Below are 225614 nucleotides of genomic sequence, written 5' to 3'. Positions count from 1 at the left end.
CAAAGCCGCGGTCAAGGTTGCCCTCGGTCTCGACGATCAGGCGGTCAAGGGTGCGCAGGTCGCGGGTGTTGTAGGAGATGCACTGTTCCTGGGGCGTGCCGCAGGCGGCAAGCAGGGCAAATGCCAGAAGAGCATGGCGTTTCATCGGACGCTCCCTGTGGGTCTTGGAAAGCGCCGCCCAGGGGTGCTAGGCATGGCGCTGTCATGAGATGGAGACAACAGGATGACCGATCCCTTTGACAGTCGCAAGGCGCGTGCGGCGGCGTGGTTCCATACCTTGCGGGACCGGATAGTCGCGGCCTTCGAGGATCTGGAGGACAGGTTCAGCGATGGCCAGCCCGGGCGGTTTCAGGTCACGCCGACAACCCGCGCCGATGGCGGTGGCGGTCTGATGAGCGTGATGCGCGGCGGCAAGGTCTTCGAGAAGGTCGGGGTCAACTGGTCGGAAGTGCACGGGGTCTTGGGTGAAAAGGCCCAACGCGCCATGGCGGCGCGTGGCGTTCCGGGCATGGCGGAAGACCCGCGGTTCTGGGCCAGCGGCATTTCGCTGGTGGCGCATATGGTCAACCCGCACGCGCCAGCGGTGCACATGAACACGCGGATGTTCTGGACGCCGGGGGCAGCATGGTTTGGCGGCGGGTCGGACCTGAACCCGGCGATCGAATATGCGGAGGATACCGCGCACTTCCATGCCGAGATGCAGCGCGCCTGTGATGCGCATGGCGCGGATTATTACCCGCGCTTCAAGGCATGGGCGGATGAATACTTCTTTGTCCCCCATCGCGGCCGCGCGCGGGGTGTTGGCGGGATCTTTTACGATGACCTCAACACCGGCGACTGGGAGGCTGATTTCGCCTTTACCCAAGCCGTGGGTGAGGCGTTTCTGCCCGCCTTCGTGCCCCTGACGGAACGGCGCTTGGGCACGGCGTGGACCGAGGCGGACAAGGACGTGCAGCTGATCCACCGTGGTCTTTATGCCGAGTACAACCTTGTCTATGACCGGGGCACGAAGTTCGGCCTTGAAACCGGGCATGACGCGAATGCTGTGCTGATGAGCCTGCCCCCGGTGGCCAAATGGACCTGACCGGGGCTGAGGTTGGGGCTGGGGGGGCTGCATGGCCGATGTAACCGTGACGGCAGCCTATGGGTCGGTCGTCGAGGACGAGGGGTTCCTTTTCGTCGGCTTTGCCGAGGGCGAGGAGGAGGAAGAGGGCTATGTCCTGTTCCGCCAGCCGCTTGGCGGCGGGCCGGTCTGGTTTGAGGTCAATGACGAGGCTTTTGGCGCAGAAGACGCAATCGCGGGTATTGCCGTGGGGCCGAAGGGGTTCGAGGTGGCGATCCGGGCAGAGCGGGCGGCCGCCTTCGGCTTTGCCACATCGGTGGCGGTGAAGATCGGGCCGGGGTGCGAGGATGCTGCGCCAGCCCTTGAGGCGCTGCGCGAGATGTTGGCCGGGCTTTGGCCTGAGTAAGGTCTGGCAACAGGCGGTGCCGGCTATCCCGGAAGATACCCCGTCGTCATATGGCGCTTGCGGCCAAAACCGGGCTGTCGGGTGACGGTAAAGCCCGCTTGCGTCAGGCTTTGGCGGACATGGCCTGCGGCGGTATAGGTCGCGAAGGTGCCGCCGGGGGCGGTATGGCGGGCGACGTTTGCCATCAGATCGGGCGACCAAAGCTCGGGGTTCTTCGCGGGGGAAAAGCCGTCCAGAAACCACGCGTCGGCTTTGCCGTTCCACCGGGGCAGGGTGTCACGGGCGTCGCCGATGATGATGTCGGCGGTAAGCCCGGGAAACTGCAAGGTGCGCAGGCCGTTGGACCACTGGGCAAGGAAGGCTTCGGCCAAGGGAGCGGTTTCAGGGAAGGCCTCCAGCGCGCGGGCGATGTCTGCTGCGGGCAAGGGGAAGGCCTCAAAGCTGGTAAAGCGGATATGGCCTTGGCCCGGATGGCACAGAAGTGTGGCAAGCAGGTTGAGGCCGGTTCCAAACCCAAGCTCGGCGATCTGAAAGCCGTCGCGCAGGCGGTCGGGCAGGACGTTGCCTGCAAGGAAGACATGTCTGGTTTCGGCAAGGCCGCCAGACAGCGAAAAGTAGGGGTCGTCAAAGGCGCGGGAAACGGGAATGGTGCCGTCGCGCCAATCAAGCTGCGGTGCCGGGGATGAGGGCGGTTCAGGCTGGGGCATCGGGGGCAGTCCTTTGGCCGTCTGAATGGGCGCGGGGCGGCGGTTTGGCAAGGAGAAACCCATGGTCAATGTGACAATACGGGGCGCGGGGATCTTCGGTCTGTCGGTGGCTTGGGCCTGCGCGCGGCGCGGCGCGCGGGTGCGGGTGATCGAGACTGTGGCCGTGGGCGCGGGGTCTTCGGGCGGCGTCGTGGGTGCGCTGTCGCCGCATGTGCCAGAGGCGTGGAATGTGAAGAAGGCGTTCCAACTGGAAAGCCTGCTGATGGCCGGGGACTGGTGGGCAGGGGTAGAGGCGGCATCAAGGCTGCCCTCCGGCTATGGCCGGGTTGGGCGGTTGCAGCCCTTGGCCGATGCCCGCGCGGTCGAGGCGGCGCGGCGGCGTGGCGAGGAGGCTGAGACCCTGTGGCAAGGCAAGGCGGTGTGGCAGGTGATCCCGGCGACCGGGGCGGCGTGGGAGCCGCAGTCACCGTCTGGCCTGTTGGTCGAGGACACGCTGTCCGCCCGCATCCTGCCCCGGATGGCGCTGCAGGCGCTGGTCGCTGCTGTCCGGGCGTCGCAGGGTGAGGTGGTGTTGGGCGAAGCGGATGAGGTGGGGCCTGTGGTCCATGCGACGGGGGTTGAGGGGTTGGTGGCGTTGTCGGCGTCTTTGGGTAGGCCGGTTGGGTCCGGGGTGAAGGGGCAGGCGCTGAGCCTGCGGTTTGATGCGGGTGATGCGCCGCAATTGTTCGTCGACGGTTTGCACATCGTGCCGCATGCCGATGGAACGGTGGCCGTGGGATCGACCAGCGAGACGGTCTGGCAAAGCGACGGGCCGGATGCGGCGATTGAAGGGTTGCTGCAGCGCGCGGTGGCGGCGGTGCCGGTTCTGGCTGGCGCAGAGGTTGTGGCGCGCTGGGCCGGGGTGCGGCCACGCGCGGCAAGCCGGGCGCCGATGCTGGGGGACTGGCCGGGACGACCGGGGCATTATGTGGCGAATGGCGGGTTCAAGATCGGCTTTGGCATGGCGCCCAAGGTGGCGGAAGTCATGGCCGATCTGGTGCTGGACGGGCGCGACACCATCCCTGAGGCGTTCCGGGTGGAGGCGTCGCTGTAAAGGCTCCGATGCGGGTCAGGCGCGCTGGGCTTCGGCCCGCAGGTCCTGCATGAGTTCGGTCAGGGCCTTTTGGTAGCGCGGGTCGATCAGCTTGCCTTCGGGGGTGAAGGCGTGGCTGGAGTCGGCCACCAGAACCTCCGGTCCGCTGAGAAGCCGGGGGCGGAACGGGGTCAGGGCGAGGCGGAGCGCGAATTGCGACCGGTCACCGCCGCCCCGGCCATCCGCCGCCGAGATGATCGCCACGGGCTTGTTGCGGAACGGCGCGCCTTTGGTGCGGCTGACCCAGTCGAGGGCATTCTTCAGGACCCCGGGGAAGGATTTGTTGTATTCGGGCGTGGCGATGACGACCGCATCGGCGCTGCTGATCTGGTCGGCAAGGGTCTGCACTTCGACAGGGATGCCGTGGCTGTCCTCCAGATCGCCATCGTAGAGGGGAAGGCGCAGGTTCGCTTCGATCTGCTTCGCCTCGCCGAAGGCCTGCCGCGCTTCGGCCAGAAGCAGGCGGTTGGTCGATGCGGCGCGCAAAGCGCCGGGGATGCCGAGGAGGGTAAGCATGGGAGCCTTTCGCTTGCTTTGGGGAGGTAGGGGGCGGTAGGGCCTCGGCAAGGGGGTTGGATTGGGTAGTGGTCTGGCGCCTGCCTTGAGCAGGTGATGTGATTTGACAGGTGAGGGCGGGGCGGATTTGTTTGTTTCATAGGACGAGGGCTTGGCGGTGGGCAGATTGAGCGATCCGGTTGCGTGGCGTTGGGTGCGGGAAGCTTCCCCCTTAGCGTCCGCAGCGCGGTTGGGTCGTGCGGACATGCGGGCAGGCCGCCTGACTTTGGCCCTGCTGCTGGCCGTCGCAAGCCCCGCCGCCGCCGAACCCCTGCGCGTGTTCAAGGATTGCGACGTCTGCCCGGAGATGGTCGAACTGCCGATGGGGGAGTTCATGATTGGGGGGCCGGAGGATGAGTATCCCCTGGCACTGGTCTTCTACGATGGTGCGGTTCGGCCCGCTACCACGGAGCATCCCTCAATCAAGACCGATGAGGGGCCGCAGCATGAGGTCGACATCGACATTCCGTTCGCCATCGGGAAGAACGAGGTCACATACGGCGAATGGATGGCATGTGTCGCCGATAGCGGGTGCGGCGGGTATGTGCCGACGAGGCGCATCCCTCCAGTGGTCTCAATTACTGCCGTTGAACGATCCTTGACCGACGACCGTTTCGGCAGCCCAAGTTATCGCAGCATGGTTGCGGAAGCATTTGCTAATGATGACGATCTTCAACTCACCGACGACTTCCCGGTGCTCTATGTATCGTACAATGACGCGCAACTGTATGTTGAGTGGATGAACCGGAAACTTGGCATCAACTCCTATCGCCTGCCAACCGAGGCAGAATGGGAATATGCGGCACGCGCCGGAACAACGTCCAGGTTCGCGCAGGGAGATGACGTTACCTCCGCTGAAGTGAACTTCTCCGGTGAGGACTCTGAGTACATGCTCGATAGGCCGTTCCCCGACTTTGTGTCGCGTGGCTTTCCGGTACCAGTAGACGAGTTGGATGCAGCCAATGCTTGGGGCATCCGTCATATGTCAGGCAATGTTGCTGAGGTCACTCAATCGTGTCATGCCGAGCGATACGCTGGGTGGACGACTTCGAGTGACTGGCTGTCCAAAGGCGGTGCTGGAACCTGCAAGAGGTCCTATCGCGGAGGCAGCTATTCGCTTCATATCGGCAATGCGCGAGTAGCCTGGCGTTCTCCAGGCAATGAAGATCGGCGGTCGCAAACTACGGGCTTCCGAGTAGTGAAAGAACTAGAACCTGAATCCTGAGGAGTTCTGCGGGCATCCCTGACCTGGCAACTCAATATCTTGGGGATAAGCTGCGCGCATCCGCCATATGCGGGGCGGCTGCATTGACTCCGGGCCGGGCGGGGGGGAACATCGCAGCCCGCGACTCATGAGGTGCCCGTGCGGCTGACGCGTCTTCGCCTGAACGGTTTCAAAAGCTTTGTCGACCCCACGGATCTGGTGATTCATGAGGGTTTGACGGGCGTTGTGGGGCCGAATGGCTGTGGGAAGTCGAACCTGCTGGAGGCTTTGCGCTGGGTGATGGGGGAAAACCGCCCCTCGGCCATGCGCGGCGGCGGGATGGAGGACGTGATCTTCAACGGGGCCGCCACGCGGGGCGCGCGGCATTTCGCTGAAGTGGCGCTCGTGATGGACAACAGCGACCGGCTGGCGCCTGCGGGGTTCAACGACGCCGACCAGATCGAGATTGTGCGGCGGATCACGCGAGAGGCGGGGTCAGCCTACCGCGCCAATGCCAAGGAAGTGCGGGCGCGCGATGTGCAGATGCTGTTTGCCGATGCCTCGACCGGGTCGCACAGCCCGGCGCTGGTGCGGCAGGGGCAGATTTCCGAACTGATCAATGCCAAGCCCAAGGCCCGGCGCCGGGTGCTGGAGGAAGCGGCTGGCATCAGTGGCCTTTATGCGCGGCGGCATGAGGCGGAGTTGAAGCTGGCGGGGACGGAGCAGAACCTGCTGCGGGTCGACGACGTGCTGGAGGCTTTGGCACAGCAGTTGTCCGTCCTGACCCGGCAGGCCAAGCAGGCGGCGCGGTATCGGGAAATCTCGGAAGAGTTGCGCAAGTCGGAAGGGATGCTTCTGTGGCGGCGCTGGCGCGAGGCCGATGAGGCGCGCATTGCGGCGGAAGGCGCGCTGCGCGACCGGCTGATTGCGCAGGGGCAGGCCGAGGCGGCCTCACGCGCGGCGGGCAAGGCGCGGGAGGCGGCGGAGGATGCGCTGCCGCCGAAGCGCGAGGAGGAGGCGATTGCCAGCGCCATCCTCCAGCGGCTGACCTTGCAGCGCGATGCGCTGGGCGATCAGGAAGCGCGGGCGCTGGCCACGATTGATGCCTTGAAGGCGCGGATCGAGCAGCTTTCCCGCGACATGGAGCGTGAGGCGGGGCTGAACCGCGACGCGGGCGAAGTGATCGAGCGGCTGGACTGGGAGATTGAGCAGCTGGCCCGCGCCCATGAGGGGCATGAGGACAAGCTGGCCGAGGCGATGGAGGCCGCACGGGAAGCGGGCGCCGTCTTGGGTGAGCGTGAGGCGGCACTGGCAGACCTGACCGAGGATGCCGCGCGGCTGGCGGCGCGGCATCAATCCTCGCAGCGGATGCTGTCGGATTCGCGGGCTGTGCTCGACCGGGCCGAGGGTGAGGCCGTGACGGCCCGTCAGGCGGTGGCCGGGGCGACGGGCGCGCTGGAAGCGGCGGGTGAGGCGTTCGCGGCCGCCGAGGAGGCACAGGAAGCGGCGCTGGCCGAGGCTGAGGCGACCGAGGTGGCTTTGGAAGCCGCCGAGGTGGCGCGGGCGGAAACGCAGGGCCGTGAGGCCGAGGCGCGAGCGGCGCGGTCTTCGGCCGAGGGCGAGGCGAATGCCTTGCGCGCCGAAGTGGCGGCACTGGCGCGGCTGGTGGAGCGTGAGGCTCAGGCCGGGCATCAACTGCTGGACAAGCTGGTGGTGACGCCGGGGTTCGAAAAGGCACTGGGTGCTGCCTTGGCCGATGATCTGCGGTCGCCCGAAGTGGGCGCTGGTGCGCGGTCGGGCTGGGCGGTGCTGGAGCCCTATGCGCAGGCGCAGGCCCTGCCGGATGGGGCGGTGCCCTTGGGGACGGAAGTGCAGGGTCCGGCGGTGCTGGCGCGGCGGCTTTCGCAGATCGGGCTGGTCAGCCGCGAGCAGGGCTTTGCGTTGCAGGCGGATTTGCGGCCGGGGCAGCGGCTGGTTTCTGTCGAGGGCGACCTTTGGCGGTGGGACGGGTTCCGCGCGGGGGCGGAGGATGCTCCATCTGCTGCTGCGCTGCGGTTGCAGCAGTTGAACCGGCTGGTGCAGCTGAAGCGCGATCTGGAGGAGGTTGGCGCGCGGGCCGATGGCGCGGCGCGGGCGCATGAGGCGTTGCAGGCGCGGCTGGCGGAACTGGCCAGCGCCGATGCCCGCGCCCGGGATGCGCGGCGGGCGGCGGACGCACGGGTGACCGAAGCAAACCGCGCCTTGGCGCGGGCTGAGGCCGACCGGTCCATCGCCGGCGGCAAGCTGGAGGCGGCGCGGCTGGCCGTCAGCCGGTTTGAGGATGAGGCGATGGGCGCGCGGGCCCGGCTGAAGGAGGCGGAAGCCTCGGTCGCTGAGTTGGGCGATCTGGACGCAGCGCGGGGCGCGGTCGAGGCGGCGAAGATCACGGTCGAAGCGGCGCGGATCACGATGATGACCCGCCGGTCAGCCCAGGATGAAGTGCGGCGCGAGGGTGAGGCGCGGGTCAGGCGGCGGCAGGAGGCGGTGAAGGAACTTTCGGGCTGGAAGCACCGGTTGGAGACAGCCTCACGCCGGACCGAGGAGTTGAGCGAGCGGCGCGCGGCGACCGAGGACGAGTTGGCCGAGGCGATGCAGGCGCCCGAGGAAATTGCCGCCAAGCGCGACGAGCTGGTGGACGCGATGGCCGAGGCCGAGGTGCGGCGGCGTCTGGCCGCGGATGCCCTGGCCGAGGCGGAGGCGGCGCTGCGTGAGGCTCAGTTGGCCGAACGGGAGGCCGAAAGGCTGGCCGGTGAAGCGCGTGAAGGTCGGGCGCGGGCCGAAGCGCGGTTGGACGCAGCGCGGGAGGGTGTGGCCCTGGCGGCGGAGCGCATCCGCGAGGAGGATGACCGCACGCCGGATGAGCTGTTCGCCAGCCTGCGGGTGGACCCTGACCAGATGCCGGATGCCGACAGCCTTGACGCCGACGTGGGCCGCCTGAAACGCCAGCGTGAGGCGATGGGCGCGGTCAACCTGCGGGCCGAGGAGGACGCGAAGTCGGTTGAAGCCGAATATGACGCCTTGGCCAGCGAAAAGGCAGACCTGGAGGAGGCGGTGAAGAAGCTGCGCGCCGGGATTGCGGGCCTGAACAAGGAAGGCCGCGAACGGCTGTTGACGGCATTCGAGCAGGTGAATGCCAATTTCTCGACCCTGTTCACCCATCTGTTCGGCGGGGGTGAGGCGCGGCTGGTGCTGGTGGAAAGCGACGATCCGCTGGAGGCCGGGCTGGAGATCCTGTGCCAGCCGCCGGGCAAGAAGCTGGCGACGCTGTCGCTTCTGTCAGGCGGCGAGCAGACGCTGACCGCGCTGGCGCTGATCTTCGGGGTGTTCCTTGCCAACCCCGCGCCAATCTGCGTGCTGGACGAGGTGGACGCGCCGCTGGACGACGCCAACGTGACGCGGTTCTGCGACCTTCTGGACGAGATGACCCGCCGGACCGAGACGCGGTTCCTGATCATCACCCACCACGCCGTGACCATGGCGCGGATGGACCGGCTGTTTGGCGTGACGATGCAGGAACAGGGGGTTTCGCAGCTGGTGTCGGTCGATCTGAAGAAGGCCGAGGCACTGGTGGCGTAAGCCAGTGCCGGTGTGCGTTTCTGGAGCTAACGGCAACTTAATCTGATTCGGGCAGAACGAGGGGTGAACACCCACTCGGAGCCTGCCATGCAAAGCCTTCTGACCCTCGCCACGCTTCTGGCCATCATTGCATGGTGGGATGGATCCCTTGTGCTTGAGGTCCCTGGACTGAACGAGCCCGTGATCCATCGCGGGACGAAATAGCCGCATCACGCGTGGCCGAAACGGACGAAGTGATGGCGAAAACGGATGCGTAAAGCCCTGCGCCTGCCCCTAGAACCAAGGGCAGGAACAGGAGACTGATCGTGCGCTATTCCGGGTTTCGCGTGATTGCCGAGGCGTTGACGGGCCACAAGGGCTGGAAGCCCGTCTGGCGCGACCCGGTGCCTCAGGCCGAGTATGATTACATCATCATCGGCGGCGGTGGGCACGGGCTGGCGACGGCCTATTACCTTGCCAAAGAGTTTGGTCAGGCGCGGATTGCCGTGCTGGAAAAGGGCTACCTGGGTGGCGGGAACGTGGGGCGAAACACCACGATCATTCGATCAAACTACCTTCTGGACGGCAATGAGCCGTTTTATGAGTTTTCGTTGAAGCTGTGGGAGGGGTTGGAGCAGGATTTCAACTATAACGCCATGGTTTCGCAGCGCGGGATCATCAACCTGATCCACACGGACGCGCAGCGCGACGCCTTCACCCGGCGGGCCAATGCGATGATGCTGCACGGTGCGGATGCCGAGATGCTGAGCCGCGAGCAGGTGCGGAAACTTTACCCCTGGCTGAATTTCGACAACGCCCGCTTCCCGATCAAGGGCGCGATTGCGCAGCGCCGTGGCGGCACGGTGCGGCATGACGCGGTCGCCTGGGGTTACGCGCGCGGGGCGGACCTGCGGGGCGTGGACCTGATCCAGAACTGCGAAGTCACCGGGATGCGGATCGTTGGCGGCCGGATTCTTGGGGTGGAGACGTCACGCGGCTATATCGGCGCGAAGAAGGTGGGCGTTGCGGTGGCGGGGTCGTCCTCCAAGGTGATGGCCCATGCCGGGATGCGGTTGCCGATTGAAAGCCATGTGTTGCAGGCCTTTGTGTCCGAAGGGCTGAAGCCGCTGATCGACGGGGTGATGACCTTTGGCGCCGGGCATTTCTATGTCTCGCAATCCGACAAGGGCGGGTTGGTCTTTGGCGGCGACATCGACGGCTACAACTCCTACGCCCAACGCGGCAACCTGCCGGTGATCGAGGATGTGGCCGAAGGTGGCATGGCCTTGATGCCCGCGATTGGCCGGGTGCGGCTTCTGCGCAGTTGGGGCGGGATCATGGATATGTCGATGGATGGGTCGCCCATCATCGACAAGACACCGGTTGAGGGTCTCTATTTCAACGGGGGCTGGTGCTACGGCGGGTTCAAGGCGACGCCTGCCAGTGGCTGGTGTTTCGCGCATCTGTTGGCGAAGGATGAGTCGCATACGACGGCGCGGGCTTATCGGTTTGACCGGTTCCTGAAGGGTCTGATGATCGACGAAAAGGGTCAGGGCGCGACCCCGAACCTGCATTGAAGGCTGTTTAGGAATGATCATTCACCATCCAATCCTTGGACCCCGTGACGCGCAGGAATTCGTGTACCTTGGCGATGCGTCGTTGATCGACCGGCCCGACGGGATGACAGCCGGGGTCGAGGCGTTTCACGACTACGCTTACAACCGCGACAACCCGGCGGGGGAGCACCGCGAGCTTTGGTTTCACGAGCAAGGCGACAGGTCGTGGCTGGTGGTGACGCGGAACACCGTGACACATGAGGTGTTGAAGGTGGAACTGGCCCGCGATGTGGCGCGCAGTCGGGGGCGGTCGAAATGACGCAATCGCATCGGATTGAGGGCGGGCAGATCGACCGGACGAAAACGATTCGCTTCACCTTTGACGGGCTGCCCTATCAGGGGCATCCGGGGGACACGCTGGCATCAGCTTTGCTGGCCAATGGTGTGCGGTTGATGGGGCGGAGCTTCAAATATCACCGGCCCCGCGGCGTCTTGTCAGCCGGGTCGGAGGAGCCGAATGCGCTGGTCGAGTTGCGCAGCGGCGGGCGGCAGGAACCGAATACGCGGGCGACGGTCGCGGAACTGTTCGACGGGCTGGAGGCGAACAGCCAGAACCGCTGGCCAAGCCTTCGCTTTGACGCCCTGGCGATCAACGACCGGCTGAACGCCTTCTTCGCGGCGGGGTTCTACTACAAGACCTTCATGTGGCCCAAGTCCTTCTGGGAAAAGCTTTATGAGCCGATCATCCGCCGCGCCGCCGGGCTTGGCTCGGTCAGCCGGGAGGAGGACCCGGACACATATGACAAGGGGTTCCTGCACTGTGACCTGCTGGTCATCGGCGGCGGTCCAGCGGGGCTGATGGCTGCGCTGACCGCTGGGCGAGCGGGCAAGCGTGTGATCCTTGCGGATGAGGATTTCCGGTTTGGCGGGCGGTTGAATGCCGAAACCTTCGGCGTGGGCGGCACTTCTGCAGCCGATTGGGCCGCTGTCACCGTGGCGGAACTGGCAGCCATGCCGAACGTCCGGCTGATGGTACGGACGACGGTGGTCGGGGCCTTCGACCATGGCATCTATGCCGCGGTGGAGCGGGTTTCTGACCATCTGGCGGTGCCTGCTCCCGGCAAGCCGCGGCAGGTGCTTTGGCGCATCTACTCACACCGGGCGCTGCTGTGCGGTGGGGCCACCGAGCGGCCGATTGCGTTCGAGAACAACGACCGGCCGGGGATCATGTTGGCGGGGGCCTTGCGGGCCTATGCGAACCGCTGGGGCGTCAAAGCCGGTGAGCGGGTGGCGGTTTTCACCAACAATGATGACGGGCTGCGCACGGCAAGCGACCTGCAGGCAAAGGGCGTGGAGGTGGTCGCGGTCATCGACTCGCGTTCGGGGGATGAGGTGATTGATACCTCGGGCCGCTTGGGGCTGAAGTCGGTGACAGTGCGCGATGCCTCGGGCCGGACGCGGGAGATTGCTGTCGATGCACTGGGGGTTTCGGGCGGTTGGAACCCGAATGTGAATATTCATTCGCATCACCGTTCGCGTCCGGTCTGGGATGCGTCGATTGCGGCGTTTGTGCCCGGCGTTGATGGCCCGCCGGGCCTGTCTGTTGCAGGGGCGGCGGCAGGGGTGTTTTCCACCCATGGGGCATTGCGCACCGGTCGGGATGCGGCGGCTGCGGCACTTGGGCTGACGGCGACAGCGGACCTGCCGGAGGCCGAGGATGCGGCAGTGAAGATCGCCCCGCTTTGGTATGTGGCGCATGGCAAGGGGCGGGCCTGGATCGACCAGCAGAACGATGTGACCGTGAAGGACATCAAGCTGGCGGCGCAGGAGAACTTCACCAGCGTCGAGCATATGAAGCGCTATACCACGCTGGGGATGGCAACGGATCAGGGCAAGACCGGCAACGTCATCGGTCTTGCGGTGATGGCCGAACTGACGGGGCGGTCGATCCCCGAGACGGGCACCACAATCTATCGCCCGCCCTATACCCCTGTTGCGATGGGCGCGCTGGCGGGGCGGTCGCGCGGCAAGGAGTTCAAGCCGTTCAGGTTGACGCCCAGCCACCACTGGGCGGCCGAGCAGGGGGCGACCTTTGTCGAAGTCGGCAACTGGCTGCGGACGCAATGGGTGCCGAAGGCGGGCGAGACGGAGTGGCGGCAGTCGGTCGACCGCGAGGTTCTTGCGACGCGGCGGTCGGTCGGGATTTGCGATGTCACGACACTGGGCAAGATCGACATTCAGGGGACGGACGCAGGGGCGTTTCTGGACCGGGTCTATGCCAATACATTCAGCACTCTCGCGGTTGGCAAGTGCCGCTATGGCCTGATGCTGCGCGAGGATGGGATCGTCTTTGACGACGGCACGACGGCGCGGATGGCGGAACATGAATATGTGATGACGACGACCACGGCGAACGCTGTCACGGTCTTCCGGCATCTGGAGTTTTGCCGTCAGTGCCTGTGGCCGGATATGGATGTGCAGCTGATCAGCACGACCGAAGCCTGGGCGCAGTTTTCCGTCGCAGGGCCAAACGCGCGGCGGCTGCTGGAGAAGATCGTCGATCAGGACATCAGCGATGCGGCATTTCCCTACATGGGGGCCGGGAACATCACCGTTGGCGGGCTGCGGGCACGGCTGTTCCGGATCAGCTTTTCGGGCGAGTTGGCCTATGAGATCGCGGTTCCGACCCGCTATGGCGATGCGCTGTTGCGCGAGATGCTGGCGCGGGGGGCAGAGTTTGAACCCATCGTCTACGGCACCGAGGCGCTGGGCGTGATGCGGATCGAAAAGGGCCATGTCGCGGGGGGTGAGTTGAACGGGCAGTCCACCGCGCTGAACATGGGACTGGGGAAGATGGTGTCGAAGAAGAAGGATTCCATCGGCATGGTCTTGTCCCAGCGTGAAGGGTTGGTGGACCCGGATGGCTATCGGCTGGTCGGAGTGAAGCCGGTTGATCCCAATGGAAAACTGACCGCAGGCAGCCATTTTCTGGACATCGGCGCGGCCCCGGTTGCGGCGAATGACGGGGGGTGGCTGACCTCCAAGGTCTATTCACCGCATGTCGGCAGCGACATTGCGCTGGGCTATCTGAAGGGCGGGGACCGCAAGATTGGCAGCCGGATGCGGGCGGTCAATCTGGTGGGCGGGACGGAAACGCTGGTGGACATCGTCAGCCCGCATTTTGTCGATCCGGAAGGGGAGCGGTTGCGTGGCTGATTTGCGGGCAATGACGGCGCTTGGGGCGGATGCGGCGCAGACCGTGGCTATAGGTCCGCTGGTGGTGACGGAACGGTTTGACGTGGCGCTGGCGTCAGTCGCGGCACGGCGCGGGCGGGACCTTGCCACGGCTGCCAGCGCGGCGGGCGTGCCCTTGCCGGGGCCGGGGCGGCATCAGTCAGCTGCGCCCTACAGCGCCTTCTGGGTGGCCCCGGAGATGTGGTTTGTCGAAGCCCCTTTTGCCAGCCATGAGGACATCGTGGCCCTGTTGAAAGCAGCCTTCGGCGACGCGGCCAGCATCACGGAACAGACTGACGCCTGGGTGATCCTTGACCTTGCCGCGCCCGATCTTGCGCCCGTGCTGGAGCGGCTGTGCAATGTCGATTTTCGCGCCGTCCCAGATGGCTATGCGACGCGGACGGTGATCGACCATCTGGGCTGCTATCTGGTCAAGCACGGCCCCGGTGCTGCGCGGGTTCTTGGCCCACGATCCAGCGCGGCAAGCCTGCTGCATGCGGTGGAAGTGGCGGCCGCCGCAGCGTTCTGAGGGTTTGGCTTGATGTGAAGCCTGTTTCCCGGTAGTGAAATTCTGTAACAATTTCTTGTTGCAGGGCACGACCATGTCAGACGGTGACGCCAGCCATAACCTGCCACGCGGCAAGCCTGCGTTTGATCAGGACCCCCACCGCCTGCGTGAAATCAGCGAGCGCAACCTTGAGGCCGCGATTGGCCGCGAGGTGCGCAATTTCCGTCGCCAGCAGGGGATGACCGTCGCCGATCTTGCGGCGGTGACGGGCCTGTCGATCGGCATGCTGTCCAAGATCGAGAATGGCAACACCTCACCCAGTCTGACGACGCTGCAAGTGCTGTCCCACGCGTTTTCGGTGCCCGTGACGGCCTTCTTCAAAAGCTATGAAGAACGCCGCGAGGCGCAGCATGTAAAGGCCGGCGCGCATATCGAGATTGAACGGCGGGGCACAAGGGCGGGGCATCAGTACAATCTGCTGGGTCATATCGGGTCCAACAGTTCGGGCGTGGTGGTAGAACCCTATATCATCACCCTCACGACCGAGAGCGACACCTTCCCCGCGTTCCAGCATGAAGGGCTGGAGCTTCTGTACATGCTGGAGGGCGAGGTCGACTATCGCCACGGTGACGAGGTTTACGCTTTGAAACCAGGCGACAGCCTGTTCTTCGACGCCGATGCGCCCCATGGGCCGGAGACGCTGGTGAAACTGCCGGCGCGCTATCTGTCGGTGATCTGTTACCCGCAGGGGTAACTGTCGGGGCCTGATCGGCCGGATCACATGCGGCTGGTGGGGGTGGGTTGGCCCCGGTGCTGCCCGGACAAGGTGATCGGGCGAGGACGACGGGCCGGGCCCCGATTTCCCGCGTTGGCAAACTTTATTGCTGCAGCGAAACTCGTCGTGCAAGATTATGTCAGGAAAAACTGAAGACGCCTACCTATTAGGCAGGACTTTTCCCGACAGGTGAAAAAAGTTTCTCACCAGTTGATAGGCGCTGTGGTCGGTGCTAGCGTTTGGCCGAAGCGTAATGGGGGAGACGAATCCATGTGCGGCATCGTTGGGCTGTTCCTGAAGGACCCGAAGCTGGAGCCCCATCTGGGCGCGATGCTGACGGACATGTTGATCACGATGACGGACCGGGGGCCGGATTCCGCCGGGATCGCGATCTATTCCGGGGCCAAGGACGGATTGGGCAAGATCACCATCCAGTCGCCCCACCCCGAGCGGGACTTCAAGGACCTTGACGGTGACCTGCATGCGGCAATCGGGCAGCCGGTGGCGATGCTGGTGAAATCCACCCATGCCGTGCTGGAGGTGCCGCTGGGCCAGCTGGACGCCGCCCGTTCCGCCCTTGCCCACCTGCGCCCCGACGTCAAGGTGATGAGCGCGGGGGACAGCATTGAAATCTTCAAGGAGGTCGGCCTGCCGAAAGACGTGGCCCGCCGCTTTGATCTGGCCAAGATGCATGGCACGCATGGGATCGGCCACACCCGTATGGCGACGGAATCCGCCGTGACGACCATGGGCGCGCACCCCTTTTCCACCGGGCCGGACCAGTGCCTTGTCCACAACGGCTCCTTGTCCAACCACAACGGGTTGCGTCGGGAACTGATCCGCAAGGGCATGACCTTCGAGACCCAGAACGACACCGAAGTTGCCGCCGCCTATGTCAGCCAGAAGCTGAAAGAGGGCGAAGATCTGGGCACCGCCCTGGAATCCGGGCTGGACGATCTGGACGGCTTCTTCACCTTCGTCGTCGGCACCAAGAACGGCTTTGGCGTTGTGCGCGATCCCATCGCCTGCAAGCCCGCCGTGATGGCGGAAACCGATGATTATGTGGCCTTCGGGTCCGAATACCGCGCCTTGGTCAACCTGCCCGGCATCGAAACCGCCCGGGTCTGGGAACCCGAACCCGCCACTGTCTACTTCTGGGAGCGTTGAGAGAATGCAGACTTACGATCTTGGGGCGCAGGGGCTGCGAACGCTCAATTCCTCGCTGCATGCACTGAAGGGGCAAACCAACATGACGGCGTGGGAGGTGATCAATCCCAAGGGCGCCCATGCGATTGCCGCCGGGGTGGATGCGCCGGTTGAAATCACCGTGCGGGGGTCCACCGGGTACTACTGTGCCGGGATGAACAAGCAGGCGACGATCCGGATCAAGGGGTCAGCCGGGCCGGGTGTGGCCGAAAACATGATGTCCGGCACGGTCATCATCGACGGCGACGCCTCGCAATATGCGGGCGCTACCGGGCGGGGGGGATTGCTGGTCATCAAGGGCAACGCCTCCAGCCGCTGCGGGATTTCGATGAAGGGCATCGACATCGTGGTGCATGGCAACATCGGGCACATGTCCTGCTTCATGGCGCAGTCGGGCAACGTGGTGGTGCTGGGCAATGCAGGTGAGGCCTTGGGCGACAGCCTTTATGAGGCGCGGATTTTCGTGCGCGGGTCGGTGAAATCTCTGGGTGCGGACTGCATCGAAAAGGAAATGCGCGACGAACACTACGCCATGGTTGAAGAGCTGCTGCGCCGGGGTGAAGCCGAAGGGAAGGCGAAGCCGGAAGAGTTCCGCCGCTATGGCTCGGCCCGCAAGCTTTACACGTTCAACATCGACAATGCGGCCTCCTACTGATGCGCCCCGCCCCATCCCGCGCGCGCCAAATCTTTTCGAAAAGATTTGCAAAAGTTTTCGAAAACTTTTGCCCTACACCAGCCGTCCGAGAAGGTGACGCATGACCGATTTCCCCCGTACCCCGCCGCGCTATTCGGCCACCTTTACCCCCGCAGTGAACGCCGAAATCCGCCGTGCCGCAGCGACCGGCATCTATGACATTCGCGGCGGCGGCACGAAACGGCACCTGCCGCATTTCGATGACCTGTTGTTCCTTGGCGCGTCGATCAGCCGCTATCCGCTGGAAGGCTACCGCGAGAAATGCGCCACGGATGTCTGGCTGGGCACCCGCTTTGCGTCCAAGCCGATCCATCTGGAAATCCCGATCACCATTGCTGGGATGAGCTTTGGTGCGCTGTCGGGCCCGGCAAAGGAGGCCTTGGGGCGCGGCGCTACTGCGGCGGGCACCAGCACGACCACCGGTGATGGCGGCATGACCGAGGAAGAGCGTGGCCATTCCAAAACGCTGGTCTATCAATACCTTCCCAGCCGCTATGGCATGAACCCCGACGACCTTCGCCGCGCGGATGCGATTGAAATCGTCGTGGGGCAAGGGGCCAAACCCGGTGGCGGCGGCATGCTGCTGGGGCAAAAGATCAGCGACCGCGTGGCCAATATGCGCAACCTGCCGAAGGGGATCGACCAACGCTCGGCCTGCCGCCACCCGGACTGGACCGGGCCGGATGATCTTGAGATCAAGATCCTGGAACTGCGCGAGATCACCAACTGGGAAAAGCCGATCTACATCAAGGTCGGCGGGGCGCGTCCCTACTATGACACGGCGCTGGCGGTGAAGGCTGGGGCGGATGTCGTGGTGCTTGACGGCATGCAGGGCGGCACGGCGGCGACGCAGGACGTGTTCATCGAACATGTCGGCATGCCGATCCTGGCTTGCATCCCGCAGGCGGTGAAGGCGCTGCAGGATCTGGGGATGCACCGGAAGGTGCAACTGATCGTCTCGGGCGGGATCCGGTCGGGCGCGGATGTGGCGAAGGCGATGGCTTTGGGCGCGGATGCGGTCTCCATCGGGACGGCGGCCCTGATTGCGCTGGGCGACAACGACCCGAAATGGGAGGCCGAGTATCAGGCGCTGGGCACCACCGCCGATGCCTATGACGACTGGCATGAAGGGAAGGACCCCGCCGGGATCACCACGCAGGACCCAGAGCTTGCGGCGCGGTTTGATCCGGTCCTGGGCGGGCGGCGGCTGAAGAACTACCTCAAGGTGATGACGCTGGAGGCGCAGACGATTGCCCGCGCCTGCGGCAAGAACCACCTGCACAATCTGGAACCGGAAGACCTTTGCGCGCTGACCATCGAGGCGGCAGCAATGGCCGGGGTGCCGATTGCGGGGACGAACTGGATACCCGGCCGGACCGGGTTTTGACATAAAAACGATAAGGGACGGGGAGTTACAAAATGGCGAAAGACCTTGCCAAATGGGCCAAGGAAAAGGGCGTCAAGTATTTCATGATCTCCTACACCGACCTGTTCGGGTCGCAGCGGGCGAAACTGGTTCCGACGCAGGCGATCAACGACATGGCCGTGGAAGGGGCCGGGTTTGCAGGCTTTGCAACCTGGCTTGACCTCACGCCCGCCCATCCGGACCTAATGGCGGTGCCCGACCCGTCCTCGGCGATCCAGTTGCCGTGGAAAAAGGACGTGGCCTGGGTCGCGGCACGGGCGACGATGGAAGAAAAGCTGGTCGATCAGGCGCCGCGCAACGTGCTGGAGCGGCTGGTGGCCGAAGCCGCCAAGGACGGCCTCCGCGTCAAGACCGGGGTAGAGCCGGAGTTCTTCATCCTGAACGCCGATGGCACTGGCCCGTCCGACATCTACGACACCGCCGAAAAGCCCTGCTATGACCAGCAGGCGATCATGCGGCGCTATGACGTGATCAGCGAGATTTGCGATTACATGCTGGAAATGGGCTGGGAGGCCTATCAGAACGACCACGAGGACGCGATCGGCCAATTCGAGATGAACTGGAAGTATGACGACGTGTTGCAGACCGCCGACAAGCACAGCTTCTTCAAGTTCATGGTCAAGTCGGTGGCCGAAAAACACGGCTTCCGCGCGACCTTCATGCCGAAGCCGTTCAAGGGGCTGACGGGGTCGGGGTGCCACGCGCATATCTCGGTCTGGTCGGTGGACGGCAAGACCAATGCCTTTGCAGACAAATCGAAGGAGCTGGGCCTGTCAGATCAGGGCCGGACGTTCCTTGGCGGGATCATGAAGCACGCCTCGGCTCTTGCGGCGATCACCAACCCGACGGTGAACAGCTACAAGCGGATCAACGCGCCGCGCACGACCAGCGGTGCCACATGGGCCCCCAATACGGTGACCTGGACGGGCAACAACCGGACCCACATGGTCCGCGTGCCGGGGCCGGGGCGGTTTGAACTGCGGCTGCCGGATGGGGCGGCGAACCCTTATCTGATGCAGGCCGTGATCCTTGCTGCGGGTCTGGACGGCGTGCGGACCAAGGCTGATCCGGGCAAGCGCCATGACATTGACATGTATCAGATGGGCCATACGGTAAAGAACGCGCCGAAGCTGCCGCTGAACCTGCTGGACGCGCTGCGCGAGTATGACAAGGACAAGACGCTCAAGTCGATGATGGGTGAGGAATTCTCGGCCGCGTATCTGAAGCTGAAGCACAAGGAGTGGAACGATTATTGTTCGCACTTCTCGGCCTGGGAAACGCAGACGACCTTTGATGTCTGACCTTGTGTCCCTTGCCGGGACAGGCATGGGACACACATGATTTCAAAGGGTTGGGTGTCGGCTTTTACCGGGCGTTAATCTTTCGCCCGGTTGACGCCCGATACGATTTTTCTGCAAAAAATCGTGGAGCTGGTCATTCCACAGGGGTTTCTTCGGCCACGATGTGCACGGCCAGCAAACAGCCGTTCGGCGTGAACGAGTTGTGTTCCGTCCCGTCGCGGTAAAACACCAGATCGCCGGCCCGGAAGATCGTGCCGTCGCTTTCGTGCAATTCGCCTTCCAGGATCAGGAATTGTTCGTGGCCGTTGTGACGATGGCCGCGCGTGCGCATGCCGGGGGGCATGCGGTAGACGTGGAAGCCGGTGCCAAGCGTCTGGCTGTCATCCAGTTGCAGGATGGCATCGCCCAGCGAAACCCCATCCGGATAAACGAAAGGCGTGAATGACGCTTCGTGAATGTTCGCAACGCGGCGGTCGTTCGGGTCGATCGGTTTCATGCAGGCCCCCTATTTGCCAGCGCAGAGTCGGTGTCTTGATGCAGGTCAAGGCAGTTGGCCAAGTTTCGTGCCATTCTGACTGGCAAGTCAATGGAGCATGGAGGACGGCTTATGACGACGATCATTCTATGCCCGGTGGATGGAAGCGAGCATGCGGCTAAAGGGTTGGCTCTGGCGGCCAATCTGGCGCGGCTGAAGGGGGCGCATCTGACGATCTGCGCCATCAATCTGGCGGTGGGCGGGGCGCGCGGCCCCACGATCAAGCTGTGGACCGAGGACGAGGCCGCGGGACTGCTGGCCAAGGCTGAAGCGGCTGCCATTGCGGCGGGGGCCACGGATGTGGCGACCGCAGAGCTGGTGTCCAGTACAGCGGCCCCCGCGATCATCGCCTATGCCGAAGAGATCGGCGCCGACCAGATCGTGATGGGCACAGGCGACAAGCGCGGCCTGAAGCGGCTTGTGCTTGGGTCTGTCGCGGCGGAAGTCGCCGGGCAAGCAGGCTGTTCTGTTACAGTTGCCCGATAGCGAGTGATCTGCCAAGTTTCGTGCCGAGGTTGTGAGTCGGCCCCGGGGGCGCAATCCCTTGGGGCCAAGTTATGTTTACCTACAGGAAGAAGATTTGACACAGGCGCAACTCTGCTTCTAGGTTTCAACCCAGAGAAGGCGCGGACAAGCGTCAGAAGACAAGCCAGCACCGGAGGTTCAGATGAAGAAGAGAGTTGCCGTGATCGGGGCGGGGCCATCGGGCCTTGCGCAGCTGCGCGCGTTCCAGTCGGCCAAGGCGAAGGGCGCCGATATCCCTGAGGTGGTCTGCTTTGAAAAGCAGTCGAACTGGGGTGGCCTGTGGAATTACACTTGGCGCACGGGGCTGGATGAGCATGGCGAGCCGGTGCACTGCAGCATGTACCGCTATCTGTGGTCGAACGGCCCAAAGGAAGGGCTGGAGTTTGCGGACTATTCCTTCGAGGAGCATTTCGGCAAGCAGATCGCCAGCTATCCGCCGCGGGCCGTGCTGTTCGACTATATCGAAGGCCGGGTGAAAAAGGCCGGGGTGCGGGACTGGATCCGGTTTTCGACCACGATCCGCATGGTCAAGTACAACGAAGACAAGGGCACCTTCACCGTCACGGCACATGATCTGAAGAATGACCGGATGTATGACGAGGAGTTCGACAACGTGGTAGTGGCCAGCGGTCACTTCTCGGTGCCGAACGTGCCGGAATACCCCGGCTTCGACAAGTTCAACGGTCGCGTCCTGCATGCGCATGACTTCCGCGACGCGCGGGAGTTCACGGGCAAGGACCTGCTTCTGCTCGGCTCCAGCTATTCGGCCGAGGATGTGGGCAGCCAGTGCTGGAAATATGGCGCGAAGTCGGTGACGGTGGCCTATCGCAACGCGCCGATGGGGTTCAAATGGCCCGAAAACTGGAAAGAAGTTCCCAAGCTGGAGCGGGTCGACGAGACCACCGCCTATTTCGCGGACGGGACATCCAAGAAGGTGGACGCGATCATCCTGTGCACGGGGTACAAGCACCACTTCCCCTTCCTGCCCGATGACCTGCGGCTGAAGACGGCGAACCGGCTGGCGACGGCGGATCTGTACAAGGGTGTGGCCTGGGTCAAGAACCCCAAGCTGTTCTATCTTGGGATGCAGGACCAGTGGTTCACCTTCAACATGTTCGACGCGCAGGCCTGGTGGGTGCGCGATGCGATCATGGGCCGGATCGCGATTCCGACCGACAAGGCCGTGCTGGAAAAGGACGTGGCCGACCGCGTGGCGCATGAGGATGCCGGTCAGGACGCACATGACGCGATCCACTATCAGGGCGACTATGTGAAGGAACTGATCGCCGAGACGGATTATCCGGCTTTCGACGTGGATGGCGCCTGCGAGGCGTTCTTCGAGTGGAAAGACCACAAGAAGATCGACATCATGGGCTTCCGGAACAACGCCTACAAGTCGGTCATCACCGGGACGATGGCACCTGTGCACCACACGCCGTGGAAGGATGCGCTGGAAGATTCGATGGAAAGCTATCTGAAGAACTGACCCGATCCGGTCGGGTTTGTGCAAAGGCCTCGCTGCTGCGGGGCCTTTGTCATTTTGCCCAAGTATTGGGCAAAATGCGGCTGGTCTGTTCCTTTATTGGCAGTTTCGCGGAGGCGGTTTGGCCCGAGCGGAAACAAATTTGCCAGTCATGAAGATTCCCGCGCCGGGCCGTTGGCACCCCATGGTTAAATCGTCCGATAAGCCGCCCGGACTGACAGGGGGCAGACGCAACAGGGGATGGGAGACATGGAAGAACAGATCGCAGCGCTTGCGGCCGAACTGGCCAGCCTCAAGGAGGCGACCGCAGGGCTGAACCGAACCACGGCCGAGACATTCTATTTTCTGACCATCCCGCTGATGGTGCTGATCCACGCAGGGTTCCTGTCCTATGAAATGGGGGCATCGCGGGCGAAGAATGCGCTGGCTTCGGGGATCAAGAACATCTTGGCCTTCGCCTTCATCATTCCGACGTTCTACTATGCGGGCTGGTTCATCTACTGGGCTTTTCCGACTGGCTTTTCCATGTCAGCCGGGCCTGCGGGAATCTCCGGCTATGACTACGCGGTCGGCGCGGCCAACCCGGCGGGGTCGGTCATGGGGCCAAGCGTGGCGGACAGCGCGACGGGCGTCTTCTTCGGGGCGTTTGCCATGTTTGCGGCGACCACGGCCTCGATCATGTCGGGCAGTTTGATCGAGCGGATCAAGATCGTGGGCTTCACGATTCTGGCGATCGTGCTGGGCAGCTTCGTCTGGATCCTTGGCGCAGCCTGGGGCTGGCATGCGGATGGCTGGCTGGTGACGTCGCTGGGCTATCACGACTTTGGCGCATCGGGCGTCGTGCACGCGATTGCCGGGTTCTTCACGCTGGGGGTGCTGATCAACCTTGGGGCGCGGATCGGCAAGTTCAACCCGGATGGCAGTGCCAACGCGATTCCGGGGCATTCCATGCCGGCGACGCTGGTGGGGCTGATGCTGATCATCGCCGGCTTCTGGGGGTTCCTGATGGCCTGCGTGATCTTCCCGGGTGAGGCCTGGTCGTGGAGCTCGGGGATCTTCGCCACGATCTATGGCACGCCGGTGACTTTGTCGGCGATGACGTTCAACATCCTGATGGGCTTTGCCGGGGGGGCGATTTCATCCTGGGTGATGACGCGCGATCCGTTCTGGATGATGTCGGGCGCGCTGGGGGGGATCATCTCGGTCGCGGCGGGGCTGGATCTGTACTGGCCGCCGATGGCTTTTGTCATCGCGATGATCGGCGGGGTGATCATGCCGATCGTGGCGCGGTTTGTTGAACGGCTGCGGATCGACGATGCGGTGGGTGCCGTGGCGCTGCATGGCGTTGTCGGGGTCTGGGGCGTTGTGGCCGTGGGCATCTTTGCCAGCGGCTATCCGGCGCTGACGACGGAGGGCGCGCCGCAGATCACGCTGTACGGGCAGGTCGTGGGGGCGCTGGTGATGGCGGCGCTTGGGTTCATTCCCGGCTATGGCGTGTCACTGCTGTTGAAAGTCATGGGTCTGCTGCGCGCCCCGCGTGAGGCGGAAATCATGGGTCTGGACAAGGCGAAGGTTCCTGCCGTCGCCTATCCCGAACTTCTGGGTGACGCGCGCGTGCCCACCTCACCCGCCGAATGACAAAGGAGAACTGGCATGATCGGAACTGAAATCACCGACTGGGCCGCCGTGGAAGGCGCCTATTATGCAGGCATGGGCAGCGAGACCGTCTGGCTGTTCCTGTCGATGATCCTGTGCGTGGGCGCGCTGGTTCTGGGCGCGATGCACGAAATGAAGGCCTACAAGAAGACGAAATAGGCCGCAGGCCATGGGCCAGATCGGCCTTGCCAAGGGCCCCGGTGCAAGCCGGGGCCCTTTTGCATTCGGTCTTCCTTGCCCTGCATTCTAAGAAACAAATTTTCGCATGAATGAAATTTTCCTCGCCATAGCGTCGTGCCCGTGCTTAATTTCGCAGCAGAGGCCCTGCTGCCTGCAGACGGGCCTTGCGCGAAGCAACGCGGCAAAAGGAGACGTTCGCGAAGTGGGCCCCGGCGCCATGGCAGCACCTTTCCGCGGGAAACACCAAAAACGGCAGGGCTGAACTGCGGGCCAGCAGGCCCGGGCAACGCACCAGCCGCAGATCCAACAGGAGCGAGGGAATGACAACTGAAACTGGTTCGGGCCAGATGGTCCGGGCACTTAGCTGGAAGGGCGCCTTCTGGGTGGCCGCCGGTGTGCCGCCGCTGGTGCTGTTTTCGATTGGCGGGATTGCAGGGACGACCGGGAAACTGGCGTTTGCGGTCTGGATGATCTCGATGATCATGGGGTTTTTGCAAAGCTTCACCTATGCCGAAATGGCGGGCATGTTCGGCAACAAGTCGGGCGGCACATCCGTCTATGGCGCGACGGCCTGGCTGCGCTACGGCAAGCTGATCGCGCCCCTGTCGGTCTGGTGCAACTGGTTCGCCTGGTCGCCGGTGCTGAGCCTGGGCTGCGTCATCGCGGCGGGGTATATCCTGAATGCCCTTTTCCCGATACCGCTGGCGGAAAGCCAGATGGTCGTCGACTGGGTGACGGCGAATATCGCAAGTTATACCGCCGAGACGCAGAGCGTGATCGACTACATGGCCGCCAATGCCGGAGTGGCGGTGACCGATGCAATCCAGGCGGTTGCAACGGCCGATGGCGTATCCGCGCTGACCCCGGCCTTCCGCACCTGGGAGGCGGGGACACTGGTGATCCCTGGCCTTGGGACGCTGTATTTCAACGCCTATTTCGTGGTGGGCGTGGTCCTGATGCTGATCATCCTGCTCATTCAGGAAAGGGGCATCGCCAACACGGCCGTCGCGCAGAAGTGGCTGGCGATCATCGTGCTGATCCCGCTGCTGCTGGTGGGGCTGGTGCCGCTCTTCAACGGCTCGATCAACTGGATGAACGTGACGAACCTGGTGCCGCCCACTGCCGCCTATTCGGGGGTGGACGGCACATGGGACATCGGTGGTTGGACGCTGTTTCTGGGCGGTCTCTATATCGCGGCCTGGTCGACCTACGGCTTTGAAACCGCAGTCTGCTATACCCGTGAGTTGAAGGACCCGAAGACCGATACGTTTCGGGCGATCTTCTATTCGGGCCTTCTGTGCATGCTGTTCTTCTTCCTGATCCCGTTCTCGTTCCAGGGGGTCTATGGCGTGGAAGGGATGCTCGCGTCCGGCATCGTCGACGGCTCGGGCGTTGGTGAGGCACTGGGCAACATGCTGGGCGGCGGTGCTGTGGTGACGCAGATCTTCGTCATCCTGATGATCATGGCGCTGTTCCTTGCGATCATGACAGCGATGGCGGGGTCGTCGCGGACCCTTTACCAGGGGTCGCGGGACGGCTGGCTGCCGAAATACCTGGGCACGGTCAACAAGCATGGCGCGCCGCGTCGGGCGATGTGGACAGACTTTGCCTTCAACGTGTTCCTGCTGGCGCTGGCATCCGACATCGGCGGCTACTTCTACGTTCTGGCGATCTCCAACGTCGGCTACATCCTGTTCAACTTCCTGAACTTGAACGCGGGCTGGATCCACCGGATCGATTCCGCGCATATGGAGCGGCCTTGGAAAGCGCCGACGTGGTTGATCGGGTTGAACACGGTGCTGGCCTTTGTGAACGCGCTGTTCCTGGGGGCCGGGGCCAAGGTCTGGGGCTATGAGAACGCGCTGTGGTCGGGGCTGGTCTTCGCGGCGCTGATCTTCCCGGTGTTCTGGTACCGCCACTACGTTGTCGACAAGGGCAAGTTCCCGAAGGAGGCCTATGAGGACCTGGGTCTGCCCTATGGCGAGTTGGGAGAGCGGAAGGCGGGGATGCTGCCCTACCTTGCGCTGATCCTGGGGGCCGGGGTGGTTCTGTGGGCGAACTGGTTCTTTGTTCTGCCCGGCTAAGCTGAAATTCGGAAAGGCCGCCCCCGGGCGGCCTTTTTCTTGAGCGGATGTTTTCTGGCAAGAAATATTGTTGCACTTGATTATTGCTTTCTGGCGGGAATCGCCTGACACTGGCGGAAAAGACATAATCTTCAGGGAGACAGCAGATGACCAATTCCTGGCGCTTTTCGACATTGATCGACCGCCACCGCGCGCTTGGGTCCGATCTTGAGGACTGGAGCGGGATGGGCACGGCGTGGTCCTATTCCAAGGGCGACCCGGATGCCGAATACATGGCGATCCGCACGAAGGCGGGGCTGATGGATGTGTCGGGCCTGAAGAAGGTGCATATCACCGGGCCCGCCGCCAGCCATGTGATCGAGCGTGCGACGACGCGGAACATGGAAAAGCTGATGCCGGGCCGGTCGGTCTATGCGACCATGCTGAACGACGCCGGCAAGTTCGTGGATGACTGCGTGATCTACCGGCTGGCCCCGAACGCCTTCATGGTGGTGCATGGGTCGGGTCAGGCGCATGAGCAGCTGACGATGGCGGCGACGGGCCGTGATGTGTCGATCCGCTTCGACGACAACCTGCACGACCTGTCGCTGCAGGGGCCGATGGCGGTGGAGTATCTGGAAAAGCATGTGCCGGGCATCCGCGCGCTGCCGTATTTCGCGCAGATGCAGACCAGCCTGTTCGGCAAGCCTGCCATGATCTCGCGCACCGGCTACACGGGTGAGCGGGGGTATGAGCTGTTTGTCCGTGGCCAGGATGCGCCGATGATCTGGGACCGGATCCTGGAGGAAGGGAAAGGGATGGGGATCATCCCCTGCCGCTTTACCACGCTGGATATGCTGCGGACGGAAAGCTACCTTCTGTTCTTCCCGTTCGACAATTCCGAGATGTATCCGTTCGAGGATGAAGGCCCGGGCGATACCCTGTGGGAACTGGGGCTGGATTTCACCGTGTCGCCCGGCAAGACAGGTTTCCGGGGGGCGGAGGAGCACTACCGGCTGAAGGGCAAAGAGCGGTTCAAGATCTGGGGCCTGAAGCTTGAGGGCAAGAACGTGCCCGGCAACGGCGCGCCTGTGTTCCGCGATGGCAAGCAGGTGGGTCTGGTGACGCAGGCGATGTATTCGCCGCTGAACGACTGGAACATTGCGATTGCCCGGCTGCCAGTGGATTGCGCCAACAACGGCACCAAGCTTGAGGTCCGCTGTGGCACGCATGGGCCGATTGCGGCGACGACCCATTCGATGCCGTTCTACGACATCAAGAAAGAACGCCGCACCGCAAAGGACTGATGGCCCGATGACGCTGACCCCCGTTGTTCCGACAATTCGCAGTCGCCCGGTCTATGCTCCGCTGGAGCCGAGACCGGGGCGGCTGCATCTGATGGTCGCCGATGGCGAGGGCGCGGATGCCGTGACGGATATGCTGGCCAAGGCGAACAATCGTTCGGAAATCTTGGCCTCGGCGCATGTGATCTATGCGCCCGGGCCGAATGGCACGGACCGGAGCGACCGTCTGAAGGCGCTGGGCGTGGCGCAGTTCTTCCGCGCGCCGACCATTCCGGCGCTGTTGCCCCGGCTGATCCGGGTGCTGGCCGATGCGCATATGGGCACGCAGTTCTATCTTGCCGGGACCGAGGGCCTGATCGGCCAGGCGGAGCGCGAGATCATGGCCACGGGCTTTCCGGTGGGCGCGATCCAGAAGGAACATCGCGGGTCGACCGTCCGCCGGGTGCAATGCGTGCATTGCAAGGGGATCACCGAAAACGTCGCGACGGACCCGTTCAAGTGCAGCCATTGTGGGCTTAACCTCTTTGTGCGCGACCATTATTCCCGGCGCATCGCCGCGTTTCAGGGGGTGAACATCGACGCCGAGGATCCCGGTCAGGTTCCTGAGCCGGTGGTGAGGTTCACATGAGCGGCGGTGCAAAACTTCACGTCCGCGTGGCCGAGGTGGTGCCGGTCAATGACCTGATCACGCGCTTTCGGTTTGTCAGCCGCGATGGGTCGCCGCTGCCCGCGTTCTCGGGCGGGGCGCATACGGTTGTCGAGATGGATGACCACGGCCTGCGCAGGCTGAACCCCTATTCCCTTATGTCAGACCCCGAGGATCGGTCCGGCTATGAGATCAGCGTGCGCCGCGATGATCAGGGGCGCGGCGGGTCGCTTTACATGCACCGGCATGTGCATGTCGGCATGGAGATGACGCTGTCCTATCCCGTCAACCTGTTCCCGCTGGACACGCGGGCGCGCAAACATCTGATGATTGCGGGCGGGATCGGCATCACGCCGTTTCTGGCGCAGATCGCGCAGCTGACCCATTTCGGCGGCCGGTTCGAGCTGCATTACGCAGCCCGCAACCGCGGTTTGGGGGCCTATATGGACCGACTGACGGCGGCCTATCCTGACCAGGTGCATTGCTATTTCGACGAGGAACAGCAGGCGATTGATCTGTCACGCATCCTGTCGATGCAGCCGATCGGGACCCATCTTTACGTCTGCGGCCCGAAGGGCATGATCAACTGGGTGCTTTCGACGGCCGAGGCGATGGGCTGGCCCCCATTGGCGCTGCACCATGAAGAGTTTCTGGCCCCGGGCACGGGGCTGCCGTTCGAGGTGCAGCTTGCGGCCACGGGCAAGACGATCACCGTTGGCACCACGCAGTCGCTGCTGGAGGCGATGGAGGCCGCCGGTGTCGATGCACCCTACCTGTGCCGGGGCGGTGCCTGCGGGCAATGTGAAACGGTTGTTCACAAATGCGATGGTACGATCCTGCACCGTGACCACTGGCTAAGCCCCGAAGAACACGCAGAGGGCAAGAAGATCATGCCCTGCGTCAGCCGTTTCGAAGGCAAGACCCTTGTCATCGACCGATAGGAGACGATCATGAGCCTTGATTTCAAACCGGGCGCGTTCAACGATTTCTTTCGGGATGAAACCTTCCGCGAAGACTTCACCTATCGCAACTCGCCCCAGAATATCCGGCGGTTTCCGTTCCCGTTTGACCGCGATGACTATATGTATTCGGTCAACATGGAGCCGCATGTTCCGGGGCGCAAAGGCACGGCGTTTGAACATATTCTGGATGTGGACGAGCACTACGTCGCCGAGATGATCGACCGCGCCAAGGTGCTGGCCGATGACCCGCTGCGCTGCCAAAGCCTGCCGCACATGACGTTGGCCGGTTGGGACCTGCTTGAGTTGATCATGGAAGCCAAGGCGCGGGACTATCCGCACTGGTTTTCGCTGACCAAGGATGGCAAACGCTGGCACTGGGTGAACCGGCCGCTTGGAATTGACCATACGTTCACATTCCTTGACGAGTCGACCTTGCCCTATGGACCGTTCGAATACATCACGCGGCAGACCCAAGGCGACTTCAGCCTGCAGGACGAACGCGACGGCACGCTTTGGATGGATGCGGGCATGGTGACCAGTCAGGCGGACTGGTCGCTGGATTTTGATGTCGGCATGAATTTCCATGAATGGCACGCGCCGGTGCCCTTGGCGCATGAGAAGGGCGTGTTCGACCGGGCGTTGAAATTCCTGATGAAACTGCAGCACGGTTCACCCGTGCGGCGGTTCAACTGGACGATGACGGTCAACCCGCTGCTGGACACCGCGCCCGAGACCTATCCGATCTGGGGGCCGACCAAGACGACGCTGACGCCGGAAAACCTTGGCGACAAGCAGCACCTTCGGGTGGAACTGCAAAGCCTGTATCGCCTGCCCCGGTCGAACGCGATTGCCTTTGACATCCGCTGCTACCTTGCCAGCTTCAACGAGATTGTCACGGTCCCGAAGTGGGCGCGGCGGTTGCATCGGGTGGTGCGTGACCTGCCGGAGGAGTTGGCGACCTACAAGGGCTTTATCCGCAATCGCCCGGCGATGGTGGAATGGTTGGCAAAGCACGATGACGGCGCACCAACCTCGCCCGGTTGGTGGCCGGACGACTGATGGCTGGCGGTCCCCTGCGCCTTGGGTTCCTGATGTTCCCGGGATTTCCGATGGCATGCCTGACCTCGGCAATCGAGCCCCTGCGCGCGGCAAACGAAATCACCGGGAAGCGGGAATTCGACTGGAAACTGGTGGCTGAAACCAAGGTGCCGGTCAGATCTTCGGCGGAGATCGGGTTTGAACCGGATGTGACCTTGCAAGAGGTTGAGGGGTTGGATCAGGTGTACCTGATCTCGCCACCTACGGCCGTGTTCGCGGACCCGCGCCGCAGTCCGGCACGGTTGCGGTGGTTGGATCGGACCGGGGTGACCTTGGGCGCCTTTTCCGGCGGGATTTTTCCGCTGGCCCGGGCCGGGTTGATGGACGGGCGGGCCTGTTCCGTCCATTGGTGCTATGAGGCGGCGTTCAAGGTCGATTTTCCGACTGTGGTGGCCCGCGACGCCACCATCCAGCGCGAGGGGCGGCGGGTGACCGTTTCCGGCGCAGGTGCGGTGTTCGACCTGATGCTGCGCCTGATCGAGGAACGGCTTGGCCGCGACTGCATGACCGAGGTGGCCTGCTGGTTCCAGCATCCCTTCGTGCGTGACGCTGATGCCAGCCAGAAAGTGCCGGTTGCGCGGGCGGGCGGCACGACCGACGCCCTGCCAGCGGTGATCCGTGAGGCGATCCGGCTGTTCGAGACCCATGTCGAAGACCCGCTGCGGATCCCCGATGTGGCCAGTGCGGTGGGGCTTTCCGGACGGCATTTCGAGCGGATGTTCAAGCGGGAAACCGGGCAAAGCCCGTTGCGGTTTTACCACCAGTTGCGGCTGACCAAGGCACGGCAACGGGTGCTGTATTCCAACGACAGCCTGCGCGAGATTGCCGCCTCGGTCGGGTACATGACCTCAAGCCCGATGGTGCGGCATTATACCGAGATCTTTGGCGTCAGCCCGCGGGATGAGCGGCGGCTGACGCTGTCCCTGCGCCGGGCCGGCGGAAGTGGCGTCGCGGCGGCGGAGTAGGGGTGGGGCTGCCCGCGCTTACATCCCCTGCAGGCCAAGCAGGGCAATGCCCGAGAAGACTGCCGCGATGCCAAGCCATTGAACCGGGCGGACGCTTTCCTTCAGGAACCACGCGGCAAGCAGGACCGTAAGCACGCCGAACAACGACGAGGAGACCGAGGCATACTCGGCCCGGGGCAACCCGCCTGCGGCGGTCACCAGGCCAAGGGCAACCGCGTCGATGATGCCCATCACGATCAGAACGGGAAAATGGCCGCGCTGTGGGGCGAGCGACCCCCGGTGCCAAATCAGCAGCGCGACGAATATGCTCAGCGCCACGATCCGCCCGGTGAGGATCACCGGCAGGTCAGCGCCCTGCCGCGCCGCCTCTTGCCCGAGGGCGAAGGTCAGGGCAAAGCCGATGGCAGATACGGCGGCCCAGGCCAGAGCGACAGCGGGTGACGCGGCATAGCCTTCAGCCGAGTCGCCGCGTGTGGACCACGCGACGATGGTGATGCCGATGCAGATGGCCAGCACGGCCAGCCAGTCGGCCCCGCTGACCGGGCGACCCTGCAGCACGGCGGCGGCCAGCGAAAGGATCGGATAGGCCCCCACCACAGGTGACACCAGCCGGACCGGAGCCAGACTGAACGCCTTGTACAGGCAACCCATCGCCATCACGATGCCAACGCCTGACAGGCAGGCAATTGCCCAGGCAGGGCCGGTCATTGCATCCCAATCCCCGACGGCGAGGGCTACGGGGATCAGCACAAGGCAGCCCGCGCCCATCACCACGGTCAGGATCGGCAACAGCGCCGCGCCTTGGCTAAGCTTGCGGGCAAAGAGATCGTGAAACGCCCAGATCAGAGCGGCGGTCAGCCCAAAGCCCAAAGCCAGCATTTTCCTGCCTTCCTCCCTTCCCGCGCTTGTGTCACCCTAAGCGTGGCGCTATTCTTGAGGATGAACAAGTTTTATCCTCATTAAAATCAGCCCTGCTGCCTGACTGGGGAATGCCATGCTCGATCTTGCCTATCCGACGGTCAATCCCGGCCCGCCACGTCCCAGCCGGATTATCACGCCACTGGGGTTTTCGCGTCACCATGGGCGGGAAAGGCATGTGATTCCCGGGGGTGGGGCGGTGCTGTTGCAAGTGTCTTCGGGGGATCGGCTGGTGCTGGTCAATGACGAAGGCGGCCAGCCGGCTGAACTTGTCGCGGCGGCAAAGGATGGGCGGATTGATGCGGCAATTCTGGGCCGGGCCGCGAACTCTACCGTCGAGGCGCTGAAGGCGATGCTGGTTGCTGGCGATGCCGGTCTGGTGCGGTTGCGGCGGGCGCTGGAAGCGCGCGGGATCGATCTGGCGAAGGCGGGTGGGGTCCGGCTGTTCGGCCAGGACACCCAGGCGGGCGCGCGGGCAGAGCTGGACGTTCTGGACGAGGGGTGGTTGGTCGTGTCGGCACCGGGCCTGCCGATGGCGCCGGACGCGCAGGATACTGCGACGCCGCTGACACTGCTGGTGCACCGGGCAAACCCGCCAATGGTGGGACAGCATGACCTGCCTGATCCTTTGGCCGATCCGGTGCTTGACCTGCGGGTCAAGTCGGCGACGGCGGAAAGTTACTTCGTCAAGGCCGGGGACTATATCCAGATCCTTGATGTGGACGGGCGGCAGTGCACCGATTTCCAGTGCTTTGACGCGCGCAAGCTGGACCGGGGCATTCAGCATCCGCTGGACGTGACCACCAGCCGGACCTTCATGGGCCATGCCTATTCGATGCCCGGCCTGCACTCAAAGTACTACGATCAGGACTGGGTGCCGCTGGTTGAAGTGGTGCAGGACACGGTGGGCCGGCATGATGCCTTTGCGATGGCCTGTGCGGCGAAATATTACGACGACATCGGCTATCCGGGGCATGTGAACTGCTCGGACAACTTCAACACTGCGCTGGCGCGACATGGGGTGGACCCCCGGCCCGGGTGGATGGCCGTGAACCTGTTCTTCAATACGAACATTGATTCACATGGCGTGCTGATCAGCGATGAACCCTGGTCGCGGCCGGGGGATTATGTGCTGTTTCGGGCCCTGACGGATATTGTCTGCGTCAATTCGGCCTGCCCGGATGATACATCGCCCGCGAACGGCTGGTATCTGAGCGACATTCACGTTCGCACCTATTCGGGGGCGGAAAAATTCAGCCGCTCCATCGCCTATCGCCCCACGCCCGATGCGGAGCCGAAGATGACCAAGGAAACTGCGTTCCACGACCGGATTTCTGCAAAGACCCGTCACCACGTGGAATACAAGGGCTACTGGCTGCCCCAGACCTATTCGCAGAACGGGGTGTTGGAGGAATACTGGGCCTGCCGGCAAGCGGCGGTGGTGCTGGACCTGTCGCCCTTGCGCAAATGGGAAGTCACCGGGCCGGACGCCGAGGCCTTGATGCAATGGGTGCTGACGCGGGATGTGAAGAAACTGAGCCAAGGTCAGGTGGTCTATTCGGCCATGTGCTACGACCATGGCGGGATGATCGATGACGGAACGCTGTTCCGTCTGGGCCGCGACCAATTCCGCTGGATCGGCGGGGATGATTACGGCGGGATCTGGATCCGGGAGCAGGCGGAAAAGCTGGGGATGCAGGCGATGGTGCGGTCTTCAACCGACCAGTTGCATAACCTTGCGGTGCAGGGGCCGAACAGCCGCGAGATCACCAAGCGGATGATCTGGACCGCGCCGCACCAGCCGACGATCGACGAACTGGGCTGGTTCCGGTTCACCATAGGGCGGGTTGGCGGGCCAACTGGTGCCCCGGTCGTGGTGTCGCGGACGGGGTATACGGGGGAGCTGGGGTTCGAGGTGTTCTGTCATCCGAAGGATGGGAATGCGGTCTATGACGCGGTGTGGGAATATGGGGCCGACCTTGGTTTGAAGCCGATGGGTCTTGCCGCTTTGGACATGGTACGGATCGAGGCAGGGCTGATCTTCGCGGGCTATGATTTCAGCGACCAGACCGACCCGTTCGAGGCCGGGATTGGCTTTACCGTGCCCTTGAAGGGCAAGACCGATGATTTCATCGGACGCGAGGCGCTGATCCGGCGGAAGGAACACCCGTCGCGGAAGTTCGTTGGGCTGGAGATCGACGCGGCGGTGGATGTCGGCCATGGCGACTGCCTGCACATCGGCCGCGCGCAGGTGGGTGAGGTGACGTCCTCGATGCGATCACCTCTGCTCGGCAAGAACATCGCGCTGGCGCGGGTGGATGTGGCGCACGCGGACGTGGGCACGGCGCTGGAAGTGGGCAAGCTGGACGGCCAGCAAAAGCGGCTGCCGGCGGTGATCGTGCCGCTGTCGCACTACGACCCGAAGAAGACGCGCCCGCAAAGCTGACGTTCATGGAACCGATGATCGAAAGGATTGGGGGCGAAGGGCAGGTTCATCTGTTGGTGAACCACTTTTACGACCTGATCGAAACGCTGCCTCAGGGCAAGACGATCATGGACCTGCATCTGAAGGGCCATGGCCTTTCCCATGTCCGGCCGGAGCAGTTTGACTTTCTGTGCGGGTTCTTCGGCGGGCGGCGGTATTACCACGAACGTCACGGCCACATGAACCTGCGCGAGATCCATGCGCATGTGGACATCCGCCGGAAGGATGCAGAGGACTGGCTTGCCGTGATGGAGCGCGCGATGTCCGATACCGGGGTGGCCGAACGTGAGCGGGCAGAGGTCATGGTTACGTTCCGGCGTGCCGCGCTGATGCTGGTGAACCGCGACGAAGGGTCAGTCGTAGGCACCTGACAGCAACGCGTCGACCTTGGCTTTCAGGCCCAGATCGGTTGTGACAAGGCGGTCATGCTGTTCAAGCAGCGCAAGCTTTTCCGGCGTCAGAGTCTGGGTTGCGTCGTAGAAATGCTTTATCACCTTCTCGGTCGCGCCGGTCAGATGATGCTGCAAGTCGGGGTGATACTGATAGGCCCCGCGTTCCAGCCGGAAGGGGAGCGCCTTGCGCCAGGCGTCATAGTCCTGCGCGTGAAAGTGCAGGACGCGCAGTTCGGGATTGAAGGGCGTGTCGATCCGTTCCTGCTTCATGTAGACGGCGTGCAGACGCAGCCCGACGCCGCGCACGGCTGGTCGGCAGAAGCTTTTGCCGACGGAATGGCTGAGATGGCCCTTGGGCAGGATTGACCGGTACAGCCCCAGAACCGGCGCGCGAAGGTCGCGCTGGGCATCGCGGAGCGGGCCGCGGAAGTGCCGCGCGGTGAAGATGTCATCCGGCAGGCCGGGGGTGTGCACGGCCTCGAACGGTTCCATCCGCAGGGCGACGTCTGTCAATAGGCGTTCAGCCAGAATGTCGGCCACAGGGCGGGGGGCATGGAGGTATTCGTCCACATCCAGATGCCCCAGCCAATCAAGATCGCAATCCCGCTGCGCATTGCGGGCGTTTCGGGCCTGACGGTTCTGGTGCCGGTCATGCCGACCGCCTTGAGCTGCCCAATAGGCCTCGGTGCAACGAGTGGCGGTGACGCGGGGCAGGCGCGCCACAATGGCGAAGGTCGGATCGTCAGGGTCGTCGAAGTAGAGCCAGATCCGGGTCGCCCCGAGGGACAGATGATGCGCGACAAAGGCCAGCACTTCGGCCTCCGGCGCTTTCACCGTGGCCACCAGACCCCAAGTCAGCATCAAAGCGCGTCCAGAAGCTGGCGGGTGGGCCAACCGTCTGCGGGTTGCCCGAGGCGCACCTGTTCCTTCTGCACCGCGGCCCGGGTCCCTGCGCCAAGGATGCCGTCGATCTGGCCGACGTCATGGCCAAGGGCGGCCAGCTTTTCCTGCAGCGCCATCATTTCGTCCAGCGCCAGTGCCGGGTCAGGGTTGCCCGCGGCGTAGGGGTCAGCCCCTTCGATCCGGGTGGCGAAATAGGCGGCGGTGGTGACGTAGATGAAGCTTTTGTTCCATTCGAAGAACACGCGGTAGTTCGGGTAGACCACAAAAGCCGGGCCCTTGCGCCCCTGAGGCAGGAGGATGGAGGCCTGCAGCCCCGGCGCCAACGTGCCCGCGCGGGGGGTGACGCCAAGGGCGGCCCAATCTTCGGTCGGGCGTTCGGTTTCAAGCCCGGTCAGGGACCAGTCGAAGGTTTCGGGCAGGGTGACTTCGGTCAGCCAAGGCTCACCCGCGCGCCAGCCGTGGTGTTGCAGCATCCGCGCGCCCGACAGAAGGGCATCGGCCTGCGATGTCTTCAGGGTGACCAGACCATCGCCGTCGCCATCGACACCCCGTTCCAGAATGTCCTTCGGCAGCATCTGGACCATGCCGATTTCGCCGGCCCACGCGCCAGTGGTGTTCAGGTCAAACTCGTCCAGCGCATGGAGCTGGGCGGCGGCAAGGACCTGCGGCTGGAAAAGCTCGGGCCGCCGACAGTCGTGGGCGAGGGTGAGGAGGGCGTTGCGGGTGTTGAAATCCCCCTGGACTTGGCCGAAATCCGTCTCGAACGCCCAGAAGGCAAGGAGGACACCGCGCGAAACGCCGTATTCAGCCTCGGCTCGGGCAAAGATGGCGTCCAGTTCGGCCGACTTGGCGCGGGCGGTGGCAAGGCGGTTTTTCGAGATCAACGACTGCGAGAAGTCGAGAAAGGTCTTGCGGAAGACGCCTTGGCTGCGGTCGGCCTTCAGCACCGCCGGGTCTTGCCGGACGCCCTGAAAAAAGGCGGCGGCCTTGTCGGGGGGCGTGCCTGCGGCGACAGCCTCAGCCTCCATCTGGGTTAGGAAGCTCGCAAAGTCGCCGCCGCAGGGGGCGGCAGCGGCGGGGGTGGCAAGGGCAAAGGCAAGGGCGGGGGCAAGGGCGATAAGGGCGGCGCGCATCGGGTCTCCTTCGGTTGGAGCCTAGAAAAGCGCGATAAGGACCGCAAAGGCAAGGAGGGCCGCCCACACCCGCCACAAAGCGCCGGCAGCGGCGTCGATGTCATCCGGGCCGGGGTCGCGGCGGCCTTCGGGCCAGACCCAGGGGTAGTCTTTGCGGACACCGTTGTAGCTGCGCGGGCCGGACAGTGCGACGTTCAGGACCGGGGCCATGGCGCTTTCCGGCCAGCCGGCGTTGGGGCTGCGATGCTTCGGCGCATCGCGGAGGATGGGGCCGGGATCGACCCAGCCATGGGTCAGCGCGATCAGCAAAGCGGTCAGGCGGGCGGGGATCAGGTTCAACACGTCATCCAACCGGGCCGAGGCCCAGCCGAATTCGCGGTAGCGGGGGGTCATGTGGCCAATCATGCTGTCCGCGGTGTTGATCAGCTTGTAGGCGACGATGCCGGGCAGGCCGAGGACCAGATACCAGAACACCGGGGCGACCACGCCGTCTGACAGGTTTTCGGCCGCACTTTCGATGGCGGCGCGGGCAACGTCGGGGCCGGTCATGCTGCCGGTGTCGCGACCGACGATCATCGCCACGGCCGCGCGACCCTCTGCCACCGAACGGCGCAGGGCGGTGGCCACCGCGCGGACATGTTCCACAAGGCTTTTCTGGGCAAGGAGGATGGCAAGGGTAATGACCTCGACCACGCCATGATCGGGTAGGGCATGGATCAGCCAGCCGATGCCAAGACCGGTGACCAGCAGGGCCAAGGTGACCAGCACGCCCCGCAGGCGCAGTGACTGGCCGCGGTTGAAGCGACGGTCACACCAGCCGACAAGGCGGCCCATCAGGACAGCAGGGTGCGGCAGCCGATCCCAGAGGATACGGGGTTCACCGAAGGCGGCGTCAAGGAGGAGTGCGATGGTCAGGATCATGCCGTGGCTATTCCCCCGCCTGCAGTGATTCGCAAGCACTGGCTGGGGCTTGGGGAATTGCTGCCGCGCCGGGTGGTGGGGTTTCCACGCTGAGTCAACCGCAAGTTGTCGCAACTGCGTCTTTGCGGACATCTTCCGTTTACAAGCTGGCAATATCCTTATGGCAGCTTGATTTCTGGCGTTCAGGCCACAAACTTGATTCCAGACGCTCACGGGGGCTGCCATGCTTGAGTTTCTGCCGAAGGAAGTGCGGGAAGGCTTGGAAGCCGCCCGCAAGAAAGACCTAAAGCGCAAGTCGCGGCTGCGGGTGCAGGTGGGCGATGCGGTGTTTCCGGTGCTGCGGTTCTGGCATGACGGTTTCGCACTGGATGCCGATCTGTCGCCGGCAAAGCTGCGCGGGCTGGTCGATGTCTATGACGGGTCGCGGCACATCTTCCAATGCCTGATCATGGCCAGCAGCATCGAAAACGGTGAGCTGGTGTGTGACTTCAAGCGGGCAACCGCAGTGGCGGACCGGGCGGCGCTGGATTTCTGGCGGGATGAGAACGCGCCGGTGGGATATCTGTCCAAGGCGTGACAGTCAGGGTTGGATTTCGACCTTTGTGCCGATAGGGGTGACAGCCCAGATCTCCCGCATCTCGATATTGGTCACGGCGATGCAGCCGTCGGTCCAGTCCCCCCGCAGCTTGAACCGTTCGGACAGGGCGTTGGGCTGGCCGTGAATGAAGATGTCGCCCCCCGGGCTGTAGCCCCCGGCGGCGGCGCGGGCGCGGTCTTCCGGCTTTGGATAGTCAAGGCCAAGGGAAAGGTGAAAGGCGCTGCGGTCGTTCCGCTGGTCGATGGTGAATTCGCCTTCCGGGGTGCGGCCATCGCCCTGCCGGTCCTTGTCGCCTTCCGGCGCAAACCCCAGCGCGATCTGATAGGTGCGGACCGTCTTGCCGTCCTGCAGCAGCTGCATCCGCCGGGCAGATTTTTCGATCACGATCCGGTCGATCTGCCCGGTCAAGGGCGGCGGGGGCGGCACTGGCACGCGTTCGGGCGGCATGAACAGGGATGCCGTCAACATGCCAAGAATCGCCACCAGCGCCAGATAGGCAAGCAGGCGGGCAAGGCGCCTCATTGCAGGTCGGCGAAAGCCCGGGTCAGGCGGTCCACCGCCTCGGCCACCTGGGCGCGGGGACAGGCCAGATTGAAGCGCAGGTAGGTTTCGCCCCCGGTGCCGAAGCTGGTACCATGGTTGGTCGCGATCTTTGCGACGGTCTGCACCCGATCAATGAATTCCTCCGGCGTCATCCCGGTGGCGGAAAAGTCGACCCATGCCAGATAGGTCGCCTCGAGCGGGGTGGAGCGGAGGCCCGGAATCCGGGCGATGCCGTCGTCAAACAGGCGGCGGTTGCCATCCAGATAGCGCATCAGATCATCGACCCAGACCGCGCCTTCGGGGGAATAGGCCGCGGTGGCCATATGCATCCCGAACGAGTTGGGCGAAATGCCCATCGCGTTGATCTTGTTGGCAAATGCCTTGCGCAGTTGCGGATCGGGGATGATGACATTGCCGATATGGGCCCCGGCGATATTGAAGGTCTTGGTGGTGGCCGTCATCATCACCAGCCGGTCGGCGATGTCTGGCACGGCATTGGGCATGACGGTATGGGTCTGGCCCGGAAACACGAGGTCATGGTGGATTTCGTCCGACACCAGGATCAGGTCATGGCGGCGGCAGAAGTCGGCCACGCTGCGCAGTTCGTCCACCGTCCACACCCGGCCACCGGGGTTGTGCGGCGAGCAGAGGATAAGCATCTTTTCCCGCCCGGTGAGGAGAGGGTCCCAAGCGGCGATGTCCAGTTGGGCCATGCCGCCCTTCAGGACCAGTGGACATTCCACCACCGTGCGCCCGGCGGCTTTGATGATCCGCGAAAAGGCGTGATAGACCGGCGTCATCAGGATCACGCCATCACCGGGTTGGGTGTAGGTGTCGATGCAAAGCGCAGCACCGTTCACAAGGCCATGCGTAGTGAAGATCCATTCCGGCTCTACCTCCCAGCCGTGGCGGGTCTTCATCCACCACTGGATTGCGGCCAGATAGGCGCGGTCATCGCCGAAGTAGCCATAGACGCCGTGCTGAACCATCCGTTCCAGCGCCTGCTGCACCACATGTGGGGGACGAAATTCCATATCCGCGACCCACATCGCAAGGCCTTCGTCGGGGGACAGGCCGAAAAGGGCCTCCATCGCGTCCCACTTGGCACAATGGGTTCCAGCGCGGAGGATCGGGTCATCAAAGCTCATGTCTACGGTCATGTCGGGCTTTCTTCGGGTGTGGTATTTTCGTCCGATTAGATTAACTATAGTGGAAAGTCATCCTGAAATATCGATGCTAAGTGGGATAATCATCTGACTATTGGCAGAAAGGCAGAACGATGGTCTGCATGGGTATCCCTTTGGTCGCCACGTGGTTCATTCTTCTGGCCCCTTGCCTTGATGGCCGGGCTTTCGTAAATCGCAGCCTATGATCCGCTCTATCCTGATCCATCCTGATCCGCGCCTCAAGAAGGTCTGCGACCCTGTGGGCGAAATCACCCCAGAGCTGCGCCAGCTTGCTGGTGACATGCTGGAAACGATGTATGACGCGCCCGGCATCGGGCTGGCGGCACCACAGGTGGGTGTCATGAAGCGGGTGCTGGTGATGGACTGCATCAAGGAAGGCCCGCCAGAGCCGATGGTGCTGATCAACCCGGAAGTGATCTGGTCATCCGAGGACCTGTCGACCTATGAGGAGGGGTGCCTGTCGATCCCCGATCAATACGCCGATGTAAAGCGCCCGGCCGAAGTTCAGGTGCGCTGGATGGATATGGACGGTGCGATGCAGGAACGTCAGTTCGCCGGGATCTGGGCGACCTGCGTGCAGCATGAGATCGACCATCTGGATGGCAAGCTGTTCATCGACTACCTCGGCCCATTGAAGCGGCAGATGATCACCCGCAAGATGGAAAAGCTGAAACGGGAACGCGCGCGGGCAGACTGACGGCCACACGTCGCAGTGGGTGGCATCCTTTGGCATAGCGGGCTCGTGCGGCCAAACATCGAAAGGTTTCCCCGGATGCTGATGCCCATTCTGCGCTGGCCCGACCCCCGTCTGTCACAGCGCTGTGCGCCTGCCGTTCTGGACGATGATCTGCGCACCTTGGCGGCAGACATGTTGGAGACGATGTATGCCGCCCCCGGCCGTGGACTGGCGGCCCCGCAGGTGGGCCGGTTGGTCCGGCTGTTCGTGATGGATGTGACTTGGAAGGACGGCGTCCACGCCCCGCAGGTGTTTGTGAACCCCGAAATCCTTGAACTGTCGCCGGTGCGGGTCACAGGGCCGGAGGGATGCCTGTCCATCCCCGGACCCGTGACCGAGGTCGAGCGGGCCGAAACCATCCGGATACGCTGGACCGATCTTGACGGTCGGGGGAATGAGGCCGTGCTGACCGGTTTTGCCGCGATCTGCGCGCAGCATGAATATGACCATCTGGACGGGATCCTGACACTGGACCGCATCCCCCCGAACGCCCGGGCGCTGGCCGAGGCGGCAGTTTTGTCATGACAGTGCGCCGTTGCCTGCCCTGGCCGGACCCGATCTTGCGCAAGCCAGCCGCCGATGTGGCCGAGGTGACCGATACCGTGCGCGCGCTTTGGGCCGACATGATCGACACGATGGATGCAATGCCGGGCTACGGACTTGCGGCAGTGCAGATCGGGGTGGCGCTGCGGCTTGCCGTGGTTGACTGCTCTGACAGCCGGGGGCAAGCCGTGCGACTGGCCAACCCCGAAGTGCTGCATGCCAGCGGCCAGTTCCGTGAGCATGAGGAGGCATCGCCCAACCTGCCGGGCGTGTCGGCGGTGGTGAAGCGGCCTCGCGCGGTGACAGTGCGGTTCCTGAATGAACAGGGCCAGTTGGAAGAGCGGGATTTCGTTGGCCTGTGGGCGACCAGCGTTCAGCACCAGATCGACCATCTGGCGGGGAAGATGTACTTTGACCATCTGTCGCCGCTGAAACGCAAGATGCTGATCGCAAAGGCAGAGAAGTTGAGGCGGTTGCAGTGAAAATCATTTTCATGGGAACGCCGGAATTTTCAGTGCCGGTTCTCGAAGCGCTGCATCAGGCGCATGAGATTGTTGCGGTCTATTGCCAGCCACCGCGTCCGGCCGGGCGGGGCAAGGCAGATCGGCCAAGCCCTGTGCAGGCCCGGGCCGAGGCGTTGGGGTTGACGGTGCGCCATCCGGTTTCGCTGCGCAGCGAAGATGCAGCAAAGGCGTTCGCCGACCTGCAGGCGGATGTGGCTGTGGTGGTGGCCTATGGCCTGATCCTGCCACAGGCCGTGCTGGACGCGCCGCGGCTTGGGTGCCTGAATATCCACGCCAGCCTTTTGCCGCGCTGGCGTGGGGCGGCACCGATCCACCGTGCCATCATGGCGGGGGATGCCGAGACCGGGGTCTGCATCATGCAGATGGAAGCGGGGCTGGACACCGGCCCAGTGCTTCTGCGCGAGGCGACGGCAATTGGGCCCGAGGAAACGACGGCCGACCTGCACGACCGGCTAAGCGAGATGGGCGCGCGGCTGATCTGCCAGGCTCTGGAAGGGCTTCCGGGCTTGCCCGCCACTGCGCAGGGGGCGGAGGGCGTGACTTATGCCGCGAAGATCGACAAGGCCGAGGCGCGGGTGGATTTCCGGAAGCCCGCGGTCGAGGTGGACCGGCTGATCCGCGGCCTTTCGCCGTTTCCGGGGGCGTGGATCGACGTGAACGGCGAAAGGGTAAAACTGCTGCGGTCCCGGCTTGCGGCAGGGCAGGGAGCGCCGGGCGAAGTGCTGCATGGCTTTACCATCGCTTGTGGTTCGGGCGCGGTGGAGATCACCGAGGCGCAGCGTGAAGGCAAGCGCCCCATTCCCGCAACCGAGGTGCTGCGGGGGCTTGCTCTGCCCGACCGGTTGCAGGGCGAGGATCGTTGAAAAGCCGCAGTGAGGCCAACGATGGCTTCACCTCGTGCAGTCGTGAAATCTTCGGGCTGGATGGCTGGTGTTGCGGGCACGAGGCCCCCATATGTCACATGACAGCACGGGGAGGGGTGACATGCCGTTCATCTGGCTTCTGATCGTGGGGGTGGCGGTCGGGTTTCTGGCGACGCGCATCCTTAAAGTTGATCTTGATACGCCGTCGACGATAGCCCTTGGGGTGCTTGGCGCCCTGATCGGCGGGCTGGTGCTGCGCGGGTTGGTGATGATGGCCGGGGTCGGCGCAGGTTTTGTCGGTGCGCTGCTGGGCGCGCTGGTCCTGATCTGGGCCTGGAAAACCTGGATCAAGTAAGCCGTTTCACCGCGTCCTTGAGGCGAAAGCCACTGGCGCCCGTCGCGTCCCAGATTGCCTGACCTTGCCAGACAGCGAACAAAAGCGCCGCGGTTTCGCGCGCCTTCGGTCCAGTGCCAAGGCGCAGCGACAGCGCGGATTCCAGCGTCGCGCGCCAAGCGGCGGCACGTTGGGCAAGGTCCGGGTCCCGCAGGTCGGCGGCGATGGCCGCTGCATCAACCGGGCCGATGGCTTTCAGCAGGGCTTGCGGTCCTTTGTCGGCGGTCTTGGCGATTGCGTCGGCGGTTTGCGCCTCAAGCGCCTCCCACGCAGCTTGGCGGGCGGCGCGCACCATGCCGTCACGGCTGCCGAAACGCTGCACAAGCGTGGGGGCGGCAAGGCCGGTGGCGGCGGCGACCTTGGCAAAGGACACCGCCTTGTCACCGCCGGTCGCCAGCATCTGCCGGACTGTGGCAAAAACGGATGCGTCGGAAATGGTCTTGGTGCGCGGCATGATCAAAGCATAAAGCGAATGTTCATTCGCAATCAAGCGTTTCGGCATGCCCGGGATTCCTACTCGGGTCAGTCGGACAGGCAAAGTACCAGGTCACGCGACAAGGGGGTGCTGCTCGATACGGATCGGCTGGAGTTGCGGCTTTGGGGTGGGGTATCAGACCATTCGTTCACATAGCGCTAACGCTTCGGAGCGCCCGGGCTTGGGGGCTGGGACCGATAGACCGGAAGGCGCCAGCCAAGGGCGATGCTGCCCGCGCGCAGGACAAAGACCAGCGCTGCGCAGATCAGCAGGGCAATGGGCGTCGGCAAGTCGGCCTGCCCGGCAAACACTGCGCCCAATGCCCCGACAAAGGCACAGGTGACGTAAAGCTCGCCCTGCTTCAGGACCAGCGGGACCTCGTTGCAGACCACATCACGCATCAGCCCGCCCATGCAGCCCGTGATCATTCCCATCACTAGGACGACGGGCCAGCCTTGACCTTCGGCCAAGGCCACCGCCACCCCGGCCGGGACAGCGACAGCAAGGGCGAAAGCGTCGAACCACAAGAGCGCGCGATAGCGGCTTTCCAGCAGATGCGCGGTGAAAAAGACGATGATCGCCGCGACGACAGCCACGGCAAGGTTCACCGGATCGGCCACCCAGAACACCTCACGGTTCAGGATGGCGTCGCGGATCGTGCCGCCGCCAACGGCCGTCAGGCAGGCGATGAAGATGAAGCCGACGATATCAAGCTGCGACCGGCTTGCCGCAAGCGCGCCAGTCAGGGCGAAGACAAGAACCGCCGCATAGTCCAGCCCGGTCAGCAGGGTTAGGGCGGGAAATCCAGTCATGTCGAGACCTTGAAGGGTGCCATGCCCGCCCGCGCCAGTTCGTCAGCACGTTCGTTTTCGGCGTGGCCCGCGTGGCCCTTGATCCAGCGCCATGTCACCTTGTGGCGGGCCTGTGCTGCCTCAAGCCGTTGCCAAAGCTCCACATTCTTGACGGGGGGGCCACCCGCCGTGCGCCAGCCCTTGCGCTTCCACCCGGCGATCCATTCGGTGATGCCGTTCTTCACATAGGCGCTGTCGGTGACGATGGTGATCTCGGACGGCCGGGCCAGCGCCTCAAGCGCCGAGATCGCCGCCATCAGTTCCATGCGGTTGTTGGTGGTCAGCGCTTCGCCACCCTGCAGGGTACGCTCCTTGACGACCACGCCACCCTCACGCGCGAGCATCAGCACGCCCCAGCCGCCGGGGCCGGGATTGCCGGAACAGGCACCGTCGGTATAGGCGAAAAGGTCGGGCATGTCAGACCTGCAGCGGAATGGCGAGGCAGGCCAGAACCACGACCGTCAGCATGACCCGCAGCCGCAGCCACCAGCGTGGGGCAAGACCCCAGGCGGCATACATGGCATCCAGCAGCAGCAGGCCCACAAACCCCGCTGCAAGGAAGATGGTCGAGTTTGCTGACGCGTCGGTGACCATGAAGAACACCCAAAGCGCCGGGATCACCGACAGGCCATAGGCGACGGCGGCTTCGGTGCCTTCGGCCTTGGTGGCAAAGCCCCACAAAACGCCGGACATGAAGGACAGGATCACCGTGCCATAAGTCACCCCGACCACCGCGCCAAGGAACATGGGCGACAGGACCTGTCCGGCCCAGCGAGAGAGATCAGGCGACAAGTGGGTTGCAGCAGACCACAGGAAGGGGATCAGCCCGGCAAGGCCAAGCAGGAGTGCGGTGCGGGGGATGCGGCGATCATCGGTCATGTGGCCCATGTACCGTGGCGCGTCGGGCATGGAAAGCGGTTCAATTGCCCGGCAAGGGCGACAACAGCGCTCGGTTCAGCCAAGATCGGCGACAAGCCTTGCGATGCGTTTCTGGCGCGTCGGGTCCGTACGGGCGGTGGCGATCTGGTAAAGCAACCCGCGCCGCTTTCCGGGGGACAGTGCTTCCCACGCGGCCAACACTCCGCCGTTGCGAAGCGCGGCTTCGATGTCCGGGTCAAGATCAACCCGGTCGTCCGGGGCGGGCCGCAGGCGCACTTCGACCGGGTCGCCGGGCTGAATGCCGATCCTGTCAAGAAGGCTTGCACCGGTCCAGAGAAAGACCCCCTCCACCACCGGCGCGCGGGACAGGGCAAGGTTGACCGGGTGATCGGCAATCTCGCCCTCGACGCGGCGACAGCTGCCAAGGGCTTGGACAGCATCCTTTGGCAGGCGGAGGATGGTGTAGGTCGACCGTCCCCAGGTCAGGGGTTCTACCCGACCTTCGAACGTGACCCAATCGATCATGCCGGTTCGCGCAGGATTTTCGGGACCTTGAATTCGACGTCCTCGACAGCGGTTTCGACCAGTTCCACCGTCACATCGAACCGGGCGCGGAAGGCGTCGATCACTTCATTCACCAGCACCTCTGGGGCCGAAGCCCCAGCGGTCAGGCCAATCGCGCGGGCAGTTTCAAGGGCGCGCCAGTCGATATCGGCCGCGCGCTGGATCAGCATCGAATAGCCGCAGCCTGCCGCCGAGCCCACCTCAACCAGTCGTTTGGAGTTCGACGAATTCGGCGCGCCGATGACCAAAAGCGCGTCGATCTTCGGCGCGACGGCCTTGACGGCGGCCTGCCGGTTGGTGGTGGCATAACAGATGTCGTCATGCGCAGGCGCATTGATCAGCGGGAACCGGGCTTTCAGGGCGGCGGCGATGTCGGCGGTGTCGTCGACAGACAGGGTGGTCTGGGTGATGAAGGCAAGCTTTGCCGGGTCGCGGACCTGCAGGCGCGCCACATCGGCGACGGTTTCGACCAGAAGCACTTCACCGGGGGGAAGCTGGCCCATGGTCCCCACCGTCTCGGGGTGGCCTTCGTGGCCGATGTAGATCATCTGGGTGCCGGCCTCATGGTGCCGCGCGGCCTCATTGTGGACTTTGGTCACCAGGGGGCAGGTGGCATCGACGGCGATCATGTGGCGGTTGGCTGCCTCTGCCGGGACGGATTTCGGCACGCCATGCGCCGAGAACACGACGGGGCGGTCATCGGGGCAATCCGACAGCTCTTCAACGAACACCGCGCCTTGGGCGCGCAGGGCATCGACCACGAACTTGTTGTGCACGATCTCGTGCCGGACATAGACCGGGGCGCCCCATTTCTGGATCGCCATTTCAACGATCTTGATCGCGCGGTCCACGCCGGCGCAAAAGCCCCGTGGGGCGGCAAGGTAAAGGGTCAGGGGAGGATGCTTGGCCATGGGATCCCAGTCTGGACTACGGTCAGGATTAAGGGCTTCGCCGGGCAAGGTCCAGTCACGACTGGCCCGTCATGGCATCGCGTCACGGCATCGCGGCGGCGGTCACAAGGGCCAGAACTGCATAGCGGCCGGTCTTGGCAACCGCGACCAGCAGCAGGAAGACCGGGAAGGGCACCCGCAGCACACCGGCAACCGCGACCAGCACATCGCCCCCCGGGGCCCAGGCCAGCAGCAGCGACCACAGCCCCCAGCGGCGGAACCAATCCTCGGCCCGGGCCATCTGGGCCGGGCGAACCGGAAAGCGCGGGTGGTCGCGAAGGTGGCCAAGGCCGCGTCCCATCGCGTAGGTCACGCAAGACCCAAGCACATTGCCGACAGAGGCGACTGCCACAAGTGTGGCAGCGGACCACCCGGCGACCTGCATGGCGATAAAGGGCACTTCAGAGTTGAACGGAACCGGAGTCGCGGCCAGAAAGGCCGCGACGAACAGACTGGCAAGCGCGATCACCCCCCAGCGACCTGTGGCAGTGTCACTTCGACTCGACCGCCGCGGCTTCGTCCATCATCGGGCGCGGTTCGCGCGGCGGACGGCCAATGACTTCGCGCAATTCGTCCAGTTCAATGAAATTGTCGGCCTGACGGCGCAGTTCATCTGCGATCATCGGCGGTTGGCTGCGGATCGTGGACACAACCGACACCCGGACGCCCTGCCGCTGCAGGCTTTCCACCAGCGGACGGAAATCGCCGTCGCCAGAGAACAGCACCACATGATCGACCCGCGCTGCCAGTTCCATGGCGTCGACGCAAAGTTCGATGTCCATGTTGCCCTTCACCTTCCGGCGACCCTGGCTGTCGGTATATTCCTTCGCGGGCTTCGTGCGCATCGTGAAGCCGTTGTAGTGGAGCCAGTCAACCAGCGGCCGGATCGGCGAGTATTCGTCGTTCTCCAGCAGCGCGGTGTAGTAAAAGGCCCGCAGCAATTTGCCGCGACGCATGAACTCCATCCTCAGCAGCTTGTAGTCGATGTCGAAGCCCAGCGCCTTGGCGGCGGCGTAAAGATTCGAGCCATCAATGAACAGCGCAAGCCGTTCGTCCTTGTAAAACATTCCGTGGGTCCCCTTAAAGACGCTATGCTGATCGAACTTCCGTGTCTGGATCACGTGCTGTAGATAAGTCCGCCAGCCAACGTGCAACGAATATCAGCCGAAATCGCAGCCAGACAAGTCAACTATGGGAAGTTTTGCGTGTATTGCGGAAATTCTGGACAATCTCTGATTGCGCTGGGCGCGAATCTGCCGTTCGACGGACAGGACCCGGGAGAGACGTTGCGCGCGGCGGTCGCCGCTCTTGCCGAGGAAGGCGTTACCGTACTTGCCCTTAGCCGATTTTTCGCCACGCCCTGTTTTCCGGCGGGCGCCGGACCGGATTATGTGAACGCGGCAGCGGTCATCCATCGAAAAGAGCCAGGTGACCTAGCGTCACTTTTGGCCTGCCTGCACCGTGTCGAGGCCAGATTTGGCCGCAAACGCCTGCAACGCTGGGGGATGCGGACGCTGGATATCGACCTTTTGGCGATGGGCGATTCGGTTCTTCCCGACACCAAGACGCAGGATTCCTGGCGTGCGCTGGCGCCCGAAGCGCAGATCCGCACCACGCCTGACCAACTGATCCTGCCACATCCGCGGCTGCAGGACCGGGCCTTCGTCCTCGTCCCGTTGGCCGATGTGGCACCTGATTGGGTGCATCCGCGCACCGGTCTGACCGTGTTGCAAATGCTGGATGCCCTGCCAGCGGCTGACCGTGAGGCCGTGAAACCGCTTTGATTTGCTGCGATTCAGCGCTTGTCACCGCCAGCCCAAGCGCCTAAATAGGCCACTTCCAGCGAAACTTCCGGATTGGAGTTCCCTCATGGCCCGCGTAACGGTCGAAGATTGCGTTGACAAGGTTCCGAACCGGTTCGAACTGGTGATGCTTGCCGCCCATCGGGCGCGCGAAATCCAGTCCGGCTCGCCCATCACGATCGACCGTGACAACGACAAGAACCCCGTTGTCGCCCTGCGTGAGATTGCGGATGAAACGCAGTCGGCCGATGTGCTGCGCGAACGGATGATCGAAAGCCATCAGACCCAGATCGAGGTTGATGAGCCCGAAGATGACCAGATGGCGCTTCTTATGGGCGGTGACATGGATCGGCCGATGGTCGATGACATGTCGGAAGAAAAGCTGCTCCGCGCGCTGATGGAAGCCCAGGGCGAGCTTTAAGGCGGAAAACCCGCAAGCGGGGCGGTGATGATCGACGTCGAAGACCTCATCGCCCTGGTTCGCAATTACAACCCGCGCAGCAATGCCGATCTGATCCGGAAGGCCTATGCCTACGGGTTCAAGATGCATGACGGCCAGATGCGGAAATCGGGCGAGCCCTATTTCACCCACCCTGTCGCCGTGGCCGCAATCCTGACGGAACAGCGGCTGGATGATGCGACGATCATCACCGCCCTGCTGCATGACACGATCGAAGACACCCGGTCCACCTACACCGAGGTTGCCAGCCTGTTCGGCGATGAAGTGGCAGAGCTTGTTGACGGTGTGACCAAGCTGACCAACCTGCAGCTGTCCTCGACCGAAAGCCAGCAGGCCGAAAACTTCCGCAAGCTTTTCATGGCAATGTCCAAGGACCTGCGGGTCATTTTGGTCAAGCTGGGCGACCGTCTGCACAACATGCGGACCATCAAGTCGATGAACCCGGAAAAGCAGGCCCAGAAAGCGCGCGAGACGATGGAGATATTTGCTCCATTGGCCGGGCGGATGGGTATGCAGTGGATGCGCGAGGAGTTGGAGGATCTGTCCTTCAAGGTCCTCAACCCCGAGGCGCGCAATTCGATCATGCGCCGCTTCGTGACGCTGCAGAAGGAATCCGGCGATGTGGTCCACAAGATCACCGCCGACATCCGGCACGAGTTGGAGAAGGCCCAGATCGAGGCCGATGTCTATGGCCGCGCGAAAAAGCCCTACTCCATCTGGCGCAAGATGCAGGAGAAGGATCTGGCGTTCAGCCGGCTGTCCGACATCTACGGCTTCCGCGTCATCTGCGGGTCGGTGCAGGACTGCTACCGCATTCTGGGCGTGATCCACCAACGCTGGCGCGCGGTGCCGGGCCGGTTCAAGGACTACATCAGCCAGCCGAAAACGAACGGCTACCGGTCGATCCACACCACGGTATCGGGGCGTGACGGCAAGCGGGTGGAAATCCAGATCCGCACGCGCGAGATGCACGAGGTGGCCGAGGCCGGGGTTGCCGCGCATTGGTCGTACCGTGAAGGCGTGCGGGCAAAGAACCCCTTTGCCGTCGATCCGGCCAAGTGGATCGCCACCCTGACTGAACGGCTGGACGAAGGCGACACGGATGAGTTTCTGGAAAACGTCAAGCTTGAGATGTATTCCGACCAAGTCTTCTGCTTCACGCCCAAGGGCGACGTGATCCAGCTGCCGCGTGGGGCCACGCCCCTGGATTACGCCTATGCCATCCACACCCGGATCGGCAATTCCTGCGTTTCGGCCAAGATAGACGGCATTCGCGTGCCCTTGTGGACCCGCCTGAAGAACGGCCAGTCGGTGGAGATCATCACGGCAGAAGGTCAGCGCCCGCAATCCAGCTGGATCGACATCGTCACGACGGGCCGGGCCAAGGCGGCGATCCGGCGGTCCTTGCGCGAAGAAGACCGGGGCCGCTTCGTAAAGCTGGGGCAGGAACTGGCCCGCGCGGCCTTTGACCATGTTGGCAAGAAGGCCACCGACAAGGCCCTGCGCACGGCGGCCAAGATGCTGGGGCTGTCGGATGAAAATGACCTGCTGGCCCGCATTGGATCAGCCGAAATGCCGGCGCGGCGGATCGTCGAAACGCTTTACCCCGACCTTGCGCAGGCCACGGCCGAGGAAGTGGATGCCAAGCGCCCCGTCGTCGGTCTGACCGCCGACCAGAGCTTCAAGCGCGCTCAATGCTGCCAGCCGGTTCCGGGCGAACGCATCGTCGGCATCACCTATCGCGGTCAGGGCGTTGTTGTGCACGCCATCGACTGCCCCGCGCTGGAGGAGTTTGAGGATCAGACCCAGCGCTGGGTTGATCTGCACTGGCATTCCGGTCGGCATGCCCCGGTGTTCACAATCTCGCTGGATGTCACGATCTCGAACGATGCGGGCGTGCTGGGCCGCATCTGCACCTTGATCGGAGAGCAGAAGGCCAATATCTCGGACCTGCGGTTTACGGATCGCAAACCGGATTTCTATCGCCTTATCATTGACGTGGATCTGCGCGATGTTGAACATCTTCATATGGTCATGACCGCGCTTGAGGCCGAGACGGACGTGGCGCAAATCTCGCGTCATCGGGATTTGACCAAGCGGCCGTAAGGCGGAACAACGGGCGTATGTCCGGGGCAGAGAGGCGACGCGGGTGGTTTTCAAGCGCAGGGATCGGTTGGGCTGGGGCGCGTGGCTGCGCGAACAGATCTACCCGCGCGGTGGGTTCAAGCGGGCCGTCCGCTATGTCGTGCACCGCATGCGCCGCCTGCCCGACCAGCCGCACCGCGTGGCGCGCGGGGTGTTCGCAGGGTCTTTCATCGGATTTCTTCCCCTTCCGGGCATGCAGTTTCTGGCGGCTTGGGGTGCAGCGCGCCTTGTCCGGGGCAATGTGCTTGCGGCCTTGCTGGGCACGTTCAACACCAACCCGCTGACCACCCCCTTCTTCGCCGTCCTCGCGATGAGCCTTGGCCACTGGATCCTTGGGATCGAGGCGCCACTGAACGCCGAATACATCGGCAAGGCCTTTGGCCATGCCGGGCGCGATCTGTGGTTCAACTTCATGGCGCTGTTCGGACCGGAAAAGGCCCGCTGGGACGGGCTTGTCCAGTTCTGGCACGAGATCTACCTTCCGTACTTCATCGGCGCCCTGGGTCCTGCGCTTCTGATCAGTGGCATCGCCTATTACGTCACGATCCCGTTGGTCGAAGCCTATCAGAAGGCCCGTGCCGCCACGGCCCAAGAACGCGGTGAACGGCGCAGCCGGATGCGTGCCAAGCTGGCCGAGGCTGCGGCCAAACTGAAGCGGCGCGGGGAAAACGATGGCGAAGAGTTCGGGGATGACGGGCCAGGGGCGCCGTGACAGGTGGAAGGCAACAGCGATGAGGCAAGCAGCATGACACACGCAACCCGCACGCCGCGCGCCCTTCGCCTTGGGGTGAACATCGACCATGTCGCCACGGTGCGCAACGCCCGTGGGTCCGCCTGGCCTGACCCCCTGCGCGCGGCCCTGTTGGCCGAGGCTTCGGGGGCCGATGGCATCACTGCCCACCTGCGTGAAGACCGCCGCCACATCCGCGACGGTGATATCGAGGCGCTGATGGCCGCCATCACCATCCCCCTGAACTTCGAATGTGCGGCCACGGCGGAGATGCAGACCCTTGCCCTGCGTCACCGGCCCCATGCTGTCTGCCTTGTGCCGGAAAAGCGTGAGGAGCGGACCACCGAAGGCGGGCTTGACGTAGCGGGCGACCAGTCGCGGCTGGCCGACTATATCGCCCCACTGCGCGAAGCGGGGGCCCGGGTCAGCATGTTCATCAGCCATGATGCCCGGCAGATCGATGCCTCGGCTGCAATCGGGGCGGCGGTCGTGGAGTTGCACACCGGGCTTTATTCGGAATTGCTAGCCGACGGGCATTCGGAACTCGCAGAGCGTGAACTTGCCGCCTTGCGGGCGGGGGCAGAACACGCCGCCAGCCTTGGGCTGGAGGTACACGCCGGGCACGGCCTGACCTATGACAACGTCGAACCCATCGCCGCGATCCCCGAGGTGATGGAGTTGAACATCGGCCATTTCCTGATCGGTGAGGCGATCTTCCGCGGCCTTGGCCCCGCGATCGAGGAAATGCGCCGCCGGATGGAACTTGCCCGGGGCGGGGCATGATCCTCGGGATCGGCAGCGACCTTGCCAATATCGAACGGATCGAGGCCACGCTTGCCCGCTTTGGGGACCGCTTCCGCAACCGGGTCTTCACCGAACGGGAACAGCGCAAGGCCGAAGGCCGCCCGCGCGCCGTCGCTGCGACCTATGCGAAACGCTGGGCCGCGAAAGAGGCGTGTTCCAAGGCGCTGGGCACGGGCTTGCGGATGGGGATCTCGTGGAAGGACATGGCGGTGACGAACCTGCGGTCCGGCCAGCCCGTGATGCATGTCACCGGCTGGGCGGCCGAACGCCTGCGCGCGATGACCCCCGCAGGGCATGAGGCGGTGATCCATGTCACCTTGACCGATGACCACCCCTGGGCGCAGGCTTTCGTGGTCATTGAAGCCCGCCTGTTGCCCCGCTGACCGCCATGGTGCAGCCGCCGCGCCTTGACTCCGTCCACGGCTTCCGCGCAAGAAGCGCGGGATAATGAACCGAAGGCAGGGCAGGACATGGCGAAGGACAAGGCCGAAGGCGGCATCGTCGAGACGATAAAGACCGTCTTCTGGGCACTGGTGATCGCGGGCATCTTTCGCACGCTGTTCTTCCAGCCGTTCTGGATTCCGTCTGAATCGATGAAGGACACGCTGCTGATCGGCGATTTCCTGTTCGTCAACAAGATGGCCTACGGCTATTCGAAATACTCCTGCCCCTTCGCGATGTGCCCCTTCTCGGGTCGCATCTTCGCGTCCGAGCCGGAGCGTGGCGATGTCGTCGTCTTCCGCCATCCGGTGAACGGGTCGGATTTCATCAAGCGTCTGGTCGGCATGCCGGGTGACAAGGTGCAGATGCAGAACGGCGTCCTTTACCTGAACGGGGTGGCCGCCCCGCAGGAACCGGCCGGGGTGTTCGAAGAGGTCTATGAACCCCAAGGCCCGATGCGCAACCTGCCGCGCTGTGAAAACGGCGCTGTCGGTGCAGGCGGGACCTGTACCAAGACCCGCGCGATCGAAACCTTGCCCGAGGGGCAGAAACACTCGATCCTGAACATCGACACAGCCGGGTTCGGGGACAACACCGAAGTGTTTACTGTGCCCGAAGGCCATTATTTCTTCATGGGCGACAACCGTGACAACAGCCAGGACAGCCGCTATGCGCAAGCTGCGGGCGGCGTGGGCTTTGTCCCTGCCGAATATCTGATCGGTCGGGCGGACCGGATCATGTTCTCGTCTGCCGGCAGCCGGATGCTGTATTTCTGGACCTGGCGCTCCGACCGCTATTTCAAGGCGATCGAGTGAGGCTTTCGGCCGAGCTCAAGGCCTTTGAAGGCCGCCTTGGGCACCACTTCGCCAAGCCCGAGCTCTTGATGCGGGCCGTAACCCATGCGTCGATCGGCACCGCGACCCGCCCAGACAACCAGCGGCTGGAGTTTCTGGGCGACAGGGTGCTGGGTCTGGTGATGGCCGAAGCCCTGCTGACCGCCGATACCGGCGCGCGTGAGGGGCAGCTTGCCCCCCGCTTCAATGCGCTGGTCCGAAAGGAAAGCTGTGCTGCCGTTGCCCGGGAAATCGGGCTTGGGGACGTGCTGAAGCTTGGACGCAGCGAAATGCTGACCGGCGGTCGCCGGAAAGAGGCGCTTTTGGGGGATGCGATGGAGGCGGTCATTGCCGCCGCCTATCTGGACGCCGGATTTGAAGCTGCCCGGGCCATGGTCCTGCGCCTGTGGGGCGACCGGATCGCCGGTGTCGAGACCGATGCCCGCGACCCCAAGACCGCCCTGCAGGAATGGGCGCAGGCTCGGGGCATGCCGCCGCCAAGCTATATCGAGGCTGCCCGCTCGGGCCCGGATCACCAGCCCCTGTTCACGGTAGCCGTACAGGTCGAAACGGGCGAGACTGCCGAAGCGCAAGCCGGATCAAAACGCATTGCCGAACAGCAGGCCGCAAAGGCACTGCTGGCGCGGCTGGAACGGCCGTCAACCTAAGCGCTCGTACGTGGTGGCATACGCCCTTTTTGTCTCGCATCGCAGCGCCACAGCTTCTTGCGAATTCCAGGCAGTTCAAGTGCGGAATACTTCCCACGTGAGAACTTTGGCCAATCAATCGCCATCCCTGCCTTTACCATTTCAGCCGATAGGTCTCGGCCATCGGATAGGTAGCAGGTGGCAACCGTCCGGTCATGGGAGAGGTCGCCGTCGAAGACCGCGCGCACAACTTGTCCTTTGCATAGATTCACAAGCGCCCATTTTGCCGACATGCCATAGGGGTGATCCATCTCCGGCGCGTCAATCCCAGCCAGGCGGATGCGGGTTCCGGCAATGTCGAGGGTATCTCCGTCGATCACCCAGGCTGGCCCACGGAGTTCCTCAACCTCGACTATCCTGATCTGGGTTGTCTGTGTGGTAGTCGTGATACGACTGTTCCAAGGGGTGAAATCTTCTGCAACGGAAGTCTCACGTTCGATCAGCACTGCCCTAGGGCGGCGTGAGACGCGGAAGGCGCGGGAGAGAAGTCTGAAAATGCCCATGGCTCCGACTCAAAGGGTCAATCTCTGCAAGTTGGGATAATGAAGCCGCGATGCCAACTGGCAATTGCCACCTCTTTCCCGTATGGAGCGTCTGTTGAACTAATGGATTGTTTTCGAACATGACCACACGCGCGGGCTTTGTCGCCCTGATCGGTGAACCGAACGCCGGAAAATCGACCCTGCTGAACCGGATGGTGGGGGCGAAGGTCAGCATTGTCACCCACAAGGTGCAGACCACCCGGACGCGGATACGCGGGGTCTGTATGGAAGGCCAGTCGCAGATCGTCTTTGTCGATACGCCCGGCATCTTCCGGCCGCGCCGCAGGCTGGACCGGTCGATGGTCAAGGCAGCCTGGGGCGGGGCCTCGGACGCCGATGTGATCGTGCTGCTGATCGAAGCGCATCGCGGGCTGACGGAAGGCGTGAAGCTGATCCTTGACCGTCTGGCCGATGAAATGCCGAAGGGTCAGCCGGTGGCCCTTGCCATCAACAAGATTGACCGAGTCAAGGCCGAAACCCTGCTGGCGCTGGCGGAAGAGGTGAACGCGGCCTATCCGTTCAAGAAGACCTTCATGATCAGCGCCGAAAAGGGCTATGGCGTCGCCGACCTGCGGGAATGGCTGGCGGGCGAGGTGCCCGAGGGACACTGGTTTTACCCGGAGGACCAGATCGCCGACCTGCCAATGCGGATGATCGCGGCCGAGATGACGCGCGAGAAGCTGACCCTGCGCCTGCATGAGGAGCTGCCTTACCAGCTGACGGTGGAAACCGAAAAATGGGAGGACAAGCCCGACGGCACCACGCGGATCGACCAGATCGTCTATGTCGCCCGCGATGGCCACAAGGGGATTGTCCTGGGCAACAAGGGCGAGACGATCAAGGCCATCGGCCAATCGGCCCGGGCGGATATCAGCGAATTCCTTGGGCGCACGGTGCACCTGTTCCTGCAGGTGAAGGTGCGGCCGAACTGGCAGGATGAGCCGGAGCGCTATTCCGAGATGGGGCTGGATTTCAAGGACGGCGATGCCTAGGGAGGGCAAAAGTTTTCGAAAACTTTTGCAAATTCCTTCGAAGGAATTTGGCCCCGGTCTGCGCCCGGAGCGCGGGTTGAAGCGGCGGAGCCTCCGGCGGGAGTATTTGGGGAAAGAGCAACTCGCATGAGCGCGAGGCTGGCCAGTGGCGTCTGGGTGTCAGCATACCTGACCCGGCTAAGGCTTGCGGACATTCCTGCCTATGTCACTGCCAAGGGCGATCCGACAGCGGGGGCGGTGGTCGTCAAGGTGGCGCTTCTGGACGGGACCGCGCGGGCTTTTGAACGGAGGTCGGACCTGATGACTGGCGCGCGGGCCTGGATCGTTCTGGCCGAGGGGCAGGAGGTCGAGGTGGATGCGCTTTTGGCGCGCGCCCGTGGCCGCGATCCGGACTTGTGGGTGATTGAGCTTGAAGATCGTTTGGGGCGGACGCTGCTGGATCAGGACGGGCTGTCGGATTGAGTTGCGCATGCCGCGTTGCCCACGGATAGTCGCCGGATGGATTGGCGCGACGAAGGTGTGCTTCTGTCCATGCGTCCGCATGGCGAAAGTGCCGCGATCATCGAGGTGCTGACGGCAGCGCATGGCCGCCACGCAGGCGTGGTGCGTGGCGGGGCATCGCGCAAGATGGCCGCGACCCTGCAGCCCGGCACGCAGTTGCAGCTGGAGTGGCGGGCGCGGCTGGATGACCATATCGGCACCTTTACGGTGGAACCCCTGCGGTCGCGGGCGCATCTGCTGGGCGACCGGCTGGCGCTGGCGGGGCTGATGTCGATCTGTGCACTGCTCCGGGCTGCCTTGCCTGAGCGTGAACCGCATCCTGCGCTTTGGTCCGAGACCCTGCCCCTGCTGGATGCGCTGGGCGTTGACGGCTGGACATCAGCCTACCTGCGCTGGGAGTTGCGGTTGCTTGAGGAATTGGGTTTTGGCCTTGACCTGACGGCTTGCGCCGTAACCGGGGTGACCGAAGGGCTGGCCTATGTCAGCCCGAAGTCGGGCCGCGCGGTTTCGGCCAAGGGCGCGGGGGATTGGGCCGACCGGCTGCTGCCCTTGCCGCCGGGGCTGGCTGGAACCGAAGGGTTGAGCGCCGGCGCGCTGGAGCAAGGGCTGCGCCTGACCGGCTTTTTTCTTGACCGGGGCCTGCGCCCGATCCTGAACGACCGGCCCCTGCCCGAAGCACGGGCGCGGCTGGTTGATCTTCTGGCGCGCAAGCAGGCGTGAAACGACGCAATATGTCGCACCGGTGACAGAGGCCACCCTCTGATCCGGGCGAGGGTAGCCTATGGCCACCCGATATTTGCCGCTGGCGCTGAAGCACAGCCCGACCCCGCGAATCGAGCATTTCGCCCTTCTCTCCGGTCTTGATGCCGCGATCCGGGGGATTCTGATCTCGACCATGCCGCTGGTGGTCTATGATGCCTTGGGCGATGCGCAGGCGACCTCGGTCATGTATTTCGCCGCCGGGATCGTGGCGCTGCTCTGGGGACTGATGGTGCCCTGGGCCACCCGCAAAGTGCCGCGGCGCTGGGCCTATACCGGGGGCGTGTGCCTGTACCTGATCGGCAATACGCTGGGCGCGATCGGGACCTGGTGGTCGGTGCCGATGGCGCTGATGTGCAATGCGATGGCGACAGTGACGATCTTTGTCTGCCTGAACGCCTATGTGCTGGACTATGTGGAGCGGGTGGATCTGGGGCGCAGCCAGTCGACCCAGATGGCCTATGCCGCCACCGCCTGGACGCTGGGCCCGATGAGCGGGGTGTGGCTTTACCACCAATGGGCGCCCGCGCCGTTTCTGGTGGCGGGGGCTTTTGCGCTGGTGCTGTTGGTCAGCTTCTGGGTCTTGCGGTTGGGCAACGGCAAGCAGATCACCCGGGCCAAGCGGCCAGCGGTCAATCCCTTGGGCTATCTGGGCCGGTTCTTCAGCCAGCCCCGGCTGATTGCGGGCTGGATGTTCGCGGTGATGCGCAGCTGCGGCTGGTGGGTCTATGTCGTCTATCTGCCGATCTTCTGCATCGAGGCGGGGCTGGGTGACAAGGTCGGCGGCATTGCGCTGTCGGTGACGAACGCGCTGTTGTTTGCCGCACCGGCGCTGAACCGGCTGGGCCGCCGCCTTTCGGTGCGCCGGTCGGTGCGCACGGCCTTTGGCCTGTGCGGTGCGCTGTTCTGCAGTGCCGGTCTGCTGGCTTTCCTGCCCTGGGCCACGGTGGCGCTGGTCATGGTCGCCTCGGTCTTTCTGGTCATGCTGGATGTCGTCGGTGGGTTGCCGTTCCTGATGTCCGTCAAGCCCAGCGAGCGGACGGAAATGTCCGCCGTCTATTCCAGCTTTCGGGATGTGTCCGGCATCCTGACACCGGGGGCGGCCTGGCTTGTGCTGTGGGTAGCGCCCTTGCCCGGGATCTTCATCGCTGCCGGGGTGGGGCTTCTGGCATCATGGGCGGTGGCCGGACGTCTGCACCCCCGGCTGGGCAGCGCGCGCCCGTCGCGGGGCAGGGGCTGACCCCATCAGGCGCTGGCGAGGAACCGCCCCGTCGCCAAGGACCGAGGTAGATGGCTACATCAACCCCGGTGCTTTCGTCAGGCCCAGATTTTGCCGTGCCGGACCAGCCAGTCCGCCGATGCCAGCAGCGCAGCTTTCGGCGCGATGAACTCCATCCCCATCTCCTTCACGGCGCGGGCGTTCGAGACCCGTTCCAGATGCCCGATCTTCGGCAGGATCGACCGGACCTGCGGATCGACCAGCGCCAGCAACCGCAGCAGGAAGGCCGGAGCTTCACGCGTGGGGATGCGCCGGGTGGGGTAGGCGGCTTTGAGCATGCGGCCCATGTCGACCATCGCCATCGAGCCGGAGGTTGAGAGATAGCGCTTTCCTGCCGTCTCTGGCCGCTGCAGCGCGCGCAGATGCATCTCGGCAACGTCGCGCACGTCCACCACGGGCAAGCCAAAGGCCGGAAGCATCGGATCCTTGCCCTTCAGGATCCGTTCGATCAGGCCCAGCGACGATCCATAGTGTTCGTCCAGCGGCGGCCCCAGCACGAGGCCCGGGTTGATCGTCGTCAGCTTCAGCCCCCGCGCCTTGGCCACCTCCCAGGCGGAGCGTTCGGCCAGCGTCTTTGATCTGGCGTAGGGCGTGGTTGACGGCAGATGGATGTCGCACCAATCCGCCTCATCCTGCATGAAATCGTGCTTGGCCTCATTGATGACCGCCACGGTGGATGACGTCAGCACCACCCGCTCCACCCCCGCCGCAGCGGCTGCCTTCAACACCCGTTCGGTCCCCTCGACCGCCGGGCGGATCAGCTGTGCCGGGTCCTTCGGCTGCGCGATGGGAAAGGGCGAAGCCGTGTGAACCACGGCCACGACGCCAGCTACGGCGTCAGCCCAGCCCGCATCCGCCTCAAGATCGGCCTGCACAAAACTGATAGCGCCTGCCTTGGCGGTCAGATGCGGCGTGACGGCGGCCCGCACTTCATCGGCCCGGTCCAGCCGCCGAAGGGTGCCGCGCAGATCATAGCCCGCGTTCAGCAGCTTGACCGCCACATGCTTGGCAATAAAGCCGGTAGACCCGGTAAGAAGCACGGTTCCCGACATTGGCCGCCCCCGCCCTTTCGCTGCAAGGAACAGCTTCGCAGGCGGACGGGATCAGCGCAAGAAATTCAGTCCAGCAGACGCCGCGCGATCACGGTGGCTTGTATTTCCGCGGCGCCTTCAAAGATGTTCAGGATGCGCGCATCGCACAGGATCCGGCTGATGCGATATTCCAACGCAAAGCCGTTGCCGCCGTGAATCTGCAGCGCGTTGTCCGCTGCCGCCCAGGCCACCCGGGCACCCAGCAGTTTGGCCATCCCAGCCTCAAGGTCGCAGCGGTGGCCATGGTCCTTTTGCCATGCGGAATAGTAGGTCAGCTGCCGGGCGATCATGATCTCGACCGCCATCATCGCCAGCTTGCCCGCAATGCGGGGGAAGGCGATCAGCGGTTTGCCGAATTGCTTGCGGTCCAGCGCGTATTGCATTCCGGTTTCCAGCGCCGATTGCGCCACGCCCACGGCCCGCGCTCCGGTCTGGATGCGGGCAGATTCGAAGGTCTGCATCAGCTGCTTGAAGCCCTGACCGGTCACCCCGCCCAGCAGGTTTTCGCCCTTGACCTTGAAGCCGTCGAAGGCCAGTTCGTATTCCTTCATGCCGCGATAGCCGAGCACTTCGATCTCTCCACCCGTCATGCCGGGGGTGGGGAAGGGGGCGTCATCCGTGCCGGGGGTCTTTTCGGCCAGAAACATCGACAGCCCGCGATAATCGGTGGTGTCGGGCTCGGTCCGGGCAAGAAGGGTCATCACATGCGTGCGGGCGGCGTGGGTGATCCAGGTCTTGTTGCCGGTGATCGTCCAGTCATCGCCGTCGCGGACCGCACGGGTGCGCAAGGACCCAAGGTCAGACCCGGTGTTCGGTTCGGTGAACACCGCAGTCGGCAGGATTTCCCCGCTGGACAGTTTGGGCAGCCAATGGGCCTTTTGCGCGTCGGTCCCGCCACAAAGGATCAGCTCGGCGGCAATTTCAGTGCGGGTGCCAAGGCTGCCCACCCCGATATAGCCGCGCGACAGTTCCTCGCTGACGACAACCATCGCGGCCTTGGACAGGCCGAAGCCGCCGTATTCCTCGGGGATGGTCAGGCCGAAAACGCCCATCTCGGCCAGTTCGGTGATCACCTCCATCGGGATGAGTTCGTCCTTGAGGTGCCAGTCATGCGCGACGGGGATGACCTTTTCATCCGCATAGCGGCGGAACTGATCGCGGATCATCTCAAGCTCATCATCCAGCCCCGGGGCACCAAAGGTGGCGCGACCGTGGTTGTCCTGCATCAGCGCGACAAGCGCCCCCCGCGCCGCAGCCGTGTTGCCCTGCGCCATCAGGCGGGTTGCGGCGTCCGACGGGGTCCAGCTGATCTCCATGTCCGTCAGGCGGGCAGATTCCAGCTGGCTCATCGGGATACCGCCCGCGATCTGGGCCAGGTATTCGCCAAAGCCGATCTGCAGGATCAGCGCCTCCATCTGGCCGAACTGGCCAGCGTCCGAAACCCGGCCTGCCCAGGCGCGCAGCTGGCGCAGGCCTTCCAAATAGGTGGCAAGCCAGGCAACGGCATGGGCCTGATGCTGCCGTTCCTCCAGCGCTTGCGAGGACAGGCGTCCGCCAACCGTCACCTCCGTCCGCAGCACTTCGCGCGCTTCGGCGAACAGCGCCTCAACCTCTGGCAGGGCGGCGGCGGTCAGGTCCAGCACATCGGCAAGGATCGGGGTCTGGGTCATGGCTTGTCCATCATGCGGCATCTGGGCCCCTCCGGTCACAACGGGATTCTGCACCTGCGAAGACCTAGCGCCTTCGCAACTGCAGAGCAATTAGATTTCGCTGGCGGCAGGGCAAGCGAATGAAAATGTCGCAGCGGATTTTCGATGGCACCCGGTTGCCACGCCGCCAAGGCTGCACATCCGTCGCAAGATGCTCCTTGCCGCAATCGGTAGCGCAAACAGGCATGCAGCCCTCTTCCCCCCGTCATCCGACTGCGCCACAAGGGCAGGGAAAGGGCTACCCCATGTTCGAATTTCTGTTGGCCGGCCTGTCAATACAGGCCTTCGAAGCCGCCCTTGCCGTGAGCTTTCTGGCCGGTCTGGTCAAGGGAACCGTTGGCTTTGCGATGCCGATGATCCTTGTGTCAGCCTTTGCCATCTTCCTGCCCCCTGATCTGGCGCTTGCCGGGCTGATCCTGCCGACGCTGACCACCAACCTGTCGCAGGCCTTTCGCCAAGGCGTGCCCGCCGCGCGCCAGACGGCGTTCACCTACCGCCGGTTCCTGATTGGCACGGTGATCTGCATCGCCATTTCAGCCCCGTTCTCCGACGCCATCCCGCGCGACGTCTACCTTTTGCTGATCGGCGTGCCAATCACCGCATTCGCGGCATTGCAACTGATCGGGGCCGACCTTTCGATCAAGCTGCAGCATCAGGACCGCGCAGAATGGGGGCTTGGGGTGATCGGCGGGCTTTATGGGGGGATCTCTGGCATCTGGGGGCCGCCGCTTCTGGTGTTCCTGCTGTCCACCGGCGCCGACAAGGCCGAGGCGATCCGCGCGCAAGGGGTGGTCTTCCTGATTGGAGCGGTGGCGTTTCTGGGCGCGCATCTGGGCACCGGGGTGGCAGATAGCCGGACGCTCGCCTTTTCCGCCGCCCTGTCCGTCCCGGCGCTGGCGGGGCTGTTTCTGGGTTATGCGGTTCAGGATCGGCTTGACCAGCAGCGCTTTCGCCGCTGGACGCAAGGGCTTTTGGTGGTGACGGGCCTTAACCTTGTGCGGTTGGCATTCGTCGATTCCTGAAGGCCGCTCGCCTAAGTCAGCAAGCGGCCCTCCGGCTTTCCCGTCCGCCCATCAGCCGATGGCTGCCGCCTTCACGTCGGCATCGATGAAGGGGACGTACTGGGCAAAGTTCTTCTGGAACATTTCCACCAGCTTGCGCGCCTGCGCGTCGTACTCGCCCGGATCGGCCCAGGTGCTGCGCGGGTCCAGCAGGCCCTTGCCGACGCCCGGCACGGCCACCGGAACGTCAAAGCCGAACACCGGATCCCTGCGGAAGGTCACCCCGTTCAGTGACCCGTCCAGCGCCGCCGACAACAGCGCCCGCGTCGCCATGATCGGCATCCGCTTGCCCACACCATAGGCACCCCCGGTCCAGCCGGTGTTCACCAGCCAGCACGACGCGCCCTGCCGGTTGATCTTGGCTTGCAGAAGCTTGCCGTAAACCTCGGGGCGGCGCGGCATGAAGGGCGCGCCAAAGCACGTGCTGAACGTGGGCTGCGGTTCGGTCACCCCCCGCTCGGTCCCCGCGACCTTGGAGGTGAAGCCGGACAGGAAGTGATACATCGCCTGCGCCGGGGTCAGCCGGGCAATGGGGGGCAGCACGCCGAAGGCATCGCAGGTCAGCATCACCACATGGCGTGGATTGCCGCCAAGGCCCGTGGCCGACGCGTTCGAGATCGCCTCAAGCGGGTAAGCGCAGCGGGTGTTGTCAGTCAGCGAATTGTCGGCAAAGTCGAGTTCCAGCGTTTCCGCGTCATAGACCATATTCTCCACCACCGTCGCAAAGCGGTGCGTGGTGGCATGAATCTCCGGCTCGGCCTTGGGGTCAAGGTTGATGGTCTTGGCGTAGCAGCCGCCTTCAAAGTTGAAGATGCCCCGGTCTGACCAGCCGTGTTCATCGTCGCCAATCAAGGTCCGGTCGGGCGCGGCGGAAAGCGTGGTCTTGCCAGTGCCCGACAGGCCGAAGAACACTGCCGAATCCACCGGGTTGCCGACCGCGTGGTTGGCGCTGCAATGCATCGGCATCACGCCCTTTTCCGGCAGCAGGTAGTTCAGCACCGTGAACACGGCCTTCTTGTTTTCGCCCGCATAGGCCGTGTTGCCGATCAGCACGGTCTTTTCGTCAAAGTTCAGCGCGATGACGGTTTCCGTCCGGCACCCATGTTTGGCCGGGTCAGCCTTGAAGCTGGGGCAGTTGATGATCGTCCAGTCCGGCACGAACCCATCCAGTTCCTCACGCGCGGGGCGGCGCAGCAGATGGCGGATGAAAAGGCCGTGCCAGGCAAGCTCGGTCACCACGCGCACGTCCAGCCGATGCAGCGGGTCTGCGCCGGCATAAAGGTCCTGCACGAAAACCTCGCGCCCCTGCAGATGCGACAGCATGTCGGCCTTCAGGACCGAAAAGGCATCCGGCGTCATCGCGGCGTTGTTTTCCCACCAGATGCTGTCCTCGGTCGCAGCTGTGCGGACCACGAACTTGTCTTTCGGTGACCGCCCGGTGAAGGTGCCGGTGCTGCACAGGAACGCCCCGCCCTTGCCCAGACGCCCCTCGCCCCGCGCGACCGCGGCCTCGACCAGTGCCGCCTCGACATAGTTGTAGTGGGCGACCGCCACACCCGAGATGCCTTGGTGGTCCAACTGGTGAAGAGGGTTCACGCGTCCGCGAGTGGATTGGTCTGTCATCCTGCAAGCTCCCGTTGCCACACCTGCCGATGTGGCGGTTCCTACCCATGGGCATCCGGGCCAATGAATGCCGTGACACGACATTTCGGGTCAGGTCACCAGCGGCCTATAGCATGACGATTCTGCCCTAGAATAGCATGTTTTCAAAGCGTTAGCGCAATCATTCTGCCGTTAGCGCCACCATGGCGAACCATCGCGGACTTGTGGGCCAAAATCCCCGTCTGGTCGGCGAAATTGCCACCCTTCGCCGCAGTTCTGTGGGGGTGATTCGGTTTCCTGTTGATTATCCGGCCCCAAGGACCGACACTGGCGGCAAAATATGCTTGTGGCAGTAGCAGTTACAGGGAGGCTCGCAGATGTCGCGCATCGCTTTGGTGGATGACGACCGGAACATCCTGACCTCGGTCGCGATGACCCTTGAGGCGGAAGGGTTCGAGGTCGAGACCTACAACGACGGCCAGTCCGCGCTTGAGGCGTTCAATCGCCGCATGCCGGATATGGCGGTTCTTGACATCAAGATGCCAAGGATGGACGGGATGGACCTGTTGCAGCGCATGCGGCAGAAGACATCGATCCCCGTCATCTTCCTGACATCCAAGGATGATGAGATTGACGAAGTTCTGGGCCTTCGCATGGGGGCCGACGACTATGTCAAAAAGCCCTTCAGCCAGCGCCTTCTGGTGGAACGCATCCGCGCGCTGTTGCGCCGGCAGGAAGCGATCAACACCGGCGAAGCGGCGGCCACCGAAGAAACCCGGATGATGGAACGCGGCGCCCTGCGGATGGACCCGCTGCGCCACTCGGTCACCTGGAAGGGGATGGAGGTGTCGCTGACCGTCACCGAATTCCTGTTGCTGCAGGCTTTGGCCCAGCGGCCCGGCTTTGTGAAATCGCGCGATCAGCTGATGGATGTGGCCTATGACGATCAGGTCTATGTCGATGACCGCACGATCGACAGCCACATCAAGCGGCTGCGCAAGAAGATGCGGTCGGTTGACGATACCTTTTCGGCCATCGAGACCCTGTACGGGATCGGCTACCGCTACAACGAAGAGTGACGGCCCAAAGGCATGACCGCGGCACCCAGGATCGGACTTGAAGACCCGCGGCCGAAACGGTCGGGTGATGTCCTTCTGGGCGAAGACTGGGTTTCCCCCGAAGCTACCGTCGAACGGCTGAAGGACGGCCGCGGCGGTCGCAGCATTGTGGCGCTGAACCGTTCGCCGCTTGCGCGCAAGATCATCGTCTTCAACCTCATGGCGCTGGTCATGCTGGTGGTGGGCGTTCTGTTCATGAACCCCTTCCGTGACAGCCTTGCCCTGCAGCGGCAGCAGGGCATGGCGCGGCAGGCCGAACTGATTGCCAACATATACCAGGCGCAACTGCGTCCCGGCTCTGCCGGGTTCGATTTCCGTCAGCCGCTGGCGGATATCGACGTTGATCCGATGGTGGAAGTGTTCCTGTTCGATCCGACCGGCCGCATCATCGCCTCCAAGGTCGGGCAGGGCACGGATACGCTGCTGGCCAACCGGGGCCAGCCGACGATTCTGACGGACTTCCTTGAAGGCGTCTGGACCTGGGTCACCGCGATCCTGCGTCAGGGCAGGGCGGTCACCACCGAAACCATCGACGCTGCCCAGCAGGCACAAGTTGCCTTCGACGCTGCGCGCGGCGGGGATTCCATCACGCGCATCGCGCGGGATAGCGAAGGCAGCCTTCTGTTTTCGGTCGCAGCCCCAATCACGGTATCGGGCGAGATTGTGGGTGTTGTGGTCCTGACGTCCACCTCGGCCGAGATTGACCGTCTGGTCCGCTATGAACGCGAACAGATCCTGCAGATGTTCCTCTTGGCTGTCGCCGTATCCATCGGGCTTAGCCTGATGCTGGCCTCCACCATCTCCAACCCGCTGTCCGACCTTGCCGCCGCGGCTGAGCTTGGCCGCGACCGCGATGCCCGCCGGGTTGCCCCCAGCCGCGTCCGCATCCCCGACCTTGCCGCCCGCCCGGACGAAATCGGGCGCCTGTCGGTGGCCATGCGGGGCATGGTTTCGGCGCTTTATGACCGGATCGACGCGAATGAACAGTTTGCCGCCGATGTGGCCCATGAAATCAAGAACCCGTTGGCATCCTTGCGGTCAGCCGTGGGGTCGCTGCGCTTTGTCAAAAAGGAAGACCAGCGCGAGAAATTGCTGGATGTGATCGAACATGACGTCCGCCGTCTGGACCGTCTGGTCAGCGATATTTCCAACGCGTCCCGACTGGACAGCGAACTGGTCAAGGAAGAGGAAGAAGAATTCAACCTGCTGAAAACCCTGTCCAACCTGTGCCAGTATCTAAGCCAGCAGGCCGGCGAAAAGGGCGTGGACTTCATCATTGACCTGCCCGCCGACCCGATCGCCATCCATGGGCTTGAGGCGCGTCTTGCGCAGGTCTTCGTCAATCTGGTGACCAACGCAATCTCGTTCTGCGAAGAAGGCGATGCAGTGCGGGTCTGGGCCCGTCGCCGCGAAAACCGCGTGCTTGTCGTGGTCGAGGATACCGGCCCCGGCATCCCCGAGCAGGCGCTGGCCAAGGTGTTCAAGCGCTTCTACTCGGAACGCCCGCAGGCCGAGTTTGGCCAACACTCCGGCCTTGGTCTGGCCATCTCAAAGCAGATCGTCGAGGCGCATGGCGGGGTGATCTGGGCCGAAAACATCCGCCCCACCGCCGCCGACCCCACGTCCGAACCCTTGGGCGCGCGCTTCGTCGTCGGCCTGCCCGTGTGACCGACCCCGCCACCCAGACGCTGCACGCCTCTTGTGTGGCGGTGGGGGATCGGGGGCTTTTGATCCTTGGGCCGTCCGGGTCGGGCAAGTCGTCTCTGGCGCTTCGGCTGATCTCACTTGGGGCGTCGCTGGTGGCTGATGACCAGACCCTGCTTTCGGTTGAAACCGGCCGCCTTGTCGCCCGTTGTCCCGGCCCGATCCGCAGCCTGATCGAAGCTCGGGGTGTCGGCCTACTGCGTGCACCCACGGTGGAAACCGCCACGATCGCCCTGGTGGCCGATCTGGGACGGGTGGAAGACCAGCGCTTGCCCCCCCTTCGCAGCTTCACGATCCTGGGATGCACGGCTGATCTTGTGCTGCACCCGCAGAATGACCATTTTCCCGATGCGCTGATGCTCTATCTTCGTCACGGACGGCAGGCATAGGCCCTGCAGGACGCACCCAATGATCGCCAACCCCGAACCTGATCACCGCTTTGTCTTTGTCACCGGCCCCTCGGGCGCCGGGCGGACAACTGCGATTCGCGTGCTTGAGGATCTGGGCTATGAAGGCATCGACAACATCCCCCTGTCGCTGGTTCCCCGCCTGATCGAGGGCACGCCCCTTGGCCGCCCCATCGCGCTGGGCCTCGACGTGCGCAACCGCGACTTCAACGCCACCGCCCTGATCGAACTGATCGACAGCCTGACCCGCGACCCCCGCGTGGCTTTGGATGTCCTGTATCTTGACTGCGCGCCATCGGTCCTGATCCGCCGCTTTTCCGAAACCCGCCGCCGTCACCCGCTGGCCCCCGCCGAAACCCCCGCGCAGGGGGTGGAGCGTGAGATTGACCTGCTCGCCCCAATCCGGGTGCGGGCCGACCACCTGATTGACACGACCGACCTGACCCAGCACGACCTGAAAGCCGAAGTCGCGGCCCTGTTTGACACCGGGGCAACCGGGCGGCTTTCCGTGTCGGTCCAGTCCTTCAGCTACAAGCGTGGGGTGCCGCGTGGGGTCGACATGATCTTTGACTGCCGCTTTCTGGCCAACCCGCATTGGCAGCCCGACTTGCGCGCGCTGGATGGCCGCGACCCAACAGTCGAAGCCTTTGTCCGCGCCGATCCGCGTTTTGCTGAATTCTTCCAGAAGTTGCAGGATTTGATCCTGTTTCTCCTTCCGGCCCATGTGGACGAAGGCAAGGCCCACCTCGCCATCGGTTTTGGCTGCACCGGAGGGCAACACAGGTCGGTCGCCGTAGCGGAACTGGTCGGGAACGCGCTTGCAGATGCCGGCTGGCCGGTGTCAAAACGACACCGGGAACTTGAACGCAAGGCGGCCTCTGGCGCGCCTGACGCAACGAAGGTGGCAGTCGCTTGATCGGTATCGTGATTGTGGCGCATGGCGGGCTGGCGCGGGAATATCTCTCGGCGGTCGAGCATGTCGTGGGCAAGCAGGACGGTGTCCGCGCCATTGCCATTGAAGATGACCATGACCGCAGCGCCAAGCAGCAGGAAATCTGCGTGGCCGCCGATGCGGTGGATACCGGGCAGGGCGTAGTCCTTGTGACAGACATGTTCGGTGGGTCGCCGTCCAACCTGTCGCTGCCCGCCTGCGCCACCACCGGTCGCCGAATCCTGTATGGTGCCAACCTGCCGATGCTGATCAAACTGGCCAAATCGCGCGACATGACCGTGCCTGAGGCTGTCGCCGCCGCGCTTGACGCCGGGCGCAAATACATCAACGCCCTCGATCTTGGGACTGGGGGCTAAGAATGACCAGCCGCACGTTGCGCATCGTCAACGAAAAGGGTCTGCATGCCCGCGCCAGCGCCAAGTTTGTCGAAGTGGTAGAGGCACATGATGCCCGGGCCGAAGTGCTGAAGGACGGCCTCTCCGTCTCGGGCGACAGCATCATGGGGCTTTTGATGTTGGCAGCCTCGCGCGGAACCACTATTGAGGTTCAGACATCCGGGGCAGAAGCGGGGAAGCTCGCCGATGCGTTGGAGGCCCTGGTTGCAGCCCGCTTCGGTGAGGAGTATTGAAGCGCGCTGGGGATGAAGGCAGTCGCTTCGTGACGGAACAGACGCATATCGGGAAAGCGGGCGAACCGCTGGAGGGTCTGGCGCCTGTTGCTCCGGCTGAGCCCGTTTATGACATGCGCCGGCTGTCCTATGCTGGCACTTTCAAGAACCCGTTCAAGGCTGGCACGATTCGCACCATCGAATGGGTGACCGCCAAGGTGCAGCTTCTGCGCCTGATCCGCAGCTTTGAAAAATCCGGCGCCCCGCACGGCGCGCCCTTCTGGCCCAAGGCGATCCGCCACATGGGCATCCGTATCGACACCCCGCCCGAAGAAATCGCCCGCATCCCCGCGACCGGCCCCTTGGTTGTGGTGGCAAACCACCCCTCGGGTCTGGTTGACGGCATGGTCATGGCCGAGATGATCAATCGCGTCCGGTCTGACTTCAAGATCCTCACCCGCTCGCTCCTCACCGGGATCCCCGAGGTCGAGGAGTTCATGATCCCAGTGCCCTTCCCGCATGAGGACAACGCCCGCGAACTGGGCCTGAAGATGCGCGATGACACGATGAAGCACCTCAAGGCCGGGGGCGTCATCATCGTCTTCCCCGCAGGGAAGGTCGCGATGAGCCCCGGCTGGTGGGGCAAGGCTGTCGAGGCGGAGTGGAACGTCTTCACCCACAAGATCGTGAAATCCTCGGGCGCGACGATCCTGCCGATCTACTTCCCCGGCCAGAACTCCCGCGCGTTCCAGATCGCCAATCAGGTCAGCGACACGATCCGCCAGGGCCTGCTGCTCTATGAAATCAAGCGCAGCCTCTTCAAACCCCAGCGCCCGGTCATCGGCCACCCGATCCCGGCCGAGGAGTTGAAGAAATGGGAGGGCAACCCGAGGGGCTTCCTGGCCTGGCTGCGTGAGCATACGCTGGCGTTGGGCAAGTAGACCCTCCTCGTTCGACTTCGTCTCCTCGTCGGAGGCCCGCGCGAGGAGTGACGAAGTCATCGACGAGCAGCCCTCTTACCTTGTCGGCACTGGCACTTCGCCCCGGTAGTCATAGAACCCCCGCTGGGTCTTCCGACCCAGCCACCCCGCCTCGACATACTTCGTCAGCAAGGGACAGGGCCGGTACTTGGTATCCGCCAGCCCCTCATGCAGCACGTTCATGATCGCAAGACACGTATCCAGCCCGATGAAATCCGCCAACTCCAGCGGCCCCATCGGGTGGTTGGCGCCCAGCTTCAGCGATTCGTCGATCGACTTCACGCTGCCGACCCCTTCGTACAGCGTATAGACCGCCTCATTGATCATCGGCATCAGGATGCGGTTGACGATGAATGCGGGGAAATCCTCGGCACTCGCCGCCGTCTTGCCCAGCTTGCGGACGACCTCGTGCAGGGTGTCCCATGTCTCCTGATCAGTCGCGATGCCGCGGATCAGCTCTACCAGCTGCATCACCGGCACCGGGTTCATGAAGTGGAACCCCATGAACTTTTCCGGCCGGTCCGTCCGGCTTGCAAGACGAGTGATGGAGATCGACGAAGTGTTCGACGTCAGGATCGTCGTCGGCTTCAGATGTGGCAGAAGGTCCTCGAAGATCGCCTGCTTGACCGTCTCGCGTTCCGTCGCGGCTTCGATGATCAGGTCGCACTGGCCCAGATCGGTCAGCTTCAGCGTCGTCTTGATCCGCCCAAGCGCAGCACGCTTGTCGGCGGGCATGACCTTGCCGCGTGCCACCTGCCGTTCGATGTTGCGTTCGATCACGGCCAGCGCCTTCGACAGGCTGTCTTCCGAGATATCGGTCATCAACACGTCATAGCCCGCAAGCGCAAAAACATGGGCAATGCCATTGCCCATCTGGCCCGCGCCAACCACGCCCACCTGCCTGATGTCCATCGCAACGCCTCCTGTTGACTGTTCGCTTATGCCCGCTGGCCCCGGCCCGCGCAAGGATGGGCGCGCCAAGGGAAAATGCCTCGACTTGTCCTGAACCGCCCGATTTTAGCCAGTCGGCAACCACTCTCTGCAACGCTTGGCCCGGGTAGCTGACAATCGGGTGGTGTGATGATGCCAGTACAGGCGGGCGCGGGGGCGCTCGACTATTTTCCATGCCGTTATGGCGCATCACGGGCCCTGTTTCGGGGGCCGGAGCGGGATCTTTCCGGCGCCTACATCGTGGCACTGGGCGGGTCGCCGACCTTTGGAAAATATGTCGCCCGGCCCTATCCGGTGCTGCTGGAACGCGCTGTTGGCCAACCTGTCGCCAATCTGGGTGGGCTGAACGCAGGCCCTGATTTCTATCTGTCTGACCCTGCGGCACTGCGCGTCGCCTCTCGCGCGCAGGTGGCAATCCTTCAGGTCACCGGTGCCGATGGGCTGTCAAACCCGTTCTATACCGTCCACGCCCGTCGCAATGATCGCTTCCTTGCCGCCACCCCGGCCCTTCGTGCGCTTTACCCTGAGGTCGACTTTGCCGAGATTCACTTCACCCGCCATCTGCTGTCGGTACTGGCCCGCACCGATGCCGCCCGCTTTGACCAGCTGCGTGCGGGGCTGCAGGCCAATTGGCTTTGCCGAATGCGTCAGCTGATGGCACATCTTCCGATTCGTCGGGTTCTGCTGTGGCTGGCCAACGCCCCACCGCCGCAGCGGTCGGAAGATCTTGATCCCGGTTTGGGGCCCCTGCTTGTCACGGCAGACATGCTCGCGGCCCTGTGCCCGGTCTCCACCGCGCTGGTGGTCGCCGTGCCAAGCCCGTTCGCACGGGCCGAAGGTCCCGCCCGCATGCACGTCCCGCTGACTGAGGTGGAACAGGCCCGCCATCTGCCCGGATCAGCCGCGCATCACGAGGTGGCGGCGCTGCTGGGCCCGGTCATCGCCCGCATGCTTTGACACGCAAAAGGGGGCCAGCTGCCTGACCCCCTTCAACCGATTCCCCAAGATGGGCTATGCTGCCGACCTTAAAGCTTTTCGATCATCTCTGGCACTGCGGTGAACAGGTCTGCGACCAGCCCATAATCCGCTACCTGGAAGATCGGGGCCTCTTCGTCCTTGTTGATCGCGACAATGACCTTGCTGTCCTTCATCCCCGCCAGATGCTGGATCGCGCCGCTGATGCCGACCGCAACATAAAGGTCAGGCGCCACGACCTTGCCAGTCTGCCCAACCTGCCAGTCGTTCGGCGCATAGCCGCTGTCCACCGCCGCGCGTGAGGCACCGACAGCCGCATTCAGCTTGTCGGCCAGCTTTTCGATCAGCGCGAAATCGGCCTGGGAGCCAACGCCACGCCCGCCCGAAACCACGATCCCGGCACTGGTCAGGTCCGGCCGGTCGCTCGACGCCACCTTGTCCTCGACCCAGGCCGACATTCCGCCGTCCACGCTGGCCGAGATCTTCTCGACCGCCGCAGAACCGCCCTTGCCTGCGGCGTCAAACGTCGCAGTGCGGATGGTCATCACCTTCTTCGCGTCCGACGTCTTGACCGTCTGGATCGCGTTTCCGGCATAGATCGGGCGCTCGAAGGTCGACCCGTCGATGACTGAAAGCACCTCGGAAATCACCATCACGTCCAGCAGCGCCGCCACACGCGGCAGCACGGATTTGGACAGCGCGCCCGAAGGCGCGACGATATGCTCGTAGTCGCCGGCCAGCGACACGACCAAGGCTGCCGTCGGCTCCGACATGCCGTGGCAATAGGCGTGGTCATCGGCAAACAGCACCTTGGCCACACCGTCCAATGTCGCAGCCTCGGCCGCCGCAGCATCACCGCCCGTGCCAGCCACCAGCACCGTCACCGGGCCCAGCGACTTTACCGCGGTCAGCGTCTTTGCCACCTGATCGGTCGCCAGCTGGCCGTCATTCACATCGGCAAGAAGAAGAACGGCCATCAGAGCACCCCCGCTTCGTCTTTGAGTTTCGCAATAAGTTCGGCCACCGAACCCACCTTCACGCCCGCCTTGCGGCCTGCCGGTTCCACCGTCTTGACGACCGCCAGACGCGGCGTGACGTCCACACCGTAATCCGCCGGGGTCTTGGCCGCCAAAGGCTTGGCCTTGGCTTTCATGATGTTGGGCAGCGACGCATAGCGCGGCTCGTTCAGGCGCAGGTCGACCGTGATGATCGTCGGCAGCTTGACGGTGATGGTCTGCAGACCGCCATCCACTTCCCGCGTGACCTTGGCGGTGTCACCCTCGATCGCCACTTCGCTGGCAAAGGTCGCCTGGCTCCAGCCCAGCAGCGCCGACAGCATCTGCCCGGTGGCGTTCATGTCATTGTCGATGGCCTGCTTGCCGCACAGGACCAGACCCGGAGCCTCTTCCTTCACGACCGCTGCCAGCAGCTTGGCCACGGCCAAAGGCTCGATATCGACATGCACGTTATCGGTGGCTTCGATCAGGATCGCGCGATCCGCCCCCATCGCCAGCGCGTTGCGCAGCGTTTCCTGCGCCTGCTTCACGCCGATCGACACAACGACGACTTCGGTCGCGATGCCCTTCTCCTTCAGCCGGATTGCCTCTTCTACGGCAATCTCGTCGAAGGGGTTCATCGACATCTTCACATTGGCCAAGTCCACGCCCGACCCGTCCGCCTTGACGCGCACCTTCACGTTGTAGTCGATCACCCGCTTGACCGGGACCAGCACCTTCATGGAAGCACCTCTTTCGTTCCGCGCCATACAGGCGCACAAGCTCTTGCCCGCCTGTTACCGCAGCGAAAGCCCTCGGAACAGAGCAAATACGACACCTTCCGGCGACACGACGCCGCGTTCTGATCGTAAAGGCCGATCAACCGCCGTTCAGCGCGTCAGGCCCGGCACCCAAAGCACGTCATCCTTGCCATCATTGTTGGCAATCCGGCCTGCCACAAAGAACCAGTCCGACAAGCGGTTCAGATAGCGGACCGCGTCGGGATTCACGTCCTCCATCGTCGCGGTTTCCACCACCAACCGCTCGGCCCGGCGACAAACCGTGCGGCACAGATGCAGCTGCGCGGCGAGAACCGACCCACCCGGAAGGATGAAACTGCGCAGCGGTGTCAGCTTTTCGTTCATGGCGTCGATCTCGCGCTCCAGCCGGCTGATCTGCCCCTCGATCATCCGCAAGGGCGTGTAGCTGAGGCCTGCATCCAGATGACGGTCGGGCGTGCAAAGATCAGCGCCAAGATCGAAAAGGTCGTTGGAGATCCGCTTCAGCGCCTCTGCCATGTCGCCGGTCGCATGCAGTCGCGCCAGTCCGACGGTGGCATTGGTCTCATCCACCGTGCCGTAGGCGCTGACCCGGACCGAATGCTTGGCGACCCGCGCGCCATTGCCCAAGGCGGTTTCCCCGGCATCGCCGGTTTTCGTATAGATCTTCGACAGGACGACCATCTTATTCCCCAGTCACGTTTCGCGTCAGTTGCCGCGTGCGCGCAGCCAGGCAAAGGCCACGATGGCGATCACCGCCACGAACTGCACCCCCAGCCGCCAGCGCATGATCTTGTTTGCGTTGCGCTTGTTGAACTCGCCACCTTTGGCGAAAGTGCCAATACCGAACAGCAGGATCGCCAGCACGACAAGGCAGGCGATTGCGGCGAAGGCAAACAGCGGATCGGAAAACATGGGTGCACTCCCTTTCAGGGTGATTTAGGCGCGCGTGCCGTAAAAGCGAAGCAAATTTTGTGGCCAGCTGCAGCGCACGAATTTTCGCCGAAAATTCGTGGCGATCAGCCCTTCGCGATCAGCCAGTCCAGCGCCCGCGTGGGCAGGACCCGCCGGGCAAAGCCCATCAGATAGGTCGGCACCGTCACATAATAGCGCGCCTTGGGCCGCCGCGCGTCAAGGGCATGGATCAGTTTGGCCGTCACCGCGGCGGGTTCCAGCTCGAAAGCGTCCTTTTTCAGCTTCTTGTCGTAAAGCCGCCCGCGCAACGACAGATACTGGTCCCGCCGAGCCGAATGTTCCCAGTCGATCCACTTCTCGAAATGCGGAATGGCGTTTTCACGGATCTTGGTCGCGATTGGCCCGGGTTCGATCAGGATCACCTCGATGCCAGTGCCCTTCATCTCGATCCGCAGCACGTCCGACAGCCCTTCCATGGCGAACTTTGTCGCCACATAGGCCCCGCGCCACGTCAGCCCCACCAGCCCAAGCACCGAGGAGCAGTTGATGATCCGCCCATGCCCCTGCGCCCGCATCAGCGGGATCACCTGACGCGTCAGGTCATGATAGCCGAAAAGGTTGGTCTCGAAGATTTCGCGCAGCGCGCCCCGCGGCAGGTCCTCGACCGCGCCAGGGCAGGCGAAGGCCCCGTTGTTGAACAAGGCATCCAGCGTGCCGCCTGTGCGCGCCACGACCTCGGCAACGGCTTCGGTGATGCTGTCTTCGTCGGCATAGTCGAGCCGAAAGCTTTCCAACCCCTCGGCGCGCAGCTTGGCACAATCCGCCTCTTGCCGGCAGGTAGCAAAGACACGCCATCCGCGCTGCCGCAGCACCCGCGCAGCGTCAAGGCCAATGCCCGACGAACAGCCGGTGATCAGAATCGAGCGGGCGGTCATGTGCCGTCAGGGCGCCTCGGGGCTAAGGTAGCGCAGCGCGACATAGCCCTCTACGCCGTCACCCTGGATCACGATCCGCGCCCATTCGCCGTCGTAATCCTCAACCAGCAGCGCAGCTTCGCCATTGGCCAGCTTGCCCAGCACCTCGGCCTCGGTTGTCGGTGCGGCGCGCACGTTCACGGACGTCGCATTCACATACCAGATCGTGCCGTCCCCCGGTGGCTGGATTGCCGGTGTATCCACCGCAGACGTATCGACCACCGAACCCGCTTCGCCCGGGACCAATTCATTGCCCAAGGCTGACAGGGTGAAGACCGGCTCTTCCACGGCCTGAACAACTTCGCGCACGGGTTCGACATAGGGATCTGGCTCGACAGATGCCTCTGCCGTCGCTTCCGCGATGGCGGCATCCACAGCCTCGGCAACGGGCTCTGCAACTGGCACGGCAACCGGTTCGGGCACCGGTTCAGCCTGTGCCGCAATCTCAACCGGTTCAGCCTCTGCCGCAATCTCAACCGGTGCAGGCTCTGCGTCCGCCACCGGCAGCCGGCCTTCTGCCGCGGCTTTCGCCAGACCCGGACGCATCTGCCCGCGATCCTCGCCCAACAGCATCAGCGCGCCGATCATGGCAACACACAGGAGCAAGGTCAGTCGCAGCATTGGGAATTCCGTCAATTGATTGCCCCTCTCATACCACAGGCCGGGTAGCGGGGTTGAGTCCAAAACGCATCACCCTGCCGAAGGTTCCTTGGCGTCGCTGCGCATGCCATCTGGACCGAAGCCTTCGACCGTCATACACAACATCCATGACCACCGATGATGACGAACCCAAGATCGAGGGGCCGACGGCCCTTACCCTGTCCGAACCGCTGTCCCGCGCCATAGGTGAGCGGTACCTGACCTATGCGCTTTCCACCATCATGCACCGCGCCCTGCCCGATGCGCGCGACGGGCTTAAACCGGTCCACCGCCGAATCCTCTGGGCCATGCGCCGCCTGCGGCTGACACCGACGGGGGGCTTCCTGAAATCCGCCAAGATCGCGGGGGATACGATGGGGGATTTTCACCCCCATGGCGACGCGGCGATCTATGACGCGATGGCCCGCCTCGCGCAGGATTTCAACATGCGCTACCCGCTGGTCGACGGGCAGGGCAACTTTGGCAACATCGACGGCGATAACCCGGCGGCCAGCCGCTATACCGAGGCGCGGGTCACCGCCGCCTCCGAAGCGCTGATGGAGGGGATTGACGAAACCGCCGTCGACTTCCGCCCGAATTACGACGGCCGTCTGGAAGAACCCGTCGTCCTGCCAGCCGCTTTCCCGAACCTTCTGGCCAACGGCTCCTCGGGCATCGCCGTCGGCATGGCCACGAACATCCCGCCGCACAACCTTGATGAGCTGATTGACGGCTGTCAGGCGCTGCTCGCTGACCCTGACCTTGCGGATGAGGCGTTGGTCGCCCTGATCCCCGGCCCCGATTTCCCCACCGGCGGCGTGATCGTCGAACCGCGCGACAGCATCCTTGACGCCTACCGCACCGGTCGCGGCGCCTTCCGGCTGCGCGCCAAGTGGCAGGTCGAAGACCTTGGCCGCGGCACCTGGCAGATCGTGGTCACCGAGATCCCGTTTCAGGTGCAGAAGTCCAAGCTGATCGAAAAACTGGCTGAACTCATCCAGATCAAGAAGGTGCCGCTTCTTGCCGATGTCCGCGACGAAAGCGCCGACGACATCCGCCTGATTCTGGAACCCCGCGCCCGCACGGTTGAACCGGAAATGCTGATGGGCAGCCTTTTCAGGAACTCTGACCTTGAGGTTCGGTTCTCGCTCAACATGAACGTGCTGATCGACGGCAAGGTGCCGAAGGTCTGCTCGCTGAAAGAGGTGCTCCGCGCCTTCCTTGACCACCGGCGAGAGGTTCTGCGGCGCCGGTCGCTGCACCGGATGGAAAAGATCGACGCCCGGTTGGAGATTCTGGGCGGCCTGCTGATCGCCTATCTGAACCTTGACCGCGTGATTGACATTATCCGCTACGATGACGACCCCAAAGCCGCCCTGATGGCCGAGGATTGGTCGAAATCGCACATCCGGGCCACATCAGAACGGGACTACAAGCCCCCGGCCAAGGGGCAGGGCGTCCTGACCGAAAACCAGGCCGAAGCGATCCTGAACATGCGCCTGCGCAGCTTGCGCCGGCTGGAAGAGATGGAGCTGAACGCCGAACGCGATGCGCTGACGAAGGAGCGCGCCGACCTTGCCGACCTTCTGGACAGCGACCGCCGCCAGTGGAAGCGCGTGGGCAAGGACCTGAACGATGTTCGCAAGCTTTACGGCAAGGCCACCGCGCTTGGCGCCCGCCGCACCCAGTTCGCCGATGCCAAAGAGATCGAGGAGGTGCCCTACGAGGCGATGATCGACCGTGAACCGATCACCGTGATCTGCTCTCGCATGGGCTGGATCCGGGCGATGAAGGGCCATGTCGACCTGAGCGCCGAACAGAAGTTCAAGGACGGCGACGGCCCCCGTTTCGCCTTCCATGCCGAAACGACGGACAAGATCCTGCTGGTCGCCGAAAGCGGCCGCTTCTACACCCTGCTGGGCGCGAACCTGCCCGGCGGGCGTGGGATGGGCGAACCGGTGCGCCTGATGGTTGACCTGCCGAATGACACCGGCATCAGCGACCTGATGATCTTCCGCCCGGGCGAAAAACTTCTGGTCGCCTCCACGGCCGGGGATGGTTTCATCGTGCCCTCGGAAGAACTGGTCGCCCAGACCAAGGCCGGCAAGGCGGTCCTGACGGTGCGGGACGGCAGCAAGACGGCGGTCTGTGTGCCAGTGCGCGGCGACAGCATCGCCGTGGTCGGCGACAATCGCAAAATGCTGGTTTTTCCAGTGGCCGAGCTGCCAGAGATGGCCAAAGGCAAGGGTGTGCGGTTGCAAAAGTACAAGGACGGCGGGTTGTCCGACGCGACCACATTCGTTCTGGCCGAGGGTCTCAGCTGGAAGGACCCCGCCGGTCGCACCCGCACGGAAACCGACCTTGCCGAATGGCAGGGCGCCCGCGCCAGCGCCGGCAAGATGGCCCCGCGCGGCTTTCCACGCGACAACCGCTTTACCTGACCCATCGCTCGTCGATGACTTCGTCACTCCTCGCTGCCGTTCCGACGAGAAGACGCAGTCGCACGAGGAGGCGTCGCCTGCACCAGCCAATCAGGCTTGAATTTCCCGGCCCGGCGGGCTAAGTCGCCGCGCGTGTAACTTGGGGGTCCCTCGCGGCCCGATCAAAACAAGGCGGAATTCGCAATGGGCAAGGCAAAGTTTGAACGGAACAAACCGCACGTCAACATTGGCACGATCGGCCACGTTGACCACGGCAAGACGACGCTGACGGCGGCGATCACGAAGTATTTCGGCGAATTCCGCGCCTATGACCAGATCGACGGTGCACCGGAAGAGCGGGCTCGCGGGATCACGATCTCGACCGCCCACGTGGAATATGAGACCGAGAACCGTCACTACGCCCACGTCGACTGCCCCGGCCACGCCGACTATGTGAAGAACATGATCACCGGTGCCGCCCAGATGGACGGCGCGATCCTGGTCTGCGCCGCCTCGGACGGCCCGATGCCGCAAACGCGCGAGCACATCCTGCTTGGCCGTCAGGTCGGCATTCCGTACATGGTCTGCTACATGAACAAGATCGACCTCGTCGACGACGAGGAACTGATCGAACTCGTGGAAATGGAAATCCGTGAGCTGTTCTCCAGCTACGAATACCCGGGCGATGACATTCCGATCATCAAGGGTTCGGCCCACCAGGCCATGATCGGTGAGCGCAAGGACATCGGTGAAGACTCGATCCGCGCGCTGATGGCGGCGGTTGACAGCTACATCCCGACCCCGGCGCGGGCGATCGACCAGCCGTTCCTGATGCCGATCGAAGACGTGTTCTCGATCTCGGGCCGCGGCACGGTTGTCACGGGGCGTATCGAGCGTGGCGTGATCAACGTTGGCGACGAAATCGAAATCGTCGGCATCCGCGACACCAAGAAGTCGGTCTGCACCGGTGTGGAAATGTTCCGCAAGCTCCTCGACCGTGGGGAAGCTGGCGACAACGTCGGCATCCTGCTGCGCGGCATCGACCGTGAGGGCGTGGAGCGTGGCCAGGTTCTCTGCAAGCCGAAGTCGGTGAACCCGCACACCAAGTTCGAGGCTGAGGCCTACATCCTGACCAAGGAAGAAGGCGGCCGCCACACGCCGTTCTTCGCGAACTACCGTCCGCAGTTCTACTTCCGCACCACGGACGTGACCGGGACCGTGCAGCTGCCGGAAGGCACTGAAATGGTGATGCCGGGCGACAACCTGAAGTTCGTGGTCGAGCTGATCGCCCCGATCGCGATGGAAGAAAAACTGCGCTTCGCCATCCGCGAAGGCGGCCGCACCGTCGGCGCCGGCGTCGTGTCGAAAATCATCGCGTAAGCGACCTGCAGAAAAGCTCTCCAAAGGCGCGCGGCATCCCGCGCGCCTTTTTTCATTTGTAAGGCATTCCCATGACTGATTGCGTTCTCTGCGCGGCTCCCGATGCCGCACCCGTCACGCTTGCTCCTGGCACAGATGTGGCCGTGCTATGCCCGGTCTGCACTGCTGCGCTCGCCGGAGACATCACCCCTGGACCGCGCTGGCGCTGCTTAGGCGACGCCATCTGGTCCGAGGACGCAGCCACCCAGATCGCCGCATGGCGACTGCTGAAAGCCCTGCCGGGGGAGGGATGGGCTGCAGAGCTACTGGAGAGCGTCTATCTGAACCCCGAGGTGCTGGCCCGTGCCGAAGCCGGTGAAACTGCCTTGCCGGGCGTGGAGCACCGTGACAGCAACGGCGTGCTGCTTGCACCCGGTGATACGGTCACGCTGATTAAGGACCTGCCGGTCAAGGGCAGTTCGATGGTTGCAAAGCGCGGCACTGCGGTGCGCGGCATCCGCCTTGTGCGGGATAATCCAGACCAGATCGAAGGGCGGGTAAACGGCCAGCAGATCGTGATCCTGTGCCAGTTCACCCGAAAGTCCTGATGCGCCCGATGACTTGGCATTCCTGACGCTGAACCCGCGCCTCGCCCCTTGACCTTGTCCTGCTCCTGCCGTAACCCGTGCCCCGCGTAGGGGTATAGCTCAGCTGGTAGAGCGACGGTCTCCAAAACCGTAGGTCGCGGGTTCGATCCCTGCTGCCCCTGCCATTCTTCGAAACACCCGTTTGGCCAGCGATGCCCCTGATTGGCACCCTTGGCGCTGGCTTCTTGTGGCGCGCCGCTTGAATTGCCCACCCATTCAACGTATCTGACCGCAAACACCTATCGCGGGAGCGACCCCCCATGGCCACCATGAACCCATTCCAGTTTCTCCAGCAGGTCCGTGCCGAAGTCGCCAAGGTCGTCTGGCCCACCCGGCGCGAAGTCCTGCTGACCACGCTGATGGTCTTCGTGCTGTCGGCCCTCGCCGCGGTGTTCTTCAGCCTGGTCGATCTGGGAATCAGGACCGGCCTGCAGGCGATCATCGGGTCGTAGGCGGCGGTTCCCTCTTGAAATGACGGCGGGCAGGCGGTAAGCCCGCGCCAACCAAAGGGACAACCGGCGCGCATCGATTCGGGGTGCGCGCTGTTTTTTGTTCCGGGATGTTAAGAAACGTGGGCCGAAAAGGCTCCGGGCAGCAAGGAAGAATGTGACGATGGCGAAGCGCTGGTATTCGGTGAGCGTTCTCTCGAACTTCGAGAAGAAGATCGCCGAGCAGATCAAGACCGCCGTTGCAGATGCCGGCCTTGAGGAAGAAATTGACGAAGTCCTGGTCCCTACCGAAGAAGTGATCGAGATGCGCCGTGGCAAGAAGGTGACGTCGGAACGTCGCTTCATGCCGGGCTATGTGCTGGTTCACATGGAAATGACGAACCGGGGCTACCACCTGATTTCGTCGATCAATCGCGTCACCGGGTTCCTTGGCCCGCAAGGCAAGCCGATGCCGATGCGCGATGCCGAAGTGAACATGATCCTGAACCGGGTCGAAGAAGGTCTGGAAGCCCCGCGCAACCTGATCCGTTTCGACATCGGCGAAACCGTGCAAGTGACCGATGGCCCGTTCGAGGGCTTCTCCGGCATGGTCGAGGATGTTGATGAGGCGCACAACCGCCTGAAGGTCACCGTGTCGATCTTCGGCCGTGCGACCCCGGTGGAACTGGAATTCACTCAGGTCTCGAAAGGGAACTGAGCGGACGTGGGAGGCGAGCGCCTGAAAGGGTGACGGACCGGACCACTAAACCGCATCCCCCAATCCCGGGCCGGATGCAGTGACAAAGGAGAAGGCCAGATGGCCAAGAAGATTATCGGCAGCCTGAAGCTGCAAGTGAAAGCGGGCCAGGCGAACCCGTCCCCGCCGGTTGGTCCGGCGCTGGGTCAGCGCGGGCTGAACATCATGGCCTTCGTGAAGGAATTCAACGCGAAGACTGCCGACGTGCCCCCGGGCACCCCGACGCCCGTGATCATCACCTACTACCAGGACAAGTCGTTCAGCCTGGAGTTCAAGACCGCCCCCGCCGCCTTCCTGGTGAAGCAGGCAGCTGGTCTGCCGTCGGTTGGCAAGCGCAACCGCACCAAAGGCGCGGTCAAGCCGGGCCATGACGTTGCCGGAACGATCACCGCGGCCCAGCTGCGCAAGATCGCCGAGACCAAGATGAAGGATCTGAACGCGAACTCGGTTGAGGCCGCGATGAAGATCATTCTCGGGTCGGCGAAATCCTGCGGCATCGAAGTGAAGGGCTGAGATCATGGCAAAAGTTGCAAAGCGCGTCGCCAAGGCGACCGAAGCCTTCGCCGGCAAGGCCAACATCACTGTTGAAGATGCCGTCAAGCTGATCAAGGGCGCGGCCTCGGCCAAGTTCGACGAAACGATCGAGATTGCGATGAACCTCGGCGTTGACCCGCGCCACGCTGACCAGATGGTCCGCGGTGTGGTCCAGCTGCCGAACGGCACCGGCAAGACCGTGCGCGTCGCCGTGTTCGCCCGTGGCGCCAAGGCTGATGAGGCCAAGGCCGCTGGGGCTGACATCGTCGGCGCCGAAGACCTGATGGAAACCATCCAGTCCGGCAAGATCGAGTTCGACCGTTGCATCGCGACGCCGGACCTGATGCCGCTGGTCGGTCGTCTGGGCAAGATCCTTGGCCCCCGCAACCTGATGCCGAACCCGAAGGTCGGCACGGTGACGATGGACGTGAAAACGGCTGTTGAGGCTGCCAAGGGTGGCGAGGTCCAGTTCAAGGTCGAAAAGGCCGGCGTGATCCATGCCGGGATCGGCAAGGTCTCGTTCACCGAAGACAAGCTGGCCGAAAACGTCCGCGCCTTTGTTGACGCCGTCAGCAAGGCCCGTCCCGCCGGGGCAAAGGGCACCTATGTCAAGAAGGTGTCGCTGTCCTCGACCATGGGTCCGGGCGTGTCGGTCGACATCGCTTCGGCGACCGCGAACTGATCGGTGGTGGGTTAACACCCACCCTACGAAATTCCTGATCCGCAAGGTGAGGGAGACGACCCGGGCCAAGAGAAGCATCTTGAGGCCCGGTACTGTCCGAGACGGTGGCTGGCGCGCAAACGCCTTAATCTGCTGCCTGAGATGGGGATCGAGATTGAAGGCACCCTTCGCGGGTGATCTTGGCCTCGGGAACCTGAAAACGGACCCGAACGCCCCCTTGGGGGCACACATGAGCCGGGGGGAAACCCCCAACCTTGGAGTGAAACTGTGGATAGAGCCCAGAAAGAGAAAGTGGTCGAGGAACTCGGCCAGATCTTCGAAAGCTCTGGCGTCGTGGTGGTTGCCCACTACGCGGGAATGACGGTTGCACAGATGCAGGACCTGCGCGCGAAGATGCGTGAAGTAGGCGGGTCCGTTCGCGTTGCCAAGAATACGCTCGCCAAGATCGCCCTTGAAGGGAAGCCCGCTGCAAAGATGGGTGACCTGCTCTCGGGCATGACCATGTTGTCCTTCTCGGAAGACCCTGTGGCTGCGGCCAAGGTCTGCGAGGCCTACGCCAAGACGAATGACAAGTTCGTCATCATCGGCGGGGCAATGGGTGACACGGTTCTGGACCAGGCCGGTGTCAAGGCCGTGGCGTCCATGCCGTCGCGTGAAGAGCTTATCGCTCAGATCGTGTCGTGCATCGGTGCTCCGGGTTCTGCCATCGCCGGGGCCATTGGCGCGCCTGGCGCGAATATCGCGAGCATCCTGTCGACCATCGAAGAAAAGGCTGCTGCCTGATCTTAGTCCCGCGTGGTTGAACCCACGCCGTTGGAACCCATCTTAACTGAACGGATATGTAAAATGGCTGATCTGAACAAACTCGCCGAAGAGATCGTTGGTCTGACCCTTCTCCAGGCACAGGAACTGAAAACCATCCTGAAGGACAAGTATGGCATCGAGCCGGCCGCCGGTGGCGCCGTCATGATGGCTGCTGGTCCGGCTGCTGCGGCCGCTCCGGCCGAAGAGCAGACCGAATTCGACGTCGTCCTGACGGACGCCGGCGCGAACAAGATCAACGTGATCAAGGTCGTGCGCGAAATCACCGGTCTGGGCCTGAAAGAAGCCAAGGATCTCACCGAAGCCGGTGGCAAGATCAAGGAAGGCGTCTCGAAAGCTGATGCTGAAGCTCTGAAGAAGAAATTCGAAGAAGCTGGCGCCAAGGCTGAACTGAAGTAATTCGGGCGGGGGCAACCCCACCGGAAAGCAGGGCTGGGTCCGGAATTTTCGGGCCCAGCCATGCGCGTCTTGGAAGCGGCTTTCGCGAAAGCCCCTCCCCAGGCGCGATGCGGGTTCGGGAGCCACCCTTCGGGACGGGTGGCACGAATGGAACCCCATAGTCTGCTTCGCAAGCGGTGCGCACCCGTGGCCCGACGGGTGGTGCGCCAGCGAAATGATGAAAGGTGACCACGAACATGGCGCAAGCTTATGTTGGCCAGAAACGCATCCGCCGCTACTTCGGCAAAATCCGTGAAGTTCTGGAGATGCCGAACCTGATCGAGGTTCAGAAATCCTCCTATGACCTGTTCCTGCGGTCCGGCGACAGCGACAAGCCGCTGGACGACGAGGGGATCCAGGGGACCTTCCAGTCGGTCTTCCCAATCAAGGACTTCAACGAAACCGCCGTGCTTGAATTCGTCAAGTATGAGCTGGAAAAGCCCAAGTACGACGTCGACGAATGCCAGTCGCGCGACATGACCTATGCGGCACCGCTGAAGGTGACGCTCCGCCTGATCGTGTTTGATGTCGATGAAACCACCGGGGCCCGGTCGGTCAAGGACATCAAGGAACAGGACGTCTACATGGGCGACATGCCCCTGATGACGCATAACGGCACCTTCGTCGTGAACGGCACCGAACGCGTGATCGTCTCTCAGATGCACCGGTCGCCCGGCGTGTTCTTCGACCATGACAAGGGCAAGACTCATTCCTCGGGCAAACTGCTGTTCGCTTGCCGGATCATTCCCTACCGCGGTTCGTGGCTCGACTTCGAATTCGACGCCAAGGACGTGGTCTTCGCCCGGATCGACCGTCGCCGCAAACTGCCGGTGACGACGCTGCTCTATGCCCTTGGCATGGATCAGGAAGCGATCATGGACGCCTATTACGAGACGGTCACCTACACCCATGTGAAGAACAAGGGCTGGGTCACCAAGTTCTTCCCCGAACGTATTCGTGGCACCCGCCCGCAGTTCGACATCGTCGATGCCGCGACCGGCGAAGTGATCTGCAAGGCCGGCGACAAGATGACGCCGCGCATGGCGAACGACCTGATCAAGTCCGGCACCGTGACCGAACTGCTGGTCCCGTTCGACCAGATTCTGGGCCGTTACGTCGCCAAGGACATCATCAACGAAGAAACCGGTGAGATCTGGGCCGAGGCCGGCGATGAGCTGACCATGGAATACGACCGCGACGGCGGCGTGAAGGGTGGCTCGCTGAAAGTGCTGCTCGACCAGGGCATCACCGAGATTCCGGTGCTCGACATCGACAACGTCAACGTCGGCCCCTACATCCGCAACACCATGGCGGTGGACAAGAACATGGGCCGCGACACCGCGCTCATGGACATCTACCGCGTCATGCGCCCGGGTGAACCGCCGACGGTTGAGGCAGCAAGCCAGCTGTTCGACACGCTGTTCTTCGACAAGGAACGCTATGACCTCTCGGCCGTCGGCCGGGTGAAGATGAACATGCGTCTCGACCTTGGCAAGCCCGACACCCAGCGCACGCTGGACCGGGACGACATCGTCGCCTGCATCAAGGCCCTGACCGAACTCCGCGACGGCAAGGGTGAGATTGACGATATCGACCACCTCGGCAACCGCCGCGTCCGTTCGGTTGGCGAGTTGATGGAAAACCAGTACCGCGTCGGCCTCCTGCGGATGGAGCGTGCCATCAAGGAACGCATGTCCTCGGTCGAAATCGACACGATCATGCCGCAAGACCTGATCAACGCGAAACCCGCCGCCGCGGCTGTGCGTGAATTCTTCGGCTCCTCGCAGCTGTCGCAGTTCATGGACCAGACCAACCCGCTGTCGGAAGTCACCCACAAGCGCCGCCTCTCGGCCCTTGGGCCGGGCGGTCTGACCCGCGAACGTGCTGGCTTCGAAGTCCGCGACGTCCACCCGACCCACTACGGCCGGATGTGCCCGATCGAAACGCCGGAAGGCCAGAACATCGGCCTGATCAACTCGCTGGCCACCTTCGCCCGCGTGAACAAGTACGGCTTCATCGAAACCCCGTACCGCAAGGTGATCGACGGCAAGGTGACCGATGAGGTCGTCTACATGTCCGCGACCGAGGAAATGCGCCACACCGTCGCCCAGGCGAACGCCGCGCAGGATGCCGAAGGCCGCTTCACCGATGACCTGATCTCCAGCCGGAAGGCCGGGGAATTCATGCTGAACCCGCCGGATGCGGTCGACCTGATCGACGTGTCGCCGAAACAGCTGGTGTCGGTCGCAGCCTCGCTGATCCCGTTCCTGGAAAACGACGACGCCAACCGCGCCCTCATGGGCTCGAACATGCAGCGTCAGGCGGTGCCCTTGCTGCAATCCGATGCCCCCTTCGTGGGCACCGGCATTGAAGCCGTGGTCGCGCGTGACTCTGGCGCCGCCATCATGGCCCGCCGTGCCGGTGTCATTGACCAGGTCGATGCCCAGCGGATCGTTGTGCGCGCGACCGAGATGATGGAACCCGGTGAACCGGGCGTCGACATCTACCGCCTGCGCAAGTTCAAGCGCTCCAACCAGTCGTCCTGCATCAACCAGCGTCCGCTGGTGAAGGTGGGCGATACGGTGCTGCGCGGCGAAGTGGTGGCCGACGGCCCCTGCACCGACATGGGCGAACTGGCTCTTGGCCGGAACGTCGTCGTCGCCTTCATGCCGTGGAATGGCTACAACTACGAAGACTCGATCCTGATCTCGGAACGCATCCTGCGCGATGACGTCTTCACCTCGATCCACATCGAGGAATATGAAGTCGCCGCCCGCGACACCAAGCTTGGGCCGGAAGAGATCACCCGCGACATCCCGAACGTGGGCGAAGAAGCCCTGCGCAATCTGGATGAAGCCGGGATCGTCTACATCGGTGCCGAAGTGCAGCCGGGTGACATTCTGGTGGGCAAGATCACCCCCAAGGGTGAATCGCCGATGACGCCGGAAGAAAAGCTCCTCCGCGCGATCTTCGGGGAAAAGGCGTCTGACGTCCGCGATACCTCGCTGCGCCTGCCGCCGGGGGCTTTCGGCACCATTGTCGAAGTGCGGGTCTTCAACCGGCACGGCGTCGACAAGGACGAACGCGCCCTGCAGATCGAGCGTGAGGAAGTCGAACGCCTCGCCCGCGACCGCGATGACGAACTCGCGATCCTGGAGCGCAACATCTACGCGCGTCTGAAAGCCTTGATCAAAGGCAAGACCGCCGTGAAGGGGCCCAAGGGCATCAAGGCCGGGTCGACCATCGACGACGAACTTCTGTCCACGCTGTCGCGCGGCCAGTGGTGGCAACTCGCCTTGGGCGAAGAAGCCGAGGCCAAGGATGTCGAAGCGCTGCACGACCAGTTCGAAGCGCAGAAACGCGCGCTGGACCTGCGGTTCGACGACAAGGTCGAAAAGGTCCGTCGTGGTGACGATCTGCCTCCGGGCGTCATGAAGATGGTCAAGGTCTTCGTAGCGGTGAAGCGCAAGCTGCAGCCGGGCGACAAGATGGCCGGCCGTCACGGCAACAAGGGCGTCATCTCCAAGGTCGTCCCGATCGAGGATATGCCCTTCCTTGCCGATGGCACCCCGGTTGACCTCGTTCTGAACCCGCTTGGCGTGCCATCGCGGATGAACGTCGGTCAGATCCTTGAGACGCACATGGGCTGGGCCGCGCGTGGCCTTGGCATGAACATCGACGAAGCGCTGAAGGAATATCGCCGGTCCGGCGACATGACCCCGGTGCGGGACGCGGTGCGCCATGCCTATGGCGACGAGACCTACGAAGAAGCCTTTGCCAACCGGAGCGAGGAAGACTTCCTTGAACTCGCTGGCAACGTGACCAAGGGCGTGCCGATTGCGACCCCGGTCTTCGACGGCGCGAAAGAGGCTGACGTGAACGACGCGCTGACCCGCGCCGGGTTCGACACTTCGGGCCAGTCGGTGGTCTTTGACGGCCGCTCGGGCGAACAGTTCCAGCGCAAGGTGACGGTGGGCGTGAAGTACATGCTCAAGCTGCACCACCTTGTCGATGACAAGCTGCACGCCCGCTCGACCGGTCCGTACTCGCTTGTGACCCAGCAGCCGCTGGGTGGTAAGGCGCAGTTCGGTGGCCAGCGTCTCGGCGAGATGGAGGTCTGGGCGCTCGAAGCCTACGGCGCCGCCTACACCCTGCAGGAAATGCTGACGGTGAAGTCGGACGACGTGGCAGGCCGGACCAAGGTCTACGAGTCGATCGTCAAGGGCGAGGACAACTTCGAAGCCGGCGTGCCGGAATCCTTCAACGTTCTCGTCAAGGAAGTCAGGGGCCTCGGCCTCAACATGGAACTCCTGGATGCGGAGGAAGAATAGGGCACGAGTTTTCAGCGAAAACTCGAAGCCACATTTTTTCGCAGAAAAATTGTGGCCGCCCACTTCTGACCGCCGCCCCCTTTCAAGGATTTGGAAATGAACCAGGAACTCTCGACCAACCCGTTCAACCCGGTTGCGCCCGTCAAGACCTTCGACGAAATCAAGATCAGCCTGGCCTCGCCAGAGCGGATTCTGTCGTGGTCCTTTGGCGAGATCAAGAAGCCGGAGACCATCAACTACCGGACCTTCAAACCCGAGCGGGACGGCCTGTTCTGCGCCCGTATCTTCGGGCCGATCAAGGATTACGAATGCCTCTGCGGCAAATACAAGCGCATGAAATATCGCGGCGTCGTCTGCGAAAAGTGCGGCGTTGAAGTCACGCTGCAAAAGGTGCGGCGCGAACGGATGGGCCATATCGAACTGGCAGCACCCGTCGCACACATCTGGTTCCTGAAGTCGCTCCCGTCCCGGATCGGCCTCATGCTCGACATGACGCTGCGCGATCTGGAGCGGATTCTGTACTTCGAGAACTATGTCGTGATCGAGCCGGGTCTGACCGACCTGACCTATGGCCAGCTGATGACCGAGGAAGACTTCCTCGACGCGCAGGACCAGTACGGTGCCGACGCCTTCACTGCCAACATCGGCGCTGAAGCGATCCGCGAAATGCTGGCCGCCATCGACCTGCAGGCCGTGGCCGACCAGCTCCGCGATGAGCTGAAGGAAGCGACGGGCGAGCTGAAGCCGAAGAAGATCATCAAGCGTCTGAAGATCGTCGAGAGCTTCCTCGAATCCGGCAACCGCCCGGAGTGGATGATCCTGACCGTCCTTCCGGTCATCCCGCCGGAACTGCGCCCGCTGGTCCCGCTGGACGGCGGCCGCTTCGCCACGTCCGACCTCAACGACCTCTACCGCCGGGTCATCAACCGCAACAACCGCCTGAAGCGCCTGATCGAGCTTCGCGCCCCGGACATCATTGTCCGGAACGAAAAGCGGATGCTGCAAGAGGCGGTTGACGCCCTCTTCGACAACGGCCGCCGCGGCCGCGTGATCACGGGCACCAACAAGCGCCCGCTGAAATCGCTGTCCGACATGCTGAAAGGCAAGCAGGGCCGCTTCCGCCAGAACCTTCTCGGCAAGCGGGTCGACTTCTCCGGTCGTTCGGTCATCGTGACCGGCCCGGAACTGAAGCTGCACCAGTGCGGCCTGCCAAAGAAGATGGCGCTCGAACTCTTCAAGCCCTTCATCTACTCGCGTCTGGAAGCCAAGGGCCTCTCCAGCACCGTGAAACAGGCCAAGAAGCTGGTCGAGAAAGAGCGTCCGGAGGTCTGGGATATCCTCGATGAGGTGATCCGCGAACACCCGGTCCTCCTCAACCGCGCCCCGACGCTGCACCGCTTGGGCATCCAGGCGTTTGAGCCGATCCTGATCGAAGGCAAGGCGATCCAGCTGCACCCCTTGGTCTGCGCCGCATTCAACGCCGACTTCGACGGCGACCAGATGGCTGTCCACGTCCCCCTCTCGCTGGAAGCCCAGCTGGAAGCCCGCGTCCTGATGATGTCGACGAACAACGTCCTGTCGCCCGCCAACGGCAACCCGATCATCGTGCCGTCGCAGGACATGGTCCTCGGCCTCTACTACGTCACGATGGAGCGTAAGGGCATGGCCGGTGAAGGCATGGCCTTTGCCGACATGGAAGAAGTGGAACACGCCCTTGCTGCGGGCGCTGTGCACCTGCACGCCAAGATCAAGGCCCGGCTTCGTCAGGTTGATGAAACCGGCAACATCGTCTGGAAGCGGTTCGACACCACCCCCGGCCGCCTGCGGCTTGGCAACCTCCTGCCGCTGAACGCCAAGGCACCGTTTGACCTCGTCAACCGCCTGCTGCGGAAGAAGGACGTGCAGACCGTCATCGACACCGTCTACCGCTACTGCGGCCAGAAGGAATCGGTGATCTTCTGTGACCAGATCATGACCCTCGGCTTCCGTGAGGCGTTCCGCGCCGGCATCTCCTTCGGCAAGGACGACATGGTGATCCCGGACACCAAGTGGGACTTGGTGAACGAGACGAAGGAACAGGTCACCGGCTTTGAACTGCAGTACATGGACGGCCTGATCACTCAGGGCGAAAAGTACAACAAGGTCGTCGACGCCTGGACCAAGTGCAACGACAAGGTGACCGAGGCGATGATGGCCACCATCTCGGCCACGCATTACGACGCCAACGGCGCCGAGAAGGAGCCGAACTCGGTCTACATGATGGCCCACTCCGGTGCCCGGGGTTCGGTCATCCAGATGAAGCAGCTTGGCGGGATGCGCGGCCTGATGGCCAAGCCGTCGGGTGAGATCATCGAAACGCCGATCATCTCGAACTTCAAGGAAGGTCTGACCGTTCTTGAATACTTCAACTCGACTCACGGCGCGCGGAAAGGTCTGTCCGACACCGCACTGAAGACGGCGAACTCGGGCTATCTGACCCGCCGTCTGGTGGACGTGGCGCAGGACTGCATCGTGCGCTCGCACGACTGCGGCACCGAAAACGCGATCACCGCTTCGGCGGCTGTGAACGACGGTGAAGTCATCGTCCCGATGGGCGAACGCGTCCTTGGCCGCGTCGCGGCTGATGACGTGCTGGTTCCCGGCACCGATGAGGTTCTGGTGGCACGGGGTGAGCTGATCGACGAACGCCGCGCCGACCTGATCAACAACTCGGGCGTCGCCACCATCCGCATCCGCTCGCCGCTGACTTGCGAAGCGGAAGAGGGTGTCTGCGCACTCTGCTATGGGCGTGACCTTGCCCGCGGCACGCTGGTCAACATCGGTGAAGCGGTCGGCATCATCGCCGCCCAGTCCATCGGTGAACCCGGCACCCAGCTGACGATGCGGACGTTCCACATCGGCGGCGTGGCGCAGGGCGGCCAGCAATCCTTCCTGGAAGCCAGCCAAGAGGGCAAGATCGAGTTCCGCAATGCCAACATCCTGAAAAACGTCAACGGCGAACAGATCGTCGTTGGCCGCAGCATGTCGATCGCGATCATCGACGACGTGGGTCAGGAACGGGCAGCCCACAAGCTGACCTATGGCGCGAAGCTGCACGTCAAGGATGGCGAAGCGGTCAAGCGCGGCACGAAACTGTTCGAATGGGACCCCTTCACCCTGCCGGTCATCGCCGAAAAGACCGGCGTGGCACGGTTCAAGGATCTCGTCTCGGGCATCTCGGTCCGCGAAGACACCGACGAAGCCACCGGCATGACCCAGAAGATCGTCGCCGACTGGCGCTCGGTTCCGAAGGGCGGCGACTTGAAGCCTGAAATCATCGTGATGGACCCCGCCACCGGCGATCCGGTCCGCAACGATCAGGGCGCGCCGATCAGCTACTCCATGTCGGTGGACGCAATTCTGTCGGTCGAAGACGGCCAGGAACTGCGCCCGGGTGACGTGGTGGCGCGTATTCCGCGCGAAGGTGCCAAGACCAAGGACATCACCGGGGGTCTTCCCCGCGTGGCCGAACTCTTCGAAGCCCGTCGCCCGAAAGACCACGCGATCATCGCGGAAGCGGACGGCTATGTCCGCTTTGGCAAGGACTACAAGAACAAGCGCCGCATCACCGTGGAACCGGTCGATGAGACGCTGCAGGCCCAGGAATACATGATCCCCAAGGGCAAGCACATCCCGGTGCAGGAAGGCGACTTCGTGCAGAAGGGTGACTACATCATGGACGGCAACCCGGCCCCGCATGACATCCTGCGGATTCTGGGGGTTGAGGCTCTGGCGAACTACATGATCGACGAAGTGCAGGACGTCTATCGCCTGCAGGGCGTGAAGATCAACGACAAGCACATCGAAGTGATTGTCCGCCAGATGCTGCAAAAGCTGGAGATCCTCGACAGCGGCGACACCACGCTGCTGAAAGGGGAGCATGTCGACAAGCAGGAGCTTGAGGAAGAAAACCTCAAAGCCCGCAACCGCGGCCTGCGCGAAGCCAGTGCCGAGGCGATCCTTCTGGGGATCACCAAGGCGTCCTTGCAGACCCGCAGCTTCATCTCGGCCGCGTCCTTCCAGGAAACCACGCGCGTCCTGACCGAGGCTTCGGTCCAGGGCAAGCGCGACAAACTGGTCGGCCTCAAGGAAAACGTCATCGTCGGCCGCCTGATCCCGGCCGGCACCGGTGGCGCCACCAGCCGCGTGAAGAAGATCGCCTCCGATCGCGACAGCACGGTGATCGAAGCCCGCAAGAGCGAGGCGGAACACGCCGCCGCCCTTGCCGCACCGGTCGAGGTGATGGAAGCCGAGGTTGACACCGGTCTGGTCGACACGGTCGAAAGCCGCGATTGATCTGATCCTCCGCGGACAAAACCATCTGCCCCCGCCAGCCGAAAGGCTGGCGGGGGTTTCCTTTTGTGCCCAATCGAAGGCCCCTTTCCCGAGGCTTCGAACGCGCGCAGCGCCGGTGGTGCCGGACCACCCTCCGCCGCTACCAGTTGCTCTTTGCCAAATGCTCTCAGGGGGTTTGGGGGCGGAACGCCCCCATCGCCCAAGCCGGTTGCGCGCTTGCGCGCAGAGGCGAGATGAAAGGTCTTCGCGCTGAAAGCGCTCAATCTGACAACCGCGACCCCAGATCGCCCCCGGATGCACCCCAGATCACCCCGGATGCGCTCCCGTCGTACCCCGGGACAGACGCGCGCCTCTGGTGCCCATATCTGAACAAGGTCTTAGTCCACCTCGCTAAAGCATTGATTTTCCTGACCACGGTCCCTGTCCCGGCAAGGGACACTTCCCCTTCCCAATTCCGCCTGCTAGGCAGGTGGAACAAGGAAGGACCCCAATCTTGCCCCTCACCGACAACCTGCGTGGCATCCTCTTGATGTGTGCCTCGATGGCGGCCTTCACGATCAACGACGCCTTCATGAAGTCGGTGACCCTGACTCTGCCGCTCTACCAGACCATCGGCCTGCGCGGGCTGATCGCCGTGGTCGGCCTTGGCCTTCTGGTGCTGGCGACCGGGGCGTTTCGGGTGCGGCTGAACCGGCAGGATGGCTGGCTGATCCTGCTGCGCTCGCTCGCCGACGTGGCCGCGACGGTCCTGTTTCTGGAGGCCCTCCTGCGCATGCCGCTGGCCAACCTCTCGGCCATCCTCCAGGCGATGCCGCTGGCCATCACCCTCGGCGCGGCGCTGGTCTATGGCGACCGGATCGGCTGGCGGCGGATGACCGCCATTCTGGTGGGTCTGATCGGGGTCCTCATCATCATCCGGCCGGGAACCGAGGGCTTCGACCGCTGGGCACTCCTCGGCGTGGCCTCGGTCCTCTGCGTCGTGGTGCGTGACCTTTCGGTACGGCCCTTGCAGGGCCAAGTGCCCTCTGCGCTCGTGGCGCTTGGGGCGGCGGTGGCCGTCACGTCGATGGGCTGGATCGGGGCCGGGGTGCAGGGGCTGCAACCGCTTTCCGGAGGTGAGGCCCTGAAGGTCCTTGGCGCCGGCCTGTTCCTGATCGTGGGCTACCTTACATCAGTCATGGCCATGCGCAGCGGCGACATCGGCCTTGTGGCCCCCTTCCGCTATACCTCACTGCTGTGGGCCATCGCGCTTGGCCTGCTGGTCTTTGGCGACCTGCCCGATGGCTGGACCCTTCTGGGCGCGGCGATCGTCGTGGGGGCGGGGCTTTTCACCCTCTGGCGTGAGCGCAAGATCCGTTTGCTGGCCAAGACCTAAGGGCTTGTCACGCGCGCACTTGTCTGCAGAATTGCCGATCTGTAACGGATCGCGATGTGAAAAAACCTTGGAGCAAGAATGACAGTTGATGCAGCAAGGATCTCGTCCGTATGGCTTGGTCGGGCAGGGATCTTGCTGGCCATCTTCGTGCTGGAACTGGTGGCGATCTCTCTGGCCTATCAATTCCTGGCTGATATCGTCTGTGAGCATACCGACGCGATGGGTGCCTGCAACTTCCTTCGGGGCATGGTGCTGCGGGCGCTGGTCGTGCTTGGGGTTGCGGCCCTGCTGATCCGGGCATGGCCAGAGACTTTTGCTGAATTCCTGCAAAGCACCCGAACACATCGCAACAGCGCAGCCCGCGCTGTCCATTTCCTGGGTGTCCTCTTGATGGCCACCCCGCTGGTAGTTTTCTGGGGGCAGGACCTGTCCGCGCATTTCTCGCAGGCATTCTTGCCTTGGGCGGCAGGCGCCGTTCTGTCAATTGCGGGGGGGCTTTTGTGGCTTGCCCCCATGGACGCATGGGGAAGGGTGCTGTGGACCCGGCGTCACAGCACCGTGCCAATCCTGCTGCTTGCGGCACTGGTGCCCGACCTTGTGCTGAGCATCCGTCCAATCTGGGACTGGCAAGCCCTGACGGCCCTGACCTTTTCTGCGGTTGAGACCACGCTTCGTCTGTTCAGCGCCAATGTGGATTCCGAAGCCATCGAATATGTCATCGGCATCGACGATTTCTACGTCAGCATTGCACCGCAATGTTCCGGGGTTGAGGGGTTCGCCCTCGTGACGGTCTTCGTGGCAATCTATGCCTTCATCTTCCGGCAGGACGTTCGGATGAAGCGGTTCCTGTTGGTGATGTTGCCAATTGCGCTGCTCATGAGCTGGATCTTGAACATCCTGCGCATCGCGCTGCTGATCCTGATCGGAGCCCGGATCTCGCCCGAAATAGCGGTGAACGGTTTTCATTCCTACGCTGGCTGGCTGATGTTCACCTGCCTTGCCTTCGGGCTGATGGCGTTGGCACAGAAGGTCACCTGGCTGCACCGCGAGGGGACGCGCCCGGTCGTCGCGCAGCCATTGCGCAGCGACATCATTGCTGCCCAGCTGCTGCCTTTTGCGCTGTTCATGGTGACAAGCACGCTGATTGCGGCCCTGTTCCTGCACCCCGGGTTGGGGATGCCGGTCAACACCTTTGTTCTTGGCTTTGCGGTCCTGTTCTTCCTGCCGGTGTTCCGCCGCTTTGAATGGCAGCCGGATGCGGTGGCACTGGCCTCCGGCGCGGTCGTTGGTATCGGCTGGGTGCTTGCTGCGCCGGCGGCAGATGATCTTTTGACCGAAAGCCTGTTCGCTCTGCCGGTCTGGGCGCTTGCGCTTTGGGCCGTGACCCGGATCATCGGCACAGTCGTTCTGGTGCCCATCGTCGAAGAGATGTTTTTCCGCGGCTATCTGCTGGCGCGGTTGGATGGGCCACAGCTGTGGCGGCGCGCCGGGGCCGTTGTCCTGTCGAGCGCGGCCTTTGCACTTCTGCATGGCCGCTGGTTCGAGGCCGGTCTGGCAGGTCTGGTGTTTGCCGCGGTCATGCTGCGCCGGGGCCGCGTGTCTGATGCGATCTGGTCGCATGCCGTGGCCAATGGCGTTGTGGCTGCGGTTGCCGCGTGGCGCGGAGACTGGAGCCTGATCTGAAAAGGCAAGGGCCCCACTTGGGGGCCCTGAACTGTCGATTGGCAGTGCGTCGTCGCTTAGGCAGCGCGGCGGTTGCGTTCCCAGACAAAAGCCATGATCGCCAGAACTGCTGCGATTGCCAGCAGGCCGGCAGACGCATCAATCTCGGGCACGGAATGGCGGTTGCCATTGAAGCGAGGCCGTTGCGCCAGAGCCGGCAGCGCAGTGACCGCAAGGAGCAGGCCGGACGTGGTTAGGCTAGCAAAAATCTTGTTCATGACATCCCTCTGGAACCAACACATTAACTGAAGATAAACGGAATCGGCCTGTCGCGGAAGCCACAATCAGGACATATTCAGTTTTTCATCTAGAGGTGGAGTGGGTGTGGCAACCCTCGCGCCAAGGGCGTTCCGGGCGACCTTGGGGCGACCTCTGGGGCCCGTGTTGACACCCTCGGTGATTCCCCCTATACGCGCCGCAACCCAAGCTACCGGTCAAAATCGGGGCAGGGGTCAGAGCGCTTGAAGTGGTCATGATCCGGGCTTGACGCCCCGATCCTCTGGAAGTCCACCGCGGCATCCCCGGATAGGGGGTGGGTGCGGTGTTCGTGTTTTGCGATTCGCGCAAGGCACGGTCGAGAAGCGGCGCCCCTTACGGCTAAGGGGGCGAGTATCGAAACGAGGAACGTGAATGCCGACGATTCAACAGCTGATCCGGAAGCCCCGGGAAGCAGCGCCACGGAAGTCCAAGTCCCAGCACCTGGAATCCTGCCCGCAAAAGCGTGGGGTTTGCACCCGCGTCTATACCACCACCCCGAAGAAGCCGAACTCGGCCATGCGGAAAGTCGCCAAGGTGCGCCTGACCAATGGTTTTGAGGTGATCAGCTACATCCCCGGCGAAAAGCACAACCTTCAGGAACACTCTGTCGTCCTGATCCGTGGCGGCCGGGTGAAAGACCTTCCGGGTGTGCGTTACCACATCCTCCGCGGCGTTCTGGATACCCAGGGCGTGAAAGAGCGTCGTCAGCGTCGTTCGAAATACGGCGCCAAGCGTCCGAAGTGAGGAGATAGAGCATGTCCCGTCGTCACGCCGCCGAAAAGCGCGAAATCCTGCCCGATGCCAAGTTTGGCGACCGGGTGGTCACCAAGTTCATGAACAACCTGATGCTGGACGGCAAGAAGTCCGTCGCCGAAAGTATCGTCTATGGCGCGCTTGAGCGGGTTCAGACCCGTCTGAAGCGTCCCGCTGTCGAGGCGTTCCACGAAGCGCTCGACAACGTGAAGCCGTCGGTCGAGGTCCGCTCACGCCGCGTTGGCGGTGCGACCTATCAGGTCCCCGTCGAAGTCCGCACCGAGCGCCGTGAGGCGCTGGCGATCCGCTGGCTGATCATCGCTGCCCGCAAGCGCAACGAGAACACCATGGAAGAGCGTCTGGCTGCCGAACTGTCCGACGCCGTGCAGAACCGCGGCACCGCCGTGAAGAAGCGCGAAGACACCCACAAGATGGCCGACGCGAACAAAGCGTTCAGCCATTACCGCTGGTAAGAGGGCATCATGGCACGCGAATTCCCGCTGACGCGATACCGCAACTTCGGCATCATCGCTCATATCGATGCCGGCAAGACCACGACGTCCGAACGCATCCTCTACTACACCGGCAAGTCCCACAAGATCGGCGAAGTCCATGACGGCGCCGCGACGATGGACTGGATGGAGCAGGAGCAGGAGCGCGGGATCACGATCACCTCGGCTGCGACCACCACCTTCTGGGAGCGCACGATTGATCCGGGTCTGGAGCATGCTCGTTCGGACAAGTACCGCTTCAACATCATCGACACCCCCGGCCACGTCGACTTCACCATCGAAGTCGAACGTTCGCTGGCCGTGCTTGACGGTGCTGTCGTTCTCCTCGACGGCAACGCCGGGGTTGAGCCGCAGACGGAAACCGTCTGGCGTCAGGCTGACCGCTACAAGGTTCCGCGGATCGTGTTCGTCAACAAGATGGACAAGACCGGCGCGGACTACTTCAAGTGCGTCCGCATGATCAAGGACCGTACCGGCGCCAATGCGATGCCGGTCGCCCTGCCGATTGGCGCGGAAGACAAGCTGGAAGGGATCATCGATCTCGTGACCATGGAAGAATGGGTCTACGAGGGCGAAGATCTGGGCGCGTCGTGGAAGCGTCAGCCGATCCGCGAAAGCCTTAAGGCCGAAGCCGACGAATGGCGCATGAACCTGGTGGAAACCGCCGTGGGTCAGGACGACGCCGCGATGGAAGCCTACCTTGAAGGCAATGAGCCCGACGCAGACACGCTGCGCGCGCTGATCCGCAAGGGAACGCTGGCTATCGACTTCATCCCGGTTTTTGCAGGCTCCGCCTTCAAGAACAAGGGTGTCCAGCCGCTTCTGAACGCCGTGATCGACTATCTGCCCTCGCCTCTCGACGTGCCGCCCTACATGGGCTTTGCGCCGGGTGACGAGACGGAAACCCGCAACATTGCGCGGTCGGCCGATGACGCACAGCCCTTCTCGGGCCTTGCGTTCAAGATCATGAACGACCCCTTCGTCGGCTCCCTGACCTTCACCCGGATTTACTCGGGCAAGCTGGGCAAGGGAGACGCGATGCTGAACGCAACCAAGCAGCGCAAAGAGCGCGTTGGCCGTATGATGATGATGCATGCGATTGACCGGGAAGAGATTTCCGAAGCCTTCGCCGGTGACATCATCGCGCTTGGCGGTCTGAAGGAAACCACCACCGGTGACACGCTCTGTGATCCGGCGGCACCCGTTGTTCTGGAAACCATGACCTTCCCGGTCCCGGTGATCGAGATCGCGGTGGAACCCAAGACCAAGGCCGACCAGGAAAAGATGGGCATCGCTTTGGCCCGTCTGGCTGCCGAAGACCCGTCCTTCCGCGTGGAAACTGACCTCGAAAGCGGCCAGACCATCATGAAGGGCATGGGCGAACTTCACCTTGATATCCTCGTCGACCGCATGCGTCGCGAATTCAAGGTCGAGGCGAACATCGGCGCCCCGCAGGTGGCTTACCGCGAAACGATCAGCCGCGAGCACGAGATCGACTATACGCACAAGAAGCAGACCGGTGGTACCGGCCAGTTCGCGCGCGTCAAGCTGATCATCTCGCCGACCGAACCGGGCGAAGGCTATTCGTTCGAATCGAAGATCGTCGGTGGTGCGGTGCCGAAGGAATACATCCCCGGCGTCGAAAAAGGCATCAAGTCGGTCATGGACTCCGGTCCTCTGGCAGGCTTCCCGGTGATCGACTTCAAGGTCTCGCTGATCGACGGCGCGTTCCATGACGTTGACTCCTCGGTGCTGGCGTTCGAAATCGCGTCGCGGGCTGCAATGCGCGAAGGTCTGAAGAAGGCCGGTGCGAAACTGCTGGAACCGATCATGAAGGTCGAAGTCGTCACGCCGGAGGAATACACCGGCGGCGTCATCGGCGACCTGACCTCGCGTCGGGGCATGATCAACGGCCAGGACAGCCGCGGCAACGCGAACGTCATCGCCGCCATGGTTCCGCTGGCGAACATGTTCGGCTACATCAACCAGCTGCGTTCGATGACCTCGGGCCGCGCGGTGTTCTCGATGGAGTTCGACCATTACGACACCGTTCCGGAAAACCTGAGCCAGGAAATCCAGAAGAAATACGCTTAACGGTGCGGCGGGCTGAAGCCCGCCCTACCACCCTGTAGGCCGGGCTTCAGCCCGGCGCCCCGAAAATCGAATGAGGAGTGACCCTGATGGGCAAGGCAAAGTTTGAACGGAACAAACCGCACGTCAACATTGGCACGATCGGCCACGTTGACCACGGCAAGACGACGCTGACGGCGGCGATCACGAAGTATTTCGGCGAATTCCGCGCCTATGACCAGATCGACGGCGCGCCGGAAGAGCGGGCTCGCGGGATCACGATCTCGACCGCCCACGTGGAATATGAGACCGAGAACCGTCACTACGCCCACGTCGACTGCCCCGGCCACGCCGACTATGTGAAGAACATGATCACCGGTGCCGCCCAGATGGACGGCGCGATCCTGGTCTGCGCCGCCTCGGACGGCCCGATGCCGCAAACGCGCGAGCACATCCTGCTTGGCCGTCAGGTCGGCATTCCGTACATGGTCTGCTACATGAACAAGATCGACCTCGTCGACGACGAGGAACTGATCGAACTCGTGGAAATGGAAATCCGTGAGCTGTTCTCCAGCTACGAATACCCGGGCGATGACATTCCGATCATCAAGGGTTCGGCCCACCAGGCCATGATCGGTGAGCGCAAGGACATCGGTGAAGACTCGATCCGCGCGCTGATGGCGGCGGTTGACAGCTACATCCCGACCCCGGCGCGGGCGATCGACCAGCCGTTCCTGATGCCGATCGAAGACGTGTTCTCGATCTCGGGCCGCGGCACGGTTGTCACGGGGCGTATCGAGCGTGGCGTGATCAACGTTGGCGACGAAATCGAAATCGTCGGCATCCGCGACACCAAGAAGTCGGTCTGCACCGGTGTGGAAATGTTCCGCAAGCTCCTCGACCGTGGGGAAGCTGGCGACAACGTCGGCATCCTGCTGCGCGGCATCGACCGTGAGGGCGTGGAGCGTGGCCAGGTTCTCTGCAAGCCGAAGTCGGTGAACCCGCACACCAAGTTCGAGGCTGAGGCCTACATCCTGACCAAGGAAGAAGGCGGCCGCCACACGCCGTTCTTCGCGAACTACCGTCCGCAGTTCTACTTCCGCACCACGGACGTGACCGGGACCGTGCAGCTGCCGGAAGGCACTGAAATGGTGATGCCGGGCGACAACCTGAAGTTCGTGGTCGAGCTGATCGCCCCGATCGCGATGGAAGAAAAACTGCGCTTCGCCATCCGCGAAGGCGGCCGCACCGTCGGCGCCGGCGTCGTGTCGAAAATCATCGCCTAAAGGCGGTTGCACTAACGCGGGGCGGGCTGTAGAAGCCCGCCCTTCGACCTCTACCAGACGACCAACGAAACAGAACCTCTTGGGTCGGCGATCCGCGCCGGCGCCTATGTTCTAAAAGGAAAAAACCGATGCAAGGTCAGACCATCCGCATCCGGCTCAAGGCCTTCGATTACCGCGTGCTGGACGCCAGCACCCAGGAAATCGTGAACACCGCCAAGCGGACCGGCGCGCAAGTGCGCGGCCCGATCCCGCTGCCGAACAAGATTGAGAAGTTCACGGTTCTCCGTGGTCCGCACATCGACAAGAAGTCGCGCGACCAGTGGGAAATCCGGACGCACAAGCGCCTTCTCGACATCGTAGACCCGACCCCGCAGACCGTGGACGCGCTCATGAAGCTCGACCTTGCCGCCGGCGTCGACGTCGAAATCAAAGTGTAAGGGGGCATCAAGATGCGCTCTGGCGTTATTGCAAAGAAGCTGGGCATGACCCGGCTGTTCCTGGCAGATGGCAAGCAGGTTCCGGTGACGGTTCTGCAGCTGGACAGCCTTCAGGTCGTCGCCCAACGCACTGCCGACAAGGATGGCTACACCGCCGTCCAGCTTGGCGCTGGTGTGGCCAAGGCCAAACGGACCACCGCTGCGCAGCGTGGGCACTTTGCCCGTGCGAACGTGGCGCCCAAGCGCAAGATCGCAGAATTCCGGGTTACCCCGGACTGCATGATCGGCGTTGGGGAAGAAATCACCGCTGACCACTACTTTGCCGGTCAGTTCGTGGATGTTGCCGGCACGTCGGTCGGTAAAGGCTTTCAGGGTGCCATGAAGCGGCACAACTTCGGCGGCCTTCGGGCGTCGCACGGTGTGTCGGTTTCGCACCGTTCGCACGGTTCGACCGGCCAGTGCCAGGACCCCGGCAAGGTGTTCAAGGGCAAGAAGATGGCTGGCCACATGGGTGCCGTGCGCACGACCACGCAGAACCTGCAGGTCATCCGTACCGATGCCGACCGTGGTCTGATCATGATCAAGGGCGCGGTCCCCGGATCGAAGGGCGGCTGGGTCACGGTCAAGGATGCGGTGAAGAAGCCGTTCCCGACCATGGCGATTCTGCCTGCGGCGTTGCGTTCGGCTGCCAAGGCAGCAGCGGAAGCAGCTGAAGCGGCAGCAGCAGCGGCAGCAGCCGAAGCGGCAGCAGCGGAAGAAGCCAAGCTGGCAGCGCAGGCTGCCGAGCAGGCGGCGCTGGAAGCCTCGGCAGCAGAAGGCACTGCAGCCGAAAATGAAGCGGGCGAGACGAAGCCCGAAGGCGGTGAAGCATGAAACTCGATGTGATCAAGCTCGATGGCGGCAAGGCCGGTTCCATCGATCTGGACGAGGCGCTGTTCGGGCTCGACCCGCGCGCCGACATCCTGCACCGCGTGGTGCGCTGGCAGCGGGCGAAATCCCAGGCCGGCACCCATTCGACGCTGACCCGGGCCGAGGTTTCGTACTCGACCAAGAAGATCTATCGCCAGAAGGGCACCGGCGGCGCACGCCACGGTTCCAAGAAGGCGCCGATCTTCCGGCACGGTGGCGTCGTGAAGGGCCCGACCCCGCGCAGCCACGCCCATGACCTGCCGAAGAAGTTCCGCGCCCTTGGGCTGCGGCACGCTCTGTCGGCCAAGGCCAAGGCGGGTGAGCTGGTGATCCTTGACGCGGCCACGCTGGCCGATGCCAAGACCGGTACGCTGGCCAAGATGAAGTCGGAGCTGGGCTGGAAGCGCGTTCTGGTGATCGACGGGGCTTCCGTCGACGCGAACTTCGCGCTGGCGGCCCGCAATCTGGACGGCATGGACGTGCTCCCGACGATGGGCGCCAACGTCTATGACATCCTCAAGCGCGATACGCTGGTCATCACCAAGGCCGGTCTCGAAGCCCTGGAGGCTCGCCTGAAATGAGCAAAGCACCCAAAAGCGCCGTGGCTGTGAAGCCCGAGCATTACGACGTGATCCGCAAGCCCGTCATCACCGAAAAGGCCACCATGGCCTCGGAAGCTGGTGCCGTAGTGTTCCAGGTCGCGATGGACAGCACCAAGCCGATGATCAAGGAAGCCGTCGAGGCGATCTTTGGCGTCAAGGTGAAGGCCGTGAACACCACCATCACCAAAGGCAAGGCCAAGAAGTTCCGCGGTCGCGCAGGCGAGCGTTCGGACAAGAAGAAGGCCTATGTCATGCTGGAAGATGGTCAGACGATCGACGTCACGACTGGTCTTTGAGCGAGAGTCGGGCTGAAGCCCGACCTACATTTGCGAAAGCCCCTGCCGAAAGGTGGGGGCTTTTTGCATTGAATGATCTTCATCGATGAACGTGGTGCTCGAAATGACTTCAAGGACCAAGAAGCAGCATGTTGTTCCACGCTTCTATCTGAACAAGTTCTGCGACCCCGGCGGACTCGTTTGGACGTACTCGAGCGGGAACAACCCGCGTGCTGACAAGCCAGAAGCTACTGCCGTAGAGACAAACTTCTACAGTCCAATTGGTGGGACCGGTGAAAGGTTCGACGAGGTTGAAAAGCTTTTGGGGGCAATCGAAGGTAACGCTGCTCCTCTATGGGATAAGCTAACGGAGGGAAAGGTATTCAAGGGAGAAGAGCGTGAACACATAGCTCTCTTCCTAGCCGCACAGTATCTGCGCTCCCCTTCTGTCGTTGGTGCAGGCGCAGAAATGATGGCCCACTTGGCACATCATACCGCCCAGTTAATCGCCTCCGACCAAGAAGTTCATGAGCAGTCTGTCGACCGGTACGAGGAAGCAACGGGCGATGTGATTTCACCAGAAGAGCGCGAAAAGATGCGCACTTTTCTAAATGACCCGAGCAATTTCTCGATAAGTGTCCTGCGCTCGGCGGGGCTGCCAATGCTGGGTGGAATAGGGAACCTCGCGAACATCTTCTTGAATATGAAATGGGTTGTTGGGCGCAGCAAGGACCAGCACCTTATCACGTCGGATAGTCCGGTTACGAGGGTATCTGATCCGGCAACACACAGGCCGTTCTACGGGGACGGCGCTTTCGCAAACAAGACAGTACGGGTCAGTTTCCCGCTCACCCCAACACGAATCGTTGAGCTGACGTGGCAGGGAGAAGAAAGGGAGCGGGTCGTAGAAATACCGAAGCGAATGGCTCGCGAAATGAACGGACTTCGAGCGGCGCAAGCGGAGCGTTTCGTCTATGCTTCTCTTAACGACGACGGCATTGTAAGGCTCTGCGACAAGTGGTTGGATCGCGAGAAGCGCCCGAAGATTGTCACGAGCAGTGACGTGCCTTCGATCAATGTGAAGCGGAAGTTGTAAGGGGTCCCGACCACTAAGAATCCTTCTTCCCCCCATTGCCACCCCCACCCCCGTCTGCTAATCCCGCGCCACGCCAGAAGCCCCGGATTCGTCCGGGGCTCTTGGTTTGTTCGTTCCCGATGCAGCCGCAGAAGGAATGGGCACCAAATCGGGGATCTTCGGAGCCCTTCACCGCAGAGGTTGCAAGACCCTGCATGCAAACGGAAGACAGAGAAACATGGCACTCAAGTCGTATAAGCCGACGACGCCTGGCCAGCGAGGGCTGGTTCTGATCGACCGTTCGGAGCTGTGGAAAGGCCGTCCGGTCAAAGCCCTTACTGAGGGTTTGAACCGTACCGGTGGCCGGAACAACACCGGACGTGTCACGATGTGGCACAAGGGCGGGGGCGCCAAGCGCCTTTACCGTGTGGTCGATTTCAAGCGCACCAAGTTCGACATCGCGGCGGTCGTCGAGCGGATCGAATATGATCCGAACCGCACCGCCTTCATCGCTCTGGTCAAGTACGCCGATGGCGAGCTGGCCTATATCCTGGCGCCGCAGCGTCTGGCCGTTGGAGACAGCGTCATCGCTGGCGCCAAGACCGACGTGAAGCCGGGCAACGCCATGCCCTTCAGCGGCATGCCGATCGGGACGATCGTCCACAACGTGGAACTGAAGCCCGGCAAGGGCGGCCAGTTGGCCCGTGCGGCGGGCACCTATGCCCAGTTCGTCGGCCGTGACGGCTCTTACGCGCAGATCCGCCTGTCGTCTGGCGAACTGCGTCTTGTCCGTCAGGAATGCATGGCCACCATCGGTGCCGTGTCGAACCCCGACAACTCGAACCAGAACTTTGGTAAAGCCGGCCGTATGCGGCACAAGGGCGTTCGCCCCACCGTTCGCGGTGTTGCGATGAACCCGATCGACCACCCGCATGGCGGCGGCGAAGGCCGTACCTCGGGCGGCCGTCACCCGGTCACCCCGTGGGGCAAAGGCACCAAAGGCAACAAGACCCGCAAGCCGAAGGCTTCTGACAGCCTGATCGTCCGCTCGCGGCACGCCAAGAAGAAAGGGCGCTAATCCATGGCACGTTCCATCTGGAAGGGCCCGTTCGTCGACGGCTATGTCCTGAAGAAGGCCGAAAAGGCCAAGGCCGGTGGCAAGTCCGAAGTGATCAAGATCTGGTCGCGCCGGTCCACCATCCTGCCGCAGTTCGTTGGCCTGACCTTCGCGGTCTACAACGGCAAGAAGCACATCCCGGTCAACGTGACTGAGGAAATGATCGGCCAGAAGTTCGGTGAATATTCGCCGACGCGGACCTACTACGGTCACGCCGCCGACAAGAAAGCGAAGAGGAAGTAAGCCATGGGTAAGGACAACAATCCGCGCCGCGTGGCGGACAACGAAGCCATGGCGATCAGCCGCATGCTTCGCACCTCGCCGCAGAAACTGAACCTCGTCGCCGGTCTGATCCGGGGCAAGAAGGTGGACAAGGCGCTTGCCGACCTCACCTTCTCCAAGCGCCGCATCGCGGGTGACGTGAAGAAGTGCCTGCAGTCGGCCATCGCCAATGCGGAAAACAACCACAACCTCGACGTGGACAGCCTGATCGTGGCGGAAGCCTGGGTCGGCAAGAACCTTGTCATGAAGCGCGGTCGTCCGCGTGCTCGGGGCCGGTTCGGCAAGATCATGAAGCCGTTTTCCGAGATCACCATCAAGGTCCGCCAAGCCGCGGCAGCCGGGGAGTCTGCATAATGGGTCAGAAGGTCAATCCGATCGGTATGCGCCTCCAGGTCAACCGTACCTGGGACAGCCGCTGGTTCGCTGAATCGAAAGACTACGGCAACCTCCTGCTGGAAGATCTCCGCATGCGCGAGTTCATCCACAAGGAACTGAAGCAGGCCGGCATCAGCCGTGTGATCATCGAACGTCCGCACAAGAAGTGCCGTGTGACCATTCACACTGCACGTCCTGGCGTGATCATCGGCAAGAAGGGCGCGGACATCGAGACGCTTCGCAAGAAGCTGACCGTGTTCACCAAGTCCGAACTGCACCTCAACATCGTCGAAGTCCGCAAGCCGGAACTTGACGCCCAACTGGTGGCCGAGTCGATCGCCCAGCAGATGGAACGTCGCGTCTCCTTCCGTCGCGCCATGAAGCGTGGCGTGCAGAACGCGATGCGGATGGGTGCGCTTGGTATCCGCGTGAACGTCGCCGGCCGTCTTGGCGGCGCCGAAATCGCCCGGACCGAATGGTACCGCGAAGGTCGTGTGCCGCTGCACACGCTCCGCGCCGACATCGACTATGCGCTGTCGGAAGCCGAGACCCCTTACGGGATCATCGGTGTGAAGGTCTGGATCTTCAAAGGCGAAATCCTTGAGCATGATCCGCAGGCCCATGATCGTCGTCTTGCCGAAGCGGCTGACGGCCCGGCCCCCCGTGGTCCGCGCCGCGACCGCGAACGCGCGTAAGGAGTAGAATGAGATGCTGCAACCAAAGCGCACGAAATTCCGCAAGATGCACAAGGGCCGCATCCATGGCGAAGCCAAGGGTGGGTTCCTGCTGAACTTCGGCTCCTTCGCCCTGAAAGCGACCGAGCCGGAGCGTGTCACCGCCCGCCAGATCGAAGCGGCCCGCCGCGCGATCACCCGCCACATGAAGCGTCAGGGCCGGGTCTGGATCCGGATTTTCCCGGACGTTCCAGTGTCGGCCAAGCCCGTCGAAGTGCGTATGGGTAAAGGCAAAGGCTCCACCGACTACTGGGCGGCCAAGGTCAAGCCGGGCCGGATCATGTTCGAAATCGACGGCGTGTCCGAAGAAATCGCGCGTGAGGCCCTGCGTCTGGGCGCTATGAAACTCCCGGTCACCACGCGCGTCGTCGCGAAGGAAGACTGGTAAGGGTGGTGGGTTAACTCCCACCCTACGAGATCGGCCCCCGCTGGAAACGGCGGGGGCTTCTTTCTTTGTCAGATTTGCCCAAAGCAAATCTGACCGCGCCCGACCCGCCCCCCTGGGGCGGGCGCGATATATCGCTCCCACCCCAGCGTGCCGGTCGCGGTCAGCTTTGCACCCGACCGAAAGGGCTGCTATTTCAGGAGACACGCATATCATTCGGAACGAACCGATGCCCACCATCACCTCCCTCTTCGTCACCCGTCTCTACCGCGCCGGTCTCAATGACCTTGCAAAGAAGAAGGTCGACTATGCCGAACTCCACCAGACCTGCGACATGGTGGCCGAGGATGACGAGGCCGGGCAGGAATGGTGCGAGGCGAACGGGTATCCCGGCTACACCTCCTATGCCTCGCTGGACGACCTGCCCTGGCGGATGCCGATCTTTGGTGATCTGGAAAAGGCGCTGGACAAGCACGTCGCGGCCTTCTGCAAGGACCTCGGCTTCGACCTTGGCGACAAGAAGCTGAAATGCAATTCCCTCTGGATCAACATCCTGCCCGAAGGCGGCACCCACGCCAGCCACATCCACCCGCACTCGGTGATCTCGGGCACGACCTATGTCGCGATGCCGGAGGGGACCTCCGCGCTCAAGCTGGAGGACCCCCGCCTGCCGATGATGATGCTGGCCCCGGTCCCCCTGAAAACCGCGCCGCAAGAACTGCAGCGGTTCGTCTATGTGAAGCCCGCGGTGGGCGAGGTTCTCCTCTGGGAAAGCTGGCTGCGCCACGAGGTACCGATGAACATGTCCGAGGAGGAACGGATCTCGGTCAGCTTCAACTATGGGTGGGCGTGACCGCGCACTTGAAATGGTATAGTTTCTATACTATATTGCCTCATGGAGTTCGAGTTCGACCCAGACAAGAGTGCCGCCAACAAAGTCAAGCACGGCATCGACTTCGTCGAGGCTCAGGCACTTTGGCAGGATGACGGGCTGGCCGATGCTCCGGTCGTATCGGATGGCGAGCCGCGCTTCCTTGTGATCGGTCGGATCGACGGCAAGCACTGGACGGCGGTCTGCACTCTTCGCGGTGAGGTGGTGCGGATCATCTCGGTCCGGAGGGCGCGAAAAACGGAGGTGATGTTCTATGACGGCGCGTGAGACGATTACGACCGAACAGTTCGACGAAATGTTCGACAATGGCGAAGATGTCAGCGCTTACGTCGACTGGTCCAAAGCCCGCCGCCCCAATCAGGAGGCGCGGCGCGTGAACGTGGACTTTCCGGCTTGGATGGTCCGCGACCTCGACAAGGAGGCCGGGCGTCTGGGAGTGACGCGGCAGTCGCTGATCAAGATGTGGATCGCGGAGAAGTTGGGGTAGCATACTGGCATGCGCGTCGAAGACAAAGAACGGAGGCATCCAAACCGAGCCGAACGCAGGGCCCTGCGAACCGCGGAACTAAGTATCTTCGTTAAGAAGTATGGGCGAAGGGCTCAAAAAAATGCGGATCCCAATGACCGCACACACGATCGCGACGTCGAAAAGCAGATACGTCAAATGGATCCGATTGAATTGGATCGCTTATTGCGAGAAGACGAGGAATAGCGCGTGGCGGGCATCGGTTGACGTCAGCCTCGCATTCCCCCCAACTTCCCCCTTGCCCCCCAAGCCCATCCCCCCTATACGACGCCATCCAGCGATTCCGGACCTCCGGATTCGTTGGTTTGTCATTGATCCGCCAGGTCCTCGGTGACCCTCAAGCAGGGGCCGTCTGGCGATTGTGGAAAAGGAAGCGGCATGAAAGCCGAAGAACTGAAGTCGAAGACGCCGGACCAGCTGCGCGACAGCCTGGTTCAGCTCAAGAAGGAAGCGTTCAACCTGCGTTTCCAGCAGGCGACGAACCAGCTTGAGAACACCGCCCGCATGCGTGCCGTCCGCCGTGACGTCGCCCGCATCAAGACGGTGCTGGTTCAAAAAGCCACTGAAGCTGCGAAGTAAGGGGAACCGCCATGCCAAAACGTATCCTGACGGGCACCGTCACCTCGGACAAGAACGAGCAGACGATCACCGTCTCCGTCGAACGCCGCTTCAAGCACCCGCTGCTGCAGAAGACAGTGCGTAAGTCGAAGAAATACCGCGCTCACGATGCGGAGAACAAGTTCAAGGTCGGCGACACCGTGCGCATTGAAGAATGCGCGCCGATTTCGAAAACGAAACGCTGGACGGTAGTGGTCGACGCAACTGCGTGACCCCCTCCGTCTCTAACGAAACCGCAGGGCGTGTCCCTGCAGGTCGGGAGACTACCAAATGATCCAGATGCAGACGAATCTGGATGTGGCTGACAACTCTGGCGCGCGCCGGGTTCAGTGCATCAAGGTTCTTGGCGGTTCGCACCGCCGTTATGCTTCCGTCGGCGACATCATCGTGGTGTCGGTCAAGGAAGCGATTCCGAAGGGCCGCGTGAAGAAGGGTGACGTCCGCAAGGCCGTTGTCGTTCGCACCGCCAAGGAAGTTCGCCGTGAAGACGGCACCACCATCCGTTTCGACCGTAACGCCGCCGTCATCCTGAACAACCAGGGCGAACCGGTCGGCACCCGTATCTTCGGGCCGGTCGTGCGCGAGCTGCGTGCCAAGAACTTCATGAAGATCATCTCGCTGGCGCCGGAGGTGCTCTGATGGCTGCGAAACTCAAGAAGGGTGACACCGTCGTCGTGCTCACCGGCAAGGACAAGGGCAAGAAGGGCGAGATTTCGTCCGTCAATCCCGATGCGAACAAGGCCATCGTCGATGGCGTGAACGTCGCGATCCGCCACACCAAGCAAAGCCAGACCTCGCAAGGTGGCCGCGTTCCGAAAGCGATGCCCATCGACTTGTCGAACCTGGCCATCGTGGACAAGAACGGCAAACCGACCCGCGTCGGCTTCCGCATGGAAGGCGACAAGAAGGTCCGTTTCGCCAAGACCACCGGGGAGGCGATCTGATGCTTGATCAAGCCACTTACACGCCGCGCCTGAAAGCCGAATACAAAGGCAAGATCCGCGCCGCGATGAAGGAAGAGTTCTCGTACAAGAACGACATGCAGATCCCCCGTCTGGACAAGATCGTCCTGAACATGGGCGTCGGCGAGGCGGTCAAGGACACCAAGAAGGTCAAGCAGGCCGCCGAGGAACTGTCCCAGATCGCCGGTCAGAAGGCCGTCATCACCAAGGCCAAGAAGTCGATCGCCGGCTTCCGCGTCCGTGAGGAAATGCCGCTGGGCTGCAAGGTCACGCTGCGGGGCGACCGGATGTACGAATTCCTGGACCGTCTGATCAACGTGGCTCTGCCGCGCGTCCGCGACTTCCGCGGCGTCAAGGGCAGCAGCTTCGATGGCCGCGGCAACTATGCCATGGGCCTGAAAGAGCACATCGTGTTCCCCGAAATCAACTTCGACAAGGTCGACGAAGTTCTGGGAATGGACATCATCATCTGCACCAACGCGAAGACCGACGCAGAAGCCAAGGCGCTGTTGAAGCATTTCAACATGCCCTTCACGTCGTAAGCGCGAGGAACAAAGATATGGCAAAGAAATCCATGGTGAACCGCGAAGTGAAGCGCGCCAAGCTGGTGAAGCAACACGCTTCCAAGCGGGCCGCGCTGAAAGCGGTGATCAACGATCAGGCGAAACCGGTTGAAGAACGCTTCAAGGCGTCGATCAAACTGGCCGAGCTGCCCCGCAACTCGTCCGCCGTCCGGCTGCACAACCGCTGCCAGCTGACGGGCCGTCCGCATGCGTTCTATCGCAAGCTCAAACTCAGCCGCATCATGCTGCGGGACCTCGCCTCGTTTGGCCAGATCCCCGGCATGGTCAAGTCCAGCTGGTAAGGAGGACCGGATATGATGATGAACGATCCTCTTGGCGATATGCTGACACGCATTCGCAACGCCCAGATGCGTGGCAAGTCCACGGTCAAGACCCCGGCGTCCACGCTGCGGGCCCGGGTTCTGGAAGTGCTGGTTTCCGAAGGCTACATCCGTGGCTGGGAAAAAGCTGACACCGACAACGGTCAGGGCGAATTCACGATCAGCCTGAAGTACTACGAAGGTGAGCCTGTGATCCGCGAACTCAAGCGCGTGTCCAAGCCCGGCCGTCGGGTGTACATGGGCGTGAAAGAGATCCCCTCGGTCCGCAACGGTCTGGGTGTCTCGATTGTCTCCACGCCGAAAGGCGTCATGTCGGATGCAAATGCACGCGCTGCCAATGTTGGCGGCGAAGTGCTTTGCACCGTATTCTAAGGGAGGGTGGAATGTCTCGTATCGGCAAGAAGCCCGTCACCCTGGTCAAGGGCACCTCGGCCTCGATCAGCGGCCAGACCATCGAAGTGAAGGGGCCGAAAGGCACCCGCAGCTTCACCGCAGGCGATGACGTGACGCTGACCGTGGAAGGGGATACCGTCAAGGTCACCCCCCGCGGCATGTCCAAACGTGCGCGTCAGCAGTGGGGCATGACCCGGTCCATGGTCGACAACCTGGTTGTCGGCGTCTCGACCGGGTTCAAGAAGGAAATGGAAATCCAGGGCGTGGGTTACCGCGCCGCGATGGCGGGCAATGTGCTCAAGCTGTCGTTGGGCTACAGCCACGAAGTCAACTTCGAGGTGCCCGCCGGCGTGACCGTGACTTCTCCGAAGAACACCGAAATCATTGTGGAAGGCATTGACCAGCAGCTTGTTGGTCAGGTCGCCGCGAACATCCGCGAATGGCGCGCGCCCGAGCCCTACAAGGGCAAAGGCATCCGCTACAAGGGTGAGTTCGTGTTCCGCAAGGAAGGCAAGAAGAAGTAAGGGCGAGAGAAATGGCAAACAACAAGAGAGAGCTGTTCCTCAAGCGCCGCATGCGCGTCCGGAACAAGATCAAGGCGACCTCGCATGGTCGTCTGCGCCTGTCGGTGCACCGGTCCTCGAAGAACATCAGCGTTCAGCTGATCGACGATGTGAAGGGCGTGACTGTCGCCTCGGCATCGTCGCTCGAAAAGGATCTGGGCGTCGTCGGCAAGAACAACGTCGAGGCTTCCACCAAAGTGGGCGCCGCGATTGCCGAGCGGGCCAAGAAGGCCGGGGTCGAGGAATGCTACTTCGACCGTGGTGGCTTCCTGTTCCACGGCAAGATCAAGGCCTTGGCCGATGCTGCCCGTGAGGGTGGTCTGAAGTTCTGATTTCGGTGGGCGGCGCTTCCCTTTGCGGGTGCGCCGCTCCGATGATCCGGGCCCCGGGCTTGACCCGGCCAGCACCAGGATTGGCGATAACGGCGCCGATGCGCCACCAGTGAAGGAATGCCTTATGGCAGAACGTGATAACCGCCGGGACGGCCAGCGCCGCGATAACCGCCCGGAAGAAAACCCGGAATTCGCCGACCGTCTGGTCGCGATCAACCGCGTCTCAAAAACCGTCAAGGGTGGCAAGCGCTTCGGCTTCGCAGCCTTGGTCGTCGTCGGTGACCAGCGTGGTCGCGTCGGCTTCGGCAAGGGCAAGGCCAAGGAAGTGCCGGAGGCGATCCGCAAGGCCACCGAACAGGCCAAGCGCAGCCTGATCCGCGTGCCGCTGAAGGACAGCCGCACTCTGCACCACGACATGGAAGGCCGCCACGGCGCCGGGAAAGTCGTGATGCGGACCGCTGTTGCAGGTACCGGCATCATCGCCGGCGGCCCGATGCGCGCCGTGTTCGAGATGCTTGGCATCCAGGACATCGTGGCGAAGTCGATCGGTTCGGCCAACCCCTACAACATGATCCGCGCCACCATTGACGGGCTGAAGCACGAAGCCTCGCCCCGCAACGTGGCATCGCGTCGTGGCAAGAAGGTTGCGGAAATCCTTCGCAAGCCCGAAGCCGAAGTCGTGGAGGCCTGAGCATGACCAAAACCATCATCGTCAAGCAGGTGGCTTCCGCCGCCCGCCGCCCGGCCAAGCAGACCGCGACCCTCAAGGGTCTGGGACTGAACAAGATGAACCGCACCCGCGAGCTGGAAGACACCCCTTCCGTGCGCGGTATGGTCAACAAGATCAGCCACCTCGTCGAGATCATCGAAGAGCGCGGCTAAGCGTCGGTCGGGGCCTGCCCCGACCCCGTAACATCAAACGCCCCTGCGGAAACGCGGGGGCGTTTTGCTTTTCGACGGTGCCATCATGGCGGGGTCTCCTGCAATCTGTCTGTTGCCATCGACAAGGCCCCGCAGTCATGATCCGCGAACAGCTTGACCTGCAGGAGCCCGCCCCATGATCGTCCGTACGCTTGCCTCGATCCTTGACACCCCGTCCCATGTGAAGGGCGCGTCCTTTGAAAGCCGCCGGATCCTGCTGGCCGCAGATGGGCTTGGCTATTCGCTGCATGACACCATCTGCAAGGCCGGGTCCGAGCAGTTGCTGGAATACAAGAACCACGTCGAAACGAACTATGTCATCGAAGGCAAAGGCCAGGTGACCAACGTGGCCACGGGGCAGGTCTGGCCGCTTGGCCCCGGCACGGTGTACGTGCTTGACCACCACGAGGCGCATCTGCTGCGCGCCGAAACCGACCTGCGGATCATCTGCGTCTTCACTCCGGCCCTGACTGGTCAGGAAAAGCACGATGCCTCGGGCAGCTATCCCGCCCCCGGCTGACGCCCTGCGCCTTGCCATCGGCCCACGGGTCGTGTATCGGCCCCCGGTGGACTGCATGGTCCACGAGAATCAACAAGAAATGCCGCGTTGTCCCCATCCGTCGCAGGTAGGGACCTTCCGGCCAAGGAGATTGCGACATGAAACTGCATGAACTCGCCGACAATCCCGGCGCTGCCAAGAAGCAAAAGCGCGTTGCGCGCGGCCCGGGCTCGGGCAAGGGCAAGACCGCTGGCCGTGGTATCAAGGGTCAGAAATCCCGTTCGGGCGTCGCCATCGGCGGCTACGAAGGCGGCCAGATGCCGCTGTACCGCCGTCTGCCCAAGCGCGGCTTCAACAAGCCGAACCGTCTGGAATACGCCGTCGTGAACCTCGGCCTGATCGAGAAGTTCATTGCCGCCGGCAAGCTGGACGCCAAGGCCGAGATCACCGAAGACGTTCTGGTCGCCGCTGGCCTGACCTCGCACAAGCGCGATGGCATCCGCGTGCTGGCCAAGGGTGAGATCAAATCGAAGATCACGCTGAAGGTCTCTGGCGCGTCAGCCTCGGCCGTGGAAGCGATCGAGAAGGCGGGCGGCAGCGTCACGCTTACGGCACCAGTCGCGGCCGCGGCTGAATAAGGGATTGTGAGCGGCCGGAAGGTCGCTTACATCAACCATCAGTTTTCCCGCGCCGCCAACCGGAGAACGGTCTGGCGGCGCTTGGCTTGAAAGAGACCTGATATGGCATCTGCTGCAGAGCAAATGGCGGCGAACCTAAGCTGGGGCGCGCTGGGCAAGGCAACTGACCTTCGCCAACGCATCTTCTTCACGATCGGCCTTCTGATGGTCTACCGGCTTGGGACCTACATTCCGGTGCCCGGCATTGACGGCGAAGCGTTGCGTGATGTGATGGCTCAGGTCAGTCAGGGCATCGGCGGCATGCTGAACCTGTTCACCGGCGGCGCGATCAGCCGCATGGGGATCTTTGCCCTGGGCATCATGCCCTACATCAGCGCCTCGATCATCGTGCAGCTTCTCAGCACGATGTATGCCCCCTGGCAGGCCCTGAAAAAAGAAGGCGAGCAAGGCCGCAAGAAGCTGAACCAGTACACCCGCTATGGCACGGTCGCCTTGGCGATCCTGCAGGGCTACGGCATCGCCGTGTCGATTCAGGGCGGCGGGCTGGCCCACAGCCCGGGGCCGTTCTTTATCGCATCCTGTGTCATCACGCTTGTCGGCGGCACGATGTTCCTGATGTGGCTGGGTGAACAGATCACCGCCCGCGGTATTGGCAACGGCATTTCCCTGATCATCTTCGTCGGCATCGTCGCCGAGATTCCGGCCGCAATCGCCCAGTTCCTGGCGCAGGGCCGGTCGGGCGCCCTGTCCACGCCGGTCATCCTTGGGGTGATCGTGATGGTATTCGCCGTCATCACCTTCGTCGTCTTCATGGAGCGCGCGCTGCGCAAGATTTCCATCCTTTACCCGCGCCGTCAGGTGGGGATGAAAGTGTACGAAGGCGGGTCGTCGCACCTGCCGATCAAGGTAAACCCTGCAGGCGTCATCCCGGCGATCTTCGCCTCGTCAATCCTCTTGTTGCCGACGACGATCAGCACCTTTTCCGGCAGCACGACCAACCCGGTTCTGTCATGGCTGGCTGCCAGCCTTGGCTATGGCCAGCCGCTGCATCTCTTGTTCCTGGCGGCCATGATCGTCTTCTTCAGCTATTTCTACACGCTCAACGTCAGCTTCAAGGTCGATGACGTGGCCGAGAACCTGAAGTCGCAGAATGCCTCGGTCCCCGGCATCCGTCCCGGCAAGAAGACCGAGGAGTATCTGGAATATGTGGTGAACCGCATCCTCGTCCTCGGGTCGGCCTATCTGACGGCGGTCTGTTTGCTGCCAGAGATATTGATCAGCCGCGTCGGCATTCCGTTCTATTTCGGCGGTACGTCGGTGCTGATCGTGGTGTCGGTCACGATGGACACGATCCAGCAGGTTCAGTCGCATCTTCTGGCGCATCAGTATGAATCGCTGATCGAAAAGTCGCAGCTGCGCGGTCGCAAGCGTACAGGGCCCCCCAAGGCCCCCGCCCGGCGCTGATCCATGACGAACATCATTCTTCTGGGCCCGCCGGGTGCTGGCAAGGGCACTCAGGCCAAGCGGCTGGAAGACAGCCGAGGCATGGTGCAACTGTCCACCGGCGACATGCTGAAGGAAGCCATCGCCAAGGGGACAGACCTTGGTCGCCGCGTCGAAGGCATCATGGCCCGGGGCGAATTGGTGACGGATGACATCGTCATCGGCCTGATCGAGGCAAAGATGCACGACGGCGCCAAGGGCGGGTTCATCTTTGACGGCTTTCCCCGTACGCTGAAGCAGGCCGATGCGTTGGGCGCGTTGCTCGCGCGCACCGGGCAGGGGCTGGACGCCGTGATCGAGATGCAGGTGGATGACGCAGCGCTGGTCGCGCGGATCACCGGGCGTTTCACCTGCGGCAATTGCGGGGCGGTCTATCACGACCAGACGCACCCGACCAAGGTTCCCGGCACCTGTGACGTTTGCGGCAGCACGAACCTCAAGCGCCGCGCTGACGACAATGCGGAAACGCTCAAGACCCGATTGATGGAATATTACAAGAAGACGTCACCCCTGATCGGCTATTATTACGCCAAGGGGCAGCTTTCCGCCGTGGACGGCCTGGCTGATGTGGACAGTGTTGCCGATGCCATCGCATCGGTTCTTGACAAAGCCTGACAAACTTCTTCTGCGGCCTTGACGGCCCCGGGAAAACCCCCTAATGCACAGCGTCCCGCGGTGGAATCGCCTTGCGGGCCTTCCTTATTGGAAGTTCGGACCATCTGGGGCCAGTCCCCTGATGGAGTTGTGAAAAAAGGTTCTGGCACTACGGAACCGCAACCTAGAAGGACGACACGTTTGGCACGTATTGCTGGCGTCAACATTCCGACCGGAAAACGGGTTCCGATCGCGCTGACCTATATCACCGGAATTGGCCCGCGCACCGCAGACACGATCTGCGAAGCGCTCAAGATCGATCCGGCCCGCCGGGTGAATCAGCTGAACGACAGCGAAGTGCTGGCGATCCGCGAATACATCGATGCGAACGTGACGGTCGAAGGCGACCTGCGCCGTGAAGTCACGATGAACATCAAGCGTCTGATGGATCTGGGCTGCTACCGCGGCCTGCGCCACCGCAAGGGCCTGCCGGTCCGCGGCCAGCGCACCCACACCAACGCTCGTACCCGCAAAGGCCCCGCAAAGGCCATTGCCGGCAAGAAGAAATAAGGGGGCCCGGATATGGCACGCGATACCAAGGCCGCCCGCACGAAGAAAAAAGAACGCAAGAACATCGCCGCTGGCGTGGTTCATGTGAACTCTTCGTTCAACAACACCAAGATCCTGATCTCCGACGTTCAGGGCAACGCGATTTCCTGGTCGTCTTCGGGCACCATGGGCTTCAAGGGCTCGCGCAAGTCGACGCCTTATGCTGCCCAGATGGCCGCTGAAGACGCCGCTCGCAAGGCGCAAGAACATGGCATGAAGACCGTTGAGGTCGAAGTGCAGGGTCCGGGTTCGGGTCGTGAATCGGCACTGCGCGCGCTGGCCGCCGTGGGGCTGAACATCACCTCGATCCGCGACGTGACGCCGCTGGCCCACAACGGCTGCCGTCCGCCAAAGCGTCGCCGCGTCTGACGCATTCTTTTCTGCCGGGCCGCGGGGGCACATCCCTCGCGGCCCGGTTTTCGTCGTTTACGATCCTCGGGCGTCCTGCGGCTTTGGACATCGGCAGCGGACAAGTATAGGGGCTTCAGCATGATCCACAAAAACTGGCAGGAACTTATCAAGCCGACGCAGCTTGTCGTGAAGGCGGGGGCAGATGCCGCCCGCACCGCGACAGTGATCGCCGAACCGTTGGAGCGGGGCTTTGGCCTCACCCTCGGCAACGCGCTGCGTCGGGTGTTGATGAGCAGCCTGCAAGGCGCGGCCATCACCTCGGTGCAGATCGACAACGTCCTGCATGAGTTTTCCAGCGTGGCTGGCGTGCGCGAAGACGTGACCGACATCGTGCTGAACCTCAAGGGCGTCAGCATCAAGATGGAAGTCGAAGGGCCGAAGCGGCTGTCGATCTCGGCCAAGGGCCCGGGCGTCGTGACCGCTGGTGACATCTCGGAATCCAACGGGATCGAGATCCTGAACAAGGATCACGTGATCTGCCACCTCGACGACGGTGCTGACGTGTTCATGGAACTGACGGTCTCGACCGGCAAGGGCTATGTCGCGGCCGACAAGAACCGCCCGGAAGATGCGCCGATCGGCCTGATCCCGATCGACGCGATCTATTCGCCGGTCAAGAAGGTCAGCTACGAAGTGCAGCCCACCCGTGAGGGCCAGGTGCTGGACTATGACAAGCTGACGATGAAGATCGAAACCGACGGCTCGCTGACGCCGGACGACGCCGTGGCCTATGCCGCGCGCATCCTGCAGGACCAGCTGTCGATCTTCGTGAACTTCGACGAGCCGGAATCGGCCAAGCTGGGCGAAGTGGATTCGGGTCTCGAATTCAACCCGCTCCTGCTCAAGAAGGTTGATGAGCTGGAACTGTCGGTCCGTTCGGCCAACTGCCTGAAGAACGACAATATCGTCTACATCGGCGATCTGATCCAGAAGACCGAAGCCGAAATGCTGCGCACCCCGAACTTCGGCCGCAAGTCCTTGAACGAAATCAAGGAAGTGCTGTCGGGCATGGGCCTGCACCTTGGCATGGACGTGGAAGACTGGCCGCCAGAGAATATCGAAGACCTGGCCAAGCGTTTCGAAGACCAGTTCTGAGTTTGGTGGGTTCCACCCACCCTACGGCCGACATGTGGCGTAGGGTGGGTGCCAACCCACCGAGAGGACAAATGCCCGGACAGCCGGGGAAAACACGGGTTGCAGAAACCCCAAGGTGAGCGGGACCAAACGTAGGACCCGCCGGACAAAGCAAAACGCGCGATAGGAGATTCCAATGCGTCACTCAAGCGGCTACCGCAAGCTGAACCGGACCCACGAACACCGCAAGGCGATGTTCGCCAACATGGCCGGTTCGCTGATCGAACACGAACAGATCAAGACCACCCTGCCGAAAGCCAAGGAACTGCGTCCGATCATCGAAAAGCTGATCACGCTGGCCAAGCGCGGCGACCTGCATGCCCGCCGTCAGGCCCATGCCCAGCTCAAGCAGGACATGCACACCGCCCGCCTGTTTGAAATCCTCGGCCCCCGCTACAAGGACCGTCAGGGCGGATATGTCCGGGTTCTGAAGGCCGGTTTCCGCTATGGCGACATGGCCCCGATGGCGATCATCGAGTTTGTTGATCGCGACACTTCGGCCAAAGGCGCCGCCGACCACGCCCGCAGCGAAGCCGCCGAAGGCTGAACACCGCCACGCATGAAATTGGAACGGCCCGCTGCCGAGGCGGGCCTTTTCCATTAAAATTCCATAGAAACACCTGATTCAACAGGATTTTGGCAATTAGGCTTGCACTTGTGCTACCAAGGACCAAGATCAATCGAGAGTAGAATCGTACGGGTTAGAATGTGTTGTTGAATGTCCGACAAGAAAGCCATTGCCGTGCTGCTTGAGCGGCTCGATCATCTTGCCCCTATGGGGTACACGGTCGGGCTGCACATCCGCTTTGCCACGCCTCTTGTCTATAAAAGTTCGTACCCTGTTGAATGGGTCGATCACTACAACAGTCATTCCTACTATCTGCGGGATCCGCTGGTTTTCTGGGGCGTGGGTGTCGAAGGCACCACCCGGTGGAGCGCGATCCCCTTGCCGGACCCGTTCGGCGTCATGAAGAAGGCCGCCAGCCACGGGTTGAACTACGGCGCGGTTTCGTCTTACGGCCCTATCACCTCGCGTTCGATCGTCGGGATCAGCCGGTCGGACAGAGAGTTCGACGACGAAGAACTTGCGCATCTGCGCGAATTGACCATCCAGCTGCATATCGAGGCAAAGCCGCCCTCCGACCTGACGAAAGCGCAGATCGAGGCGCTGCAATGCCTTGCCAACGGGGACAGGCACGCCGCGGCCGCGGAAAAGCTTGGCATTACGGAAAGCGCCTTCAAGGCGCGGCTTCAGTCGGCGCGTGTCCGGCTGGAGGCCCGCACCACGTCGGAAGCGATCCGCAAGGCACGGGAATACCGGCTGCTCTGATCCGTGTCTTTCCCTTCGACAGGTTGACGAACCAGAAGAAGGAGAGAGGGAAATGCAAGCCACCACGTTGTCTTACGACAACTTGCACAATCATGGCGAACTGTTCGCCAACATGTTCCGTGCAAGGCATCGGACGTTCATCCAGAACAATCGCTGGGACCTGCCAGAGGCGAACGGGATGGAGTTCGACCAGTATGACACTCCCGCCAGCCGCTGGGTCTGTGTTCATCGTGATGGCGAGGTGATGGCTGGTGTGCGGCTGACGCCCACGACCCATCGCTGCGGAATCTACACCTACATGATCCGCGATGCACAGCGGGGGCTTCTGGAAACCATCCCGCGCGACCTGCTGAACTTCGAAGCGCCGATTGATCCCAACATCTGGGAATCCAGTCGTGTCTTCGTCTCCAACGACGTGCCTGCCGCCGAACGGCTGCGGGTCCAGATGCAGCTGATCCATGAGATGGTGGTATCCGCCCGCACGCTTGGCGCAACCACCCTTCTGGGGATCATCCCCGAACACTCGCCCCGCCTTGCCCGCCGGGTGGGTCTTGATTGCGTCCCGTCCGGTCCGGTGATGGATGCCGGGGGCACGCGGTCGGTCTGCGTCACGATCAGCATGGCAACCAAGCTGCATTGAAAGGACCCCGGTGGGGTTCGAAGGGGTCTTCCACGCTGGAGGACCCCACCATCGCCCGGGCCGTCTGGCCGGGCCGATTGCCAGCGTGCTTGCCGCTTCCGGTTTCCCGCCGCTGCGCCTAGACTGCCACCATGGCAGACCTTTTCGACATCGCCGCCCCTGCACAGCCCGACGCACCCCGCCCGCTGGCGGACCGTCTGCGCCCGCGCGCGCTGTCGCAGGTGATCGGTCAGGAAAAGGTGCTGTCGGCTGAAGGCCCGCTTGGGGCGATGCTGGCGGCGCGGTCCTTGTCCTCACTCATCCTCTGGGGCCCGCCCGGGGTGGGCAAGACCACCATCGCCCGGCTTCTGGCGGCTGAGACGGACCTGACCTTCGTTCAGATCTCGGCCATCTTCACCGGCGTCCCGGATTTGCGCAAGGTGTTCGAAACCGCCAAGATCCGGCGGCAGAACGGGCAGGGGACCCTGCTGTTCGTGGATGAGATCCATCGCTTCAACAAGGCCCAGCAAGACGGCTTTCTGCCGCATATGGAGGATGGGACGATCCTTCTGGTCGGTGCCACCACCGAGAACCCCAGTTTCGAGCTGAACGCAGCGCTTCTGTCCCGCGCGCAGGTCATCGTGCTGGACCGGCTTGGCCTCGTCGACCTTGAACGCCTTGCCCAGCGGGCCGAGCAAGAGCTTGGCCGCGCCCTGCCCCTGAAAGGCGAAGCGCGCGAGGCGCTTCTGGAGATGGCCGATGGTGACGGCCGCGCGCTGCTGAACCTGATCGAACAGGTCGCCGCCTGGAAGACTGAAACCCCGCTGGATCGTGACGCGCTCTCCACCCGCCTGATGCGCCGCGCGGCCAAGTACGACAAGTCGGGCGAGGAGCATTACAACCTGATCTCGGCCCTGCACAAATCCGTGCGCGGGTCCGATCCCGACGCCGCCCTCTACTGGTTCGCCCGGATGCTGGAAGGGGGCGAGGATCCCCGTTTCCTTGCCCGCCGCATCACCCGCATGGCGGTGGAGGATATCGGCCTGGCCGATCCTCAGGCGCAGGATGTCTGCCTGCAAAGCTGGCAGACCTATGAACGTCTGGGCTCGCCCGAGGGGGAACTGGCCCTGGCGCAGGCGGTGGTCTACCTTGCGCTCGCGCCGAAATCGAACGCGGTCTACACGGCCTACAAGGCGGCACGGGCGGCGGCGCGGGAAACCGGCAGCCATCCGCCGCCCAAGCACATCCTGAACGCGCCGACCAAGCTGATGAAGGACATCGGCTATGGCACCGGCTACGCCTATGACCATGACGCCGAAGACGGCTTTTCCGGGCAGGACTACTTCCCCGAAGGCATGAAGCGCCCGGTCTGGTATCTGCCCCCCGAACGCGGTTTCGAACGTGAGTTGAAGAAGCGGATCGACTACTTCGCCAAACTGCGGGCGAAACGTCAGGACGGCTAGGCCCCAAATCTTTTCGAAAAGATTTGCAAATTCCTTCGAAGGAATTTGGTGCGGACCGGAAGGACAGGGCCTTTGCATTGACAAATGCCCCTGTCCACCGCAAAGACCGCGCATGTCCCAGACCCTTCCCCTTGTCGCCCTTGGCGGCGCCCTAGGTGCCGTGCTGCGCTACCTGATGGTAACCGCCATCGGCGCACCCGTGGGCACGCTTGCGGTCAACGTGCTGGGCAGCCTTGCCATCGGCGTCCTGTTCGTCTGGCTGGGGGCGCGTGACGGATGGCAGCTGTTCCTCATGACCGGGGTGCTGGGTGGCTTCACCACCTTTTCCGCCTTCTCTCTGGACACGCTCAAGCTGGTCCAGACCGGCCAGACCCTGCAGGCCGTCGCCTATGTCGGGGCCTCTGTCGCCCTCTCCCTTGCCGCTGCCGCGCTTGGCGTGGCCCTGATGAAAGCCATGTCATGACCGTCCAGCACCTGACCGTGACCGAGGATGAGGGCGAACAGCGCCTCGACAAATGGCTCCGCCGCCGCTTTCCGCATGTGACGCAAGGCGCGGTGGAAAAGCTGTGCCGCACCGGCCAGATCCGGATCGACAGCGCCCGCGCCAAGGCGTCCGACCGCGTGGCCCCCGGCATGATGATCCGCGTCCCACCCCTGCCGGACACCGAAGCGCCCGCCCGTCCGCGCGCGGGTGGCATTTCGGCAGCCGATGAACGGATGATCCAGGCCGCCGTGCTGTGGAAGGATGAACATATCATCATCCTGAACAAACCCGCCGGCCTGCCGTCCCAAGGCGGCAGCGGTCAGGGCGACCGCCACGTTGACGGCCTGACCGAGGCGTTGAAGTTCGGCTACAAGGACAAGCCCAAGCTCGTCCACCGGCTGGACAAGGATACCTCCGGCATCCTGATGCTGGCCCGCACCGACCGGATCGCCCGCGCGCTGAGCGAAGCGCTGCGCCATCGCGCTGCCCGCAAGATCTACTGGGCCGTCGTCGCCGGTGTGCCGCATCCCCGTCAGGGCTCGATCAAATTCGGCCTGATGAAGGCCCCGGGCCGGGGCAGGGGCGGCGAGGGTGAGAAGATGGTTTGCGTCCATCCTGCCAAGATGGCCGAACATCCCGATGCCAAGCGCGCGCAGACCGATTACTTCACCCTGTGGTTCCTTGGCGCCCGCCTGTCCTGGATGGCGTTGGAGCCGGTCACCGGCCGAACCCACCAATTGCGCGCCCATATGGCCGAAATCGGCCACCCGATCATCGGCGATGGCAAATATGGCGGCGGCGAGTCCGAAAACATGGGCGATGGCTGGGGCGCGGGGGCAGGTGGCGATCTGTCGAAAAAGCTGCACCTTCACGCCCGCAGCCTGTCAATCGAACACCCGATCACCAAGAAGATGCTGACGTTCACCGCGCCCTTACCCGAACATATGGCCCGCACCTGGAAACTGATGGACTGGAAGGAATCCGACGTCCCCGCCGACCCGTTCGAGCAGATCAGATGACCGCCTGGTCCCCCCGCCGCTTCTGGACCGAAGCCACCGTTGTGCCCGAAGGGGACGGCTTCACCGTCCACCTCGATGCCCGCCCGGTCCGCACGCCCCTGAAGGCCCCACTGATCCTGCCGACCAAGGCCTTGGCCGATGCCGTCGCCGCCGAATGGCAGGCGCAGACCGGCAAGGTGGACCCCGCCACCATGCCCTTCACCCGCACAGCGAATTCCGCCATCGACACCGTCGCCGCCCATTTCGACGCCGTGGTCGACATGCTGGCCGCCTATGGCGAGACTGACCTGCTGTGCTACCGCGCCACCGGACCTGCGGCCCTGATCGACCGCCAGTCCGCCGCCTGGGACCCGCTGCTCGATTGGGCCGCACAGGCCCTAGGGACACCGCTGCAGGTGACCCACGGCGTCATGCATGTCGAACAGCCTGCCACCAGCCTTGCCACCCTTAAGGCCGCGGTTCGTGCGCTTTCGCCGTTCCAGCTTGCCGCCTTCCATGACCTTGTCGCCATCTCCGGATCACTGATCCTTGCGCTGGCCGTCACCCGCGGGCGGCTTGCCGCAGACGACGCCTGGACCCTCAGCCGGATCGACGAAAGCTGGCAGATCGACCAGTGGGGCGCGGATGAGGAAGCGGCCGAAATCTCCGCGCTGAAACATGCGGCTTTGCTGCAGGCGGACCGATTCTACGCATTGTGTGGGTGACAAGTTTGCCCAAGGACTGTGCAGCACGGTGCCTAAAGGTCGATCAACCTGCACAACCCGTCGAAAACATGCAATTTTCCTGTTTGTTACGGGACACGCTTGACCTTGCAAACCGCTTTGGTCGAAACTGCATGACACTGGGAGAGGCTCACCTCCAACAGTTGCGCCGCCGCGAGGGGATCGCGGGGCACCAATAACGCGGCCCTCTGAAGGCCGCTTACTCAGGAAGAGGTAAGAATGAAAAAATCCGTATTCTTCGGCGCGCTCGCGGCCACCACGCTCGTTTCGGGTCTGGCTGCCGCTGCGACCCTTGATGACATCAAGGCGCGCGGCGAGCTGATCTGCGGGTCGAACACCGGTCTGACCGGCTTCGGCGCGCCGGACGCGAGCGGCAACTGGTCTGGCTTCGACGTCGACCTGTGCCGCGCTGTTGCTGCCGTTGTTCTGGGCGATGCGACCAAGGTCAAGTTCGTCCCCACCACCGGCGAAACCCGCTTTACCGCGCTGCAGTCCGGCGAAGTGGACCTTCTGGTCCGCAACTCGACCTGGACCTTCTCGCGCGACAGCGAACTGGCGCTCGATTTCGTGGCCGTGAACTACTACGACGGCCAGGGCTTCATGGTGAAGAAAGACCTCGGCGTTTCGTCCGCCAAGGAACTTGATGGCGCCACCGTCTGCATCCAGACCGGCACCACGACCGAACTGAACCTGGCTGACTTCTTCAAGCAGAACAACATCAGCTACCAGCCTGTCACGGTTGCCGATGACTCGGAAGCCCAGCGCCAGTATCTGGCCGGCGCTTGCGACGCCTACACCACCGACGCTTCGGGTCTGGCCGCCAGCCGTGCGACTATGCCGGATGCCGACACCCACATCATCCTTCCCGAGATCATCTCGAAGGAACCGCTTGGCCCGGTCGTCCGTCATGGTGACTCGGCTTGGGGCGATGTGGTCCGCTGGACCTACTACGCGCTGCTCGTGGCTGAGGAAAAGGGCGTGACTTCGGCGAACGTCGAAGAAGTCGCGACCTCGACCGCAGATGAAGAAGTGAAGCGTCTTCTGGGCGTTTCGGGTGACATGGGTGCGAAAATGGGCCTCGACAACGATGCCTTCAAGCGCGCCATTGCCGCCGTCGGCAACTATGGCGAGATCTTCTCGCGCAACATCGGTGAAGGCACGGCCATCAACCTGGCCCGCGGCCTGAACGCGTTGTGGACCCAAGGTGGTCTGCAGTACGCACCGCCTTTCCGTTGATCTGAGGCAAGGTTTGCGGGGGTGCCTTCGGGCGCCCCCGCGTTTCGTTCAAACGATAACCTGACAGTCCAGGGGCAAAGACCCCGCCGCCACCGGTCAAAACCGGGGCCGCCTGTCCGGGAAACAGGGGGAAGCCATGGCAATGGCAACGGACGTGCCGAAGAACGGTTTTCGGCTCTCGATGCTTGTTTACGATACGCGCTACCGGTCCTACACGATTCAGCTCGTGGTGCTGGTCCTGTTCGCCATGGCGGTCGCCTGGCTGCTGAACAATACCGTGCAGAACCTCGAAGCCCGCGGGAAAGAGTTCAACTTCGGCTTTCTCTGGCAGCGCGCCGGCTATGACATCGGCCAGCAGCTGATCCCCTACAACAACGACGACAACCACTTCCGCGCCCTGCTTGTGGGCCTGGCCAACACGCTGGTCGTCGCCTTCTGGGGCTGCATCTTCGCCACCGTCCTTGGGGTGATCATCGGCGTCCTGCGCCTGTCGAAGAACTGGCTCGTCGGTCGTCTGATGACCGTCTATGTCGAGATCTTCCGCAACGTCCCCCTCCTGCTCTGGATCCTGCTGACCTACGTCATCCTGTCGGAAATCACCCCGGCCCCGAACGCATTCCGCCTTACCGACGAAATGATCGCCGCAGGCACGGCCCCGGCGGCCGAGATGATGTTCTTCGACTCCGTCGCCGTCACCAACCGCGGCACCAACATTCCGGCACCGCTGTTCGAACGCGGGCTTGGGTCTGTCGACCTTGGGTTCATGACGCTGAACCTGACCTTCCTTGCCATCGTCGCGGTGATCGCCGGGTCCGTCTATGTGAACCGCCGCATCCTCGCCTCCGCCCGCGCCACGCAAGAGGCGACCGGCGACCGCCCGGTGACATGGTGGAAGTCCATCCTTGTCCTCTTCGCACCAGTCCTGCTGCTGTTCGTCATGCTTGGCTTCCATCTTGAGGTGCCCACCCTCAAAGGCTTCAACTTCTCGGGCGGGATCCTTGTGGCTCACCCCTTCACCGCCATGGTGATCGCGCTCAGCCTCTACACCGCCGCCTTCATCGCCGAGATTGTCCGCGCCGGCATCCAGGCCATCAGCCGCGGGCAAAGCGAAGCCGCCTTCGCCCTTGGCCTCCGCCCGGGCCGCACGATGAACCTGATCATCCTGCCGCAGGCCCTGCGCGTCATCATCCCGCCGCTGATCAGCCAGTACCTCAACCTGACCAAGAACACCTCGCTTGGCATCGCGGTCAGCTACCTTGACCTGCGGGGCACGCTGGGCGGGATCACCCTGAACCAGACTGGCCGGGAACTGGAGTGTATGCTGCTGATGATGCTCATCTATCTGTCGATCAGCCTCAGCATTTCGGCGCTGATGAACATGTACAACAACTCTGTCCAGCTGAAGGCGCGCTAAGATGGATCATCATTTCGCCCGCACCGAGATGCTGCCTCCGCAAGCGCCGCCGATCACCGAACGCGGCGCGGTCAAGTGGCTGCGCGAAAACCTGTTCTCCACCCCCTTCAACATCGCCCTCACCCTGTTTGGCGTGGCGACGATCTATTATCTGATCTCCTCGTCGCTGCCCTGGTGGCTGAATTCGGTCTGGAACGCCTCGTCCCTGTCCGAATGTCGCGCCATCGTCGAGGCAAGCGCCGGCGAAGGGGCCACCGGCGCCTGCTGGGCGATGATCCGCGAATGGTGGGGGGCCTTCATCTTCGGCTTCTACCCGCCAGACCAGTGGTGGCGGCCCATCCTTGCCTTTGGCTTCCTGTTCGCAGCCCTCGCGCCGGTGCTGTTCGCCGGGCAGGCGGGCAACCTGACAAAGGTGCTCGGGGCTGTCGGGCTGTTCCTGCTGCTGACGCTTTACCTGTCCGCCGCTCCGGCAACCGTGTTCATCCTGGCCATCCTGCTGGTCGGCGGCATGCTGGCTTTGGCGCAGCTGCGGCCGGGCCAGCTTTTGCTGTTCACCGCCCTGTACCCCGCGCTTTGCTTCTGGCTCTTGTGGGGCGGGTCCATCTGGTCGCCCATCGTGGCCATGGCGGGCTTCGGCGTCCTTTACGCCGTGTTCCGCTTCGCCTCACCGTTCATCGGCCTTTCTCCGGCTGCCGGGGCAGGGGTGCTGGCCGCAGTCCTGTGGTGGCTCTATCTTGACGTGCCGGTGGTTGGCGCGCTGCAGTCCATCCTGCCCTTCGGCCTGCAGGCCATCAACTCCGACCAGTTTGGCGGCTTCCTTCTGGCCATCGTGATCGGCGTCACCGGGATCAGCTTTTCCCTGCCGATCGGCATCCTGCTGGCGCTGGGCCGCCAGTCTGACATGCTGATCGTCAAGACGCTGTCGGTCGGGTTCATCGAATTCATCCGGGGCGTGCCGCTCATCACGCTCCTCTTCACCGCCTCGCTTTTGCTGCAGTACTTCCTGCCGCCGGGCACGAACTTCGACATTATCCTGCGCGTCATCATTCTGGTCACCTTCTTCGCCGCCGCCTATCTGGCCGAGGTGATCCGGGGCGGTCTCGCCGCCCTGCCACGCGGCCAGTATGAAGCGGCTGATGCGCTTGGCCTTGATTACTGGCGTGCCCAGCGGCTCATCATCCTGCCGCAGGCGCTGAAGATCTCGATCCCGGCCATCGTCTCCACCTTCATCGGTCTGTTCAAGGATACCACGCTGGTCGCCTTCGTCGGCCTGATGGACCCGCTGAAGGGCGTCACGCAAATCGTCCGCGCCGACATCAACTGGAAGGGCATCTACTGGGAGCCCTACATCTTCGTCGGCGCCATCTTCTTTCTCATCTGCTTCGGTATGTCCCGGTACTCCATGTACCTGGAAAAGAAGCTCAAGACTGATCACCGCTAAGGACATATCATGGCAGAAGCATCGAAAATGCAGGTCTCGGACGAGATTGCGATCCAGATCCAGGGCATGAACAAGTGGTACGGTCAATTCCACGTCCTGCGCGACATCAACATGACCGTGCAGCGCGGGGAAAGGATCGTGATCTGCGGTCCGTCCGGGTCGGGCAAGTCCACGCTGATCCGCTGCATCAACCGGCTGGAGGAACACCAGCAGGGCCACATCGTCGTGGATGGCACCGAACTGACCAATGACCTGAAGAACATCGACAAGGTCCGGTCAGAAGTCGGGATGGTGTTCCAGCACTTCAACCTGTTCCCGCATCTCACGATCCTGGAAAACCTGACGCTGGCCCCGATCTGGGTCCGCAAGGTGCCGAAGCGTGAGGCGGAAGAGACCGCGATGTACTTCCTTGAAAAGGTCAAGATCCCGGAACAGGCGCATAAATACCCCGGCCAGCTTTCGGGTGGCCAGCAACAGCGCGTCGCCATCGCGCGCAGCCTGTGCATGCGCCCCCGGATCATGCTGTTTGACGAACCGACCTCGGCCCTTGACCCCGAAATGATCAAGGAAGTGCTGGATACGATGATCCAGCTTGCCCAGGAAGGCATGACGATGATCTGCGTCACCCATGAAATGGGCTTTGCCCAGGCCGTGGCGAACCGGGTGATCTTCATGGACCAGGGCCAGATCGTCGAACAGAACGAACCGAAAGAGTTCTTCACCAACCCGAAGTCCGACCGGACCAAGCTGTTCCTCAGCCAGATCCTCGGCCACTAGCCGGGCGATCAAGGGGCGCCTCCTCGTTCGACTTCGTCTTCTCGTCGCCCCCGGTGCGAGGAGTGACGAAGTCATCGACGAGCGGGTTGCAAGGGCTGGCCTAGTCCGCAACCCGCTCCAGCAATTCCTCGACCTTCGGCCCCAGCCCCTCCACGATCAGCTTCACGCCCTCGGGGTTGGGGTGGATGCCGTCCGCCTGCATGAACACCGCCAAAGACGCCGGATCAGAGGGGTCTGCCCCCGCCGCCCTCAGGCCCGCGAAGAAATCTTCGGCCAGACCAGCCCCATATTGCGCTGCCAGATCGACATACATCGCATCGAACGCAGCCTTGTACTCCGGCCCGAAGTTCGTTGGCGCTGGCATCGCCACCAGCAGCACCGGCAGCCCCCGCGCCGCCGTTTCCTGCAAGATCCCCTCCAGGTTCGTCCGTGACCCGGCCGGGTCCAGCCCGCGCAACAGGTCATTGCCCCCCAGCGTCACGATCACCGCATCCGCCTCCGGCCCCAAAGCCCAGCCCACCCGGGCCAGCCCCCCCGCCGTCGTATCCCCCGACACGCCCGCATTCTGCACCACCACATCCGCGCCCCGGGCCTTCAGCCAACTCTCCAGCTGCGGCACAAGCCCATCGCCCTGATCGGCCAGCCCATAGCCCGCCGTCAGGCTGTCACCCAGTGCCACGATCGTGACAGGCTCGGCAAAAACCGAACTTGACAGTGCCAAGACTGCAACCGCAGCATTGCGAACCGCGCGAACCGCGCCATATCCGTTGGATGCCACTACCCGAAGGACCCCTTGAATGACCGATACTGTCCTCGCGTTGACCGACGCGCGCCTGACCCTTGCCGGCAATGCCGGCCCGGTAGAGATCCTGAAAGGCATCTCGCTGGAGATCGCCAAGGGCGAAACGGTGGGGCTGATCGGTCCGTCGGGGTCTGGCAAATCGTCTCTCCTGATGCTCATGGGCGGGTTGGAGCGTGCCACCAGCGGCAAGGTTCTGGCCTTGGGCCAGGATCTTACCACGATGGACGAAGACGCACTCGCCCGCTTCCGCAGAGGGAATATGGGGGTTGTGTTCCAATCCTTCCACCTCATTCCCACAATGACCGCGCTTGAGAACGTTGCCTTGCCGATGGAACTCTCCGGCACACCCGACGCTTTCCAGCGGGCCGAGGCGGAATTGGCCTCCGTCGGCCTTGGCCACCGCATCGACCATTACCCCGCCCAACTCTCCGGCGGCGAACAGCAGCGCGTCGCCCTTGCCCGTGCCGCCGCCCCCCGTCCGGCGATCCTGCTGGCCGATGAACCCACCGGCAACCTTGACGGCGTGAACGGTCAGGCGATCATGGACATGCTCTTTGGCCTCCGCGACCGGCATGGCGCGACGCTGGTCCTTGTGACCCACTCGCCGGAACTTGCCACCCGCTGCGACCGCGTCATCCGCCTTGCCGATGGCCTTCTTGCCCCCGAACTCAAGGCCGCCGCTGAATGAGCCTCGCTTTCACGATTGCCCGCAGGGAACTCCGTGGCGGCCTGCGCGGGTTCCGCGTGTTCCTCGCCTGTCTCGCGCTGGGCGTTGCCGCCATTGCCGCCGTTGGCACCCTGCGCACCGGCATCCAGCAAGGCCTGACCGATCAGGGCGCCGTCATCCTTGGGGGTGACGCCGAAATGCGCTTCACCTACCGCGCCGCCGACGAAGGCGAACGCGCCTACATGGACAGCATCGCCACCCGTGTCTCCGAGGTTTACGATTTCCGCTCCATGGCGCTGATTGACGGCGATCAGGCGCTCACCCAGGTCAAGGCGGTGGATGACGGCTGGCCCCTGACCGGTGCCGCCACGCTGGACCCCGCCATTCCCGTGGCCGAGGCTCTGGCCAGCCAGAACGGCCTGCCCGGCGCGCTGATGGACCCGGTCCTGATCTCGCGGCTCGGGCTTGCCATCGGCGACACCTTCCGCCTTGGAACGCAGGACTTCCGCCTGACGGCCGCCCTGACCCGCGAACCAGACAGCGCGTCCACCGGCTTCGCCCTTGGCCCCCGCACCGTGGTGCGGACCGATGCGCTGGCCAATTCCGGCCTTCTGACCGCCGGTTCCCTCTACGAAACCCGATACCGCCTGACCCTGCCCCCGGGCACCGACCTGCAGCTTCTGGAAAATCAGGCCGAGGCGCAGTTCCGCGACAAGGGCATGCGCTGGACCGACAGCCGCAACGCCGCCCCGGGGATCGAAGGCTTCGTTGACCGGATCGGCAGTTTCCTTGTGCTGGTGGGCCTTGCCGGGCTTGCCGTGGGCGGTGTCGGCATCTCGGCGGCGATCCGCAGCTATCTGGACGGCAAGACCGAAACCATCGCCACGCTGAAAACCCTTGGGGCCGAAGGCGGCCTGATCTTCCGCGTCTACCTGTGGCAGACCGCCCTCCTCTCTGCCCTTGGCATCCTGATCGGCGTCGCCCTTGGCGCGCTCGTCCCCATGCTGGCCGCTCCCTTGATCGAGGCGTCGCTGCCCTTCCCCGCCACCATCCGCCTGTCGCCCATGGCGCTGGTCGAGGCCGGGTTTTACGGCGCCCTCTCCGCCCTGATCTTCACCCTGCTGCCCCTTGCCCGCACCGAACGTATCCGCCCCGCCGCCCTCTACCGGGGCGGTTCCGGCACCCGCGGCTGGCCCCGTGCGCCCTATCTGGTGGCGCTTGTGGCGCTCTCCGTGACGCTGATCGGCACCGCGACATGGTTCTCAGGCATCCCGGAGCTTGCGCTGGGCGCCGCCGGGGGCATCCTCGGCTCCCTGTTGATCCTGTCGCTGGCCGCCCTTGGCCTGCGCCGCGCTGCCCGCCGTGTGGCGCGCACAAAGGCCACCCGTGGCCGCCCCGCGCTGCGCGCGGCCCTCGCCTCCATCGGTGCGCCAAGGTCTGACGCGACCTCCGTCATCCTGTCGCTTGGCCTTGGCCTGTCGGTGCTGGCGGCGGTCGGCCAGATCGACTGGAACCTGCGCGCCGCCATCGCGACAGACCTGCCCACGCGCGCGCCTGCCTTCTTCTTCGTCGACATCCAGCCCGACCAGTTGGAGGGCTTCCTAGACCGCGTGACGAACGACCCCGCCGTGACCGAGGTGGAAACCGCCCCCATGCTGCGTGGCGTGGTCAACCAGATCAACGGCCGCCCCGCGCGTGAGGTGGTGGACCACTGGGTCGTGCGCGGCGACCGTGGCATCACCTACGCCGCCACCCCGGGCGAGAAAACCCGCATCACCGCCGGCACCTTCTGGGCCGAAGATTACGCGGGCGACCCCCAGATCAGCTTTGCCGCAGAAGAGGCGGAGGAGATGGGGCTGAAACTCGGCGATACCCTCACCGTCAACATCCTTGGCCGCGATATAACCGGCACGATCACCTCATTCCGCGAGGTGGACTTTTCCAATGCCGGGATGGGTTTCGTGATGACCCTGAACCCCGCCGCCCTTGCCGGTGCGCCCCATACCCACATCGCCACCGTCTACGCCCCGCCCGAGGCCGAGGCGGCGATCCTGCGCGATGTGACCAAGACTTGGCCCAACATCACCGCCATCCGCATCCGCGAGGCGGTGGACCGCGTGGCCGAAGCCCTGTCCGCCATCGCCACCGCCACTGCCTGGGCGGCAGGGGGCACGCTTCTGACCGGCTTCATGGTCCTGATCGGCGCGGCTGCAGCAGGCGAACGCGCGCGCATCTACGAATCGGCGATCCTGAAGACCCTCGGCGCGACACGCGGCAAGATACTCTCCAGCTTCGCCCTCCGCTCGGCCCTCATGGGGGCGGCGGCGGGGGTGGTCGCGGTCGCCGCAGGCGGCATCGCCGGCTGGGCGGTGATGACCTTCGTGATGGACTCGACCTACCGCTTCGAACCCGTCTCGGCGCTGGGCATCGTGTTCGGCGGCGTTCTGGCAACCCTGCTTGCCGGCCTTGCTTTCGCGCTGCGTCCGCTGGCCGCCCGACCCGCCCAGACGCTGCGCGCGCAGGACTGATCTGCACTTGGTCTTGCTCTTTGGCAAATACTCCACGGGGGTGCGGGGGTGTGAAACCCCCGCTTCGCCGGTCACAACCGGCGCAGCCGGGCCAATGTCGGGCCCACCGCCCGCATCTCGCGACTTCCCGGCCGCACCTTTGCCAGACCCCGCGCCAGCCAGCCCAGCGGCGCCAGCCACCGTGCCAGCCGCCGCACCCGGTCCACCGCCCCCTCCGGCGCGTTGGTCGCATAGGACGCCAGCGCCGCGTCCAGCCAGCGCGGGTCGTCGGGCCAACTGGTAAAGGCGGTTTGGGCGAACATCACCACATCCGCCGCCTGCCAGACCCCGCCACGCCGCGCGGGCCGGAACCGTTCCAGATCAATGAACCGCGCCTCGACCCCATCCCAGCAGATGTCGCGCACCGCAGGCCGGCCATGCACCAGCCCCGCCCAATGCAACTGCCCCAGCGCCCGACCGGCGCGGGCAAAGGCGGCCAGCTTCTCCGCCTCGCTGCGCGCAGGGTCCGCGACCAGCTTGGTCAGCACCGGCCCCGCATCGGGCATCAGCACCCAGTCCGGCCCCTCCAGCGCCACAGTGGCCACCGGAAGCCCCTTGGCCGCCAGCACATGCAGCCCGTCCAGTTCCGCCTCGAACGCCCGCGCCGGGTCACCCTTTTGAAGCCGCATCAGGCCCGACAGCCGCTCCACCCGCTTCAGCCAGAACCGCCGCCCATCGGGCAGGTCCAGCCGCCGCACCCGCTTGGGCGGTTCAGCGAGGGCCGCCTTTACTCTGGTTTCAAGATCAAGGTCCGGCACCCGGCAACGCTCCACCAAGGACCGGACGGATGTAACGGATTTCAGGCGGATTTGTAAGGGACCCGCACAGACCCAGCCTCAGCCAAAGAACCCCGGCCCCGCGCGGCCCAACAGCTCATCCGCCAGCGTGCGGCCCAACTGCGCCCCATCCGCCACCTGCCCCCGCAACTCTCCGGTCACGGACGCCGACCCATCCGGCCGCAAAAGCTCCCCCCGCAGCCACAGCGCATCGCCCTCGATCACCGCAAGCCCGGCAATCGGCGTTTCGCAAGACCCGTCCAGCCGCGCCAGGAAACTGCGCTCTGCCGCCAGCCGAAGCCCCGTCTCGCCATGGTGGATCGCCGCCAACAGCCCCGCAACCCGCGCGTCGGACGATCGCCGCTCCACCCCGATCGCGCCTTGGGCAACCGCAGGCAGCATCTCCTCCACGTCAATCGGCCCGCGGGCCACGCTGGCCATGCCCAACCGGTTCAACCCCGCCATCGCAAGGAAGGTCGCATGCGCCACACCGTCCTCCAGCTTGCGCATCCGCGTCTGCACGTTCCCCCGGAACTCCACCAGTTTCAGGTCCGGCCGCCGCAGCGCCAGCTGCGCCCGCCGCCGCAAGGAGGAAGACCCCACCACCGCGCCCTGCGGCAGTGCCGACAGTGACGGCACCGTGGGCGACACGAAGGCATCCCGCACATCCTCACGCGGCAGGTAGCAGTCCAGCACCAACCCCTCGGGCTGGACCGTTGGCATGTCCTTCATCGAATGAACCGCGATGTCGATTCCGCCGTCCAAGAGCGCTTCTTCGATCTCGCGGGTGAACAGGCCCTTGCCGCCAATCTCGCGCAGCGCCTTGTCCTGGATCTGGTCGCCCATCACCTTGATCACCACAATCTCGAACGCGGCTTCCGTCAGGCCGAAGGCCTGGCCCAAGCAGCGTCGCACCTCATGCGCCTGCCACAAGGCCAGCGGAGAGCCACGGGTTCCAATCTTCAACGGGCGGGCGGGGGAGGGGAGATCATCACGCATGCGCCAAGGCATAACGCTGTCAATCAAGCCTGACAACTCTTGACAACCTCTCTCCTCCGTCGGACCCATGGGGAAATAAAGATGAGGCAGACATGACCAAGACAATCCTGCGCGCTCTCAAGGGCGAGGTTCTTCCCACCCCGCCGATCTGGATGATGCGTCAGGCGGGCCGCTACCTGCCAGAGTACCGCGAAACCCGGGCACAGGCCGGCGATTTCCTCAAGCTGTGCTACAACCCCGACCTTGCGGCCGAAGTCACGCTGCAGCCGATCCGCCGCTATGGCTTTGATGCCGCGATCCTGTTCGCGGACATCCTTCTGCTGCCGCAGGCGCTGGGCCCGAAGCTGTGGTTCGAAACCGGCGAAGGCCCCCGGATGGAAACCACCACCACGATGGGTCAGGTAGAGAATCTGAAACCGACCGGGGCAATCCACGACACCCTGTCGCCCATCTATGAAACGGTGCGCATCCTTGCCCGGGAACTGCCAAAGGAAACCACCCTGATCGGCTTTGCCGGGGCCCCGTGGACCGTGGCCACCTATATGGTCGCGGGCAAAGGCTCCAAGGATCAGGCCGCCGCGCATGGGCTGAAAGACCATGACCGCGCCACCTTCCAGGCCCTGATCGACCGCATCACCGACGCGACGGTGGAATATCTTTCCGCCCAGATCGAAGCCGGGGCCGAGGTGGTCAAGCTGTTCGACAGCTGGGCCGGGTCGCTCAAAGGCCAGGATTTCCGCGATTTTGCCGAAGCCCCCACCGCAAAGATCATCGCCGCGCTCAAGGCCCGCCATCCCGGCACCCCGATCATCGCCTTCCCGCGTGAGGCGGGGCAGGGCTACATCGGCTTTGCCCACCGCACCGGGGCCGATTGCGTGGCCATCGACAATTCGGTCAGCCCGGAATGGGCAGCGGCGAATGTGCAGATTGACGGCTGCGTGCAGGGCAACCTTGCGCCCGAACACATGGTCACCGGCGGGCAGGCACTGGTGGCCGCGACCCAGCATGTCGTCCGCGCCTTCTCCAAAGGCCCGCACATCTTCAACCTTGGCCACGGGATCACCCCCGACGCCAACCCCGACAACGTGCAGCTGATGATCGACACGGTCCGGGCCGGGTAAATGGCGGGCAGTCTGTGGGTTCTGGCGACACTGATTGCCGCCGCTGCCCAGACCGCCCGCAACGCGGCGCAATCGGGGCTGACCGCGAAGATCGGCACGCTGGGGGCCACGCAGGTCCGCTTTGTGTTCGGCCTGCCGTTTGCGCTGCTGTTTCTTGCGCTGGCCAGCCTTGGCACGGGTGAAGGTCTGCCCGGGCTGACCGGCTCCAGCCTTGCCTACACCACCCTTGGCGCGGTGGCGCAGGTTGCCGCCACGGCGCTGATGCTGGTCACGATGAAATCCCGCTCGTTTGCAGTGACAACGGCGTGGATCAAGACGGAACCCGTGATGGTCGCCCTGATCGCCGCCGTCACGATTGGCGACGCGCTGACCCCGGCAAAGCTCGTGGCCATCGTGGTCGCCACGGCAGGCGTGGTGATCCTGTCCACCAAGCCCGAAACCACGCGCGGCATGCTGCGCGACTGGGGGCCAGCGGCAACCGGCCTTCTCGCGGGGCTGCTGTTCGGGGTCGCCGCCATCGGCTTTCGCGGCGGAATCCTTGGGCTTGCCGACGGCAGCTTCCTGATCCGCGCCTCCACCATCCTTGTCCTCAGCCTTGCGCTGCAAAGCGCCATGTTGCTTGCATGGCTGGCGGTCTTTGATCGGCAGGCGGTTGCAGCCTCGTTCGGCGTCTGGCGCACCTCGCTCCTGGCGGGGTTCCTTGGGGCCTTCGCCTCGCAGTTCTGGTTCATCGGCTTTTCGCTGACCACCGCCGCCAATGTCCGCACGCTGGCCTTGGTCGAGGTCATCATGGCGCTGGCAGTCTCGGCCTATGTCTTTCGCCAGCCGGTAAGCCCACGCCAAAAGATCGGCATGGCGGTGATCGTGCTTGGGGTGGGCCTGCTCCTGACGGCGCAAAGGCCATCCTAGGGTAGGTGCCAACCCACCGCCCCGGCATGGCGATTCCCTAACAAAACCCTAATGGCTGCTTGCAAGCCATTGATATTCATGTGGTCTCTTGGGTGTCCCTGCCCGGGACAGCCTCAGGCGACAATCTCGCTCGGAACGACGAAATCCACCGTGACACCGGATCCAAAAGTGACCTGACCCCAGTCCTTAACATCAAACTCCACCACCAGCGTGGCCCCGGTCGGATAGCGGGCAAACTCCGGGTTGGCAGGGGGGTGGGCGACAAGGCGGGCGGCGAATTCGGCGATGCCGGGGTTGTGGCCGATCATCATCACGGTTTCGGCCATGGCGTGGCGCAGCACCGCCATCATCACATCCGGCCCGGCATGGTAGAGCGCCGGCTTCAGCTCCAGCAAAGGCGTCCCCGGCAGGGCGGGGGCGATGCCGGAAAAGGTCTTGCGGGTCCGCAGCGCGTCAGAGCACAAGACCTCGTCCGGGACATGGCCCCGGCTGGCCAGCCACTGGCCAAGGTCCGCCGCCGCCGCCTTGCCCCGGTCGTTGAGGGGGCGGTCATGGTCCGGGGTGAGCGGATCGTCCCATGAGGATTTCGCGTGCCGCGTCAGGATCAACCGCTTCATTTGTGGAACTGCCTCATGTGATAGGCCGACTGTTTCGGCAGTCTTGCATAGGACTGCGACAGCGGGCAAGCGCGGCGAACCTGACAGCCGCCGGTCATGCAGTCCTGCCCCTCGGCCCGGTTCAGGAAGGCATGGCAGGCCGGGACATCATACCCCGCGCCGGTGAGGGCTTTGGCCGGGCAGGCGGTCAGACAGGGGGCGGGGCAGGTGTCGCAGGGGCGGGGGGCGGGGGCGGGAACCGCGACCGCCTCCTTCAACGCCAGCGCGCCGCGAAAGCTGACCATCAACCCTTGCCGCGCGTGGACCAGCAGGCGGACCGGGCTGTCCCAGACCTGCCCGGTCCGCAGGGCCCAGGCGTAGAACGGGTGATAGGGCGGCCCGCCAAAGGGGAACAGCGCCTTTGCCCCCAGATCGCAAGCCAGCCGCCCGATCACCCGGCGTGACCAGCGGTCAACCGGGTCGGGCTGGCCGTCCCATTCGGGCTGGGCGGTCAGATGCGGCCAGAAGCCGGGCTCCAGCGGCCCAAGCAGCAGCACAGTGCGGGTGCCCGCAGGCAACCCCGCCTCATCCTGATCGACGGCAAAGCCACCCAGCACCTCCAGCCGTTCAGCCGAAAGCCGCGCGGTCAGCGTCGAAAGGGAAGCCACAGCGCCCAGCCCAGTTGCATCGGTCGGTCGTCCTGCCATTCCAGCCCCACGGTCATCGCATCGTGCCCGGCCACTGGCTGGGGCACATAGGTGCGGAAGATGCGGTCCCAGACTGACAATGAAAAGCCGTAGTTGCTGTCATGCTCGGACCTGAGCACCGAATGGTGGACCCGGTGCATGTCCGGGGTCACCAGCACCAGCCGCACCAACCGGTCCAGCCAAAGGGGCAGCTTCAGGTTCGCATGGTTGAACATCGCGGTGGCGTTCAGCAGGATTTCGAACACGACCACCGCAAGGGCGGACGGGCCGATCAGATAGACCAGCCCAACCTTCAGGGCCGAGGAGGCGACAATCTCGACCGGGTGAAACCGCAGGGCCGTGGTCACGTCGAAATCACGGTCGGCATGGTGCACCCGGTGGAATCGCCAGAACAGCGGCACCTTGTGGGTGATCAGGTGCTGCAGCCAGATGGAAAAGTCGAAGATCAGGATGGCAAGGATCAACTCCACCCAGCCCGGCAGGTCCAGCAGGTTGAAAAGCCCAAGCCCCAGCTGCCCGGCATCCACCGCTGCAGTGACGGCAAGGATTGGCACGGCAAGAGCCAGCGCCCGAAGGGTCAGCGTGTCGATGGCCACAAGCGCCAGGTTTGTGGTCCAGCGGTGGGGTTTTGGCTGCACGAGGGGGCGGCGCGGGGCCAGCCGTTCAAGGCCTGCCAATACGGCAAGGAGACCTACGAAGGCGGCGATCCGGAGGGCAATCTCGTGTTCCAAGGGGTAGCCCTTTTGGCCTGCCCCTTGACCCTAATCCATCAATGCGCCCGGGTTCCAGCGCGGCAAATCTTTTCGAAAAGATTTGCAAAAGCCTTCGAAGGCTTTTGGCGTCCGCGTCAGCCCCGGCTGTGCGGCTTGACCCGTGGGGCGGTGGCGCGGATCTGGCTGCCGGCACCATGGTCGGTGAACAGCTCCAGCAGGCAAGCGTTCGGGATGCGGCCATCAAGTATCGTGACCGCCCGCGTGCCCTGTTCGATCGCCAGCAGAGCGGTTTCAGTCTTGGGAATCATCCCGCCCGAAATCACGCCATCAATCGTCATCTGGCGGATCTCCTCGGGCGTGATCTGGGTCATCACCTGGCCTTCGGCGTTCTTGACACCCGGCACGTCGGTGAGGAGGAGCAACCGGTCGGCCTGCAAGGCCCCCGCAATGGCCCCTGCGGCAGTGTCACCGTTGACGTTGAACGTTTCGTTATCCGCCATCCCGGTCCCCACCGGAGCGATGACCGGGATGATGCCCGCGCCGTAAAGGTCACGCAGGACCTGCACGTTCATCTCCACCGGGCGGCCGACGTAGCCAAGGTCGGGATCATCCGCCTCGCACACCATCAGGTCGTCGTCCTTGCCGGAAATGCCCACCGCGCGGCCGCCTGCATCCATGATCGCCTGCACGATCCGCTTGTTCACAAGGCCCGACAGGATCATTTCGACCACCTGCACGGTTGCCTTGTCCGTCACCCGCTTGCCGCGCACGAATTCGCTCTTGATCCCCAGCTTGCCCAGCATGTCGTTGATCATCGGCCCGCCGCCATGGACGATGACCGGGTTCACCCCGACTTGCCGCATCAGCACGATGTCGCGGGCGAATTCCGCCATCGCTGCATCGTCGCCCATGGCATTGCCGCCGAATTTCACCACCACAACGGCACCGGTGAATCGCTGCAGGTAGGGCAGGGCTTCGGAGAGCATCTTGGCGGTATTCAGGGCGTCTTGCATGGTCAGGGTCTGCTGTTTCATTGCGGGCCTCCGGAACTGTGCCCGGCATAGGGCTTTTGCCCGCCTGTGCCAAGCGGCGGATCAGGCTTTGGGTCATTCCGGCGGCAATCTGGGCGGGGCGTCGCTTGCCTTTCCCGACAGGAAGGGTAGGGTTTCCGCCACAGGAGAGACCGCATGTCCGAACAGAAGACGATCGTTTTGACAGGGGCCAGCCGTGGCATTGGCCACGCGACGGTCAAGCGGTTCTCGGCCGAAGGGTGGCGGGTGCTGACCTGCTCGCGCCAGCCGTTCGACCCGCGCTGCCCCTGGCCGGGGGGGAGGACAACCATATCCAGCTGGACCTTGCCGATCCGAACAAGACCATTGCCGCGATCGAGACGATCAAGGCCAAGGTTGGGGGCCGGATTCATGCCTTGGTCAACAATGCCGGGATCAGCCCGAAGGGCGCGGGCGGCGCAAGGCTTAGCACGCTGGATACCGACCTGCGCACCTGGGGCCATGTCTTCCATGTGAATTTCTTTGCGCCGGTGATTCTGGCGCGGGGCTTGCGCGATGAACTAGCGGCGACCAAGGGGGCCATCGTCAACGTCACCTCGATCGCCGGGGTACGGGTGCACCCGTTTGCCGGGGCGGCCTATTCGACGTCAAAGGCCGCGCTGGCGGCGTTGACCCGGGAGATGGCGCATGATTTCGGCCCCTTGGGCGTGCGGGTGAACGCCATCGCCCCGGGCGAGGTGGAAACCGCGATCCTGTCGCCCGGCACCGACAAGATCGTGGAAAAGCTGCCGATGCAGCGGCTGGGCCAGCCGAAGGAAGTGGCGGATGTGATCTGGTTCCTGTGTTCAGACCAGTCCAGCTACATCTCGGGCGCCGAGATCGAGGTCAACGGCGCCCAGCATGTCTGAGGGGCCGCTCATCAAGCCCTTCGGGCATTCTTCGCTGCGCCGGCCAAGCGATGAAAGCCCGAAGTGGCTTGAAGAGCGATTGGTCACTTCAGCTTTTCAAAGCTGATCGTGACATCGCCCACATCGACCCCGAAGCGCCGCATGTAGGCGCGGTTGAGCAGCCGGTCGTCTGAGAGCTGCCACATCCAGTCGTCAAAGGTCACGCGGACAGTGTCTGCCGTACCGTCTGCTGCCGGGACCGGCAGGTCGATGGTATAGCGCCAGTTGAACCGGTCGCCGTCTTCGATGCCGGTCGCCTCACCAATCACGCCCGGAGCCGTACCCCGCCAGGTTTGCGAGACGGTTTCGGGGCCGGTCTTGACCAGGGTCCAGATGCGCTGTTCGGTCGATCCGTCCTCATAAACGAAATCCTCAACCAGCCGCAGCCGTTTGCCGTTCCAGTCACCCTTGATCGTCACGTCAAAGCGGCGGCGGACGGTGCCGAAGATGTCCTGAAACTGGCCTTGGGCGACAAGGGTGCCGTCAAAGAACTCTTCCAGGTTCAGCTCCCGGTCGCTGAGTGCGGGGTCGTTGAGCGATGGCTTGCCGGTGCAGGCGGCAAGGAATGCTATGGCCGAAAGGGCAAGGACGCGCATCGGAATCTCCTTTCAGGGTGATACGCTGGTCAGGCCGGACTGGATGACTGCCGGCAGTGCTTTGCCTTGCCTCACACGCTCTGGCATAAGGGCGCATCCTTTGCCCCGGTGACCCCATGCTTGATGACGCCGACGACATCCACCCGCTGTTTCATGGCGCGCCCAAGGGGCTGGAGTTTCGCAAGCTGCGCAAGCGGCTGGTAAGCCAAGTGCGCGAGGCGGTGGAAACCTACGGCATGGCGCGCGACGGCGACCGCTGGCTGGTCTGCCTGTCGGGTGGCAAGGACAGCTATACCCTGCTGGCGATCCTGCACGAGCTGAAGTGGCGCGGCCTTCTGCCGGTGGACCTTCTGGCCTGCAATCTGGATCAGGGCCAGCCCGGCTTTCCGGCGACAGTGTTGCCGGACTTTCTGACCCGGATGGGCGTGCCGCACCGGATCGAATACCAGGACACCTACTCCATCGTGATGGACAAGATCCCGCAGGGGAAAACCTACTGCAGCCTCTGTTCGCGCCTGCGCCGTGGCAACCTGTACCGGATCGCCCGGGAAGAAGGCTGTTCGACCGTCATCCTTGGCCATCACCGCGATGATATTCTTGAGACGTTCTTCATGAACCTCTTTCACGGTGGCCGTCTTGCCAGCATGCCCCCGCGCCTTCTGAACGAGGAGGGCGACCTTTACCTTGCCCGTCCGCTGGCCTTTGTGGCCGAGGCGGATTGCGAGAAATTCGCCAAGGGCATGGGCTATCCGATCATCCCTTGCGACCTTTGCGGCAGTCAGGAGGGGCTGCAGCGCATGCAGGTCAAAAAGCTGCTTGACGATTGGGAGGCCAAGGTGCCAGGGCGCCGCCAAATCATGTTCCGGGCGCTGATGAACGTGCGCCCGTCGCATCTGGCCGACCCGTCCCTGTTCGATTTCGCCAGCCTTGCCGCCAGCCTTTCAGCGCATGCTCCGGCAGATAGCGACAATTCTTTGCATCTTTCGGCTGAGCGTTAAGGAACTGATCAGGAACATTCCCCTAACCTGACCGCAGCAAACGGGCACATGCCCCTTACATGCGGGGTGCCGGAATGCCACCTGGATTGCGTTGGTTGATACGGATTGGGTGGCGACCAGAGGTTGTGGTCTTGCTTCCTGCCGTAGCAGTTGCAGTTCTGTGGGTCGGGGGAGAGGTGGCCTTGGTTGCCCTTGCTGCAGGGCTGCCTCTGGCCTTCGCGCTGTCGCGCCGGCTTTGGCCCCAGGCTGCGGTTTCGGTGTCTGACCATGTGATCGACCGGCTTGATGGCGCGCTGCGGGACACGTCGCAGGGGGCGCGACAGACCGGATGTTTTGTCGTGCAGTTTGACGATCTGTCCTGGCTTTGTGATCGGCACGGGCGCTCTCGGCAGTCTGAAATTTTGGCCGCAAGCGTTGCCCGCATCCGCGGTGCGATGCGCCCGGGGGATATGCTGTTTCCGTTGGAAGACGGCAGTCTGGTGGTGGCGCTTGCGGCCACGCAGCGGCTGGATCTTGAAGTGATGGTCCGCATTGCGGGCCGACTTCAGATGGTTGTGCAGCAGCCTTTGGTCCTGACCGAAGGATCAGCGCAGGTCACCTGCTGCATCGGTTTTTGCCATGCGCGGCAGCTGGCTGTAGGTGGCGGGCGCAATCTGCTGGAAGCCGCGCAAATCGCGGTTGATGAAGCCCGGCGTCACGGACCGGGGGTGATCCGGGCCTATTCGGCCGATCTGGCACAGCAGCGCGCGCTGCGCGACAGCCTGCGCACAAGTTTTGCCGCAGCGATTGCGGCAGGCCAGATCCGCGCCCATTTCCAGCCTCAGCTTTCCACCGACAGCGGTGAGGTATCGGGGATGGAGGCGCTGGCGCGCTGGCATCACCCGGAACAGGGCTGTCTGCCGCCGGGCAAGTTCCTTCCCGCGCTGGAAGGCACGGATCTGATGGAATTGCTGACGCGCGAAATGCTGTCCCAGTCGCTGGAAGCCATGGCCGCGTGGGACAAGGCCGGGCTGCGGGTGCCGCAAGTTGCCGTCAACTTCGCCGCTGACGACCTGCGCGACCCGCAGCTTCCCGAACGGCTGAACTGGGCCCTGGACGCGCACGACCTTGCGCCATCGCGGTTGACGGTGGAAGTCCTGGAATCCGTCGTTGCGGGCGAAGCAGATGACATCGTCGTGCGCAACATCGCCCGCATTGCCCAACTTGGCTGCGGCGTGGATCTGGATGACTTTGGCACCGGCAATGCGTCGATCACCTCGATCCGGCGCTTTGCGCTGCAACGCCTGAAAATCGACCGCAGCTTCGTGCGCGACATTGACACCGACCGGGGCCAGCAAAAGCTGGTGACGGCAATCCTGTCTTTGGCCGAGAAACTGGGGCTCGATACTCTCGCCGAGGGGGTGGAGAGCCGGGGTGAGCATGCGATGCTGGCGCAATTGGGCTGCGGACATGTGCAAGGCTATATGATTGCCCGCCCGATGCCGTTTGAGGACGTCGCTCCCTGGCTGCTGCGACACCGGGAAAACCTGGCCCGTGCGCTGCGCATCGACGTAAGGGCGAAGTAGGGCCAAGGCTGGGGCTTGTCTGTCAGGTTGGACGTCGGCTTGGTGGGAGGCCGGTTTGGTAGTCGCTGTCAGGGTGTGAGCTGACAGGGTGGATGCCGAGAGGGCGGATACTGTCAGGGTGGAAATTGACAGGGTCGATACTGCCAAGGTCGAAACTGACGGGGTGAACACGGAGAGGGCGCAACTGGCCGCGTGAGCGCGCGCTGGGTAACTGTCTGCCAATCCCATTCATGCCGCTATCCGAAGTAGCATTTTGGTCAAGGCTTCAGTTGATCCGATGGTTGGGGGTGTCGCAGGGTCTGTCGCCCTGCGTCATTTGGGCCTTGTCCCCGAAACGGATGGGGTCCGGCGCGCCGTGTGAACCTTGGACAAGCACGCGTCAGATGGGTGCGTCATGCCCCAAACCGGCGCTGTCCCAACAGGGATTTGACAAGTCCTGCTGGCATTGGCAGGGCGAAAGGCCTTGACCTTTGCCCGCCCCTGTCGTTGAAGCACCGCTGATCGAAGATGATCCGAATGGTGGTTGGTCTATGGAAGAGCAGAACAACAAGAACCTTATTCTGGCGATGGTGCTGAGCGCAGCGGTGATGATCGTCTGGTTCGTCCTGTTTCCTCCACCCGAACCGGCCGCCGACCTGACGACCCCTACGGCAACCGAATCCGGTGCCCCGGTGGTATCATCTGTGGACCCGGCTGCCGCTCCGGCACTCGAAGGCCAGACGGTCACTGCCCCGGCCGTCCCCGAAGCCCCGCGCCTGACGATCGATACGGCAAAACTCTCCGGGTCGCTGTCGCTGCTGGGCGGGCGGATCGACGATCTGTCCTTGAAGAACTACCGCGAAACGCTGGAACCCGGGGCCGAGACGGTTCACCTGCTGGAGCCGGTGGGAGAACCGATGGCCTATTATTCGGTGTTCGGCTGGCTTCCGGGAACCGGCCTTGCCGCAGGCGACGTGCCGGACGCGATGACGGAGTGGCAGCCCGCGGGCGGCGACACGCTGGCACCGGGTGCCCCGGTCACGCTGCAATGGCAGAACGGCAAGGGCCTGACCTTCGTTCGCGAAATCGCAGTGGATGAAGATTACATGTTCACCGTGACTGACCGGGTCGAGAATACCTCAACCGGGGCGGTGACGCTGCAGCCCTATGGGATCATCGCGCGCCACGGGCTGCCGAAACTGCAGAACATCTTCGTCGTCCACGAAGGTGCCATCCAGCGCAACGACGGTGAACTTCTGGAAACCGACTATGCCGACATCACCGAACTGACCGTCGACCCGACCGAAGGCTTCCCGGCCGAAGTGACCGAGTCGACGCAGGATGGCTGGATCGGCTTTACCGATCACTACTGGATGACGACGCTGATCCCCGAACAGGGCAAGCCCTACAAATCGGTGCTGAAATATGTACCCAACTCGGGGATCTATCAGGCCGAAGTGCGGCCGCCAGCTGTCAGCCTGGCGGCGGGTGCCAGCACGACATCGACCTTGCGCTTCTTTGCCGGCGCGAAAGAATGGGCCACGATCCGTGCGTATGAGCGTGAGGGCGGGATTACCGGTTTCCTCGACTCGATCGACTGGGGCTGGTTCTACTTCCTCACCAAGCCGATCTTTGCGGTGCTGCACTGGCTGAACGCGCTGATCGGCAACATGGGTCTGGCGATCATCGCGCTGACCTTCGTGCTTAAGGTCATCGTGCTGCCGCTCGCGTACAAATCCTATGTCTCGATGGCGCGGATGAAAGAACTGCAGCCCGAGATGGAGGCGTTGAAGGAACGCGTGGGCGACGACAAGCAGAAGATGCAGCGCGAGATGATGCAGCTTTACAAGGACAAGAAGGTGAACCCCGCCGCGGGCTGTTTGCCGATCCTGATCCAGATCCCGATCTTCTTCGCGCTGTACAAGGTGATTTTCGTCACCATCGAATTGCGCCACGCCCCGTTCTTTGGCTGGCTGAACGATCTGTCGGCACCTGACCCGTCGTCGCTGTTCAACGCCTTCGGGCTTTTGCCGTGGGATGCCCCTGCAACCGGGACGCTGCTGCACCTGATCTTCATCGGTGTGCTCCCGATCCTGCTGGGCGTGACGATGTGGCTGCAGCAAAAGCTGAACCCGGCACCTGCCGACCCGGTGCAGCAGCAGATCTTTGCCTGGATGCCCTGGGTCTTCATGTTCATGCTGGGCGGGTTCGCCAGCGGGCTGGTGGTCTACTGGATCACCAACAATACGATCACCTTCACCCAGCAGTACATCATCATGCGCAGTCATGGGCATAACCCGGACCTGTTCGGCAACATCAAGTCTGGCTTCAAGAAGAAGCCCCCAGTGCCGGTGTCAGACAAGTCGAAGGTCAAGAAGAAGTGACCGGAGCCGGCATCGGGCGCGTGGCACATCTTGTCCGCCACCCGATCAAGTCTGCGGGCTATGAACATGTCGATGCGGTCGCACTGTCCGAAGGTGCCGCTTTTCCGTTTGATCGCACTTGGGCCGTGGCCCATGCGGCCGCGCGCCTGGCCGAGCCGCTGGCATGGGCGCCAAAGCTGCAATTCCTGCGGGGCTGGGGTTCGGCTGACCTGATGGCGGTGTCTTGTGTTTCGGATGTGCCCGCCCGCAGGGTGACCCTGTCGCATCCGCGCCGTCCGACGGAAAGCTTCTGCCCGGACGACGCTGCCGACGCTGCCCGCCTGATCGATTGGTTGCGCCCGCTTTGGCCGGAAAACCGGCCGGAGCCTGCGCGGGTCATCAGCGTTCCGGGGCAGGCGTTGACGGATCAGGATCAGCCGTTGGTGTCGATCAACAGCCTCAGCTCGCTTGCCGATCTGTCGTCGCGTGTGAGGCAGGATCTTTCAATCCACCGCTGGCGTGGCAATATCTGGGTAGAAGGCTGGGCGCCATGGGCCGAGCTGGACCTTGTTGGCCAAGAGATCAGCGTTGGCGGTGTCCGGCTGCGGGTAGTAGAGCCGATTGGCCGCTGCCGGGCGACCGGGGCGAACCCCGCCACGGGAATGCAGGACGCGGATATGATGTCGGCGCTGGAAAGCGGCTATGGTCATACGGACTTTGGCGTTTTCGCCCGCGTCATCAGCGGTGGGCCAATCGCCCTTGGGGATGAGGTACGCGCATGAGCATGGTCTTCACCCTTGCCCCGGAACCCGAGGACGCGGCCCGCGAAACCGGTCGGTTGCTGTTTGCCGGGCCGGTGACTTTTGTCAAAGGCGTGGTCGCCATGTCTGGGCTGCCGCCGGCGGACCGGACTGAGGTTTGTTTTGCCGGGCGGTCGAACGTTGGAAAATCCAGCCTGATCAATGCTCTGACCGGGCGCAAGACCTTGGCCCGAGCGTCGAACACTCCCGGTCGGACGCAAGAGATCAACTACTTCGCGCTGGGCGAGGCGCGCTATCTGGTCGACTTGCCGGGTTATGGCTATGCCGAGGCCCCGGTGGCGATTGTCGCCAAGTGGCAGGCGCTGCTGAAACAGTATCTTGCCGGGCGGCAGACCCTGCGCCGGGCTTTCGTGCTGATCGACGCGCGGCACGGGGTCAAGGATGTGGACGAAGAGATTCTGAAACTGCTGGACCGGTCGGCGGTCACCTTTCAGGCCGTGCTTACCAAGGTGGACAAGATCAACAAGGTTGAGCGTGCCGCCGTGATCGAACAGGTCAAGGGCGCGCTGGCCAAGCATCCGGCTGCCTATCCCGAGGTTGTGGTGACCAGTTCGGAAAAGGGCGAAGGCATCGAAACCCTGCGCGCCATCATCGCCACGCTGGAGTAGGCGTCAGCCCCGGGCGTCATGGTCAGGGTCCGCGCCCGGCACCGGGTCGTACCCATGCCCGCCCCAAGGATGGCAACGGCACAGGCGATGCGCGGTGAGGTATCCACCTTTCAGCGCCCCATGCCTGTCCAGTGCTTCAAGCGCATAGGCGGAACAGGTGGGTTGGAACCGGCAGCCATGGCCGACCCAAGGCGACAGAAGCAGACGATAGGCGCGGACGGGCAGGGCAAGCACATGGGCCAGCGGCGTCATGGCTTGGGCCGGTGGATGCTGCGCAGCGCTTGGGCCAGATCGGCGCAGAGGTCGGCGTAAGGGCGCGACACGGTCGCCTCTGGCCGGGCAACCAGAACATAGTCCCAACCGGGAAGCGCTTGTGCGGGCAGGCCTTCGCGGGCCAGCGCCCGAAGTCTGCGTTTGGCGCGGTTGCGCAAGACGGCATTGCCGATCTTCTTCGACGCGGTAAAGCCGATGCGGATGGTGCTTGTCCCGTCGCCCCGGTCACGCGCCTGAAGCAGGAAGCCACCCGTGCCCTGCCGCCGGGCCGAGGCCGCCTTCAGAAAATCGGCGCGCTTGCGCATAACGCAAAGCGAAACCGCCGGGGAACCCGCAGGGATTGTGGCATTGCTGCCTTGCCCCTGGTTCTCCGGCGGTGTCATGTCGCAACCCCTGTCGCCCCGAAGGGCGAGAGATCAGGCGGAAAGCTTGTGACGGCCCTTGGCGCGGCGTGCGGCCAGCACAAGACGGCCGTTCTTGGTGGCCATGCGCGCACGAAAGCCGTGCCGACGCTTGCGAACCAGGTTCGACGGTTGAAATGTGCGCTTCATCGCGGCTCTCCATCAGACGGTGCCCGAACCGCAATTGGATTCGAGGGCTTGTAACTTGAAGCCCGTCCTTTACGGGCGGTCGCAGGCCAAGTCAACGCGGCCCGCACGTTTTCCTGCAACATTTCGCAGGGGGATGCCGGCAAATGTGTCAAACCATCACAGCCAGTGGCCGCGGGCATCACTGCGTCGTGAAGGGCCTGTCAATCAGCGCCTTGGTGCGCCATCTTCGGAGACGATGCAAGGAAAGTCACCTCCAATGCCGGCCCCCGACGCCCCGAACGCTGGCAGCAAGTCCGGCTGGCTGCGCAAGCTGCCGATTCTCTTTATTCTGGTGGCGGCTGTTCTTGGCGCCTTCCTGTTGCGTGACCAGCTTAGCTTTGAGGCCCTTGCCCGCCACCGTGAGGCGCTGATTGCCTATCGTGATGCGCATTACGGGCTCAGCGTGCTTGGCTTCATTGTGATCTACATCGGGATTGTCGCGCTAAGCCTGCCGGGTGGAACCGTTGCCACCCTGACCGGGGGCTTTCTGTTCGGGCTGTTTCCTGGCGTGGTCTTCAACATCATCGGCGCGGGGACCGGGGCGATGCTGGTGTTTCTGGCGGCGCGGTCGGGTTTTGGGGCCAGCGTGTCAGCGCGGATCGCGGCGGCGGGCGGTATTGCCGCGCGGCTGCAGACGGGCCTGCGCGAAAACGAATGGTCGGTGCTGTTCCTGATGCGAATCGTCCCAGCGGTGCCTTTTGTGCTGGCCAATCTGATCCCGGCCTTTGTCGGCACCAGCCTCTTTCGCTTTGCGGTTTCCACCTTCCTGGGCATCATCCCCGGGGCTTTGGTCTTTACCTCGGTCGGGTCCGGTCTGGGTGAGGTTTTCGCACGTGGCGAAACGCCTGACCTTGGCATCCTCTTCACCCCCGCCGTGCTGGGCCCGATCCTGGGGCTTGCGGCCTTGGCGGCTTTGCCCATGGTGCTGCGGGTCTTCAAAAGGGCGCGCTGAGATGCAGTTGATCGAAACGGATATCTGCGTGATCGGGGCAGGCTCGGGCGGGCTGTCCGTGGCGGCGGGGGCGGTGCAGATGGGCGCGCGGGTCGTGCTGATCGAAGCCGGTGAGATGGGGGGCGACTGCCTGAATGCGGGCTGCGTGCCGTCAAAGGCGCTGATCGCCGCTGCCAAGGCGGCCGAGGCGCAGCGCCATGGGTTCCGGGGTGTCGCCGCGCAGGAACCGCAGGTGGATTTTGCCGCGGTGAAGGATCACGTCGCCGCTGTCATCGCCCAGATCGCGCCGGTTGACAGTCAGGAACGGTTCGAGGGGCTGGGCTGCACGGTCATCCGCGCCTTCGCGCGCTTTACCGGCCCGGCCGAGGTTGAAGCGGGTGGCCAGCGCATCCGCGCCCGGCGCTTTGTGATCGCCACCGGCTCGCGCCCCTTTGTGCCGCCGATCCCGGGGGTGGAGACGACGCCCTATCTGACGAATGAGACGATTTTCGACTTGCGCGAACGGCCGGGGCATCTGGTGGTCATCGGCGGAGGGCCGATCGGGGTGGAGATGGCGCAGGCGCATCGGCGGCTGGGGTGTGAGGTGACGGTGATCGAAGGTGCCAAGGTGTTGGGCCGCGAAGACCCCGAACTGGCGGCTGTCGTGATCGACGCCCTGCGGGCCGAGGGCATCCGTCTGGTGGAAGGCCAGCCCGTTGTCCGCCTGTCTGGCAGCGATGGCGCGGTGGAGGTGGTGCTGGGCGATGGCACCAGCGTCACGGGCACGCATATCCTGATGGCCGTGGGGCGCAAGGTGGCGCTGGACGGCATGAATCTAGAGGCGGCCGGGGTGGCCCACACCGGGAAGGGCGTGACGGTGGACGCCCGCCTGCGCAGCAGCAACCGCCGGGTCTATGCCGTGGGCGACGCCGCCGGAGGCCTGCAGTTCACCCATGTCGCGGGCTGGCACGCCGGGATCGTCATCCGTCAGGCCGTGCTTGGCCTGCCCGCAAAGGCGGACCCCCGGGCGGTGCCCCGTGTCACCTATACGGTGCCCGAGCTTGCCCAGGTCGGCCTGACCGAGGCGGAGGCGCGCAAACTGCACGGTGACCGCCTGACCGTCATCCGAGCTGACCTGCACCACAACGACCGCGCGATTGCCGAGGGCAAGGACACGGGCTTTGCCAAGGTCATGGTCGTGAAGGGCCGCCCGGTCGGCGCCTCGATCGTCGGGCCGCAGGCGGGGGAGTTGATCGGGCTTTGGGCTTTGGCCCTGTCGGCCCGGCTGAAGATGTCGGCGGTAGCCGGAATGATCGCCCCCTATCCCACCCTGGGTGAGGTGTCGAAACGTGCCGCAGGTGCCTATTTTTCCCCGCAACTCTTTGCTAATCCTTGGCTGAAGCGGTTCGTGCGGCTGGTGCAGCGCATCATCCCCTGAACCTTGGCAAGGAAGGGTCGCGGCAGGTGAGACGGCAAGGCTTCCTGAACACCCTTTCCGGGCGCTTCCTGATCCTGACCGTCATCTTCGTGATGCTGGCCGAGATCCTGATCTTCGTGCCCTCCATCGCGCGGTATCGGGCTGACTATCTGCTGACCCGCCTGAAACAGGCGCAGATCGCGGCGCTGACCCAGCTTGCGACCGAAGACATGATCATGCCAGAGCTTGAGGCAGAGCTTTTGGCCAATGCCGAGGTGTATAACGTCGTCCTGCGCCGGGATGAGGTGCGGCAACTGGTGCTGTCTTCGCCATTGCCGGGGGAAATTCACGACAGTTTCGATCTGCGCATGGCAGGCCCGTGGGAGCTGATCCGCGACGCCTTCGCCGTGCTTGCCGACCCCGAGAACCGGATCATCCGGGTGATCGGTGCGCCCGTACAGGATGCGGGCACGCTGATCGAAGTGACGATGCAGACGAAGGCCCTGCGCGATGCGATGGTGGACTATGGCCTTCGTATCCTTCTGCTGTCGGCGCTGATCTCTGTCGTGACGGCGCTTTTGCTGTTTCTGGCGGTGCAGCGGCTTTTGGTGCTGCCGATCCGTCGGGTGGTGCGGCACATGCAGACCTATGCCGAAGCCCCCGAGGATGCGCGCCGGGTGATCGAACCCAACGCCGACGTGACCGAACTGCGCGTAGCAGAAGAGGCGTTGCAATCGATGCAGATGCAGCTGACCGGGGCGCTGCGCCAGAAAGAGCGGCTTGCGCAGCTTGGCAGCGCCGTCGCCAAGATCAGCCATGACCTGCGCAACATCCTGACCACGGCCCAACTCTTTGCCGACCGGATCGAGGGCAGCGCCGACCCCGCCGTGGCCCGGTCGGTGCCAAAGCTCGTCGGGTCGATCAGCCGCGCCGTGTCGCTGTGCGAATCAACTCTGGCATTTGGCAAGGCTGAGGAGCCGCCTCCGCAGCTGCGCCGCCTGAACCTTTCCCAGCTGACCGCAGAGGTCACTGAAGGCGAGGGGCTGGGACCTGACAGCGGCATCACGTTCCTGATCGACGTGCCCCCCGGTCTGACGATCCGTGCCGATGGCGAACAGCTGCACCGCGTGCTTTCCAACCTGGTCCGCAATGCCCGTCAGGCGATCGAGGCGACGGGCCAGCCCGGCACGATTGAAATTTCCGCGGGTGAGGATGAGGCCAACTGGTGGATCCGGATCGGCGATACCGGACCCGGCCTGCCGCCCAAGGCGCGCGAGCATCTGTTCTCGGCCTTTCAGGGCGGGGCGCGGAAGGGCGGAACGGGACTTGGCCTTGCCATCGCAGCCGAACTGGTCCGCGGCCATGGCGGGCGGCTGGATCTGGTGCGCAGTGATACCGACGGCACGGAATTCATCATCCTCTTGCCAAAGGAGACAACAAGCCCCGAGACGTGATTTGCCCCTTGCAATGCCCGCGCGGCGGGGCTACATCGCCGGGGCTTGCGGACCCGTAGCTCAGCTGGATAGAGCATCAGACTACGAATCTGAGGGTCGGGCGTTCGAATCGCTCCGGGTCCGCCATTGAAATCCTGTACTTAGGGCGTTGGGCTGCTTTGCGTGATCTGCGCGAGCACTGCAAAGAGCTAGGTTCCGATCTCGGCACTGTGCTTGGCAGGAAGTACCGGCCGTTTTCTCAACCCTTTGGGAACGCAGGCCATTCCCGTTGGGCAAGGACAGACGGCGCGGCGCGCCTGCTCAAAGATTAACGCAACATGAACGCCGTGTTCTCGGTGCATTAACATCAAATAATGCACGTTTTGGATGAGTGATTGTCTCTGCTGCGGGGACAACCTGAGCTGCTGAGGGGACGGACCTGATGGACAGGATTGCACGTCAAACGTGTTCCCATTTTCTGACTGGATTCGAGGCAGAAGAGGACGGCACGTCAACTATCGAATTTGTCGTCCTGCTGCCGCTTTTCATCATGTTCCTGATGGTTATGACGAATACAAACCTATCCTCTCTTCGGCAAAGCACATTGGTGGGCGACACGGCGCGAATTGTATCTGGCCCCGCAATGCCACCACCAGAGGCCGGTATTTTTTCGGATTTCACCACAATCGCTGCAATGCCCCCAGCCGCCACGGAAGCCGTGGTCGTCAGCCTTTTTGATGCGGTCGCCGATGCGGGGAATGCGATTGCCCCAGTGTCCTTCACTGTAACGGGGTCTGCCACGGACGACGGCACAACTGTTTCAGGGACAAGTCTGGTAGAGCCAAGCCGATAATGGCGGCGAACCCTGCCGTCTGAAGCTGGGCCACCTTGGATCGTTCATGGACAAGCGGGCTTCTTGGCCCGCACGACAGATGGACCGTCACGCCGTCGAGAATGTCCCTGTTGGCAGGTGGATACGAACCGCCAATCCGCCCAGAGTTTGCGAGTCGCCAAGTTCGAGTGAGCCGCCGTAGGCCTTCAGCAGGTCCGTCGCGATCGCAAGGCCAAGCCCCGACCCGGGTTTGGATGAGTCAAGCCGACTGCCGGATTTGACAGCCTCAGCCCGGTCCTGCCCCTTGATGCCCTTTCCGTCGTCTTCGATCACCAGATCGACCCCGCCTGAACGTCGGCCGGCAGACAAGGCAATTGACCGCCTGGACCATTTCAAGGCGTTATCCAGCACGTTGCCCAAGATCTCTTCAAAGTCCTGCGGGTCGATGCGGATGAACAAATCCGGCTCACAGCTGACCGCGACGTGTTTTCCGTCCTTTTCCGCCATCTTGTCGAACAGCCGGGCAAAGCGTGTCACCGTGCTGCTGACGTCGGTCCGACTGAACCCGATCTCGGCGGTGTTCGACAAACGGATGCGGGCCAGCGACCGTGCCAACTGCGCGTCCAGCCGGTCAAGCGCATCCACGGCCTTCTGCAGGTCTTGGCTCTTTGTCGCAAGCAGTTCCAATTCATTGCGAAGGATGGTGCTTGGCGTTTTCAGGGCATGGGCAAGGTCCGCCGCCTGCCGACGCGAGCGGCCGACGATTTCGCGGTTGCGCTGCAGCAGGGTGTTGATGTCGCTGACAAGGGGCGCGACTTCCTCAGGATAGTCTGTGCTGTTCAGTATTTCGTCTTGTTCCCAGCGGCGCGCTACATCATGGCGCAGCTTTTCCAGCGGCCGCAGGATGACTGCGGTCTGCAGCAATGTGCCGGTCAGTCCGATTGCGGCAACCAGCGCGAAGGCGAGCAGCAGGCTGCTGCGCGCCTCGGCCCGGTCGGCGACGAGGCCGACAAGGCTTTCTGCCACCGCGACGCTCCACTCCGTGCCGTCTTCCAGCGTGATAAGCTGGTGGGCTATCCGCAATGGTTCGGCATCCACGCCATCTGCATCGTACAATTTCAGGCGCGTCCCGCCGCCCTGGGCTGGCAGGGTTGCATCAAACAGCGACGGTGAGGTGCTGATTTCGCCGCGCGGACCGACGATCTGCCAGTATCTGCCCGACGCCGCGCGGTCATAGGCGGGGTCAAGGATCAGCTCGTCAAGGCGTTCAGGATCATCGGCAAAATTGCTGAGCGCGACGACGATCTGGGTATGCCGCTCGATCAGGGAGCGGTCAAATTGCTCCAGCGTCTTTCTGTCCAGGTAGGAGTAAAGCAGCAGGCTTCCGATCGCCACAGCGGCAATTGCTGACAGGCTACCCCCGATCCACGCCCTTTTTCGAAGCGACTGCATCAGGCAGTGTCTATGATGTATCCACGACCTCGGATCGTCTGGATCAGGTCGGGCCCCAACTTGTTCCGCAAGCGATTTATGAACACGGCGATTGTGTTCGAGTCCGGATCGCTGTCGTAGCTGTACACATGCTCGGACAATTCAGTCCTTGAGATGAGGCGTCCGGCATTGTGGATCAGATAGGATAGAACGGCGACTTCCTGCGCTGTCAGATCGACCGGAACGCCGCCCACGGTCACCCGGCCAGAGCGGGTATCGAAAGCAACGCCGCTTCTTTCAAAGACCGGATTGGTGCGTCCTGACTGGCGGCGCAGGGTGGCCCGAACCCGTGCCGCAAGTTCGGGAAGATGGAACGGTTTGGTCATGTAATCGTCCGCCCCGGCGTCCAGACCGTCAACACGGTCAGACCACCCATCACGGGCCGTGAGGATCAGCACGGGGGCTTCGATTCCGTTGCTGCGCCATTCCTTCAGGATCGACGTTCCGTCCCGGATCGGCAGTCCAATGTCGAGGATGATCATGTCATAGGGTTCTGTCGCGCCCAGAAAGCAGGCCTCTTCGCCGTCACGGGCGACGTCCACGATCCGGCCCTCAGCGGCAAGCAGCTTTGTTATCTGGTCACAAAGCACCGGTTCGTCTTCGGCCAGAAGGATGCGCATGTCAGACCCGAACCTGTTTGGTCGTGGTGTCAGTCACGACGGGGCTCATCCTTTGCCACCGCCATTGCCGTTTCCACCACCATTGCCGCCACCGTTGCCACCACCGTTGCCGCCGGAGTTGCCGCCACCATTTCCGCCAGAGTTTCCGCCGGAGTTTCCGTTGCCGCCAGCGTTCCCTTTGCCATTGCCGCCACCGGGTTGGCCTTTGCCGTTGGACTTTCCGGCCGCTGCTGCTGCTGCATCACGGACCTTCCTGCCAACGGAAGATGTCGGCGTGATCTGCTTGCCAGTGGTCGCATCGAAGACCAGGCTGATAAGTGTTCCGTTTGGCTGTTTCAGAACCACGCGGTAGAACACGCCATCCGTGTCGAATGCACGCGCCTCGATCGGTTCTGCCTCTGTCGACCGGGCAACAGAAGCGACAAGCGACTTCAGACTTATCGTCTCGCCAGCCCTGACCATCTTGCGCAATTCCGCTGCGCCGATTTCGCGCGCGGTATCACCGATTGCCGGCCCGGTGAAAGCCAGCAGGATCCCGACAAGGAAAACTTTCACGCGTGTCATGGTGTCCCTTCTAGCAACCGCAAGATGAACCCCAGATGAACGACTGGTTCCCCGGCAGTTAAACTCGGTTCCTGCTTAATGGTCCAGCGTTGAACAAGCGGGTCTGCGTCATGCGGGCAACACCCGGTTGTTCTGAAAACTCACCTACGGCACCCGTGTCGGTGTGCATTTCGAAGAGGCAGAAGATGAAAAAACTATCGGCGACGTTCCTGAAAGCGTGCTCTCTTTCAGTGGCTCTGGTCGGGTCCACCGCCCTGATTTTCGCGGTGTCGGTCCCGTCTGCTGCCTATGCCGACAAAGGCAATGGCAATGGGGGTGGGAACGGCAACTCTGGCAACAATGGAAATGCCGGTGGCAACGGCGGTGGCAAAGGCAATGGCGGGGGCAACAACGGCAAGGGGAATGCCGGTGGCAACAGTGCAAAGTCGGAACGATCGGTTGGCGCGAAGTCAGGGGGCAAGTCGGCAAAGTCGATCACGACAGACATTGTGAAGAAGCAGAAAACCGGGGGCGTCGCTGGAAACTTGGTCGCAAGCGCGTCCGAGCTTGGGGCGCTGAACGCTGCACACGCATCGCCGAAGGCGCTGGAGAACGCTGCGCCGAATTCGCGCGTGGGCCGGATTGCCGCCTATCGCGACGCTGTCTTGGCGGGTGAGACCGTTGCAGCAGATCTGGCTGAAAAGACCTTGGCGCGTGACTCGCTTACGCCGCCCAGCCGTCCGATTGCGGATATCGAGATTGCTGCCGCAACGGCGGAAACCGACGCTATGACCACCAGCCAGGCGGTGGCCCAATTGGAGGCTGACCTTGCCGCCGCAGGGGGCACCGACCCAGATATCGAGGCGGCACTCTCTGCGGCCCGGGATGCCGATGCCGTGGCGCAGGCTGCAAAGGCAGAGGTAGATGCCGAACTTGCGGCCGCTGTCGAGTATCAGGCACTGTCCGACGAAATCGCTGAACTGGAGCAACAGGTTCTGGACCAGCCCGAGGAGGAGCGCGCCTTGCTTGAAGATGCCGCGAACAAGCCCGTGACCGATGAAGTGGAAACGGCCGTCAAGACCCTGCTTGGGCTTGCAACCGAATAGGTTCGTTGGCCCGGAGCCTTTGGATGTGAAGCACCCACAACCACAGGCTTCGGGCTGCAACAACGTTGAAGGACTGGCAATGTGAGGCCACGCGACATGACAGATGCGCGCGGCTTCCTCACTGCCCCCGCCCGGCAACCCGTTCCGGCTCTAAGACGCGACCCCCCTGGACACAGCCGATGATTGACTTCTGCGCTGCGGCAGGTGGAGATAGCGCAATTGTGAACCTCAGGTGCAGAATTGTTCCGACTGTTTGCCGCCTTTGCAATGCTTGCCCTTGTCCTTGGCGGGTTCGCAGGATCCGCAGTGGCGCAGGTGCAGCCGCCCGCAAAGGTGGAACAACTGCTTGAGGTCCTTTCTGACCCCGAGGTCAGGGCTTGGCTTGATGCGCAATTGGCGGCCCCGTCTGCCGCCGTCCCGCAGCCAGGTGCTGCCGATGCTGCCAGTCAGATGTCCTCGGTGCTTGCAAGGATCCGGAACCACGCTGAGGCGCTGATCCATGCCTTTCCTACCCTGCCTGCCCAGATGGCGCGGGCGCGCGACATTCTGTTGGTCGAGTTCAAAGACCGTGGTCCACTGTCTGTCCTTGTACTCCTCGCGGCCTTCATCGCCGGGGGGATCGGGCTGGACAAGGTCTTGCGGTCGCTGACGGGGGGCTATCGTGCCTGGATGACGTCGATCCCGACGACCAATCCGGTTGGGCGGCTCAAGACCCTTGGCGCGCGCACCCTTTATGCGGCAATGCTGATCGCGGCCTTCATGGTTGGCAGTCTGGGCGTCTTTCTTCTGTTCAACTGGCCGCCCCTTCTGCGCGAGATCGTGCTGACCTTCCTGACCGCCGCCGTCGTCACCCGCATTGCGCTGATGCTGGGTCGGGTGGTGCTGATGCCGCCCTTCCTTGGTATGGCGAACGCAGCGGATTATCGTGTGGTCGTGATGAGCGATGCGCGTGCCGCGCACTGGTATCGCTGGATCGGCTGGATCGTCGGTTGGTTCATGTTCGCGGGTGCGACACTGACGCTGATGAAGACTCTGGGCTTTGACGAGCCGGGACGCCTTGCCATCGGCAGTGTTGCGGGGTTCGTGCAGCTTCTGCTGGTGCTGGCGGCAATCTGGCTTAGGCCGGAGGTTCCGAATGCAGCGCCCCGACGTATTGGGTCAAAAGCCGCGTCCTGGCTCTTGACCGTCTTCTTCGTGACGCTCTGGCTTTTGCGCATCAGCGGCGCATACACGGCCTTCTGGCTGCTGTTCGCCGTCGTGGCATTGCCTGCCCTTATCCTTGCGACGCGTGCGGCGGTGACTCATTTGCTGCGCCCGCCCGAGGACGCTTCGCCCCCCTTTCCGCAAGTCGCCGTTGCCATCATCGACCGCGGCCTTCGCGTCATCCTTATCCTTGTCGGCACCTTTCTTCTTGCGCGCGCCCTTGGACTTGAGCTGGAGGGAATGGCACAGGGGGAAAGCACACAGGAAAGGCTGCTTCGCGGTGGCCTCAGGGCGGTGGTCATCCTGCTGGCGGCCGATTTTTGCTGGAGCATCATCAAGGCAATGATCGCCCACCGGATGGGTGCCGATCTGCCGCAAGCGGGGGGTGAGGAAGCCCTGCCCGCGGACAACCCAAAGCTGGCGCGGATGCGCACCCTTTTGCCGATCATTCAGAACATCCTGTTCGCGGCGATTCTGGTGATGGCGGTGCTGATGGTGCTGTCTTCGCTGGGGATCGAGATCGCACCGCTGATCGCGGGCGCGGGGGTCGTTGGCGTTGCCATCGGCTTTGGTGCGCAGACGGTCGTCAAGGACGTGATCTCCGGCATGTTCTACCTGTTTGACGATGCGTTTCGCGTTGGCGAATACATCGAGACCGGCAGCCACAAGGGAACTGTCGAAAGCTTCAGCCTGCGCTCGGTCAAGCTGCGCCATCATCGCGGGGCGCTGAGCACCGTGCCGTTCGGCGAACTCGGCGCGATCCGGAACATGAGCCGCGACTGGGTCATCGACAAATTCAGGGTGACCGTCGGCTATCAGACCGACTTGGAAACCCTGCGCAAACTGATCAAGAAACTGGGTGCGGAACTTGCAGCCGACCCTGAATTCGCGGCTTACATCATCGCCCCCCTGAAAATGCAGGGCGTGCAGAGTTTTGGCGACTATGGCATTGCGGTCGAACTGAAGATGACAACGCTGCCGGGCCAGCAGTTCCAGATCCGGCGCAGGGCCTATGTCCGGCTCAAGCAGATATTCGCGGAGCAGGGGATCGAGATCCCGTTCCCGACCGTCCATGTGCAGGGTGGGGGCGATGGGGCCGGCACCGCCGCGGCGCAGGCAATCATCGCTGACAAGCTGGCAAAGGAAACCAAGTCCATCCCGGCGCCCTGAGCCCGGTCAGGGCCATCGGGACCAATTCGACTTGGGTTCACGCCAGGCCAGCCTGCCGGGATGATCAAACGCTCCCCGCCCCTCAGCGATTCCACATCGGCGGCAAGATGTGGCCACGGCGGATGGCAATGATGACAAGGACCACGCCCGCTGTCGTGCAATAGATCAGCGCGAAGATCGACTCCTCCATCCCGAAGGAGCCGCCGGTCAGGAAGTCCGGCCCCTCGATGGTGGCCTTGAGAAGGCCCGGATCGGCCACAGTCCCCGAGACGGCACCCGAGTAGATGGCGGACTGGGCGTAGTTCCACCCCATGTGAAAGCCGATGCAGATCCACAGGCGCCGGGTCACAAGGTAGGCGGCAGAGAGCAGCAGACCTGCCTCGACGCTGATGTAGATGGCACTCTTGATCTCTGCCCCGGGGTTGAGGAGGTGGATCAGGCCAAAGGCGAGGGATGATGCCACGATGCCCGCCCAGCTTCCGAATATCGCCTCGACCGAGCGGTGCAGGACGCCGCGGAAAATCAGCTCTTCAAAAACCCCGGACTTGATGGCCATCGCAACGGCAGGAAGCAGGAACGCGGCGGTATTGAACCCCTCGACCTTGTATATCCCCAGAAGCATCAGGGTCACGGCGCAGGCAGAGTAAAGCACCACCCCGACAAGCAGGCCCATGCCCCATTCGCGGGCCATACCGGGTGTCGAAAGCTCGGACACCTCACGCCGTTCGATGAACCTTCCCCAACCGAAGTAGATCGCGATGACAAGCAGCCCAAGCCCCATCTGGACAAGGATGCCGATCAAGGGGCGGTCGTGGAACTGTTGCAGGCGCGCTTCGGCCCACATCATGAAAAGGAACAAACCACTCCCAAGAATGATCAGGCGGAGCAGCGGATGCAGGATACGCTGCCAGAGGGGTGGTGCGGCAAGGCTTGTATCCGTCATTCAAGAACCCTCTCACCCTTGATGCACGCCGCGTTGAAACCTGCGACTCTATGGTCCGCCCTGCCAAGCCCATGTTCGATCGGACGCGCCGGGAGAATGCCCGACAGAGCGCCTTCCGTCGGATGTGGCCTGTTCCCAAGATCCCGGCAAATTCGGTCGCATACAGAAGTGAAGCCACGAACAGTGCCAGGAACGGAAAGGACAACCCATTGAGCTTCATCTGGTAGGCTGGGCAGGAAAGTGCCGCTATCCACTTTGCGAACCGAGCCCGGCCCTGTGGTGCAATCTTTGACGCCAGTTCGGGAAATGCCGTTTGATCAGGCACAGGCCTTGTCGGAAAATGCACCGGGTATCTGCGTGTCGCGGCCGTTGTCCTCAGCGACCTATGCCCGACAGCAGTTGCCCGGACATTGCATTCACCGCAGCGCCTGAATGACATTGCGCGCGACATTGCTGCCCGACATGTTGGCGCCTCCGCAGGTCATTGCATAGGCGCCAGCCAGCGCTTCGCCGGCAAGGAACAATCGCTCGCTGATCGGCTCGGCAAGGGCGGCACGCGCGCCGTGCTGTCCCGGTCGCTCTGCGGCATAGCCGCCAAGGACCCACGGCTCATTGGCCCAGTCGGTAAAGTCGCCCTTGATGATGTGTTTGTCGACATCTGCACCCAACATCGCGCGCAATTCGCCACGCGCGAAATCGACGGCCGCGTCGTGCCCGGCCGCCGACAGCTCCCAGCCGAAAGAGCCGCCGACAAAGCCGATCATCAAGTTCGTGTCGAATGGCCAGGTCAGAAAGTAGCAGGCCTGCGCCGGCATGACTTCCGGCACTTTGTAGGCAAGCCATTCCTGTGCTTTCAGGCCCAGCCGCGTACCGTCGAAGAGAAGGGGTACCTTGGCCAGCAGGCCCATCGGCAAGCCGTCGATGCCGGTCAACGTCCGGTTGGGCAGGCCCGGCGTGAAGCGAATCTTCTCGGCCGCCAGAACACCGGTCGAGACCGTCACGATGGCGGCCCGCGCGGTAACCGTGCCAGCCGCGCTTTCGACTCGAACCGGATTGGAGCCGTGATCAATCGCGGTCACTGGCGCGTTGAACGTGATTGGCAGATCGGCGCCATAGCGCGCGACCACGGTGCCGAAACCTTCCATGACCAGCACATTCGGTTCGACCTGGGCGAGCGACCACCAGTCTGCCGGCGACATGTCGGCAAAGTCCACTCCCATGCTAAGCGGGCCAAGCCATGTCTGGCTGACCCCGCTCCAGGGCATGTCTTTCGGCAAGACGTCTGAAGCTGGCGCATCGAGTCCCTGCTGACCTGCAGCCAATAAACCATCCAAAGTGGCTCGCCAGGCCAGATCATAGGCGGACCTCTCTGAGGTCGTCGGCTTACTGTTGCCGACAAACATCGCTTCGCCCGGGTTGTCATGGTTTTTCAAAGTGTAACCCCACTCACGCGCCATGGGCGTATAGGGGTTCACATCAGCGGAATGCAGCCAAGAGCAACCGCGGTCGAAGGGCAAGCCGAAGGTCGTCGTATCAGTGAAGGCACGCCCACCGATCCGATTGGAAGCCTCAAGGATCGCGACCTTGTAGCCCGCCGCGACCAGCGTATGGCCAGCGGCAAGGCCAGCCGATCCGGCACCGACAATCGCGACATCAACATCGAAAGTCGCAGCCCGCGCGAGTGCAGGCGCGGTCAGGCTGCCCGATGCAGTGGCCAAAAACGTCCGGCGACTAAGCGATTTGATCATCGATGGTGTCCCGCCTTGTGGACTCAAGCCTTGCGAAGGCAATCTAGCATCGTGCCCAAGCCAAGAGAACGGGCGGCATAACAGGCAGCGCGCCAGCCGAAGCAGCTGATGTCTTCATGCGCCACGGTCGTAAGCGGGTTCTCGACAGCACTGGCCCTAGTGCGCGAGACCGAACTGATCGCCACCGTTCCAGACCGCCACACCCTGGGTCTGCGCAGGGGCCTGCACAGCTTTGAGCTCCCCTTCCGGATCGCACCATTCACCATATCGATGCTCTGGCATCCTCGTATGGATGGGGATCAGGCACACCGCTGGCTTCGCTCCCAGGTGCGGGCCGTCTGCGCCAGTGAGGATGCGCTGAACGCCTGACCAGGGGTCAGATGCGCGCAAGAGCTGCCAACTGCGCGACTTTCACGCCATCCTTTGGGCCGGACCGTTTCGCATTCCGGATAGATCGAGATCGGCGTCGACGGTTAGCGTAGCGGAGGTCAACGCTGAGACGATGATCCATTCCGATCGAACAGGGAGCGCCCACGTGTCCAGAATATTCACCTGCATGATTGTCCTGACTGCCGCAACCGCAGCATTCGCACTGCCGGCATCGGCGAAGATCGTCGCCGAGCCGAAGCTGGCACAATATTGCGGGGAAGAAGCGGCATCGCGTCTGGGCGTTGCCGCAGCAAGCCTGCTTTTGCTGCCGGTCGAGAAGACGCACGGCACGTTCTACGTCTACGGTCAGACTGACGAAACGTCCCCCACGCTGTTCTCCTGCACCTTTGATGGCAAGCGCAGCTTTCTGGGCATCGAGATTGAGGGCGACCACGATCACGGCACCCATGCCGATGCGGGCGCACCGAAGGCTGCGATGAACAAGTGCCTGCAGATCTTCGGCCTGCCCGCCAAGGTGGAAACCGTCAGCGACTTCGGCAACGGCTTTTACGAGATCATCCTGCAATCCAAGGCAAACGCTCGCAAGGTCGCCTGCACGGTGCCCGCCGACGGCTCGGTGATCGAAGACTGGGTCGAGATGAACTGAAACGGCCGACACCCACGCATGCCATGACAGGAGCAGCACATGACGCCGGACCAGATCATTGCCACTGTGATTGCTCTTCTGACCGCCGAGCCGGCGGCAACGTCGTTCCCGGTCCTCGCCACGGGTGGGGCGAAAGCCGAATACCCGGTGACGATCGAAGCCTGCCCCCGCCCGCTGCCTGCGGCCGAGGTTGAGGGCAAGACCGTGATCTGCGGCCGCGTCGATGTGCCGGAAAAGCATGACGCCCCGGACGGTCCGCGCATCGCGCTCAGCTTTGCGGTGCTGAAGGCCCATACGCAAAGCCCGGCCCCTGACCCGCTGGTCTATCTGCATGGCGGCCCTGGCGGAGGTGCCGTCCGCGATCTGGCGGGCATCGTCGTGCCGATCTTCGAGGGCCACCGCGCGCGCCGCGATGTCGTGACCTTCGACCAGCGCGCGGCGGGCATTTCGTCGGACATGGTGACCTGCTTTTCAACCTTCGAGAACAGCCTTGTCGACCTGTTTCAGAAGGACAAGCTGGACGGCGCCAAGATCGAAGACATCTTTGCCAAATGCACGGGCGAGTTGAAGGCCAATGGCCGCAACCTTTCGGCCTACAACACGGTCGAGAACGCCAAGGATGTGCGGGCGGTGATGCAGGCCCTGGGCTACGGCGACTACAACATCTACGGCATTTCCTACGGCACCAAACTGGCGCTGGAGGTGATGCGCTCTGCCCCCGAAGGCGTGCGCTCGGTGGTGATCGACAGCGTCTTTCCCCCGAACGCCCGCGCCTATGACACCAATATCCTGCCGGTGCAGGAAGGCGTGCAGCAGGTCATCAACCAATGCGCGGCGGACGCAGCCTGCGCGGCGGCCTTTCCCGACCTTGAGGCCACGATCCAGCGCGTGGCGGTGAAGCTGGAGAAGAACCCGATCCCTGCGGCGCGTGGCCGGCCCGAGATCAACGTCCGGACGCTGATCTCGCTGTTTGAGGATCGCAATGCCTATGGTCACTGGCCGAACACCACCGGCCATATCCCCCTGATCGTCACCGAATGGGACCGGGGCGAGACGGGGACCTATGACCTTCTGGCCTCTGGCGCCACGGCGCGCGCGCCGGACGGGGGTGAGCTGCTGAAACCCTTTGCCGACAAGATGACGCCGGACCAGACCGTGATCGCGCGGCTGCTTCTGGAAGGGGCGATTGGCACCAAGCAGGATGAGACTTTCACGGGCTATGCGTTGCGGTCACTGTCGGATTCGGTGGCAAAGTCGGCACAGGGTGTCACCACCCTTGCTCAGCGGTTGGACAAGGCGATGACCGATGCCATCGTCGCGACCCGGTCAAAAGAGGACATGCTGAGCTTTGCCTCCGCCTATGCTGCCCTCGCCCGCCAGACCCCCGACCGCGCCACCCTGCGCGCGCTGATTGAGGCCCATCTGCCCGCTGCGGACATTGCGCCGACACTTGCTCTCCTCGACCAACTGACTGACGGCGACGTGGCCGAGGTCTTTGCCGCCGTGTCAAAGGAGGCGCGCACGATCTACAAGCCCGTTGTCGACATGCTTGATCTGATGGTTGTCGCCTGCACAGAAGATATCCCCTTCAACACGCGTGATCAGATGCAGGCGGTCGTGGACGGGTTGAAGTTCAAGTTCTTGGCAAAGTCCGACAATGTCGACGACAGCCTTTACCAGCTTTGCCCCTATATCCCGCCAGCGCTACCGATCCCCGGCTTTCATGAGCCGGTGAAAAGCGACATCCCAACCTTGGTGATGTACGGGTTCAACGACACCCAGACCTCGACCGAAGAGGCGCTGCTTGCGGCCGCGGGCCTTACCCGCGCGGTCACGCTTGGCTTCCCAGAGGCAGGCCATGCTGCGCTGGTCTTTTCGCAATGCGCCAAGGACATCGGACTGGCTTTTGTCGAACGACCCTTGGAGCCCTTGGCGACCGCCTGCATCGACACGCTGAAGCCCGTGTTCATCCTGCCATCCGATTGATGTTGCAGCCTTCATGACCAAAGGACGACCCAAATGATCCTGCGATTCCTGCCAAGAATGCTGTACGTCCTTTTGGCCGCCCTGCTTTGGGCACCTTGCGCGGCGACGGCGCAAGAGACGACGGACTGGACAGCCACCGCCGGAATGATCCCCATCGGCGAGGATCCCGAGCGTCCGGATGCCGAGCTGTTCCACGTCGATTACATCAAGGACAGTGCCGATCCTGCGACGCGCCCGGTGACCTTTCTGGTCAACGGCGGGCCGGGCGGGGCCAGCATCTTTCTGCACATCGCCGCCATCGGCCCGCTGACCATCGCCTCGCCCGGCGACGGAACCTTTCCTGCTGTCCCCGCAAAGCTGGAGCCGAATCCCGATAGCTGGATCGATTTTACCGATCTTGTCTTCATTGATCCCGTGGGCACCGGCTACAGCCGGATGCTGCCGGGGTCGGATGGCCAGCCCGGTGATCCGAAGAAATACTACGCGGTGGACAGCGACATGCACTCCATCGCCTGGTTCATCCGGCAATGGCTGACCGCGAACGACCGCTGGGGGTCGCCCAAGGCGCTGGCGGGGGAAAGCTACGGCGGGCAGCGGGTGTCAGGCCTGTCGCAGATCCTCGCTCGGGACTATGGCATCAACCTGAACATGGCGATCCTGATCTCGCCCGCCCTGCATACCGAGATCCCCGATACGCGCTATTCCATCCTTGGCCCGATCACCATGTTCCCGACCCAGGCCGCGATTGCCGCCCATTGGGGAATGAACGGCGAACCCCCCGGCCCCGAAGCGCTGGAGGAGTTCGAGCGCTTTGCCCTGAACGAGTTTGCCAACGGACTGGTCCGCCTTGGCCGCGCCGACGATGCCACGCGGGCGGCCTTCTTCGACCAGGTGGCGGGCATGATCGGGCTGGACACCGCCTATGTCGCCCGCAAGCGCGCGCGGATCGGCGACCAGGATTTCGCGACAGAGTTGTTGCAGGACAAGGGCCTGATGATCGACCGCTATGACGGCACCGTCGCGACCGAGAACCCGATCCCCGAGTTGCCCGGTCTGAACGTGTTCGACCGGTCGCTTGCCGTGCTGACCGGGGTGCTGCTGCCGCCCTTCATGGACCATATCCGAGGCAGGATAGGCTACCAGACCGACCGCAACTACATTCCGCTCAGCATGCAGGTCAATCTGGCATGGGACCGGTCTTCCCCCACCGGGGGGCCGGACGACCTTGCGCTGTCGCTGGCGCAGAACCCTGACCTGCGGGCGCTGGTCGTGCACGGGATGCACGATCTGGCAACGCCGTACTTCCGCACGAAATTCGTGCTTGAACAATCGCTGGTCAACCCCGAGGCGCGCAAGCGGCTGTTGTTCGGCGTCTATCCGGGGGGGCATATGTTCTATCTGCAAAAGGCCAGCCGGGCAGAGTTCGCCGCCGACGTTCGCGCCTTTTATGCGGGGGCCAACTGATGCGTCCGCTTGTTGTCGCACTCGCGCTGCTGCTGCCCTTCGGCGTGCAGGCGGAAGAGGTCTCCGCAAGACTTGAGGCCGTACAGACCGAACGCCTGCGCCCGCTGGACTTCGCGCCGTTCGGCGAAGCTTTGGCCGCCTTCCAGCCACCGCCCGGGGTGGACAGCTTCCTCATGGTCGCCGGGATCGCCGACATCCAGACCGCAATGGCGGCTGGTGAGCTGACATCGGAAGCGGTGACCCTTTGGCACCTTGCGCGCATCCAGCGGCTTGATGACCGCCTCCGCGGGATGCTGGAGCTGAACCCCGCCGCGCTGGACGAAGCCCGCGCCGCCGATGCCCGCCGTGCGGCGGGCCAGTCGCTTGGCCCGCTGGACGGCATCCCGGTCAGTCTGAAGGACAACGTCGGCACCGCGGGACCGATGCACACGACGGCGAATGCGGAAATCCTGTTCGACCGCGTTGCTGCTGAAGATGCGGCCCTCGTCGCCAGCCTGCGCGCGGCAGGGGCGGTCATCATCGGCAAGGCCAGCCTGTCAGAATTTGCCGGATCATTGGCCTCGGGTTACCCGTCAGGCGGCAATGGTGCCGTGGGCGGGCAGGGCGTCAACCCGCTGGGGCCTTACCCGACCTATGGCTCCAGCTCCGGCTCGGCGATCAGCGTGGCCGCACAGTTCGCTGTCGTCAGCATCGGGACCGAGACAGCAGGTTCGCTCGTCGCGCCCGCCGGGGTGATGAGCCTTGTCGGCATGAAGCCCTCAGCCGGGCTGGTCAGCACCGAAGGCGTCGTGCCGCTGATCGCCAGCAATGACGGCCCCGGCCCCATCGCGCGCACGGTGCAGGATGCGGCCTTGCTTCTGGCGGCCGCCGATACGGCAGAGGTGGACTATGCCGCGGGCCTTTCTGCTGATGCCCTGACGGGGGTCAAGGTGGGGGTCTTGCTGGCGGACATCGCCGATGCTGGCATGGGGACCGAAGCCATGACGCGCACAGCCGCGGCCTTGGTGATGCTCGGCGCTGATCCGGCTCCGGTCACGCTGGATGTGCCGATGGATGTCATCCAGCAGTTCTTCGTCTACCTCAGCGCGGGCATGCGCTATGACATGATGCCCGTCGTATCCGCGCACAACCCAAGCGTCGTGACGCTGGAAGACCTGATCGCCTACAACAAGGAAGATCCAAAGCGTCGCATGCCCTTTGGCCAGGATCTGCTGGAAAAGTTCGCGCCATTGACCGCCGAACTTACCGCCGAAGACTATGCAAAACTGACCACCGACGTGCACACGGCCATGACCGAGGCGATGGATGCAGCCTTTGCCGCGCATGGTGGGGTGGAAGTGCTGGTCAGCATGGCAAACCTGCACTCGATCTTTTACGCAACAGCGGGCTATCCGGCGATCACCGTCCCGATAGGGCGCAAGGAGTCAGGCGAACCGGTCGGCGTGACACTGATCGGCAAGAAGGGGCAGGACGCACAGCTTCTGGCCTACGCCTATGCCTTCGAACAGGCGACGCGCGCCCATATTCCGGCGAACCTGCCCTGAGGTGGTTTTCGGACTGCCACTGCGCCTAAGGCTTGCAACAGACCCCACTGAAAGCTGCCAGATGACAGCCGAAACCCGCTCCACCCTGTCAAAGCCACGGCGTCAGGTACCTGACACCTGTGCGACTACCTTGCGCAGCCAGAGTGTTCTGGGATCGGCGTCGTTGCGGAGGTGCCAGAAGACTGACACGGGGAAGCGGCGAACCTCGATCGGGGGTGTTGCGGTAACAAGGCCGAAACCCTTGGAAAATCCCTGCGCGATACGGGCGGGCAATGTCACCAGTGCGCCCGACGCGGCCGCAGCGGCCAGTGCGGGCAGGAAGGCGGGAAGGCCAAGGATCACGCGGCGTGTTCTGCCTATGGTGTCCAGCTGGTCGTCCACCACGCCACGCAGATCGCCCCCGGGCGAGATCAGGACATGGTCGGCGGCGCAGTAGGAGTCCAGATCAAGCCTTGGGGCGTTGGGCAGCGCCTCGGGCCTTCCTGCGACAAGGAAGGCTTCGTCATAAAGCTTGTCTGCCACGATGGACTCTGGCGCGTCCCAGACGAACCCGAGAGCGAGGTCGGCCCGCCCTTCGGACAGGGCGTCCATCGCCGCATTCCGCCCAAGCGGCAGCACTGACAGGGTAAGGCCCGGGGCCAATTCTCGCAGTCGCGCGGCCAAGGGCGGGATCAGCACGGCCTGTTCAGCATCAAGGGCCGCGACGCGCACCAGTCCCGTAGCCGTCGCCGCATCAAAGGCCCGCGCCGCACCAAGCGCTGTGCGCAACGCCTCAACCGCGCGGCGCACGGGCTCTTCCAGTGCAAGCGCGATGGCCGTCGGCTCCATCCCGTGCGGGCGGCGCAGGAACAACTCGTCACCAAAGATGTCCCGCAGACGTTTTACCGCCTGACTGATCGCCGATTGCGTCAACCCCAGTTCCGTGGCCACATCCGCCGCTTTGCGATGCCGCACCAACCCCAGGAACACGAGAAGCAGGGTCAGATCCAGCCGCCTGAGTTGCGATGTGCTTAAGTCTGACATGAACCCTATTCATTTTTGTTTCTTTCTTCTTCCGCATATCTCTGCCGCAACACCTGAAGCAAGGAGAAACGCATGCGGATCGCCATCATCGGGACTGGCAATGTGGGTGGCGCCGTCGCGCGCGGACTGAAGAGCAAGGGGCATTATCTCGTCCTTGGCGCGCGCGATCCGGCGGGGTCCAGGGTGTCGGCACTGGCAGCAGCGACCGGGGCAAGCACCGCTTTGCCTGCCGATGCCGCGCGCGGCGCCGATATCGTGGTGCTTGCCCTACCCTGGGACGCTGCAGAGGCGGCGGTGGCGGCCCTTGGCGATCTGACTGGCAAGGTGGTGGTGGACTGCATGAACCCCATAGGCCGCAGCGCTGGCGGCATCGGGTTGAAGGTGGGGCATAGCACCTCGGGCGGTGAGATCGTGCAGGGTTGGCTGCCCGGGGCCCATGTGGTCAAGACGCTGAATCAGGTCGGGGCAGAGATCATGGCCGACACATCCCTTTTGGCCCACGCCCCGGTGATGTTCATGGCAGGCAATGACGTAGGCGCAAAGGCCTTGGTCGGGCAGATGCTGGCGGACCTTGGCTTCGACGCGCTGGATGCCGGCGACATCACCAAGGCACGGCTTCTGGAACCCTTCGGCATGGTCTGGATCAATCAGGCATTGATGCGCGGCAAGGGGCGCATGTGGGCCTTCGCGGCCGTCCCCGCATAAGCGGGGCCGTCCCGGTTCCCGCCGGCAGCAAGGGTCCATCCGGTCCCGCCGCCGCCTGCACCGCTTCAACTTTGTGAAACCGGCAACCTGCTGAAAGGAAATCGCAATGTCAGCTTCCATCGACACGCATGGCAAGAAGAAGATCCTGATGATCGTGGCGAACCCCGGCACCTCGGCCACGACAGGCTGGCCTGTGGGCTTTTGGTGGGCCGAACTGACCCACCCCTACTGGACCTTTACCGAGGCGGGCTACGATGTGGAAATCGTCAGTCCCAAGGGCGGCGATCTGGTCGCCGACGGTTTCTCCGACCCCGAGGATGCCAGCGGCTATTCAGCGGCAGACATCCTGTCACTGGGCTTCAAGACGTCCGCGAAACACGCAAACCTGCTGAAGGGCACAAGATCCATCGCCGAGGTGGACCCCACCGCCTATGATGCAATCTTCGTGGCGGGTGGGCAGTCGCCCATGGTGACGATGATCGACGATACCGCGCTGCATGCCTTTGTGGCCAAGACCTATGAGGCGGTCAAGATCGTCGCCGTCGTCTGCCATGGCACCTGCATCCTTCTGAAGACCCGGCTGTCGAATGGCGACCTGCTGGTCAAGGGCAAGACCTGGACCGGGTTCGCCAATACCGAGGAAGCCTTTGCCGACGCCTGGGCCGGCCAGAAAATCCAGCCCTTCTGGATCGAAGACGAGGCGAAGAAGTTGGAGGGCACCAATTTCATTGTGAACGGCATGTTCAAACCCTTTGCGATCCGCGATGGGAACCTGATCACCGGCCAACAACAATTCTCGGGCGCGGCGGCGGCGGAACTGGTGGTTCAGACACTTGGCCGTTGACGTGGCCGGTCCTACCGGTCCTGCCACTGGGGTGCGCGCTTTTCGATGAATGCACCGATGCCCTCTTCGGCATCCCGGGCCAGCATGTTTTCCACCATCACCGCCGAGGCTTGGTCATAGGCCTGCGCCAATGGCATCTCGCGCTGTTCATAAAAGGCACGCTTGCCGGTCGCCAGCGTCAGGCTGGATTTTGATGCGATCTTTCGTGCCATCGCCATCGTGGCCTCGGTCACCGTTTCAGGGGCGACGGCATGGTTCACCAGCCCGATTTCCGCCGCCCGCGCCGCAGGGACCATGTCGCCGGTCAAAAGCATCTCCATCGCGTGCTTGTTGGCGACGTTGCGCGACAGGGCGACCATGGGCGTGGAACAGAACAGCCCGATATGCACGCCGGGGGTGCTGAAGCGCGCATCCGTCGCGGCGATGGCAAGATCGCAACTGGCGACCAGCTGACAGCCGGCGGCGGTGGCGACACCGGTGACTTCGGCAATCACCGGCTTGGGGCAGGTGACAATGGACTGCATGACCCCGGAACAAAGCGTTATGATCTTCGCAAAGTAAGCCTTGCCCCCATCGGGTGCCGCGCGCCCGGCGGTCAATTCCTTCAGGTCATGGCCCGCGCAAAAGGCCGGACCATTGGCTGCCAGAACCACCACCCGCACGGCCGCGTCGGCCGCCGCCGCCGCAAAGGCGCGGTCCAGCGCCCCCAGCATCGCCTCGGACAGGGCATTGCGGCGACGCGTGTCGTTCAGGGTCAGCCGCAGGATGCCATCGGCATCGAGATGGGACAGAAGGATGTCGCTTTCTGTCACTTGGTCTCTCCTGTCCGGGATTCTTGAGGTTCCAATCTAAACCGTCAGCCAGCGCGTTGGCGATGAAACAATAGCGAACGGCCCGGCCTTTCGTTCCGACCAGTCGGGAAAGTGGCTTGATCTTGCACCCGGACAGCGTCGTTTTGATTGGGGCTGGCCATCCTCAACCAAGATCAACTCCCCCCTTCAGGTGCGATCTTCGGTCTTTACGATCCGCCCGTCCTCCAGCGTCAGGATACGGTCGGCGCGGTCGAGAATGCGATTGTCATGGGTGACCAGAAGGGTGGTCGTGCCGCGCGCGGCGCCCATGCGTTTCAGAAGATCGACCACTTCGGCGGCGCTGTCCTTGTCCAGTGCGGCGGTGGGTTCGTCCGCCAGCACCAGCGCCGGGTTGCCGACCAGTGCCCGGGCAATGGCGACGCGCTGCTTTTGCCCGCCTGACAGGTTCGCGGGCAGGTAATCCACCCGGTCCGACAGGCCAAGCAGGCCAAGGGCATGGGCGGCGGCAGCTTTCGCTTTGGCATCAGGGATCCCGCGATGCACTTGCAGCCCCATGATCACGTTCTGCGTGGCCGTCAGGCTTTCGTGCAAGTTGTGCGCTTGAAAGATGAAGCCCAAACGCCGACGCAAGGCCACAAGCTGCGCCTCGGACGCGCCGCACAGCTCTTGCTCCAAAAGGCGGACCGACCCCTCCTGCACGCCGCGCAGGCAGCCGACCAGCGTCAGGACCGTGGTCTTGCCCGACCCGGAGGGTCCCATGAGCACGGTGAAACTGCCGCGCTTCAGCGTCAGGTTCACGTCGAACAGCGCCTGCTTGCGCACCTCTCCGGCACCGAACCAGTGATTCAGCCCGACAGCCTCAAGGATGTTTTCGGTGTCCATCTCCAGCCCTCAGAACAGATCGGCGGGGTCGGCGGCGGCAAGGCGGCGGGTCGCGATGGCCCCGGAAAGGGCGGAAAACACCACGGTCCCGACAAACACGCTGATCGCCATCGAGGGCGTCATGGCCAGGGGCAGCGTCGTGATCTTGCCCATCAACGTCAGAATTGCAGTGCCGATGATCAGCCCGGGGATGAAGCCCATGATGCCCAGAACCAACGCCTCTTCAAAGACCACGCCCAAGAAGAACCCGGAGCCGTAGCCCATGGCCTTGAAGGTTGCATATTCGCGCAAGTGGTCGGCCACGTCGGTCGACAGCACCTGATAGACGATGACCAGCCCGACCAGCACCCCGATCAGCACGCCAAAGCCGAAGATGATGCCCGTAGGACGCCGGGTCTGCTGATAGCGCAAGTCCTCTTCTGCGGCGGCGGCAAAGCTGCGGATGCGCAGCGACGGGTCCGAGATCAGCGTCTTGAGCCGCGCAACCGCCGCGTCCACGTCTGCGCCGGGCCGCAGGGTCAGAAGGATATGGTCAGGGGCCGCCGAACTGCGGGCGGGAAACAGCGACAGGAAGGTCTGGTCCGACACCAGCATGTAGCCATCCCCGCCAAAGCCGCCGCCCCCGGCAAAGGTGGCATAGGCGGTCAGTGTCCGACCCGCCGCCTCGAAACTCAGCGGGGTCTGCGGGCGGATGGCAGCTGCCTCCTCCCGGGCAAGGCCGCGCGCCAGCCGGTCAAGGATCGCCGCATCCTGCACCGCCAGCAGGGACATATCCTCGGCCAAGGCGGGGTTGAGGAAGCCGGGCTTGACCGGGTCGATCCCGAAGGTGGACAGGCTGATGTCCTTTTCGCCCCGGTCCCAGGCCACGTTGGCCAGGAAAAGCCCCATCCCGTCCGTCACATCGGGGTCAGCCATGGCCTGGAGCAACCATTGGCGCGCCACGTTGCCACCATCGGCCATCGCATTGGCATCACCGGCAGAAATCATGATGTCGGCCCGAAAGAAGTCATAGGGCCGCAGGGTCGCCGCCCCCATCGACGCCATGATCCCCAACTGCACGAAGACCAGCACATTGGCAAAGGCCACCCCGGCCAGCGCCGCCGCAAAGCGGGTGCGGTTATGCGTCAGTTGCAGCCATCCGATCGGCAACCGCCCGAAAATCGCCTGCAACAGGCGGCTCATGGGGCGGCCCGCTTTGCGGCGGTGGTGTCGATGCGGGCGATCACCTCAAGGTTCGTATAGCGCGCCGCGATGGTGGATGAGGCCGCGTCCAGCGCCACCAGAACCCGGATCACCCGGGCATCCTTGTTTTCGGCCGCGTCGTCCGAGATCAGCCCCTGACGGCCCACGGTCAGCCCGATGCTGTCCACCACGCCATGCAGGGTCTGGCCCAGAGCGACGGCGGCAAGGTCCACCGGTTGGCCGGGCGCAATGCTGGCGATGCGGTCCTGCCAGACTTCCACCTCGGCCATCATCTGGCTGGTGTCGCCCATGTCCATGATCCCGTCCGCCGGGGGGCGCTGTCCCGGGGTGGCGCGGATATCAAGGATCGTCCCGGCGATCGGCGCCACGACGATGGACCGCTCCAGATCCAGCTTGGCGCGGGCCAGTTCGGCGGTTGCGGCATCCCGGTTGCGGGCGGCCACCAGAACATCAGGCTGATCCTCCAGCGCCAATGCGGAAAACCGCGTCAACGTCGCCTTGGCCCGGGTGACCGCCAGATCAGCGGCGGCAGAGGCCGCACGCAGCTGATCAAGTGTCGCCTCGGTCGTGACCTTGCGCAGAAACAACTCCTCGCTCCGGGCAAGCGAGGACGCCGCTTCGGCAGCGGCAGAGATTGCCTGATCCAGTGCGGCCTGCGCCTCGTCCCGGCTGGCCTGCACGGCGGCGCGGGTCTGCATCAGGGCAGCCTCCTTGACGGCAAGGTTGGCCTCGGCCGCCAGCACCGCGCCTTCCAGCGCCGTCCGGTTGTCCAGCCGCGCCAAAGGGGTGCCCTTGGCCACCGTGTCACCCTCAGCGACCAGCAGTTCGGCCACCCGGGCATCGCCAGAGCCATAGGGGGCCGCCACGATGGATACATCGCCACGCGGCATCACGCGGGCCAGACCGACCACATCGCTGGGCAACAGCGTCTCCGCCATCTTCGGCGGCAGGTCGATGTCCGGCGGCAGGGCGATGGGCGATTCCGACCCGGCCCCGGGCTGCAGACCCGTCAGCGCGTAGAACTTCTGCAGGGCGGGGGGCTGGAAATACATGCCCAATACCCCGCCCGTGAACATCAAAAGCGGCACCAGAAAGATGAACAGGTACCGTTTGCGAAACCAGCTCCGGGCGGGACCCGGGTCCGTCGTCCTGATCTCAAGCGGCAGTTTGTCTGTGTCGGTCATGGGTGGCGTCCTTGGCGGTCACGACGGCTTGCGTGCGACGATGCAGGGGTTTTGCGGGCGGGTGCCAGCTTGTTTGCAGGATTAGCCGCCAGCAACCTGCCTGACTTTGACATGGGTCACGTTTCAGGCACATGCTTCACCGAACGTCGCATCGAAAAGACCGGTTTCCCCGCCAGAAATGTCGTCCGCCGTAATCGCCTAGGTGCCAACCAGATGGCCGTTGCCAATGTCCACCAAAGACACGCGTTGGGGCGCATGGCCGGGCCGGTGCAACGGGCTTGGCACCTCTGAGGCTTTGCGAGGGGTGGTCGGACGCAAGCGGCCAGGGTCCGGGATGGGAACGGCCTCGATCAGCAGCCGGGTATAGGGATGCTGCGGGTTTCCGAAAATCTGCGCCGTCGTGCCAAGTTCGACGATCTGTCCCAGATACATCACGCCAACCCGATCCGACACGTTGTTCACCACGGCCATGTCGTGGCTGATGAACAGGTAGGACACCCCAAACTCACGCTGAAGGTCACGCAACAGGTCCAGCACGCGGGCCTGCACCGACACATCAAGGGCCGAAACGCTTTCATCCGCGATGATCAGGTCGGGCTGCAATGCCAGAGCGCGGGCGATGCAGATGCGCTGGCGTTGGCCGCCGGAAAATTCATGCGGGTAGCGGTCAAGATGGGCCGCCTCCAGCCCCACGCGGGCCATCAGGTCGGCGGCGCGGGCGGTCTGTTCCGTAGGGGTGCCAATACCATGGATGGCCAGCGGTTCGGCGATCAGGTCACCGACACGCATCCTTGGGTTAAGGGCGGCCATCGGGTCCTGAAACACCATCTGCACGCGGCGTCGCATCGCCTTGAGGCCCGCCGCGTCAAGGCTGTCCAGCGCCTGACCGGCGATTTCGATCCGGCCCTGATGCGGGGCAAGGCCGACAAGGGCCTTGGCGATGGTTGACTTGCCGCAGCCGGATTCTCCGACCAAGGCGAACGTCTCACCTTTCTTGATGTCGAAGCTGACATGTTCGACGGCGTGAACGTTCTGGGTGATGCCGCCCAGAAGCCCGCCGCGCAGGGGATAGCGGACGACGACATCGGTCAGTCTTGCGATGGGGTCGCTGGTGACCGGGGGGCGCACGGTCCCTTGCCCCATGCGCGGCACGGCAGCAAGCAGCGCGCGGGTGTAGTCGGCCTGCGGTCTGGCGAATATGTCGGATGTGGAGGCGGTTTCCACCTGCCGTCCCTGCCGCATCACGATCACCCGGTCGGCCATCTCGGCCACGACACCCATGTCATGGGTAATCAGGATGATGGCGGTGCCAAGGTCGCGCTGCAGGTCGCGCAGCAGGTCAAGCACCTCACGCTGGACGGTCACGTCCAGCGCGGTCGTGGGTTCATCGGCAATCAGGACTTCGGGCCGCAGGGCAAGGGCCATGGCGATCATCACGCGCTGGCGCATCCCGCCAGAGAATTCGTGCGGGTACTGGCGCAGCCGGCGCTGGGGTCCCGAAAGGCGGACAGCCGTCAACGCCTCAACCGCGCGCTTTTGGGCTTCGGCCCGGCCAACAGACGCGTGGGCGCGGATTGCCTCGACCAGTTGCGCGCCGACGGTCATCACCGGGTTCAGGCTGGTCATCGGTTCCTGAAAGATCATAGCGATCCGGTCGCCCCGGATGGCGCGCAGGTCTGCTTCGGCAAGCCCGGTCAAGGTTTCGCTGCCAAGCACCACCTGTCCCCCAGTGACCCGCACCGCTGGCGGCGGCAAAAGGCCCATGATGGCCAGCGAGGTGATGGACTTTCCCGACCCGCTTTCCCCGGCGATGGCAAGGGTCTCGCCCCGGTTCAGGGTGAAGGACAGGTCCTGCACCAGTGGCTTCAACCCACATTCCGTGCGGACCGACACGCACAGACCTTCGACCCGCAACACGGGCTCCGGGGCCGCTACAGCCCCGGAGGTTGGCAAGGCTTCCGCAAGGGTCATTCGAAGACGACCCGGGGGAAGTAGAAGCTGACGACCCAGTTCGGCATGTCCACGACTTCCGAGATGCGCAGATCACCGCAGACGGAACACAGCATGTAGGCGTCCACCGCCGAGATGCCCTGTTGTGCCTGCAGCAGGTCGATCATCCCCGAAACGGCATCCTTCGCCGCCGTCATCAGGTCAGGCCCGATCCCGGTGGTGGCTTCATAGCCCTTGGCGTCCAGATGCCGTGTCACCGGCCCCGGCGTGGTGAAGCGCGGGGTTTTCAGCGGCTGGTTCTTCACCAGATCCAGCGTCAGGACCACGTTCATCGGGCTTTCAATCGCCGTCCCGCAGACCTCGCCATCGCCCTGCGCGGCATGGGTGTCACCCACACTGAACAAGGCCCCCTCCACCTCCACCGGCAGGTAAAGCGTCACGCCAGAGGTCAGGTCACGGATGTCCAGGTTCCCCCCCACCCGGCGCGGCGGAACGACCGAGTGCAGCCCGACCTCTGCCGGGGCATTGCCGATGGTGCCGGAAAACGGCTTCAACGGCACGCGGGCAGACTTGCCCCAAAGCGCCGGCTCCATGCTGGTGGGGTCGTAGCTCCACAAGCAAAGGGCCGGATCGGTGAACTGGTCGGCAAGCAGCCCAAAGCCCGGGATGTTCGCCGTCCAGCCAAAACCCTTGCCGTCGAAGACTTTCGGGGCGAACCCCTCCAGCGTGACCTTCAGCACGTCGCCCGGCATCGCCCCGTCAACGAAGATCGGCCCGGACACCGGGTTGATCTTGCCGAAGTCCAGATCGACCACGCTTTGCAGCGTCGACGACGGGCCAAGCTGGCCCGCCGAGGAATCATGACAGTGGAACTCGATGGTCGAGCCCGGAGCGACACGCAGCGCCGGGGGCAGGGAGTTGTCCCACCCGAAATGGTGCTGCGCGCCGTGGATCGTATAGTCGCAGGCCTTGCACATTACTGTTTGACCCAGACGTAGTCATAGTTGACCGGGATCGAAACCGGATCGACATAAAGCGCATCCTCGCCGCCCATCCGTTCCGACTTCATTGTGTAGCGTTCTTCGTTGAAGACTGGGACCCAAGGCGCCTGCTCCATCACGCCCATGTAGACGTCAGACCACATCTTCAGCCGGTCCGCAGCCATTGCCGGGTCAAAGGTGCTGTCGGCTTCCACGGCCTTGGCATCCAGCGCCTCGTCGCAGAACTTGGACCAGTTCCAGCCGCCTTCAACCGCACCGGCACAGCCAAGGATCGGGCCGTAGAAGTTTGAGGCATCGGGGAAGTCCGCGATCCAGGCCATGCCGCCCGACCAGATCATCGGCGCAGTGCCTGCACCACCGGCCTCGATCACGTTGGCCTGGGCAAGGTTCTGGATGTTCGCGGTGATCCCGATGGCCGCAAGGTCCTGCTGGATGGCTTGGGCAATCCGCGGGTTCGGGTCGGTGTTCATGACGTAAAGCTCGGTTTCGAACCCGTCGGCCAGACCTGCCTCGGCCAGAAGGGCCTTGGCGCCTTCGACGTCATAGGGGTAACCGGCATAGCCTTCGGTATAACCCGGCATCGACGGCGGCAGCGGCTGCGTGGCAGGCACGGCGCGACCGTTGATGATCTGGGTGATCCGCTCCTTGTTGATCGCCATGTTGACGGCCTTGCGCACCTCCAGCTTGTCGAAGGGCGGCAGGGTGACGTTCAGGGTGATATAGCCCGTGTGAAGCTGGCCCCCCTGCACCACGCGTTCGGCCTGCGCGGGGTCTGCCATCACTTCCATGAACTTTGCGGGCGGGATGCCATCACCGGGGACGTCAACCTCGCCGTTCTGCAGGCGCAGAAGGGCGACCACCGGCTCTTGCCCCACTTCGAACACCACGGAATCAAGGAAGGGCACACCGGCACGCCAGTAGTCGGCGTTCTTCTCGAACACCAGCCGCTGGCCCAGCGTCCATTCCGCCAGCTTGAACGCCCCGGTGCCGACCGGCTGCTTGCCAAAATCGTCGCCCGCGGCATCGACCGCCTCTTTCGGCACAACGCTGGCGAAGTTCAGCGCCATGACGTGCAGGAAGGTCGCGTCGGGACGGGACAGGGTGATCTTCACGGTCAGCGGATCGACAACCTCCACCCCCGACAGCCCGCCCTCGCCAGCGGCGTCAAAGCCCGCGATGGCGCCGAAGAAGCCCGCGCCCGGCGACTGCGTTGCGGGGTTGGTCACGCGGTCCAGCGAGTATTTGACGTCTTCCGCCGTCATTTCGCGCCCGTTGTGGAACTTGACCCCGGCGCGCAGCTTGAAGGTGTAGACGAGACCATCTGGCGAAATCTCATAGCTTTCCGCCAGCCCGGGACGCAGCTCGGTCGTGCCGGGGGTATAGTCCATCAGCCCGTCGAACAGCGACTTGATCATCGACCAGTTCTGCCAGTCATAGCCGATGGCGGGGTCAAGGGTCGCCACGTCATCCTTGTAGGTGACCGTGATCGTGCCGCCGGCGGTCGCGGCCGGATCGGGGGTGTAATCCTGCGCAACGGCGGGCAGGCCAAGGGCCAGCATGATAGCGGTTGAGGCGAGAAGTTTTTTCATCTTTATGCTCCTGTTGGATTGCAGCGAAGTTTTGTCAGCGAAGTTTGATGCGGGGGTCGATCAGCGGGGCGATCAGGTCGGCCAGAAGGTTTCCCAGCACGATGGCAAAGGCCGACACCAGCGTGACGCCCATGATGATCGGGATGTCGACGCGCTGGATCGCCTGCCAGGCAAGCTGCCCGATACCCGGCCAGCCAAAGACGCTTTCCACCACGACGATCCCGCCCATGAAGATGCCGATGTCGATGCCGATCATCGCGATCACCGGCAGGATGGCGTTGGGCAAGGCGTGGCGCAGAACGATCCGGGCGCGGGTCAGCCCCTTCGCCCGCGCGGTGCGGATGTAGTCAGCCCGCAGGACGTCGATCATCGACGACCGCATCATCCTGGAATACCAGCCAGACCCAAGGATACCCAGCGTGATGGCAGGCAGCACCAGATGGCTGAATGTCCCGTAGCCCCCGATCGGGAACCAGCCCAGCTTGACCGCAAAGATGTAAAGCAGCAGCAGGCTGACCACGAATTGCGGGGCCGAGACGGTGACGAAGGACGTGATCATCAACACCTGATCCACCGCCTTGCCGCGCCACAGCGCAGCCACGATGCCCATGGTCAGACCCAGAACCAGCTCACACAGGATGGCGCCCAGCATCAGAAGCAGCGTGGCAGGCAGGCGCGACCAGACCAGCTCGGCCACTTCGGTCTTCTGCAAGTAGCTGCGGCCCATGTCCCCCTGCACCAGACCGGCAAGGTAGCGGCCGTATTGCACGATGAAGGGCTGATCGAGGCCAAGCTGTTCACGGATGTTCTGAACCGTTTCGGCCGTGGCCGACCGACCGGCGATCTGGCGCACGGGGTCTGCGGGCAGAACATACAGCAGGAAAAAGGTGATGAAGCTGACACCCAGAAGGATCAGCGCGGCCTGGATCAACCGGCGCAGCAGGTAGGCGGCCATCAGTCGCGCCCCCTTTGCGTCGGGTCCAGCACATCGCGCAGCGCGTCGCCCACAAGGTTGAAGGCCAGCGCCAGCAAGATGATCGCCGCGCCGGGGATGAACACGAGCCATGGGGCAGACTGGAAGTAGGTCTGGTTCTCAAAGATGATGTTTCCCCAGCTTGGCGTCGGCGGCTGCACCCCGATGCCAAGGAAGGACAGCGTTGCTTCAAGCAGCACGGTCGTGGAAATCCCCAACGTGCCCCAGACAATGATCGTGGGCAAAAGGTGCGGCAGGATGTGGCGGAACAGGATGCGAGAGGTCGAGGCCCCCAGCGTCCGCTCTGCCGCGATGAAATCCCGCGTGGCCAGCGACGACGTCTCGGTAAAGATCACCCGCGCGGTCTGCACCCAGTTCACCAGCGCGATGACCAGGGCGACGATCCACAGCGACGGCTGGAATATCGCCGCCAGACAGATCGCCAGCAAAAGCGCCGGAAAGGCCATCATCAGGTCGGTAAAGCGCATCAGGATCGCACCGATCCAGCCCCGGAAGAACCCGGCGGTGATCCCGACCAAAGTGCCGATGACCAGCGCAAGCCCGTTTGCCACGACACCGATGATCAACGAGGTTTGCGCGCCGTACAGCAGCCGACTGAACAGGTCGCGCCCCAGCAGGTCAGTCCCCATCAGGAACTGCCCCCCGGGCGGCATCGGCGCGCCTTCAAGGGTCAGGCCATCAAACATCTGGTCGTTCGGATCAAACGGCGCGATCAGCGGGGCGAAGACGGCACCGCCTACCACCAGCGCAATCAGCACCAGCCCGAACACCGCGAGTTTGCGCTGCATCAGCCGGGCAAACGCGCCCGCGGGCCGCCGAAGGACCTTATCCGCGCCGAGGTCGGTCATCCGCATCCTTCCCGGCACCTTGCGCCGCCACGATCCGCGCCGCCGCATCCTCAAAGCTGATCCGCCATGCCATCGCCATCTGGCGCAACTGCGCGTAGGCATCCGCCTCGGACTTGCCGCGTGCCGCCAGCAGCGTCACCGCGCGGACTACGGTCTGCCGGTCCTCCAGCCTGCGGCGCAGGTCGGCAATCTCGGCAGACAGCGCTTTCTGCGCATCAAAGGCGTCCCGGGCGATGATCAGGGCGGAATAGGCCCCGTTATCCCCCACCGGCTTCAAAAGCTGGGCATGCGCGCCCGTCTTCAGCGACCATTCGATGCGCCCCGGCGCTTCCGACCCGATCAGCGCCACCATCGGAACGGGCGGCTGCCCCGGCTCCCACGGGAACATGCCGTCATGGCCCATGTCGGCGTCAAAGAAGATGTAGTCGGCGGCCAGTGCCTCGGGCCCAAGCTCGGGCCAGGCCTGATGCACCACCAGACCGATCGCGGTCAGTTGCCGCGTCAGGGCCTGCACGGTCGGGTGGGGGCGGTGCAGGATACAGGCCTGCGCCCCGCCAAGGTTCGGGATGCGGATCGGGCGGCGCTTCATGAGACCACCCGAAGGTTCGGGGCGACGGCAGCCGAACGACCCCGCGACAGATAAGGGTCTCCCGCCACCGCACCCAGTTGCTTGATGGGTTGGAAGGCCCCAGCCACAACCCGCGCTATGATCACCGGCAGGACCGTATGATGCGTTTCGGGGTCCACCATGCCCGCACCCTTGTCCCCGGACAGCAGCTTTGACAAAGGCAGCGCCTCGGCCCCCGCGCGGTGCGACAGAAGCCGCGCAAGTTCGCGCACCGCCGAAAAGGCCGCCGCCTCATGCGACGATCCGAAGTTGCCCGCCTCTGGCCAGCCCGGCACGCCCCGGAAATACGGCCCCGCCGATACCAGCCCCTCGGCCGATTGACCCAGCGCCGGCAGTTCGCATTCGGTCAGATTGCAGGACAGGACCGGGCAAGTTTCCGGCCGGAAATGTGCGTCCTCGGCCCCAAGCGCCCGGTAGGCCGCCAGAAATTCGTAGGACGACGGCCCGATCAGCGAATTGAGGATGAAATCGGGCCGGGCAAAGCGCAGCTCTTCGATCATCCGCCCAACCTCGCGTGAGCCGATGGGCAGATAGCGTTCGCCGGTGACCTCTCCGCCCGCTGCCGTGATCCGCTCACGCGCAAGGCGGTTCATCTCCCAGCCCCAGATGTAGTTCGATCCGGTCAGATAGGCCCGCCGCCCATGCGCGGGCATCACCCAATCAAGCAGGGGCAACAGGTGCTGGTTCGGACAGGCATGGGTGTAGACGACATGATCCGACGCCTCAAAACCCTCGTAGGGAACCGCGTACCAAAGCGTGCCACCGTACTTTTCCACCGTCGGGATCACCTCTTTCCGGCTCCACGATGTCACGCAGCCCACCACATGACGCGCCCCGGTGTTGCGGATGATTTCTTCACACAGGGGGCCATAGGCATCGATGTTCCCGCCCGGGTCACGTTCCACGGGCAGGAAAGCAACGTCCAGATCAGGGTCCGCGTTGACCATGGCAATCGCGGCCAGCGCGCCCGTCCGACACGCCTCGGAAATCAGCGAATAGCTGCCGGAACGTGAATACAGCATCCCCAGTTCGATCCGTCGCTTCACGCCTTGCCCCCTGCGAAAAACGTCCCCAAAACGCAAAAGCCTTGCAGCGGACCACTTGAGAAGGTCCGCGTGCAAGGCCCGAATGCCATAAGACGATTTTGTCGATTTGGTACGCTTAAGCCTAGGCGCTGCGGCGCGGCGGTCAAGCTCTTTCATGCCATTATGGCAGGGGCAGATCGGTTGCTGCCTATTTTCCGGGCAGGGTCAGGGGTGCTTGGGTGGAAGGCCATTCCATCGGCCGACTGGCGCATGCCGCCTTGACCGCTGCGCCAGCCGAAAGAGGCCGGCGCGGCGACCTTGCTGGAGGCGTTCCTGCCGCCAAGACCGTCGACAATCCAACGCTTTCACAAGGGATCATGCGAAAGCCGGGTTGGGGGCACCGCAGCCGTCCGTTTGGTTGAACACCTCGCCTGACCCGGCTATCGTCCCCTTGGCCGTTGCGCCTGGATCGATTCCGAGGGTTTGAATGCGTGTTTGCGTGTTTTTCATTATCGACGGACCCAAAATTGAAGCCCAGGCCTGTATTCTTTTGCCAAGCATTCGTCGGATGCTGGGTGAAAGGGTCTCTGTGATCGCCTATTATCGTCAGGATGCCCGTGCAGAAATAATGGCACCCACAAGGCAGGTATTGGACAGCTGCAACGTCGAGATGCGCGCAATTCCGGGGACTGCGCCGGGCGACGTTAGCCCGTGGAAAGAACCATATCCGATCGGCAACAAGATCATGGCAGCCAGCGACCCGCGGGATTGCGATATATCGGTCTTCATTGACACGGATACTGTCTTCATCAAGCCCATTGATTTTGTCAATCTTCTGGGCGATGCGGAAATTGCCGCTGTCATTTCAGACTATTCCACACTCTCGAACGATGAGGCGGGATGGAAAGCATTTTATGCCCATTTCGGCCTTGAGCTGCCGCCAGAAAGGATCAGGCTGCCGCGCGGCAAGCGTGTAAGGTGCCCACCCTATTTCAACGCTGGCATGATCGTCTTTCGGGAAAGCTTTGGCCCAGAAAAGCGGTCATTCGGGACCGAATGGCTTGCGGATTCAATTCGTTTTGATCATGAAGTCACACACCCGTTCAAGCGTGAGAATATTGACCAGTTGACCCTGTCAATTACGACGACGCGGCTTGGTCAGAAAATAAAGATGCTGCCGAATGAATTCAATTTCAATCTCCCAGCATATGGCAATCCACCTGCTGCGCCGAAAGCCTTGATACATTATCACAGGTTCGGCGTGCTTTGGTCTCATCCCGAGTTCGGTCGCTTGGCCCTGGCAGATCTGGGGACAACGCTAGGGGATGATCAGCTTGTGCAATTCCTGGAAAGCTATGGCCCGTTCTTGGCCGAAACCCGACTTAGAAGACTGCTTTGATCGCAATACCTCTTGATCCACGCTGCGGCTTTTCGACCCTGCCGCAGCGTCAAGACAAGACGAGCGTTTGCTCCCCTCACCCATCGGCGGGCCGTCAGGTCCGCCGACAGGCCGGTGCATCCCCGCCCTTACCGCGCGAAGCGTTTGTACTTCACCCGCTTCGGCTCCAGCGCATCGGGGCCCAGACGGCGGACCTTGTCTTCCTCATAGGCATGGAAGTTGCCTTCAAACCATTCCACATGCGCGTCGCCCTCGAAGGCGAGGATGTGGGTGCAAAGCCGGTCAAGGAAGAAGCGGTCGTGGCTGATGATGATCGCGCAGCCGGCGAAGTCTTCGATGGCCGCCTCCAGCGCCTGCAGCGTTTCCACGTCCAGATCGTTGGTCGGCTCGTCCAGCAGCAACACGTTTCCGCCTGACTTCAGAAGCTTGGCCATGTGGACGCGGTTCCGCTCCCCGCCCGACAGAAGCCCGACCTTCTTCTGCTGGTCGGTGCCCTTGAAGTTGAACGCGCCCGTATAGACGCGGCTGTTCATCTGCATGTCGCCCAGATGGATGACCTCGGCCCCGCCCGAGATTTCCTCCCACACGTTCTTGTTGGGGTCCAAAGCGTCACGCGACTGGTCGACGAAGGCCAGCTTCACGGTGTCGCCAAGCTTGATCGTGCCCTCGTCCGGCTTCTCGTCGCCAATGATCATGCGGAACAGGGTGGACTTGCCGGCCCCGTTCGGCCCGATGACACCGACGATGGCGCCGGGCGGGACGGTGAAGGACAGATCCTCGATCAGAAGCTTGTCGCCCATGTGCTTCTTCAGACCCTCGACCTCGATCACCTTGTTGCCAAGGCGTTCGCCGTTCGGGATGATGATCTGCGCCTGCGTGGCGCGTTCGGTGACGGTCTGGCTGGCCATCTCGTTGTAGCGCGACAGACGCGCCTTGCCCTTGGACTGCCGGGCCTTGGCCCCCGAGCGGATCCACTCCAGTTCCTTTTCCAGCGCCTTCTGCTTGGATTTGTCTTCGCGCGATTCCTGCGCCATCCGCTTGGCCTTTTGGTCCAGCCAGGCCGAATAGTTGCCCTCATAGGGGATGCCGCGGCCACGGTCGAGTTCAAGGATCCAGCTGGTGATGTCATCCAGGAAATAGCGGTCGTGGGTGACGATCAGGATCGTGCCCTTGTAGGCGATCAGGTGCTTTTGCAGCCAAGCGATGGATTCGGCGTCAAGGTGGTTGGTCGGTTCGTCCAGAAGCAGCATGTCCGGCTTTTCCAAGAGCAACCGGCACAGCGCCACACGGCGGCGCTCCCCGCCCGAAAGCGTGGTCACGTCGGCATCGTCGGGCGGGCAGCGCAGCGCGTCCATCGCCACGCCGACGCTGGCCTCAAGCTCCCACAGGTTCTGGGCATCGATCTGGTCCTGCAGGGCAGCCATCTCGTCCGCCGTCTCGTCCGAATAGTTCATGGCGAGTTCGTTGTAGCGTTCCAGGATCTTCGTCTGCTCGGCCACGCCCAGCATGACGTTTTCCTTGGCGGTCAGTGTCGGGTCAAGGTGCGGCTCCTGCGCAAGATAGCCAACCTTGGCGCCCTTGGCGGCCCAGGCCTCACCTTTGAAATCGGTGTCCATGCCGGCCATGATCTTCAGCAGGGTCGATTTCCCCGCACCGTTCACGCCGACAACCCCGATCTTCACGCCGGGCAGGAAGTTGAGGTGGATGTTCTCAAAGCACTTCTTGCCGCCGGGATAGGTCTTGGAGACGCCTTCCATGTGGTAGACGTATTGATAGCTGGCCATGTGAGTGCTCCATCGAAGGGTTGGCGCGTATGTAGCGGCGATGGGCCTTGGCTGCAACGGGCAGGGTTGGGTGTTCCTGACTTGGCACGCATCGTCAAAAGGCCGCCTTTGCAGAACCTGAACAGGAGATGCAGGATGCGGTTGGAATTGGCTTTGGCCTTGACGGTGATGGCAGCAGGCGCCGCCGCCGCCCAAGTAACGAACCTTGAGACGCCGGGGAACCTTGCACCGTCGGTTGACCCGGGCTGCGTGACGATGTCCGGGGCCGACGCGCGCCTGTCGCCGCCCGATCTGGCGCTGGGCGTACTGGCCTGTGGCCGCGCGGCCAACTGGGATGCGGCGGCAGAACTTTACACCCTGATGCTCTTGCGCGCGGCCTTCGACACCAAGCGCGTGGCCGACGCCAGCGCGCATCAGGCCGGTGATGTCCTGTCGATGCAACTGGCCGACAGCCTGACCGAGGCTGACCGGACCAGCCTTGGCGCGGCGCTTGACCGGTTTGTCGATCCGGCTGCGGCGCAACGTGCGGTCTTTTGTCAGTCGGCGATGACCTCGGCTGTACCGCAGCATGACCCCTCATGGATGGTCCAGCACGGCATGGGCGCGTTTCTGAAGCCAGCGGGCGACGGCCTGATCGAGGGCTTTGATCCGCAGCAGGCGTGGTCCGCGTTGCTGCGCGATGATTTGAAATGTGCTTGATTTCACCGCAAGCTGCCAAAGGTCGAATTTAAGGATTAGGGCCCCGAATGGCCCTCAGCTAAGGACCATGTGCCCTTGCTGTGCACATATTTTTCCTTTCGCTGGCCGGCAGCTATGGCGTAACCAAGCGGAATGAAATGCGGTTTTCCCATCGCGGCCAGGGGCATGGTCATCGGTCTTCTCGGCGGGTCGTTCGATCCGGCGCATGAGGGGCATGCCCATATCACGCGTGAGGCGATGAAGCGGATGGGGCTGGATCAGGTCTGGTGGCTGGTGTCGCCCGGAAATCCGCTGAAGGCGCGGCAGCCTGCCCCCATGGCGGACCGGATGGCGCGGGCGCGGTCTGTGATGCGGCATCCGCGGGTGAAGGTCACGGCACTTGAGGCGGTCCTTGGCACTCGCGCCACGGCGGATACGGTTGACCGGCTGCGCAGGCTTTATCCGGGGGTCACCTTCGTCTGGCTGATGGGGGCCGACAATCTCGTGCAGTTCCACCGCTGGGACCGCTGGCGCGATATTCTGCGGTCGGTCGCGGTGGGGGTGCTGGCCCGTCCAGGATCAGGCGTGGCCGCGCGGATGTCCGTCGCGGCGCGGGCGTTCCGCGTGCATCAGGTGGCGCGGGGCGAGACATTGCGCGGCCACAAGCCGCCGGTCTGGGCCTTTGTGAACCTGCCGATGAACGATGCCTCCTCCACTGCGATCCGGGCCAGGGGGGGCTGGCGCTCGGGGCAGGGGTGATCCACTCTTGGTCCTCTGCGACAGCGATTTGTGATCGGGCGGGCCGGAAAGCGCGGCTGACGGAACCGCAACGATCAGCTATCAACAGGCAAACGGGGGAGTTGCGGGCTTGATCACACGGCGGATGGTTCTGGGCGGTTTGCTGGCAGGGGCGGCATACCCGGCGCTGGCCGAGGTGATGGACAGCTCCCCCCGCCCGGTACCACGCCCGGCTTCCGGTGCCGCCAAACCTGCCGCCGCTGCAGGGGCCTCGGCTGGAGAATACGCGGCCCTCATCGCGGCGGCGAAGCTGGGCGGTGAGGTCAGCTTTGTGGTGGCGGATGCCAAGACCGGCGAAGTTCTGGCGTCACGGGACCCTGACCTTGCCCTCCCTCCCGCCAGCGTGGCAAAGGCCGTCACGGCGCTTTACGCGCTGGACAGATTGGGCCCCGCATACCGCTTCACAACGCGGGTTCTGGCAACCGGGCCGGTTGAGGCGGGGATGGTGCAGGGCGACCTGATCCTTGCTGGTGGCGGCGACCCGACCTTGCAGACCGATCAGCTGGGTGACCTTGTCGCGCGGCTGGCCAAGTCTGGCGTCAGGGGGGCCACGGGGCGTTTCCTCTATTGGGACGGGGCCTTGCCCAGACTGCGCGGGATATCGGCCGATCAGCCCGATCACGTCGGCTACAATGCCGCGATCTCTGGGCTGAACCTCAACTTCAACCGGGTGCATTTCGAATGGAAGCGTTCGGGCGGCGACTGGCAGGTGGCCGTCGATGCCCGGGGCGAACGCTTCGTGCCTGAGGTGGGCATGGTCCGCGTGGCCATCGCATCGCGGGAGGCGCCGCTGTTCACCTATGACGCGGGCGAGGTGGAGGAGTGGACGGTCGCCTCGGGCGCCTTGGGCAAGGGCGGTAGCCGCTGGTTGCCGGTGCGCGACCCCGGGGCCTATGTGGCCGAGGTGTTCCGCACGCTGGCGCGGGCGCAAGGCATCCGGCTTGACCCGCCGACCCGGACCGGCGCCTTGCCCGCGGCCTCCGAACTTGGCCGCGTGGAGAGCGAGCCGCTGCCGGACGTCCTGCGCGACATGCTGCGGTTTTCAACGAACCTGACGGCGGAATGTGTGGGGCTGACGGCTTCGGGTGCGACGGAGCTGGAAGCCTCGGCCCGGGGGATGTCGGACTGGGTGCGCAATGCCTTTGGCGTAGCGGCCGATCTGCGGGATCATTCGGGGCTGGGCGGGGCGTCGCGGATCACGGCGGCCGGGATGGTGAAGATCCTGCTGGCGGCCGAAGCCGGCAAGCGCGGGCTGAAACCGATCCTGCGCAGCGTCGGGATGAAGGACGACGCGGGCGCGGTGATCGAGGGGCATCCGGTCAAGGTGCTGGCCAAGTCCGGGACGCTGAACTTCGTGTCCGGGCTGGCGGGGTATGTGGCGCCGCCTTCGGGACGAGACCTTGTCTTCGCGATCTTCACCGGCGACCCGGAGCGGCGGGACGCGGTGCCGGTCGCGCTCCGGGAGGAGCCAGAGGGCGCGCGGGCCTGGACAAAACGGGCGCGGCGGCTGCAGGGGCAGTTGGTGAACCGCTGGGCGGGGGCCTTTGGGTGAGGGCCGCAAGGAACTCCGCCCCAGTGTCCCGGGCAGGGACAGTTGGGTAAGGGGTTGATTTTGTTGGGGTGGGGTGTGGGAGGTAAGGGTTTGTTAAGGTGTATACCCAAAGGTTTCCCAAGTTAACCTATCGTTAGCCAAGCTTGCCCATAAAGGAGGGGGACGCGTAACCTTACCCTTGACCGTACATACAAACGTACATACGTTGAATGAAAGCTGAGTTTGAGTTTGACTGGGATACCGGCAACACTGCCAAATGCGCCAAACATGGCCTGACGCAAGCCGAGATAGAATATGCCCTGTCGAACGGGGCGCGCTACGCAGCCGATCCATCCCATTCGCTGACCGAACAGCGCTTTATCGCGCTATCCAGAACAGCGGTGGGCCGCCCGGTCTTCATAGCCTTTTGCTGGCGGGACGGTCGCCTTCGCCCCATCAGCGCCCGCTACATGCACCGACAAGAGGCCCGACGCCATGGCATCCAGACCCAAGACCGTCCCGGTGATGAGCACTGACGAGGAGGCTGAGACCTTCCTTGAGCGGGATCTTTCCGACCTTGATGTGTCGCAGTTCAAACCCCTGACATGGGAGTCCGCCCCCAAGTCCGCCCGCATCAACATGCGCCTGCCCGAGGCGCTGATGAAAGCCCTGAAGACCCGCGCCGCCCAACAGGGGATTCCGTACCAACGGTTGATCCGGGAAGTGTTGGAGCGGGAGGTGAAGGGGTGAGGGACTGATCGGGCTGTGGGTGCGGGTTTGAGCGGAGAGTCGGGGCAGGCCCCGACCTACGGGATTTCAGTTTTGGGGCGACGGTTCGGGTGGAGCGAGGCCCCGGATCAAGTCCGGGGCGGGGTTTGGGAGCGCAGGAACGTATGCCCCTGGGGTGTTGGGGCATGGACCGACCTCGGGGCGAGGGAGTCGGGCTGAAGCCCGACCTACGGGGCGGGATGCGGCATTGTTCGGGGTTGTGGGAGGCCCCGGATCACGTCCGGGGCGGGGTTTGGGGGCGTAGGAACGTATGCCCCGGGGTGTCGGGGCATGGACCGACGTTGGGGCGGGGGAGTCGGGCTGAAGCCCGACCTACGGGGGGATGCGGTATTCTTCGGGGTTGGAGAGGCCCCGGATCAAGTCCGGGGCGGGGTTTCTGGGGGCGGGTTACACCCCCATATGCCGCACCCGCGCGCCCCATTCGATGGCGGCGGCGTGCAGGCGGTCGATCTTCAGCTCCTCCCGGACCTCTTCCAGCATGCGAAGTTCCACCTGTGAGTGGCGGCCGTCGGCGGTGACGACGTCGCAGGCCAGCGCGTAGGCGGTCTCGAACAGACGCTCGGGCAGGGCCTCGCGGATCAGGCCGAAGAGGGCGTCGAGGCCGTCTTCCTCTTCGAACAGGTCAAACACGGTGCGGCTGACGCGGCGGATGCGGTCGGGGTCGTAGGTGGCGAAGATCGGCATGTGGTTGACCATGCGGGTGATGGCCACAAGCTCGGCCGTGCGCACGTCCTGGTCAGAGGCGGAGGAGGCGATCATCACCGCGACAAGGGCGTCTTGCGGGGACATGGGGGAGGTGTCGGACATCGGGGGCTCCTATCGGCGTTGGCGGCAGATTATTGACGGGGGGGGCGGGGGGCAATAGAGGACGGCAGGCCCCGGGGCACAGTGTCACGGGCGTTTCAGGAGAGTTTACTATGGTGTCCCTGCGCGATGCGGCGATGAATTCGAAGGCCTGGCCGTTCGAAGAGGCACGCGCGGTGTTGAAACGCTATGGCGGGAAGGACCCGGCCAAGGGGTATGTGCTGTTCGAGACGGGGTATGGGCCGTCGGGTTTGCCCCACATTGGCACGTTCGGCGAGGTGGCGCGGACGACGATGATCCGGCGGGCGTTCGAGATCATCAGCGACATCCCGACCCGGCTGATCTGTTTCTCGGATGACGTGGACGGGATGCGGAAGGTGCCTGAGAACGTGCCGCAGCAAGAGATGTTGCGGCAGTACATGCAGATGCCGTTGACGAGCGTGCCGGACCCCTATGGCGAGTTCGAGAGTTTCGGGCATCATAACAACGCGATGCTGCGGCGGTTTCTGGATACGTTCGGGTTCGAGTATGAGTTCATCAGCGCGACCGAGTTCTACAAGAGCGGCCGGTTTGATGACACGCTGCGCCGCTGTGCGGAGCGCTATGATGCGATCATGGGGATCATGCTGGCGTCCTTGCGCGAGGAGCGCCAGCAGACCTACTCCTGCTTCCTGCCGATCCATCCGGAAACCGGGCGGGTGCTTTATGTGCCGATGAAGGAGGTGAACGCCAAGGATGGCACGATCACCTTTGACGATGAGGCGGGCCGCGAGTGGACGCTGCCGGTCACCGGCGGGCATGTGAAGCTGCAGTGGAAGCCGGATTTCGGCGCGCGCTGGGCGGCGCTGGATGTGGACTTCGAGATGTATGGGAAGGACCACAGCACGAACACGCCGATCTATGACGGGATCTGTGAGGTGCTGGGCGGGCGCAAGCCGAACCATATGACCTATGAGCTGTTTTTGGACGATCAGGGGCAGAAGATTTCGAAGTCGAAGGGCAATGGGCTGACGATTGACGAATGGCTGACCTATGCGGCCACGGAAAGCCTGTCGTATTTCATGTACCAAAAGCCCAAGACGGCCAAGCGGATGCATTTCGATGTGATCCCGCGGGCGGTGGATGAATATCACCAGCAGCTGCGGGCGTTTGTCGATCAGCCGTTGGACCTGCAGGTGAACAACCCGGTCTGGCATATTCACAACGGCCAGCCGCCGGTTTCGAAGATGGTGGTCAGCTTCGGGATGCTTCTGAACCTTGCCAGCGTGTCGGGGGCCAAGGATGCGGGGGCGCTGTGGAAGTTCCTGAAGCGCTATGCTCCAGACGCGAGCCCGGAGACGCATCCTGATCTGGACGCGGCGGCGGGATATGCGGTGCGCTACTTTGCCGACAAGATCGCGCCGACGCGGGTCTTCCGGCTGCCGGACGCGAAGGAGCGGGCGGCGATGGAGGATCTGGTGGCGCGGCTGCGGGTCTGGGACGGGCCGACCGATGACGAGGCGTTGCAGTCCATGGTCTTTGCCGTGGGCAAGGAGCACGGGTTCGAGCCGCTGCGCGACTGGTTCAAGGCGCTTTATGAGGTGCTGCTGGGCGCATCGGACGGGCCGCGGTTTGGCGGGTTCATCGCGCTTTACGGGGTGGACGAAACCGTGGCGCTGATGGAGCGGGCGCTGCAGGGCGCGTTTGTGGCGTGAAAGATTGACGCAGGGCGGCCCCGGTCTACCATCCTTTCGGGGACGTCATGACCGGGAGCCACGCCCATGCGCAATGGCCTATATGGACTGCTGACCGCCGCTTTTCTGGCCTTGCCTGTCGCCGCACAGGAAACGCCGATCCAGAACACGATCCAAAGCCAGATCAACGCCTTTTTGGTCGATGATTTCGCCACTGCCTTCAGTTTCGCCAGCCCCAACATCAAGGGCATTTTCGGCACGGCCGAGAATTTCGGCGCGATGGTCAAGAATGGCTATCCTATGGTCTACCGACCGGCCACGGTCGAGATGGGGGAGCTGCGCGAAGTGGCGGGCAACCTCTGGCAGCGGGTGCGGGTGGTCGATCAGGCCGGTGCCGCCTGGTTTCTGGACTACATGATGATCGAGACGCCGGAGGGCTGGCAGATCAACGCGGTTCAGCTGCTGCCGGCGCCGGATGTGGGTGTCTGAGCCTTTGGCCTGACGGCCTTTCGTTTGCTTGGCCGCCCCCCCACCCTCTCCCTCCCCCACGAGGGGGGAGGGAAGTGCCCTTTCGTTCATGGCGTGTCTGTCGGCATGGTTTGAGACTGTTGCGCGACCTGTGGGCAGGGCGTGCGGCAGTCTGAGATCGGGTTAACCCTTCCTTGCTACCCGTCTTGGCCTTGGCGGCACGGTTCCGGGATCTGATCCCCTCCGCGCCGCCGCTGGCAATGGCGCGAAGCGAGGGTACTTTCACATGAACAAGGCAATCACCGACGGGCTGGTCCTGATGCCGCCGCCGTTCTCGGCCGGCTTGAACCTGTGGTCGCGCGGGGATGGGACGCCGGGGTCGGGGTCGTATCAGGGGCAGGCGAATGCGGCGCTGGTGTCCAACGATCAGGATTTCGCAGGCTGTCTGGAGCTGCAGAAGACCGAGGCCGCGCAAAAGCTGCGGTCCTTTGCTCAGACGCCGATTCAGGCGGGGCTTTATCTGCGGGTGACAGTGCGGGTGAAGGCGGTGGCGGGCAACTTGCCCTCGGTCCGCATTGCGGCATGGGCGGGGGACATTGGCGGCGCGAATGTCGCGGCGGTGGTGCAGGCGGGGCCTGCCGTGGCGCTGACGACCTATGGCGAGGTGGTGACGGTCAGCGCCATCATCGCGCGCGGGTCGCGGCAGGGCGTCGATCTGCCCTGGGGGACTGTGCCTGTCTATGCCCATGTCGGTCTTGATCTGACCGGAGCGAATGGCGGCATCGTGCGGATCGACGATATCGTGGTCGAGGATGTGACCAACATCTTCATCCGCAAGCTGATGGACTGGGTCGATGTGCGCGACTATGGCGCGCTGGGCAATGGCACAACGGATGACACGGTGTCGTTTCTGGCGGCGGACGCTGATGCGCAGGGGCGTGAGGTTCTGGTGCCGTCGGGGGTGTTCCGGCTGAACAGCGATGTCACGATCAACAACCGCATCCGGTTTGAAGGCACGCTGTCGATGCCCGCGAACCGCAAGCTGACCCTGACGCGCAACTTTGATCTGGACAGCTACGGTCAGGCCTTTGGGACCGAGATCGAAGGCTTTCGCCGCGCCTTGCAGGCGCTGTTCTATTTCACCGACCATGTGACGCTGGACCTGTCAGGCCGCCGGGTGGACCTGAGCGAGCCGATCGACGTGGCCGCGCTGAGCGGGTTGACCAACTTCTCCACCCGCCGGGTGATCCGCAACGGGCAGCTGAACGCGGTAGGGGGGCCGGCCTGGGCGACGGAGGAGGTGACGTCGGTCGCGACCTATTCCATCGCGGCGCCAACCACGCTGACGGGCGTGGCGAACGTGGCCAATGTGCCGGTCGGTGCGCTGGTCATTGGCACCGGGGTCGGGCGTGAGGTTTATGTCCGGTCCAAGAACATCGCAGCGGGCACGGTCGAGCTGAGCCAGCCGTTGTGGGGGGCGGTGGGCACGCGGCCCTATACGTTCCGGCGGTTCAAATACTTGCTGGATTTCGGCGGTTTCGACCAGCTGTCGCGGTTCGAATTCGAGGACATGGAATTCAACTGTGTCGGCAATTGTTCGGGGGTGCTGCTGCCCCTGTCGGGGTCGACCCAGCGGTTCATGTCCTGCACGTTCAACCGGCCAGTCGACCGGGCGATCACCTCGACCGGGTCGGGGTGTCAGGGGATGTTCGTCGACATGTGCCAGTTCCTGTCGAATGAACAGTCGATCCCGGCCGCCGACCGCACGACGATTGCGATGAACGTACAGGCCAATGACGTGAAGCTGCGCAACAACCGCATCGTGCGGTTTGCGCATTTCGCGGTGGTGAACGGCACCGGGCACCTGATCCACGCCAACCACTTCTTTCAGGGCGACAGCGAGGTGGCGGGGGTGCGCCGCGCCGGGCTGATCCTGACGCAGACCAACGTGTCGACCGTGGTCACCGGCAACTACATCGACAATTGCTTTATCGAATGGGGCAACGAGCATGACCCGACGCCGGAGTTCAACAACGAGTTTTCGTTCGGGGGTCTGAACATCGTGGGCAACGTGTTCATCGCGTCGAACACGTCATCGGCGTTTCGCTGGATTGTGGTCAAGCCCTATGGGCCGGGGCATTTCCTGAACGGGTTTTCCATGACGGGCAACAGTTTCCGGGTGTTCAACGCCGTGGTCGACCGGGTGGAGCTGCTGGATACATCGATTGCGACGCTGGATTTCACGCGGACCCGGAACGTGCAGGTTGAGGGCAACAGCTACAATCAGGTGTCCCAGACGATCATGAACCCGGTCATCGTGGCGCATACCCAGAACACGGCGGCGGATACCTGGAACGTGAGCGCGACCACGCTGATCCCGTTTGGCGGGCGGGTGCGCATGGTGGAATCGGTGGTGCCCGAGGGCCCGATCACCACGGCGGGGGGCACGGCGCGCTATCCGTTCCCGAATGCGCAGCCGGGCACGGGGGGCCAGGGCAACGAGGCGCAATTGCGCTGGGGCGAGGCGGTGCGCGGCAAGGTCACGGTGCGGATGCGGATGGATCAGCCCTAGGCCGCAGCGATCAGGGTGGACGCAGGTGGAAAGGGCGGTCCCGTGGGTCCGCCCTTTTGCGTCAAAGGTCGGCCGGATCAATCCGGTGCGCGCGGCCAAAGCCGCCGTTCAGCAGGGCGGCCACGGGAGTGAGCCGGACAAAGGCAAAATCCGGCAGGTCGATGTAGACCGTGGCCTTGGGGTTTCGCTGCAGCCAGCGGTCCCGCATTCCCGGCCGGGCGGGATCATCCGGGGCGACAAAGGCGGCGCGGGCCTGGATCATCAGGCGCGGGTGAGTCAGGGGGTCGCCCTTTTCCCCCACCTCACCCAGCATCAGCGCGCAAGCGGGATGGGTCCGCAGCGCGCGGAAATGCGGGGCAAGGCCCGAGATCAGGGTCAGCAGCCCGGCGTCGGCGTCACGGGCAAAGCTGATGCGGCTGATGCCGGGGGTGCCACTGTCCGGGTCGGTCCAGGCCAAGGCGGCATGGCAAAGGGCCAGAAGGTCGCGCGTCAGGGCAAGGGCAGCGGCATCGGCGGGCTGGACGGGGTCTGGTCTGGTGCTCATGGGTCATCGCGATTGACAGTGGGGGTTTGGGGGCGTCATCTGACGCCATTCAGACTGACATGCCAGCGATTACTGGCCGGAAATCCCTTGCTGGATCGCATCATGACCGACACGCCGCAGCGTCACAATGGCCTGACCGACTTTCTGCCGAAGATCCTGACTGTCTGGCGTGAAGGCTATGGCCTTGGCGATCTGAAGGCCGATGCGCTGGCCGGGCTGACGGTGGCCATCGTGGCGCTGCCCTTGTCGATGGCGATTGCCATTGCCAGCGGCGTCGGACCCGAGCGTGGGCTATACACGGCGATTGTGGGGGGCTTTCTTGTCAGTGCCCTCGGCGGGTCGCGGTATCAGGTGGGGGGGCCTGCGGGGGCGTTCATCGTGCTGGTCGCGGCCTGCGTGATGGCCGTGGGGCTGGAGGGGTTGATCCTTGCGACCTTCCTGTCGGGCCTGTTCCTGATCGCGGCGGGGGCGCTGCGGTTCGGGACTTACATCCGCTATATCCCCTATCCGGTGACCGTGGGCTTCACCGCCGGGATCGCGGTCATCATCTTCGCCAGCCAGCTGCGCGAGATGTTCGGGCTGACCCTGCCCGGGGCCGAGCCGGGCGAGGTGTTCGAAAAGCTGCACGCCTTGTGGGAGGCGCGGGAAACGGTGACGCCCGCCGCCGTGGCGGTGGCGGCGCTGACGGCGGGGCTGATCCTGGGGTTCCGCAAGGTGAGGCCGCATTGGCCGGGGATGCTGATTGCGGTGACGGTCGCCTCGGTCGTTGTGGCGGTGCTGGGGCTGGAGGTGGGGACCATCGGCACACGGTTTGGTGCCTTGCCCAACATGCTGCCCACGCCCGCGCTGCCCGGCCTTGGCTGGGCCGAGGTGCAGGCGGCGCTGCCCTGGGCGGCCAGTTTCGCGCTGCTGGGGGCGATTGAATCACTGCTGTCAGCCGTGGTCGCTGACGGGATGAGCGGCGCGCGGCACCGGTCCAACGCGGAACTGGTGGCGCAGGGGTTTGCCAACATGGGGTCGGCCATCTTTGGCGGGTTCTGCGTCACCGGCACCATTGCCCGGACCGCCACGAACGTCCGGGCGGGCAGCCGGGGGCCGGTGTCGGGGATGCTGCATGCGCTGTTCCTGCTGGCCTTCATGATGGTTGCGGCACCGCTGGCGGCCTATATCCCGCTGGCGGCCCTTGCCGGGGTGCTGGGCGTGGTGGCCTGGGGGATGGCAGAGCGGCATGAGTTCGCCTCGCTTCTGCGGTCGTCATGGGGGGATGCGATGGTGGTTTCGGTCACTTTCCTCCTCGTCGTGTTCCGTGACCTGACCGAGGGGATCATCGTCGGCTTTGCGCTGGCTGGGCTGGTGTTTATCCGGCGCATGTCGGAATCGGTCGAGATGCGGCAAAGCCCGCGGCCTGATCCGGCCCCCGGTGAGGATGAAAGGCGGGCTGACCGCGTGGTTTACCATTTGCGCGGCCCTTATTTCTTTGGCGCGGCGGCCCAGATCGGCGGTGTGCTGGAGCGGATCGCCGAAGCGCCGCGCGCCTTTGTGCTGGATATGACGGAGGTGCCGTTGATCGACAGTTCCGGCGCGCGCAGTTTTCACCAGCTTGCGGCCCGGGCGCATCGGCGGGGGGGGCAGCTTTACCTTGTGGGACTAAGCCCAGCGTTGCGGCGGCAACTGGAAGCGCAAGGCGTCCGCGACCCCGAGGTCCGCTATCTGCCCGATGTCGCTGCGGTGGACCAGTTGCTGGATGCGACACAATCGCCGGACGAATCGCGGTAGGGCCCGCGCGCGGGGACTGGGTCATCAGGCCTTTGGCATCACGAAAAACCGGTCGCGCAATCACGCCAGCGTGAAGGCCAGTGGGTTGATTTGCAACGCAATCCCCTGGCCAGTTTTCCGGGATTTGCAGAATTGACCTTTCGCAAGTCAATTAATTTACAGAATTATGCATGTAAATTAGGGGGTTACGTTTTTCTTTACGAAGTGCTACTGTCAGCGCGGGAGAGAGCCGTTCCGCTGTTGGAATGGGGTGCCGCGGGGTCCTTGGCCGGGCCCCGTCGGGGAGGAGAACCGCGATGACCGATCAGGCCCTGAAATCCGTATACCCGGCATCGGCCGAGTTTGTTGCAAAGGCGCATATCGATGCGGCCGGATATGAGGCGCGCTATGCCGCGTCCATCGCCGACCCCGAGGCGTTCTGGGGCGCAGAAGGCCTGCGGGTGGACTGGATCAAGCCCTATACGCGGGTCAAGAACACGTCATTCGCGCCGGGCAACATCAGCATCAAGTGGTTTGAGGACGGGCATCTGAACGTGTCGGCCAACTGCATCGACCGCCACATGCTGACCCGCGCCAACCAGACTGCGATCATCTGGGAGCCCGATGATCCGAAGGAGCCGGCGCAGCACATCACCTATGCGCAGCTCTTGGAGCAGACCTGCCGTCTGGCCAACGTGCTGAAAGCGCATGGTGTGACCAAGGGCGACCGCGTGGTCCTGTACATGCCGATGATCCCCGAGGCGGCCTATGCGATGCTGGCCTGCACGCGGATCGGGGCGATCCATTCCATCGTGTTCGGGGGCTTCTCGCCCGACGCGCTGGCCAACCGGGTCAATGACTCGGAGGCCAAGATCGTCATCACGGCCGACTGGGCGCCGCGTGGCGGCAAGAAGACCGGGCTGAAGGACAACACCGACAAGGCGATGCTGCATGTCGATGACCGCGTTCGCGTGCTGGTCGTCAAGCGCACTGGCGACCAGACCAGCTGGACCGAGGGCCGGGATTTCGACCTGACGGCGGAGATGGCGGCGGCCAAGCCCTATTGCCCCTATGTCGAGGTCGGTGCGGAAGACCCGATGTTCATCCTTTACACCTCGGGTTCTACCGGCAAGCCGAAGGGGGTGGTGCATACCACCGGCGGCTACCTTGTCTATGCCGCGATGACGCATCAGCTGACCTTCGACTACCATGACGGCGATGTCTTCTGGTGCACGGCGGATGTGGGCTGGGTGACGGGGCACAGCTACATCGTCTATGGCCCGCTGGCCAACGGTGCCACGACGCTGATGTTCGAAGGCGTGCCGACCTACCCCGACGCCGGGCGGTTCTGGGAGGTTTGCGCCAAGCACAAGGTCAACCAGTTCTACACCGCGCCGACTGCGATCCGCAGCCTGATGGGCCTTGGGCCGGAGTGGGTGGAAAAGCACGACGTGTCCAGCCTGAAGCTGCTGGGGTCGGTGGGTGAGCCGATCAACCCCGAGGCGTGGAGCTGGTACAACACCCATGTCGGCAAGGGGAAATGCCCGATCGTCGACACGTTCTGGCAGACCGAAACCGGCGGGCACATCGTTACTCCGCTTCCCGGGGCGATCCCGCAGAAGCCGGGGTCGGCGACAAAGCCGTTCTTCGGCGTGAAGCTGGAGGTGCTGGACCCCGCAACCGCCAAGGTGCAGACCGAGACCGAGACGGATGGTGTGCTGTGCATCACCGACAGCTGGCCGGGGCAGATGCGGACGCTGTGGGGTGACCATCAGCGGTTCGAAGAGGCCTATTTCAGCCAGTACAAGGGGTACTACTTCACCGGTGACGGCTGCCGCCGCGATGCGGATGGCTATTACTGGATTACTGGCCGGGTGGATGACGTGATCAACGTCAGCGGTCACCGGATGGGTACCGCTGAGGTGGAGTCGGCCCTTGTCGCGCATGAGGCGGTGGCCGAGGCGGCAGTCGTGGGCTACCCGCATGACATCAAGGGGCAGGGCATCTACGCCTATGTCACGCTGATGAAGGGTGTGGAGCCGACCGAGGAGTTGCGCAAGAAGCTGGAAGCCTGGGTGCGGACCGAGATCGGGCCGATTGCAAAGCCTGACCTGATCCAGTGGGCTCCCGGTCTGCCGAAGACACGCTCGGGCAAGATCATGCGGCGGATCCTGCGCAAGATCGCTGAAAACGACTTTGGCGCGCTGGGCGATACCAGCACTTTGGCCGATCCTTCCGTGGTTGACGATCTGATCGCCAACCGGATGAACAAGGTCTGAGGGCGTGGCTTCAGCGCCCCCGTCCTGATCCTGCTTGGCCCGCCCGGGGCCGGCAAGGGCACGCAAGCCCGGATGCTGGAAGAGGATTTCGGTCTGGTCCAGCTGTCCACCGGCGACCTGCTGCGCGCGGCGGTTGCTGCGGGGACTGACGCAGGCCGCAAGGCCAAGGCGGTGATGGAGGCGGGGCAACTGGTGTCGGATGACATCGTGCTGGCCATCCTGAAGGACCGCATGGCACAGCCAGACGTGGCCCGCGGCATCATCCTTGACGGATTTCCGCGCACTGCTGCCCAGGCAGCGGCGCTGGACGCGCTTCTGGCGGAGGCCGGACAAAAGGTAACTGCCGCCGTCAGCCTTGAGGTTGACGATGATGCAATGGTGGCCCGTGTGTCGGGCCGCTACACCTGCGCCGCCTGCGGCGAAGGTTACCATGACGAGTTCAAGCAGCCCGCCCGTGCGGGGGTTTGCGACAAATGCGGCGGTACGGCGTTCAAGCGCCGGGCCGACGACAACGCCGAAACGGTGCGCGAAAGGCTGACCGCCTATCACGCACAGACGGCACCGCTGATTGCGCATTACGACAGCCAGTCCGTTCTGGAGCGGGTGCCGGCGATGGGGTCCATCGCCGGTATCCGCGCCATGCTGGCTGACATCGTGGGGCGCGTCTCGGCCTGACGGGAGGGGCTGCTTCCGGGGATCACCCCCGGGGGCGGAAAAGCGACAACAAGGGAGTAGCACTCATGGCGGACAAATCCTCTGCCAACGCCTATTGGGCAGCTAACGTCCGGATCATCCTGATTTCTTTGGTGATCTGGTTCGCATGCTCATTCGGGCTTGGCATTCTGCTTCGTCCTGCGCTTTCGGGGATCATGGTCGGCGGTGCCGACTTTGGGTTCTGGATGGCGCAGAACGGGTCGATCTACGTCTTCATCGTCCTGATTTTTGTCTACGCAAACAGGATGGGGAAGATCGACAAAGAACACGGCGTGGAAGAGTAGGGGGCAGAAACAGATGGATCAGTTTACCCTCAACCTGATTGTGGTTGGCATCACCTTTGCCCTCTACATCGGGATCGCGATCTGGGCCCGTGCGGGTACCACCGCGGAATTCTACGCAGCCGGCCAGGGTGTTCCCCCGGTGATGAACGGCATGGCGACGGGCGCAGACTGGATGTCGGCGGCCTCGTTCATTTCGATGGCAGGCATCATCGCGCTGGCTCCGGCTGGCGGGTATGAGCAGTCGGCCTTCCTGATGGGCTGGACCGGCGGCTATGTGCTGCTGGCGCTTCTTCTTGCCCCTTACCTGCGCAAGTTCGGCAAGTTCACCGTGCCCGAGTTCATCGGCGACCGTTTCTATTCCGGCGGTGCACGTCTGGTGGCGGTCATCTGCCTTATCATCATCTCGGTCACCTACGTTATCGGCCAGATGCGGGGCGTGGGCGTGACCTTCTCGCGCTTTCTGGAAGTCTCGACCGACACCGGCCTTTATATCGGTGGCGCGCTGGTGTTCATCTACGCCGTGCTTGGCGGGATGAAAGGCATCACCTACACGCAGGTGGCGCAGTATGTCGTGCTGATCATCGCCTACACGGTTCCGGCGATCTTCATCTCGCTGCAGCTGACAGGAAGCTTCCTGCCGCAGCTGGGCCTGATCGGTGGCTATGCGCCGGGGGGTGGCGAAGTGTCGATGCTGGCCAAGCTGGACAGCGTTGTGACCGAGCTGGGCTTCAACGCCTACACCTCGGACAGCCCGAACATGTTCAACATGTTCCTCTTCACCATGTCGCTGATGATCGGTACCGCGGGTCTGCCGCACGTCATCATCCGCTTCTTCACGGTGCCCAAGGTTGCGGACGCGCGTTCGTCGGCAGGCTGGGCTCTGGTGTTCATCGCGCTGCTTTACACGGTCGCTCCGGCCGTTGGCTCGATGGCGCGTCTGAACCTTAGCACGACGTTCTGGCCCGGTGCGGAAACCGGGACGGCCCTGTCGGCCCCGGCGCTTTCGGTGGCCGAGATCGACAGCAACCCGGATCTGAGCTGGATCCGGACCTGGGAAAAGACCGGGCTTCTGACGTTCTCTGACAAGAACGGCGACGGCCTGATCCAGTACTTCGCCGAGAAGAAGCCGGTGGCGGATGCAAACACGGCCCTTGCCGCTGCGCAGAAGGCACTGGCCGATGCTGCCGCCGATGCCGACAAGGCACCGCTGGAAGCAGCGATCGTCGAAGCGCAAGCCGCAGTTGACGCGGCGCTGGCCGATCCGGCCAACGGTCTGGGTGGCCAATCTCTGGCTGAACTGGGCTTTGCAGGCAACGAACTGACCAAGGTCGACAACGACATCATGGTTCTCGCGAACCCTGAAATCGCTGCTCTGCCCGGTTGGGTCGTGGCTTTGGTGGCTGCCGGTGCTCTGGCTGCCGCACTCTCGACCGCTGCGGGCCTGCTGCTGGCGATTTCTTCCGCCATCAGCCACGACCTGATCAAGGGTTCGATCAACCCGAACCTGTCGGAAAAGGCCGAACTGCTGTGGGCGCGTATTGCCATGACTGTGGCGATCATCGTGGCGACCTACCTTGGTCTCAACCCGCCCGGCTTTGCCGCGCAGGTGGTGGCCCTGGCCTTCGGTCTGGCTGCTGCGACGATCTTCCCGACGCTGATGATGGGCATCTTCTCGAAGCGCATCAACAAGGAAGGGGCAATCGCGGGGATGCTTGCCGGGCTGATCTTCACCTCGGTCTACATCTTCATCTACAAGGGCTGGTTCTTCTTCCCGGGGACCAACTGGCTGCCTGACACGGCTGCGAACTACGTCTTCGGCATCTCGCCGCTGTCGATCGGCACCATCGGTGCGCTGGTCAACTTCGGTGTCGCCTATGGCGTGTCGATGGTAACCAAGGCTCCGCCGGCCCATGTCGTCGATCTGATCGAGTCGATCCGCGTGCCGAAAGGTGCCGGTAAAGCGACCGCTCACTAAGCAACCCGCGCCTCCGGGGAAACCCGGGGGCGCACCGTTCCCGGAAAGCGCAGGACATGGAACAGGACAACAGCGGCCTGACGACTTCCAGCCTCGTGGCCTTCCTGGAGACGGTCCACCCCTACGACAGCCTGCCGCGGGACGAGATGGCGCGTGTCGCCGCCTCTTTCAGCCGCAGGCATCATGATGACGCGAGCGTCATCTATTCCGCCGGCGACCCGCTGGACGGCATCTTTCTGATCCTTGAAGGATCGGTGGAGGTGTTGGAACCTTCGGGCGGGCTTGTGTCGCTTCTGGGTCCAAGGAACAGCTTTGGCGAACGCGGCCTGATGCGTGACGGCGTGGCGGTGACCACAGCACGCGCCGCCGAAGGGGCCGAGATCCTGATGCTGCCGCAGGCCGAGTTCCGGCGCCTGATCGCCAGCTATCCGGCGTTTGAACGCTTTTTCAACCGGGGTCGTCAGCGCGATGTGCGGGAGGCCGACATCTCCACCCGGAAAGTCGGGGACCTGATCGCCCGCGCCCCCATTGCCGTGTCGCCGGAAACCACGATCCGGGCTGCGGCGGAACAGATGCGCGATGCGCATATCTCTTGCCTTGCCGTCGTTGCGGATGGCCGTCTGATCGGCATCGTCACGGCGCGCGATTTCACCAACAAGGTGCTGGCCATGGGGCTGGACGCCGCCACCCCGGTCAGCGCCGTGATGGCAAAGGATCCGATGGTCCTGTCACCCGAGTCGCTGGGGTCGGACGTGCTGAACCGCATGCTGGAACACCGGATCGGCCATTTGCCGGTGGTGGATGATGGCAAGCTGGTCGGCATGATCACCCAGACCGATCTGGTTCGGTTTCAGGCGGTGTCATCGGCGCTGCTGGTGCGCGATGCGGCGACAGCGCAGACCGTGGCGGAACTGGCGGAAAACACCGCCCGCATCCCGCATCTGCTGGTGCAGCTTGTCGGTGGCGGGACAGCGCATGAGGTGGTGACGCGGCTGGTCACCGACATCGCTGATACCGTGACCCGCCGCCTGCTGGCGATGGCCGAGGCCGAGCTTGGCCCGGCGCCGGTGCCCTATCTGTGGCTGGCCTGCGGGTCGCAAGGCAGGCAGGAACAGACCGGCGTCAGCGATCAGGACAATTGCCTGATGATCGACGATGCCGCGACCGAGGCTGACATGGCGTATTTCGCGAACCTCGCGAAGATCGTCAGCGACGGCCTGAACGCCTGCGGCTATGTCTATTGCCCCGGCGACATGATGGCGACCAATCCGCAATGGTGCCAGCCGATGCGCGTCTGGCGTGAGTATTTCCGCAAATGGGTGGCTGTGCCCGACCCGATGGCGCAGATGCTGGCATCGGTCATGTTTGACCTGCGGCCCATCGGCGGGGCGGCCAGTCTATATGCCAATCTGCAGGACGACGTGCTGGAAATGGCTGCGAAGAATTCGATCTTTGTGGCGCATATGGTTTCCAACAGCCTGAAGCACACGCCGCCGCTTGGCCTGTTGCGCGGCTTTGCCACCATCCGCTCGGGTGAATACAAGAACCACATCGACCTGAAGATGAACGGCGTCGTGCCAGTCGTCGACCTTGGCCGCATCTATACGCTGATCGGCGCGTTCGGGGCGGTCAACACCCGCGCGCGGCTGGAGGCGGCGGCGGCGGCGGGGGTCATTTCGGCGTCGGGCGCGCGCGACCTGATCGAGGCCTATGACCTGATCGCCACCACCCGCCTTGAACATCAGGCCCGCCGTGTGAAGGCGGGTGAGAAGCCCGACAACTTCATCGCGCCGTCGGAACTGTCGGATTTCGAACGCAGCCACCTGCGCGATGCCTTTGTCGTCGTGCGCACCATGCAATCCGCCGTGGGATCGTCCCGCGGTGCCAGAAGTTAGGACCCGCCCATATGGCCTTCGAATTGATCGCCGCCTTGATTGCCGCTGCGACCGTGGGCTTGCTCGCCTGGGCCTTGCGCCGCTGGCGTCCAGGCCTGCCAAGCTGGACCGTGCCGTTTGCCGCGGCCATGGGCCTGATCACCTTCACGATCTGGAGCGAGTACAACTGGTTTTCCCGCGTGACGGCGGAACTGCCGCCCGAACTTGAGGTTGTCGCCGTACAGAACGAAGCGATGCCGCTGCGGCCGTGGACCTATCTGGCACCGATCAAGATGCGCTTTGTCGCGCTGGATCACCGCAAGACGCTGGTGCATCCGCAGAAGGCGGGCTTGCGGATGGTGACGCTTTACAGCTTTGCGCGCTGGAAGTCGGTGGCCGAGGGTTTGATGGCGGTGGACTGCGCCGGGCAGCGACAGGCGCTGATCGTCGAAGGCGTCGAGATCACGGCAGAGGGGGAACTGGTCGGGGGTGACTGGCTTCCCGCCGCTGCCGAAGACCAGGTGCAGGCGGCTGCCTGCAAGGAGGGCTGAATGGACCGTAAGCCGCGTATTCTGGTGGTTGAGGATGAAGACAACATCGCCGTCGCGCTGGACTATCTGATGACCCGCGAGGGCTATGACCATGACCGTGTCGCCAACGGTGCTGACGCGCTGTCGCGCATCCGCGCCACGCATCCTGACCTTGTCCTGCTGGACGTGATGCTGCCCGAGGTGTCGGGCTATGAGATCTGCGAAGGCATCCGCATGGACCCCGACCTTGCCGATGTGAAGGTGCTGATGATGACCGCGCGCGGGTCAGCCATCGAACGCCGCAAGGGGCTTGCTCTGGGGGCGGACGGGTTCATCTCGAAGCCGTTCGAATTGAAGGACCTGCGCGAGGAAGTGCGCCGTCTGCTGGGCGCGGGGGTCTAGCGTCATGCTGGCCCGCTTGTCCCTGCGGCTGCGGGTTCTGCTGATCTTCGCCGGGCTTGCGGCTGCAATCATCGCGGCAATCGGCTTTGGCCTTTGGCTGGGGTTCGGCCGGCTGGGAAACCCCGACGCGTTGCAGGGCTTTGTGCAGGCAGGTGTCCTTGCGGGCTTTGCCACGCTGGGGCTGGTGGCGGGGGTCTGGTATCTGTTCGACCTCAATGTCGCCAAGCCGATCGAGAAGCTGGCGGGGTCGTTGCGCGCCCGTGCCCATGCCGACGTCACCGCCGAGATGGACACCGCCATCGCCCATTACCTTGGCGACTTGGCCCCGGCTGCCGTGGCCGCCGCGCAAAGCCTGACGGAAACCCGGTCCGCGCTGGCCGAAGCTGTCGCCCGCGAAACCCTGCGCCTTGGGTCCGAGAAGGCGCGGCTTGAGGCGCTTTTGTCCGATGTGCCCGCTGGTGTCATCCTGTGTTCGGCGGATCATGCGCTGGTGTTCTACAACTCTCCTGCCGCCGATGTGATTGGCGCGGGACGGGGGGAAGGGTTGGAGGCTGGCCTGGATCGCAGCCTTTTCGACTATCTGCATGCCGCCCCCCTGCGCCATGCCTATGACCGGCTGCTCGCCACCGGCGACCCGGACGCCGCATCCGATCTGTTGTGCACGACCGTGTCTGGTGCCCGGGTTCTGGCGGCACGGATGCGGCTTTTGGCTGAGGGCGGCTCCTCGGGCTATGTGCTTACCTTGCGCGATGTGACCGGCGACATGGCAACCGAGGCCCGGCGCGAGGCGATGCTGGAAGCCGCGCTGGACAGTCTGCGCCGCCCCTCGGCCGCGCTGTCCACGCTGGTCGGCGTGCTGCTGGACGATGCGATGCCCGGCGCCCTGCAGACCGCACTGAAGGAAGAGGTCGCGCGCCTGTCGCAGGCTGTCACCCGCTTTGGCACAGCGCGCGAGGAAGGCCAGGTCGAAGCTGCCGCCCTGCCGCAGACCCGTGCGTCGGACCTGGCGGAAGGGTTGAAGGCGCGTCTGGACAGCCTTGGCATCGCGATTGACGTTCAGGCGGCGGACCTTCTGTTGCGCTGCAACGGGTTTGAGGTGATCACCCTGCTGGCGGACCTTGCGCGGCAGGTCGTGGCAAAGGGCGGCGCGGCCAATCTTGGCCTGACGATTGATGAAGAGGCCAGCGGTGCCGCGATCCGGCTGTCCTGGGATGGGCCGCGCGTCGGGGTGGGTGAGCTGGATCGCTGGCTGCTTGCGCCCCTGTCCGCCGACACGCCCGAACGGCTGGCCCGCAATGTTCTTGCCGCCCATGCCACCGAACTCTGGCCCGAAACGGCAGGCGACCGCGCTGCCCTGTGCCTGCCGATCCGCCAGGCCCGCCGTGCGGTGGCGCGGCCAAAGCCGGTGGCGCGCAAGGTGGTCTATGACTTCGAACTGCTGTCCCCCGCCCGGACCGACAAGCTGGCCGAAGCGCGGTTGGACCGGCTGACCTATGTGGTCTTCGACACGGAAACCACCGGCCTCAACCCGCGGCAGGGGGATGAGATTGTGCAGCTTGCCGCCGTCCGCATCGTCAATGGCCGCCGGGTGGAGGGGGAGGTGTTTGACACTCTGGTGAACCCCGGCCGCCCGATCCCGGCGGTGTCGACCGACGTTCACGGCATCACCGACGGCATGGTCGCCAATGCCCCGACGGTGGCCGAGGTCGCCCGCCGTTTTCACAAGTTCGCCGAGGGCGCCGTGCTGATCGCCCATAATGCGCCCTTCGACATGGAATTCCTGCGCCGGGTCGAGGGGCAGATCGACCTGCGGTTCGACATGCCGGTGCTGGATACGGTCCTGTTGTCGGCGGTCGTCTATGGCCAGCATGACGTGCACAGCCTTGACGCCCTGACCCACCGTCTGGGCATCACCATCCCGGAGGAGGCCCGCCACACCGCCATCGGCGACACGGTGGCCACGGCGGATGCCTTCCTCAAGCTGATCCCCATGCTGGCCGGACGGGGCTACGCCACCTTCGGCGCCGTGCTGGCCGAGGTCAGGAAACACGGGCGGTTGTTGAAGGACCTGAACTGATTGCCCTAAACCGCAAAGGGATTGGTCGGATAGCTTACGCCCACCAGATACAGCCCCTGCGGTGGGGCGACCGGGCCGCAGGCCGCCCGGTTCCGCGCCGCAAGCGCCGCTCGCACATCGTCCGGCGACCATGCGCCCGCGCCGACGCGTTCCAGCGTGCCGACGATGGACCGGACCTGATTGTGCAGGAAACTGCGGGCGGCGAGGTCGAAGCGAACCTCGCGACCGCCGGGGTAGGGACGGTCGGTGATGTCGATCCGGTCCAGCGTCTTTACCGGGCTGTTCGCCTGACAGAAGGTCGACCGGAAGGTGGTAAAGTCATGGTTGCCGATCAGATGGGCCGCCGCCTCTCGCATTGCGGTCAGGTCCGGGGGGGCGGCTATTTGCCAGACCAACCCCTTGTCATGCGTCACCGGTGCCCGGCGGGCGACAAGGCGGAACAGATACTGCCGCGCGGTGGCCGAAAACCGGGCGTGAAAGGTGTCAGGCACTTGCACGCAAGCCAGCACCGCCACTGGCGCTGGTCGCAGATGCGCGTTCAGGGCTGCGGCCAGACGGAACGGGTCCCAGTCGCGGGTCAGGTCGACATGCGCGACCTGGGCGGTGGCATGCACGCCTGCATCCGTGCGCCCGGCGGCGGCGATGGTATGCGGCCCGGGTTCCAGCTTGGCCAGCGCGGCCTCGACCGCACCTTGCACGGACACCAGACCCCCGGCCTGACGTTGCCAGCCCGCGAACGGGCCGCCGTGATATTCGATCTGAAGCGCATAGCGTGGCATGCGCCTTCCCTAGCGTGGTTTCTGCGCCTTGTGAATGCAGGCGCTGCCGGTCGGACCTGACCCTGCGCCGGGCTGGGCGGCAATATCACCCCGACCGAGCACCCCCCTACCATTCCCCGCGCCCTCCGCCTATCTTGGCCCCGACAGCAAGAGGTTCCGCAGTGGCGCTTTTCGGGCTTACGGACGGGATATCCCGCACCATCGAAGGGGCCGGGGCCACGCTCTCGGAGACCTTTCTTGAAGACACGCTTCGCCTTGGCGTTACCGGTCTGTCCCGCGCGGGCAAGACCGTCTTCATCACGGCGCTGGTCGCGAACCTGTTGCAGCGCGGGCGGATGCCGCAGTTGAAGGCGCAGGCCGAGGGTCGGATCGACGCTGTCTATCTGCAGCCGCAACCTGACGTGACCCTGCCGCGCTTCGACTATGAAGGCCACCTTGCCGCGCTGACCGGGGATACGCCGCGCTGGCCTGCGTCAACCCGGGCGATCTCGGAACTTCGGCTGTCGTTCCGGGTGCGGCCTTCGGGTCTGTTCGCCAGCTGGAAATCGCCACGCGTGCTGCATCTGGATATCGTCGACTATCCCGGCGAATGGCTTTTGGACCTTGGCCTTTTGGACCAAACCTATGACCAATGGTCGGAAGCCACCCTTGCCCGCCTTGCCAAACGCGCCGAGGCGGCCGATTTCATCGCCTTCGCCCGGGCCGAAGATGGCGCGCTGCGGCTGGAGGAGGACAAGCTGCGCGCCCTGTCGGACAGCTTTACCGCCTATCTGACCGCCGCGCGTGACCTTGGCCGGGTGGATGTGACCCCCGGCCGGTTCCTGCTGCCGGGCGACCTTGCCGGATCGCCCGTCCTGACCTTCGCGCCCTTGCCAAAGCCCGCCCACACGCCCCGTGCCAGCCTCTGGCGTGAGATGGAGCGGCGGTTCGAGGCCTATAAATCCCGCGTCGTGCGCCCCTTCTTCCGCGACCATTTCGCCCGGATCGACCGGCAGATCGTGCTGATGGATGTGCTTGGTGCCATCCATCAGGGCCCCCGCGCGGTGGAAGACCTGCGCCGCACCATGGCCGAGGTTCTGGGCAGCTTTCGCCCGGGCCGCAACGGCTGGCTGACCTCGCTCTTCGGGGGCAAGCGGGTGGAGCGGATCCTGTTTGCCGCCACCAAGGCCGACCATCTGCACCACGAACAACACCCCGCACTGACAGCGATCACCACGGCGCTCTTGGCTGAGGCGAAGTCCCGCGCCGATTTTTCCGGCGCGCGGACCGAGGCGCTGTCGCTGGCCAGCTTGCGCGCCACGGTGGAAGAGATGGTGACCCGTGACGGCGAAACCCTGCCTGCGGTGCGGGGCACGCTTTTGTCCACCGGAAAGCCTGCGGTGATGTACCCCGGCCTGTTGCCCACCGACCCCGCGCGGCTGCTGTCGCCCGCGCGTGAGGGGGCGGAAGGCTGGCTGGATGCCGATTACAACCTGATGACCTTTGCCCCGGCCCGGCTGACCCTGAAGCCGGGGGAAGGCCCGCCGCATATCCGCCTTGACCGGGCGATCGAGTTCCTGATCGGAGACCGGCTGTGACCCGCCCGCCCAAACCCTTCCTGCAAGAGATCGCGGATGCGGCCGACCCGTCCTCGGCCCCGCCGGTTCCGGAGATGATGGCCGAAGGGCAGGCGATGCAGGCCGTGGCTGCCCTGTCGCAACGCAAGGGCGGGGGTTTGCGCCGCTTTGCCCTTTGGGCCTTTGGCGCGCTGTTCACCTTTGTCCTTGGCGTCGCGGCATGGGATTTCGTGACCAACCTTCTGGCGCGAAATCAGGTGCTGGGCTGGATTGCCTTTGCCCTTGTCACAGTGGCGGTTCTGTCGGCGCTGGTCCTGTCGCTGCGCGAATGGGCGGCTTTCATCCGGTTGAAACGGCTGGACGATCTGCGTCTGTCCGCCGTCTCGGCCCGGCAGTCTGCAGACCTTCCCGCAGCCCGCCGCATGGTGCTGGCGCTGACCCGGCTTTACGCGGCCCGGGGCGACACCGCCTGGGGCCGGGCGCGACTGGCCGAGCGTGAGGCGGAGGTGATGGATGCCGATGCGCTGCTTGCGCTGGCGGAGCGCGAGGTGCTGGCCACGCTGGACGCCGAGGCGCGGCTGGTGGTCGAGGCGGCGGCGCGGCAGGTGGCTACGGTCACGGCTCTGGTGCCGCTGGCCTTGGCCGATGTGGCGGTGGCGGGCTTTGCCAACCTGCGGATGATCCGGCGGATTGCCGAAATCTACGGCGGGCGGTCCGGCAGTTTCGGCAGCCTGCGCCTGTTGCGGCGGGTCTTCGCATCGCTGCTTGCCGCCGGCGCGCTGGCGTTGACCGATGACATGATCGGGTCCGTGGCGGGGGGCGGTGTCCTGTCCAAACTGTCGCGCCGCTTCGGCGAGGGGGTGGTCAATGGCGCCCTGACCGCCCGCGTCGGGGTTGCCGCGATGGAGCTGTGCCGCCCGATGCCTTTCGTCGCGCTGGAGCGTCCGGCGGTATCTTCGCTGGTGTCACGGGCCTTGGCGGGGCTGGTGCCGCGCTGAGGGGGCTGCTCGTCGATGACTTCGTCACTCCTCGCGCGGGGGGCCGATGAGGAGACGAAGTCGAACAAAGAGGGGCGGGTCAGACTGCCTGCCAGTCCACCCAGCGGCCATGAAAATCGGCGCGGCCAAGGCGGAGGGTTTCGCCCCCGGGCCAAAGCGTCAGGGTCAGGCCGGCGCCCGGCGATTCACTGTCAGCCTCCAACCCCAGATGGGCAATCGGCGCGCAGTCGGTTGCCGCTGCTCCGGCCCGGGCCAGCGCCGCACGCGCGCGGGCGTCGGTGTCGGGGGGAAGTACTGCCAGGCGATGGTATGACAGACAAGATGGACCGCCCCTTCATGCCGGGTCTGCAGCCGCGCCTCCAGCCAGTCTGCCGCGTCGCCCTGCTCCACCTTCGGGCGGACATTTGCGGCAAGGTCCAGCGCTGCGCGGGTGCGGGTCAGACGCTCGGGCTGGTCGGCCCAGAGATAGGCCAGAAGCCGCAGCCGGTCAGCCACGGGGTCAAGCGGGTTGAGGTCCACGCCCGCGCGGTTGATGACGGTCGGCGTCGCCAAGGGTGGCAAAGGGCCGGTCCAGTCGGGCGCCAGCGTCAGCACCGCGTCGGCGAGGCCGTGGCGCTGGCCGGCAAGGTCAAGCGCGTAATGGTCCCACAGCAGGTTCAGCCCGGCACTGGCCCCAAGCTCGGACAAGACGAGGGGCTTGCCGAACCGCGCGGTCAGCCAATGCGCGGCGGCGATCAAGACGGCCGAGCGGCGCACTTCGTTGGTCTGAGGCGGGGATTTCAGCCAGTCGAGCAGGAAATCCGGATGCCGGGCAAGGGCGGCAAGGGCGGCCCCGGTCGGGTCAGAGTCAGGTAGGGCATAGGCGGCGGCCAGATCGGGGTCTTGCCCGGTCAGGATCAGGGCATGCAACCCGCCCGCCAGCCGGAGCGGAACGGAATCGGCCCGAGACGAGGGATCGCCCTGCCAGCCAAGCACCTGATCCGCAACCGGGGTGCCGGGTTGCAGCCCTTCGGCCAGACCGGCCATCAGCCGCGCCATCAGGGGCGAACCCAGCGCTGCGCAGGACCTTGCCTGATCGCGGAAGGCTTGGCGGACGGTCATCGGAACTTGTCCAAAAGCTTTTGCACCGGGCTGCGCTTGTCCTCCTCCTCCACGGTCGGTGCTGCGGGCGGCGCGGGCATCCCGGCCTTGTCCTGGCTGGACTTTTCCTGCCCGGTCGAGGATCGGGGCGGGGCGGTGCGCAAGGCGACGGCGTTCATGAATTTTTGCTCATTGCCCTCGGCAAGGGCCGGGGCACCTTCGGATATTCCGCGCAGCAAGTCCTCCAGCCAGTCGGCATCAGCCTTGGCGAAGTCGTGCAGGACGTAGGCCGCGACGGCATCCTTTTGGCCGGGGTGGCCGATGCCAAGGCGGACCCGGGCATAGGTGTCACCCAGATGCCCGTGGATCGACCGCAGGCCGTTGTGACCGGCATGGCCACCGCCCAGTTTCAGGCGCAGCTTGCCCGGGGCCAGATCCAGTTCGTCATGAAACACCGTGACATCGGCCAGCGGCAGTTTCCAGAAGGTCACGGCCGATTGCACTGCCTGACCGGACAGGTTCATGAAGGTATCGGGCTTGAGCAGCACAACCTTTTCAGCCCCCAGCCGACCTTCGGTGACCAGCCCGTGATGCGCCTTGCGCCATGGCGCAAAGCCATGGTCGGCGGCGATCCGGTCCAGCGCCATAAAGCCGATGTTGTGGCGGTTGCCCGCGTATTTCGGCCCGGGATTGCCAAGGCCAACCCAGAGTTTCACCACTCGCCTCCTGCCGCTGGACGGGTTGTCGTGCCGTCATTAGAGTGGCGGTATAGCGGCGGAAGGGCTGACACCGCAACCAACCCGCCACCAATCCGCACCGAGGCCTGCGCCAGATGCCCAGTTTCACCTTGCGCGGGTTGACCCTGACCCTGCCCGAAACGGCGATCCGCGGCGGGTTGGAGCGGGCTTTCACCACCGGGCGCTACGAGCATCAGGAGGCTGATGCGATCCTTGCCCATCTGCGCCCGGGTGACCGGTTCATGGACCTTGGCGCGGGGATCGGGTTTCTGTGTGCGCTGGCCGCCCGGGTGCTGGGCGCGCATGCGGTGACGGGGGTTGAGGCGGTCCCCGATACGCTGGCCTTGGCGCGGGGGACACTTGCCGCCAACGGGTTTGACGGCGTCCGCCTGATGCACGGGGCAGTGACCGGCGGTGCCACGAAAGACGTGGAGTTCGGCCAGCGTCCGGCCTTCTGGGCCAGCGCGTTGCAGGGGCCCGAGGGGTGGCCGCCGAACGCAAGGGTGATCCGCGTGCCTGCCTTGCCGCTGGCCGCCCTATTGGAAGAACACCGCCCGACCGTGCTGTGCTGCGACATCGAAGGTGCCGAGCTTGAGGTGTTGGCAACCCCCTTGACCGGAATCCGGCTGGTCGTGGTGGAACTGCACCCCGGGCTTTATGGCCCCGAAGGCGAAGCCCGCGTGCGCGAAAGCCTTGTGGCCCAGGGTTTCCAGCCCGAACCGCTGGGGACGAAGGGTGCAACTGTGGTCTACCGGCGCTGAGGGACTTTGCGGTCGTCCAAGCCGTCTTAATGCAACGGGGGGCCCAAAGGCCCCCCGCGCGATCCGAAAAGGTTCAGACGCCTCAGGTGGCGCCGGCTTCCTCGTTGTCGGCGCTGACCAGACCCGACGGGGCCGCGATGTTCGCGATCACGAAGTTCCGGTTGATCGTCGGCTTTGCACCGGCCGGCAGAACCACGTCTTCGATGTGGATCACGTCGCCGATGACCTTGCCGGTCAGATCGACCGTGATGTGATCGGGGATGTCACCCGCGGTCACTTCCAGTTCGACTTCCGAACGGACGACAGTCAGGACACCGCCACGCTTGAGGCCCGGGCTGGCCTCCTGGTTGATGAAGTCCACGTGGACGAAAAGCTCGATCCGGCTTTCGTCGTGGACGCGCATCAGGTCGACGTGGGTCGGCAGGTCCTTGACCACATCGCGCTGGACGCCGCGGCAGATGACGTGGACGTCCGGCTGACCTTCAACCTTGAGGTTGAACAGCGACTGCAGGAACCGGCCCTGACGCAGCTTGGTCAGAAGGTAGTTGTATTTCAGCTTGACCGGCGTCGGTTCCTGACCGTCGCCGTATACGATACCGGGTACGTAGCCCTCACGACGAGCTTGACGAGCGGCCCCCTTGCCTGTCCCCGTCCGTACCTCGGCCAGAAGATCGGTGATCTCGCGTGCCATAGGTTCTTCTCCATATAAATCCGCCATCCTCCAAGGGTGCATGGCGCGACCGGGGGCCTATAGCGGGGAATCGCGGCGAAGGAAAGCGGGAAGTGGCCGGGTGCGAAGGGATCGGGCTGGTGTGCTTCCGCACCAGCCCCCTCCCTCTCCCTCCCCCACGAGGGGGGAGGGGACCGCGTCGCCTGCACCAGTTGCGCGGGTGTCGCTTTCAGCAGGGCGTTGCGTCGTGGCTGGGCTGGCGGAGACGCCGCCGCCGGGATAGCTGTGCCTTTCCGTCGAAGGAGCCTGTCCGATGTCCCCCCTTGCCACCCTTGCCTATGCGCGGCCCGCCATGGCCGCCTTTGCAGCGATGGGCGTCTTGTGGGGCACCTTTGCCGCCGCTCTGCCGGACCTGAAGGCGATGCTGGGGGTGGATGAGGCGCAGCTGGGCCTTTTGATCTTTTTCACGCCCATCGCGGCGATCAGCGCCATGCTGGTGGCCCCGGCCTTTGGCGCGGCCTTGGGGCGGGCCGCCTTGCCGCTGTCGGTGGCGTTGATGGCGGGGGCTTTCGCGCTGCCGGGGCAGACGACCTTGCTTTGGGTGTTCCCGCTGGCGATGGCTTGCGCGGGCGCGGCAACGGGATTGACCGATGTCTTGATGAACGCCCGGGTGGCGGCGATGGAAACGCAGCGCGGGCTGCATCTGATGAACCTCGCCCATGCCGCCTATTCCTTTGGCTACGCGGGCGGGGCGATCCTGACCGGCGTTCTGCGTGGGGCGGGATGGTCCCCGGCCTGGGTGATGGGCACGATGGCCGCCGTCGGCCTGATCTGCGCGCTGGCCACGCTGGAACGCGACGGCCGGATCGACGGGTTGCGCAAGCCAAAGGACGGAACGGCGGTGCCGCTGGGCCTTGTGCCCGTGATTGGCGGGGGGATCGTGCTGATCGCCTTCATGACCGAGAACGCGGCGGAAAACTGGTCGGCCCTGCATATCGAGCAGACGCTGGGCGGCAGCCCGGAGCAGGGGGCGCTGGGGCCTGCGGCCCTTGCCTTGACGATGGGCTTTTCGCGCTTGGGCGGGCAGTGGCTTGCGGGGAGGGTGAACCCGTTCACGCTGATGCGGCTGGGCGCGGTGATCGCGGCCATCGGGGCCTTTGTCGCGGCGCAGGCCGGGGGGCCGGGGATGGCCTACCTTGGCTTTATCGTCATGGGGATCGGCGCATCTGTCCTTGCGCCCACGGCGTTTTCGCTGGTGGGGCAGATGAGCGCGCCGGGCGCACGGGCGCGGGCTGTCGCCCGGGCCACGCTTCTGGGCTACTTCGGCTATTTCTTCGGCCCGCCGCTTCTGGGCGTGATCGCCGGGGCCTTTGGCCTTCGCATGGCCTTTGTCTTTGCCGCCTGCCTTGTCGGGGCGATCTTCCTTCTGGCCCCGCTGATGGCGCGTCAGCGGACCTGAATTTCGATCAGCCTTGGCCCGTCTTGTGGCTGGGACAGCGCGTCGATCACCGCCTCGGGGTCTTGCGGGATGCTGGCGAAGGGCAGGCCGCAGGCGAAGGCGAAGCTCTCCATCTCCAGCGGTGAGGGGTCGCAGCCCAAAACCTCGATCTTGGCCTGCCGCATCGCCTCGGCAATCTCGCGGAAGCCGGAGTTGTTCCAGACGACAAAGGTGATGGGCAGCTTTTCATCCAGCGCGGTGCGAAGTTCGCCGGGGCTGAACTGCAAGCCCCCGTCGCCAATCAGGCAGACCACCGGCACCCCGGGTGCTGCGATGGCCGCCCCCACCGCAGCGCCAGGCGCATAGCCAAGCGCGCCATAGCCGGTGGCGGCGTTGAACCAGCCGCCGGGGCGGTCGTGGTCGTAGTACAGGTTCCCGGCATAGACCGGCTGGGTGCTGTCGCCCACGATGATCGCGCCGGGGGTGGCGGTGCGGATCGCCTCCACCATCTCAAGCTGGCCGGGCATGGGTTCATAAAGACCGGCGAGTTCGGCGCGCGCGGCGGTGCGCGTCGCCTCGGCCCGGCTGGCGCCTTCGCGGTTTGACCGCATGACCATTGGCTGCAACGCGGTCAGCACGGCCCCTGCATCCCCGCGGAGGGCAACGCGCGCCGGGTGGCGGGCCAGTTGTTCGGCACAGATGTCGATGCGGATCATGCCGGACAGGTCAGGCACGCCGCCCTTGGCATAGACGTCATAGTCGGTCGGCCCGATTTCGGTTCCCACGGCAAGCACCAGATCAGCCCCCGCAATCAGCGCGCGCACTGCGGTCAGGCTGGGCGAGGCGGGGACGACCAGCCGATGCCCGTGCATCGCGCCGCGGGCGTTGGCGGTCAGGATCACCGGGGCATCCAGCGCCTCGGCCAGTTTTTGCAGGGCACCTTCGGCGCGGCGCACCCCGCCACCGGCAAGGATGACGACCCGTTCGGCATTGTTCAGCGCGTTCGCCACGCTGCGCATCCGGCCCAGCGGCAACGGGACTGCCGACACACCTTCGACCGGGGGCGGCAAGGCGGGGCAGGGCTGGCCCATCATGTTGGTCGAAATCTGGATATGCGCCGGGCCGGGGCGGCTGCCGGTCATGGCGGCAAAGGCACGGTCCAGCACCTCACCCAGTTTCTTGGGGTCGGTCACGGTTTCGGAATGGCACAGGGTGCTGACCATCGCGCCCTGATCCGGCAGTTCATGCAACCGGCCCAGCCCCTTGCCCAGCGTATCGCTGCGCCCAAGGCCAGACACGACCAGCATCGGCACCGAATCCGCCTTGGCTTGCGCCATCGCGGTCAGGACGTTGGTCAGCCCCGGTCCGGTGATGACAAAGGCCACGCCGGGCTTGCCGGTGACGCGGGCATAGCCGTCGGCCATGAAGCCCGCGCCCTGTTCGTGGCGCGGGGTGACATGGCGGATCCGGTCCTTCGCGGCAGCAAGGCCCCGGTAAAGCTCGAGCGTGTGAACCCCGGGGATGCCGAAGACAACATCAACGCCGCGCGCAGCAAGGCCTTCGACCAGACGGATGCCAACGGTGGTCATGCTGCGTTCCCCAAAAGCGTGGCGGCATGGGCGGCAATGCGACCCGCTGCCTCGACCGTGCGGTCATCCGATTGCGTCAGCGACAGGCGTAGCCAGCCTTGCAACCCGGCACCAAAGCTTTCCCCCGGCATCACGGCCACATGCGTACGCTCCAGCAGGCTGGTCGCAAAGGCCGCGCCCGAAAGCCCGGTGGCCCGCACATCGACCAGCGCGAACATCCCTGCCTCTGGCCGGTGCACCCGCAGGCCGGCCACCCCGTCCAGCGTCTGCGCGATCAGCCCGGCCCGGCGCGAAAAGCGTTCCGCCATGCCATCCGCGACGGGCGAATGTTCGGAAACTGCAAGGGCAGTCATGTCAGCGATAAAGGGTTGCGACCCGAATAGCATGGTTTCTGAAAGTGGCAGCAGCCGCTGGCAGAACTCGGCCGGGCCAATGCACCAGCCAGAGCGGAAGCCGGGCGCCGCGTGCGACTTGGAGATGGATGAGGCGACAACCACCCGGTCCGCCATATCGGGAAGGTCGAGGGGCGAGGTGAAACTGACCCCCGGAAAGACCAGATCTTCATACACCTCGTCCGACAGGATCCACAGGTCATGCGCGCGGGCGACGTCGCACAGGGCGCGCAGATCGTCGGCCCGCAGGACGGCACCTGTGGGGTTGTGGGGCGAGTTCAGGAACAAGACCCGCGTGCGCGGCGTGATCCGGGCCGCCACATCGGCTGCCTGCATCCGGAAGCCGAGTTCCGGGCGCAGCGGAACCGGCACCATTTTCGCGCCGGTCTGGGAAATCAGCCCTTCGTAGGTGGCATACATCGGATCGCCCAGCAGGACTTCGTCACCGGCTTCGACCAGCGTGCGCAGAACGGCATAAAGCGTGGTCTGGGTGCCGGGCAGGCACATGACCTGATCGGTGCCGATCTGCCGCCCGCGTCGGGCGCTGTAACGTGCGGCCAGCGCCGCAACCACGGCCTGTTCGCCCCGCCCGTTGGAATACCCAGTGCGCCCGGATGTCATGGCCCCCGCCGCCGCCGACAAAAGCTGTGCCGGCGTCGGCACGTCAGGTTCACCAATGGTCAGTTCGATGATCTCGGCCCCGGCGGCCTTCATCGCCCGGGCGCGGGCGTGGATTTCCCATTTGGCGCCGCCAAGGCCTGCCAGACGGTCGGTGACGGATGCGTATCTCATGGCAGTATCTTTCCGGGATCGGGCAGCATGGCGGAGTGGGCGATAAGGTCGACCCCAAGGATCGCGCCCACCGACCGCAGGCCGATGGTCACGATCTCACCCGGGGCAAAGGCGTGCGACAGGATGGAGCCTTCCACCCACAGCCCGTCGATCAGCCCGTTGCAGGCAATCGCCTCGGCGCGCAACTGGGCGTCTGAAGCACTGCGGGGCAGGGCGGCGATCAACGATTGCAGCATGTCGCGATAGGCGAGGTAGGCGGCTTCGTGAACGGTCTTGAGTTCCGGGTCGGTGCGGACCTTGTGCATGTAGCCTGCCCAAAGAACCACAGCCCCCACGTCCAGCACAGGGGGCCGCAGCGAGGCCGACACGAAGGCGGCCAGACGTTCCTCTGGCGCGGCGCCGACGCCTTCAAGCGCATCCGATCCTTTGGCCGTCATCCCGTCCATCAAGGACAGGTAGGCGGCCCGGGTCAGTTCGTCCTTGGTATGGAAGTAGTGGCGGATCAGGCCCGCTGTCACCCCGGCCCGCGCGGCAATGGCGCGCACGGTCGCAGCCTCCGGCCCGCCTTCGGCTACCAGCTCTTGCGTGGCGGCGATCAGGTCGGCGCGGCGGGTCTCTTCGCTTTCACGGCGATAGGCGCGGCGGAGGGCGGGTTCCATACTGAGGTGATAACCTTGTTGTTATACATTTGAGTAATCGGTGGTTTCGGCTTTGAAGTCAAGACTGCATACGCTTGCGAAGCCCGCCTGGATCCCGCATCAACCGTGATGCACGTCCTTGTGAATGATCACGTCGGTCTCTGGATAGGCCTCAAGGATGGCCCGGCGCAGGCCAGCGCCGATGTCATGCGCCTCGCGCAGGGTCTGGTGGCCGTCAAGTTCGATATGCAGGTTGACGAAAACCCGGCTGCCCGCCGTCCGGGTCTTGAGGTCGTGAAACCCGCGCACGCCGGGCCAGTCGCGGGTGATGGCGGCAATGCCGTCTACAATCGCCTGATCCGCCGCCCGGTCCATCAGCGCGTCCCATGCGCCCTTGCCGATCCGGGCGGCCCCCAGCACCATCACGACCGATGCCGCCAGCGCCACCACCGCGTCGACCGACCCGATGCCATGCGTCCCCGAAACCCACAGCGCGCCAATCGCACCAAGGCTGGGCAAAAGGTCCCCCAGATAGTGCAGCCGGTCCGCCGCAACCACCTTGCTGCCAGTGGCCTTTGCGACGCGGCCCTGCCACCAGACCAGCGCCAGCGTCAGCACGACTGACACTGCCATCACCAGCATCCCCCGCCCTTCCGACGCCAGAACCGGCGGGGCCGGAGCAATCAGCCTTGCGACAGCCGCCCAGCCGATCACCCCGGCCGACACCAGAATGAAGGCCGACTGCGCCAGTGCGGCCAGATCTTCGGCCGAGGTATGGCCAAAGGCGTGATCCTCATCCGCGGGAAGGGCGGCGTAGACGATGGCCACCGCCGCGCCCAGCGACATCATCAGGTCCATCGCACTGTCGGCCAGCGACGCGGCAATCGACAAAGCCCCGGTTTCCGCCAGCGCCCAAAGCTTCAGCGCCACCAGCACCGCCGCAACCAGCACCGACGCAAGCCCGGCCGAGATTGCCAGCCGCAGCCGGTTGCGCATTGTGTCAGTCGATTTGCTCATCGGATTTCACCCCCCAGACCGCGGACTTCTGCACCCAGCCGCGCTGCCCGTCCAAGGCGACGCGACACCAGTCCAGGGTGCAGGCTTGGACCCTGCCGATCACGCCCATCTCGGCCTGGGCCACGACGGTTGCGGTTTCAGAAGGGGCATCGCGGAATTCGGCCATGTCCAAGGTGACCAGCACGGTCCGCACGCCCGACAGCAGCGAATAATGCACCCAGCCGCCCGCGCCTTCGTTATCTTCGACCCGGCGCCAGTTTTCGAACTCGGCAGTAATCTTCAGGGGCATTCCCGCACGGGTAAAGACCCAGTCGATCCGGTGGGTAAGCCCGGGCCCGCGCCGGGCATTCCCCTCGCTGCCCTTCAACGAGACGTAGCGCGGCAACGGCAGGTTCGTCACACAGCCCACATCGGGCTGGCACTGCTTTTCCGGGGGCTTTTCGGGTTGGCTCTTAGGCGCCTCGGCTGCGGTCTCAGTCTCGGTCTCTTGCGCCATAAGCACGGCACCGGAAACCGTAGCGCCAAGCGCCAGCATTATTGCCAGAATCCTGTTGAACCGCCGCATCTGCCCTTGCCTTGTCTGTCCGATCCGGGGCCTTTGCCACGCCCGGTCCTGCTTCTGTCGCATCCGGGGCTTGTACATCGCCCCGCTTGGCTCCACCTTGCCCCAAGGACGCCGGATTTGGAAGTGCCCGATCGGGAAGAGTCCCCGATCTGGCCCTGTCGGAGAGATCAACATGCCTGCCCCCCGCCTGACTGTGGTCGTGACGCGACGCCTGCCCGAAGCGGTTGAGACGCGGATGAAAGAACTGTTCGACGTCGAACTGCGCGACCCGGACACCCCGATGTCGCGCGATGATCTGGCTTCAGCGATGCGCCGCGCCGATGTTCTGGTGCCGACGATCACCGATACCATCGACGCGGCCCTGTTGGCACAGGCCGGGGACAAGCTGAAGCTGATCGCCAACTACGGCGCCGGGGTTGACCATATCGACGTGGCCACCGCCCGCCAGCGCGGAGTGATCGTGTCCAACACACCCGGCGTGGTTACCGAAGACACCGCCGACATGGTGCTGGCGCTGATCCTTGCCGTCACCCGCCGCATTCCCGAAGGCCTGCAGGTGATGCAGTCCGGCACATGGGCGGGTTGGTCGCCGATGGCGCTTTTGGGCGGGCGGTTGGGGGGGCGGCGTCTGGGCATCCTTGGCATGGGGCGGATTGGTCAGGCCGTGGCCCGCCGCGCCCGCGCCTTTGGCCTTCAGGTCCATTATCACAACCGCAAGCGCCTGCGCCCCGAGATCGAGGCAGAGCACGAGGCGACCTATTGGGAAAGCCTGGACCAGATGATCGCCCGGATGGACATCCTTTCGATCAACTGCCCGCACACCCCTGCCACGTTCCACCTGCTCAACGCGCGGCGGTTGCGGCTGATGAAACCCAGCGCTGTCGTGGTCAATACCAGCCGGGGCGAGGTGGTGGACGAAAACGCCCTGACTCGCGCCCTGCGGGCAGGCGAACTCGCGGGCGCAGGTCTTGATGTCTATGAGCGGGGCACCGACCTCAACCCCAGATTGCGCGAACTGCCGAATGTTGTCTGCCTGCCGCACATGGGATCCGCCACAATCGAAGGGCGAATCGAGATGGGTGAAAAGGTGATTATCAACATCAAGACCTTCGCAGATGGTCACCGTCCGCCGGATCAAGTGGTGCCCGGACAGTTCTGATCGGGCCTCTGGGGCGAATTCTGTGCCATTCGGGCAACGGTTTATTCGCAACGACGCGGCGCAGCACTAAGCGGATTGTCGACGTGCGGTCTGCAGGATAACACCATACTCGGCCTGTCCTGATGGCGGGAACCTCAAAACACTCGGAGCTTAACATGAAAAAACTCATTGTCTCGGTCATGGCCCTGACCCTCGGTGCCCAGGCTGCAACGGCCGGTGGCCCCGTTGTCGTCGAAGAAGAAATGGAAGTTGTGGCTGAGAAGCCCGCTTCGTCCGTCGGCATCCTGCCGCTCCTGCTGATCCCGGTCATCCTGTGCGTCGCGCTCTGCGGCGGCAGCGACGACGAGCGTCGCTCGACCGCTGGCTAATAAGTCACAGACTTATCTGCCTTGGTTAGAAGACGGACCGGTCGAAAGACCGGTCCGTTTTTCATTTTTGGCCGGTCCGGCAGCCGCGCGAAATGGCCCTTCAAATAGGGCACAGCATTGATTGCGAGACTGGAATAATTTGAATAGACCTGTTCGGACGGAGCGGATGGTCGATGCCATCACTCCGGCCCTGAATGGAGAAAAAAATGAAAAACCTGCTTGCATCTGCCACTGCCAGCGCACTTGTTCTGGTTGCCAGTACCGCCTACGCCGGTGGTCCTGTGATTGTCGAAGACGAAATGGAAGTCGTGGCTGAAAAGCCTGCCTCGTCCATCGGCGTCCTGCCGCTTCTGCTGATTCCCGTTGTTCTGTGCGTCGTGCTGTGCGGTGGTGACGATGACGAGGAACGGCGCATCCCCGAGCCCCCGCCGAAAGACCAATAACGCTCTGACCTCTGGCTGATTCTGGCCGGGGCAGTGCTTGCCTCGGTCAGGGTCCAGTCTTGCTCCACCCCACCTGCGCGCGCGGTCGTTTCGTGCGATCGGCGCAGAACAATTGCGATACGCCGGTGGTCGCGGTCGGCACCGGAGGTCGTTCATTCTGTCCTATGTGAATATGCCACAGTTTTCGGTTGCCAGCGCCGCGCGGCCCGAAATGCTTTGAGCCGCGCGGGCAATGCGTCTAGCTTTCCCTTGTAGATCATGGGACTACGGTCCCGCCAACACTGCCTTTTGGAGATGCGCATGAAAGCGATCATTGCAAGTGCCCTCGCCTCGGCCGTCCTGATTTCGGCGACCACCGCCCATGCTGGTGGCCCTGTCGTGATCGAGGAGGACGTTGAGGTTGTGGTTGAAAAGCCTGCGTCATCGGTCGGAATCCTGCCGCTTCTGCTGATCCCGATCATCCTGTGCGTCGCGCTCTGCGGTGGCGATGACGACGACCGGCCACGGATCATCACATAATCCCCAAGGCCGTCACGGCCGATCCGGCCCACCTGCAAGGCCGGGATGTCGGCTTACCCTGTTGCATTTGAATGGAAGGACCCAAGAAATGAACAAACTCCTCGTTCCGGTTGTTGTCGCTGCGCTGCTGACCGTGTCCGCATCGACTGCCTTTGCTGGCGGCCCGGTGATTGTCGAAGAAGAGATGGAAGTCGTGGCAGAAAAGCCCGCGTCGTCGATCGGCATCCTGCCGCTGCTGCTGATCCCGGTCATTCTCTGCGTCGCGCTGTGCGGCGGCAGCGATGATGAGCGTCGCGACGTCATCATCATCGAAGCCGAATCCTGACACCAGACCACCGCAATAATCCGGCCAACGGCCCGAACGTGCATGACGCATGTTCGGGCCGTCTGGTTTCAGAACCGTCCTGGCAGATAGGGCGCAAGGTTGATGGGTGGCTGGCGACCGGCCAGAAGGTCCGCGACGATTCGCGCGGTGATCGGAGCCAGAGTCACCCCCAGATGCCCGTGGCCAAAGGCGTGAATCACCTCGGGCCCAGCCGACGATGGCCCGATCACAGGCAGGCTGTCGGGCAGGCTTGGCCGAAATCCCATCCAGTCGCGGTCAGGCGTGCCGAGTTCCGGAAAGAACGCCCGCGCCCCTTCAACCAGTTTGCGCACCCGATGGGGTGACGGCGGCAGGCGCAACCCGCCCAGTTCGACCGTGCCTGCCACCCGCAAGCGGCCCGCCATCGGGCAAAAGTAGAACCCGCGCGCGGTGGGGCAGGTGGGACGGCTGAGCAGGGGTTCAGCCATGTCCCATTCGACATGGTAGCCACGTTCGGTATCCAGCGGGATCCGATCACCGACCTGTGCTGCAAGCGCGCGGGACTGTGCGCCAGCCGCGATGATGACCTTGCGCGCATGCAGGTGCAGCCCCGGCCCTTCAACCACCACGCCATCCAGCCCGCGGGTGATGGTGTCGGCCCGTGCCTGCAGATGCCGCGCCTTGGTCAAGGCTGCCGCTGCGATCAGCCCCATCATCCGGCCCGGATCGTCCAGAAAGGTCGCGCCCGTGAAATGGGCCGCCCCGCCCATGCCCTTTGGCAGCCCAGGCTCCATCTCCGCCAGCTTGTCCGGACCGATCAGCTCGACCGGCACCCCAAGCGCGCGGCGCGGGGCCATCTCGGCCTCGGCGGCGGCAAAGGCTTGGGGCGTTTCGTAAAGATAAAGGCAGCCCCGGCGTTGCAGGATGCCTGCCCCCGCCACCCGCAGGGCCAGGTCATCCCAACGCTCGCCCGCGCCGGACACCAGCGCCGCAATCGCCCGCGCGTTCCGCTCCGCCTGCGCCGGCAGTGACTGCCACAGAAAGCGCAGCAACCATGGCATCAGGCTGGGCAAGGCCGTATGGCGGATGGCCAGTGGCGAGGTCCGGCTGAACATGAGCGACGGCAGCGACCGCAAGACGGCAGGCGTCCCGACCGGGTTGACCGCATAGCCCGCGATGGTGCCCGCATTGCCGTAGCTTGCGCCCATTCCGGGCTGACCGGGATCAACCAGCACGACGTCGCGCCCGGCATCGGCCAGCTCCAGCGCAATGGTCAGCCCCACCACGCCTGCGCCGATCACGGCGATTTCGGTTCTTTCACGGAGTGTCATCGTGTCACCTGTTGGCCCGCCAGCCAGATTGACCGGCGGGCTGGGCTGTCAGAGGCAAGCCTCATACAGCGCCCGCGTATTCTGGGCCGTCATCGCAATCGGGTTTCCGCCGCAGGACGGGTCTTCCAGTGCCATTTCGGTCAGCATGTCCAGATCGCTGGCTTTCACGCCCATCGCCGTCAGGTTCGCCGGAATGGCCAGCATGGCGCGCAGGTCCATGATCCGCGCCTTGAAGCCGTCAAACCCGCCCTTGATGCCAAGATAGGCCGCCGCCGCCTCAATCCGCGTCTCGATCGCCGGGCGGTTGAAGTCCAGCACCATGGGCATGACGACGGCATTCGTCGTACCGTGATGCGTGCCGTAAACCGCGCCGACCGGGTGGGACAGCGAATGAATTGCCCCCAGCCCTTTCTGGAACGCGACCGCACCCATCGCGGCAGCCGACATCATATGCGCGCGGGCGTCCAGATCATCGGGCGTGCCATAGACGCGGGGCAGGTTTTCAAACACCAGCCGCATGCCTTCCAGCGCAATGCCCTGCGACATCGGATGGTAGAAGGGCGAGCTATAGGCCTCAAGACAATGGGCCAGCGCGTCCATGCCGGTGCCAGCGGTGATGAACTTCGGCATCCCCACGGTCAGGGCCGGGTCACAGATCGTGACGACGGGCATCAGCTTGGGGTGAAAGATGATCTTCTTCTTGTGGGTTGTGCTGTTGGTCAGCACCCCCGCCCGGCCCACTTCGCTGCCGGTCCCCGCGGTCGTCGGCAC

The 225614-nt window shown here is 63.7% G+C and carries 231 protein-coding genes, 2 tRNA genes and 2 pseudogenes (2 of these 235 cut by a window edge); 163 read left to right on the top strand and 72 right to left on the bottom strand.

The genetic code is table 11. From position 1 onward, the window contains the following. Positions 1-145 carry the 5' end (the start) of a hypothetical protein gene (locus tag EI545_RS08595; protein WP_125325093.1) on the bottom strand. 245 nt of this gene lie to the left of the window's left edge, so only the first 145 of its 390 coding nucleotides appear in the window; it begins with the start codon at positions 143-145; its stop codon lies off the left edge, out of view. Between the two features lie 78 nt (positions 146-223). Here EI545_RS08595 and hemF point away from each other — a divergent pair, with 78 nt between their 5' ends. Further along, positions 224-1084 carry an oxygen-dependent coproporphyrinogen oxidase gene (hemF, locus tag EI545_RS08590; RefSeq protein WP_125325092.1) on the top strand — a complete coding sequence of 287 codons (861 nt, stop codon included), beginning with the start codon at positions 224-226 and terminating at the stop codon, positions 1082-1084. 31 nt (positions 1085-1115) lie between these two features. Further along, entirely contained in the window at positions 1116-1469 is a 354-nt protein-coding gene (locus EI545_RS08585) for a hypothetical protein (protein ID WP_125325091.1), read from the top strand. Between the two features lie 23 nt (positions 1470-1492). On the opposite strand, the gene mnmC2 is transcribed toward EI545_RS08585, so the two are convergent. Next, positions 1493-2176 (bottom strand): tRNA (5-methylaminomethyl-2-thiouridine)(34)-methyltransferase MnmC2, encoded by a 684-nt coding sequence (gene mnmC2 / locus EI545_RS08580; protein ID WP_125325090.1) that lies wholly within the window; start codon positions 2174-2176, stop codon positions 1493-1495. Between the two features lie 61 nt (positions 2177-2237). Between mnmC2 and EI545_RS08575 the strand changes: the two genes are divergently transcribed. After that, on the top strand, positions 2238-3269 hold the full coding sequence (locus EI545_RS08575) for an NAD(P)/FAD-dependent oxidoreductase (RefSeq protein WP_125325089.1): 1032 nt from the start codon (positions 2238-2240) through the stop codon (positions 3267-3269). A gap of 15 nt (positions 3270-3284) precedes the next feature. Here EI545_RS08575 and EI545_RS08570 read toward each other — a convergent pair whose 3' ends face one another. Beyond that, positions 3285-3824: an NADPH-dependent FMN reductase gene (locus EI545_RS08570; RefSeq protein WP_125325088.1), complete on the bottom strand. Its 540-nt coding sequence runs from the start codon at positions 3822-3824 to the stop codon at positions 3285-3287. Between the two features lie 265 nt (positions 3825-4089). Between EI545_RS08570 and EI545_RS08565 the strand changes: the two genes are divergently transcribed. The 11 genes from EI545_RS08565 to glnT all read left to right on the top strand — a co-directional run bounded on the left by EI545_RS08565 (position 4090) and on the right by glnT (position 19361). Further along, the gene (locus EI545_RS08565) at positions 4090-5088 is read left to right on the top strand and encodes a formylglycine-generating enzyme family protein (RefSeq protein ID WP_164517244.1); all 999 of its coding nucleotides are present in this window, start codon (positions 4090-4092) and stop codon (positions 5086-5088) included. A 138-nt stretch (positions 5089-5226) separates the two neighbouring features. Continuing rightward, positions 5227-8682, top strand: coding sequence for a chromosome segregation protein SMC (smc, locus tag EI545_RS08560; RefSeq protein ID WP_125325086.1), 3456 nt, complete (start codon positions 5227-5229; stop codon positions 8680-8682). A gap of 305 nt (positions 8683-8987) precedes the next feature. Further along, positions 8988-10238, top strand: coding sequence for a sarcosine oxidase subunit beta family protein (locus EI545_RS08555; RefSeq protein ID WP_125325085.1), 1251 nt, complete (start codon positions 8988-8990; stop codon positions 10236-10238). Between the two features lie 13 nt (positions 10239-10251). Then, the gene (locus EI545_RS08550; RefSeq protein WP_125325084.1) at positions 10252-10536 is read left to right on the top strand and encodes a sarcosine oxidase subunit delta; all 285 of its coding nucleotides are present in this window, start codon (positions 10252-10254) and stop codon (positions 10534-10536) included. Then, positions 10533-13433, top strand: a complete 2901-nt coding sequence (locus tag EI545_RS08545; protein WP_125325083.1) for a sarcosine oxidase subunit alpha family protein — start codon at positions 10533-10535, stop codon at positions 13431-13433. The genes EI545_RS08550 and EI545_RS08545 overlap by 4 nt, the downstream gene beginning before the upstream one ends. After that, entirely contained in the window at positions 13426-13980 is a 555-nt protein-coding gene (locus EI545_RS08540) for a sarcosine oxidase subunit gamma (protein WP_245990340.1), read from the top strand. Before EI545_RS08545 ends, EI545_RS08540 begins: the two co-directional genes overlap by 8 nt. A 73-nt stretch (positions 13981-14053) precedes the next feature. Then, positions 14054-14713: a helix-turn-helix domain-containing protein gene (locus EI545_RS08535; protein ID WP_125325082.1), complete on the top strand. Its 660-nt coding sequence runs from the start codon at positions 14054-14056 to the stop codon at positions 14711-14713. A gap of 291 nt (positions 14714-15004) precedes the next feature. Continuing rightward, positions 15005-15901: a class II glutamine amidotransferase gene (locus tag EI545_RS08530; protein ID WP_125325081.1), complete on the top strand. Its 897-nt coding sequence runs from the start codon at positions 15005-15007 to the stop codon at positions 15899-15901. 4 nt (positions 15902-15905) lie between these two features. Beyond that, positions 15906-16595 carry a GltB/FmdC/FwdC-like GXGXG domain-containing protein gene (locus EI545_RS08525; RefSeq protein ID WP_125325080.1) on the top strand — a complete coding sequence of 230 codons (690 nt, stop codon included), beginning with the start codon at positions 15906-15908 and terminating at the stop codon, positions 16593-16595. Between the two features lie 100 nt (positions 16596-16695). Further along, the gene (locus tag EI545_RS08520; RefSeq protein WP_125325079.1) at positions 16696-18021 is read left to right on the top strand and encodes an FMN-binding glutamate synthase family protein; all 1326 of its coding nucleotides are present in this window, start codon (positions 16696-16698) and stop codon (positions 18019-18021) included. 32 nt (positions 18022-18053) lie between these two features. Further along, complete coding sequence (gene glnT / locus EI545_RS08515; RefSeq protein ID WP_125325078.1) at positions 18054-19361, top strand: type III glutamate--ammonia ligase; 1308 nt, start codon at positions 18054-18056, stop codon at positions 19359-19361. 133 nt (positions 19362-19494) lie between these two features. On the opposite strand, the gene EI545_RS08510 is transcribed toward glnT, so the two are convergent. Continuing rightward, entirely contained in the window at positions 19495-19857 is a 363-nt protein-coding gene (locus EI545_RS08510; protein ID WP_125325077.1) for a cupin domain-containing protein, read from the bottom strand. A gap of 111 nt (positions 19858-19968) precedes the next feature. On the opposite strand from EI545_RS08510, the gene EI545_RS08505 reads away from it, so the two are divergent. The 10 genes from EI545_RS08505 to EI545_RS08465 all read left to right on the top strand — a co-directional run bounded on the left by EI545_RS08505 (position 19969) and on the right by EI545_RS08465 (position 30778). Continuing rightward, positions 19969-20382 carry a universal stress protein gene (locus tag EI545_RS08505; RefSeq protein ID WP_125325076.1) on the top strand — a complete coding sequence of 138 codons (414 nt, stop codon included), beginning with the start codon at positions 19969-19971 and terminating at the stop codon, positions 20380-20382. Positions 20383-20563: 181 nt separating this feature from the next. Then, entirely contained in the window at positions 20564-21907 is a 1344-nt protein-coding gene (locus tag EI545_RS08500; protein ID WP_125325075.1) for an NAD(P)-binding domain-containing protein, read from the top strand. Positions 21908-22153: 246 nt separating this feature from the next. After that, entirely contained in the window at positions 22154-23542 is a 1389-nt protein-coding gene (locus tag EI545_RS08495) for an ammonium transporter (protein WP_125325074.1), read from the top strand. A gap of 15 nt (positions 23543-23557) precedes the next feature. Beyond that, the gene (locus EI545_RS21345) at positions 23558-23719 is read left to right on the top strand and encodes a hypothetical protein (RefSeq protein WP_164517243.1); all 162 of its coding nucleotides are present in this window, start codon (positions 23558-23560) and stop codon (positions 23717-23719) included. 341 nt (positions 23720-24060) lie between these two features. After that, positions 24061-25824 carry a trimethylamine N-oxide permease gene (locus tag EI545_RS08490; RefSeq protein ID WP_125325073.1) on the top strand — a complete coding sequence of 588 codons (1764 nt, stop codon included), beginning with the start codon at positions 24061-24063 and terminating at the stop codon, positions 25822-25824. Positions 25825-25970: 146 nt separating this feature from the next. Continuing rightward, positions 25971-27110 (top strand): aminomethyl transferase family protein, encoded by a 1140-nt coding sequence (locus EI545_RS08485; RefSeq protein WP_125325072.1) that lies wholly within the window; start codon positions 25971-25973, stop codon positions 27108-27110. A gap of 7 nt (positions 27111-27117) precedes the next feature. Continuing rightward, positions 27118-27735 (top strand): dimethylamine monooxygenase subunit DmmA family protein, encoded by a 618-nt coding sequence (locus tag EI545_RS08480; protein WP_125325071.1) that lies wholly within the window; start codon positions 27118-27120, stop codon positions 27733-27735. Continuing rightward, the gene (locus EI545_RS08475; RefSeq protein ID WP_125325070.1) at positions 27732-28694 is read left to right on the top strand and encodes a PDR/VanB family oxidoreductase; all 963 of its coding nucleotides are present in this window, start codon (positions 27732-27734) and stop codon (positions 28692-28694) included. Before EI545_RS08480 ends, EI545_RS08475 begins: the two co-directional genes overlap by 4 nt. A 9-nt stretch (positions 28695-28703) precedes the next feature. Beyond that, positions 28704-29774 (top strand): heme-dependent oxidative N-demethylase family protein, encoded by a 1071-nt coding sequence (locus EI545_RS08470; protein ID WP_125325069.1) that lies wholly within the window; start codon positions 28704-28706, stop codon positions 29772-29774. Then, positions 29774-30778: a GlxA family transcriptional regulator gene (locus tag EI545_RS08465; RefSeq protein ID WP_125325068.1), complete on the top strand. Its 1005-nt coding sequence runs from the start codon at positions 29774-29776 to the stop codon at positions 30776-30778. Before EI545_RS08470 ends, EI545_RS08465 begins: the two co-directional genes overlap by 1 nt. Positions 30779-30796: 18 nt before the next feature. Here EI545_RS08465 and EI545_RS08460 read toward each other — a convergent pair whose 3' ends face one another. Beyond that, a complete protein-coding gene (locus EI545_RS08460; RefSeq protein WP_125325067.1) occupies positions 30797-31657 on the bottom strand; it encodes a DMT family transporter in 861 nt (286 codons plus the stop codon). Between the two features lie 115 nt (positions 31658-31772). On the opposite strand from EI545_RS08460, the gene EI545_RS08455 reads away from it, so the two are divergent. Both EI545_RS08455 and EI545_RS08450 read left to right on the top strand, forming a co-directional pair. Continuing rightward, positions 31773-34142 carry a trimethylamine N-oxide demethylase gene (locus tag EI545_RS08455; protein WP_125325066.1) on the top strand — a complete coding sequence of 790 codons (2370 nt, stop codon included), beginning with the start codon at positions 31773-31775 and terminating at the stop codon, positions 34140-34142. Positions 34143-34156: 14 nt separating this feature from the next. Further along, the gene (locus tag EI545_RS08450) at positions 34157-34552 is read left to right on the top strand and encodes a group II truncated hemoglobin (protein WP_245990339.1); all 396 of its coding nucleotides are present in this window, start codon (positions 34157-34159) and stop codon (positions 34550-34552) included. Here EI545_RS08450 and EI545_RS08445 read toward each other — a convergent pair. From EI545_RS08445 to cbiB, 3 genes are read right to left on the bottom strand one after another with little or no spacing between them, the layout of a single operon-like run. Continuing rightward, entirely contained in the window at positions 34535-35434 is a 900-nt protein-coding gene (locus tag EI545_RS08445) for a glycosyltransferase family 2 protein (protein ID WP_125325064.1), read from the bottom strand. The two genes, EI545_RS08450 and EI545_RS08445, sit on opposite strands and share 18 nt — an antisense overlap. Then, positions 35434-36609: a lytic murein transglycosylase gene (locus tag EI545_RS08440; RefSeq protein WP_125325063.1), complete on the bottom strand. Its 1176-nt coding sequence runs from the start codon at positions 36607-36609 to the stop codon at positions 35434-35436. The genes EI545_RS08445 and EI545_RS08440 overlap by 1 nt, the downstream gene beginning before the upstream one ends. A gap of 21 nt (positions 36610-36630) precedes the next feature. Then, on the bottom strand, positions 36631-37530 hold the full coding sequence (cbiB, locus tag EI545_RS08435; RefSeq protein WP_125325062.1) for an adenosylcobinamide-phosphate synthase CbiB: 900 nt from the start codon (positions 37528-37530) through the stop codon (positions 36631-36633). A 223-nt stretch (positions 37531-37753) separates the two neighbouring features. Here cbiB and EI545_RS08430 point away from each other — a divergent pair, with 223 nt between their 5' ends. After that, positions 37754-38107 (top strand): hypothetical protein, encoded by a 354-nt coding sequence (locus tag EI545_RS08430; protein ID WP_125325061.1) that lies wholly within the window; start codon positions 37754-37756, stop codon positions 38105-38107. 3 nt (positions 38108-38110) lie between these two features. Here EI545_RS08430 and EI545_RS08425 read toward each other — a convergent pair whose 3' ends face one another. Both EI545_RS08425 and EI545_RS08420 read right to left on the bottom strand, forming a co-directional pair. Further along, positions 38111-38650, bottom strand: a complete 540-nt coding sequence (locus EI545_RS08425; RefSeq protein WP_125325060.1) for a L,D-transpeptidase family protein — start codon at positions 38648-38650, stop codon at positions 38111-38113. Continuing rightward, positions 38647-39819 (bottom strand): MalY/PatB family protein, encoded by a 1173-nt coding sequence (locus EI545_RS08420; RefSeq protein WP_125327309.1) that lies wholly within the window; start codon positions 39817-39819, stop codon positions 38647-38649. The genes EI545_RS08425 and EI545_RS08420 overlap by 4 nt, the downstream gene beginning before the upstream one ends. Before the next feature lie 220 nt (positions 39820-40039). On the opposite strand from EI545_RS08420, the gene def (EI545_RS08415) reads away from it, so the two are divergent. From def (EI545_RS08415) to EI545_RS08395, 5 genes are all read left to right on the top strand, one after another. Beyond that, the gene (gene def / locus EI545_RS08415; RefSeq protein WP_125325059.1) at positions 40040-40555 is read left to right on the top strand and encodes a peptide deformylase; all 516 of its coding nucleotides are present in this window, start codon (positions 40040-40042) and stop codon (positions 40553-40555) included. 75 nt (positions 40556-40630) lie between these two features. After that, entirely contained in the window at positions 40631-41119 is a 489-nt protein-coding gene (gene def / locus EI545_RS08410) for a peptide deformylase (RefSeq protein WP_125325058.1), read from the top strand. Continuing rightward, on the top strand, positions 41116-41619 hold the full coding sequence (def, locus tag EI545_RS08405; RefSeq protein ID WP_125325057.1) for a peptide deformylase: 504 nt from the start codon (positions 41116-41118) through the stop codon (positions 41617-41619). The genes def (EI545_RS08410) and def (EI545_RS08405) overlap by 4 nt, the downstream gene beginning before the upstream one ends. Continuing rightward, the gene (gene fmt / locus EI545_RS08400; protein ID WP_125325056.1) at positions 41616-42524 is read left to right on the top strand and encodes a methionyl-tRNA formyltransferase; all 909 of its coding nucleotides are present in this window, start codon (positions 41616-41618) and stop codon (positions 42522-42524) included. The genes def (EI545_RS08405) and fmt overlap by 4 nt, the downstream gene beginning before the upstream one ends. 121 nt (positions 42525-42645) lie before the next feature. Continuing rightward, positions 42646-42879 (top strand): GlsB/YeaQ/YmgE family stress response membrane protein, encoded by a 234-nt coding sequence (locus tag EI545_RS08395; RefSeq protein WP_125325055.1) that lies wholly within the window; start codon positions 42646-42648, stop codon positions 42877-42879. Here EI545_RS08395 and EI545_RS08390 read toward each other — a convergent pair. The 8 genes from EI545_RS08390 to EI545_RS08355 all read right to left on the bottom strand — a co-directional run bounded on the left by EI545_RS08390 (position 42872) and on the right by EI545_RS08355 (position 47704). Next, positions 42872-43420, bottom strand: a complete 549-nt coding sequence (locus EI545_RS08390) for a TetR family transcriptional regulator (RefSeq protein ID WP_245990338.1) — start codon at positions 43418-43420, stop codon at positions 42872-42874. The two genes, EI545_RS08395 and EI545_RS08390, sit on opposite strands and share 8 nt — an antisense overlap. 131 nt (positions 43421-43551) lie before the next feature. Continuing rightward, entirely contained in the window at positions 43552-44205 is a 654-nt protein-coding gene (locus tag EI545_RS08385) for a trimeric intracellular cation channel family protein (RefSeq protein ID WP_125325054.1), read from the bottom strand. Continuing rightward, positions 44202-44660, bottom strand: coding sequence for a ribonuclease HI (gene rnhA / locus EI545_RS08380; protein ID WP_125325053.1), 459 nt, complete (start codon positions 44658-44660; stop codon positions 44202-44204). Before rnhA ends, EI545_RS08385 begins: the two co-directional genes overlap by 4 nt. A 1-nt stretch (position 44661) precedes the next feature. Continuing rightward, positions 44662-45153: a DUF3429 domain-containing protein gene (locus tag EI545_RS08375; RefSeq protein WP_425471639.1), complete on the bottom strand. Its 492-nt coding sequence runs from the start codon at positions 45151-45153 to the stop codon at positions 44662-44664. Between the two features lie 45 nt (positions 45154-45198). Continuing rightward, a complete protein-coding gene (locus EI545_RS08370; protein WP_125325052.1) occupies positions 45199-45648 on the bottom strand; it encodes a YdeI/OmpD-associated family protein in 450 nt (149 codons plus the stop codon). After that, the gene (gene ispH / locus EI545_RS08365) at positions 45645-46598 is read right to left on the bottom strand and encodes a 4-hydroxy-3-methylbut-2-enyl diphosphate reductase (RefSeq protein WP_125325051.1); all 954 of its coding nucleotides are present in this window, start codon (positions 46596-46598) and stop codon (positions 45645-45647) included. Before ispH ends, EI545_RS08370 begins: the two co-directional genes overlap by 4 nt. Positions 46599-46680: 82 nt before the next feature. Continuing rightward, positions 46681-47106 carry a YqaA family protein gene (locus EI545_RS08360; protein WP_245990337.1) on the bottom strand — a complete coding sequence of 142 codons (426 nt, stop codon included), beginning with the start codon at positions 47104-47106 and terminating at the stop codon, positions 46681-46683. A 22-nt stretch (positions 47107-47128) separates the two neighbouring features. Further along, positions 47129-47704 carry a LabA-like NYN domain-containing protein gene (locus EI545_RS08355; protein ID WP_125325050.1) on the bottom strand — a complete coding sequence of 192 codons (576 nt, stop codon included), beginning with the start codon at positions 47702-47704 and terminating at the stop codon, positions 47129-47131. A 219-nt stretch (positions 47705-47923) separates the two neighbouring features. On the opposite strand from EI545_RS08355, the gene folK reads away from it, so the two are divergent. The 8 genes from folK to rnc all read left to right on the top strand — a co-directional run bounded on the left by folK (position 47924) and on the right by rnc (position 54520). Continuing rightward, on the top strand, positions 47924-48421 hold the full coding sequence (gene folK / locus EI545_RS08350; protein ID WP_245990336.1) for a 2-amino-4-hydroxy-6-hydroxymethyldihydropteridine diphosphokinase: 498 nt from the start codon (positions 47924-47926) through the stop codon (positions 48419-48421). A gap of 85 nt (positions 48422-48506) precedes the next feature. After that, the gene (gene rpoZ / locus EI545_RS08345) at positions 48507-48860 is read left to right on the top strand and encodes a DNA-directed RNA polymerase subunit omega (protein ID WP_125325048.1); all 354 of its coding nucleotides are present in this window, start codon (positions 48507-48509) and stop codon (positions 48858-48860) included. A gap of 27 nt (positions 48861-48887) precedes the next feature. After that, complete coding sequence (locus EI545_RS08340; protein ID WP_125325047.1) at positions 48888-51005, top strand: RelA/SpoT family protein; 2118 nt, start codon at positions 48888-48890, stop codon at positions 51003-51005. Between the two features lie 43 nt (positions 51006-51048). Continuing rightward, entirely contained in the window at positions 51049-51756 is a 708-nt protein-coding gene (locus EI545_RS08335; RefSeq protein WP_125325046.1) for a DUF2062 domain-containing protein, read from the top strand. 33 nt (positions 51757-51789) lie between these two features. Continuing rightward, entirely contained in the window at positions 51790-52557 is a 768-nt protein-coding gene (locus EI545_RS08330; protein ID WP_125325045.1) for a pyridoxine 5'-phosphate synthase, read from the top strand. Next, complete coding sequence (acpS, locus tag EI545_RS08325) at positions 52554-52961, top strand: holo-ACP synthase (protein WP_125325044.1); 408 nt, start codon at positions 52554-52556, stop codon at positions 52959-52961. The genes EI545_RS08330 and acpS overlap by 4 nt, the downstream gene beginning before the upstream one ends. A gap of 87 nt (positions 52962-53048) precedes the next feature. After that, a complete protein-coding gene (gene lepB, locus EI545_RS08320; protein WP_125325043.1) occupies positions 53049-53834 on the top strand; it encodes a signal peptidase I in 786 nt (261 codons plus the stop codon). Then, entirely contained in the window at positions 53831-54520 is a 690-nt protein-coding gene (rnc, locus tag EI545_RS08315) for a ribonuclease III (protein ID WP_125325042.1), read from the top strand. Before lepB ends, rnc begins: the two co-directional genes overlap by 4 nt. Here rnc and EI545_RS08310 read toward each other — a convergent pair. After that, complete coding sequence (locus EI545_RS08310; protein ID WP_245990335.1) at positions 54517-55005, bottom strand: thermonuclease family protein; 489 nt, start codon at positions 55003-55005, stop codon at positions 54517-54519. The genes rnc and EI545_RS08310 overlap by 4 nt on opposite strands. Positions 55006-55181: 176 nt before the next feature. Between EI545_RS08310 and era the strand changes: the two genes are divergently transcribed. From era to EI545_RS08290, 4 genes are all read left to right on the top strand, one after another. Further along, positions 55182-56093: a GTPase Era gene (gene era / locus EI545_RS08305; protein ID WP_125325040.1), complete on the top strand. Its 912-nt coding sequence runs from the start codon at positions 55182-55184 to the stop codon at positions 56091-56093. Positions 56094-56219: 126 nt separating this feature from the next. After that, positions 56220-56555, top strand: a complete 336-nt coding sequence (locus EI545_RS08300) for a DUF1491 family protein (RefSeq protein WP_125325039.1) — start codon at positions 56220-56222, stop codon at positions 56553-56555. A gap of 36 nt (positions 56556-56591) precedes the next feature. Continuing rightward, positions 56592-57314, top strand: coding sequence for a DNA repair protein RecO (gene recO, locus EI545_RS08295; protein WP_125325038.1), 723 nt, complete (start codon positions 56592-56594; stop codon positions 57312-57314). A 61-nt stretch (positions 57315-57375) separates the two neighbouring features. Then, positions 57376-58593, top strand: coding sequence for an MFS transporter (locus EI545_RS08290; protein WP_125325037.1), 1218 nt, complete (start codon positions 57376-57378; stop codon positions 58591-58593). Positions 58594-58670: 77 nt separating this feature from the next. Here EI545_RS08290 and EI545_RS08285 read toward each other — a convergent pair whose 3' ends face one another. Beyond that, entirely contained in the window at positions 58671-59684 is a 1014-nt protein-coding gene (locus EI545_RS08285; protein WP_125325036.1) for an NAD-dependent epimerase/dehydratase family protein, read from the bottom strand. A 65-nt stretch (positions 59685-59749) separates the two neighbouring features. Further along, the gene (locus EI545_RS08280) at positions 59750-61414 is read right to left on the bottom strand and encodes an acyl-CoA dehydrogenase family protein (protein WP_125325035.1); all 1665 of its coding nucleotides are present in this window, start codon (positions 61412-61414) and stop codon (positions 59750-59752) included. A 263-nt stretch (positions 61415-61677) separates the two neighbouring features. Between EI545_RS08280 and EI545_RS08275 the strand changes: the two genes are divergently transcribed. Continuing rightward, complete coding sequence (locus tag EI545_RS08275) at positions 61678-62454, top strand: sulfite exporter TauE/SafE family protein (protein ID WP_125325034.1); 777 nt, start codon at positions 61678-61680, stop codon at positions 62452-62454. Between the two features lie 51 nt (positions 62455-62505). On the opposite strand, the gene EI545_RS08270 is transcribed toward EI545_RS08275, so the two are convergent. Next, complete coding sequence (locus tag EI545_RS08270) at positions 62506-64116, bottom strand: phosphoenolpyruvate carboxykinase (protein ID WP_125325033.1); 1611 nt, start codon at positions 64114-64116, stop codon at positions 62506-62508. A gap of 356 nt (positions 64117-64472) precedes the next feature. On the opposite strand from EI545_RS08270, the gene EI545_RS08265 reads away from it, so the two are divergent. From EI545_RS08265 to EI545_RS08235, 7 genes are read left to right on the top strand one after another with little or no spacing between them, the layout of a single operon-like run. Beyond that, the gene (locus EI545_RS08265; protein ID WP_125325032.1) at positions 64473-65174 is read left to right on the top strand and encodes a response regulator transcription factor; all 702 of its coding nucleotides are present in this window, start codon (positions 64473-64475) and stop codon (positions 65172-65174) included. 12 nt (positions 65175-65186) lie between these two features. Next, entirely contained in the window at positions 65187-66881 is a 1695-nt protein-coding gene (locus tag EI545_RS08260) for an ATP-binding protein (protein ID WP_125325031.1), read from the top strand. Beyond that, complete coding sequence (locus tag EI545_RS08255) at positions 66878-67306, top strand: HPr kinase/phosphorylase (protein WP_125325030.1); 429 nt, start codon at positions 66878-66880, stop codon at positions 67304-67306. The genes EI545_RS08260 and EI545_RS08255 overlap by 4 nt, the downstream gene beginning before the upstream one ends. A 19-nt stretch (positions 67307-67325) precedes the next feature. Next, positions 67326-68240: an RNase adapter RapZ gene (gene rapZ, locus EI545_RS08250; protein WP_125325029.1), complete on the top strand. Its 915-nt coding sequence runs from the start codon at positions 67326-67328 to the stop codon at positions 68238-68240. Further along, entirely contained in the window at positions 68237-68632 is a 396-nt protein-coding gene (locus EI545_RS08245; protein WP_125325028.1) for a PTS sugar transporter subunit IIA, read from the top strand. The genes rapZ and EI545_RS08245 overlap by 4 nt, the downstream gene beginning before the upstream one ends. 2 nt (positions 68633-68634) lie before the next feature. After that, on the top strand, positions 68635-68904 hold the full coding sequence (locus EI545_RS08240) for an HPr family phosphocarrier protein (RefSeq protein ID WP_125325027.1): 270 nt from the start codon (positions 68635-68637) through the stop codon (positions 68902-68904). A gap of 29 nt (positions 68905-68933) precedes the next feature. Next, entirely contained in the window at positions 68934-69824 is an 891-nt protein-coding gene (locus EI545_RS08235) for a lysophospholipid acyltransferase family protein (RefSeq protein ID WP_245990334.1), read from the top strand. Between the two features lie 75 nt (positions 69825-69899). Here EI545_RS08235 and EI545_RS08230 read toward each other — a convergent pair whose 3' ends face one another. Next, a complete protein-coding gene (locus EI545_RS08230; protein ID WP_125325026.1) occupies positions 69900-70775 on the bottom strand; it encodes a 3-hydroxybutyryl-CoA dehydrogenase in 876 nt (291 codons plus the stop codon). A gap of 168 nt (positions 70776-70943) precedes the next feature. On the opposite strand from EI545_RS08230, the gene EI545_RS08225 reads away from it, so the two are divergent. Next, positions 70944-71771, top strand: coding sequence for a DUF6473 family protein (locus tag EI545_RS08225; protein WP_125325025.1), 828 nt, complete (start codon positions 70944-70946; stop codon positions 71769-71771). A gap of 68 nt (positions 71772-71839) precedes the next feature. Here EI545_RS08225 and EI545_RS08220 read toward each other — a convergent pair whose 3' ends face one another. The 6 genes from EI545_RS08220 to EI545_RS08195 form a co-directional block, all read right to left on the bottom strand. Next, positions 71840-72766, bottom strand: coding sequence for an electron transfer flavoprotein subunit alpha/FixB family protein (locus EI545_RS08220; protein ID WP_125325024.1), 927 nt, complete (start codon positions 72764-72766; stop codon positions 71840-71842). Then, a complete protein-coding gene (locus EI545_RS08215) occupies positions 72766-73527 on the bottom strand; it encodes an electron transfer flavoprotein subunit beta/FixA family protein (RefSeq protein WP_125325023.1) in 762 nt (253 codons plus the stop codon). The genes EI545_RS08220 and EI545_RS08215 overlap by 1 nt, the downstream gene beginning before the upstream one ends. A 147-nt stretch (positions 73528-73674) precedes the next feature. After that, positions 73675-74247, bottom strand: a complete 573-nt coding sequence (locus EI545_RS08210) for a cob(I)yrinic acid a,c-diamide adenosyltransferase (protein ID WP_125325022.1) — start codon at positions 74245-74247, stop codon at positions 73675-73677. Between the two features lie 24 nt (positions 74248-74271). Beyond that, on the bottom strand, positions 74272-74478 hold the full coding sequence (locus EI545_RS08205) for a twin transmembrane helix small protein (RefSeq protein WP_125325021.1): 207 nt from the start codon (positions 74476-74478) through the stop codon (positions 74272-74274). A gap of 104 nt (positions 74479-74582) precedes the next feature. Continuing rightward, positions 74583-75413 (bottom strand): SDR family NAD(P)-dependent oxidoreductase, encoded by an 831-nt coding sequence (locus EI545_RS08200; RefSeq protein ID WP_125325020.1) that lies wholly within the window; start codon positions 75411-75413, stop codon positions 74583-74585. A gap of 6 nt (positions 75414-75419) precedes the next feature. Beyond that, positions 75420-76073 (bottom strand): SH3 domain-containing protein, encoded by a 654-nt coding sequence (locus EI545_RS08195; protein ID WP_164517242.1) that lies wholly within the window; start codon positions 76071-76073, stop codon positions 75420-75422. A gap of 146 nt (positions 76074-76219) precedes the next feature. On the opposite strand from EI545_RS08195, the gene parC reads away from it, so the two are divergent. The 14 genes from parC to xrtE all read left to right on the top strand — a co-directional run bounded on the left by parC (position 76220) and on the right by xrtE (position 95902). After that, the gene (gene parC / locus EI545_RS08190) at positions 76220-78532 is read left to right on the top strand and encodes a DNA topoisomerase IV subunit A (RefSeq protein WP_125325019.1); all 2313 of its coding nucleotides are present in this window, start codon (positions 76220-76222) and stop codon (positions 78530-78532) included. 183 nt (positions 78533-78715) lie between these two features. Continuing rightward, entirely contained in the window at positions 78716-79891 is a 1176-nt protein-coding gene (gene tuf / locus EI545_RS08185; RefSeq protein ID WP_125325003.1) for an elongation factor Tu, read from the top strand. Between the two features lie 71 nt (positions 79892-79962). After that, the gene (locus tag EI545_RS08180) at positions 79963-80478 is read left to right on the top strand and encodes an alkylphosphonate utilization protein (RefSeq protein WP_125325018.1); all 516 of its coding nucleotides are present in this window, start codon (positions 79963-79965) and stop codon (positions 80476-80478) included. 88 nt (positions 80479-80566) lie between these two features. Further along, a tRNA-Trp gene (locus EI545_RS08175) sits at positions 80567-80642 on the top strand. A 135-nt stretch (positions 80643-80777) separates the two neighbouring features. Then, on the top strand, positions 80778-80969 hold the full coding sequence (secE, locus tag EI545_RS08170; RefSeq protein ID WP_125325017.1) for a preprotein translocase subunit SecE: 192 nt from the start codon (positions 80778-80780) through the stop codon (positions 80967-80969). Positions 80970-81129: 160 nt separating this feature from the next. Then, positions 81130-81663 (top strand): transcription termination/antitermination protein NusG, encoded by a 534-nt coding sequence (nusG, locus tag EI545_RS08165; protein WP_125325016.1) that lies wholly within the window; start codon positions 81130-81132, stop codon positions 81661-81663. Between the two features lie 99 nt (positions 81664-81762). Then, positions 81763-82215 (top strand): 50S ribosomal protein L11, encoded by a 453-nt coding sequence (gene rplK, locus EI545_RS08160; RefSeq protein WP_125325015.1) that lies wholly within the window; start codon positions 81763-81765, stop codon positions 82213-82215. Between the two features lie 4 nt (positions 82216-82219). Continuing rightward, entirely contained in the window at positions 82220-82918 is a 699-nt protein-coding gene (gene rplA / locus EI545_RS08155; RefSeq protein ID WP_125325014.1) for a 50S ribosomal protein L1, read from the top strand. A 267-nt stretch (positions 82919-83185) separates the two neighbouring features. Further along, complete coding sequence (gene rplJ, locus EI545_RS08150) at positions 83186-83701, top strand: 50S ribosomal protein L10 (protein ID WP_125325013.1); 516 nt, start codon at positions 83186-83188, stop codon at positions 83699-83701. A 63-nt stretch (positions 83702-83764) separates the two neighbouring features. Further along, positions 83765-84139, top strand: coding sequence for a 50S ribosomal protein L7/L12 (rplL, locus tag EI545_RS08145; RefSeq protein WP_125325012.1), 375 nt, complete (start codon positions 83765-83767; stop codon positions 84137-84139). A 236-nt stretch (positions 84140-84375) separates the two neighbouring features. After that, positions 84376-88509 carry a DNA-directed RNA polymerase subunit beta gene (gene rpoB, locus EI545_RS08140; RefSeq protein ID WP_125325011.1) on the top strand — a complete coding sequence of 1378 codons (4134 nt, stop codon included), beginning with the start codon at positions 84376-84378 and terminating at the stop codon, positions 88507-88509. A 96-nt stretch (positions 88510-88605) separates the two neighbouring features. Further along, on the top strand, positions 88606-92844 hold the full coding sequence (gene rpoC / locus EI545_RS08135) for a DNA-directed RNA polymerase subunit beta' (protein WP_125325010.1): 4239 nt from the start codon (positions 88606-88608) through the stop codon (positions 92842-92844). Positions 92845-93337: 493 nt separating this feature from the next. Continuing rightward, positions 93338-94219, top strand: a complete 882-nt coding sequence (locus EI545_RS08130; protein WP_125325009.1) for a DMT family transporter — start codon at positions 93338-93340, stop codon at positions 94217-94219. Between the two features lie 78 nt (positions 94220-94297). Further along, positions 94298-95902, top strand: coding sequence for an exosortase E/protease, VPEID-CTERM system (gene xrtE, locus EI545_RS08125; protein WP_125325008.1), 1605 nt, complete (start codon positions 94298-94300; stop codon positions 95900-95902). Positions 95903-95958: 56 nt separating this feature from the next. On the opposite strand, the gene EI545_RS08120 is transcribed toward xrtE, so the two are convergent. Beyond that, positions 95959-96159 carry a VPEID-CTERM sorting domain-containing protein gene (locus EI545_RS08120; RefSeq protein ID WP_125325007.1) on the bottom strand — a complete coding sequence of 67 codons (201 nt, stop codon included), beginning with the start codon at positions 96157-96159 and terminating at the stop codon, positions 95959-95961. Between the two features lie 412 nt (positions 96160-96571). On the opposite strand from EI545_RS08120, the gene rpsL reads away from it, so the two are divergent. The 46 genes from rpsL to EI545_RS07885 all read left to right on the top strand — a co-directional run bounded on the left by rpsL (position 96572) and on the right by EI545_RS07885 (position 129015). Beyond that, the gene (rpsL, locus tag EI545_RS08115) at positions 96572-96943 is read left to right on the top strand and encodes a 30S ribosomal protein S12 (protein ID WP_125325006.1); all 372 of its coding nucleotides are present in this window, start codon (positions 96572-96574) and stop codon (positions 96941-96943) included. An 11-nt stretch (positions 96944-96954) separates the two neighbouring features. Beyond that, complete coding sequence (gene rpsG / locus EI545_RS08110) at positions 96955-97425, top strand: 30S ribosomal protein S7 (RefSeq protein WP_125325005.1); 471 nt, start codon at positions 96955-96957, stop codon at positions 97423-97425. A 9-nt stretch (positions 97426-97434) separates the two neighbouring features. Continuing rightward, a complete protein-coding gene (fusA, locus tag EI545_RS08105) occupies positions 97435-99558 on the top strand; it encodes an elongation factor G (protein WP_125325004.1) in 2124 nt (707 codons plus the stop codon). 86 nt (positions 99559-99644) lie between these two features. After that, a complete protein-coding gene (tuf, locus tag EI545_RS08100) occupies positions 99645-100820 on the top strand; it encodes an elongation factor Tu (RefSeq protein ID WP_125325003.1) in 1176 nt (391 codons plus the stop codon). 128 nt (positions 100821-100948) lie between these two features. Further along, positions 100949-101257 (top strand): 30S ribosomal protein S10, encoded by a 309-nt coding sequence (gene rpsJ, locus EI545_RS08095; protein ID WP_023666234.1) that lies wholly within the window; start codon positions 100949-100951, stop codon positions 101255-101257. Positions 101258-101269: 12 nt separating this feature from the next. Further along, the gene (rplC, locus tag EI545_RS08090; protein WP_125325002.1) at positions 101270-102130 is read left to right on the top strand and encodes a 50S ribosomal protein L3; all 861 of its coding nucleotides are present in this window, start codon (positions 101270-101272) and stop codon (positions 102128-102130) included. Beyond that, the gene (rplD, locus tag EI545_RS08085; RefSeq protein WP_125325001.1) at positions 102127-102747 is read left to right on the top strand and encodes a 50S ribosomal protein L4; all 621 of its coding nucleotides are present in this window, start codon (positions 102127-102129) and stop codon (positions 102745-102747) included. Before rplC ends, rplD begins: the two co-directional genes overlap by 4 nt. Before the next feature lie 20 nt (positions 102748-102767). Continuing rightward, complete coding sequence (locus tag EI545_RS08080) at positions 102768-103064, top strand: 50S ribosomal protein L23 (protein WP_125327296.1); 297 nt, start codon at positions 102768-102770, stop codon at positions 103062-103064. An 85-nt stretch (positions 103065-103149) separates the two neighbouring features. Continuing rightward, entirely contained in the window at positions 103150-104139 is a 990-nt protein-coding gene (locus EI545_RS08075; RefSeq protein ID WP_125325000.1) for a DUF4238 domain-containing protein, read from the top strand. A 217-nt stretch (positions 104140-104356) separates the two neighbouring features. Beyond that, entirely contained in the window at positions 104357-105196 is an 840-nt protein-coding gene (gene rplB / locus EI545_RS08070; RefSeq protein WP_125324999.1) for a 50S ribosomal protein L2, read from the top strand. 3 nt (positions 105197-105199) lie between these two features. After that, positions 105200-105478: a 30S ribosomal protein S19 gene (rpsS, locus tag EI545_RS08065; RefSeq protein WP_125324998.1), complete on the top strand. Its 279-nt coding sequence runs from the start codon at positions 105200-105202 to the stop codon at positions 105476-105478. A 3-nt stretch (positions 105479-105481) separates the two neighbouring features. After that, a complete protein-coding gene (gene rplV / locus EI545_RS08060) occupies positions 105482-105871 on the top strand; it encodes a 50S ribosomal protein L22 (protein ID WP_125324997.1) in 390 nt (129 codons plus the stop codon). After that, complete coding sequence (gene rpsC / locus EI545_RS08055) at positions 105871-106587, top strand: 30S ribosomal protein S3 (protein WP_125324996.1); 717 nt, start codon at positions 105871-105873, stop codon at positions 106585-106587. Before rplV ends, rpsC begins: the two co-directional genes overlap by 1 nt. A 13-nt stretch (positions 106588-106600) precedes the next feature. Continuing rightward, complete coding sequence (gene rplP, locus EI545_RS08050) at positions 106601-107014, top strand: 50S ribosomal protein L16 (RefSeq protein ID WP_125324995.1); 414 nt, start codon at positions 106601-106603, stop codon at positions 107012-107014. A gap of 226 nt (positions 107015-107240) precedes the next feature. After that, a complete protein-coding gene (locus EI545_RS08045) occupies positions 107241-107864 on the top strand; it encodes a TIGR02466 family protein (RefSeq protein WP_125324994.1) in 624 nt (207 codons plus the stop codon). A 42-nt stretch (positions 107865-107906) separates the two neighbouring features. Then, complete coding sequence (locus EI545_RS08040) at positions 107907-108170, top strand: BrnT family toxin (RefSeq protein WP_125324993.1); 264 nt, start codon at positions 107907-107909, stop codon at positions 108168-108170. Beyond that, positions 108157-108390 carry a type II toxin-antitoxin system BrnA family antitoxin gene (brnA, locus tag EI545_RS08035; RefSeq protein ID WP_216842505.1) on the top strand — a complete coding sequence of 78 codons (234 nt, stop codon included), beginning with the start codon at positions 108157-108159 and terminating at the stop codon, positions 108388-108390. Before EI545_RS08040 ends, brnA begins: the two co-directional genes overlap by 14 nt. A gap of 417 nt (positions 108391-108807) precedes the next feature. After that, positions 108808-109008, top strand: coding sequence for a 50S ribosomal protein L29 (rpmC, locus tag EI545_RS08025; protein WP_125324991.1), 201 nt, complete (start codon positions 108808-108810; stop codon positions 109006-109008). Between the two features lie 11 nt (positions 109009-109019). Beyond that, positions 109020-109259, top strand: a complete 240-nt coding sequence (rpsQ, locus tag EI545_RS08020; RefSeq protein ID WP_125324990.1) for a 30S ribosomal protein S17 — start codon at positions 109020-109022, stop codon at positions 109257-109259. Positions 109260-109317: 58 nt separating this feature from the next. Next, a complete protein-coding gene (rplN, locus tag EI545_RS08015) occupies positions 109318-109686 on the top strand; it encodes a 50S ribosomal protein L14 (protein WP_091302592.1) in 369 nt (122 codons plus the stop codon). Next, positions 109686-109991, top strand: coding sequence for a 50S ribosomal protein L24 (rplX, locus tag EI545_RS08010; RefSeq protein ID WP_125324989.1), 306 nt, complete (start codon positions 109686-109688; stop codon positions 109989-109991). Before rplN ends, rplX begins: the two co-directional genes overlap by 1 nt. Continuing rightward, on the top strand, positions 109991-110551 hold the full coding sequence (gene rplE, locus EI545_RS08005) for a 50S ribosomal protein L5 (RefSeq protein WP_125324988.1): 561 nt from the start codon (positions 109991-109993) through the stop codon (positions 110549-110551). Before rplX ends, rplE begins: the two co-directional genes overlap by 1 nt. A gap of 17 nt (positions 110552-110568) precedes the next feature. Then, positions 110569-110874 carry a 30S ribosomal protein S14 gene (rpsN, locus tag EI545_RS08000; protein ID WP_125324987.1) on the top strand — a complete coding sequence of 102 codons (306 nt, stop codon included), beginning with the start codon at positions 110569-110571 and terminating at the stop codon, positions 110872-110874. 12 nt (positions 110875-110886) lie between these two features. Next, positions 110887-111285, top strand: coding sequence for a 30S ribosomal protein S8 (rpsH, locus tag EI545_RS07995; RefSeq protein ID WP_125324986.1), 399 nt, complete (start codon positions 110887-110889; stop codon positions 111283-111285). 11 nt (positions 111286-111296) lie between these two features. Then, complete coding sequence (gene rplF, locus EI545_RS07990; protein WP_125324985.1) at positions 111297-111830, top strand: 50S ribosomal protein L6; 534 nt, start codon at positions 111297-111299, stop codon at positions 111828-111830. A gap of 11 nt (positions 111831-111841) precedes the next feature. After that, entirely contained in the window at positions 111842-112201 is a 360-nt protein-coding gene (rplR, locus tag EI545_RS07985) for a 50S ribosomal protein L18 (protein WP_125324984.1), read from the top strand. A gap of 124 nt (positions 112202-112325) precedes the next feature. After that, positions 112326-112892, top strand: a complete 567-nt coding sequence (gene rpsE, locus EI545_RS07980) for a 30S ribosomal protein S5 (protein ID WP_125324983.1) — start codon at positions 112326-112328, stop codon at positions 112890-112892. A gap of 2 nt (positions 112893-112894) precedes the next feature. Next, positions 112895-113083 (top strand): 50S ribosomal protein L30, encoded by a 189-nt coding sequence (gene rpmD / locus EI545_RS07975; protein ID WP_125324982.1) that lies wholly within the window; start codon positions 112895-112897, stop codon positions 113081-113083. Positions 113084-113258: 175 nt separating this feature from the next. Beyond that, positions 113259-113642 (top strand): ectoine synthase, encoded by a 384-nt coding sequence (locus EI545_RS07970; protein WP_125324981.1) that lies wholly within the window; start codon positions 113259-113261, stop codon positions 113640-113642. A 137-nt stretch (positions 113643-113779) separates the two neighbouring features. Beyond that, positions 113780-114259: a 50S ribosomal protein L15 gene (gene rplO / locus EI545_RS07965; RefSeq protein WP_125324980.1), complete on the top strand. Its 480-nt coding sequence runs from the start codon at positions 113780-113782 to the stop codon at positions 114257-114259. A gap of 102 nt (positions 114260-114361) precedes the next feature. Then, positions 114362-115723, top strand: a complete 1362-nt coding sequence (secY, locus tag EI545_RS07960) for a preprotein translocase subunit SecY (RefSeq protein ID WP_125324979.1) — start codon at positions 114362-114364, stop codon at positions 115721-115723. Between the two features lie 3 nt (positions 115724-115726). Next, positions 115727-116377: an adenylate kinase gene (locus EI545_RS07955; RefSeq protein ID WP_125324978.1), complete on the top strand. Its 651-nt coding sequence runs from the start codon at positions 115727-115729 to the stop codon at positions 116375-116377. Positions 116378-116557: 180 nt separating this feature from the next. Continuing rightward, positions 116558-116926 carry a 30S ribosomal protein S13 gene (gene rpsM, locus EI545_RS07950; RefSeq protein WP_125324977.1) on the top strand — a complete coding sequence of 123 codons (369 nt, stop codon included), beginning with the start codon at positions 116558-116560 and terminating at the stop codon, positions 116924-116926. A 12-nt stretch (positions 116927-116938) separates the two neighbouring features. After that, a complete protein-coding gene (rpsK, locus tag EI545_RS07945; RefSeq protein ID WP_125324976.1) occupies positions 116939-117334 on the top strand; it encodes a 30S ribosomal protein S11 in 396 nt (131 codons plus the stop codon). Between the two features lie 120 nt (positions 117335-117454). Further along, entirely contained in the window at positions 117455-118471 is a 1017-nt protein-coding gene (locus tag EI545_RS07940; protein WP_125324975.1) for a DNA-directed RNA polymerase subunit alpha, read from the top strand. Between the two features lie 175 nt (positions 118472-118646). After that, positions 118647-119057 (top strand): 50S ribosomal protein L17, encoded by a 411-nt coding sequence (gene rplQ, locus EI545_RS07935; RefSeq protein WP_125324974.1) that lies wholly within the window; start codon positions 118647-118649, stop codon positions 119055-119057. A gap of 171 nt (positions 119058-119228) precedes the next feature. After that, entirely contained in the window at positions 119229-119840 is a 612-nt protein-coding gene (locus tag EI545_RS07930) for a helix-turn-helix transcriptional regulator (protein ID WP_125324973.1), read from the top strand. Between the two features lie 52 nt (positions 119841-119892). Beyond that, positions 119893-120480: an acyl-homoserine-lactone synthase gene (locus EI545_RS07925; protein WP_125324972.1), complete on the top strand. Its 588-nt coding sequence runs from the start codon at positions 119893-119895 to the stop codon at positions 120478-120480. Between the two features lie 131 nt (positions 120481-120611). Further along, positions 120612-121922, top strand: coding sequence for a replication-associated recombination protein A (locus EI545_RS07920; RefSeq protein WP_125324971.1), 1311 nt, complete (start codon positions 120612-120614; stop codon positions 121920-121922). A 112-nt stretch (positions 121923-122034) separates the two neighbouring features. After that, entirely contained in the window at positions 122035-122385 is a 351-nt protein-coding gene (gene crcB, locus EI545_RS07915) for a fluoride efflux transporter CrcB (RefSeq protein ID WP_125324970.1), read from the top strand. Then, complete coding sequence (locus tag EI545_RS07910; protein ID WP_125324969.1) at positions 122382-123425, top strand: RluA family pseudouridine synthase; 1044 nt, start codon at positions 122382-122384, stop codon at positions 123423-123425. The genes crcB and EI545_RS07910 overlap by 4 nt, the downstream gene beginning before the upstream one ends. Then, entirely contained in the window at positions 123422-124129 is a 708-nt protein-coding gene (locus EI545_RS07905) for an ATP12 family chaperone protein (protein WP_125324968.1), read from the top strand. The genes EI545_RS07910 and EI545_RS07905 overlap by 4 nt, the downstream gene beginning before the upstream one ends. Positions 124130-124366: 237 nt before the next feature. After that, entirely contained in the window at positions 124367-125383 is a 1017-nt protein-coding gene (locus tag EI545_RS07900) for an amino acid ABC transporter substrate-binding protein (RefSeq protein ID WP_125324967.1), read from the top strand. Positions 125384-125519: 136 nt separating this feature from the next. After that, on the top strand, positions 125520-126797 hold the full coding sequence (locus tag EI545_RS07895; RefSeq protein ID WP_125324966.1) for an amino acid ABC transporter permease: 1278 nt from the start codon (positions 125520-125522) through the stop codon (positions 126795-126797). A gap of 1 nt (position 126798) precedes the next feature. After that, positions 126799-128238, top strand: a complete 1440-nt coding sequence (locus EI545_RS07890) for an amino acid ABC transporter permease (RefSeq protein ID WP_245990333.1) — start codon at positions 126799-126801, stop codon at positions 128236-128238. A 9-nt stretch (positions 128239-128247) separates the two neighbouring features. Then, positions 128248-129015 carry an amino acid ABC transporter ATP-binding protein gene (locus EI545_RS07885; protein WP_125324965.1) on the top strand — a complete coding sequence of 256 codons (768 nt, stop codon included), beginning with the start codon at positions 128248-128250 and terminating at the stop codon, positions 129013-129015. Positions 129016-129115: 100 nt separating this feature from the next. Here the strand turns inward: EI545_RS07885 and EI545_RS07880 are convergent, their stop codons facing one another. Next, the gene (locus tag EI545_RS07880) at positions 129116-129793 is read right to left on the bottom strand and encodes an arylesterase (RefSeq protein ID WP_245990332.1); all 678 of its coding nucleotides are present in this window, start codon (positions 129791-129793) and stop codon (positions 129116-129118) included. 19 nt (positions 129794-129812) lie between these two features. On the opposite strand from EI545_RS07880, the gene EI545_RS07875 reads away from it, so the two are divergent. Next, positions 129813-130505 (top strand): ABC transporter ATP-binding protein, encoded by a 693-nt coding sequence (locus tag EI545_RS07875; RefSeq protein WP_125324963.1) that lies wholly within the window; start codon positions 129813-129815, stop codon positions 130503-130505. After that, entirely contained in the window at positions 130502-133012 is a 2511-nt protein-coding gene (locus tag EI545_RS07870) for an ABC transporter permease (protein WP_125324962.1), read from the top strand. The genes EI545_RS07875 and EI545_RS07870 overlap by 4 nt, the downstream gene beginning before the upstream one ends. A gap of 71 nt (positions 133013-133083) precedes the next feature. Here EI545_RS07870 and EI545_RS07865 read toward each other — a convergent pair whose 3' ends face one another. Further along, entirely contained in the window at positions 133084-133809 is a 726-nt protein-coding gene (locus EI545_RS07865) for a BUD32 family EKC/KEOPS complex subunit (protein WP_125324961.1), read from the bottom strand. 78 nt (positions 133810-133887) lie between these two features. Beyond that, positions 133888-134826 (bottom strand): hydroxymethylbilane synthase, encoded by a 939-nt coding sequence (hemC, locus tag EI545_RS07860; protein ID WP_125324960.1) that lies wholly within the window; start codon positions 134824-134826, stop codon positions 133888-133890. A gap of 92 nt (positions 134827-134918) precedes the next feature. On the opposite strand from hemC, the gene hemE reads away from it, so the two are divergent. Both hemE and EI545_RS07850 read left to right on the top strand, forming a co-directional pair. Continuing rightward, complete coding sequence (hemE, locus tag EI545_RS07855; RefSeq protein ID WP_125324959.1) at positions 134919-135947, top strand: uroporphyrinogen decarboxylase; 1029 nt, start codon at positions 134919-134921, stop codon at positions 135945-135947. Next, positions 135948-136856, top strand: a complete 909-nt coding sequence (locus EI545_RS07850) for a DMT family transporter (RefSeq protein ID WP_125324958.1) — start codon at positions 135948-135950, stop codon at positions 136854-136856. 113 nt (positions 136857-136969) lie between these two features. On the opposite strand, the gene EI545_RS07845 is transcribed toward EI545_RS07850, so the two are convergent. The 4 genes from EI545_RS07845 to argB all read right to left on the bottom strand — a co-directional run bounded on the left by EI545_RS07845 (position 136970) and on the right by argB (position 139885). Then, positions 136970-137473 (bottom strand): SixA phosphatase family protein, encoded by a 504-nt coding sequence (locus EI545_RS07845; protein ID WP_125324957.1) that lies wholly within the window; start codon positions 137471-137473, stop codon positions 136970-136972. Beyond that, complete coding sequence (locus EI545_RS07840; RefSeq protein ID WP_245990331.1) at positions 137470-138120, bottom strand: ferredoxin; 651 nt, start codon at positions 138118-138120, stop codon at positions 137470-137472. Before EI545_RS07840 ends, EI545_RS07845 begins: the two co-directional genes overlap by 4 nt. Next, complete coding sequence (locus EI545_RS07835; protein ID WP_125324955.1) at positions 138099-138890, bottom strand: sterol desaturase family protein; 792 nt, start codon at positions 138888-138890, stop codon at positions 138099-138101. Before EI545_RS07835 ends, EI545_RS07840 begins: the two co-directional genes overlap by 22 nt. A 116-nt stretch (positions 138891-139006) precedes the next feature. Then, complete coding sequence (argB, locus tag EI545_RS07830) at positions 139007-139885, bottom strand: acetylglutamate kinase (protein ID WP_425471643.1); 879 nt, start codon at positions 139883-139885, stop codon at positions 139007-139009. Between the two features lie 174 nt (positions 139886-140059). Between argB and EI545_RS07825 the strand changes: the two are divergent. Next, a pseudogene (locus EI545_RS07825) lies at positions 140060-140790 on the top strand (SDR family oxidoreductase). Positions 140791-140873: 83 nt separating this feature from the next. On the opposite strand, the gene EI545_RS07820 reads toward EI545_RS07825, so the two are convergent. Next, positions 140874-141425: a DUF3833 domain-containing protein gene (locus EI545_RS07820; protein WP_125324953.1), complete on the bottom strand. Its 552-nt coding sequence runs from the start codon at positions 141423-141425 to the stop codon at positions 140874-140876. Between the two features lie 116 nt (positions 141426-141541). Here EI545_RS07820 and ttcA point away from each other — a divergent pair, with 116 nt between their 5' ends. The 5 genes from ttcA to yihA all read left to right on the top strand — a co-directional run bounded on the left by ttcA (position 141542) and on the right by yihA (position 147759). Continuing rightward, entirely contained in the window at positions 141542-142423 is an 882-nt protein-coding gene (ttcA, locus tag EI545_RS07815) for a tRNA 2-thiocytidine(32) synthetase TtcA (protein WP_125324952.1), read from the top strand. Positions 142424-142599: 176 nt separating this feature from the next. Further along, on the top strand, positions 142600-143988 hold the full coding sequence (locus EI545_RS07810) for a bifunctional diguanylate cyclase/phosphodiesterase (protein WP_245990330.1): 1389 nt from the start codon (positions 142600-142602) through the stop codon (positions 143986-143988). 530 nt (positions 143989-144518) lie between these two features. Further along, complete coding sequence (gene yidC, locus EI545_RS07805; RefSeq protein ID WP_125324950.1) at positions 144519-146351, top strand: membrane protein insertase YidC; 1833 nt, start codon at positions 144519-144521, stop codon at positions 146349-146351. Beyond that, the gene (locus EI545_RS07800; protein ID WP_245990329.1) at positions 146348-147112 is read left to right on the top strand and encodes an MOSC domain-containing protein; all 765 of its coding nucleotides are present in this window, start codon (positions 146348-146350) and stop codon (positions 147110-147112) included. Before yidC ends, EI545_RS07800 begins: the two co-directional genes overlap by 4 nt. Continuing rightward, on the top strand, positions 147109-147759 hold the full coding sequence (gene yihA / locus EI545_RS07795) for a ribosome biogenesis GTP-binding protein YihA/YsxC (RefSeq protein ID WP_125324949.1): 651 nt from the start codon (positions 147109-147111) through the stop codon (positions 147757-147759). Before EI545_RS07800 ends, yihA begins: the two co-directional genes overlap by 4 nt. Positions 147760-147762: 3 nt before the next feature. Here yihA and yidD read toward each other — a convergent pair whose 3' ends face one another. The 3 genes from yidD to rpmH are packed head-to-tail and all read right to left on the bottom strand — an operon-like array spanning position 147763 to position 148583. Next, on the bottom strand, positions 147763-148011 hold the full coding sequence (gene yidD, locus EI545_RS07790) for a membrane protein insertion efficiency factor YidD (protein ID WP_125324948.1): 249 nt from the start codon (positions 148009-148011) through the stop codon (positions 147763-147765). Then, the gene (gene rnpA, locus EI545_RS07785; protein WP_125324947.1) at positions 148008-148415 is read right to left on the bottom strand and encodes a ribonuclease P protein component; all 408 of its coding nucleotides are present in this window, start codon (positions 148413-148415) and stop codon (positions 148008-148010) included. The genes yidD and rnpA overlap by 4 nt, the downstream gene beginning before the upstream one ends. A 33-nt stretch (positions 148416-148448) precedes the next feature. Then, positions 148449-148583, bottom strand: a complete 135-nt coding sequence (gene rpmH / locus EI545_RS07780) for a 50S ribosomal protein L34 (RefSeq protein WP_125324946.1) — start codon at positions 148581-148583, stop codon at positions 148449-148451. A 256-nt stretch (positions 148584-148839) separates the two neighbouring features. Here rpmH and EI545_RS07775 point away from each other — a divergent pair, with 256 nt between their 5' ends. The 5 genes from EI545_RS07775 to EI545_RS07755 all read left to right on the top strand — a co-directional run bounded on the left by EI545_RS07775 (position 148840) and on the right by EI545_RS07755 (position 153256). Beyond that, the gene (locus EI545_RS07775) at positions 148840-149574 is read left to right on the top strand and encodes a TVP38/TMEM64 family protein (protein WP_125324945.1); all 735 of its coding nucleotides are present in this window, start codon (positions 148840-148842) and stop codon (positions 149572-149574) included. A 1-nt stretch (position 149575) separates the two neighbouring features. Then, entirely contained in the window at positions 149576-150991 is a 1416-nt protein-coding gene (locus tag EI545_RS07770) for a dihydrolipoyl dehydrogenase family protein (RefSeq protein WP_125324944.1), read from the top strand. Positions 150992-151083: 92 nt separating this feature from the next. Next, positions 151084-152424: a sensor histidine kinase gene (locus EI545_RS07765; RefSeq protein ID WP_425471642.1), complete on the top strand. Its 1341-nt coding sequence runs from the start codon at positions 151084-151086 to the stop codon at positions 152422-152424. Positions 152425-152473: 49 nt separating this feature from the next. After that, positions 152474-152550 (top strand) — tRNA-Arg (locus EI545_RS07760). Between the two features lie 295 nt (positions 152551-152845). Beyond that, complete coding sequence (locus EI545_RS07755) at positions 152846-153256, top strand: hypothetical protein (RefSeq protein WP_125324943.1); 411 nt, start codon at positions 152846-152848, stop codon at positions 153254-153256. 87 nt (positions 153257-153343) lie between these two features. Here EI545_RS07755 and EI545_RS07750 read toward each other — a convergent pair whose 3' ends face one another. From EI545_RS07750 to EI545_RS07740, 3 genes are read right to left on the bottom strand one after another with little or no spacing between them, the layout of a single operon-like run. Further along, on the bottom strand, positions 153344-154630 hold the full coding sequence (locus tag EI545_RS07750) for a sensor histidine kinase (protein WP_164517241.1): 1287 nt from the start codon (positions 154628-154630) through the stop codon (positions 153344-153346). 56 nt (positions 154631-154686) lie between these two features. Beyond that, a complete protein-coding gene (locus tag EI545_RS07745) occupies positions 154687-155346 on the bottom strand; it encodes a response regulator transcription factor (RefSeq protein WP_125324941.1) in 660 nt (219 codons plus the stop codon). A gap of 45 nt (positions 155347-155391) precedes the next feature. After that, positions 155392-155910 (bottom strand): hypothetical protein, encoded by a 519-nt coding sequence (locus tag EI545_RS07740; protein WP_125324940.1) that lies wholly within the window; start codon positions 155908-155910, stop codon positions 155392-155394. A 185-nt stretch (positions 155911-156095) separates the two neighbouring features. On the opposite strand from EI545_RS07740, the gene EI545_RS07735 reads away from it, so the two are divergent. Beyond that, entirely contained in the window at positions 156096-156995 is a 900-nt protein-coding gene (locus EI545_RS07735; RefSeq protein ID WP_125324939.1) for a hypothetical protein, read from the top strand. Between the two features lie 267 nt (positions 156996-157262). Continuing rightward, entirely contained in the window at positions 157263-159368 is a 2106-nt protein-coding gene (locus EI545_RS07730; RefSeq protein WP_125324938.1) for a mechanosensitive ion channel family protein, read from the top strand. A gap of 82 nt (positions 159369-159450) precedes the next feature. Here the strand turns inward: EI545_RS07730 and EI545_RS07725 are convergent, their stop codons facing one another. Both EI545_RS07725 and EI545_RS07720 read right to left on the bottom strand, forming a co-directional pair. Then, positions 159451-160311, bottom strand: coding sequence for a CPBP family intramembrane glutamic endopeptidase (locus EI545_RS07725; RefSeq protein ID WP_125324937.1), 861 nt, complete (start codon positions 160309-160311; stop codon positions 159451-159453). Between the two features lie 416 nt (positions 160312-160727). After that, a complete protein-coding gene (locus EI545_RS07720) occupies positions 160728-162059 on the bottom strand; it encodes a flavin monoamine oxidase family protein (protein WP_164517240.1) in 1332 nt (443 codons plus the stop codon). 535 nt (positions 162060-162594) lie between these two features. On the opposite strand from EI545_RS07720, the gene EI545_RS07710 reads away from it, so the two are divergent. The 4 genes from EI545_RS07710 to EI545_RS07695 are packed head-to-tail and all read left to right on the top strand — an operon-like array spanning position 162595 to position 168089. Continuing rightward, positions 162595-163095: a hypothetical protein gene (locus tag EI545_RS07710; RefSeq protein ID WP_125324935.1), complete on the top strand. Its 501-nt coding sequence runs from the start codon at positions 162595-162597 to the stop codon at positions 163093-163095. A 39-nt stretch (positions 163096-163134) separates the two neighbouring features. Beyond that, positions 163135-165081 carry an alpha/beta fold hydrolase gene (locus EI545_RS07705; RefSeq protein WP_125324934.1) on the top strand — a complete coding sequence of 649 codons (1947 nt, stop codon included), beginning with the start codon at positions 163135-163137 and terminating at the stop codon, positions 165079-165081. Between the two features lie 33 nt (positions 165082-165114). Next, entirely contained in the window at positions 165115-166545 is a 1431-nt protein-coding gene (locus tag EI545_RS07700; protein ID WP_245990328.1) for a S10 family peptidase, read from the top strand. Then, the gene (locus EI545_RS07695) at positions 166545-168089 is read left to right on the top strand and encodes an amidase family protein (RefSeq protein ID WP_125324933.1); all 1545 of its coding nucleotides are present in this window, start codon (positions 166545-166547) and stop codon (positions 168087-168089) included. The genes EI545_RS07700 and EI545_RS07695 overlap by 1 nt, the downstream gene beginning before the upstream one ends. Before the next feature lie 102 nt (positions 168090-168191). On the opposite strand, the gene EI545_RS07690 is transcribed toward EI545_RS07695, so the two are convergent. Then, positions 168192-169112 carry a LysR substrate-binding domain-containing protein gene (locus EI545_RS07690; RefSeq protein ID WP_125324932.1) on the bottom strand — a complete coding sequence of 307 codons (921 nt, stop codon included), beginning with the start codon at positions 169110-169112 and terminating at the stop codon, positions 168192-168194. A gap of 72 nt (positions 169113-169184) precedes the next feature. Here EI545_RS07690 and EI545_RS07685 point away from each other — a divergent pair, with 72 nt between their 5' ends. Further along, positions 169185-169817 carry an NADPH-dependent F420 reductase gene (locus EI545_RS07685; RefSeq protein ID WP_125324931.1) on the top strand — a complete coding sequence of 211 codons (633 nt, stop codon included), beginning with the start codon at positions 169185-169187 and terminating at the stop codon, positions 169815-169817. A 106-nt stretch (positions 169818-169923) separates the two neighbouring features. After that, positions 169924-170661, top strand: a complete 738-nt coding sequence (locus EI545_RS07680; protein WP_125324930.1) for a type 1 glutamine amidotransferase domain-containing protein — start codon at positions 169924-169926, stop codon at positions 170659-170661. Positions 170662-170672: 11 nt separating this feature from the next. Here the strand turns inward: EI545_RS07680 and EI545_RS07675 are convergent, their stop codons facing one another. The 11 genes from EI545_RS07675 to EI545_RS07625 form a co-directional block, all read right to left on the bottom strand. Beyond that, entirely contained in the window at positions 170673-171473 is an 801-nt protein-coding gene (locus EI545_RS07675; RefSeq protein WP_125324929.1) for an enoyl-CoA hydratase, read from the bottom strand. Positions 171474-171659: 186 nt separating this feature from the next. Beyond that, entirely contained in the window at positions 171660-172355 is a 696-nt protein-coding gene (locus EI545_RS07670) for an ATP-binding cassette domain-containing protein (RefSeq protein ID WP_125324928.1), read from the bottom strand. A 9-nt stretch (positions 172356-172364) separates the two neighbouring features. Further along, positions 172365-173537, bottom strand: a complete 1173-nt coding sequence (locus tag EI545_RS07665; RefSeq protein WP_125324927.1) for an FtsX-like permease family protein — start codon at positions 173535-173537, stop codon at positions 172365-172367. After that, on the bottom strand, positions 173534-174742 hold the full coding sequence (locus EI545_RS07660; protein ID WP_125324926.1) for an HlyD family efflux transporter periplasmic adaptor subunit: 1209 nt from the start codon (positions 174740-174742) through the stop codon (positions 173534-173536). Before EI545_RS07660 ends, EI545_RS07665 begins: the two co-directional genes overlap by 4 nt. Before the next feature lie 198 nt (positions 174743-174940). Continuing rightward, a complete protein-coding gene (locus EI545_RS07655) occupies positions 174941-176713 on the bottom strand; it encodes an ABC transporter ATP-binding protein (RefSeq protein ID WP_125324925.1) in 1773 nt (590 codons plus the stop codon). Next, positions 176710-177669 (bottom strand): acetamidase/formamidase family protein, encoded by a 960-nt coding sequence (locus EI545_RS07650; RefSeq protein WP_125324924.1) that lies wholly within the window; start codon positions 177667-177669, stop codon positions 176710-176712. Before EI545_RS07650 ends, EI545_RS07655 begins: the two co-directional genes overlap by 4 nt. After that, a complete protein-coding gene (locus EI545_RS07645; RefSeq protein WP_125324923.1) occupies positions 177669-179282 on the bottom strand; it encodes an ABC transporter substrate-binding protein in 1614 nt (537 codons plus the stop codon). The genes EI545_RS07650 and EI545_RS07645 overlap by 1 nt, the downstream gene beginning before the upstream one ends. Before the next feature lie 34 nt (positions 179283-179316). Next, positions 179317-180237, bottom strand: a complete 921-nt coding sequence (locus EI545_RS07640) for an ABC transporter permease (RefSeq protein ID WP_125324922.1) — start codon at positions 180235-180237, stop codon at positions 179317-179319. Next, entirely contained in the window at positions 180237-181124 is an 888-nt protein-coding gene (locus EI545_RS07635) for an ABC transporter permease (protein WP_125324921.1), read from the bottom strand. Before EI545_RS07635 ends, EI545_RS07640 begins: the two co-directional genes overlap by 1 nt. Next, positions 181102-181713 (bottom strand): ANTAR domain-containing response regulator, encoded by a 612-nt coding sequence (locus EI545_RS07630; RefSeq protein ID WP_125324920.1) that lies wholly within the window; start codon positions 181711-181713, stop codon positions 181102-181104. The genes EI545_RS07635 and EI545_RS07630 overlap by 23 nt, the downstream gene beginning before the upstream one ends. After that, entirely contained in the window at positions 181710-182798 is a 1089-nt protein-coding gene (locus EI545_RS07625; RefSeq protein ID WP_125324919.1) for a transporter substrate-binding protein, read from the bottom strand. The genes EI545_RS07630 and EI545_RS07625 overlap by 4 nt, the downstream gene beginning before the upstream one ends. A 478-nt stretch (positions 182799-183276) precedes the next feature. Between EI545_RS07625 and EI545_RS07620 the strand changes: the two genes are divergently transcribed. Further along, entirely contained in the window at positions 183277-184176 is a 900-nt protein-coding gene (locus EI545_RS07620) for a hypothetical protein (protein ID WP_125324918.1), read from the top strand. A gap of 128 nt (positions 184177-184304) precedes the next feature. Here EI545_RS07620 and ettA read toward each other — a convergent pair whose 3' ends face one another. After that, on the bottom strand, positions 184305-185960 hold the full coding sequence (ettA, locus tag EI545_RS07615) for an energy-dependent translational throttle protein EttA (protein ID WP_125324917.1): 1656 nt from the start codon (positions 185958-185960) through the stop codon (positions 184305-184307). Between the two features lie 135 nt (positions 185961-186095). On the opposite strand from ettA, the gene EI545_RS07610 reads away from it, so the two are divergent. The 5 genes from EI545_RS07610 (at position 186096) to EI545_RS07590 (ending at position 189717) form a co-directional block, all read left to right on the top strand. After that, positions 186096-186659, top strand: coding sequence for a hypothetical protein (locus tag EI545_RS07610; protein ID WP_125324916.1), 564 nt, complete (start codon positions 186096-186098; stop codon positions 186657-186659). A gap of 132 nt (positions 186660-186791) precedes the next feature. Beyond that, positions 186792-187397 (top strand): nicotinate-nucleotide adenylyltransferase, encoded by a 606-nt coding sequence (locus EI545_RS07605; protein WP_125324915.1) that lies wholly within the window; start codon positions 186792-186794, stop codon positions 187395-187397. A 124-nt stretch (positions 187398-187521) separates the two neighbouring features. Then, positions 187522-188988, top strand: a complete 1467-nt coding sequence (dacB, locus tag EI545_RS07600; protein ID WP_125327285.1) for a D-alanyl-D-alanine carboxypeptidase/D-alanyl-D-alanine endopeptidase — start codon at positions 187522-187524, stop codon at positions 188986-188988. Positions 188989-189197: 209 nt separating this feature from the next. Continuing rightward, positions 189198-189503 (top strand): BrnT family toxin, encoded by a 306-nt coding sequence (locus tag EI545_RS07595; RefSeq protein ID WP_125324914.1) that lies wholly within the window; start codon positions 189198-189200, stop codon positions 189501-189503. After that, positions 189493-189717: a CopG family antitoxin gene (locus EI545_RS07590; RefSeq protein ID WP_216842504.1), complete on the top strand. Its 225-nt coding sequence runs from the start codon at positions 189493-189495 to the stop codon at positions 189715-189717. The genes EI545_RS07595 and EI545_RS07590 overlap by 11 nt, the downstream gene beginning before the upstream one ends. A gap of 426 nt (positions 189718-190143) precedes the next feature. On the opposite strand, the gene EI545_RS07585 is transcribed toward EI545_RS07590, so the two are convergent. Further along, the gene (locus EI545_RS07585) at positions 190144-190563 is read right to left on the bottom strand and encodes a tellurite resistance TerB family protein (protein WP_125324912.1); all 420 of its coding nucleotides are present in this window, start codon (positions 190561-190563) and stop codon (positions 190144-190146) included. A 110-nt stretch (positions 190564-190673) separates the two neighbouring features. On the opposite strand from EI545_RS07585, the gene EI545_RS07580 reads away from it, so the two are divergent. From EI545_RS07580 to EI545_RS07570, 3 genes are all read left to right on the top strand, one after another. Continuing rightward, positions 190674-192254 carry a lysine--tRNA ligase gene (locus tag EI545_RS07580; RefSeq protein WP_125324911.1) on the top strand — a complete coding sequence of 527 codons (1581 nt, stop codon included), beginning with the start codon at positions 190674-190676 and terminating at the stop codon, positions 192252-192254. Positions 192255-192320: 66 nt separating this feature from the next. Next, a complete protein-coding gene (locus EI545_RS07575; protein ID WP_125324910.1) occupies positions 192321-192722 on the top strand; it encodes a DUF4864 domain-containing protein in 402 nt (133 codons plus the stop codon). 265 nt (positions 192723-192987) lie between these two features. Next, positions 192988-195273 carry a glycosyl hydrolase family 28-related protein gene (locus tag EI545_RS07570; protein WP_125324909.1) on the top strand — a complete coding sequence of 762 codons (2286 nt, stop codon included), beginning with the start codon at positions 192988-192990 and terminating at the stop codon, positions 195271-195273. A 61-nt stretch (positions 195274-195334) separates the two neighbouring features. Here the strand turns inward: EI545_RS07570 and EI545_RS07565 are convergent, their stop codons facing one another. Further along, complete coding sequence (locus EI545_RS07565; protein WP_125324908.1) at positions 195335-195817, bottom strand: pyridoxamine 5'-phosphate oxidase family protein; 483 nt, start codon at positions 195815-195817, stop codon at positions 195335-195337. Positions 195818-195919: 102 nt separating this feature from the next. On the opposite strand from EI545_RS07565, the gene EI545_RS07560 reads away from it, so the two are divergent. The 9 genes from EI545_RS07560 (at position 195920) to EI545_RS07520 (ending at position 207707) form a co-directional block, all read left to right on the top strand. Then, entirely contained in the window at positions 195920-197593 is a 1674-nt protein-coding gene (locus EI545_RS07560; RefSeq protein WP_125324907.1) for a SulP family inorganic anion transporter, read from the top strand. A gap of 296 nt (positions 197594-197889) precedes the next feature. Continuing rightward, positions 197890-199851 carry an acetate--CoA ligase gene (acs, locus tag EI545_RS07555; protein WP_125324906.1) on the top strand — a complete coding sequence of 654 codons (1962 nt, stop codon included), beginning with the start codon at positions 197890-197892 and terminating at the stop codon, positions 199849-199851. A gap of 72 nt (positions 199852-199923) precedes the next feature. Further along, complete coding sequence (locus EI545_RS07550) at positions 199924-200526, top strand: adenylate kinase (protein ID WP_245990327.1); 603 nt, start codon at positions 199924-199926, stop codon at positions 200524-200526. A gap of 65 nt (positions 200527-200591) precedes the next feature. Next, the gene (locus EI545_RS07545; protein WP_125324904.1) at positions 200592-200849 is read left to right on the top strand and encodes a DUF4212 domain-containing protein; all 258 of its coding nucleotides are present in this window, start codon (positions 200592-200594) and stop codon (positions 200847-200849) included. Between the two features lie 13 nt (positions 200850-200862). Continuing rightward, positions 200863-202824: a sodium:solute symporter family protein gene (locus tag EI545_RS07540; RefSeq protein WP_125324903.1), complete on the top strand. Its 1962-nt coding sequence runs from the start codon at positions 200863-200865 to the stop codon at positions 202822-202824. A gap of 56 nt (positions 202825-202880) precedes the next feature. Next, positions 202881-204719, top strand: a complete 1839-nt coding sequence (locus EI545_RS07535) for a DUF294 nucleotidyltransferase-like domain-containing protein (RefSeq protein ID WP_125324902.1) — start codon at positions 202881-202883, stop codon at positions 204717-204719. A gap of 11 nt (positions 204720-204730) precedes the next feature. Continuing rightward, positions 204731-205249, top strand: coding sequence for a hypothetical protein (locus EI545_RS07530; protein WP_125324901.1), 519 nt, complete (start codon positions 204731-204733; stop codon positions 205247-205249). Further along, positions 205250-205630 (top strand): response regulator transcription factor, encoded by a 381-nt coding sequence (locus EI545_RS07525; protein WP_125324900.1) that lies wholly within the window; start codon positions 205250-205252, stop codon positions 205628-205630. Positions 205631-205634: 4 nt separating this feature from the next. Beyond that, positions 205635-207707: a 3'-5' exonuclease gene (locus EI545_RS07520; RefSeq protein ID WP_125324899.1), complete on the top strand. Its 2073-nt coding sequence runs from the start codon at positions 205635-205637 to the stop codon at positions 207705-207707. Positions 207708-207712: 5 nt separating this feature from the next. Here EI545_RS07520 and truA read toward each other — a convergent pair whose 3' ends face one another. Continuing rightward, the gene (gene truA / locus EI545_RS07515) at positions 207713-208486 is read right to left on the bottom strand and encodes a tRNA pseudouridine(38-40) synthase TruA (RefSeq protein WP_125324898.1); all 774 of its coding nucleotides are present in this window, start codon (positions 208484-208486) and stop codon (positions 207713-207715) included. 161 nt (positions 208487-208647) lie between these two features. Between truA and EI545_RS07510 the strand changes: the two genes are divergently transcribed. Together EI545_RS07510 and EI545_RS07505 are read left to right on the top strand one after the other, a co-directional pair. Continuing rightward, positions 208648-210063, top strand: coding sequence for a YcjX family GTP-binding protein (locus tag EI545_RS07510; RefSeq protein ID WP_125324897.1), 1416 nt, complete (start codon positions 208648-208650; stop codon positions 210061-210063). Next, positions 210060-211040, top strand: a complete 981-nt coding sequence (locus tag EI545_RS07505) for a YcjF family protein (RefSeq protein ID WP_125324896.1) — start codon at positions 210060-210062, stop codon at positions 211038-211040. The genes EI545_RS07510 and EI545_RS07505 overlap by 4 nt, the downstream gene beginning before the upstream one ends. A gap of 79 nt (positions 211041-211119) precedes the next feature. Here EI545_RS07505 and EI545_RS07500 read toward each other — a convergent pair. Then, a pseudogene (locus EI545_RS07500) lies at positions 211120-212078 on the bottom strand (DUF2332 domain-containing protein). A 59-nt stretch (positions 212079-212137) separates the two neighbouring features. Then, entirely contained in the window at positions 212138-212836 is a 699-nt protein-coding gene (pth, locus tag EI545_RS07495; RefSeq protein ID WP_125324895.1) for an aminoacyl-tRNA hydrolase, read from the bottom strand. 116 nt (positions 212837-212952) lie between these two features. On the opposite strand from pth, the gene EI545_RS07490 reads away from it, so the two are divergent. Continuing rightward, a complete protein-coding gene (locus EI545_RS07490; RefSeq protein WP_125324894.1) occupies positions 212953-213618 on the top strand; it encodes an FkbM family methyltransferase in 666 nt (221 codons plus the stop codon). A gap of 82 nt (positions 213619-213700) precedes the next feature. Here the strand turns inward: EI545_RS07490 and EI545_RS07485 are convergent, their stop codons facing one another. Next, the gene (locus EI545_RS07485; RefSeq protein ID WP_125324893.1) at positions 213701-214309 is read right to left on the bottom strand and encodes a 50S ribosomal protein L25/general stress protein Ctc; all 609 of its coding nucleotides are present in this window, start codon (positions 214307-214309) and stop codon (positions 213701-213703) included. 292 nt (positions 214310-214601) lie between these two features. Here EI545_RS07485 and EI545_RS07480 point away from each other — a divergent pair, with 292 nt between their 5' ends. After that, entirely contained in the window at positions 214602-215747 is a 1146-nt protein-coding gene (locus EI545_RS07480; RefSeq protein WP_125324892.1) for an MFS transporter, read from the top strand. Here the strand turns inward: EI545_RS07480 and EI545_RS07475 are convergent. From EI545_RS07475 to EI545_RS07455, 5 genes are all read right to left on the bottom strand, one after another. Beyond that, positions 215735-217315, bottom strand: coding sequence for a 5-guanidino-2-oxopentanoate decarboxylase (locus EI545_RS07475; protein WP_125324891.1), 1581 nt, complete (start codon positions 217313-217315; stop codon positions 215735-215737). The two genes, EI545_RS07480 and EI545_RS07475, sit on opposite strands and share 13 nt — an antisense overlap. After that, positions 217312-218499: a pyridoxal phosphate-dependent aminotransferase gene (locus tag EI545_RS07470; protein ID WP_125324890.1), complete on the bottom strand. Its 1188-nt coding sequence runs from the start codon at positions 218497-218499 to the stop codon at positions 217312-217314. The genes EI545_RS07475 and EI545_RS07470 overlap by 4 nt, the downstream gene beginning before the upstream one ends. Next, positions 218496-219158, bottom strand: coding sequence for a TetR/AcrR family transcriptional regulator (locus EI545_RS07465; protein WP_125324889.1), 663 nt, complete (start codon positions 219156-219158; stop codon positions 218496-218498). Before EI545_RS07465 ends, EI545_RS07470 begins: the two co-directional genes overlap by 4 nt. Positions 219159-219257: 99 nt before the next feature. After that, complete coding sequence (locus tag EI545_RS07460; RefSeq protein ID WP_125324888.1) at positions 219258-220154, bottom strand: cation diffusion facilitator family transporter; 897 nt, start codon at positions 220152-220154, stop codon at positions 219258-219260. Continuing rightward, entirely contained in the window at positions 220138-220719 is a 582-nt protein-coding gene (locus EI545_RS07455) for an SH3 domain-containing protein (RefSeq protein WP_425471638.1), read from the bottom strand. The genes EI545_RS07460 and EI545_RS07455 overlap by 17 nt, the downstream gene beginning before the upstream one ends. Before the next feature lie 172 nt (positions 220720-220891). On the opposite strand from EI545_RS07455, the gene EI545_RS07450 reads away from it, so the two are divergent. The 5 genes from EI545_RS07450 (at position 220892) to EI545_RS07430 (ending at position 223533) form a co-directional block, all read left to right on the top strand. Continuing rightward, positions 220892-221878 (top strand): 2-hydroxyacid dehydrogenase, encoded by a 987-nt coding sequence (locus EI545_RS07450; RefSeq protein ID WP_125324887.1) that lies wholly within the window; start codon positions 220892-220894, stop codon positions 221876-221878. 155 nt (positions 221879-222033) lie between these two features. Then, positions 222034-222246: a hypothetical protein gene (locus tag EI545_RS07445; protein WP_125324886.1), complete on the top strand. Its 213-nt coding sequence runs from the start codon at positions 222034-222036 to the stop codon at positions 222244-222246. 206 nt (positions 222247-222452) lie between these two features. Continuing rightward, positions 222453-222689 carry a hypothetical protein gene (locus tag EI545_RS07440; RefSeq protein ID WP_125324885.1) on the top strand — a complete coding sequence of 79 codons (237 nt, stop codon included), beginning with the start codon at positions 222453-222455 and terminating at the stop codon, positions 222687-222689. A gap of 300 nt (positions 222690-222989) precedes the next feature. Then, positions 222990-223208 (top strand): hypothetical protein, encoded by a 219-nt coding sequence (locus EI545_RS07435; RefSeq protein WP_125324884.1) that lies wholly within the window; start codon positions 222990-222992, stop codon positions 223206-223208. A gap of 88 nt (positions 223209-223296) precedes the next feature. After that, on the top strand, positions 223297-223533 hold the full coding sequence (locus EI545_RS07430) for a hypothetical protein (protein WP_125324883.1): 237 nt from the start codon (positions 223297-223299) through the stop codon (positions 223531-223533). A 68-nt stretch (positions 223534-223601) separates the two neighbouring features. On the opposite strand, the gene EI545_RS07425 is transcribed toward EI545_RS07430, so the two are convergent. Both EI545_RS07425 and EI545_RS07420 read right to left on the bottom strand, forming a co-directional pair. Further along, the gene (locus EI545_RS07425) at positions 223602-224843 is read right to left on the bottom strand and encodes an NAD(P)/FAD-dependent oxidoreductase (RefSeq protein ID WP_125324882.1); all 1242 of its coding nucleotides are present in this window, start codon (positions 224841-224843) and stop codon (positions 223602-223604) included. A gap of 48 nt (positions 224844-224891) precedes the next feature. Continuing rightward, positions 224892-225614 carry the 3' portion of an iron-containing alcohol dehydrogenase gene (locus EI545_RS07420; protein ID WP_125324881.1) on the bottom strand. Its footprint extends 447 nt past the window's final position, so the window shows 723 of its 1170 coding nt (coding positions 448-1170); its start codon lies off the right edge, out of view; it ends in the stop codon at positions 224892-224894.

Source organism: Tabrizicola piscis (assembly GCF_003940805.1).
Taxonomy (GTDB): Bacteria; Pseudomonadota; Alphaproteobacteria; order Rhodobacterales; family Rhodobacteraceae; genus Tabrizicola; species Tabrizicola piscis.
The sequence above is the reverse complement of the archived record's forward strand: the minus strand, read 5'-3'. Positions and strand labels throughout refer to the sequence as shown.

Bases quoted from the DNA above. Each gene is read 5' to 3' on its own strand.
- era (WP_125325040.1), top strand. From the start codon at position 55,182: ATGACCACACGCGCGGGCTTTGTCGCCCTGATCGGTGAACCGAACGCC.
- EI545_RS07550 (WP_245990327.1), top strand. From the start codon at position 199,924: ATGCTGGAAGAGGATTTCGGTCTGGTCCAGCTGTCCACCGGCGACCTG.
- cbiB (WP_125325062.1), bottom strand. From the start codon at position 37,530: ATGATCCTGACCATCGCACTCCTCCTTGACGCCGCCTTCGGTGAACCC.
- rpmD (WP_125324982.1), top strand. From the start codon at position 112,895: ATGACCAAAACCATCATCGTCAAGCAGGTGGCTTCCGCCGCCCGCCGC.
- EI545_RS08240 (WP_125325027.1), top strand. From the start codon at position 68,635: ATGACCAGCCGCACGTTGCGCATCGTCAACGAAAAGGGTCTGCATGCC.
- EI545_RS08040 (WP_125324993.1), top strand. From the start codon at position 107,907: ATGGAGTTCGAGTTCGACCCAGACAAGAGTGCCGCCAACAAAGTCAAG.
- hemC (WP_125324960.1), bottom strand. From the start codon at position 134,826: ATGCGTGATGATCTCCCCTCCCCCGCCCGCCCGTTGAAGATTGGAACC.
- EI545_RS07905 (WP_125324968.1), top strand. From the start codon at position 123,422: ATGACCGCCTGGTCCCCCCGCCGCTTCTGGACCGAAGCCACCGTTGTG.
- EI545_RS07635 (WP_125324921.1), bottom strand. From the start codon at position 181,124: ATGACCGACCTCGGCGCGGATAAGGTCCTTCGGCGGCCCGCGGGCGCG.
- rpsK (WP_125324976.1), top strand. From the start codon at position 116,939: ATGGCACGCGATACCAAGGCCGCCCGCACGAAGAAAAAAGAACGCAAG.
- EI545_RS07525 (WP_125324900.1), top strand. From the start codon at position 205,250: ATGGACCGTAAGCCGCGTATTCTGGTGGTTGAGGATGAAGACAACATC.
- EI545_RS07480 (WP_125324892.1), top strand. From the start codon at position 214,602: ATGTCCCCCCTTGCCACCCTTGCCTATGCGCGGCCCGCCATGGCCGCC.
- rplX (WP_125324989.1), top strand. From the start codon at position 109,686: ATGGCTGCGAAACTCAAGAAGGGTGACACCGTCGTCGTGCTCACCGGC.
- EI545_RS07435 (WP_125324884.1), top strand. From the start codon at position 222,990: ATGAAAGCGATCATTGCAAGTGCCCTCGCCTCGGCCGTCCTGATTTCG.
- EI545_RS08470 (WP_125325069.1), top strand. From the start codon at position 28,704: ATGAGCCTTGATTTCAAACCGGGCGCGTTCAACGATTTCTTTCGGGAT.
- EI545_RS07595 (WP_125324914.1), top strand. From the start codon at position 189,198: ATGAAAGCTGAGTTTGAGTTTGACTGGGATACCGGCAACACTGCCAAA.
- EI545_RS07645 (WP_125324923.1), bottom strand. From the start codon at position 179,282: ATGAAAAAACTTCTCGCCTCAACCGCTATCATGCTGGCCCTTGGCCTG.
- EI545_RS07875 (WP_125324963.1), top strand. From the start codon at position 129,813: ATGACCGATACTGTCCTCGCGTTGACCGACGCGCGCCTGACCCTTGCC.
- EI545_RS07940 (WP_125324975.1), top strand. From the start codon at position 117,455: ATGATCCACAAAAACTGGCAGGAACTTATCAAGCCGACGCAGCTTGTC.
- EI545_RS08450 (WP_245990339.1), top strand. From the start codon at position 34,157: ATGATCGAAAGGATTGGGGGCGAAGGGCAGGTTCATCTGTTGGTGAAC.
- rpsQ (WP_125324990.1), top strand. From the start codon at position 109,020: ATGCCAAAACGTATCCTGACGGGCACCGTCACCTCGGACAAGAACGAG.
- tuf (WP_125325003.1), top strand. From the start codon at position 78,716: ATGGGCAAGGCAAAGTTTGAACGGAACAAACCGCACGTCAACATTGGC.
- crcB (WP_125324970.1), top strand. From the start codon at position 122,035: ATGTCCCAGACCCTTCCCCTTGTCGCCCTTGGCGGCGCCCTAGGTGCC.
- fusA (WP_125325004.1), top strand. From the start codon at position 97,435: ATGGCACGCGAATTCCCGCTGACGCGATACCGCAACTTCGGCATCATC.
- EI545_RS08195 (WP_164517242.1), bottom strand. From the start codon at position 76,073: ATGCTGCGACTGACCTTGCTCCTGTGTGTTGCCATGATCGGCGCGCTG.
- rplV (WP_125324997.1), top strand. From the start codon at position 105,482: ATGGGTAAGGACAACAATCCGCGCCGCGTGGCGGACAACGAAGCCATG.
- EI545_RS08480 (WP_125325071.1), top strand. From the start codon at position 27,118: ATGACGCTGACCCCCGTTGTTCCGACAATTCGCAGTCGCCCGGTCTAT.
- rplK (WP_125325015.1), top strand. From the start codon at position 81,763: ATGGCCAAGAAGATTATCGGCAGCCTGAAGCTGCAAGTGAAAGCGGGC.
- EI545_RS08215 (WP_125325023.1), bottom strand. From the start codon at position 73,527: ATGAAGGTGCTGGTCCCGGTCAAGCGGGTGATCGACTACAACGTGAAG.
- EI545_RS07665 (WP_125324927.1), bottom strand. From the start codon at position 173,537: ATGAGCCGCCTGTTGCAGGCGATTTTCGGGCGGTTGCCGATCGGATGG.
- EI545_RS07650 (WP_125324924.1), bottom strand. From the start codon at position 177,669: ATGTGCAAGGCCTGCGACTATACGATCCACGGCGCGCAGCACCATTTC.
- EI545_RS08485 (WP_125325072.1), top strand. From the start codon at position 25,971: ATGACCAATTCCTGGCGCTTTTCGACATTGATCGACCGCCACCGCGCG.
- EI545_RS08505 (WP_125325076.1), top strand. From the start codon at position 19,969: ATGACGACGATCATTCTATGCCCGGTGGATGGAAGCGAGCATGCGGCT.
- EI545_RS07745 (WP_125324941.1), bottom strand. From the start codon at position 155,346: ATGCGCATCCTTCTGGCCGAAGACGAACCGGTGCTTTGTGACCAGATA.
- EI545_RS07755 (WP_125324943.1), top strand. From the start codon at position 152,846: ATGGACAGGATTGCACGTCAAACGTGTTCCCATTTTCTGACTGGATTC.
- ttcA (WP_125324952.1), top strand. From the start codon at position 141,542: ATGCTTGATGACGCCGACGACATCCACCCGCTGTTTCATGGCGCGCCC.
- brnA (WP_216842505.1), top strand. From the start codon at position 108,157: ATGACGGCGCGTGAGACGATTACGACCGAACAGTTCGACGAAATGTTC.
- EI545_RS07765 (WP_425471642.1), top strand. From the start codon at position 151,084: ATGCTGGCCGAGATCCTGATCTTCGTGCCCTCCATCGCGCGGTATCGG.
- EI545_RS08550 (WP_125325084.1), top strand. From the start codon at position 10,252: ATGATCATTCACCATCCAATCCTTGGACCCCGTGACGCGCAGGAATTC.
- rpmC (WP_125324991.1), top strand. From the start codon at position 108,808: ATGAAAGCCGAAGAACTGAAGTCGAAGACGCCGGACCAGCTGCGCGAC.
- EI545_RS08475 (WP_125325070.1), top strand. From the start codon at position 27,732: ATGAGCGGCGGTGCAAAACTTCACGTCCGCGTGGCCGAGGTGGTGCCG.
- nusG (WP_125325016.1), top strand. From the start codon at position 81,130: ATGGCGAAGCGCTGGTATTCGGTGAGCGTTCTCTCGAACTTCGAGAAG.
- rplL (WP_125325012.1), top strand. From the start codon at position 83,765: ATGGCTGATCTGAACAAACTCGCCGAAGAGATCGTTGGTCTGACCCTT.
- EI545_RS07455 (WP_425471638.1), bottom strand. From the start codon at position 220,719: ATGCGGCGGTTCAACAGGATTCTGGCAATAATGCTGGCGCTTGGCGCT.
- EI545_RS08265 (WP_125325032.1), top strand. From the start codon at position 64,473: ATGTCGCGCATCGCTTTGGTGGATGACGACCGGAACATCCTGACCTCG.
- rplC (WP_125325002.1), top strand. From the start codon at position 101,270: ATGCGCTCTGGCGTTATTGCAAAGAAGCTGGGCATGACCCGGCTGTTC.
- rpsC (WP_125324996.1), top strand. From the start codon at position 105,871: ATGGGTCAGAAGGTCAATCCGATCGGTATGCGCCTCCAGGTCAACCGT.
- tuf (WP_125325003.1), top strand. From the start codon at position 99,645: ATGGGCAAGGCAAAGTTTGAACGGAACAAACCGCACGTCAACATTGGC.
- EI545_RS07475 (WP_125324891.1), bottom strand. From the start codon at position 217,315: ATGACCACCGTTGGCATCCGTCTGGTCGAAGGCCTTGCTGCGCGCGGC.
- EI545_RS07970 (WP_125324981.1), top strand. From the start codon at position 113,259: ATGATCGTCCGTACGCTTGCCTCGATCCTTGACACCCCGTCCCATGTG.
- rplB (WP_125324999.1), top strand. From the start codon at position 104,357: ATGGCACTCAAGTCGTATAAGCCGACGACGCCTGGCCAGCGAGGGCTG.
- EI545_RS07845 (WP_125324957.1), bottom strand. From the start codon at position 137,473: ATGAAGCGGTTGATCCTGACGCGGCACGCGAAATCCTCATGGGACGAT.
- EI545_RS08045 (WP_125324994.1), top strand. From the start codon at position 107,241: ATGCCCACCATCACCTCCCTCTTCGTCACCCGTCTCTACCGCGCCGGT.
- EI545_RS08395 (WP_125325055.1), top strand. From the start codon at position 42,646: ATGCCGTTCATCTGGCTTCTGATCGTGGGGGTGGCGGTCGGGTTTCTG.
- acs (WP_125324906.1), top strand. From the start codon at position 197,890: ATGACCGATCAGGCCCTGAAATCCGTATACCCGGCATCGGCCGAGTTT.
- rplQ (WP_125324974.1), top strand. From the start codon at position 118,647: ATGCGTCACTCAAGCGGCTACCGCAAGCTGAACCGGACCCACGAACAC.
- EI545_RS07570 (WP_125324909.1), top strand. From the start codon at position 192,988: ATGAACAAGGCAATCACCGACGGGCTGGTCCTGATGCCGCCGCCGTTC.
- EI545_RS07460 (WP_125324888.1), bottom strand. From the start codon at position 220,154: ATGAGCAAATCGACTGACACAATGCGCAACCGGCTGCGGCTGGCAATC.
- EI545_RS08260 (WP_125325031.1), top strand. From the start codon at position 65,187: ATGACCGCGGCACCCAGGATCGGACTTGAAGACCCGCGGCCGAAACGG.
- EI545_RS07580 (WP_125324911.1), top strand. From the start codon at position 190,674: ATGGTGTCCCTGCGCGATGCGGCGATGAATTCGAAGGCCTGGCCGTTC.
- EI545_RS07605 (WP_125324915.1), top strand. From the start codon at position 186,792: ATGAAATGCGGTTTTCCCATCGCGGCCAGGGGCATGGTCATCGGTCTT.
- EI545_RS08275 (WP_125325034.1), top strand. From the start codon at position 61,678: ATGTTCGAATTTCTGTTGGCCGGCCTGTCAATACAGGCCTTCGAAGCC.
- rpsS (WP_125324998.1), top strand. From the start codon at position 105,200: ATGGCACGTTCCATCTGGAAGGGCCCGTTCGTCGACGGCTATGTCCTG.
- EI545_RS07705 (WP_125324934.1), top strand. From the start codon at position 163,135: ATGACGCCGGACCAGATCATTGCCACTGTGATTGCTCTTCTGACCGCC.
- parC (WP_125325019.1), top strand. From the start codon at position 76,220: ATGACCACCGATGATGACGAACCCAAGATCGAGGGGCCGACGGCCCTT.
- EI545_RS07890 (WP_245990333.1), top strand. From the start codon at position 126,799: ATGGATCATCATTTCGCCCGCACCGAGATGCTGCCTCCGCAAGCGCCG.
- EI545_RS08300 (WP_125325039.1), top strand. From the start codon at position 56,220: ATGAGCGCGAGGCTGGCCAGTGGCGTCTGGGTGTCAGCATACCTGACC.
- EI545_RS07540 (WP_125324903.1), top strand. From the start codon at position 200,863: ATGGATCAGTTTACCCTCAACCTGATTGTGGTTGGCATCACCTTTGCC.
- EI545_RS07690 (WP_125324932.1), bottom strand. From the start codon at position 169,112: ATGTCAGACTTAAGCACATCGCAACTCAGGCGGCTGGATCTGACCCTG.
- def (WP_125325057.1), top strand. From the start codon at position 41,116: ATGACAGTGCGCCGTTGCCTGCCCTGGCCGGACCCGATCTTGCGCAAG.
- EI545_RS07720 (WP_164517240.1), bottom strand. From the start codon at position 162,059: ATGATCAAATCGCTTAGTCGCCGGACGTTTTTGGCCACTGCATCGGGC.
- EI545_RS07775 (WP_125324945.1), top strand. From the start codon at position 148,840: ATGCCGGCCCCCGACGCCCCGAACGCTGGCAGCAAGTCCGGCTGGCTG.
- glnT (WP_125325078.1), top strand. From the start codon at position 18,054: ATGGCGAAAGACCTTGCCAAATGGGCCAAGGAAAAGGGCGTCAAGTAT.
- EI545_RS08220 (WP_125325024.1), bottom strand. From the start codon at position 72,766: ATGGCCGTTCTTCTTCTTGCCGATGTGAATGACGGCCAGCTGGCGACC.
- EI545_RS08455 (WP_125325066.1), top strand. From the start codon at position 31,773: ATGCTCGATCTTGCCTATCCGACGGTCAATCCCGGCCCGCCACGTCCC.
- EI545_RS07700 (WP_245990328.1), top strand. From the start codon at position 165,115: ATGATCCTGCGATTCCTGCCAAGAATGCTGTACGTCCTTTTGGCCGCC.
- mnmC2 (WP_125325090.1), bottom strand. From the start codon at position 2,176: ATGCCCCAGCCTGAACCGCCCTCATCCCCGGCACCGCAGCTTGATTGG.
- EI545_RS08285 (WP_125325036.1), bottom strand. From the start codon at position 59,684: ATGTCGGGAACCGTGCTTCTTACCGGGTCTACCGGCTTTATTGCCAAG.
- EI545_RS08230 (WP_125325026.1), bottom strand. From the start codon at position 70,775: ATGGACATCAGGCAGGTGGGCGTGGTTGGCGCGGGCCAGATGGGCAAT.
- EI545_RS07465 (WP_125324889.1), bottom strand. From the start codon at position 219,158: ATGGAACCCGCCCTCCGCCGCGCCTATCGCCGTGAAAGCGAAGAGACC.
- rpoZ (WP_125325048.1), top strand. From the start codon at position 48,507: ATGGCCCGCGTAACGGTCGAAGATTGCGTTGACAAGGTTCCGAACCGG.
- lepB (WP_125325043.1), top strand. From the start codon at position 53,049: ATGGCGAAGGACAAGGCCGAAGGCGGCATCGTCGAGACGATAAAGACC.
- EI545_RS07610 (WP_125324916.1), top strand. From the start codon at position 186,096: ATGCGGTTGGAATTGGCTTTGGCCTTGACGGTGATGGCAGCAGGCGCC.
- rplN (WP_091302592.1), top strand. From the start codon at position 109,318: ATGATCCAGATGCAGACGAATCTGGATGTGGCTGACAACTCTGGCGCG.
- EI545_RS08430 (WP_125325061.1), top strand. From the start codon at position 37,754: ATGCTTGAGTTTCTGCCGAAGGAAGTGCGGGAAGGCTTGGAAGCCGCC.
- EI545_RS07490 (WP_125324894.1), top strand. From the start codon at position 212,953: ATGCCCAGTTTCACCTTGCGCGGGTTGACCCTGACCCTGCCCGAAACG.
- EI545_RS07680 (WP_125324930.1), top strand. From the start codon at position 169,924: ATGTCAGCTTCCATCGACACGCATGGCAAGAAGAAGATCCTGATGATC.
- EI545_RS07660 (WP_125324926.1), bottom strand. From the start codon at position 174,742: ATGACCGACACAGACAAACTGCCGCTTGAGATCAGGACGACGGACCCG.
- EI545_RS07695 (WP_125324933.1), top strand. From the start codon at position 166,545: ATGCGTCCGCTTGTTGTCGCACTCGCGCTGCTGCTGCCCTTCGGCGTG.
- EI545_RS08200 (WP_125325020.1), bottom strand. From the start codon at position 75,413: ATGACCGCCCGCTCGATTCTGATCACCGGCTGTTCGTCGGGCATTGGC.
- rplO (WP_125324980.1), top strand. From the start codon at position 113,780: ATGAAACTGCATGAACTCGCCGACAATCCCGGCGCTGCCAAGAAGCAA.
- EI545_RS07850 (WP_125324958.1), top strand. From the start codon at position 135,948: ATGGCGGGCAGTCTGTGGGTTCTGGCGACACTGATTGCCGCCGCTGCC.
- EI545_RS07930 (WP_125324973.1), top strand. From the start codon at position 119,229: ATGTCCGACAAGAAAGCCATTGCCGTGCTGCTTGAGCGGCTCGATCAT.
- EI545_RS08075 (WP_125325000.1), top strand. From the start codon at position 103,150: ATGAACGTGGTGCTCGAAATGACTTCAAGGACCAAGAAGCAGCATGTT.
- EI545_RS07685 (WP_125324931.1), top strand. From the start codon at position 169,185: ATGCGGATCGCCATCATCGGGACTGGCAATGTGGGTGGCGCCGTCGCG.
- EI545_RS08575 (WP_125325089.1), top strand. From the start codon at position 2,238: ATGGTCAATGTGACAATACGGGGCGCGGGGATCTTCGGTCTGTCGGTG.
- rpsN (WP_125324987.1), top strand. From the start codon at position 110,569: ATGGCAAAGAAATCCATGGTGAACCGCGAAGTGAAGCGCGCCAAGCTG.
- EI545_RS07520 (WP_125324899.1), top strand. From the start codon at position 205,635: ATGCTGGCCCGCTTGTCCCTGCGGCTGCGGGTTCTGCTGATCTTCGCC.
- EI545_RS08210 (WP_125325022.1), bottom strand. From the start codon at position 74,247: ATGGTCGTCCTGTCGAAGATCTATACGAAAACCGGCGATGCCGGGGAA.
- secE (WP_125325017.1), top strand. From the start codon at position 80,778: ATGGCCACCATGAACCCATTCCAGTTTCTCCAGCAGGTCCGTGCCGAA.
- rplE (WP_125324988.1), top strand. From the start codon at position 109,991: ATGCTTGATCAAGCCACTTACACGCCGCGCCTGAAAGCCGAATACAAA.
- truA (WP_125324898.1), bottom strand. From the start codon at position 208,486: ATGCCACGCTATGCGCTTCAGATCGAATATCACGGCGGCCCGTTCGCG.
- recO (WP_125325038.1), top strand. From the start codon at position 56,592: ATGGATTGGCGCGACGAAGGTGTGCTTCTGTCCATGCGTCCGCATGGC.
- rnhA (WP_125325053.1), bottom strand. From the start codon at position 44,660: ATGCCCGACCTTTTCGCCTATACCGACGGTGCCTGTTCCGGCAATCCC.
- rnpA (WP_125324947.1), bottom strand. From the start codon at position 148,415: ATGACACCGCCGGAGAACCAGGGGCAAGGCAGCAATGCCACAATCCCT.
- rpsL (WP_125325006.1), top strand. From the start codon at position 96,572: ATGCCGACGATTCAACAGCTGATCCGGAAGCCCCGGGAAGCAGCGCCA.
- rpsG (WP_125325005.1), top strand. From the start codon at position 96,955: ATGTCCCGTCGTCACGCCGCCGAAAAGCGCGAAATCCTGCCCGATGCC.
- EI545_RS07820 (WP_125324953.1), bottom strand. From the start codon at position 141,425: ATGCGCGTCCTTGCCCTTTCGGCCATAGCATTCCTTGCCGCCTGCACC.
- EI545_RS07925 (WP_125324972.1), top strand. From the start codon at position 119,893: ATGCAAGCCACCACGTTGTCTTACGACAACTTGCACAATCATGGCGAA.
- EI545_RS07740 (WP_125324940.1), bottom strand. From the start codon at position 155,910: ATGACACGCGTGAAAGTTTTCCTTGTCGGGATCCTGCTGGCTTTCACC.
- EI545_RS08120 (WP_125325007.1), bottom strand. From the start codon at position 96,159: ATGAACAAGATTTTTGCTAGCCTAACCACGTCCGGCCTGCTCCTTGCG.
- EI545_RS08570 (WP_125325088.1), bottom strand. From the start codon at position 3,824: ATGCTTACCCTCCTCGGCATCCCCGGCGCTTTGCGCGCCGCATCGACC.
- EI545_RS07670 (WP_125324928.1), bottom strand. From the start codon at position 172,355: ATGGACACCGAAAACATCCTTGAGGCTGTCGGGCTGAATCACTGGTTC.
- ettA (WP_125324917.1), bottom strand. From the start codon at position 185,960: ATGGCCAGCTATCAATACGTCTACCACATGGAAGGCGTCTCCAAGACC.
- EI545_RS08420 (WP_125327309.1), bottom strand. From the start codon at position 39,819: ATGAGCTTTGATGACCCGATCCTCCGCGCTGGAACCCATTGTGCCAAG.
- EI545_RS07730 (WP_125324938.1), top strand. From the start codon at position 157,263: ATGCTTGCCCTTGTCCTTGGCGGGTTCGCAGGATCCGCAGTGGCGCAG.
- EI545_RS07575 (WP_125324910.1), top strand. From the start codon at position 192,321: ATGCGCAATGGCCTATATGGACTGCTGACCGCCGCTTTTCTGGCCTTG.
- rplA (WP_125325014.1), top strand. From the start codon at position 82,220: ATGGCAAAAGTTGCAAAGCGCGTCGCCAAGGCGACCGAAGCCTTCGCC.
- EI545_RS07440 (WP_125324885.1), top strand. From the start codon at position 222,453: ATGAAAAACCTGCTTGCATCTGCCACTGCCAGCGCACTTGTTCTGGTT.
- EI545_RS07655 (WP_125324925.1), bottom strand. From the start codon at position 176,713: ATGACCCTTGCGGAAGCCTTGCCAACCTCCGGGGCTGTAGCGGCCCCG.
- EI545_RS08290 (WP_125325037.1), top strand. From the start codon at position 57,376: ATGGCCACCCGATATTTGCCGCTGGCGCTGAAGCACAGCCCGACCCCG.
- rplP (WP_125324995.1), top strand. From the start codon at position 106,601: ATGCTGCAACCAAAGCGCACGAAATTCCGCAAGATGCACAAGGGCCGC.
- EI545_RS07530 (WP_125324901.1), top strand. From the start codon at position 204,731: ATGGCCTTCGAATTGATCGCCGCCTTGATTGCCGCTGCGACCGTGGGC.
- EI545_RS07485 (WP_125324893.1), bottom strand. From the start codon at position 214,309: ATGGCACGCGAGATCACCGATCTTCTGGCCGAGGTACGGACGGGGACA.
- EI545_RS07725 (WP_125324937.1), bottom strand. From the start codon at position 160,311: ATGACGGATACAAGCCTTGCCGCACCACCCCTCTGGCAGCGTATCCTG.
- EI545_RS08370 (WP_125325052.1), bottom strand. From the start codon at position 45,648: ATGATCGATTGGGTCACGTTCGAAGGTCGGGTAGAACCCCTGACCTGG.
- EI545_RS08465 (WP_125325068.1), top strand. From the start codon at position 29,774: ATGGCTGGCGGTCCCCTGCGCCTTGGGTTCCTGATGTTCCCGGGATTT.
- rpsJ (WP_023666234.1), top strand. From the start codon at position 100,949: ATGCAAGGTCAGACCATCCGCATCCGGCTCAAGGCCTTCGATTACCGC.
- EI545_RS08385 (WP_125325054.1), bottom strand. From the start codon at position 44,205: ATGACTGGATTTCCCGCCCTAACCCTGCTGACCGGGCTGGACTATGCG.
- EI545_RS07735 (WP_125324939.1), top strand. From the start codon at position 156,096: ATGAAAAAACTATCGGCGACGTTCCTGAAAGCGTGCTCTCTTTCAGTG.
- EI545_RS08225 (WP_125325025.1), top strand. From the start codon at position 70,944: ATGATGCCAGTACAGGCGGGCGCGGGGGCGCTCGACTATTTTCCATGC.
- EI545_RS07430 (WP_125324883.1), top strand. From the start codon at position 223,297: ATGAACAAACTCCTCGTTCCGGTTGTTGTCGCTGCGCTGCTGACCGTG.
- EI545_RS07895 (WP_125324966.1), top strand. From the start codon at position 125,520: ATGGCAATGGCAACGGACGTGCCGAAGAACGGTTTTCGGCTCTCGATG.
- def (WP_125325058.1), top strand. From the start codon at position 40,631: ATGCTGATGCCCATTCTGCGCTGGCCCGACCCCCGTCTGTCACAGCGC.
- EI545_RS07900 (WP_125324967.1), top strand. From the start codon at position 124,367: ATGAAAAAATCCGTATTCTTCGGCGCGCTCGCGGCCACCACGCTCGTT.
- EI545_RS07910 (WP_125324969.1), top strand. From the start codon at position 122,382: ATGACCGTCCAGCACCTGACCGTGACCGAGGATGAGGGCGAACAGCGC.
- EI545_RS08205 (WP_125325021.1), bottom strand. From the start codon at position 74,478: ATGTTTTCCGATCCGCTGTTTGCCTTCGCCGCAATCGCCTGCCTTGTC.
- EI545_RS07630 (WP_125324920.1), bottom strand. From the start codon at position 181,713: ATGAAGCGCCGCCCGATCCGCATCCCGAACCTTGGCGGGGCGCAGGCC.
- rpoC (WP_125325010.1), top strand. From the start codon at position 88,606: ATGAACCAGGAACTCTCGACCAACCCGTTCAACCCGGTTGCGCCCGTC.
- EI545_RS08375 (WP_425471639.1), bottom strand. From the start codon at position 45,153: ATGCCCGACGCGCCACGGTACATGGGCCACATGACCGATGATCGCCGC.
- EI545_RS08525 (WP_125325080.1), top strand. From the start codon at position 15,906: ATGCAGACTTACGATCTTGGGGCGCAGGGGCTGCGAACGCTCAATTCC.
- yihA (WP_125324949.1), top strand. From the start codon at position 147,109: ATGAGCATGGTCTTCACCCTTGCCCCGGAACCCGAGGACGCGGCCCGC.
- EI545_RS08445 (WP_125325064.1), bottom strand. From the start codon at position 35,434: ATGCTGACTTGGGGTCTGGTGGCCACGGTGAAAGCGCCGGAGGCCGAA.
- EI545_RS08535 (WP_125325082.1), top strand. From the start codon at position 14,054: ATGTCAGACGGTGACGCCAGCCATAACCTGCCACGCGGCAAGCCTGCG.
- EI545_RS08545 (WP_125325083.1), top strand. From the start codon at position 10,533: ATGACGCAATCGCATCGGATTGAGGGCGGGCAGATCGACCGGACGAAA.
- dacB (WP_125327285.1), top strand. From the start codon at position 187,522: ATGGTTCTGGGCGGTTTGCTGGCAGGGGCGGCATACCCGGCGCTGGCC.
- xrtE (WP_125325008.1), top strand. From the start codon at position 94,298: ATGACAGTTGATGCAGCAAGGATCTCGTCCGTATGGCTTGGTCGGGCA.
- secY (WP_125324979.1), top strand. From the start codon at position 114,362: ATGGCATCTGCTGCAGAGCAAATGGCGGCGAACCTAAGCTGGGGCGCG.
- EI545_RS07470 (WP_125324890.1), bottom strand. From the start codon at position 218,499: ATGAGATACGCATCCGTCACCGACCGTCTGGCAGGCCTTGGCGGCGCC.
- EI545_RS07590 (WP_216842504.1), top strand. From the start codon at position 189,493: ATGAGCACTGACGAGGAGGCTGAGACCTTCCTTGAGCGGGATCTTTCC.
- EI545_RS08495 (WP_125325074.1), top strand. From the start codon at position 22,154: ATGGAAGAACAGATCGCAGCGCTTGCGGCCGAACTGGCCAGCCTCAAG.
- EI545_RS08355 (WP_125325050.1), bottom strand. From the start codon at position 47,704: ATGTTTTACAAGGACGAACGGCTTGCGCTGTTCATTGATGGCTCGAAT.
- EI545_RS08180 (WP_125325018.1), top strand. From the start codon at position 79,963: ATGACTGATTGCGTTCTCTGCGCGGCTCCCGATGCCGCACCCGTCACG.
- rapZ (WP_125325029.1), top strand. From the start codon at position 67,326: ATGATCGCCAACCCCGAACCTGATCACCGCTTTGTCTTTGTCACCGGC.
- EI545_RS07545 (WP_125324904.1), top strand. From the start codon at position 200,592: ATGGCGGACAAATCCTCTGCCAACGCCTATTGGGCAGCTAACGTCCGG.
- rpoB (WP_125325011.1), top strand. From the start codon at position 84,376: ATGGCGCAAGCTTATGTTGGCCAGAAACGCATCCGCCGCTACTTCGGC.
- rplD (WP_125325001.1), top strand. From the start codon at position 102,127: ATGAAACTCGATGTGATCAAGCTCGATGGCGGCAAGGCCGGTTCCATC.
- EI545_RS21345 (WP_164517243.1), top strand. From the start codon at position 23,558: ATGATCGGAACTGAAATCACCGACTGGGCCGCCGTGGAAGGCGCCTAT.
- EI545_RS07870 (WP_125324962.1), top strand. From the start codon at position 130,502: ATGAGCCTCGCTTTCACGATTGCCCGCAGGGAACTCCGTGGCGGCCTG.
- EI545_RS08440 (WP_125325063.1), bottom strand. From the start codon at position 36,609: ATGCGCGCCGCCCTTATCGCCCTTGCCCCCGCCCTTGCCTTTGCCCTT.
- EI545_RS07560 (WP_125324907.1), top strand. From the start codon at position 195,920: ATGACCGACACGCCGCAGCGTCACAATGGCCTGACCGACTTTCTGCCG.
- EI545_RS07770 (WP_125324944.1), top strand. From the start codon at position 149,576: ATGCAGTTGATCGAAACGGATATCTGCGTGATCGGGGCAGGCTCGGGC.
- EI545_RS08510 (WP_125325077.1), bottom strand. From the start codon at position 19,857: ATGAAACCGATCGACCCGAACGACCGCCGCGTTGCGAACATTCACGAA.
- hemF (WP_125325092.1), top strand. From the start codon at position 224: ATGACCGATCCCTTTGACAGTCGCAAGGCGCGTGCGGCGGCGTGGTTC.
- EI545_RS07585 (WP_125324912.1), bottom strand. From the start codon at position 190,563: ATGTCCGACACCTCCCCCATGTCCCCGCAAGACGCCCTTGTCGCGGTG.
- yidD (WP_125324948.1), bottom strand. From the start codon at position 148,011: ATGACGCCGCTGGCCCATGTGCTTGCCCTGCCCGTCCGCGCCTATCGT.
- EI545_RS08425 (WP_125325060.1), bottom strand. From the start codon at position 38,650: ATGAGGCGCCTTGCCCGCCTGCTTGCCTATCTGGCGCTGGTGGCGATT.
- EI545_RS08490 (WP_125325073.1), top strand. From the start codon at position 24,061: ATGACAACTGAAACTGGTTCGGGCCAGATGGTCCGGGCACTTAGCTGG.
- EI545_RS07640 (WP_125324922.1), bottom strand. From the start codon at position 180,237: ATGGCCGCCTACCTGCTGCGCCGGTTGATCCAGGCCGCGCTGATCCTT.
- rpmH (WP_125324946.1), bottom strand. From the start codon at position 148,583: ATGAAGCGCACATTTCAACCGTCGAACCTGGTTCGCAAGCGTCGGCAC.
- EI545_RS08460 (WP_125325067.1), bottom strand. From the start codon at position 31,657: ATGCTGGCTTTGGGCTTTGGGCTGACCGCCGCTCTGATCTGGGCGTTT.
- hemE (WP_125324959.1), top strand. From the start codon at position 134,919: ATGACCAAGACAATCCTGCGCGCTCTCAAGGGCGAGGTTCTTCCCACC.
- EI545_RS08280 (WP_125325035.1), bottom strand. From the start codon at position 61,414: ATGCCGCATGATGGACAAGCCATGACCCAGACCCCGATCCTTGCCGAT.
- EI545_RS08530 (WP_125325081.1), top strand. From the start codon at position 15,005: ATGTGCGGCATCGTTGGGCTGTTCCTGAAGGACCCGAAGCTGGAGCCC.
- EI545_RS08330 (WP_125325045.1), top strand. From the start codon at position 51,790: ATGACACACGCAACCCGCACGCCGCGCGCCCTTCGCCTTGGGGTGAAC.
- EI545_RS07450 (WP_125324887.1), top strand. From the start codon at position 220,892: ATGCCTGCCCCCCGCCTGACTGTGGTCGTGACGCGACGCCTGCCCGAA.
- EI545_RS08585 (WP_125325091.1), top strand. From the start codon at position 1,116: ATGGCCGATGTAACCGTGACGGCAGCCTATGGGTCGGTCGTCGAGGAC.
- EI545_RS08390 (WP_245990338.1), bottom strand. From the start codon at position 43,420: ATGCCGAAACGCTTGATTGCGAATGAACATTCGCTTTATGCTTTGATC.
- EI545_RS08520 (WP_125325079.1), top strand. From the start codon at position 16,696: ATGACCGATTTCCCCCGTACCCCGCCGCGCTATTCGGCCACCTTTACC.
- EI545_RS07955 (WP_125324978.1), top strand. From the start codon at position 115,727: ATGACGAACATCATTCTTCTGGGCCCGCCGGGTGCTGGCAAGGGCACT.
- EI545_RS07425 (WP_125324882.1), bottom strand. From the start codon at position 224,843: ATGACACTCCGTGAAAGAACCGAAATCGCCGTGATCGGCGCAGGCGTG.
- rpsH (WP_125324986.1), top strand. From the start codon at position 110,887: ATGATGATGAACGATCCTCTTGGCGATATGCTGACACGCATTCGCAAC.
- rplR (WP_125324984.1), top strand. From the start codon at position 111,842: ATGGCAAACAACAAGAGAGAGCTGTTCCTCAAGCGCCGCATGCGCGTC.
- ispH (WP_125325051.1), bottom strand. From the start codon at position 46,598: ATGGCCAAGCATCCTCCCCTGACCCTTTACCTTGCCGCCCCACGGGGC.
- yidC (WP_125324950.1), top strand. From the start codon at position 144,519: ATGGAAGAGCAGAACAACAAGAACCTTATTCTGGCGATGGTGCTGAGC.
- argB (WP_425471643.1), bottom strand. From the start codon at position 139,885: ATGCAAGACGCCCTGAATACCGCCAAGATGCTCTCCGAAGCCCTGCCC.
- EI545_RS07920 (WP_125324971.1), top strand. From the start codon at position 120,612: ATGGCAGACCTTTTCGACATCGCCGCCCCTGCACAGCCCGACGCACCC.
- EI545_RS08270 (WP_125325033.1), bottom strand. From the start codon at position 64,116: ATGACAGACCAATCCACTCGCGGACGCGTGAACCCTCTTCACCAGTTG.
- EI545_RS08500 (WP_125325075.1), top strand. From the start codon at position 20,564: ATGAAGAAGAGAGTTGCCGTGATCGGGGCGGGGCCATCGGGCCTTGCG.
- EI545_RS08340 (WP_125325047.1), top strand. From the start codon at position 48,888: ATGATCGACGTCGAAGACCTCATCGCCCTGGTTCGCAATTACAACCCG.
- EI545_RS07445 (WP_125324886.1), top strand. From the start codon at position 222,034: ATGAAAAAACTCATTGTCTCGGTCATGGCCCTGACCCTCGGTGCCCAG.
- EI545_RS07885 (WP_125324965.1), top strand. From the start codon at position 128,248: ATGGCAGAAGCATCGAAAATGCAGGTCTCGGACGAGATTGCGATCCAG.
- def (WP_125325059.1), top strand. From the start codon at position 40,040: ATGATCCGCTCTATCCTGATCCATCCTGATCCGCGCCTCAAGAAGGTC.
- rplF (WP_125324985.1), top strand. From the start codon at position 111,297: ATGTCTCGTATCGGCAAGAAGCCCGTCACCCTGGTCAAGGGCACCTCG.
- EI545_RS07565 (WP_125324908.1), bottom strand. From the start codon at position 195,817: ATGAGCACCAGACCAGACCCCGTCCAGCCCGCCGATGCCGCTGCCCTT.
- acpS (WP_125325044.1), top strand. From the start codon at position 52,554: ATGATCCTCGGGATCGGCAGCGACCTTGCCAATATCGAACGGATCGAG.
- rpsE (WP_125324983.1), top strand. From the start codon at position 112,326: ATGGCAGAACGTGATAACCGCCGGGACGGCCAGCGCCGCGATAACCGC.
- EI545_RS07535 (WP_125324902.1), top strand. From the start codon at position 202,881: ATGGAACAGGACAACAGCGGCCTGACGACTTCCAGCCTCGTGGCCTTC.